The 230686-nt window shown below is 61.5% G+C and carries 160 protein-coding genes and 3 pseudogenes (2 of these 163 running past the window's edge); 73 read left to right on the plus strand and 90 right to left on the minus strand.

Going from position 1 to position 230686, the window contains the following annotated elements; all coding sequences use genetic code 11:
* A protein-coding gene (locus tag AO356_RS27435) for a TonB-dependent siderophore receptor (protein WP_109791122.1) crosses the window boundary here: on the minus strand, positions 1-1621 show its 5' portion. 626 nt of this gene lie to the left of the window's left edge; the window shows 1621 of its 2247 coding nt (coding positions 1-1621); it begins with the start codon at positions 1619-1621; its stop codon lies beyond the left edge, outside the window.
* A 284-nt stretch (positions 1622-1905) separates the two neighbouring features.
* Positions 1906-2763, minus strand: a complete 858-nt coding sequence (locus AO356_RS27440; protein ID WP_060742480.1) for an AraC family transcriptional regulator — start codon at positions 2761-2763, stop codon at positions 1906-1908.
* A gap of 157 nt (positions 2764-2920) precedes the next feature.
* Between AO356_RS27440 and AO356_RS27445 the strand changes: the two genes are divergently transcribed.
* On the plus strand, positions 2921-3313 hold the full coding sequence (locus tag AO356_RS27445) for a hypothetical protein (RefSeq protein WP_060742481.1): 393 nt from the start codon (positions 2921-2923) through the stop codon (positions 3311-3313).
* A gap of 49 nt (positions 3314-3362) precedes the next feature.
* On the opposite strand, the gene AO356_RS27450 is transcribed toward AO356_RS27445, so the two are convergent.
* The 6 genes from AO356_RS27450 to AO356_RS27475 all read right to left on the minus strand — a co-directional run bounded on the left by AO356_RS27450 (position 3363) and on the right by AO356_RS27475 (position 9605).
* On the minus strand, positions 3363-4643 hold the full coding sequence (locus AO356_RS27450; RefSeq protein ID WP_060742482.1) for an OprD family porin: 1281 nt from the start codon (positions 4641-4643) through the stop codon (positions 3363-3365).
* Between the two features lie 276 nt (positions 4644-4919).
* Entirely contained in the window at positions 4920-5615 is a 696-nt protein-coding gene (locus tag AO356_RS27455) for a DUF4286 family protein (RefSeq protein ID WP_060742483.1), read from the minus strand.
* Positions 5616-5637: 22 nt separating this feature from the next.
* A complete protein-coding gene (locus AO356_RS27460; protein ID WP_060742484.1) occupies positions 5638-6531 on the minus strand; it encodes a fumarylacetoacetate hydrolase family protein in 894 nt (297 codons plus the stop codon).
* Positions 6532-6534: 3 nt separating this feature from the next.
* A complete protein-coding gene (locus AO356_RS27465; RefSeq protein WP_060742485.1) occupies positions 6535-7335 on the minus strand; it encodes a fumarylacetoacetate hydrolase family protein in 801 nt (266 codons plus the stop codon).
* Positions 7332-8138 carry an IclR family transcriptional regulator gene (locus AO356_RS27470; protein WP_060742486.1) on the minus strand — a complete coding sequence of 269 codons (807 nt, stop codon included), beginning with the start codon at positions 8136-8138 and terminating at the stop codon, positions 7332-7334. The genes AO356_RS27465 and AO356_RS27470 overlap by 4 nt, the downstream gene beginning before the upstream one ends.
* A 288-nt stretch (positions 8139-8426) precedes the next feature.
* Positions 8427-9605: a fumarylacetoacetate hydrolase family protein gene (locus AO356_RS27475; protein ID WP_060742487.1), complete on the minus strand. Its 1179-nt coding sequence runs from the start codon at positions 9603-9605 to the stop codon at positions 8427-8429.
* Positions 9606-9725: 120 nt separating this feature from the next.
* Between AO356_RS27475 and AO356_RS27480 the strand changes: the two genes are divergently transcribed.
* The 7 genes from AO356_RS27480 (at position 9726) to AO356_RS27510 (ending at position 18905) form a co-directional block, all read left to right on the plus strand.
* Entirely contained in the window at positions 9726-10712 is a 987-nt protein-coding gene (locus AO356_RS27480; protein ID WP_060742488.1) for a LysR family transcriptional regulator, read from the plus strand.
* A gap of 123 nt (positions 10713-10835) precedes the next feature.
* Complete coding sequence (locus AO356_RS27485) at positions 10836-12383, plus strand: UxaA family hydrolase (protein ID WP_060742489.1); 1548 nt, start codon at positions 10836-10838, stop codon at positions 12381-12383.
* 60 nt (positions 12384-12443) lie between these two features.
* Positions 12444-14024 carry an aldehyde dehydrogenase (NADP(+)) gene (locus AO356_RS27490; protein ID WP_060742490.1) on the plus strand — a complete coding sequence of 527 codons (1581 nt, stop codon included), beginning with the start codon at positions 12444-12446 and terminating at the stop codon, positions 14022-14024.
* Between the two features lie 306 nt (positions 14025-14330).
* The gene (locus AO356_RS27495) at positions 14331-15773 is read left to right on the plus strand and encodes an MFS transporter (RefSeq protein WP_060742491.1); all 1443 of its coding nucleotides are present in this window, start codon (positions 14331-14333) and stop codon (positions 15771-15773) included.
* 151 nt (positions 15774-15924) lie between these two features.
* Positions 15925-16749: a shikimate dehydrogenase family protein gene (locus AO356_RS27500; protein ID WP_060742492.1), complete on the plus strand. Its 825-nt coding sequence runs from the start codon at positions 15925-15927 to the stop codon at positions 16747-16749.
* A gap of 296 nt (positions 16750-17045) precedes the next feature.
* Positions 17046-18053: a Gfo/Idh/MocA family protein gene (locus tag AO356_RS27505; protein WP_060742493.1), complete on the plus strand. Its 1008-nt coding sequence runs from the start codon at positions 17046-17048 to the stop codon at positions 18051-18053.
* 45 nt (positions 18054-18098) lie between these two features.
* A complete protein-coding gene (locus tag AO356_RS27510; protein ID WP_060742494.1) occupies positions 18099-18905 on the plus strand; it encodes an IclR family transcriptional regulator in 807 nt (268 codons plus the stop codon).
* Positions 18906-19078: 173 nt separating this feature from the next.
* Here the strand turns inward: AO356_RS27510 and AO356_RS27515 are convergent, their stop codons facing one another.
* Positions 19079-19888: a sugar phosphate isomerase/epimerase family protein gene (locus AO356_RS27515; protein ID WP_060742495.1), complete on the minus strand. Its 810-nt coding sequence runs from the start codon at positions 19886-19888 to the stop codon at positions 19079-19081.
* 266 nt (positions 19889-20154) lie between these two features.
* Here AO356_RS27515 and AO356_RS27520 point away from each other — a divergent pair, with 266 nt between their 5' ends.
* Positions 20155-20946, plus strand: a complete 792-nt coding sequence (locus AO356_RS27520; RefSeq protein WP_060742496.1) for an SDR family NAD(P)-dependent oxidoreductase — start codon at positions 20155-20157, stop codon at positions 20944-20946.
* Between the two features lie 222 nt (positions 20947-21168).
* Here AO356_RS27520 and AO356_RS27525 read toward each other — a convergent pair whose 3' ends face one another.
* From AO356_RS27525 to AO356_RS27535, 3 genes are all read right to left on the minus strand, one after another.
* Positions 21169-22617: an APC family permease gene (locus tag AO356_RS27525; protein WP_060742497.1), complete on the minus strand. Its 1449-nt coding sequence runs from the start codon at positions 22615-22617 to the stop codon at positions 21169-21171.
* A 193-nt stretch (positions 22618-22810) separates the two neighbouring features.
* Positions 22811-23551 (minus strand): IclR family transcriptional regulator, encoded by a 741-nt coding sequence (locus tag AO356_RS27530; protein WP_060742498.1) that lies wholly within the window; start codon positions 23549-23551, stop codon positions 22811-22813.
* A gap of 58 nt (positions 23552-23609) precedes the next feature.
* Entirely contained in the window at positions 23610-24578 is a 969-nt protein-coding gene (locus tag AO356_RS27535; protein WP_060743229.1) for a helix-turn-helix domain-containing protein, read from the minus strand.
* Positions 24579-24793: 215 nt separating this feature from the next.
* Here AO356_RS27535 and AO356_RS27540 point away from each other — a divergent pair, with 215 nt between their 5' ends.
* The 3 genes from AO356_RS27540 (at position 24794) to AO356_RS27550 (ending at position 28330) form a co-directional block, all read left to right on the plus strand.
* Positions 24794-26167, plus strand: coding sequence for an aspartate aminotransferase family protein (locus AO356_RS27540; protein WP_060742499.1), 1374 nt, complete (start codon positions 24794-24796; stop codon positions 26165-26167).
* A gap of 38 nt (positions 26168-26205) precedes the next feature.
* A complete protein-coding gene (locus AO356_RS27545; protein ID WP_060742500.1) occupies positions 26206-27660 on the plus strand; it encodes an aldehyde dehydrogenase family protein in 1455 nt (484 codons plus the stop codon).
* 106 nt (positions 27661-27766) lie between these two features.
* Positions 27767-28330, plus strand: a complete 564-nt coding sequence (locus AO356_RS27550) for a cytochrome b (RefSeq protein ID WP_060742501.1) — start codon at positions 27767-27769, stop codon at positions 28328-28330.
* A gap of 200 nt (positions 28331-28530) precedes the next feature.
* Here AO356_RS27550 and AO356_RS27555 read toward each other — a convergent pair whose 3' ends face one another.
* The 7 genes from AO356_RS27555 to AO356_RS27585 all read right to left on the minus strand — a co-directional run bounded on the left by AO356_RS27555 (position 28531) and on the right by AO356_RS27585 (position 42506).
* Entirely contained in the window at positions 28531-32265 is a 3735-nt protein-coding gene (locus tag AO356_RS27555; protein WP_060742502.1) for a M10 family metallopeptidase C-terminal domain-containing protein, read from the minus strand.
* A 122-nt stretch (positions 32266-32387) separates the two neighbouring features.
* Positions 32388-33695 carry a TolC family protein gene (locus AO356_RS27560; protein WP_060742503.1) on the minus strand — a complete coding sequence of 436 codons (1308 nt, stop codon included), beginning with the start codon at positions 33693-33695 and terminating at the stop codon, positions 32388-32390.
* A 1-nt stretch (position 33696) separates the two neighbouring features.
* A complete protein-coding gene (locus AO356_RS27565) occupies positions 33697-35007 on the minus strand; it encodes an HlyD family type I secretion periplasmic adaptor subunit (protein WP_237140778.1) in 1311 nt (436 codons plus the stop codon).
* A gap of 19 nt (positions 35008-35026) precedes the next feature.
* Positions 35027-36742, minus strand: a complete 1716-nt coding sequence (locus tag AO356_RS27570) for a type I secretion system permease/ATPase (protein WP_060742505.1) — start codon at positions 36740-36742, stop codon at positions 35027-35029.
* A gap of 231 nt (positions 36743-36973) precedes the next feature.
* Entirely contained in the window at positions 36974-38266 is a 1293-nt protein-coding gene (gene fabF / locus AO356_RS27575) for a beta-ketoacyl-ACP synthase II (protein ID WP_060742506.1), read from the minus strand.
* A gap of 53 nt (positions 38267-38319) precedes the next feature.
* Positions 38320-41400, minus strand: coding sequence for an efflux RND transporter permease subunit (locus AO356_RS27580; protein ID WP_060742507.1), 3081 nt, complete (start codon positions 41398-41400; stop codon positions 38320-38322).
* Positions 41397-42506, minus strand: coding sequence for an efflux RND transporter periplasmic adaptor subunit (locus AO356_RS27585; RefSeq protein ID WP_060742508.1), 1110 nt, complete (start codon positions 42504-42506; stop codon positions 41397-41399). The genes AO356_RS27580 and AO356_RS27585 overlap by 4 nt, the downstream gene beginning before the upstream one ends.
* A gap of 219 nt (positions 42507-42725) precedes the next feature.
* Between AO356_RS27585 and AO356_RS27590 the strand changes: the two genes are divergently transcribed.
* The gene (locus AO356_RS27590; protein ID WP_060742509.1) at positions 42726-44189 is read left to right on the plus strand and encodes an efflux transporter outer membrane subunit; all 1464 of its coding nucleotides are present in this window, start codon (positions 42726-42728) and stop codon (positions 44187-44189) included.
* 135 nt (positions 44190-44324) lie between these two features.
* Positions 44325-45110: an SDR family NAD(P)-dependent oxidoreductase gene (locus tag AO356_RS27595; protein WP_060742510.1), complete on the plus strand. Its 786-nt coding sequence runs from the start codon at positions 44325-44327 to the stop codon at positions 45108-45110.
* A 56-nt stretch (positions 45111-45166) separates the two neighbouring features.
* On the opposite strand, the gene AO356_RS27600 is transcribed toward AO356_RS27595, so the two are convergent.
* From AO356_RS27600 to AO356_RS27615, 4 genes are all read right to left on the minus strand, one after another.
* Positions 45167-46438 carry an OmpP1/FadL family transporter gene (locus tag AO356_RS27600; RefSeq protein ID WP_060742511.1) on the minus strand — a complete coding sequence of 424 codons (1272 nt, stop codon included), beginning with the start codon at positions 46436-46438 and terminating at the stop codon, positions 45167-45169.
* 52 nt (positions 46439-46490) lie between these two features.
* Positions 46491-47270, minus strand: a complete 780-nt coding sequence (locus AO356_RS27605) for a thioesterase family protein (RefSeq protein WP_060742512.1) — start codon at positions 47268-47270, stop codon at positions 46491-46493.
* A gap of 201 nt (positions 47271-47471) precedes the next feature.
* Entirely contained in the window at positions 47472-48092 is a 621-nt protein-coding gene (locus AO356_RS27610; RefSeq protein WP_060742513.1) for a TetR/AcrR family transcriptional regulator, read from the minus strand.
* A 128-nt stretch (positions 48093-48220) separates the two neighbouring features.
* Positions 48221-48646: a VOC family protein gene (locus tag AO356_RS27615; RefSeq protein ID WP_060742514.1), complete on the minus strand. Its 426-nt coding sequence runs from the start codon at positions 48644-48646 to the stop codon at positions 48221-48223.
* 371 nt (positions 48647-49017) lie between these two features.
* Here AO356_RS27615 and AO356_RS27620 point away from each other — a divergent pair, with 371 nt between their 5' ends.
* From AO356_RS27620 to AO356_RS27650, 7 genes are all read left to right on the plus strand, one after another.
* Positions 49018-49782 (plus strand): substrate-binding periplasmic protein, encoded by a 765-nt coding sequence (locus AO356_RS27620; protein ID WP_060742515.1) that lies wholly within the window; start codon positions 49018-49020, stop codon positions 49780-49782.
* Positions 49783-49927: 145 nt separating this feature from the next.
* Positions 49928-51181, plus strand: a complete 1254-nt coding sequence (gene mexE, locus AO356_RS27625) for a multidrug efflux RND transporter periplasmic adaptor subunit MexE (protein WP_060742516.1) — start codon at positions 49928-49930, stop codon at positions 51179-51181.
* Positions 51182-51196: 15 nt separating this feature from the next.
* Positions 51197-54376 carry an efflux RND transporter permease subunit gene (locus AO356_RS27630; RefSeq protein WP_060742517.1) on the plus strand — a complete coding sequence of 1060 codons (3180 nt, stop codon included), beginning with the start codon at positions 51197-51199 and terminating at the stop codon, positions 54374-54376.
* Complete coding sequence (locus tag AO356_RS27635) at positions 54373-55794, plus strand: efflux transporter outer membrane subunit (RefSeq protein WP_060742518.1); 1422 nt, start codon at positions 54373-54375, stop codon at positions 55792-55794. Before AO356_RS27630 ends, AO356_RS27635 begins: the two co-directional genes overlap by 4 nt.
* Before the next feature lie 567 nt (positions 55795-56361).
* A complete protein-coding gene (locus AO356_RS27640; protein WP_060742519.1) occupies positions 56362-57420 on the plus strand; it encodes a tetratricopeptide repeat protein in 1059 nt (352 codons plus the stop codon).
* Positions 57421-57617: 197 nt separating this feature from the next.
* Positions 57618-59120: an ATPase domain-containing protein gene (locus AO356_RS27645; RefSeq protein WP_060742520.1), complete on the plus strand. Its 1503-nt coding sequence runs from the start codon at positions 57618-57620 to the stop codon at positions 59118-59120.
* Positions 59117-60787 carry a response regulator gene (locus AO356_RS27650; RefSeq protein WP_060742521.1) on the plus strand — a complete coding sequence of 557 codons (1671 nt, stop codon included), beginning with the start codon at positions 59117-59119 and terminating at the stop codon, positions 60785-60787. The genes AO356_RS27645 and AO356_RS27650 overlap by 4 nt, the downstream gene beginning before the upstream one ends.
* A gap of 223 nt (positions 60788-61010) precedes the next feature.
* Here AO356_RS27650 and AO356_RS27655 read toward each other — a convergent pair whose 3' ends face one another.
* Genes AO356_RS27655 through AO356_RS27675 form a run of 5 tightly spaced genes read right to left on the minus strand, consistent with a single transcriptional unit; the run spans position 61011 to position 67548 of the window.
* Positions 61011-61388 carry a response regulator gene (locus AO356_RS27655; RefSeq protein ID WP_060742522.1) on the minus strand — a complete coding sequence of 126 codons (378 nt, stop codon included), beginning with the start codon at positions 61386-61388 and terminating at the stop codon, positions 61011-61013.
* Positions 61381-62661: a hybrid sensor histidine kinase/response regulator gene (locus AO356_RS27660; RefSeq protein WP_060742523.1), complete on the minus strand. Its 1281-nt coding sequence runs from the start codon at positions 62659-62661 to the stop codon at positions 61381-61383. The genes AO356_RS27655 and AO356_RS27660 overlap by 8 nt, the downstream gene beginning before the upstream one ends.
* A gap of 5 nt (positions 62662-62666) precedes the next feature.
* Complete coding sequence (locus AO356_RS27665; protein WP_060742524.1) at positions 62667-63254, minus strand: chemotaxis protein CheB; 588 nt, start codon at positions 63252-63254, stop codon at positions 62667-62669.
* Positions 63251-64066, minus strand: coding sequence for a CheR family methyltransferase (locus tag AO356_RS27670; RefSeq protein WP_060742525.1), 816 nt, complete (start codon positions 64064-64066; stop codon positions 63251-63253). The genes AO356_RS27665 and AO356_RS27670 overlap by 4 nt, the downstream gene beginning before the upstream one ends.
* Positions 64066-67548, minus strand: a complete 3483-nt coding sequence (locus AO356_RS27675) for a response regulator (protein WP_060742526.1) — start codon at positions 67546-67548, stop codon at positions 64066-64068. The genes AO356_RS27670 and AO356_RS27675 overlap by 1 nt, the downstream gene beginning before the upstream one ends.
* 252 nt (positions 67549-67800) lie before the next feature.
* On the opposite strand from AO356_RS27675, the gene AO356_RS27680 reads away from it, so the two are divergent.
* From AO356_RS27680 to AO356_RS27725, 10 genes are all read left to right on the plus strand, one after another.
* A complete protein-coding gene (locus AO356_RS27680) occupies positions 67801-68181 on the plus strand; it encodes a response regulator (RefSeq protein ID WP_081015440.1) in 381 nt (126 codons plus the stop codon).
* A 77-nt stretch (positions 68182-68258) separates the two neighbouring features.
* Positions 68259-69542, plus strand: coding sequence for a glycosyltransferase (locus tag AO356_RS27685; protein WP_060742528.1), 1284 nt, complete (start codon positions 68259-68261; stop codon positions 69540-69542).
* 70 nt (positions 69543-69612) lie between these two features.
* Complete coding sequence (locus AO356_RS27690) at positions 69613-70518, plus strand: AraC family transcriptional regulator (protein WP_060742529.1); 906 nt, start codon at positions 69613-69615, stop codon at positions 70516-70518.
* A 345-nt stretch (positions 70519-70863) separates the two neighbouring features.
* Positions 70864-72174, plus strand: a complete 1311-nt coding sequence (locus AO356_RS27695; protein ID WP_060742530.1) for an ABC transporter substrate-binding protein — start codon at positions 70864-70866, stop codon at positions 72172-72174.
* Between the two features lie 157 nt (positions 72175-72331).
* Positions 72332-73267: a carbohydrate ABC transporter permease gene (locus tag AO356_RS27700; RefSeq protein WP_053184628.1), complete on the plus strand. Its 936-nt coding sequence runs from the start codon at positions 72332-72334 to the stop codon at positions 73265-73267.
* Between the two features lie 10 nt (positions 73268-73277).
* Positions 73278-74108: a carbohydrate ABC transporter permease gene (locus AO356_RS27705; RefSeq protein WP_060742531.1), complete on the plus strand. Its 831-nt coding sequence runs from the start codon at positions 73278-73280 to the stop codon at positions 74106-74108.
* A gap of 39 nt (positions 74109-74147) precedes the next feature.
* Positions 74148-75251 (plus strand): ABC transporter ATP-binding protein, encoded by a 1104-nt coding sequence (locus AO356_RS27710; RefSeq protein ID WP_060742532.1) that lies wholly within the window; start codon positions 74148-74150, stop codon positions 75249-75251.
* Between the two features lie 15 nt (positions 75252-75266).
* Entirely contained in the window at positions 75267-76748 is a 1482-nt protein-coding gene (locus tag AO356_RS27715) for a mannitol dehydrogenase family protein (protein WP_060742533.1), read from the plus strand.
* Positions 76749-76849: 101 nt separating this feature from the next.
* The gene (gene xylB, locus AO356_RS27720; RefSeq protein WP_060742534.1) at positions 76850-78337 is read left to right on the plus strand and encodes a xylulokinase; all 1488 of its coding nucleotides are present in this window, start codon (positions 76850-76852) and stop codon (positions 78335-78337) included.
* A gap of 12 nt (positions 78338-78349) precedes the next feature.
* The gene (locus AO356_RS27725) at positions 78350-79288 is read left to right on the plus strand and encodes a carbohydrate kinase family protein (RefSeq protein WP_060742535.1); all 939 of its coding nucleotides are present in this window, start codon (positions 78350-78352) and stop codon (positions 79286-79288) included.
* Between the two features lie 84 nt (positions 79289-79372).
* On the opposite strand, the gene AO356_RS27730 is transcribed toward AO356_RS27725, so the two are convergent.
* From AO356_RS27730 to AO356_RS27745, 4 genes and pseudogenes are all read right to left on the minus strand, one after another.
* Positions 79373-79654: a DUF1652 domain-containing protein gene (locus tag AO356_RS27730; RefSeq protein ID WP_060742536.1), complete on the minus strand. Its 282-nt coding sequence runs from the start codon at positions 79652-79654 to the stop codon at positions 79373-79375.
* 389 nt (positions 79655-80043) lie between these two features.
* Positions 80044-81048: pseudogene (gene ilvA, locus AO356_RS27735) on the minus strand (threonine ammonia-lyase, biosynthetic); the annotation flags it as partial.
* Positions 81049-81389: 341 nt separating this feature from the next.
* Positions 81390-82538, minus strand: coding sequence for a PQQ-dependent sugar dehydrogenase (locus AO356_RS27740; RefSeq protein ID WP_060742537.1), 1149 nt, complete (start codon positions 82536-82538; stop codon positions 81390-81392).
* A 47-nt stretch (positions 82539-82585) separates the two neighbouring features.
* Entirely contained in the window at positions 82586-82927 is a 342-nt protein-coding gene (locus tag AO356_RS27745) for a hypothetical protein (protein WP_060742538.1), read from the minus strand.
* Between the two features lie 199 nt (positions 82928-83126).
* Here AO356_RS27745 and AO356_RS27750 point away from each other — a divergent pair, with 199 nt between their 5' ends.
* Positions 83127-84017: a Ku protein gene (locus AO356_RS27750; RefSeq protein WP_060742539.1), complete on the plus strand. Its 891-nt coding sequence runs from the start codon at positions 83127-83129 to the stop codon at positions 84015-84017.
* 33 nt (positions 84018-84050) lie between these two features.
* Positions 84051-86039 (plus strand): DNA ligase D, encoded by a 1989-nt coding sequence (gene ligD / locus AO356_RS27755; protein ID WP_060742540.1) that lies wholly within the window; start codon positions 84051-84053, stop codon positions 86037-86039.
* Positions 86040-86054: 15 nt separating this feature from the next.
* Here the strand turns inward: ligD and lpxO are convergent, their stop codons facing one another.
* Complete coding sequence (gene lpxO / locus AO356_RS27760; protein WP_060742541.1) at positions 86055-86954, minus strand: lipid A hydroxylase LpxO; 900 nt, start codon at positions 86952-86954, stop codon at positions 86055-86057.
* Positions 86955-87358: 404 nt separating this feature from the next.
* Between lpxO and AO356_RS27765 the strand changes: the two genes are divergently transcribed.
* Positions 87359-88948 (plus strand): ABC-F family ATPase, encoded by a 1590-nt coding sequence (locus AO356_RS27765; protein WP_003181279.1) that lies wholly within the window; start codon positions 87359-87361, stop codon positions 88946-88948.
* Between the two features lie 378 nt (positions 88949-89326).
* A complete protein-coding gene (locus AO356_RS27770; protein ID WP_060742542.1) occupies positions 89327-90520 on the plus strand; it encodes an MFS transporter in 1194 nt (397 codons plus the stop codon).
* Here the strand turns inward: AO356_RS27770 and AO356_RS27775 are convergent.
* Positions 90514-91551 carry an alpha/beta hydrolase family protein gene (locus AO356_RS27775; RefSeq protein WP_060742543.1) on the minus strand — a complete coding sequence of 346 codons (1038 nt, stop codon included), beginning with the start codon at positions 91549-91551 and terminating at the stop codon, positions 90514-90516. The genes AO356_RS27770 and AO356_RS27775 overlap by 7 nt on opposite strands.
* A 184-nt stretch (positions 91552-91735) precedes the next feature.
* Positions 91736-92344: an FMN-dependent NADH-azoreductase gene (locus tag AO356_RS27780; RefSeq protein WP_060742544.1), complete on the minus strand. Its 609-nt coding sequence runs from the start codon at positions 92342-92344 to the stop codon at positions 91736-91738.
* Between the two features lie 129 nt (positions 92345-92473).
* Here AO356_RS27780 and AO356_RS27785 point away from each other — a divergent pair, with 129 nt between their 5' ends.
* Together AO356_RS27785 and AO356_RS27790 are read left to right on the plus strand one after the other, a co-directional pair.
* Positions 92474-93382 carry a LysR substrate-binding domain-containing protein gene (locus AO356_RS27785; protein ID WP_060742545.1) on the plus strand — a complete coding sequence of 303 codons (909 nt, stop codon included), beginning with the start codon at positions 92474-92476 and terminating at the stop codon, positions 93380-93382.
* On the plus strand, positions 93379-93729 hold the full coding sequence (locus AO356_RS27790; protein WP_060742546.1) for an MmcQ/YjbR family DNA-binding protein: 351 nt from the start codon (positions 93379-93381) through the stop codon (positions 93727-93729). The genes AO356_RS27785 and AO356_RS27790 overlap by 4 nt, the downstream gene beginning before the upstream one ends.
* Positions 93730-93799: 70 nt before the next feature.
* Here AO356_RS27790 and AO356_RS27795 read toward each other — a convergent pair whose 3' ends face one another.
* Positions 93800-94228 (minus strand): DUF1294 domain-containing protein, encoded by a 429-nt coding sequence (locus AO356_RS27795; RefSeq protein ID WP_060742547.1) that lies wholly within the window; start codon positions 94226-94228, stop codon positions 93800-93802.
* On the minus strand, positions 94225-95055 hold the full coding sequence (locus AO356_RS27800) for an undecaprenyl-diphosphate phosphatase (protein WP_060742548.1): 831 nt from the start codon (positions 95053-95055) through the stop codon (positions 94225-94227). The genes AO356_RS27795 and AO356_RS27800 overlap by 4 nt, the downstream gene beginning before the upstream one ends.
* A gap of 273 nt (positions 95056-95328) precedes the next feature.
* On the opposite strand from AO356_RS27800, the gene AO356_RS27805 reads away from it, so the two are divergent.
* The 9 genes from AO356_RS27805 to AO356_RS27845 all read left to right on the plus strand — a co-directional run bounded on the left by AO356_RS27805 (position 95329) and on the right by AO356_RS27845 (position 103754).
* Positions 95329-96963 (plus strand): methyl-accepting chemotaxis protein, encoded by a 1635-nt coding sequence (locus AO356_RS27805; RefSeq protein ID WP_060742549.1) that lies wholly within the window; start codon positions 95329-95331, stop codon positions 96961-96963.
* Between the two features lie 311 nt (positions 96964-97274).
* The gene (gene pnuC, locus AO356_RS27810; protein ID WP_060742550.1) at positions 97275-97838 is read left to right on the plus strand and encodes a nicotinamide riboside transporter PnuC; all 564 of its coding nucleotides are present in this window, start codon (positions 97275-97277) and stop codon (positions 97836-97838) included.
* A complete protein-coding gene (locus AO356_RS27815; RefSeq protein WP_060743230.1) occupies positions 97835-98359 on the plus strand; it encodes an AAA family ATPase in 525 nt (174 codons plus the stop codon). Before pnuC ends, AO356_RS27815 begins: the two co-directional genes overlap by 4 nt.
* A gap of 321 nt (positions 98360-98680) precedes the next feature.
* Positions 98681-99127 (plus strand): hypothetical protein, encoded by a 447-nt coding sequence (locus tag AO356_RS27820; RefSeq protein ID WP_060742551.1) that lies wholly within the window; start codon positions 98681-98683, stop codon positions 99125-99127.
* 1 nt (position 99128) lies between these two features.
* Positions 99129-99722: a hypothetical protein gene (locus AO356_RS27825; protein ID WP_060742552.1), complete on the plus strand. Its 594-nt coding sequence runs from the start codon at positions 99129-99131 to the stop codon at positions 99720-99722.
* 59 nt (positions 99723-99781) lie between these two features.
* Positions 99782-100765 (plus strand): hypothetical protein, encoded by a 984-nt coding sequence (locus AO356_RS27830; protein ID WP_060742553.1) that lies wholly within the window; start codon positions 99782-99784, stop codon positions 100763-100765.
* 173 nt (positions 100766-100938) lie between these two features.
* Positions 100939-101619, plus strand: a complete 681-nt coding sequence (locus AO356_RS27835; RefSeq protein WP_060742554.1) for a C39 family peptidase — start codon at positions 100939-100941, stop codon at positions 101617-101619.
* Between the two features lie 58 nt (positions 101620-101677).
* Entirely contained in the window at positions 101678-102424 is a 747-nt protein-coding gene (locus AO356_RS27840) for a hypothetical protein (RefSeq protein WP_060742555.1), read from the plus strand.
* A 46-nt stretch (positions 102425-102470) separates the two neighbouring features.
* Positions 102471-103754, plus strand: a complete 1284-nt coding sequence (locus AO356_RS27845; RefSeq protein WP_060742556.1) for a transporter — start codon at positions 102471-102473, stop codon at positions 103752-103754.
* A gap of 150 nt (positions 103755-103904) precedes the next feature.
* On the opposite strand, the gene AO356_RS27850 is transcribed toward AO356_RS27845, so the two are convergent.
* Positions 103905-105230 (minus strand): sigma-54 dependent transcriptional regulator, encoded by a 1326-nt coding sequence (locus tag AO356_RS27850; protein ID WP_060742557.1) that lies wholly within the window; start codon positions 105228-105230, stop codon positions 103905-103907.
* Between the two features lie 341 nt (positions 105231-105571).
* Between AO356_RS27850 and AO356_RS27855 the strand changes: the two genes are divergently transcribed.
* The 3 genes from AO356_RS27855 to nhaB all read left to right on the plus strand — a co-directional run bounded on the left by AO356_RS27855 (position 105572) and on the right by nhaB (position 108910).
* Positions 105572-105838, plus strand: a complete 267-nt coding sequence (locus AO356_RS27855; protein ID WP_013693488.1) for a hypothetical protein — start codon at positions 105572-105574, stop codon at positions 105836-105838.
* A gap of 184 nt (positions 105839-106022) precedes the next feature.
* On the plus strand, positions 106023-107312 hold the full coding sequence (locus AO356_RS27860; protein WP_060742558.1) for a hypothetical protein: 1290 nt from the start codon (positions 106023-106025) through the stop codon (positions 107310-107312).
* Positions 107313-107407: 95 nt separating this feature from the next.
* Entirely contained in the window at positions 107408-108910 is a 1503-nt protein-coding gene (gene nhaB, locus AO356_RS27865; protein ID WP_060742559.1) for a sodium/proton antiporter NhaB, read from the plus strand.
* A gap of 105 nt (positions 108911-109015) precedes the next feature.
* Here the strand turns inward: nhaB and AO356_RS27870 are convergent, their stop codons facing one another.
* The 3 genes from AO356_RS27870 to gnd are packed head-to-tail and all read right to left on the minus strand — an operon-like array spanning position 109016 to position 112331.
* The gene (locus AO356_RS27870) at positions 109016-109837 is read right to left on the minus strand and encodes a Cof-type HAD-IIB family hydrolase (RefSeq protein ID WP_060742560.1); all 822 of its coding nucleotides are present in this window, start codon (positions 109835-109837) and stop codon (positions 109016-109018) included.
* On the minus strand, positions 109834-111354 hold the full coding sequence (zwf, locus tag AO356_RS27875) for a glucose-6-phosphate dehydrogenase (RefSeq protein ID WP_060742561.1): 1521 nt from the start codon (positions 111352-111354) through the stop codon (positions 109834-109836). The genes AO356_RS27870 and zwf overlap by 4 nt, the downstream gene beginning before the upstream one ends.
* Positions 111351-112331 (minus strand): phosphogluconate dehydrogenase (NAD(+)-dependent, decarboxylating), encoded by a 981-nt coding sequence (gene gnd, locus AO356_RS27880; RefSeq protein WP_060742562.1) that lies wholly within the window; start codon positions 112329-112331, stop codon positions 111351-111353. Before gnd ends, zwf begins: the two co-directional genes overlap by 4 nt.
* Before the next feature lie 274 nt (positions 112332-112605).
* Between gnd and AO356_RS32895 the strand changes: the two genes are divergently transcribed.
* Both AO356_RS32895 and AO356_RS27885 read left to right on the plus strand, forming a co-directional pair.
* Positions 112606-112779, plus strand: coding sequence for a DUF6026 family protein (locus AO356_RS32895; protein WP_013693491.1), 174 nt, complete (start codon positions 112606-112608; stop codon positions 112777-112779).
* Between the two features lie 370 nt (positions 112780-113149).
* Complete coding sequence (locus tag AO356_RS27885; RefSeq protein ID WP_060742563.1) at positions 113150-114889, plus strand: phosphoethanolamine transferase CptA; 1740 nt, start codon at positions 113150-113152, stop codon at positions 114887-114889.
* A gap of 24 nt (positions 114890-114913) precedes the next feature.
* On the opposite strand, the gene AO356_RS27890 is transcribed toward AO356_RS27885, so the two are convergent.
* The 4 genes from AO356_RS27890 to AO356_RS27905 form a co-directional block, all read right to left on the minus strand.
* Entirely contained in the window at positions 114914-115408 is a 495-nt protein-coding gene (locus AO356_RS27890) for a GNAT family N-acetyltransferase (RefSeq protein WP_060742564.1), read from the minus strand.
* A gap of 57 nt (positions 115409-115465) precedes the next feature.
* Positions 115466-116587, minus strand: a complete 1122-nt coding sequence (zapE, locus tag AO356_RS27895) for a cell division protein ZapE (RefSeq protein WP_060742565.1) — start codon at positions 116585-116587, stop codon at positions 115466-115468.
* A 228-nt stretch (positions 116588-116815) separates the two neighbouring features.
* Positions 116816-117157, minus strand: a complete 342-nt coding sequence (locus tag AO356_RS27900; RefSeq protein ID WP_003202401.1) for a nuclear transport factor 2 family protein — start codon at positions 117155-117157, stop codon at positions 116816-116818.
* A 51-nt stretch (positions 117158-117208) separates the two neighbouring features.
* Positions 117209-117925, minus strand: coding sequence for a helix-turn-helix transcriptional regulator (locus tag AO356_RS27905; RefSeq protein ID WP_060742566.1), 717 nt, complete (start codon positions 117923-117925; stop codon positions 117209-117211).
* A gap of 293 nt (positions 117926-118218) precedes the next feature.
* Here AO356_RS27905 and AO356_RS27910 point away from each other — a divergent pair, with 293 nt between their 5' ends.
* The gene (locus tag AO356_RS27910) at positions 118219-118689 is read left to right on the plus strand and encodes an LEA type 2 family protein (RefSeq protein WP_060742567.1); all 471 of its coding nucleotides are present in this window, start codon (positions 118219-118221) and stop codon (positions 118687-118689) included.
* A gap of 1 nt (position 118690) precedes the next feature.
* Here the strand turns inward: AO356_RS27910 and AO356_RS27915 are convergent, their stop codons facing one another.
* Complete coding sequence (locus AO356_RS27915; protein WP_060743231.1) at positions 118691-119614, minus strand: carbon-nitrogen hydrolase family protein; 924 nt, start codon at positions 119612-119614, stop codon at positions 118691-118693.
* A gap of 85 nt (positions 119615-119699) precedes the next feature.
* On the opposite strand from AO356_RS27915, the gene AO356_RS27920 reads away from it, so the two are divergent.
* Entirely contained in the window at positions 119700-120608 is a 909-nt protein-coding gene (locus tag AO356_RS27920; RefSeq protein ID WP_060742568.1) for a LysR family transcriptional regulator, read from the plus strand.
* 3 nt (positions 120609-120611) lie between these two features.
* On the opposite strand, the gene AO356_RS27925 is transcribed toward AO356_RS27920, so the two are convergent.
* A complete protein-coding gene (locus AO356_RS27925) occupies positions 120612-120866 on the minus strand; it encodes a hypothetical protein (RefSeq protein ID WP_003181187.1) in 255 nt (84 codons plus the stop codon).
* A gap of 163 nt (positions 120867-121029) precedes the next feature.
* Here AO356_RS27925 and AO356_RS27930 point away from each other — a divergent pair, with 163 nt between their 5' ends.
* On the plus strand, positions 121030-121347 hold the full coding sequence (locus AO356_RS27930) for a DUF883 family protein (RefSeq protein ID WP_060742569.1): 318 nt from the start codon (positions 121030-121032) through the stop codon (positions 121345-121347).
* A 132-nt stretch (positions 121348-121479) separates the two neighbouring features.
* On the opposite strand, the gene AO356_RS27935 is transcribed toward AO356_RS27930, so the two are convergent.
* The 3 genes from AO356_RS27935 to AO356_RS27945 all read right to left on the minus strand — a co-directional run bounded on the left by AO356_RS27935 (position 121480) and on the right by AO356_RS27945 (position 125883).
* Positions 121480-123357, minus strand: a complete 1878-nt coding sequence (locus AO356_RS27935) for a feruloyl-CoA synthase (protein ID WP_060743232.1) — start codon at positions 123355-123357, stop codon at positions 121480-121482.
* A gap of 141 nt (positions 123358-123498) precedes the next feature.
* Positions 123499-124947, minus strand: a complete 1449-nt coding sequence (locus AO356_RS27940; RefSeq protein ID WP_060742570.1) for an aldehyde dehydrogenase — start codon at positions 124945-124947, stop codon at positions 123499-123501.
* Positions 124948-125052: 105 nt separating this feature from the next.
* The gene (locus tag AO356_RS27945) at positions 125053-125883 is read right to left on the minus strand and encodes a p-hydroxycinnamoyl CoA hydratase/lyase (protein ID WP_003202420.1); all 831 of its coding nucleotides are present in this window, start codon (positions 125881-125883) and stop codon (positions 125053-125055) included.
* Between the two features lie 213 nt (positions 125884-126096).
* Between AO356_RS27945 and AO356_RS27950 the strand changes: the two genes are divergently transcribed.
* The gene (locus tag AO356_RS27950; RefSeq protein ID WP_060742571.1) at positions 126097-126582 is read left to right on the plus strand and encodes a MarR family winged helix-turn-helix transcriptional regulator; all 486 of its coding nucleotides are present in this window, start codon (positions 126097-126099) and stop codon (positions 126580-126582) included.
* A 109-nt stretch (positions 126583-126691) separates the two neighbouring features.
* Here the strand turns inward: AO356_RS27950 and AO356_RS27955 are convergent, their stop codons facing one another.
* A complete protein-coding gene (locus AO356_RS27955; protein WP_060742572.1) occupies positions 126692-127999 on the minus strand; it encodes an OprD family porin in 1308 nt (435 codons plus the stop codon).
* 312 nt (positions 128000-128311) lie between these two features.
* On the opposite strand from AO356_RS27955, the gene mhpT reads away from it, so the two are divergent.
* Positions 128312-129535, plus strand: coding sequence for a 3-(3-hydroxy-phenyl)propionate transporter MhpT (mhpT, locus tag AO356_RS27960; protein ID WP_060742573.1), 1224 nt, complete (start codon positions 128312-128314; stop codon positions 129533-129535).
* Positions 129536-129600: 65 nt separating this feature from the next.
* Here mhpT and AO356_RS27965 read toward each other — a convergent pair whose 3' ends face one another.
* From AO356_RS27965 to AO356_RS27990, 6 genes are all read right to left on the minus strand, one after another.
* A complete protein-coding gene (locus tag AO356_RS27965) occupies positions 129601-132021 on the minus strand; it encodes an efflux RND transporter permease subunit (protein WP_060742574.1) in 2421 nt (806 codons plus the stop codon).
* A gap of 52 nt (positions 132022-132073) precedes the next feature.
* Positions 132074-133177 carry a WD40/YVTN/BNR-like repeat-containing protein gene (locus tag AO356_RS27970; RefSeq protein ID WP_060742575.1) on the minus strand — a complete coding sequence of 368 codons (1104 nt, stop codon included), beginning with the start codon at positions 133175-133177 and terminating at the stop codon, positions 132074-132076.
* Positions 133178-133246: 69 nt separating this feature from the next.
* On the minus strand, positions 133247-134608 hold the full coding sequence (locus AO356_RS27975) for a DUF1329 domain-containing protein (RefSeq protein ID WP_060742576.1): 1362 nt from the start codon (positions 134606-134608) through the stop codon (positions 133247-133249).
* 15 nt (positions 134609-134623) lie between these two features.
* On the minus strand, positions 134624-136273 hold the full coding sequence (locus tag AO356_RS27980; protein ID WP_060742577.1) for a DUF1302 domain-containing protein: 1650 nt from the start codon (positions 136271-136273) through the stop codon (positions 134624-134626).
* A 90-nt stretch (positions 136274-136363) separates the two neighbouring features.
* Positions 136364-137131 (minus strand): coniferyl-alcohol dehydrogenase, encoded by a 768-nt coding sequence (locus AO356_RS27985; RefSeq protein ID WP_060742578.1) that lies wholly within the window; start codon positions 137129-137131, stop codon positions 136364-136366.
* A gap of 71 nt (positions 137132-137202) precedes the next feature.
* Positions 137203-138675 carry a benzaldehyde dehydrogenase gene (locus AO356_RS27990; protein ID WP_060742579.1) on the minus strand — a complete coding sequence of 491 codons (1473 nt, stop codon included), beginning with the start codon at positions 138673-138675 and terminating at the stop codon, positions 137203-137205.
* Positions 138676-138960: 285 nt separating this feature from the next.
* Between AO356_RS27990 and AO356_RS27995 the strand changes: the two genes are divergently transcribed.
* The gene (locus tag AO356_RS27995; protein WP_060742580.1) at positions 138961-140736 is read left to right on the plus strand and encodes a sigma-54-dependent Fis family transcriptional regulator; all 1776 of its coding nucleotides are present in this window, start codon (positions 138961-138963) and stop codon (positions 140734-140736) included.
* Between the two features lie 671 nt (positions 140737-141407).
* Here AO356_RS27995 and AO356_RS32750 read toward each other — a convergent pair.
* Together AO356_RS32750 and AO356_RS28005 are read right to left on the minus strand one after the other, a co-directional pair.
* Positions 141408-141734, minus strand: coding sequence for a hypothetical protein (locus AO356_RS32750; protein ID WP_060742581.1), 327 nt, complete (start codon positions 141732-141734; stop codon positions 141408-141410).
* 5 nt (positions 141735-141739) lie between these two features.
* On the minus strand, positions 141740-142660 hold the full coding sequence (locus tag AO356_RS28005; RefSeq protein WP_060742582.1) for a helix-turn-helix domain-containing protein: 921 nt from the start codon (positions 142658-142660) through the stop codon (positions 141740-141742).
* A 254-nt stretch (positions 142661-142914) separates the two neighbouring features.
* Between AO356_RS28005 and AO356_RS28010 the strand changes: the two genes are divergently transcribed.
* Together AO356_RS28010 and AO356_RS28015 are read left to right on the plus strand one after the other, a co-directional pair.
* Positions 142915-143688: an L-iditol 2-dehydrogenase gene (locus AO356_RS28010; protein WP_060742583.1), complete on the plus strand. Its 774-nt coding sequence runs from the start codon at positions 142915-142917 to the stop codon at positions 143686-143688.
* A 194-nt stretch (positions 143689-143882) separates the two neighbouring features.
* Positions 143883-144734 carry a CAP domain-containing protein gene (locus AO356_RS28015; protein ID WP_060742584.1) on the plus strand — a complete coding sequence of 284 codons (852 nt, stop codon included), beginning with the start codon at positions 143883-143885 and terminating at the stop codon, positions 144732-144734.
* 74 nt (positions 144735-144808) lie between these two features.
* On the opposite strand, the gene AO356_RS28020 is transcribed toward AO356_RS28015, so the two are convergent.
* Positions 144809-145702: an NAD(P)/FAD-dependent oxidoreductase gene (locus tag AO356_RS28020; protein ID WP_060742585.1), complete on the minus strand. Its 894-nt coding sequence runs from the start codon at positions 145700-145702 to the stop codon at positions 144809-144811.
* 147 nt (positions 145703-145849) lie between these two features.
* Here AO356_RS28020 and AO356_RS28025 point away from each other — a divergent pair, with 147 nt between their 5' ends.
* Entirely contained in the window at positions 145850-146317 is a 468-nt protein-coding gene (locus AO356_RS28025) for an Rrf2 family transcriptional regulator (RefSeq protein ID WP_060742586.1), read from the plus strand.
* 113 nt (positions 146318-146430) lie between these two features.
* Here the strand turns inward: AO356_RS28025 and mqo are convergent, their stop codons facing one another.
* The 11 genes from mqo to pedF form a co-directional block, all read right to left on the minus strand.
* Complete coding sequence (mqo, locus tag AO356_RS28030) at positions 146431-148074, minus strand: malate dehydrogenase (quinone) (RefSeq protein WP_060742587.1); 1644 nt, start codon at positions 148072-148074, stop codon at positions 146431-146433.
* 383 nt (positions 148075-148457) lie between these two features.
* Positions 148458-149663 (minus strand): DUF1624 domain-containing protein, encoded by a 1206-nt coding sequence (locus tag AO356_RS28035; protein WP_060742588.1) that lies wholly within the window; start codon positions 149661-149663, stop codon positions 148458-148460.
* A 283-nt stretch (positions 149664-149946) separates the two neighbouring features.
* Positions 149947-151317 carry a hybrid sensor histidine kinase/response regulator gene (locus tag AO356_RS28040; RefSeq protein WP_060742589.1) on the minus strand — a complete coding sequence of 457 codons (1371 nt, stop codon included), beginning with the start codon at positions 151315-151317 and terminating at the stop codon, positions 149947-149949.
* Positions 151301-152458: an alcohol dehydrogenase-like regulatory protein ErcA gene (ercA, locus tag AO356_RS28045; protein WP_103311405.1), complete on the minus strand. Its 1158-nt coding sequence runs from the start codon at positions 152456-152458 to the stop codon at positions 151301-151303. Before ercA ends, AO356_RS28040 begins: the two co-directional genes overlap by 17 nt.
* Before the next feature lie 132 nt (positions 152459-152590).
* A complete protein-coding gene (pqqA, locus tag AO356_RS31265; RefSeq protein WP_003243383.1) occupies positions 152591-152662 on the minus strand; it encodes a pyrroloquinoline quinone precursor peptide PqqA in 72 nt (23 codons plus the stop codon).
* A 278-nt stretch (positions 152663-152940) separates the two neighbouring features.
* The gene (locus AO356_RS28050; RefSeq protein ID WP_060742591.1) at positions 152941-154461 is read right to left on the minus strand and encodes an aldehyde dehydrogenase family protein; all 1521 of its coding nucleotides are present in this window, start codon (positions 154459-154461) and stop codon (positions 152941-152943) included.
* Between the two features lie 268 nt (positions 154462-154729).
* Complete coding sequence (locus tag AO356_RS28055; RefSeq protein ID WP_060742592.1) at positions 154730-156505, minus strand: PQQ-dependent methanol/ethanol family dehydrogenase; 1776 nt, start codon at positions 156503-156505, stop codon at positions 154730-154732.
* Between the two features lie 309 nt (positions 156506-156814).
* Complete coding sequence (locus AO356_RS28060) at positions 156815-157753, minus strand: quinoprotein relay system zinc metallohydrolase 1 (protein ID WP_060742593.1); 939 nt, start codon at positions 157751-157753, stop codon at positions 156815-156817.
* 16 nt (positions 157754-157769) lie between these two features.
* The gene (locus AO356_RS28065; protein WP_060742594.1) at positions 157770-158525 is read right to left on the minus strand and encodes a quinoprotein dehydrogenase-associated SoxYZ-like carrier; all 756 of its coding nucleotides are present in this window, start codon (positions 158523-158525) and stop codon (positions 157770-157772) included.
* A 10-nt stretch (positions 158526-158535) separates the two neighbouring features.
* The gene (locus tag AO356_RS28070) at positions 158536-159411 is read right to left on the minus strand and encodes a substrate-binding periplasmic protein (RefSeq protein WP_060742595.1); all 876 of its coding nucleotides are present in this window, start codon (positions 159409-159411) and stop codon (positions 158536-158538) included.
* 5 nt (positions 159412-159416) lie between these two features.
* Positions 159417-159878, minus strand: coding sequence for a cytochrome c-550 PedF (pedF, locus tag AO356_RS28075; RefSeq protein WP_060742596.1), 462 nt, complete (start codon positions 159876-159878; stop codon positions 159417-159419).
* Between the two features lie 253 nt (positions 159879-160131).
* On the opposite strand from pedF, the gene exaA reads away from it, so the two are divergent.
* Complete coding sequence (gene exaA, locus AO356_RS28080) at positions 160132-161997, plus strand: quinoprotein ethanol dehydrogenase (protein ID WP_060742597.1); 1866 nt, start codon at positions 160132-160134, stop codon at positions 161995-161997.
* A gap of 147 nt (positions 161998-162144) precedes the next feature.
* Entirely contained in the window at positions 162145-162789 is a 645-nt protein-coding gene (locus AO356_RS28085) for a pentapeptide repeat-containing protein (protein ID WP_060742598.1), read from the plus strand.
* A 193-nt stretch (positions 162790-162982) separates the two neighbouring features.
* Here the strand turns inward: AO356_RS28085 and AO356_RS28090 are convergent, their stop codons facing one another.
* Positions 162983-163621 carry a response regulator transcription factor gene (locus AO356_RS28090; protein WP_060742599.1) on the minus strand — a complete coding sequence of 213 codons (639 nt, stop codon included), beginning with the start codon at positions 163619-163621 and terminating at the stop codon, positions 162983-162985.
* On the minus strand, positions 163621-164874 hold the full coding sequence (locus AO356_RS28095; protein WP_060742600.1) for a histidine kinase: 1254 nt from the start codon (positions 164872-164874) through the stop codon (positions 163621-163623). The genes AO356_RS28090 and AO356_RS28095 overlap by 1 nt, the downstream gene beginning before the upstream one ends.
* A 377-nt stretch (positions 164875-165251) precedes the next feature.
* Here AO356_RS28095 and AO356_RS28105 point away from each other — a divergent pair, with 377 nt between their 5' ends.
* From AO356_RS28105 to AO356_RS28130, 6 genes are all read left to right on the plus strand, one after another.
* Positions 165252-166418 (plus strand): ABC transporter substrate-binding protein, encoded by a 1167-nt coding sequence (locus tag AO356_RS28105; protein ID WP_060742602.1) that lies wholly within the window; start codon positions 165252-165254, stop codon positions 166416-166418.
* Between the two features lie 27 nt (positions 166419-166445).
* Positions 166446-167435 carry a YVTN family beta-propeller repeat protein gene (locus AO356_RS28110; protein ID WP_060742603.1) on the plus strand — a complete coding sequence of 330 codons (990 nt, stop codon included), beginning with the start codon at positions 166446-166448 and terminating at the stop codon, positions 167433-167435.
* Positions 167432-168163, plus strand: a complete 732-nt coding sequence (locus AO356_RS28115) for an ABC transporter ATP-binding protein (RefSeq protein ID WP_060742604.1) — start codon at positions 167432-167434, stop codon at positions 168161-168163. Before AO356_RS28110 ends, AO356_RS28115 begins: the two co-directional genes overlap by 4 nt.
* Positions 168160-168951, plus strand: a complete 792-nt coding sequence (locus AO356_RS28120; RefSeq protein ID WP_060742605.1) for an ABC transporter permease — start codon at positions 168160-168162, stop codon at positions 168949-168951. Before AO356_RS28115 ends, AO356_RS28120 begins: the two co-directional genes overlap by 4 nt.
* A 259-nt stretch (positions 168952-169210) precedes the next feature.
* Complete coding sequence (locus tag AO356_RS28125) at positions 169211-169744, plus strand: PQQ-dependent catabolism-associated CXXCW motif protein (RefSeq protein WP_060742606.1); 534 nt, start codon at positions 169211-169213, stop codon at positions 169742-169744.
* A gap of 60 nt (positions 169745-169804) precedes the next feature.
* A complete protein-coding gene (locus AO356_RS28130; RefSeq protein WP_060742607.1) occupies positions 169805-170470 on the plus strand; it encodes a response regulator transcription factor in 666 nt (221 codons plus the stop codon).
* Positions 170471-170635: 165 nt separating this feature from the next.
* Here AO356_RS28130 and nahK read toward each other — a convergent pair whose 3' ends face one another.
* The 9 genes from nahK to AO356_RS28175 all read right to left on the minus strand — a co-directional run bounded on the left by nahK (position 170636) and on the right by AO356_RS28175 (position 183999).
* Positions 170636-173275, minus strand: a complete 2640-nt coding sequence (nahK, locus tag AO356_RS28135) for a hybrid sensor histidine kinase/response regulator NahK/ErcS' (protein ID WP_081015441.1) — start codon at positions 173273-173275, stop codon at positions 170636-170638.
* Positions 173205-174368, minus strand: coding sequence for a nitric oxide-sensing protein NosP (gene nosP / locus AO356_RS28140; protein WP_060742609.1), 1164 nt, complete (start codon positions 174366-174368; stop codon positions 173205-173207). Before nosP ends, nahK begins: the two co-directional genes overlap by 71 nt.
* A gap of 179 nt (positions 174369-174547) precedes the next feature.
* Positions 174548-175075 carry a nitrous oxide reductase accessory protein NosL gene (locus AO356_RS28145; RefSeq protein WP_060742610.1) on the minus strand — a complete coding sequence of 176 codons (528 nt, stop codon included), beginning with the start codon at positions 175073-175075 and terminating at the stop codon, positions 174548-174550.
* Between the two features lie 31 nt (positions 175076-175106).
* Positions 175107-175937, minus strand: coding sequence for an ABC transporter permease (locus AO356_RS28150; RefSeq protein WP_060742611.1), 831 nt, complete (start codon positions 175935-175937; stop codon positions 175107-175109).
* Positions 175934-176851, minus strand: a complete 918-nt coding sequence (locus AO356_RS28155) for an ABC transporter ATP-binding protein (RefSeq protein ID WP_060742612.1) — start codon at positions 176849-176851, stop codon at positions 175934-175936. Before AO356_RS28155 ends, AO356_RS28150 begins: the two co-directional genes overlap by 4 nt.
* Complete coding sequence (locus AO356_RS28160) at positions 176848-178158, minus strand: nitrous oxide reductase family maturation protein NosD (protein ID WP_060742613.1); 1311 nt, start codon at positions 178156-178158, stop codon at positions 176848-176850. Before AO356_RS28160 ends, AO356_RS28155 begins: the two co-directional genes overlap by 4 nt.
* Positions 178159-178184: 26 nt before the next feature.
* Positions 178185-180104, minus strand: coding sequence for a TAT-dependent nitrous-oxide reductase (gene nosZ / locus AO356_RS28165; protein ID WP_060742614.1), 1920 nt, complete (start codon positions 180102-180104; stop codon positions 178185-178187).
* Between the two features lie 53 nt (positions 180105-180157).
* Positions 180158-182308 (minus strand): transcriptional regulator NosR, encoded by a 2151-nt coding sequence (gene nosR / locus AO356_RS28170; RefSeq protein WP_060742615.1) that lies wholly within the window; start codon positions 182306-182308, stop codon positions 180158-180160.
* 212 nt (positions 182309-182520) lie between these two features.
* A complete protein-coding gene (locus AO356_RS28175; protein WP_060742616.1) occupies positions 182521-183999 on the minus strand; it encodes a hypothetical protein in 1479 nt (492 codons plus the stop codon).
* Between the two features lie 194 nt (positions 184000-184193).
* On the opposite strand from AO356_RS28175, the gene AO356_RS28180 reads away from it, so the two are divergent.
* Both AO356_RS28180 and AO356_RS28185 read left to right on the plus strand, forming a co-directional pair.
* Positions 184194-186851, plus strand: a complete 2658-nt coding sequence (locus tag AO356_RS28180; RefSeq protein WP_060742617.1) for an excinuclease ABC subunit UvrA — start codon at positions 184194-184196, stop codon at positions 186849-186851.
* Positions 186852-187239: 388 nt separating this feature from the next.
* Complete coding sequence (locus AO356_RS28185) at positions 187240-187968, plus strand: helix-turn-helix transcriptional regulator (RefSeq protein WP_060742618.1); 729 nt, start codon at positions 187240-187242, stop codon at positions 187966-187968.
* A 76-nt stretch (positions 187969-188044) separates the two neighbouring features.
* Here the strand turns inward: AO356_RS28185 and AO356_RS28190 are convergent, their stop codons facing one another.
* On the minus strand, positions 188045-188644 hold the full coding sequence (locus AO356_RS28190; protein WP_060742619.1) for a LysE family translocator: 600 nt from the start codon (positions 188642-188644) through the stop codon (positions 188045-188047).
* A 625-nt stretch (positions 188645-189269) separates the two neighbouring features.
* Between AO356_RS28190 and AO356_RS28195 the strand changes: the two genes are divergently transcribed.
* Positions 189270-190043 (plus strand): acyl-homoserine-lactone synthase, encoded by a 774-nt coding sequence (locus AO356_RS28195; RefSeq protein ID WP_060742620.1) that lies wholly within the window; start codon positions 189270-189272, stop codon positions 190041-190043.
* A 29-nt stretch (positions 190044-190072) separates the two neighbouring features.
* Positions 190073-190939, plus strand: coding sequence for a helix-turn-helix transcriptional regulator (locus AO356_RS28200; protein ID WP_060742621.1), 867 nt, complete (start codon positions 190073-190075; stop codon positions 190937-190939).
* A gap of 69 nt (positions 190940-191008) precedes the next feature.
* On the opposite strand, the gene AO356_RS28205 is transcribed toward AO356_RS28200, so the two are convergent.
* From AO356_RS28205 to AO356_RS28215, 3 genes are read right to left on the minus strand one after another with little or no spacing between them, the layout of a single operon-like run.
* Positions 191009-194083, minus strand: a complete 3075-nt coding sequence (locus AO356_RS28205) for an efflux RND transporter permease subunit (protein ID WP_060742622.1) — start codon at positions 194081-194083, stop codon at positions 191009-191011.
* Positions 194080-195183: an efflux RND transporter periplasmic adaptor subunit gene (locus tag AO356_RS28210; protein WP_060742623.1), complete on the minus strand. Its 1104-nt coding sequence runs from the start codon at positions 195181-195183 to the stop codon at positions 194080-194082. Before AO356_RS28210 ends, AO356_RS28205 begins: the two co-directional genes overlap by 4 nt.
* A complete protein-coding gene (locus AO356_RS28215) occupies positions 195180-196610 on the minus strand; it encodes an efflux transporter outer membrane subunit (protein ID WP_060742624.1) in 1431 nt (476 codons plus the stop codon). The genes AO356_RS28210 and AO356_RS28215 overlap by 4 nt, the downstream gene beginning before the upstream one ends.
* A gap of 292 nt (positions 196611-196902) precedes the next feature.
* Between AO356_RS28215 and AO356_RS28220 the strand changes: the two genes are divergently transcribed.
* Positions 196903-198243 (plus strand): diaminobutyrate--2-oxoglutarate transaminase family protein, encoded by a 1341-nt coding sequence (locus AO356_RS28220; RefSeq protein WP_060742625.1) that lies wholly within the window; start codon positions 196903-196905, stop codon positions 198241-198243.
* An 85-nt stretch (positions 198244-198328) separates the two neighbouring features.
* Here the strand turns inward: AO356_RS28220 and AO356_RS33505 are convergent.
* The 4 genes and pseudogenes from AO356_RS33505 to AO356_RS28235 form a co-directional block, all read right to left on the minus strand.
* Positions 198329-199537: pseudogene (locus AO356_RS33505) on the minus strand (ABC transporter permease); the annotation flags it as partial.
* A gap of 65 nt (positions 199538-199602) precedes the next feature.
* Positions 199603-200290, minus strand: a pseudogene (locus AO356_RS33510) (ABC transporter ATP-binding protein); the annotation flags it as partial.
* A 2-nt stretch (positions 200291-200292) separates the two neighbouring features.
* Entirely contained in the window at positions 200293-201444 is a 1152-nt protein-coding gene (gene macA, locus AO356_RS28230; protein WP_060742627.1) for a macrolide transporter subunit MacA, read from the minus strand.
* A gap of 78 nt (positions 201445-201522) precedes the next feature.
* A protein-coding gene (locus tag AO356_RS28235; protein WP_420480624.1) for a non-ribosomal peptide synthase/polyketide synthase crosses the window boundary here: on the minus strand, positions 201523-230686 show its 3' portion. It continues 1718 nt past the right edge of the window; 29164 of the gene's 30882 nt are visible here — the last part of the coding sequence; its start codon lies beyond the right edge, outside the window — the gene reads right to left on this strand; the stop codon is at positions 201523-201525.

The following is a 230686-nucleotide window of genomic DNA, read 5'->3' on the forward strand; positions in this document are numbered from 1 at the left end:
ACGATGTTTGCGGATTAAATATGCCGGTATAACTGATATAGACGGAGTACGTACTATCAATGTCGTATATCAGACCTGCATAGGGCGTGAACTCATTACTCTTTTTATAATTGAACGGCGTCCCACCTGCAGTCTCGTCGATCTCGTAGCGACTGAACCGTCCTCCGACAATCAATTTCAATGGGTCGGCCAATGAGAATCTCGCTGTACTATAGAAGCCGCGCTGTTTAACCTCGGTATCGGTCGGCATAGACGCCATTGCATCAAAGTCTGGCTTGGGGAAATGATTATTCCAATTGTAGATATTGCCGGGTGTGAACCCTACAAAAAAGGGACTGATATCGTCTTTGTTCGAGGTATACCGAGAACTCATAGCGCCCACTACCAGGTCATGTTGGCGCCCCATTAAATCGAAGGGACCGCTCGCCATCACATCAAAGGTGTTTTGCCGGCTTTTCCCTTTGCCGGCCAACGCAACCGGATAAGCACCATTAGGAAAAACGCCTAAGCCGGTATCCTGGTCGGGTGTACCAAACCCGCCCAATAACTGGGAGTCATACTTAGTGCGGTACTGGTTCACCACACCGCGGACTTTCCAACCGTTATCGAACCGGTGTTCAAGTTCGGCAAAAGCAGTCTGTCGGGTGCTGTCCCAGCGATTCCAGTCCGCGGCCAGGGATTTGGAGCGCGACCATTCTGCCTCTGAGCCGTTGCTGAACCATAGAGGAACACCGCCCCATGTCGGTCGCTCAGGGGAACTGTTCTGATAGTCATACCCAATATCCAAAGTGGTGTCTTCGGTGAGATCTGCCTCAATGACCCCATAGAACGCTTGCTTTTGTGTTTGGTAACCATCGATGTAGGAGTGACCATCGTTATTGACCCCGACCATGCGTGCACGGATACGACCGTCGGTTGTCAACGGTACGGAAACATCTCCCATCTCTCGGAAACTGTCCCAGGAACCCGCACTGATAGAGGTGGAAGCCGAGAACTCTGGCGTTGGTCTTTTGCGCACCAGGTTGACCGCAGCCGACGGATTGCCCGTGCCGGTAAGCAGCCCGTTAGCCCCGCGCACAATTTCGACACGGTCGTAAAATGCCGTTTCCAGGTCGCTGATGCCGCTGCCGTTTATGACGTCGCCAATGACGGCGGGTATGCCGTCATACTGGATGTTGTCGATCAGAAAGCCTCGGGAATAGAAACTCGTGCGTTGGCTATCCGATTGGTAAGGCGAGATGCCAGTCGTGCTCTCCAGTACCCCCTGAACTGAATCCAGCTTTTGATCGTCCATGCGTTGACGCGTTACCACGGAAATTGATTGCGGCGTCTCCCGCAACGTCAGTGGCAAGCGAGTCGCGGCCGTGGTCTGGCCGGTGGTGTAAAGCCCCGTCCCTTCCGTCGTGGTGGTATCGGGTGTCCTCGTCCCGCTTATCGTCACAGATGGGAGAATCATCACGCCTTGAGACTGAGTGTTCTCATCGGCTTCGACAGGGTCCTGCGCCATTACACAACTCGAACTACCTAAAAACACCAACAGCGCTGCAGTCACCGGATTTGTCAGCAAACGCTCAGGCACGCAAGGGCGCCGCTCACCGCAGTAAGTCAACGAACTCCACATCAGCCATTCCTTATCAAGAAAAAAACAGACAGCGGCCGACCGTCGAGAGACGGGTTTGAGAAAGGGCCGACAACTCAACCGGCACCAGGCCGGAGAACAGAAGTGACAAATCAATCTCAAGTGAAACTGATTTGCATTCGTTGTCGCGCAATCTAGCAACAAGCCGCCGTTGCCAGATATCGAAGGATGGCCAGATTATTTTCCAGTTCAGCCAATGTCAGGGATTGGCCGTTTTCCATCCGCCACGAGGATTGGTCAGGTTCGAATAGATCGCCTACGAGCCCTTACACGTCGTCAGGAAACAGGATCGACGGCACGGGCAATGACTCACCTGCGATAACAGCGCTGGCTGAGCGGGCGGAAAGATATTGCACAGGCGGTTTGCCTACGGTTTTGCGGAACATCGTGATGAAGCCGCTAGGTCCCTCATAACCGAGTTCCAACGCAACCGATTGGACGCTCTCGCCCTTGGTCATGCGTTGCAGCGACACAATTACATGCAATTGCCGACGCCAACGTCCAAAACTCATCCCTATTTCCTGCAGCAAAAGCCGACTCATGCTGCGCTCACTCATGCCAATGCGAGTAGCCCACTCGCGCACCGAAACCTTAAGCGCGGGGTCGGCCAAGAGCATTTCAGCGAGCCTGCGCAGACGCGTGTCGCGAGGCATCGGCAAATGCAGGTCCTCCACGGGGGCTGCCGACAATTCGTCCAATAACGTTGCGATCAGGCGGTCTTCACGCGGGACATTGATAGCGTCTCCCGAGAACCCTGCCGCCTTCAGCAGCAACTCACGCAACAGCGGTGATACGCCGATCGTGCAGCAGCCTCGCGGAAGATCCGGAGCGGCATCAGGTTCAACAAACAGGCAATAACATTCTGTCTCTCCTGAACCACGTGTCGCATGTGACAAACCACCGGGTATCCATACGGCACATTGTGGTGGAACGATCCAGACGCCCTCTTCTATTTCACAATTGAGGATGCCGCGCACGGAATAAAGCAGTTGCGCCTTACGATGTTGATGGCTGGCTTGCTCCCAATCCTTGCTCACCATCGAAGCGCTGAGGGCTACGACGGGCCGCGAAATGCTATCGACGTCCCATACGGCAATCCTGTCTTTTTTAGCAGTGTTCGCCATAACAGGTGTGCGCCCCACGCTAAGCCCTCAAAAAATGAAAATGGCTGTTTTGAACAATATTGTGGCCAGCCTGTGCAATTAAGCCGGATCGCTTGCAGAGTATCCTGAAACCGCAGGACATCACAGAGGTTTGGCAACGTGTCGAAGGACTATAGAAATGCGTATAGACGCCACACAATTTCCGTTCGTTTGGCTGCAAAAAACCACACCGGGCCATAGCCAGGATGAGTCACTTGCCGAGCTCGAAGCCTTGCTTGCTCGCAATGAGCCCTTCGTATTGATCAGCAATGAAGGTCTGGACAAGGAGCAACCGGAACACTCACCAGGGGAACTGAAACAAATAGCCCTATGGATGAAGCGCCACAAAAGCGAACTCAAGCGTTATGTCAAAGCCTCGATTCATATCGAATCAAGTCTCGCCAAACGGCTGGCAGGCAAAGCGTTCGCAATCGTGTATGAAAAATTCTGGGGTTATCCCATGCTCATCGCAACCACTGAAGATGAAGCCTTGGCGCTGGCGCGGAACTTATTGCAAGCAAAGGAAAAATAGCGGCGTCCCTGAACGCCGCTATTCATCAAGGGGGAGAACCCGTGATGTTTTATAGCAGCGAGATGGGGTAATTGATGAAAATCCGGTTTTCATCAAACTCATTAGTGCTGAAGTCCCGACGAATCGACGCATTGCGCCATTTCACGTTGAGGTTTTTCAGCGCGCCGCTCTGCACGGTGTAGGCCAGTTCGGTTTCGCGGCCCCACTCCTTGCCATCGTCGACCGTGGCGGTGTGCACGTTGTCGCCGCTGATGTAGCGGTTCATCAGGGTCAGGCCCGGCACGCCGACGGCGGCGAAGTTGAAGTCGTGGCGCAGTTGCCAGGATTTTTCCTTGGCGTTGTCATAGCTGGAGTTGTAGCTGTCGTTGGCCAGGGTGCCGCCGCTGGTGCCGTTGACGCGCATCCAGGCATCATCGCCGCCGACTTTCTGCAGGCCGACATAGAAGGTGTTGCCGCCGTATTTGGCCGAGAGCATGGCGAACGCGGTTTTGTTGTCCAGGTCGCCGGCCAGGGCGCTGCCGTCTTCCTTGCCGATGAAGTAGCCGAGGTTGGCGCCCAGGGTCCAGTCGCCGATGGGTTGGCTGTGGGTCAGGTTGAAATATTGCTGCTGGTAGATGTCGGACAGTTCCGCGTACCACACGCCAACCTGGGTGCGTTTTTCGTTGAAGGCGTATTCGCCACCGCCGAAGTTGAAACGATCGGAGGTGAACGCACCGCGGCCGTTCATGGACATGTCTTCCATGCTCGCGTCGTTGCGCGGGCTGTTGCCACGGAACTGGCCGCCGTAGAGGCTCAGGCCGTTGATTTCGGTGGAGGTCACCTGGCCGCCACGGAAGGTTTGCGGCAGGGAGCGGCCGTCGTCGGAGCGCAGGATCGGCAGCACCGGCATCCACTCGCCGACCTTCAATTCGGTCTTCGACACCTTGGCCTTCAGGGCTACGCCCAGGCGCCCAAAGTCATCGGCCGGGCGACCGTCGTCATGCACGGGCAGCAATTGCGTACCCGCTGTGCCGCGACCGCCGTCGAGTTTCACCGAGTACAGGCCCAGCACGTCCACGCCGAAACCGACCACGCCCTGGGTGAAGCCGGACTTGGCGTCGAGGATGAAGTTCTGGGTCCATTCCTCGGCCTTGCCCTGGGCATTGTTCGGGTTGGTGAAGTTGCGATTGATGTAAGCGTTGCGCAAATTGAGGGTGGCCTTAGTGCCATCGACAAAACCGCTATTTTGATCGGCTTGAACAACAGCTGACGAACCCGCGCAAAACGCAAGAGTCAGGCTGATAAGCGATTGATGTGCGGGCACGCTGCGGACAGTAACCGGGTAGCGCATGATGTTTCCTCACAATGAATTATTATTGTTTTTTGTTGCGATTTTTAGCTCGTGACAACGCATGCACAGACAGCCCGAAGAGCTAACTTCCGAGCGACCGAAGGGACTCCTTATCCAGCCCGTTATTGAGCAACTTGATAATTGTTTAATATCGCCTTAAGCAAAATCCGAGCGTGCGCAGACGCGAGCTAAACTCAATGCCTGTATGGGCACGCTCGTGAGAAATTGCGTGAGAACAACGACTGGAAAGTTAAAACGTACTCGAACGCTCGGCGATCAACCCGCACTCCCCGGCGTTTTGCACCGTGTGTATTCCAATTGATAGAGCGTGGTTTCCGGTCCTATCGATTGCCCCTCCAGCAGCCGTTGCAGCTCGGCCACAAAAGACTCGCCGGCGACGCGAACGTAATCAGGTGCACAACCTTCGATCATGACGATCCAGGCCGGTATCTGGGTGCCTTCGGCGCGGGCCTTTTTCTCTGCGGTTTCAACCTTGCTCACGGCCTCATCCGCCACACACAAATGCACGCCCGTAATACCCTGTTTATCCGCCAGGGGAGGCAGCACGCGTTGACGCAATGCGTCTGACACCGATTTATGCAGCCCTTCGACAACATCGAAACGGACCGTTAACAGATACGCGCCCTGCCCCACACCGCTGGAGTAAGTGACTGCGCAAATGGATCGCGCGACATTGCGATAGGACTTCACCGACTGCTGGGTCCATGCCGTCGGACTGTTGAGGCGCGATAAATAATCCTGCCCTCCCAACACCTGCACAGAATCAGCCTCATAAAGGTTGAAATAAGTCGGCCCGGCATCCAAAGCGACGTACCGGCGTCCCCGCAAAAAGCCCGGAATTCCAGCCCGCTCGGGCATGTGTTCACGGTTATGCCACTCATAGAACTCGTCCCGCGCTTCGGGCAAAAGATCATGCCAGATCGCGACTACACCTGTTCCTGCAAAGCTCATAGTGTTTTTCCTTTAGCGATAGTCAGTCAACATTGGGATGGCGCCCGGCGACCCATGCAGCCCCCATTTCAGCAACGTAAGGAACCACGGTCTGGAATTGTTCACCCAGCCCTTGGCCACCGACACGCATGGTGTCACCCGCCTTGAGGAATACCGGTGGTTTCTGCCCGAGCCCCACACCTGGTGGCGTACCGGTAATGATGACGTCACCCGGCAGTAGCGGCATGAAGCGACTGAGGTACGCGACAATATGGGCAACGCTGAAGATCATCGTACGGGTATTGCCGGTCTGGAAACGTTTGCCATTCACGTCGAGCCAGAGGTCAAGTGCCTGCGGATCGGCAATTTCGTCACGGGTGACCAGCCAAGGTCCCAGAGGTGCGAAAGAAAAACCGCTTTTGCCCTTGGTCCACTGGCCTTCGTACTCAAGCTGATAAGCCCGCTCGGACACATCATTGGCCAGGCAATAACCGGCAACGTGGTCCAATGCCCGCGCCTCATCGATCTGCCAGGCAGGCGTACCGATGACAATGGCCAGTTCGACTTCCCAATCCAGCTTCTGAGCGCCCGTCGGCAAGATGACCGGGTCATTGGGGCCGCTGATGGACGCGGTGTGTTTGTTGAAGACCACCGGCTGGCTCGGGATAGGTGTATTCGTTTCAGCCGCGTGATCGGAGTAGTTCAGACCGATGCAAATCAGGTTCGGTACGCTGCCTACACACGGACCAAGACGTGTGCCTGGCGCCACCACTGGCAGCTTTTCAACGTCAACCGCGCGCAACTTTTCAAGCACTGACGGGCTCAGGGCCGATGCATCGATGTCATCGACAATGCCCGAGAGGTCTCGAACGATCCCTTGCGAATCCAGGATTCCCGGTTGTTCCTGCCCCGGTAAACCAAAACGAACTAAGCGCATTTGTTACTCCTCCAGCGTTGAGAAATGGACAGACAATGAGCCTGCTTCGCCGAACTGCACATGCAGTGGCTGGTTAACGGGCACATCGAGAACACCTGCATAGGACCCGGTGATAATCACCTGCCCTGCTTGCAGCCCTATCCCTTGTGTAGACAGAAAATTGGCCAGCCAGACGATCGGCAACAACGGATCCCCGTCCGGATGTCGACCCTTGATTTTCAGGGGCTCCGACGTTGCATCGCTCAAGGTGATAGCCAGTTCAGAGGGCATGCTGGCAGGGTTCGACAGCGTGATTGGCGCCCCAAGTACCAGGCCGTGATTGAATAGACCATCCGCGAGCAATTGCTCGAACGGCAGTGTCTGTGGATGGGTATAACGGCAATCGATCACTTCCAATGCCAAGCGCACGTCGCTGATCGCAGCAGCGATCTGTTCAGCGGTATAAGGCTCGACACGTGCCGGCAAATCATGGGCCAGGACGCACGCCAGTTCGGGCTCGATGCGCGCCTTATCGGCGTCAGCGGCCAGTCGGTAACGTTCGCCTTCTACAATGCTGTCGCTGTAGATCGGGGCTACGATCCACTTGCCAGCCGGCGGTAACGCACACTTCCAGCCTCCCACGGTCTTTCCAGCCAATGGCCCCACGCGTTGCTGGATGGCAAAACCTTCTGCGAGGCTGCCTGGCAGGTTCTGGTCAGGCAAGGATGCCAGCCGCCCCCCCTCCAGCCGTGCACGGACCAGAGCGGCAGCGGCGACTTCCAGCTCCGATCCTGCCTTGGCCCCTGCAGGTGCGAGTTGGCTCATACGCTCTCCGAATGCACGTTGTTCTGGCGCGGCCAAACCGTACCCAGCTTGTTGGCGGCCTCTTCCAGCAGGGCATGCAATTCGTCATAACGCTCGGGCTGCATGCGCAACACCGGACCGGCGATACTCATCGTGCCGACCACAGTGCCGGATGGAACCAGCTTGACCGGTACGGCAATCGCCCAGACACCCGCCTCGGCCTCTTCAATGACCAAGCCATACCCGCGCTTCCGGGTCAGTGCCAACTCGGCCAACAAGCCTTCGATGCTGTTGATCGCCTTCGGCCCGTGTCCCATCCCTGTGTCAGCTTTCCCCAGCCCGCTACGCAACGCATGCTCAATGGCCTGCTCATCGGACATTGTTGCCAGCCAGGCTTTGCCATTGGCGGTTGCATAGAGATTGATCGGTTTATCCATGGCCGGCGAATACATAAGCCCTGGCGCGGCGCCTTGGGCCGAAGACAACCAGGACAAGGTGCCCTCGTTGACCACCGTCAGCCGCACCAACTCATGACATTGAACAGCCACTTGCTCGATGATCGGCTGGACCAATTCAGGCAAGCCGATGCCATGTAAATAACGCTGCCCCAACAGTGCCAGCTTCAGTGTCAAGCGGTACTGCGACGTGGCTTCATCCTGCTCCGCCCACCCTTGCTCGACTAACTGAGCAAGCACTCGATGGGCGGGGCCCTTCTCCAAGCCCAGCTCGGCTGCGATATCGGACATCCGCATCCAGCGAGCCTCGCGGGCCAGCAGTTCAATCGCCTCCAGGCAACGGTCAACAGCACCTTTAACGACTCTCATATTTTTCTCGACTTATCTTTGACAATGAGGTGGATTCGAGCAACATTGTTCGTACTGGAACCGTGTTCCAATAATATGCAGGCGTCCCCGGATAAGTCAAACCCGCTTGCACCGGGTTGGCCTGATCGAGACAGAGCGGGCCACGCAGCCGGGTCTCCGGGACGTGGGACGCCTGACAGAGATAAAAACCGAACGCTTCGGCGTCCGGCTCTTTATCCATAGACAAGCGCCTGTGCATGTTCAATCTTTGCGGAAGAACGCCCAATGCCTCTCACCACCCTGCCTTACCTACAGAAGTCCGCGGGCAGCAAGATTGTGCATCATTGCCCGCAAGCCGAAAGTCCAGGGCGCAGCCTCATGGCTGTAGGTGACGGTGTTGCGCAGCGTGCCCAGCAACGGACTCCCGATGCTGACCTCGTCACCCTGCTTATGAGTAAAGCCGCTTCCCGGCTCCTCGCGATCCTGGGTAGGCGCAAACAATGTCCCGAGAAAAAGCATGAAGCCATCCGGGTACTGGTGATCACCGCCAACCGTCTGGGCCACGAGATCCAGCGGGTCACGGCTGATCAGGGCCATGGAACTGCTGCCTTCCAGCGTAAAGCCATCATCGCCCCGGACTTGCAGATCCACGACGCAGTTGCGCACGTCATCGAGCGTAAACGTTTCATCGAACAGACGAATGAACGGGCCGATCGCACAGGACGCATTGTTGTCCTTGGCCTTGCTCAACAGCAGGGCGCTGCGGCCTTCGAAATCACGCAAATTGACGTCATTGCCCAAGGTGACGCCATGCACTTGGCCTCGACTGTTCACCGCCAGCACAATTTCCGGTTCCGGATTGTTCCATTCAGACTTGCGATGAATGCCGATTTCGCTGCCACTGCCCACTGCGGCCAGAACCGGTGCCTTTGTGAAAATCTCCGCATCCGGACCGATACCGACCTCCAGGTATTGCGACCACATACCCTGCTTGATCAGCACAGCTTTAAGACGCATCGCTTCTGGCGAACCCGGTTTGATTGCCCGCAAATTATCGCCGATGGCTTCTTGCACCAGACGGCGAACACTTTCGGCTTTGGCAGCATCGCCTCGGGCCTGCTCCTCGATGACCCGCTCGATCATGCTGGACGCGAACGTCACCCCGGCCGCCTTGATGACTTGCAGATCTGCTGGAGGCAGCAGCGATGCCTTGCCGGGATCGGCATGGCTGCCGGTGTTCCCAAGCAATTGTTCGACGGTCCCGATGTACCTGCCTGGCGCCTGACGAACAACCAACAACGGCGAGGTGTGTTCCAGCAGTTCGCTGATTGTCGAAAAGGTTTCAGAAAGATCGAACACACCTTCATCGCGCAGCACCACCGGCGAGGGGCCGGCAATCGCCCCCGGGATCCAGGCACGGCCGATCAGCGTTCCGGCCAGGCCATCCACTGGCAGGGTGTTTTCGCGCGTCAGTTTCAAATTCGCCATGGAGCTTCCAGATCAGTTGGTCATCAGAGCCGTAAAACTAATGGACTGCCCCCGTAAATCCCAATGAAAGAATCTCACTCATCAATGCTGTTTCGTTATCGACAGACAAGGCCTTAACCGATGGAAAATGACCAAATTACTTTTGCCAGTGTCTCCCGATGGCTGAAGATCAAACATTTGGTACTGGTCAATAGCTTGGCCAAGACCCGCAACATGCACACAACCGCCGAACACATGAATGTTACGCAGCCGGCCATCAGTAAATTGCTGCGCGATCTGGAAGTTCTCCTCGGTTTTCCGCTGTTTGAGCGTCAAACGCGTAGTCTGGTTCTTACCGAACTAGGGGAATTCGTAGCCCGTTTTGCGCGTATCACCTTGGAAGACACGGAGTCGTTCGTCGACCAAGTCAACAAACTGCGAAAAGGCGGGCATGGTCATTTAAAAGTCGGCACCATTTTCGCCGCGACATCCGTGGTGCTGCCTGAAGCCATTGCCAGCATCAAACGCGAGCGCCCCCTCCTCTCTATCGAGGTGATCGAACAAACCAGCAACCATCTGCTGGAAATGCTCGAACAAAAGAAACTCGATCTGATCATCGCGCGCTTCACGGATGAAGATTGTCAGCCGTTCGAATTTACGTCGCTGGGACCCGAACCCTTTTGTCTTGTCGTGAACAGCACACACCCTCTGTGCGATCTTGAGGAGGTCCCCACTGAAGCACTCAGTGAATGGCCATGGGTCATGTATCCCTTCAATACGCCGATCCGACAACGCATGGAGCGCGCTTTCAGGACGTTCAAGATCGCCCCGCCGGCCAACACGGTGGAGACCATTTCGATGCAAACCTTCCTGCAGTTGCTTCAGTCCGGGCCAATGCTCGCCATGCTCCCCGAGTCCATGGTCCAGTCACAGCTGCAAAACGGCCAGCTTCAAATCCTCAACACGCCCTTCAAAGTTGAATCCCAGGATTACGGAGTTATCACTCGCAAGGATGAGCCCCTGTCAGAGCCGACACGGACGTTTATTGCGACCTTGCTGGCGTTCGCCAAACAGCGGCAAACGGCTACAGAGAAGAGAGACCGCAGCCAGTTCAGAAAAAGTCGATGAGGCAAAGTTATCGAGCAATCGAAAGCTCTCATTAGGCAGCCATTTCCATGAATCCTATAGTGCCGGCACAAAAGTGCGGCGCTATTAGCGACCGCCCACCACCCAGCAGCCCGTGAGGATGCGATGGAACTGATCATGAAAACCGGCGCAGCAGCTGTGCTGCGTTTGAATCCGCTGGACGATGTGCTGATCGCACGCCGGCCGCTACTCGCTGGCGAAGTCCTTGAACAGGAAGGCGTGACCATCCGGCAAGCGATCGTGCCGGGCCATAAAGTGGCTTCCCGACGTATCGAAGCCGGTCAACCAGTAAGACGCTATGGGCAAATCATTGGTTTTGCTGTTGTCGACATAGAAGCAGGCGAGCATGTCCATGTGCACAATCTGGCCATGGGGGAATTCGCTCGAGATTATGCTTTCAGCGTCGATGCGAAGCCCAACACCACGCCCAGTGAAGCCCCGTCGTTCATGGGTATCGTACGCCCGGATGGACGCGTCGCGACGCGCAACTACATCGGTATTCTTACGTCCGTGAATTGCTCTGCCACAGTCGCCCGGGCCATCGCCGATCATTTTCGTCGGGACATCAATCCCGCCGCACTGCAAGCGTATCCAAACGTCGACGGTGTTGTCGCCCTGACACATTCCGCCGGCTGCGCCGTTGATCCAGCGGGCGACGGTTTGAGCATGTTGCGCCGGACATTGGCCGGCTATGCGACCCATGCCAACTTTGCGGCCGTGCTGGTGATCGGGTTGGGCTGCGAGACGAACCAAATCGACTCATTACTCACAACCCAAGGACTCACCCGCAGCAATACCCTGCGCACGTTCAACATCCAGGACAGTGGCGGTACATCCAAGGCCATCGCCAGTGGCATTGACCACGTGAAGCAATTGCTTGGCGAGGCCAACCAAATTCAGCGTGAACCGGTCAGCGCTCGCCATCTGACCGTCGGGCTTCAGTGCGGCGGCTCGGATGGCTACTCCGGCATTACTGCCAACCCTGCGCTGGGCAACGCGGTGGATCGCCTGGTCGCCTGTGGCGGCACCGCGATTCTCTCCGAAACCCCGGAAATATACGGTGCCGAACACTTGCTGACACGGCGGGCTGTCAGCCGTGAAGTCGGCGAAAAACTCATCGCTCGCATTCATTGGTGGGAACAGTACTGCGAGCGTATGGGGGCCGAACTAAACAATAACCCCTCTGCCGGCAACAAGGCCGGTGGCTTGACCACCATCCTGGAAAAATCACTGGGCGCCGTGGCAAAGGCTGGCTCGAGCAATCTGATGGATGTCTACGAATACGCCCAGGCCGTCACGGCCAACGGGCTGGTTTTTATGGACACCCCTGGCTATGACCCGGTCTCTGCAACCGGTCAGGTCGCCGGTGGCGCGAACCTGATTGCGTTTACCACCGGGCGCGGATCGGCCTATGGCTGTGCCCCTGCCCCGTCAATCAAGCTGGCGACCAATAGCGCCTTATGGGCGCGTCAACGTGAAGACATGGACATCAACTGTGGCGAAATAGCCGAAGACACGTTGACCATCGAGGCGTGCGGTGCAGCGATCTTTGAAACCATGCTGCGCATTGCCTCGGGCGAACGCAGCATGAGCGAACAACACGGATACGGACAAAACGAGTTCGTGCCTTGGCAGATCGGCGCCGTCACCTGACTTTCAGTCCTGGGGACGCCTTGCCCCTCTATCACATGCACTTTCAACCTGGAGACAACCATGTCCCTCATCACCGGCCAGAACTTTATCGGCGGTCAGCGCAGCGCCGTCGGCAGCATCATCGTCAAGAGCGTGGATGCCAGCACGGGGGAAACCTTACCCTATGCGTTCCACCAGGCGACTGCGCAAGAAGTCGAGGACGCGGCTCATGCAGCCCGCAATGCTTTTTCCAGCTACCGCACCCTGAGCGCGAACAAACGGGCTGAATTTCTCGATGCCATTGCGCAAGAGCTAGACGCTTTGGACGATGAGTTCATTGCGCTGGTTTGCCGGGAAACAGCACTGCCTGTCGCTCGCATCCAGGGCGAACGCGCACGTACCAGCGGTCAAATGCGCTTGTTTGCAAACGTGCTGCGGCGTGGTGACTTCTATGGGGCTCGCATCGACCAGGCGTTGCCCCTTCGCACACCGTTGCCGCGCCCTGACCTGCGCCAGTACCGCACCGCAATCGGTCCGGTCGCTGTGTTTGGTGCCAGTAATTTCCCGTTGGCTTTCTCCACGGCGGGCGGCGACACCGCCTCCGCGCTTGCGGCGGGTTGTCCAGTGGTATTCAAAGCCCACAGCGGCCACATGGCGACTGCTGAACAGGTCGCCAACGCGATTATCCGGGCGGCCGAGCGCAGCGGCATGCCCGCGGGTGTCTTCAACATGATTTATGGCAGTGGCGTAGGCGAAGCCTTGGTAAAACACCCGCTCATCAAGGGCGTTGGCTTTACCGGCTCGCTCAAAGGTGGTCGAGCGTTGTGCGATATGGCCGCCGCTCGCCCCGAGCCCATTCCAGTCTTCGCCGAAATGTCGAGCATCAACCCGGTCGTGATCCTGCCTGAGGCACTCTCGCGTCGAGCCGACAGTATCGCTCACGACCTTGCCGCCTCGGTGGTTCAAGGTTGCGGGCAGTTTTGCACCAATCCCGGGCTGGTAGTGGGTATTCGCTCGGGTGCTTTCACTGCTTTTCAGGACCGAGTGGCAGCGTTGATGAACGACCAACCGGCACAGACAATGCTCAATTCGGGCACCCTGCGCAGCTACGCGGCTGGCTTGCAGAACCTGCATGCGCACCCCGGCATCGTGCACCTGGCTGGCAGCGACCAGCAGGGGCACCAGGCCCAGCCACAGTTGTTCAAGGCCGACGTTGCGTTGCTGTTTAACGGCGACAAGGTTCTTCAAGAAGAAATCTTCGGCCCCACGTCCATCTTCATCGAGGTCGCTGACCAGGCCCAACTCAATGCTGCCATCAATGCCCTTCACGGACAATTGACCGCCACCTTGATTGGCGAGCCAGAAGACCTTACGCAATTCGCAGAGCTGACTGCTTTGTTGGAGACGAAGGTTGGTCGCATCCTCATCAATGGCTACCCAACGGGTGTCGAGGTCTGCGATTCAATGGTCCACGGCGGCCCTTACCCTGCCACCTCCGATAGCCGTGGCACCTCGGTCGGCACCTTGGCCATCGACCGCTTCCTGAGGCCAGTCTGCTTCCAGAACTACCCCGACGCATTGCTTCCCGATGCGCTCAAGAATGCGAATCCGTTGAACATTTCGAGGCTCGTCGACGGCTGTCTCTCGAGAGATCGCTTGTAGTTGGCAAATGTGAAAGGCGGCGTACGACGACGGTAAAACCTGTCGTTGGCGTCATCGCTCTCCCTAGGAAGCCATAGTGCCGAGAGCTTGACGCTTCGCAGCCTGTTCATCCTCTTAACAACCATTCGCTCTATTGCATGAGCGGGTTCCAGCGTGCTCGCTCGGCGGGCCGACGCTCCCCGCAGATAACCAGCGCCATGCCTTGATCGGCCAAAGGAACGCCCTTGACAAGGTGGCGAATCTGGTAACAGAATTACTGATGGAACGACGTTACAATAACAACAATCGAGAATCCGGAGACATGTCATGAGCCAAAGCATTCAAGGCGATCCACACTCCAAGCGTCAGTCTAAAAAGGCCGCAGCGAGCGGCTGGATAGGCTCGGCGCTGGAGTATTACGACTTTTTTATCTATGCCACCGCGGCAGCGCTACTTTTCCCACAGCTGTTCTTTCCGTCAGACAACCCAACGGTTGGGATCATCATTTCGCTGGCCAGCTTCGGCGTTGGTTATATTGCCCGACCGATAGGCGCTGTGGTCTTAGGGCACATGGGCGACCGACACGGGCGCAAGACGGTGCTCGTCTACTGCATGTTCCTGATGGGCGCGTCGACGATGTGCATCGGTCTGCTTCCTACCTATGCACAGATTGGTATCTGGGCTCCTGCCCTATTGATACTGTTGCGCCTGATTCAAGGTTTTGCGGTCGCGGGTGAAGTGTCTTGCGCCAGTTCCATGACCCTGGAACATGCGCCTGATGGGCGTCGCGGTTACTTCGCAAGTTTTACCCTTCAAGGCGTCCAAGCCGGGCAACTGCTAGCCGCCGCGGTTTTCCTGCCTCTTGCCCAGTTCATGCCAGCCGATCAGTTTGCTTCGTGGGGCTGGCGGATTCCATTCCTGCTCAGCGCAGTGGTGCTCGTCATGGGGTGGATCATCCGGCGTCAGGTTCATGAGGCTCCGATCTTCACTGAGGCGCAGACACAGACCGAGCCCCGTAAACTACCTGTGATCGAAGTGCTCACGCAGAGTTGGGGCGATCTGCTACGTGTCATCTGCATGGCGCTCTCCGCGGTACTTGCAATCGTCGCCTCTGTATTCGGTGCGACCTACGCAGTGCAGCCCGCCTACGGCATTGGATTTCCTTCTGGCTTATTCATGTGGATACCAGTGCTAGGCAATATATGCGCAGTTATCCTCATTCCCTTCGTTGGTAAGCTCTCCGATAGAATTGGCCGCAAGCCTCCGGTGATTGTTGGCGTTCTATGCGGCGGCATATTGTCATTTGGCTACCTCTATGCGATCAGCATTCACAATATGTGGCTTTCGCTGGTTCTATCGCTGCTCATGTGGGGTGTGGCTTACCAGGGCTTTAATGGTGTGTTCCCGAGTTTGTTTCCGGAACTGTTCCGTACACGGGTACGTGTTACCGGCATGGCCATTGGACAGAACATAGGCGTGGCATGCACAGCGTTTCTGCCGGCCCTTTTCGTATCTGTTGCGCCTCCCGGTAGCGATAATATCCCTCTAAAAATCGGGGCATTGACTTTTGGCATCTGTTTAATCTCCGCTATCGCCGCTATTACTACCCGGGAAACCTTCCGGATTCGTCTGAAAGACCTCGGTGACCCCAATGCTGTCCCGATGTCAGAGGAGGAGTACGAACAGGTGCGGGAAAAATCCAATCCCAAGTCAAACGCCAATGCCTCCGATCAAGCATTCAAAAAATCAGCGCCGGTGATGCGCTCCTGACGACCGCCCCCTTCACCACCGCCGCGCTGCTCAGTTTTTCTGCACAGCGCTTCGAGCAGCACGGCAGTGGATATGCACGCTCTGTCAGGGGGGATTCTGATATCTGCATACCGGCAACTGGCGTGCAATAGCCAATGACAAGTAGGTTGACATGCATCCACGCATCACAGGCACCACGCGTATATATGGATTGATCGGTGATCCACTCAGGAGCGCCAAGTCTCCAATGCTGTTGAATAAGTTGTTTGCCGAAGCACAGGCTGACGCCGTCTGCATTCCATTGGAGATAGGTACGGGGGACCTGGTTGAGTTTGTCAAAGGCGTGCGAGCCGTGCGCAACCTCTCTGGACTTCTGGTGACCATGCCGCACAAGCAGAGCATGCTGGACATCGTGGATGAGCTCCACCCTACTGCGCGCCAGATCGGCGCAATCAACGTCGTTCGTTGTGACAATGACGGGCGCTGGGTGGGCGCCGTATTCGACGGACTGGGCTGCGTAGCGGGCATGCAGCGCCACGGAATTTCCCTGGTGGGGAAATCTGTTCTGCTTATAGGCGCTGGCGGCTCGGGACGGGCAATCGCGTTTGCCGTTGCCGCTGCTGGCGCACGATCATTGGTCATTTCAGACCTGGATCCGCAGCGCGCCTCGGACCTTGTACACCGAGTTGCCAAAGAGGGTCCGTGCGCTGTGTATACAGGCCCAGCTGACCCAGCAGGTCATGACATCGTGATCAATGCCACCCCACTCGGCATGAACCCTGATGATCCAATGCCTATAGACGCAACGCGGCTGGACCCAGCGACGGTGGTGGTCGATATCATCACCAGGTCCGAGCCGACTGCCTTGCTGCTTGAGGCGCAATCGCGCGGCTGCCAAACCCTTGATGGCCAGCCGATGCACGTAGGCCAAGCCCTGCTGGCATTGAGTTTTCTAGGTTTCGAAGATATCGAGCGTCGCTACTCGACTGAATTGTAAGGGTCCGGTACAACCTACCCTGCCTCCCCTCTTCATAACCCGAACCAAAACGGTTAACGATGTGCACTGCCCCGGCATGTGCACATTTTCGTGCGCCTGTTGAAATTGCACCTCACCTCAGACGCCACACGTCGCCATCCAGTAAAACGAAACCAACTTCCGTTCGTAATCACGTCGTGCTAGCCTACTACGCACCCTCGGAAACGTGGCTCGTGCGCTGTTATATTCGGGCTTGATCCGCACCCCGAGGGCACCGGCAAGTTCGTCAAACATATTTGTTTATAAGGAATGAATGTTTGAAAGTCGTTCTTCTGGAAGTAAGCCACTGGCACACCCCGCTCTACCTTGATGCCCTTGAGCGTCTGCCCGATGTGGCCGTCACGGCGGTATCCGACGCCACAGGGTCGCGTGGTCCCGCCCTCGCCCAGCGCTTTGGAGCGCGACGCTACGATCACTGGAAAACCCTGCTCGATAACGAAGAGGCTGATTTTGCCTTCGCCTTTGGCCCGCACGACGAGTTGTATGCCATGGGCAAGGCATTGGTCGCGCGCAACATTCCGTTTGCGATGGAGAAGCCCTGCGGGCTTACCCAGCATGAAGTGCTGGACCTGCACCAACGCGCCGAAGCCGCCGGCCTGTTCGCGGCGGTGCCGTTGGTTTGGAGGCACAGTGAATTACTGAACCGCGTCAAGCATGCGGCGTTGCAGAGTGGTGCCAAATGGAGAACCCAGTCGTTTCGATTCAACGCCGGCCCGCCCGGACGCTACTTGACGAACAGTTGCGCCTGGATGCTTGACCCGAAACGTTCGGGTGGCGGATGTACGATCAACCTTGCCCCTCATTTCGTCGATCTGGCGCAGCAAATGTCCGGAGAGCGCATATGCAGCGTGTCCGCCGTCATGCATCGCGATCCGCAACTGGCCGCCGTAGAGATCGCCTCAATGATGACTCTGGTGACCGAGAGCGGCTGCATCTGCACCATCGAAACTGGCTACAATTACCCGGCTAACACGCCCGAGCAACGGGAGTACTCGTTTTCATTGTCAACCGATCAGTTCTACGTGCGCTCGACCCCGGATGGCTTGCGGCTGATCGACGCGGTTGGAGCGGCAAGTGACCTGACCATGAGCCTGAACTCTGACGTGTATTACGACAATTTCGTAACCGATGTCCTCGCCCCTGGCCGTGAGACAGCGTATACCGGTGCCGGACTTGCAACCATGCACCACGTCATGCGCATCATCGAGGCGGCCTATGAGTCAGACCGCCTCGGCGGCATTCCCATCACACTCCAGTACCCCTGACACGACGTTGGCTGGCCATTGCTGGCAAAAAAGAGGATTTAAAAATTGTCACACATTGGCCGCTACTTCAACACCTTGGAACTGCTGCTGTCCCACCCGGACGGTCTCGCCCTGTCTGAAATCGGCGAGCGAACCCAAGTTGCCATGGCCACGGCCCACCGCATATTGAGCGCGCTGCGAGAAAGAGGCTACGTTTACCAGGACGAACAGGATCATTACCGCCTGACGCTGAAAATCCCCAGCATGGGCGTGAACTTCATCTCTGAAACGGGCTTCGCCAGGATCATGCAACCCTTGCTCAACGAGCTGGCCAGCGAAACCGGCGAGCACGTCCGGTTGGCGGCAGTTGCAGAGGATCACCTGACCTGGGTGCTGCAAGCCACGCAAAACACCAGAGGGCTGCAGTACCGCCGAGCCCTGGATGAAAAAATCATTCCCCACACAACCGCGGCGGGCAAAGTATGGCTTTCCACTATGCGAGATGAGCGCGCCATGCGAATTCTCGCCGCCTGGGACATCGAGAACAGCCGAGACTACGCCGGGCCCAATGCGCGCGTTTCGATTCGCGACATCTTTGATGACATCGCTCAGATCCGCAAAGACGGACACGCAGTCGTTCGAGAAGAAGGTGAAGTGGGCGTGTGTGTCGTGGCGGTTGCTGTATTCGATACCTCGCGGCCAGACAACTCGGGCCCGGTGGCCACCCTGAGCGTCGCCGGTCCCATCGCACGCATGCGGGAGGAAACCCTGAGTGCTCATATCGAACATTTGAAGCGCTCGGCAATCAGGGTAGGCGAATGCTGGTCGCTCTGGTCTTCGGTCAGTGGTGATGATTCGCTACCTCTGCGGTAGTACCGCATACACCGTCGCGATCATGACCGGCTCCATCAGGCCGAAGCCTGCGTCCCCCCCATGATCGCGCGCGTATTGCTGGTGTAAACGCTGTCACCTGGACCCGTTGCGGGCCTCAAGGGCTACTTGAACTATCCGGTCGCAGGCGGTAGCGACAAGCGACCGGTGGGCGATTACGGAATTTTCCAGCCCTTGGCACGCAGATCCTGCACACCCTTGTTCAGCTCATACAAAGCATTTTCTTCGCGGATGATTTCCAGTACGCAGTTTTCAATACCGCAGGTCGCGTGAACAGCCTCTCCCAACCCGATAAAGTCCACTACACCGGTGCCGACTGGATCATGCCCCCACACGTCCGTCCCCGTATCGGACACATGCACAAAGTCGATGCTGGCGTGATAAGCCAACAGACTCGCCACCGGATCTTCACCGATGTAAGCCGCATTGGCGATGTCGTAAACGACCCTGACCACATCGTCGTTGAGGGTACTTACAACCTTCGCCAGTTCCGGCATGGTGGGGGTAAAGCAATACGGAGTGTTTTCCAGCAGTAAGCGTACGCCAGCCTGTTTCGCCAGCGGAATCAGGGCAGCCAGGCTTTCGTACATCCAATCGTAGGTTTTTTCGAGCGGCGGGGAAATCATTGGGCGCCTGGTGCCGGGGGATATCACCACCTCCTGAGTACCCCAAGCGGCAGCCAAGTCAATGACCGACTTGATGTGCTCGATGCTCTTCTGGCGCATATTCGCGGCGGGACTGGCCAGATTGAGGTCATAGCCGCCGGCGTTGAGGGACCTGATCTTCGCACCGTATTCATGAAGACGCGCGCTTGCGGCAGAACGGTCTGCGGTCGAGAGCTCTACCGGCCAGCAATGTGGCGAGCTGACGGGGACTTCGAACACGCGATGCCCGTGCTCGGCCAACTGCGCAATCGCATCAATTGCCGTGGATGACCACAGATAGGAAAACGTGCTGATGATCATATCGAAACATCCTTTCAGTTGAGTATTCGCTGGAGTGAAGCGGGCCATTCGTATTATGGATTTTGTACCTGACCACTATCGCTAGCTGAAAAACGCGACGATGGATGAATCTGGATAGCGACAGCCACTTAGTGGCAAGGGTATTTGACTGCAAAAAACGATAACGGAATCAAATTCCATTGTCAATTTGATTGCAAAGCGAAATCTATTTTCGTACTTTACAAGCCTCTTTTACCTCAATGTCTAACTATAAGAAGGAGTGCCCAATGAGAGCTTTGGTCAGTGGCGGTAGTAGCGGTATCGGTGCGTCTGCATGCCTGAGGATCGCGGAAGCGGCCCTTGCTCGAGGCTCGCAGCCGAAAATTGCGGTATGCGGGCACACACCCACTCCTGCTCAGGAAGAAGTCGTTCGATCCATCGAGGCCATGGGCGGCATCGCCATCGCACTGTTAGGAGATCTCGGCGACCCAGAGGTCCCAAGCCAACTTGTGGCAGCTGCAGTAGCGGAATTCGGCGGGCTCGACGCGCTGGTTGCGAATGCCGGCATCGCCAGCCCTGGCGCAATCTGTGATTTGTCCATTGCGGACTGGGACGACATGTTCTCCGTCAATCTTCGCGGCGCATGGCTGCTTGCCAAGGCCAGCTACCCGCATTTGCGCGAGAGTCGAGGCTCGGCGTGCTTTACCTCATCGATGTCTGGCCAGACTCCCCATGCTGGCTCAGGCGCGTACAGCCCCACCAAGGCAGCCTTGACAATGCTGGCCCAGACGCTCGCGCTGGAGTGGGCTCCTGACGGGATCCGTGTCAACGTGGTGTCCCCAGGAATGACCCGTACGCCGATGTCGGAAAAAATGTATACCGACCCCCAGATCAAGAAAGCACGGGAAGCAATCATTCCGCTGGCGAGAATCGGTGACCCCTTGGATATCGCGAACGTGATCGAATTTCTCATCAGCCCCTTATCGGCATATGTCACGGGCCAGGATATATGTGTGGATGGTGGCTTCTCCAAATCGATACTGAGCCATATCCCTGGGCGACCGAGCTCCAAGTCATAAGCACAATTGCTTTAAAGTGAGTTCAGCACTCAGGTCGGATGGTGTGTCGACCAAACGACGCGAGCTGAGTGCAAGCGAGGCCGTACGGGCTTAAGGGTTACGTGCGGCTTCGACCGACAGCACCACTCATCTAAGGCGAGCCCCTTCCCCACACCACAATTGATCAACGCGTCTCTGCAACTATCGACGATCGGCCAAGCGCCATCGATACTGCGCAGGTTCCTATAGCTTATGACTCCCCAACCCCAAATACCGCTGCGGTGCCACCTTGCGCAGTCGCGCCGCCAGAAACACACCCGCCAGCAAGGCGGCGGGAATGATCGCGCAGAGGCCGTATGACAAGGCCTTGCTGGCGCCGGTCAGCACATCGAAATGCACCACCGCGATGACCAGGACCGCCAGTAACGCCACGCAAGAAAAGCCAGGGAAAATCCGCCCACGCCAGATCCCCAGCTTGAGTTCGGGGTGGCGCTGGGCAAAGACCCAGACCGCTGCGGAAGTCAGCGCCATCAGCAAGATCACGCACAGCGTCGCCAGGTTGGACAGCCAGGCGAACAGTTGCAGGATCGGATCGGCATCCATGGCGGCGAAAATCAGTACCACCACGGCGGAGATCAAGCTCTGCAATGCCGAGCCCATGTGCGGGCTCTGGTGGACGCGATGGGTGGTGCCCAACCGGCTGGGCAGCAAACCATCACGCCCGATGGCGTAGAAGTAGCGGGCCGCCGCGTTGTGGAACGCCAGCAGCCCGGCATAGATGCTGACCATGAACAGCACGCGGATAACCTGGGTCAGGTGTGGGCCGACAAAATGGTCGGACATGCCGTAGATAAACGTCGTCGGGTCCTGCAAGGCCTGAAGCGTGGAAACGATTTTGTCCGCCCCCACGCCAATCACCATCGACCAGACCGACAGCGCGTAGAACCCGCCGATCAGCAAAACCGAACAGTAGGTGGCAATCGGGATCGTGCGTTGCGGGTTCCTGGCCTCTTCGCCATAGATGGTGGTGGCCTCGAAGCCGATGAACGCCGCGAAGCAGAACAGCAAGCCGATGGACGGCGTGCCGCTGAACACGTGGCTGCGATCGAACGCATCGAGATTGATCCCACTGTCGCCACCGGTCCTGAGAATGGCGAAATCCAGGAGCAGGATCGCCAGGTATTCGGCGATCACAATGACCGACAGCACCCGGGCGGACAGATCGATCTTGCGGTAGCCGAGAATCGCAACGCTGGCCATCGCCATCAACGAGTACGACCACCAGGGCAATACCAGGCCGAAGACGCTTTCCATCGTGCCGCTGACCACGCCGCCGAACATCCCATACAGCCCGACTTGCAGAATGTTGTAGGCAAACATCGCCAGCACCCCCGCCGCGCCACCGGCCAGGCCACCCAGGCCGCGAGAAGTGAAGGCATAGAAACCGCCGGCGTTGGTCACATGCCGGGACATGGTGGTGTAGCCCACCGAGAATGCCAGTAACACCAGCAAGGCCAGGATCAGCAAGGCCGGTGTGCCAGCGCCGTTGCCCAGCATGATGCCAATGGGAAAGCCACCGGCGATGACGCTCAAGGGGCTCGCCGCTGAAACCACGAAGAAGATGATGAAGCCGACACCCAGGGCCCCACGCTTGAGCTCCGTGGAGCTGTTGACCGGGAGAGGTACACTCATGTTTTCTTGACCTTATTGTATGAGGCAGTCGCTGTAGGATCGGTGCAGTCAATCGCTCGCCGTCACCGGATAGCGTTATTGATCATGTCGCACGCTGGACTCGATCCTATGCCTCTCCCCGAACGCCCCATTAGCCCAAATCGGTAATCGGCACATTCCCCTCGAAAAAGCCCGCCGTCCAGCTGCTCTTGCCTTATTGCAAGGCGATACGCGCCGTCAGTTCCGACGCCGCGCCGGTGACCAGGTCGCACAAGTAGCCCTGCTGGAACGCATGGAACCGCTCGCTACGCCCCACCAGGGTCATGCTCCCGAGTACTCGGCGCTTTTCGTCGAAGATCGGTGCCGCGACGCCACTGCGTCCCGGGTACAGCTCGCTTTCGCTGATGCAGTAGCCTTGCTTGCGGATGGCGAGCAGCTCCTTGGTGAACGGTTTCCACTCCAGCCCCTGATGCAGCACTTCGGCGGGCTTCGCATGGACGTCATAGATGCGGCGGATCTGGCGCGGCAGCAGATAGGCCAATACGACCCGAGCGGTCGCGCTGTGAAAAAGATCGATCGGCCGCCCCCGGTCGCCACCCACGGGGCCGGCGTCGGAACCCCGATGGATCAGCACGTTGACCACTGAGTCGCCATGCCATTCGCTGACCAGTGCGTCCAGGCCCGTGTCGGCCACCAGTTTGTCCACCAGGCCCCGGCTGCAGGCCAGCAATGGATCATAGTGGGCCATCTGATGCTCCAGCGTGACGATCCGTGGGCCAAGTGCGTAGCCGCGGGGTAATCGCTTCAAGAAACCCGCGTCGCCGAGTTCGCGCAGATAACGATAGGCGGTGGCGGGTGTGTAGCCGAGCTCCCGACAAATCACGTCCACATCGATGACCGGCTGTTCAGGGCGAAACAAGTCGAAGACTCTGAGCAGGCGACGAAGGCTGTTCATCTTTTCGACATCCTTGTGCAGGCCAACCCGCCCGCTGCCGGGTGCAACGGGCAAAGGCTCAAGCAAGGGCGCAAGCGCCGATGGCAGCGCGCGCGGTTTGGGACGGCAATTCTGCGAACAGCGCCTGGTACTCCGCCGCAAAATGGCTGAGGTGATAGAAGCCCCACTGGGCCGCGGCATCGCCAATCGAAAGATGCGTCGCGGGGGTGGACATCAGGGTTCGGCGCACACCGTTCAGCCTCACGGAGCGCAGGTAATTGACCGGTGTCGTCTCGGTCACCGAGCGGAAGCTGTTCTGCACGGTACGCCGACTGACTTGGAGGCGCTGGCACAACTCGTCCACGCTGGGCACGTTGTTCAATTGCGCGGTCGCCAGGCGGTGGCATTTTTCGACAATGTAGCTGCGCGTGGAACTTGGCGTACGCTGCTGCTTGTCGCAGGCGGGATCGGTCATCAATTGCAGCAGCTCGCCGAGCATGGTCTGTTCCAGCGCCAGTTCCCGGTCTTGCGCATGGTCGAGTTCTTCACTCAAGAGCGCCTGGGAGAACGCCGCCAGCATTCGACGGCGAGCCTCGGCATAGCGTTGAGTGGACACCTTGATCACCGGTTGACGCAGCAACTGTCCGATTTCCTTGGCCGACGCGGTTTGTGCCAACGCATCTTCGAACAACTCCCGCTCGAAGGTAATCGCCAGCAGTTCCATGCCCAGCGGCATATGGAACATGAACTCCTCGCCACCATGAAGAAAGAACAGGCTGCTGTCGTCCACTTCCCGCCCCTGCATCCGGATCGAGCCCGGGACGGTGATCGGCACGGCGAAACACATCTTGCCCCGTGGGGCCACGCCGTGCTGCACGACACGCTGGTTGATCTGCTCGCGAAACACGTGGCAGCGCGCCGTCGTCAACTGGATCAGTGAACTATCAGCCGTACCAGCGGTTAACTGGTTGTAATCCTGGCTCCACTCCTGGACGGTGGCTGCGTGGACATGAATGTCGTGGAAATGGCTGATGTTCTGGTTTTTCATGATGACGAACGCCTCGGCCAATATTCTTGTTTTTAGATCGCCCTCCCGAGCGATATTCTCACATAAAGAGAATTCTGCAAATTTTCTTTGGGCAGTGTCTGTGCTCCGGTACTGACGCGCGAGGCGGTCCATCCAATGTGCCGATTCGGGCTACCGGCCTGGAACAGGCCACGGGGATGATCGGCACACTGAAACCGACATCCTGAGAGACCGTCATGAGCGAAGCCAAACTCGAAGCCCTCCATTTCGCGGATGCCCCGCGGATTAACTCCACCATTCCCGGCCCCCGGACCACCGAGGCGCTGGCGTTGTCGGCGCGTACCGAATCCATGGCACGCGGCGGCGGACGCATGCCCGTGGCCATGGACCGGGCGTTCGGCGCGACCTTCAAGGACGCCGATGACAACACCTACATCGACTTGTCCGCGGGTGTGGGCGTCAGCAGCGTGGGTCGCTGCCACCCGAAAGTGGTACAGGCCATTCGCGAACAGTCCGAAGTGCTGATGCACGCCCTGGAGGTCAATAGCACCCGGCGCACCGAACTGGCCGCCAAGCTCTCCGAGATCGCGCCCGACGGCCTGCGCGGCGACTGCATTACATTCTTCACGCAAAGCGGCAGCGATGCGTTGGAAGCGGCCATCAAGTTCGCCAAGCGCGTCACCGGACGACACCAGATCATCGCCTTCCACGGTGGCTACCACGGCGTGTGGAACGCTTCCGGCGCACTGACGACAGGCACGGCCTACCGCAAGGGCTATGGTGCCCAGATGGGTGGCGTCATTCACGCCCCCTACCCTTATGCCTACCGTTTCCCCTTCGATACCACGCACAAAAGCGCCGAGCAGATCGCCGGTGAGTACGTGGATTACCTGCTGAACACCCCCTACACCGCCGCCGATGACGTGGCGGCCGTGATCGTGGAACCGGTACAGGGCGAAGGCGGCTACGTGCCGCCCTCGCCAGAGTTCCTGCAACTGTTGCGCAAGGCCTGCGACCGCAGCGGTACGCTGCTGATCGTCGACGAGGTGCAGTCCGGCGCCGGGCGTACCGGCAAGATGTGGGCGGTCGAGCACTCCGGCGTGAAGCCCGACATGCTCACCTTTGGCAAGGGCATCGGCAGCGACCTGCCAATGGCCGGCCTGATCATGCGCTCGGACCTGGCGGCGGCGATTCCTGACGGATCGATGCCCAACACCTTCGCCGCCAACTCGTTGTCCGCTGCAGTAGCGCTGACCAACATCAGCATCCTCCAGGATCCGGAGCTCGATCTGCTCAACCGTGCCCACACCCTGGGGCTGGAAGCACAGGAGCGTATTCGCGGCTTCGGCAGCCCGCTGGTCGGTGAGGTCCGTGGTCGCGGCCTGATGATCGGGATCGAGCTGGTCTCGGACCCGACCACCAAGGCGCCACTGGCACCGGAAAAGATTGGCCAACTCATGGGTTACCTGCTGAGCCACGGCGTGCTGATGATTCCCTGCGGTCGCTACAGCAACGTGATGCGTGTCATGCCCTCGCTGACGATCTCACGAGCGCTGTTCTTCAAGGCACTGGACATTTTCGGCGACGCCCTGGACGCCCTCGATGCGTGACCTGTCCCGATTCCTGCACATCACTCATGGACTTCAAAATGACTGAGCACTTGAAACACTTCATCGCAGGCGCGTCTTTCGAAGCCTCTGACGGCCGCCGCATTAACCTCGTCAACCCCGTGACGGAACAGGTCTACGGCAGCTGCGCCCGCGGCACCGTCGAGGACGTGGACCGTGCCGTGGGCGCCGCACGCCACCAGCTCGAACGTGGCGCCTGGAGCCAGCTTGACGGCGCCCAGCGCGCTCGACTGCTGTCGAAACTGGCCGACCTGGTGGAACGCGACACCGACGTGCTGGCCGATATGGACGCCGACGCCATCGGCCGCTCGCCGATCGAACCGCGCCGGCTGGACGTACCCAACGCAGTCGCCAACCTGCGCGCCTCCTCCGGCTGGGCCAACCAGCTCGAGGGGCGGACCATTCCCTCCGGCGGCTACTTTGGCACCAAGTCCCTCTCGTACACAGTACGGGAACCGGTGGGCGTGGTCGGTGCCATCGTTCCCTGGAACTCACCGCTGATGATCACGGTCTGGAAGCTCGCCGCCCTGTTGGCCGCAGGCTGTACCGTGGTCATCAAACCGTCGGAAGAGACGCCACAGTCGGCGCTGCACCTGGCAACGCTGGCCCAGGAAGCGGGCTTCCCCGATGGCGTGATCAACGTCGTCACCGGCTACGGCAACGAGGTGGGTCGCGCCCTGTGCGAACACCCCCATGTCGACAAGATCAGCTTCACCGGCAGCCCCGAAGCCGGACGTGAGATCCAACGCACTGCCGGCGTGCTGTTCAAGCGCGTGGCCCTGGAGTTGGGCGGCAAGAGCCCGCAGATTGTCTTCGACGATGCCTCCTTCGACGACGCGCTGTTCGGCTGCTCCCTCGGCCTGTTCGCCAACCAGGGCCAGGTCTGCGCGGCCGGCTCGCGCATCCTGGTCCAGCGCGGCCTCGCCGATCGCTTCGCCGCAGCGTTGGCCGATGCCGCGCGCGCCGTCAAGGTAGGCGACCCTCGCCAACCCGGCGTGCAGATGGGGCCGGTGGCCAAGAAAGCCCAATTGGATCGCGTCAACCGCTACATCCAGTTGGGCATCGACCAAGGTGCGTCCCTGCTGGCCGGTGGGGTATCGAACCCTGAACAAGGTTGGTTCGTCCGGCCGACCATCTTCGCCAACGCCCGCAATGACATGGCGATCGCCCAGGACGAGATCTTCGGGCCCGTCGGCACGGTGATCACGTTCGACAGCGAAGAAGAGGCCGTCGCACTCGCCAACGATTCCAACTACGGCCTTGCAGCCACAGTCTGGACCAGCGACCTGGCACGAGCGCATCGCGTCGCTGCGGCGGTGAAGGCCGGGGCCGTGGGCATCAACTGCTGGAGCCCGCTGGACGCCAACCTGCCATGGGGCGGCGTCAAGGCCAGCGGCATTGGCCGGGAAGGAGGATTCAGCGGCGCGCTGGCCTACACCGAGGAGAAGGTCATTACCGTGCTGCTGCCCGGCTGAAAACAATCCCTGCACTGACCGGACCACCCTCCCAGCCCCCGGGCCTCAAAGGGTGGCCGTTCCAACGTGCTTTTTCGATGCCTTGATGATCGATGGAGAGACCGTGATGAATCCGGTAAATCAAACAACAATTGATCGGTATCCAACGTCCCTGCGAATTTTGCACTGGGTGCGCGCCGTGCTCGTCGCTGGCCTCCTCTGGGCGGGCTGGCACATGACTGGGCTCGATGACGAAGTGGCAAGCAAATATGAGCTCTATTACCCGTGGCACAAATCCTTTGGGGTGCTGGTATTCCTGGTAGTCCTGGTCCAGATCGCCCTGCGGGTGAGAGCGGCCAGGCTGCCACAACCGCCAGAGACGCTGGCACGGTATGAGCGGGTTTCGTCAAGACTTGCCCACCGAACCTTGTACGCGCTGCTGGTGATCGTGCCGTTGATGGGCTATTCGATGTCGAGCACCTACACGATGAGCGACGGCGTCTTCTTTTTTGGGGTGAACCTTCCGGAGCTCCTGGGCAAGAATGACGACTGGTTCGTCGTCTTCCAATGGCTGCACAAAGTGCTCGCCTACACCCTGCTCGGCCTGATCCTGGTGCATGTCGCCGGTGCCCTGAAGCATCGGTTTTATGACCGCGACCCTCGAAACGACGTCCTGCGCCGCATGCTGTGACTGGATGGTGGGGTATTGCGGCGCTCGATATCGGTGCGACGAAAACCCACAAGGGCAAACCCCTGTCGCAAGACGCGGTGCTGTGGGTACAGGCCAGGGACATGAAGTGACCAGGCGCCAGCGCAAGCAGCAGGCGCGTGGTGACAACGCGGCACTTGATACAGAAAGGGCCCTGGATTTTCCTCGCAGGGCCCGAGCTATCAAACGATCAGATCGTTGGCGTTGAGGGTATTGACACCCGTCAGCTGGATTTCAAAATCCGCGCCCAGATCACCATTGACGTTGCCGTACAGCACCTGGTCGACGAAGCGCAATTGTCCCGCTGCCGTGAAATCATTCGAATCGATGAAGCTGAACGAGTCGACAAACGTGGTCAGGAGATTGGCATCGAGTTTCGACAGGTCCAACTTGTCGCCCTGCAGGCTATTGAAGTCGGAAATGGAGTCACTGCCAAATCCTTTGCCCAGATCACCCAGCGTGTTGAAAACAAAGCGGTCGGCTCCGTCTCCACCGTGGAGGCTGTCCCCACCCAGGCCGCCGATCAGTGTGTCATTGCCGGCCCCACCGTCCAGGGCGTTATTTCCGGCGTTGCCGATCAGCACATTGTCCAGTTCGTTACCGATCCCCATGAAGGCGGTACCCGTCAGCGTGAGGTTCTCCAGATTGGCACCCAGGAACCAGCTCACAGACGAGACTACCGTATCGGTTTCGCTGGTCAGTGTGGAGGTTTCCCTGATGACATCCTGAGCGTTGTCGATTACATAGGTGTCGTTGCCAGTGCCGCCAATAAGCGTATCGATGCCACTGCCGCCGTCCAGCGTGTCGTTGCCTGAACCACCGCTCAGCGCGTTGTTGCCGGCATTGCCGGTCATCACGTTGTTCGAGGCGTTGCCACTGCCGTTGAGGTTGGCGCTGCCGATCAGCGTGAGGTTCTCCAGATTGGCGCCCAGGCTCCAGTTGACCGCTGAACGCACGGTGTCGATTTCACCCGCCAAGGTACTGGTTTCGCTGATGACATCCTTGAGGTCATCGATCGTGTAGATGTCATTGCCCGTACCGCCACTCAAGGTATCGGCACCCGCGCCACCATCGAGGTTATCGTTGCCCGCCCCACCCTGGAGGTTGTTCGCCGAAGCATTGCCTATCAGGCTGTTGCTCAGCTCGTTGCCAATCACGGTGAACGCCCCGGCGCCGCTCAGAATGACGCTTTCGACGTTGCGCAGATTGCTGAGGTTCAGGTCGACGACGCTGCTCGACGCGCTTGCGGCGTAAGTGAGGGTCAGGCTGTCGCGACCCTGATCGACACCCTCTTGGACCAGGGCCAGCTCAGCGACCTGATCCAACGTATAGGCATCATTCCCCGCGCCACCGATCAGCGTGTCCAGCCCGGCGCCACCGTTCAGCACGTTGTTGCCGGCGTTACCGGTCAGCACGTTGTTCAGGGCGTTGCCGGTACCACTGAGCTGGGCAGTGCCGGTCAGGATGAGGTTTTCCAGGTTGGCGCCCAGCGTCCAGTTCACCGAAGCGCGCACGGTATCGATTTCGCTGGCCAGGGTCGAGGCTTCGGTGACGACATCCTTGAGGTTGTCGACCACATAGGTGTCATTGCCGGCACCGCCAATAAGCGTATCGATGCCACTGCCGCCGTCCAGCGTGTCGTTGCCTGAACCACCACTCAGCGCGTTGTTGCCGGCATTGCCGGTCATCACGTTGTTCGAGGCGTTACCACTGCCGTTGAGGTTGGCGCTGCCAATCAGCGTCAGATTCTCCAGATTGGCGCCCAGGCTCCAGTTGACCGATGAACGTACAGTGTCGATTTCACTGCTCAGGAGGGTCGTTTCGTTAACGACGTCCTTGAGGTTGTCGACTACATAAGTGTCGTTGCCGGCACCGCCAATAAGCGTATCGATGCCACTGCCGCCGTCCAGCGTGTCGTTGCCTGAACCACCGCTCAGCGCGTTGTTGCCGGCATTGCCGGTCATCACGTTGCTCGAGGCGTTGCCACTGCCGTTGAGGTTGGCGCTGCCGATCAGCGTGAGGTTCTCCAGATTGGCGCCCAGGCTCCAGTTGACCGCTGAACGCACGGTGTCGATTTCACCCGCCAAGGTACTGGTTTCGCTGATGACATCCTTGAGGTCATCGATCGTGTAGATGTCATTGCCCGTACCGCCACTCAAGGTATCGGCACCCGCGCCACCATCGAGGTTATCGTTGCCCGCCCCACCCTGGAGGTTGTTCGCCGAAGCATTGCCTATCAGGCTGTTGCTCAGCTCGTTGCCAATCACGGTGAACGCCCCGGCGCCGCTCAGAATGACGCTTTCGACGTTGCGCAGATTGCTGAGGTTCAGGTCGACGACGCTGCTCGACGCGCTTGCGGCGTAAGTGAGGGTCAGGCTGTCGCGCCCCTGATCGACACCCTCTTGGACCAGGGCCAGCTCAGCGACCTGATCCAGCGTATAGGCGTCATTCCCCGCGCCACCGATCAGCGTGTCCAGCCCGGCGCCACCGTTCAGCACGTTGTTGCCGGCGTTACCGGTCAGCACGTTGTTCAGGGCGTTGCCGGTACCACTGAGCTGGGCAGTGCCGGTCAGGATGAGGTTTTCCAGGTTGGCGCCCAGCGTCCAGTTCACCGAAGCGCGCACGGTATCGATTTCGCTGGCCAGGGTCGTGGTTTCGGTGACGACATCCTTGAGGTTGTCGACCACGTAGGTGTCATTGCCGGCACCGCCGATCAGGGTATCGATACCGCTGCCGCCGTCCAGGGTATTGGCACCGGCGTTGCCAGTGATGCGGTTGTTCAACGCGTTGCCCGTGCCATTGAGATTGGCGCTCGCGCTCAGCGTCAGGACCTCGATGTTGGCGCCCAGGGTGTAATCGACCGCAGAGATGACTGTGTCGGTTTCACTGGCCAGGGTGCTGCTTTCCTGGACAACGTCACCGATATTGTCGACGACGTAAGTGTCATTGCCTGCCCCGCCGATCATCGTATCTTTGCCGGCACGACCGTTCAGGACGTTGGCCAGCGCATTACCGATCAGTGTGTCGTCATTGGCCGAGCCGAATGCGTTTTCGATCTTGGCGCCATAGGCGATCGCCAGCCCTTCGTTGAAAGCGGCCTGGGTAGTGAGGTCCGTAAACGCTTGGCCGATTTTGCTGAACTGGCCTTCATTCAGGTTGATGCGGACTGCTTCCAGCTGATTGAAGGCATCAATTGAATCAGTGCCGCCAGCGTCCCAGATAGTCTCGAAAACCGACTGTCCAACAGCCCAGCTATACGAGTTGTTCCCCGTTTGCCACTGAGTGTTCGCACCGTAGAGACTCTGGATGGCAGCGATATCCAGCAACATGGGCGTGGTTGGCTGATAGGAATACGCGGCGTCGTAGCTCATGACCGTATAACGGACATCATCGAACTGGGGGGCAAGCACCGTCGGGTTCGACAGCAACTGGGAAAACGGATGCTTGAGACCCAGCGCGTGACCGATCTCATGGACAAAGACCAGGTAGTCGTAAGTGCCTTTGACAGGACTCGGGTTGTTCGTCACCGGTCCGATCCAGACATCACCGGCGCTGGGGGTTTCATCGGGAAAATAAGCCCAGGCAGCGGTGTCGCCGTCCATATTCTGGTAGCCGCCGAAACGCAGGTCACCCACATTGGTACCGGATTCGCCGACCTGTGTGAACTTGATATTGGCAACCGAACTCCACATGCCGAGCGCACTGACGATACTGTTCTGCTGGGCTGACGTCAGGACGTAGCCGGCCTCATATTCATTGTCACTGCTGTAGTCGGCGGCGAATAATGAACTGTTCGTCATGAAGCTGTACGTCAGGGACGGGGTCCCCCAATAGGTACCGACCAGCAAGCTATCGACTTGTGCGTTGCCGGTCCGAATGGCGGACGAAGTAGAAGAGTAACCAAGTGGACTGGGCATGCGAAGCTTCCTGTAAGCAATCTGCGGCCTTCCAGAATGCGGCCGCTACAAAGGGGTTATTTTGCATTAGAAACACAAAAAGTGATATCACATAGCCACTTTTCAAGCTTTAAATCCACCAACTATGGCGTAACCAGCCATTCATTCGCCCGGCGAATATCCCCATCTCCCAATCGACCGCTCCAGCGATGCAATACCAGTAAACTGGTCACGAACTTGTATTGGGACTGATAGAAATCACGTCGTGCACGAAACTCTTCCTTGATGCTATCCAGCACATCGACGGCATTCTTGACGCCGTAGCCAAAGGCTTTTTCCGTGGCCATGCGTGACTTCTCGGCAGACTCCAGCGCACGCCGTGTTGCCTTGATCCGGCTGAGTTCGGCGCTCATGCCGAGATAAGCCGTGCGGGTTTCCTTGATGACCTGGCGACGCAAGGCTTCCAGCTCTTGCTGGGCGACTTCCTTGTCACTTTCGGAGCTCGATACCCGTGCACGAGTGGAACCGCCGCTGTAGAGCGGCATCTGCAAATCCAGGGAGGCCACGAGGTTGTCCGAGCGAGGCGTCACGGCGCCTTCATAGCCGATATCACTGCGCTGCGCCGTCAAGTTCAGGCCCAGCCGGGGAAGATGCCCTGCCTTGTTTTCAGCGATGGCCGCCTCGGCGGCGAGGACGCTGTGCTCCCGGGCGTGCAACGCCGGGTTGCTGTCGAGTGCCGTCTGCACCCAGTAGTCCTGCGCTTGCGCCGGCAGGCTGAAGGCGGGATTGTCGCCGATGCGCTTGAACCGCTCACTGACATCGCGCCCCACCAGTTCGGAAATCGCTTCACGGCTGACCAGGACCTTGTTGCTGGCTTCGATCTCGTCAGCCTTGAGCGCATCCACCCGTGCCTCGAGATCCAGCGCGTCGGTCACCATCGCCATCTGGCGCGCGTACAAAGCCTTGACCCGCTTGAGGTTACGCTCCGTCGCCTGCAGTTCGCTGCGCACCAGCGACAGCTCGTCTTCCGCGGCAAGCACGGCGAAATAGCGCTCGGACAGATCGATGCTGGCCTGCACCTGGGTATCGGTCGACTCGTAGCCACTCTGCCGGGTCAACTCGATGTACTTCTGGTAACTGCGCCAGACCTGTGGATCGTAGATCACCTGATTGAGCACCACGGCCATGCGCTTGCCGTTGTACTGGATACGGTTCAGGTCGTCGTCGCGACGGCTGCGGTTGACGCTGCCACTGGCGTTGAGCTGCGGCAACAATTGACCGAAGGCCGCCCGCTCCTTGCCCTCGCCGCTTCGGGTCAGGGCTTGTGCCCGCAGGACGCGCGGATCAGCCCCTTGCGCTTCCTGGTGCAATTGCCACAGGTCGACATAAGTGTCGTCAGCGAGGACGCCCAATGGCATGAGTGCCAGGCACAGGGTGATCAGGCGCTTCATCTCAGTCCTCGATCAACGAACGGGCGAACACATTGCTCGCAGGCTGCATCAAGTATTGCAACAGCGTCCGCGCGCCCGTATTGACCAGCACTTCGACCGGCATTCCCGGCACCAGGGTAAGGTTGCCCAGCGTCTGGCGCCCTTTGTCCGTCAGGGCTACGCGTGCCAAGTAATAAGCCGTGCCTGTGTCCTTGTTGATCAGACGGTCAGCGGAAATCTGCACCAGCCGTCCCTCGATGACAGGCGTGGTGCTGCTCTTGAATGCGCTGAAGCGAATGTCCGCCAACTTGCCCAACGCGATGCGGTCGATGTCCATCGGCGACACTTGCGCCTCGACGATCAGTTCCTCGTTGGCCGGAACGATGTCCAGCAGCGCAGTGCCCGGGCTGACCACGGCACCGAGGGTGTGGACGGTCATGCCCATGACCATTCCGGACTCGGGCGCGAGGATATCGGTACGCTGATCGCGGTCCTGCAAAGTGGCCAGTCGCTCGCGCAACTCATACACCTTGGTCCGCGCATCGCCCAGCAGGCCGGCGACTTCGCTGGCGAAGGCCTTTTTCAATTGCAGGATCTTCAGCTTCGCCTCGTCGACATGGACCCGCGCTTGCGCGATCTCGGACTGGCTTTCGGCTATTTCGGTTTGCAGGCGAGCGAGGCTGCGCTCCTGTTCGCGCAGGCGCTGCTTGTCCACGTAGCCTTCGGCAAGCAGTGCCCGCAGATCGACTATTTCGTCTTGATAAGAGGCCGCCAGCATCTGCTTGCTGGCGATGATGGCCTTGAATCCGCGAATCTGTTCCTCGATTTGTCCGATGGTCTTCTCTTGCAAACCGATTTCACCCAGCAACGAGGTCCGTCGAGTCTGGAAAATTCGTGCCTCACTGTCCCGGGCCTCTTGCACTCGCGGGTCAGCGGGGTCCAGGGCCGGCACCGCCACTGGCTCGGGCAGCGCGTCACGTTCCGCCTCCAACCGGGCTTGCAACTGCAGCGCGGCGATCAACTGGCTGCGCGTCGTTTCCATTTCCGAACGCGCCTGGGTGTTGTCGAGCACCAGCAACACATCGCCGGTTTTCACCAGGTCCCCGTCGTGCACGCGCAGTTCGCGCACGATGCCACCTTCCAGGTGCTGCACCGTCTTGCGATAACTTTTGACCGTGACCACGCCCGGCGCGAGTGCCGAGCTGTCGAGGGGGGCCAATGCCGCCCAGCCACCGAACAGGCCAAAGGTGACCAGCAGCATGAGGTAGCCGACGCGGCGTATCGGCCTGTCATCGATGGGCAACGCGGTGGATGAGTGCTGACTGTTTTGCATGAAATGGCTCATCCGTTTCCTACGGTTGAATCGCGGCAGCCTGCCGGGTCGTGGGTGTTACATCTCGCAGGCGGGCCAGGACCTGATCCCGCGGCCCGAACAGACTCAGTTCGCCATGATTGAGCACCAGCAGCTTGTCCACCTGCGCCAGCACGCCGGATCGATGGGTAATGACAAACACCGTGGCCCTGCTCTGCCTGAGCTTTTGCAGCGCCTCGGCGAGCATCTTTTCTCCGGCATCGTCCAGGTTGGAGTTCGGTTCATCGAGCACCACCAGGCGCGGCTCACCGTACAAGGCGCGGGCCAGGCCGATACGTTGTCGCTGGCCGCCGGACAACCCACCGCCATTGGCTCCGATCAAGGTGTCGTAGCCATCGGGCAGTTGCAGAATCAACTCATGCACACCCGCCATGCTCGCGGCGGCGACCACGGCAGGAGCGTTCACCGGGCCGAAGCGGGAGATGTTCTGGCTGATCGTGCCTTCGAAGAGTTCGATGTCCTGGGGCAGATAACCGATGTACTGACCCAACTCCTCCCGACGCCATTGGCTGATGTCGGCCCCGTCCAGGCGCACAGTGCCGACCAGGCTTGGCCAGACGCCCAACAACGCCCTGGCCAGGGTCGACTTCCCGGCACCGCTGGGGCCAATGATGCCCACCACTTCGCCCGCGGCCACCTGGAAATCCACGCCGCGGATAATCGGTTTGCGAGCGTCCGGCGATCCCGCCGAAAGACCCTCGACGCGAATCGCTCCTTCGGGTGCCGGCAACGGCATGCGTTCAGGCTCGGCGGCAATCTTGAGCAACAACTCGTGCAGCCGGGCATATTGCGCGCGGGCACCCAGGAAGCCTTTCCATACGCCGATCAACTGATCGATGGGCGCCAACGCACGCCCCAGCAAAATCGAGCCGGCAATCATCAGCCCCGACGAAATCTCGTGATTGATCGTCAAATAGGCACCCAGGCCCAACACCAGCGACTGAACAATCTGCCGGAACGTCCTGGACACCGAGGTGATGGTCGCGGCACGGTCGCTGGCCAGGCTTTGCAGGGCGAGAATCTTATGGGTTCGCCCGCTCCAGTGCTCGCGCAAGCTGGCAAGCATGCCCATGGATTCCACCACTTCGGCATTGCGCAAACTTTTGTTGGTGAACGCAGTGGCCGCCATCTGTTCACGATTGGCAGCCTGCAGCGGCGAGTGGGTGAGCTTTTCGTTGGCAAAGGCCAGCGCGCCCAGTAACACGGCACTCACGATCCCCATCCAGCCGTACCAGGAATGAAACATGAACATGACAGCCAGGTAGATCGGGATCCACGGCGCGTCGAAAAATGCAAACAGGCCGTTGCCCGTCAGGAACTGGCGCAAACCGTTCAGGTCGCTCAAAGGCTGGGCCGTGGCATTCATGCCACTGGTATTGAGCGCCTGCTTGAAACTGGCGTCGAACAGACGCCGGCTCAGCAGCGTGTCCAGTCGAGTACTGATCCGCACCATAATCCGCGAACGGACCCACTCCAAGCCACCCATCGTGATCATCAACAGCAACATGATCAACGTCAGCATCAACAGCGTCGACAGACTGGCGCTGCCTACCGCGCGGTCATACACCTGCAGCATGTAGAACGAAGGAACCAGCATCAGCAAGTTGACGAAAAAACTGAAAAAACCAACGGAAAGAAAACTACCTTTGCAGACGGCAAGGGCGCCTTCCAGTTCGGTCCTGACGTGGGCTGACATGGTTCATCACCTGAGGTCCGATTCTGGTCAAACCTGAAAAATCACAAGGGCACAGGCGCACGAACGCCTGGAATATCTTTCGGCGAGACACCACTGGAGCGCCCGCACAATCGGATCTACCGCGCTGTATCGGCGCGCCTGTGCGGTTCTTAAGGAAAAATTGAAATTGATGTGACAGGTGATACGCCACGCGGGATGGCCCTGCGTGGCGGGCGACACAAGATCAAATACTCAAGCCTCAGCCTCCCAGCGACGAAACAACACGCTGGCATTGACTCCACCGAACCCGAACCCATTGGAAAGCGCATGGGTAATCGGCATCTTCCTGGCCTTCAAACCAACCAGATCAAGCCCAGCGGCGGCCTCGTCAGGATGAACCAGGTTCAGGGTCGGCGGCACGATCTGGTCACGCAGCGCCAATACCGTGAAAACGGCTTCAATGCCCCCGGCCGCGCCCAGCAGGTGGCCGGTAGCCGATTTAGTCGAGGTAATCGCCACCCCGGAGTCCGTGCCGAACACCGAACGAATCGCCGCCAGTTCCCCGCTGTCGCCGACCTGGGTAGACGTCGCGTGGGCATTGATATGCTGCACGTCGGCTGGGCTGACAGCGGCCTGGCGCAGCGCCTGTTCCATTGCGCGGCGGGCGCCGTTGCCGTCTTCCGGGCCGGCCGTCAGATGGTAGGCATCGGCGCTGGTGCCATAACCGACCAGCTCCGCCAGGGGTTTGGCCCCACGCGCCAAGGCGTGCTCCAGCGACTCGATCACCAACAACCCCGCGCCTTCGGCCATGACAAAGCCGTCGCGATCACGGTCGAAGGGGCGCGAAGCTTCCTGCGGGCGGTCGGCAAAACCGGTGGAGAGCGCCCTGGCCGCCGCGAAACAACCCAAGGTCACGCGATCGATCGCCGCCTCGGTACCGCCGCAAACGGCAATGTCCGCCTCCCCGCTCCGGATCAGCCGGGCTGCATCGCCGATGGCCTGGACGCCGGCCGCACAGGCGGTTACCGGTGCACCGAGCGGGCCTTTGAGGCCATGCCGGATGGACACGTGGCCGGCCGCCATGTTGGCGAGAAACGCCGGTGCAGAGAACGGTGACAGCCGACGCGGCCCTCGCGAGTCGGTTGTGCGTACGGCATCGGCAATGGCGCCAAACCCACCCACGCCCGATGAAATGATCGTCGCGGTCCGCTCCTGGTCGACGGTTTCGGTCGGATGCCAGCCCGCCTGCTCCAGGGCCTCATGGGCGGCCACCAGCGCAAACTCGATGAAGCGATCCATTTTCTTGCGATCCTTGGGCGCGATAAAGCGTTCCGGGTCATAACCGGCAACGGCATCCTCTTCCAGAGACGGCACCTGACCGCCGACCCCGACACCGGTACCCTCGGTGAACGCCTCGGGCAGGCTACGGATGCCGGAACGCCCAGCCAGCAGCCGCTGCCAGACTTGCTCCACGCCACAACCCAGCGGACCGACGACGCCGACGCCCGTGACTACGATGCGTGTTTGACCTGCTGCAGTACTCATGGAAACCTCTTCAGTTCTTTATACGCTCACTGGAGCGGTACGCGATTAATCGCTTATGCCAGGGTTGCTGTTTCAGTTAGAACGGTATTGACCGGACGGATTTTGAACCAGATGGCATACATCGCCGGCAGGAACACCAGCGTTATGATAGTGCCGACGAAAGTACCGCCAATCAGGGTGTAGGCCAGCGTTCCCCAGAAAACGGAATGGGTCAGCGGGATAAACGCCAGGATCGCCGCCAGCGCCGTCAGCAGCACCGGACGAGCCCGCTGCACCGTGGCTTCGATGACCGCGTGGAACGGGTCCAGCCCCTCCTTTGCGTTGTGATGGATCTGTCCGATCAGGATCAGCGTATTGCGCATCAGGATGCCCGACAGCGCGATCAGCCCCACCAGGGCGTTGATGCCAAATGGCTGATGGAAAATCAGCAGCGTCGGCACCACGCCGATCAACCCCAGCGGCGCAGTGAAGAACACCATGATCATGGCCGAGATCGAGCGCACCTGGACGATGATGATCAGCAACGTCAGGGCGATCATGATTGGCAGCAGCGGCACGATGGCCTGGCCGGCTTTGCCGGACTCCTCGATGGCCCCTGCCTGCTCGATCCGGTAGCCGCCGGGCAGCGTATCGATGATCGGTTGCAGTTGCTTGATAATCACACTCGACACATCCGGCGGTTGCAGGCCTTCGGCAATGTCGCCGCGCACGGTAATGGTCGGGGTCCGGTCACGGCGACGCAGGATCGGATCCTCCATGCGCACGTCCACTTCGCCAACCTGGGACAACGGAATACGCTGCCCCGCCGCACCCACCAGGGTAAAACCCTCGATCCGCGCCGGGTCGAGGCGGATATCCCCGGCAGCGCGTCCCACCACCTGCACCGAACGAATATCCTCGCGAACCGCCGTGATCGGCACCCCGGCCAGCAGGAATTGCAGTTGCTCGGCGACAGCACTGGACGTCAGCCCAACCGCCTGCAAGCGATCCTGATCCAGATTGAAATGCAGCGTCGGCGTCAGTGGGCCCCAATCGGTATTGACGGTCCTCATCATCGGGTTGGCTTGCATGACATCTTGGACGCGGCTTGCGATCTCCCGCAGTTTCGACGGGTCAGGTCCCATCACCCGGTAGGCCACGGGAAAGGGTGAGTACGGACCAAAGACAATTTGCGTCGCCCTGACCCGGGCCTCCGGGGCCAGCCCTTCAGCGACCGCTTCGCGCAGGCGGAACTTGAGGGTTTCCCGTGCTTCCTGGTTGTCTGTCAGCACCACGATCTTGGCGAACGATGGGTCAGGCAGTTCCGGCGCGATTGCCAGGAAAAAGCGCGGTGCGCCCTGCCCTATATAAGCCGTGACGATTTTGGCTTGCTCCTGTTTCTGCAGCCACGCCTCAACCTTGGCGGTGGCGGCGCTGGTCTGCTCGATGGAGGTGCCATAAGGCATTTGTACTTCGATCATGACCTCGGGACGGTCCGACGTCGGGAAGAACTGCTTCTTGACCTGGCCCATGCCCAGGATGGCGACCGCAAACAGTGTGATGACGGTGCCGGCCACCAGCCATTTGCGGGCGATCACCCGCGTCAGGATTCGCCGGAAGCGGTTGTAGCGTGGGGTGTCGTAGATGGCCGCCTGGCCGCCTTCGACCTTCTTGATGTCCGGCAACATCTTCACCCCCAGGTAGGGAGTGAACGCTACTGCGACCACCCAGGAGGCGATCAGGGCAATGCCGACGATCCAGAACATGTTGCTGGTGTATTCGCCAGCGGTGGACTGGGCGAAGCCGTTGGGCATGAAGCCGATCGCCGTCACCAGCGTACCGGAGAGCATCGGTGCGGCCGTGTGGCTCCAGGCGTACGCGGAGGCCTTGATCCGGTCGTAGCCCTCCTCCATCTTCACCACCATCATTTCGATCGCGATGATGGCGTCATCCACCAGCAGCCCGAGGGCCAGAATCAGCGAGCCCAGAGTGATCCGGTCGAAGTTCTTGCCGGTGGCCGCCATCACCACAAACACGATGGCCAGGGTCAAGGGTACTGCCGCCGCGACCACGATACCGACGTGCCAGCCCATACTGATGAAGCAGACCACCATCACCACCAGCAAGGCAACGAAGAACTTGACCATGAATTCGTCGACCGCCGAGTTGATGTTCACCGCCTGATCGGTCACCTTGGTCAGCGTCATGCCCAGCGGCATGTCTTCATTGATCTTGCTCGTCTCGGCATCGAGCGCCTTGCCCAGATCGAGGCCGTTCCAACCCTCGCGCATGATCACGCCCAGCAACAACGCCTCTTCGCCGTTGTTGCGCACCAGGAAGGTGGCCGGGTCTTCATAGCCACGCTCAACCGTCGCCACGTCCGAGAGTTTCAACGTGCGCCCCTGGATGGCCAGCGGCGTGTCGCGGATTTTCTCCAAGGTATCGAAAGCACCCTCCACTCGCAGGAAAACCTGCGGCCCCTTGGTTTCGATGGAGCCGGCGGGCGTCAGTACGTTCTGGCTGTTCAGTGCGGCGAAGATGTCCTGGGGAGAGACCCCCAAGGTCGCCAGCCGGTCATGGGAGAAGGAAATGAAAATGCGCTCGGCCTGTTCGCCGATGATGTTGACCTTCTTCACCCCCGCCACATGCAACAGGCGCTGGCGCAGAACCTCGGCATCACGCACCAGCAGGCGCTGCGGCTCGCCCTTGGCCTTGAGGGCGAAAAGCGCGAACGTCACATCCGAGTACTCGTCGTTGACCAGGGGGCCGATCACACCCGCCGGCAACTTGGTGGCTTCGTCGTCGAGCTTCTTGCGCGCCTGGTAGAACTCTTCCTGCACCTGTGAAGGCGGCGTGCGGTCGAGCAGCGAGACCATGGTGAAAGCCAGGCCAGGTCGGGTGTAGGTTTCCGAGCGGTCGTACCATTTCAATTCCTGCAGGCGTTTTTCCAGCGGTTCGGCAACCTGGTCCTGCATCTCCTGCGCCGTCGCGCCCGGCCATGCAGTAATGACGGTCAGTTGCTTGACCGTGAACGGCGGATCCTCCGCACGGCCCAGCTTGAAGAACGCCAGGGTCCCGGCGACAGCGATCAGGAAAATCAGAAATACCGTGATGGCGCGCTCGCGCACGGCGAGCGCCGAAAGATTGAAGCTCATTGGCGGGTCCCCGCGACCTTCGCATCGCCCTGTGCAAGCAGCCGGACGGGCTCGCCTTCACGCAGCAGATGCGCACCCAGGCCGACAATGCGCTCACCGACCTCGAGATGGCCTGCAACGCGCGCCGCATCGTCGCTCAAGCCCAGGACCTGGACCGGACGCCAAGTCACTTTTGCCGGCTCGCCGTCGATGACCCACACGCCAGTGCCATTGCCGGGGTCGTACAGCGCCGCAATCGGCACCTGCAGCACCTGCCCCTGGGCCGCGCCCTCGGCGATACGCAGTGTGACGGTCGAGCCCAGCGGTGCATTAGCCAGGGCGCCCTCCAGGACATAACGTGCTTCAAAGGTACGGGTCACCCGGTCAGCCGAATCGGAAAGCAACCTGAGCCTGGCGGCGACCGCCCCGCTGGTATTGCCATACAACGTCGCCTGGGCGTTGGACCCGACGGCTGGCCGCAGGGTCTCGGGCAGTTGCACGACGGCTTCGCGCTGCCCGGCTCGCGCCAGTCGGACCACCGGTTGACCCGGACTGACGACCTGCCCCGGCTCGGCGAGCGTTTCCATCACCACGCCATCGGCGTCGGCGAGAAGCACCGCATAGCCGGACGCATTGCGGGCCACATCGGCTTGCGCCTCGGCGGCGCTGAGCTGCGCCTTCGCGGTATCGGCGGCGGCTTTGATCTGGTCATAACCCGACGCCGAAATCGCCCCGGCGGCCACCAGCTCGCGATATCGAGCTTCATCGTCAGCGGTCTGCTTGGCCCGGGCGCGTGCGGCCGTGACAGCTTCCTGCTGGGCTCGCGCCTGCAAGCCCAGATCGATGGGGTCCAGACGCATCAGCGGCTGGCCCTTCTTGACGGTCTGACCGGCATCCACCAACCGCTCCAGGACCTTGCCTGACACACGAAAGCCCAGGTCGCTCTGGACGCGGGCCGCCACGACGCCGGTGAAGGAACGCGCGCCGGCGGAGGAACCCTGTACTTGCGCAACCCTCACCAGAGGAGCAAGCGTGCGCGGATCGGTGGCAGTGGATGAGTCACCACACGCCGTGAGGACGAGAGGCAACAAGCAAGCGGCAAGGGTGACAGGTCGGAGCCGGAGCATAGGTTCCCTTTACTGAACAGAGGACTGGGGGACTCATTCTTGCGCTCGTGACCAATACTGTCAATGGTCACATATCATCAGGCAATTTCTGAATAGCCATTTTTTATAGATAACCCGCAAATACTACACCTTAAGTCCGAAGACCCACTTCCATCACCAATTGACAGGGTGTGACCATCATATAATATGGTCACAAATGTCGACCCCAAGGAAACGTCAATGCCACCCCTGCGCCCTCTTGCTTTTTTAGTAAGCGCCAGCTTGATGACCGGCTGCGCGGTCGGTCCCGACTATCAGCGTCCCGATGCCACGCTTTCGGATCGTTTCCTGGGCCAGTCTTCTGTCGAACAAAGGACCGGCACAGCGCGGACCCGTCTCACAACCTGGTGGGAGGGGTTTGGCGACCCGGTGCTGACCGATTTCATCACCAGGGCGCTGGAGCAGAACCTCGACCTTGCCCAGGCGTCAGCGCGCGTTGTCCAGGCACGGGCGGGTCTGGGCGCCGCGAACGCCGCCTTGCTGCCGTCGGGAAATATCAGCGGCCAGGCCGCACGGGCCTATCAATCCGTCGAGACGCCGCTGGGCCAGGTACTCGATTCAAACCCCGGCTATGATCGATATGGAAATACCTACTCGATGGACCTGGGCGCGAGCTGGGAACTGGATGTCTTTGGTGGCCTGCGACGTGGACGCGAAGCTGCATTGGCCGAGTACCAGGCCTCCGAGGCCGGGGCCGCGGCCACGAGGCTGGCCGTCGCCGCGCAGACCGCTGACATCTACATCACCCTGCGCGGCTTGCAAGCGCGGCTGGGCATTGCGAACCACCAGGTCAAGACCCAGCAGGACCTGCTGGAAAAAGTCCAACTGCTCTACAGCAAAGGCCTCGCCGCCAGCTATCAGGTCCGCCAGACCGAAGGCGCGCTTGCCCAGGTCCAGGCAACGGTACCGGTCCTGCAAACCGGGCTGGATGCCGCCATGAATGCACTGGATGTCATGCTCGGCACGCCGCCAGGCACCCACCGCCCGCAACTGACCGAGACGGGTAGCATCCCCCTGCCCCCACAAATCAGCGAGATGGGTACACCGGCTGATCTGCTGCGCCGCCGGCCGGACCTCATTGTCGCCGAGCGCCGTCTCGCCGCCTCCAATGCCCGCATCGGTGAAGCCGTCGCCGAGTACTATCCAAAATTCTCCCTCAGCGCGTTGCTCGGCAGCGCCACTACGGTCTCTGCCGGGCACCTTTTCTCCGGCGGCGCCAGCCAGGCGTCGGGGGCGCTGGGACTGCGCTGGAGGCTGTTCGATTTTGGCCGGATCAACGCCCAGATCGACCAGGCCAAGGGACAGGAAGCCGAGGCGCTCGCCGCTTACCGCCAGTCCGCGCTGCGCGCCACCGAGGATGTCGAGAACGCGCTCTCCGCCTTGGTCAACCGAGAAGCCCAGGCCACCACGCTCACCGCAGGCGAAGCCTCATTGAACGAGGCACGTCGATCATCCTTTATCGCCTATCAGAAAGGCACGGCCAGCCTGATCGATGTCCTCAACGCCGACGAAACGCTGCTCCAGGCATCCGATGCCCGGGCACAAGCACGGACGGAATCGGCACGGGCGGCGGTCGCGGCATTCAGGGCGCTCGGTGGCGGCTGGCAAGCGCCGCAGCCACAACAGCCTATCGCGAGCCGATGACTCGACATGAACACCAGGCCGTCATCGCGAGCAAGCTCGCTCCCACAGGGTTAGCGCTCACTCCCTGTGGGAGCGAGCTTGCTCGCGATCAGGCAAACACAGCTTTTTCAATCTTTACCACCGGAGTCCAGCCATATGAAAAGCAACGAGAATTCCTGGGTGCTCATCACGGGCGCTTCAAGCGGCTTTGGCGAGGAGTTCGCCCGGCAATACGCAGCGCAGGGAAAATCCCTCGTTCTGGTAGCCCGCAGGCTGGACAAACTGGAAGCACTGTCAAAAGAACTGCGTGAGCGTTTCGGCACCGAGGTGATCAACGAACAAGTCGACCTGTCTTCGATTCCTGCAGTCATCGAACTGCACAAGCGGCTGGTTCAACGAGGTATTGCGGTCGATGTGCTCATCAACAACGCCGGCCATGGATTGCAGGGCCCGTTCCTGGACCACGCCATTGACCAATCCCTGGCCATGATCAATCTGGATATCGCCAGCCTGACCACCATGACTCGCCTCTTTGCCCAGGACATGCGCATCCGCCGCCGCGGCCACATTTTGCAGGTCGCCAGCTTGCTTTCCTATCAAGGCGTGAAAAATTTCGCGGTCTATTCAGCGGCCAAGGCCTACGTGCTGCGCTTCTCCGAAGCACTGCACCAGGAACTCAAGGGCGACGGTGTCGTCGTGACCGCGCTGTGCCCAGGCATGTCGGATACCGGATTTGCGCAGAGCGCCAACCAGACCCTCACGCCAGCGCTGAAAATGGTGATGATGCAACCTGAGCCAGTGGTTCGCGCAGGCATCCGCGCCCTGCAAGCCGGGCGCATGAGTGTGGTACCCGGCTTCGGCAACAAGGCGCTCACGGTGCTGACCTGGGCCACGCCCCGCCGATTTCACCAGCGTCTCATGGCGAATGTCATGGGGGCATGAATCGATGCGGCGAAGGACCGGGAGCTGCAAGGGCTCCCGGCACACGCCCTATTGCGTTAGAAGCGATAGCTGACTGAAGTACCAAAACCGCTGGCACTGTTCCGGTATTTGGAACTGTATGCGCCACGGGTCGACGAGGTTTCGTTGATGCGCACGCTCTCTTCCTGCAAGTAAGAGTAAGCCACGTCGATCGTCACCTCTTCCACTGGCGTCCAGCCGGCACCGAAGCTGAGTACCGTGCGGTCGCCGGTTGGTATCCGAGGCCCACGGTTGGTGTTGTTGGCGGGCGACTGGTCGACCGACAAGCCCGCGCGCAGGACCCATTGATCGTTGAGCTTATACGCGGCACCGATGGCATGGGCCCAGGTGTCATGCCAGTTCTGTTCTTCGCTGACGGTGCTCAACGCGCCGCTCAGCAGCGCAGGCAGGCCGGAGTTCTCGATGGTCAACTCCTTGAAGCGGCTCCAGCGCGTCCAGGTACTTCCCAGGTACATCGTCCAGTCGTCATTGAGCTGATGAGTGAGCGAGATGTCCACGGACTCCGGAGTATCCACGTCCAACGACGCGTCATAGCTGCGGCCACTTACCCCCAACACGCTGAAAATGCCGCCGGTGAGCTTGGACTTGGCGTCCAGGTGGTAACTGACCTTGGAGTGGTAAGTCAGCCCCAGGCGAGTCTGGTCCGTTGCCTGCACCAGGATGCCGGCGTTGAAGCCGAGCGCCGTATCGTCGCCATTGCTCTTGAGCTTGCCATCGTTACTGCCGGGGCTGAGGGGATTGGGCACCATCCCGGAGATCTCACCGCTGATACGGTTGATGGTCGGACCAAACCCGATCGACACCTTGTCGTTGAAGGCATAGCTGACGGTAGGCTGGAAGGTCAGCGTCGTCACTTCGCTTTTGTTGCCGTAATAACGCCCGGCAAAGTCGCTGCCGTAATCGGTGATCAAACCAAATGGCACATAAAAACCAACGCCGACAGCCCAATGCTCATCCACCGGCTTGACGTAGTAACCCATCGGCACCGTGGTGGTCGGCACCATGTCACCGTCCTCTCGGCCACCGAAAGTGCTGCGAGTCTGGCTGATATCGCTCTGGGTAAACAGCGTCGCAGCGCCCAGGCTGACCTGCTCTTTTTTCAAGCGAGACATGCCCGCCGGGTTGCCGAAGACAGTACTGGCATCTTCAGCGGAAGAGGACCGCCCGGCAAAACCCGAGCCCATCCCACTGATGCTTTGTTCGTTCAGCGCAAAGCCGCTGGCAAATACTTGGGACGTTGCAAGCGCAACGGCGAGACTCATGGGGGTCTTGAGCAAGATTCTTTTCATTATTAGGACTCTAGGAACAATTGCTGGGGGGATGGAACGGTTTGTTTTTCTATTAGGTAAAAATCGCCACGGTCTGGCGCGCCCAAAGCACTCGCCGACCGCTTTCGTCCCAGATTTCCATATCTTGCAAGGAGTAGCCCTCCGAAGCCTGCTGGCTGAAGGCGCTGATGAGAAACCACTCGCCGGCCACGGCGGGCTGCGGCAGATCGATTGTCCAGGAAGCCGAGCTGATGGCTGCCGGCTCTGTGAAGCAAGTCATCGCGGCCGGCGGCAGACTGTCAGCGAGGGCGATCAACGCCACCGCTGGGTCCACTCCCTGGGCATCCAGGTGACGAACCCACATCAGTAACTCGGGATTTGTAGCCCCGGACACCGGCAGTGACCCACCTGCGGGACGCATTTCGAAGTTGAAGGCGCAGGCAGGCGCAATGGTGCTGTCCAGCGCCAGCGTGGTGTACCGCGACGCCTCCTCCACCAACGGACATCCCCACGCCTCATGGGTAATCCTGCTGGCTCGTGGTTGAGCGAACAGCAAGGTCGTGCGCAACGCCAGCTCATCGCCCGACTTGCAGTCGACAGACACAGAAGTCACGGATCGCCCTTCGCGCAACACGCTTGTATCGAATGTCTGGGCTTGCGTGACCGGACCTATGAATGACACCTGCGCAGACTTGAACGGAGGAAAGCCCTGTGGACGTTCGCGCAGAACCGCCTCCAACGACAGCGCCGCCGAAAGCCCTCCGAAGATCGTGCGACCCTGCTGCCAATTGGCCGGAGCAACGAACGGTACGCTCGGATCGAACTGCGCCAGCACCTGAGCAAAACTGGTCATTTAGACGTCCTCCGACGGCCTGAACGTGAACCCGCAGAAGCCTCGCAAGAGGAATCACTTGGAGGTCGACGCCATACTTATTCATGTGACCATTTGTGTCAATAGTCACTCAACAGACAAAAAAAGACCACTCGGTCAGGTACAACCCGAATGCAAGGAAGACGTTTTCGAAGCGGGACGGCTGCTCGGCGCAGCCGTGGCTCAGGGCATCAGGCTACGCAGGATGAGGTTGGCGGTGAGCGTCGGCGCCACCTCGACATGATCGAGGCTGTACTGCAGCAATAGAGGATTGACGAAAGGCCGAAGGGTCAGGTGTATCGCTTCAACGGTTTCATCCAAGGGTGTCTTGCGTTCGAATTCACCGCTTTCGCGCCCTTCCCGTACGACCTGCACCACGAACTGCTTGATCCGTGCGTCATACACCTGGGAGCTGGGCCAGCGCTCCGACGCGGAGAATGCGGCAATGTCGTAGAGCTTGCGATCATTGAAGAACAGGTCGATTCCCGTGGTAATCAGGGTCTTGACCAGGCGACGAAAGCGCTCGGTCGAAGAGAGTCCTTCCTCGCTGATGGCCTCCTCCACGGCCGCAACGATCTTCGCAAGACAGCTGGAACAGATGGCCTCGCCAATCGCCTGCTTGGAATCGAAGAACTTGTAGATGTAGGCCTTGGAAAAGCCAATGGCCTTGGCCAGGTCAGACACGGTGGTCTTGGCGTAGCCGTATTGACTGAAATGCTCGTTGGCCGCCGCGACAATCTGGTCGCGAATGTCATGATCGGCTGGGCCGCGAGTGCTGGGCGAAGGTGCTGTTGGCTGATTCATGGAAGCAGCTTACGCATCCCTGCGAGGGATGACAACTTGTGACCACCAATGAATATAGTCACAAAACAACCGTCCGTCAGTTACCCGCGCCTTGCTCCCTCGCCACAAGGGCTCCCGATTTATCCGCATCATTTGGCAAAAAGCTGGCTCATATCCTTGAATGCCTTGAATTCAAGGGCATTGCCACACGGATCGAACAGGAACATCGTGGCTTGCTCGCCAACCTGCCCTTTGAAGCGGACGTAGGGTTCAATCACAAACTCCGTACCGAAAGATCTCAGTCGTTCAGCCAGTGCCTCCCACGCCTCCCAAGCCAGAACAACGCCAAAGTGCGGGACCGGCACATCGTGCCCGTCCACCGGATTGCTCTGGGCGCTTTCCTGGGAAGCGGTCTTGGGTTGCTCATGAATCACCAGTTGGTGCCCGTAGAAATTGAAATCGACCCACTGGCTGCTGGAACGGCCTTCTTCCAGGCCAAACACTTCACCGTAGAAAGTACGGGCGGCGGCAAGATCGTAGACCGGAATCGCCAGGTGGAACGGAGAAAGGCTCATCGAGAATCCTCTTAACGTGTGAGGTTGGGCCATCGTAGCGCCGCGCTTGCAGCAAGAAAACCCTACAGTCCGTGTCCAACCGATGCCGGGAACGGACGGGACTTTCGCGGCAGGATCTTGCACCGGAGGTCCGCCGTGCAGGTACACATCCAAATTAACCGCTTGCGCCGAGTAAATGATCTATACCTTCAGAAGCACAGTCGGGCCAAGGCAGCGGCACTGACGTGATGGGATGGAACGGTTCTGGCGAATCCTGTTGAATCGCTGCATCATGCGCCGCCCCCTATAAAGAAGCTGGCCTGTAGACGTTGTTCCCGGCCGCCCTTACGCCGGGATTGGCGCACCACTTTCAATGCCTGAAGTATCCGTCCATGAGCCCGACCACACGCGTTTTGAACGCCTCAACCAAAGCGCTTTACCGGCTTTGTCTGTTACTGCCACTGCTGGCTACCCATGAGGCGAGCGCTGAACCTCCGGTCATTGAACTGCACATTCCTGACGCACCACCGCTGACCTTCGTCAACGACCCCAGGGGCCACGGCATCGTGGGCGATGTCGCCGTGGCGGCCATGACCAGGGCCGGGTACACCGTAAAGGTCCATGTGCTTCCCTGGGCCCGGGCACAAAAGCATGTCAGCGAAGAACATGACCACTTGATCACCCCCCTGTCGCGCATCCCCACTCGTGAGGATCGCTTCACCTGGATCGCCTCGATCATGCCCATGGAGCGCGCCTTTTTCAGCCTCGAGCGGCGGGTGAGCAGCTTCGCCCAAGCGAAAGAAACCTACCGCAAGATCGGCGTCGGCCTGGGCAGCGCACAGGAAGATATCCTGCGCACCGAAGGCTTCAGCGATGAACAAATCTATCCGTTGGCCATCGGCGACAATCCCGCCCAGATGCTGTTGATGGGGCGCATCGATGCCTGGTTCAACGGGGTGCCGGAGAGTCGTTACATCTGGCCGAAGGTGTCCAAGCGCAAACTGCTCATGAGTTCGGTTGGCAGCAACGCCGACCTTTACCTGGCCTGCTCCAGGCAATGCTCACCGGAAATGGTCGAGCATTTGCGCGACGCGGTTGAAGCGCTTCGCGCGGATGGGACCGTCAAGCGTGTCCATGACCTTTATTTGCCGCAGTAGGCTGTCGCGAGGGAAGCCGGACTAGAGCCCTCATCGATGGCTTATATCATTCTGAATGATAGTTACCTTTGCTTCATTCGATTCGTTCCTGTGCCTTGCGCCACGCATCATCCGCCCATTCTCAATACATTGGCGGATGCTATCCATGGAACATTCACTTTCAAAACTGCGTTTTCCCCTCGCGCTGCTGGCGGTGCTGGTGATGAGCGCCTGTGGCAAGACTCCCGACACGGCAGCGTCCATGCCGCCGGCCAAAGTCAGTGTGGCCAAGGTGTTGGAGCAGCCCGTCAACGAATGGGATGAGTTCACCGGCCGCCTCGAGGCGCCAGAAACCGTCGAGATCCGCCCGCGGGTTTCCGGGCAGATCGACGAAGTGGCCTTCACCGAAGGCGCGCTGGTCAAGAAAGGCGACCTGTTGTTCCAGATCGACCCACGCCCCTTCCAGGCTGAAGTCCGTCGTCTCGAAGCCCAACTGGCTCAAGCCCGCGCCACCGCGACCCGCAGCGAGAACGAAGCCCAGCGTGGCGAGCGCCTGCGCTTGAGCAACGCCATTTCCGCCGAGTTGGCGGATTCGCGCACCAGCGCCGCCCAGGAAGCCCGTGCCGCCGCCGCCGCCATCCAGGCGCAGTTGGACCTGGCGAAACTGAACCTGAGCTTTACCCGGGTCACCTCGCCCATCAGCGGTCGCGTCAGCCGGGCGGACATCACCGCCGGCAACCTGGTGACCGCCGACGTCACGCCGCTGACCAGCGTCGTGTCCACCGACAAGGTCTACGCCTACTTCGACGCCGACGAGCGTGTTTTCCTCAAGTACACCCAACTCGCCCGCCAGGGCCAGCGCGGCCAGGCCACGCCGGTCTACATGGGCCTGTCCAACGAGGACGGCAACCCGCACCTGGGCCAGATGAACTTCGTCGACAACCAGGTCAACCCGCAGACCGGCACCATTCGTGGTCGCGCCGTGTTCGACAACAAGGACGGCGCCTACACCCCAGGCCTGTACGCCCGCCTGAAGCTGGTAGGCAGCGGCACTTACGCCGCCGTGCTGATCAACGACGAAGCCGTGGGCACCGACCTGGGCAAGAAATTCGTGCTGGTGATGGACGCCGACAACAAGCCGGCCTACCGCGCCGTCGAGTTGGGGCCGAAGATCGAAGGCCTGCGCATCGTGCGCAGCGGCCTGAGCAAAGACGACACCATCATCGTCAAGGGGCTGCAACGGGCTCGTCCGGGTGCACCGGTCACGCCTGAAACCGTGCCGATGGCCAGCGACGAAACCATTGCAGCCCTGGCACAACAACGTAAAGCGCTCGAAGCCAGCAACCTGCCCCAAGTCGCGCCATCCAAGGCAGCGTCAGGCTCGGCAGGCAAACTGGCCGCTGCGACCCCACGCGGTTAAGGGACTGAATCCAAGATGAAATTTTCCCAGTTCTTCATTTCGCGGCCGATCTTCGCAGCGGTGCTTTCGCTGCTGATCCTGATCGCCGGCGCCATCTCGCTGTTCCAGCTACCGATCAGCGAATACCCGGAAGTCGTGCCGCCGACCGTGGTCGTACGCGCCAACTTCCCCGGCGCCAACCCCAAGGTCATCGGCGAAACCGTGGCCGCGCCCCTGGAACAAGCCATCACCGGCGTCGAGAACATGCTGTACATGTCCTCGCAGTCCACCGCTGACGGCAAGATCACCTTGACCATCACCTTCGCCCTGGGCACCGACCTGGACAACGCCCAGGTGCAGGTGCAGAACCGCGTCACCCGGACCGAGCCCAAACTGCCGGAAGAAGTGACCCGGATCGGTATCACGGTGGACAAGGCATCGCCCGACCTGACCATGGTCGTGCACTTGACCTCGCCGGACAAACGCTACGACATGCTCTACCTGTCCAACTACGCCCTGCTCAACATCAAGGATGAGCTGGCGCGCCTGGGCGGCGTAGGTGATGTGCAACTGTTCGGCATGGGTGACTACTCCCTGCGGGTCTGGCTGGATCCGAACAAGACCGCCTCGCGCAACCTGACCGCCACCGACGTGGTCACCGCGATCCGTGAACAGAACCGCCAGGTGGCGGCCGGTGCCCTGGGGGCGCCGCCATCGCCCAATGCCCAATCCTTCCAGTTGTCGATCAATACCCAGGGTCGCCTGGTGAATGAGGAAGAGTTCGAGAACATCATCATTCGTTCCGGCGCCAACGGCGAGATCACGCGCCTGAAGGACATCGCCCGGGTCGAGTTGGGTTCCAGCCAATACGCCCTGCGCTCGTTGCTGGACAACCAGCCGGCCGTGGCGATCCCGATCTTCCAGCGTCCGGGCTCCAACGCCATCCAGATCTCCAACGACGTTCGCGAGAAGATGGAAGAGCTGAAGAAAGGCTTCCCGGCCGGGATGGACTACAGCATCGTCTATGACCCGACGATCTTCGTCCGGGGTTCCATCGAAGCGGTGGTCCACACCCTGTTCGAAGCCCTGATTCTCGTGGTGCTGGTGGTGATCCTGTTCCTGCAGACCTGGCGCGCCTCGATCATTCCCCTGGTGGCGGTGCCGGTTTCGCTGATCGGTACGTTCGCGGTGATGCACCTGTTCGGCTTCTCGTTGAACGCCCTGTCGCTGTTCGGCCTGGTCCTGGCGATCGGTATCGTGGTGGACGACGCCATCGTGGTGGTGGAGAACGTCGAGCGAAACATCGAGCTGGGACTCACCCCCGTGGAGGCGACCAAGCGCGCCATGGGCGAAGTGACCGGCCCGATCATCGCCACCGCCCTGGTGCTGTGCGCGGTCTTCGTTCCGGCGGCGTTCATCAGTGGCCTGACCGGTCAGTTCTATAAACAGTTCGCCCTGACCATTGCCATCTCCACGGTCATCTCGGCGATCAACTCCCTGACCCTGTCGCCGGCCTTGGCCGCGGTACTGCTCAAGGGCCATGACGCGCCCAAGGACCGTTTCTCCAAATTCCTGGACAAGGTGTTCGGTGGCTGGCTGTTCCGTCCGTTCAACCGCTTCTTCGAGCGTGCCAGCCATGGCTACGTGGGCACCGTCGCTCGGGTGATCCGCAGCAGCGGCATCGCCCTGGTGCTCTACGCCGGCCTGATGGTGCTGACGTTCTTCGGCTTCTCCACCACCCCGACCGGCTTCGTGCCCGGCCAGGACAAGCAATACCTGGTGGCCTTCGCCCAACTGCCGGACGCCTCGAGCCTGGACCGCACCGAAGACGTGATCAAGCGCATGTCCGACCTGGCCCTCAAGCAGCCAGGCGTTGAAAGCGCCGTGGCCTTCCCCGGCCTGTCGATCAACGGTTTCACCAACAGCCCGAACGCCGGCATCGTGTTCGTGACCCTCAAGCCCTTCGACGAGCGCAAGGACCCGAGCATGTCGGCCGGCGCCATCGCCGGTGCCTTGAACGGCAAGTACTCGGAGATCCAGGAAGCCTACATGGCGATCTTCCCACCGCCGCCAGTACAGGGCCTGGGTACCATCGGTGGTTTCCGCCTGCAAATCGAAGACCGGGGCAACCTGGGCTACGACGAGCTGTACAAAGAAACCATGAACATCATCACCAAGAGCCGCAGCGTGCCGGAACTGGCCGGGTTGTTCACCAGCTACACCGTGAACGTGCCCCAGGTCGATGCCGCCATCGACCGTGAAAAAGCCAAGACCCATGGCGTGGCCGTCAGCGACATCTTCGACACCCTGCAGATCTACCTGGGTTCGTTGTATGCCAACGACTTCAACCGCTTCGGTCGCACCTACCAGGTCAACGTCCAGGCCGAGCAGCAGTTCCGTCTCGAATCGGACCAGATCGGCCAGCTCAAGGTGCGCAACAACCGTGGCGAGATGATCCCGCTGGCGACCTTCATCAAGGTCAGCGACACCTCGGGGCCAGACCGTGTGATGCACTACAACGGCTTCATCACCGCTGAAATCAACGGTGCCGCTGCCCCGGGCTACAGTTCCGGCCAGGCTGAAAAGGCCATCGAGAAACTGCTCAAGGACGAACTGCCCAACGGCATGACGTACGAGTGGACCGACCTGACGTACCAGCAGATCCTCTCGGGCAACACCGCACTGTTCGTGTTCCCGCTCTGCGTACTGCTGGCGTTCCTGGTGCTCGCGGCACAGTACGAAAGCTGGAGCCTGCCATTGGCGGTGATCCTGATCGTACCGATGACCCTGCTGTCGGCGATTACCGGGGTGATTCTCTCCGGTGGCGACAACAACATCTTTACCCAGATCGGCTTGATCGTACTGGTGGGACTTGCCTGCAAGAACGCGATTCTGATCGTCGAGTTCGCCAAGGATAAACAGCTCGAAGGCATGAACCCGCTGGCGGCGGTCCTCGAAGCATGCCGCCTGCGTCTGCGGCCGATCCTGATGACCTCCTTCGCCTTCATCATGGGCGTGGTGCCCCTGGTGTTCTCCAGCGGCGCAGGTGCGGAAATGCGTCATGCCATGGGTGTGGCGGTGTTCTCCGGGATGCTCGGCGTGACCTTCTTCGGTCTGCTGCTCACCCCCGTGTTCTATGTACTGATCCGCAACTTCGTCGAGCGCAGCGAGGCCCGCAAGGCGGCCCGGGCTTTGAAACTGGAGGCGCAACAATGAGTTTGAAAGCGTTCGTTCCGAGCTTGCTGGCCCTGGCGCTGAGCGCCTGCGCCGTGGGTCCGGACTACAAGGCACCACACACGGAGGCGGCGAACATCACCACCGCCACCGACGGTGCCGCCGGCCAGAAAAATTTCGACCGTGCCCGCTTCGAAGGCGTCTGGTGGCAGCAGTTCGACGACCCGACCCTCAACGCGTTGGTGACCCGCTCCCTGGATGGCAACCGCGAGTTGCGCGTGGCCTTCGCCCGCTTGCGTGCCGCCCGGGCGATTCGCGATGACGCCAGCAATGACGTGATGCCAACCATCACCAGCCGGGCCAGCAGCGACCTGGGCAAAGGCCAGATTCCCGGGCAGACCACCGACCGGGTCAACACCGAGCGTTACGACCTGGGCCTGGACATGGCCTGGGAGCTGGACCTGTTCGGACGCATCCGGCGCAACCTGGAAGCCACCGATGCCGATCAGCAGGCGGTCGAAGCCGACCTCTATCAGTTGCAGGTGACGATGATCGCCGAACTGGTGGACGCCTACGGTCAATTGCGCGGCGCGCAACTGCGGGAAAAGATCGCCTTGGCGAACCTGAAGAACCAGCAGGATTCGCGCAAGATCACCGAAAGCCTGCGTGATGCCGGCGTCGGCGATCAGCTCGATGTGGTGCGTGCCGATGCCCGCCTGGCGTCTGTAGAAGCCAGCGTGCCGCAACTGCAGGCCGAACAGGTACGCCAACGCAATCGCATCGCCACGTTGCTGGGCGAGCGCCCGGACAAACTCAGCGTGGACCTGAGCCCGAAACAATTGCCGGCCATCGCCAAGGCCCTGCCCATCGGCGATCCGGGTGAACTGCTGCAACGACGCCCGGACATTCTCAGTGCCGAGCGCCAACTGGCCGCCGCCACGGCACGCATCGGCGTGGCCAAGGCCGATCTGTTCCCGCGGGTCAGCCTGAGCGGTTTCCTCGGCTTCACGGCTGGACGCGGTTCGCAGATCGGTTCCTCGGCCGCCAATGCCTGGGCGCTGGGCCCGAGCATTACCTGGGCCGCTTTCGACCTGGGCAGCGTGCGGGCGCGCTTGCGCGGTGCCGACGCCGAGGCGGACGGCGCCCTGGCGACTTACGAACAGCAAGTGCTGCTGGCCCTGGAAGAATCGGAAAACGCCTTCAGTGACTACGGCAAGCGCCAGCAACGGCTGATTTCGCTGATCCGCCAAAGTGAATCGAGCCGCGCCGCCGCCGACCTGGCCGAGATTCGCTACCGCGAAGGCACCGTGGACTTCCTCGTGCTGCTCGATGCCCAACGTGAACGCCTGGCCGCCGAAGACACCCAGGCCCAGGCCGAAGTGGACTTGTACCGCGGCATCGTCGCGATCTACAAGGCCCTGGGTGGCGGGTGGCAACCGGAAACCGTTGCCAGCAACTGACCCGCCCTGCTCAACCGAGCTCCTTTGGTTGGCCGCAACCAACCAATTCTTTGCCCCGCGTTCATTTGGACGCGGGGCTTTTTTTGCCTATCGCCCACACCCACCTGAAAGATCCCATTGTGGGAGCGAGCTTGCTCGCGATAGCGGTGGGTCAGTTGGCGGTGATGTCGGCGGCTCAACCGCCATCGCGAGCGAGCTCGCTCCCACAGGGGGCTCGGGTGGGTACAGGGTTTGTGTCTCCCCTCCATTCCAGTGTGGGAGCCGAGCTTGCTCGCGATGGGGGTGGGTCAGTCAATATCGATATCGCTGATCCGACGCCATCGCGAGCGAGCTCGCTCCCGCAGGGGGCTCGGGTGGGTACAGGGTTTGTGTCTCCCCTCCATTCCAGTGTGGGAGCCGAGCTTGCTCGCGATGGGGGTGGGTCAGTCAATATCGATATCGCTGATCCGACGCCATCGCGAGCAAGCTCGCTCCCACAGGTCCGCTACCGCTGTGACAAGGTTTGACTCAAGCCGCCACCTGACCGAAGCTTGCGACATTTCACGCTTCTGGTAATGGATTCCCTGCATGCCCTCGCCTCGCCGCCGCTATCTGCTCCTCAGTCTCTGTGCCCTGTTGTTGATCGGTCTTGTCGCGGTGTGGCTACGCAGCACCACGCCGCAAATCCCCGAAGCGATCAAGCGTGGTTACAGTGAAGCCTTGGAAAGCGCCCGCAACGGGCAGCCGGGGGCGGCGCGCATGCTTTACCAGCAATTGGGGCGTCCAGACCTCTCACCCAAGCGCCGTGTGTGGCTGCACGCCGAACTGCCCAACTACCCCAGCCCGCAAGCCCTGAAACTGGCGGACGCGGACCTGCACAGCGAATCACCGGACGTGCGTCGGGCCGCCATCGGCAGCATCGTCGGGCTGGTGCCGACGGGCCAGCGCAGCCTGTTGCTCGGCCCACTGCTGGATGATGACGACCCCAATGTCCGGTTCGCCGCCGTGAATGCCCTGCTGGGCCTCTCGCCGGATGACCTCGGCTTGTATTTCGGCGCAATGCAGATCGCCATCGATACCTGGGAGCAGGTGCTCGAGGACGGTCCGAAAACCGCGGACGCCCACTACCAGCTCGCCCGGCTGCACCTGCACAACGCCGAATTGAAGAAAGCCCAATTGGCCCTTGAGCAGGCCTTGCGCCTGCAACCGGACAATCTCCCGGCGCTGGTCATGCAGATCGAAGTGCTGGACAAACAAGGCCAGGGCGAAGCCGCACGACAATTGCTCGCCCGACAGTTGCAAACCCAGCCACCGTCGGCTTATCTGCAACATGCGCTGGGCATGTGGCTGCTGCAACACGGCCAGAGCGAGTATGCGGTGCTCGGTCTGGCAAAAGCCGTGGAACTGGAACCCGAGAACCGGCATTACCGCTATGACCTGGCGACCACCTTGCATGCCGAACAGGAAGTGGAAGCCGCGCAGAAGCAGTTGCAGGAAATCGTCCAGCGCTACCCCGCCGACCGCAAGGCCCGGGTGTTGCTGATCAACTATTGGAAGGAAACCGGTCAGTTGCAGAATGTGCAGATCCTGTTGGCGCAATTGGAACAGTTGAACCCCGATGACCCGGCGCTGCAACAGGGCCTGTAGGAGCTGCCGAAGGCTGCGATCACTCAATTGCCTTCAGCCTCGCTTCGCTCGACAACACCTACAAAGTTTGTGCAGTACACCGCGTTTTATCGATGTAAGCGGAACCGCCATCACCGCCAAAGGTCAAGTGTTCAGGCAGTCGATTTCAGGCGTTACCCCGCCTGCTGCCCACTTCCCTAGTCATGAGAGGGCTATTTTTGTCTACATCTAACGAGTTGATCAGTGCAAAAGCCGCCACCGGCATCGAGGGACTGGACGATATCCTCTCCGGTGGTTTGTCCCGCGGCCATGTGTTCCTGCTCGAGGGCGAACCCGGGACTGGTAAGACCACGGTCGCGTTGCATTTTCTGTTAGCCGGCGCCAAGGCTGGCGAGCGCTCGTTGTACATCACGCTATCGGAAACCGAGCGTGAACTGCGTCAGGGCGCGGCCTCCCACGGGTGGACGCTGGATGACAATATTCATATTTTCGAGCTGACCCCGCCCGAAAGCCTGCTCAATGCCGAGCACCAACAGAGCCTGCTGTATTCCTCGGACCTGGAACTGGGCGAAGCGACGAAGCAGATTTTCGAAGTGGTCGAACGGGTCAAGCCGACCCGGGTCGTGCTCGACAGCCTGTCGGAGATCCGCCTGTTGGCGCAAAGCTCCCTGCGCTATCGTCGGCAGATCCTGGCGATCAAGCATTATTTCGTGCGCTACGACGCCACGGTCCTGTTGCTCGACGACCTGACCACCGAGTCCCTGGACAAGACCGTACACAGCGTTGCCCACGGGGTGGTGCGCCTGGAAGAACTGACCCCCAACTACGGCGCCGAACGGCGGCGGATCCGGGTGGTCAAGTATCGAGGGCAGAAATACCGCGGCGGTTACCATGACTTCACCATCATGGGCGACGGCGTGCACGTCTTCCCGCGCCTGGTCGCCGCCGAACACCGTGGGCAGTACCTGCGCCAGCAACTCTCCAGCGGCATCGGCGAAATGGATGCGCTGCTGGGGGGCGGTATCGAGACGGGGTCCAGTACCTTGATCCTGGGCCCGGCGGGTACCGGCAAGTCGCTGATCGCGCTGATTTTTGCCGCAGCCGCCGTGCATCGCGGCGAGAAAGCCGCACTGTTCATCTTCGATGAAGAGCTGGGCTTGCTGTTCGAGCGCATGAAAAACATCGGCATTGATCTGCAGGCCCTGCTAGAGACCGGCAACCTGCTGATCGAACAGGTCGACGCCGCCGAGTTGTCCCCCGGCGAGTTCTCCCACCGCGTGCGCCGTTGCGTCGATGAGGGCAACATCAAGACCGTGGTCATCGACAGTATCAACGGCTATCAGGCGGCCATGCCGGAAGAGAACGCCCTGGTACTGCACATGCATGAATTGCTGCTCTATCTCAACCGCAAGGGCGCGGCGACCTTCATGACCGTTGCACAGCACGGTCTGGTCGGCGACATGCAAGCGCCCGTGGACATTACTTACCTGGCCGATACGGTGATTCTGTTGCGTTATTTCGAAGCACTGGGCAAGGTTCGCCGGGCGATCTCCATCATCAAGAAACGCACCGGCAGCCACGAGTCGACCATCCGCGAATACCGCATCAGCGGCGTGGGAATGACCATCGGCGAGCCACTGGAGGCGTTCCAGGGCGTCTTGCGCGGGGTCCCCACCTACATGGGCGAGAGCAACCCGCTGCTCAAGGATGAACACCGGTGACGCTGGCCGAGCCCCTGTCCGAGCGGGCGCTGATCCTCGCGCCGCTGGGACGGGACAGCCAGATCGCCTTGATGATCCTCAATGAAGCCGGTTTTGCCGGCCTCATCTGCCGCCACCTGGACCATTTGTGCGAAGAGTTGGAAAGCGGTGCCGGCCTGCTGGTGATTTCTTCGGAGGCTTTGGTAGGGCCCGACCTGGAAACGCTGTTCCAGCAAATCGAACAGCAGCCAACCTGGTCCGACCTGCCCATTGTCTTGTTGACCCATCACGGCGGGCCGGAACAGAACCCGGCGGCCCGTATCGGTACGCAATTGGGCAACGTGACCTTCCTCGAGCGCCCTTTTCATCCGGTGACCCTGATCAGCCTGGTGACCACCGCCCTGCGGGGTCGTCGAAGGCAGTACGAAGCCCGCGACCGCCTGATCGACCTCAGCAACAGTGAACTGCGCCTGCAGACCACCCTTGAAACCCTCGAGCAGCAGGTAGAAGAACGTACCGCCCAGTTGCGTCACAACGAAGAGGCCCTGCGCCAGTCGCAAAAAATGGAAGCGGTCGGTCAGTTGACCGGCGGTATCGCCCACGACTTCAACAACATGCTCACCGGGATCATCGGCAGCCTCGAACTGCTGCGCCGGCGCCTGGCCCGCGGCCGTACCGAGGACCTGGACAGCCTGATCGACCTGGGCGTGACCTCGGCCAACCGCGCCGCCGGCCTGACCCATCGCCTGCTGGCGTTTTCCCGACGGCAATCGCTGGACTCCAAGGCCGTCCAGATGAATACGCTGGTGCTGTCCATGGGCGAGCTGCTGCAACGCAGCCTCAACGAAAGCATTCGCCTGGACATGCAATTGGACGAACAGCTCTGGGTCGCCGAGGCCGACCCCAACCAACTGGAAAGCGCCCTGCTCAACCTGGTGCTCAACGCCCGGGATGCCATGCCCAACGGCGGAAACCTGGTGGTGCAGACTTGCAACCGACACCTGGACGCCGACTTCACCGATGCCTACACCAACCTGGAGCCCGGCGACTATGTGGTGCTGAGCGTGCAGGACACCGGTTATGGCATGCCCGAAGCGGTGATCGGCCGCGCTTTCGACCCGTTTTTCACCACCAAGCCGATCGGCCAGGGCACCGGGCTGGGCCTGTCGATGATCTATGGCTTCAGCAAGCAATCGCGTGGTCATGTGACCATCGACAGCGAAGTCGACAAAGGCACCACCGTGAACTTGTACCTGCCGCGCTTTCGCGGTGAAGAAGTCCACGAGCCCCAGGTCACCACCCAACATGCGCCGTATGCGCAGGACGGCGAAACCGTGCTGATCGTCGAGGACGATCCGGCGGTGCGGGTGCTGGTGAGCGCGGTGTTGAGTGAACTGGGTTATGCCTTTGTGGAAGCGGCCGACGCCAATGGCGCGGTCCCGATCCTCGAGTCAGGCCAACGCATCGACCTGCTGATCAGCGACGTAGGCCTGCCCGGCATGAATGGTCGGCAACTGGCGGAAATCGGCCGGCAGGTGCGCCCGGACCTGCGGGTGCTGTTCATCACCGGCTACGCCGAGCATGCGGCGGTACGCGGCGGCTTCCTTGACCCGGGGATGCAGATGATCACCAAGCCGTTCACGTTTGATTTGTTGACGGCCAAGGTGCGGGAGATGATCAAGGTTTGAGGCGATGGGCAGGCATTGTGGCGAGCACGCTGGCTCCCGCAAGCGGGCGCGGTAGGAGCTGTCGAGCGGAGCGAGGCTGCGATCTTTCCCCAGACACTTGAATCTCCAGCGAAAGATCAAAAGATCGCAGGCTTCGCCAGCTCCTACATAGCCCAGCGGGAGCAAGCGCCCTCGCCGCAGGGTTTTGCCTGATCTGCCGGGACATGCCCCCTCACCCGGCCTACTACGACAACATCGACTGCATGATGCGCTGTAGCTCATCCAAGTCGAACGGTTTATCCAGGATCGGGGCCTTGCGGGTAATGGGGCTATCGGTGTCGCGCACTTCCTGCGCGTAGCCACTGATGAAGATGACCTTCAGTTCGGGCCGCAGCTTGACCGCAGGCTCGGCGATCTGCACCCCGGAAATACCGCCCGGCAGGCGGAAGTCGGTAATCATCATGTCCAGATGCGGCTTGCTCGCCAGGATCTCGAACGCCTGGTCACCGTTTTCGGCCTGCAACACCCGATATCCCTCGCCCGACAGGTAGGCCGACAGCACCATCAGGATCGACGGGTCATCCTCGACGATCAATACAACATCTTGCGCATCTTCACTCATGAGAAGCCTTTGTTCGATCAATAGCTGCTGATACGACCTTAGGGTCTCTCAGAGGTTGCGTCTGTTCGGCGGTTTTGTCCAAGACAGTTTTCTGCAAGGGCAGGCAAACACGAAACAACGCCCCTTCATGGAGACGACTGTCGACCGTGATCGTCCCACCATGGGCCGTGACGATCTGCTCGGAAATGAACAGCCCCAGCCCCAGGCCTGAAGCGGCCGCCTTGGACGATACGCGCTCGAACTGCTGGAAGATACGTTTCTGGTTCTCCTCGCTGATGCCGATGCCGTGGTCCCGGACCTCGATGCAGGCATGCTCGGGCGTCTTGTAGACGCGCACTTCGATCGGGCTCTTGCCACCGTAGCGCAGCGCATTGGTCAACAGGTTCGACACCACTTGTTCGATGCGAAACTCATCCCACTGCCCCTCCACCGCAGGCTCGGCCAGGCAGGTCAATGAGCACTCGGCGATGGCAAACTGCGGCTGGAAGTTGCGCAGCAGGTTCTCCACCAGTGCCGTCAAGTCGAAACGGGTCGGACGGATCGACAGCTTGCCGGTACGAATCCGCGACACATCCAGCATGTCCTCGATCAGCCGGATCAGGCTCTTGATCTGGCGCTCGTCACGCTCGACCATTGCCCGCACCTTGTCCAGGCTGAAGGCCGCGGCATTGTCCCGGGCCAGGTGCATCTTGCGCAGTTGGGTCTCGAGAATGAGGCCATTGAGGGGGGTGCGCACCTCGTGGGCGACAATGGACATGAAGTCGTCACGCATACGCACCGCTTGCTCCAGCTCGCCGCGGGTGGCCTCCAGTTGTTGCAACAGGATCTCCTGTTCCCGCTGGCTCTGCTCGAGGGCCACGACTTGCTCCTTCATGGCCTTGCGCTGGCGATACAGCTCGACGAACACATTGACCTTGCTCTTGACGGCCTGGGTGTCCAGCGGTTTGTGCAGGAAGTCCACCGCGCCGGTTTCATAACCGGTGAAGGCATAGTTGCGTTCACGACCGGCGGCACTGACGAAAATGATCGGGATGCTGCGGGTCTTCTCCGTGCCGCGCATCAGCTCGGCCAGCCCGAAACCGTTCATCTCGGGCATCTGCACATCGATGATGGCCAGGGCAAAGTCGTGTTGCAGCAGCAGGGACAGTGCTTCGTCCGCCGACAGGGCCTTGAAGACCTCGCGGTCTGGCCCCCTGATCAACGCTTCCAGGGCCAACAGATTCTCGGGCAGATCGTCGACGATCAGCAGTTTGGCTTGAACATCTCTTGGCATGTGGTTCATTCCAGCCCGGCCAGCAATTGGCCGATGCCTTGCAAAGTAAGGATATGGTCGGGCTCATGCAGGGCCAGCGCCGCTTCGGGCATGGTCGCGACCTGGGCTTCAGCGGGATCCTGGACCACGGTGATGCCACCCAGCGCCCTGACCTTCGCCAGGCCCCGGGCGCCATCGCCATTGGCACCGGTCATTACCACAGCCAGCAACTTCTCGCCGTAGACATCGGCGGCCGACTCGAACAGCACGTCGATGGACGGTCGCGAATGATGTACGGGCTCCTCCAGGCTCAACGACAGGCAACGGTCGGCCTCGACCGACAAGTGATAGCCGGGCGTGGCGACGTACAAGGTACCCGGTGCGATGTCCAGTTTGTCCCGGGCCTCCTCCACCGGCACCGCCAGGCGATGGCCGAGCACGGAGGCCAGTTGGCTGTCGCGCTCATTCGGCAAATGCAATACCACCAGGATGGGCAGGCCGAAACCTTTGCGCAGGTGTCCGAATACCCTGAGCAACGCTTCGACGCCGCCGGCCGATGCACCGACGACAATGGCCTCGATGGGCGGGTTGGATCTGTCCTTGGTCTGATTCATAGCTTGCGATAGATCCGTTCCTGTTTGACCAACGGCTCGAATCGATGACCGTAAGCCGAAAAATCCAGTGTCTCCTTACTGCCCAATACCAGGAAACCACGGTGACAAAGGGACTCATGGAACAGTCCAAACGCACGATCTTGTAGCTTTTTATTGAAATATATCAATACGTTGCGGCATGAAATTAACTGAGTTTCTGAAAAAACACTATCGGTCGCCAGGCTGTGATCGGCAAAGGTCACGTTCTCGCACAGGGTTTTATCGAACATCGCGTAATCGTAGGCGGCTGTGTAGTAATCGGCAAACGATCGCCGTCCTCCAGCGCTCTGGTAGTTCTGCGTATAGGTGCGCACGTTTTCCAGGGAGAAAATGCCCTGCTTGGCTTTTTCCAACGAGCGCGGATTGATGTCGGTGGCGTAGATCAATGTGCGGTCCAGCAGACCTTCTTCTCGCAGCAGGATCGCCATGGAGTAGACCTCCTCTCCCGTGCTGCAACCGGCGATCCAGATCTTGATCGAAGGGTACGTCCTGAGCAGCGGCACGACTTCCTCGCGGATCGCCAGGAAATGCGAGGGGTCGCGAAACATCTCACTGACGGGGATCGTCAGCAGTTGCAGCAACTGCATGAATACACCCGAGTCGTGCAGCACGCGCTCCTGCAAGGCCGAAATGGTCTTGCACTCGAACTGGCTCAACGCATGGTGGACCCGGCGCTTGATGGAGGCCCCGGAATAATCGCGAAAATCGTAGCTGTACTTGAGGTAAATCGCTTCGATCAACAAACGAAGTTCAATGTCAGTGTCACGTTCCACTAAATTCTTTCCATATTCGGCAACCACACGCGAATCAGCGAGAACAGACGATCCAGATCGATCGGCTTGGCCAGGTAGTCATTGGAACCCGCCGCCAGGCAGCGTTCCTGATCGTCCTTCATGGCCTTGGCCGTCACGGCGATGATCGGCAGCTTGCGCCAGCGCGGATCCTTGCGGATCAGCGTGGTGGCTTCGAAACCGTCCATCTCCGGCATCATCACATCCATCAGCACCAGGTCGATGTCGTCGAATTCATTCAGGCGATCGATCGCCTCCAAGCCATTACGGCCGATGACCACGATCGCCCCCTTCGCCTCCAGGGCGCTGGTCAGGGCAAAGATGTTGCGCACATCGTCGTCCACCAACAGCACCTTGCGGCCTTCGAACACCTTGTCGCGGCTGCGGGCGGTCTTGAGCATCCGCTGTCGTTCATGGGACAACCGGGATTCGACTTTGTGCAGAAAGAGTGTCACCTCGTCCAGCAAGCGCTCTGGCGAACGGGCGCCCTTGATGATGATCGAGCGTGAATACTTGCGCAGTTCGGCTTCTTCGTCCCGCGTCAGGTTGCGCCCGGTGTAGACGATCACCGGCGGGAAGGAACAGATGTCTTCGCTGGACATGCGCTTGAGCAGGTCATTGCCGAGCATGTCCGGCAACTTGAGGTCGATGATCATGCAGTCGTAGACATTGGTCCGCAGCAGGTCCAGGGCCTGCTGGGCCAAGCCAACGGCGGTGATCTCGATGTCATCGTCGCCGATCAGGCGGGTAATACTGTCGCGCTGCAGATCATCGTCCTCCACCAGCAGCACCCGCTTGACCTTCTGGGTCAGCTTGGCCTCCAGGCGGGCGAACACGTCCTTGAGTTCTTCACGGGTGGTCGGCTTGACGGCATAGCCGATGGCGCCCATGTGCATGGCGGCTTCGACACGGTCTTCGACGGAAATCACGTGCACCGGGATGTGCCGGGTTTCGGCCTGCTCCTTGAGCCGCTGCAACACCGTCAGTCCGGAATGGTCCGGCAGGCGCATGTCCAGCAGGATCGCGTCGGGAGCCAGTTGCAAAGCCAGGTCGAAGCCTTCGTCGGCGCCGTGGGCCACCAGGCACTGGTAACCGAGCTCGTGGGCCAGGTCGAACAGAATCCGGGCGAACTTGGGCTCATCTTCGATCACCAGGATGCACCGGGTGTCGAACGGCGCCTTGTCGCGGTCGTCGGCGAACCGGGCAATCGGCGTTTCCACCTCGGCGACCAGCGGCGCCGGTGCGGCTTTTGGCGCGACAGGCGCCGGCGCGGTGGCCGTCGGGGTGAAGGTCATCGGCGCTATCGGCGTGTCACCGGGCTCGACATAACGCTCAGGCAATACCAGCGTAAACACACTGCCCTGCCCAGGCTCGCTGGAGACCGAAATCGAGCCGCCCAGCAACATGGCCAGGTCCCGGGAAATCGACAACCCCAGGCCGGTGCCGCCGTAGCGACGGTTGGTGGTGCCATCGGCCTGGCGGAACGCTTCGAAAATGCTTTGCTGTTGATCGGCGGCGATGCCGATCCCGGAGTCCCGCACCATGAACGCGATGCCCGAGCCTGGCTGACCGGCCACGGACAGGCTGACGGAACCTTGCTCGGTGAATTTCACGGCGTTGGACAGCAGGTTCTTGATCACCTGCTCCAGGCGCTGGCGATCGGTATAGAGCATCGCCGGCGCATCGGGCAGCACCTGGACCTCGAAATTCAGGCCCTTGTCCGCCGCCAACGGCTTGAACATATCCTGCAGCCCTTCCACCAGACGCTGCACACTGGTGTTTTCCGGACGCACTTCCAGCTTTCCGGCCTCGACTTTGGAGATGTCGAGGATGTCGTTGATCAGGTTCAGCAGGTCGTTGCCGGCGGAGTAGATCGACTCGGCAAACTTGACCTGTTCCTCGCTGAGGTTGTGCTGCGGGTTCTCCGCCAGCAGCTTGGACAGGATCAGCGAGCTGTTGAGCGGCGTGCGCAACTCGTGGGACATATTGGCCAGGAACTCGGACTTGTACTTGCTCGAGCGCTGCAGCTCTTCGGCGCGCTCCTGCAACTGGATCTGGGCCAGGTTCAATTCGCTGTTCTTCTGGTCCATGGCGTCGCGCTGCTCGGCCAATTGCTCGTTGGTCTGCTCCAGTTCCTGTTGCTGGGCTTCCAGGTGGGCCTGGGACTCCTTGAGGATGCGCGACTGTTCTTCCAACTCTTCGTTGGCGGTCTTGAGCTCTTCCTGCTGGACTTGCAGCTCTTCGTTCAACTGCTGGGTTTCGGCCAGGACTTCCTGCAGGCGCTGGCGATAACGGGCGGCTTCGATGGAGGTGCCGATATTGCCGGCGATCAGTTCCAGCAGCTCGACGTCACGCTCGGTCAATGGCCGCAGGAAACCCAGTTCGATGACACCGTTGATCCGGTCATCGTCACTGGTGGGCACCACCAGCACGCTGTTGGGCAGGCCTTGCCCCAGCCCGGAGCTGACTTTCAGATAATCGTCCGGTACGTCGTCCAGACGAATAAGACGCCCCTGCTGCACGGCCTGGCCAGCAATACCTTCGCCGGCGATGATCACCTGCTGTTGTTCTTCATCCTCCCGGGACAGCCCGTAGGTGGCGACGCGCCTGAGGACACCATTTTCTTCCCGCGCATACAGCGCAGCGACAGCGACGCCCAGGTACTTCGCACAGAACTGCAGGATGTTGCGACCCAACAGGTTCAGCGACAGTTGCCCCAGGACCTGCTCGGCCAGTTGCGTCTGGCCGTTACGCAGCCAGGCCTGCTTCTCCAGGTGCAAAGCGCTGCGTTGCTGGACTTTCAGGCTGGCGCTGTAGCTTTCGGACAGGCTCAACAGATCCCGGCGACCGACGTAGGCCAGCAGCCCGCTGACCGCTGCGACAAACAACAGGTAAAGGGCAATGCTCCAGACGGTCGTGGTGCGCACATCCTGATTGCGGGCCGCACGCAATTGTTGCTCGGTCTCGACGACTTCTTCGAAGGACTGGCGAATTTCGTCGGTCAGGCGCTTGCCGCGCCCGGCCTTCACCGCGCCCCGGTAATCGCCGCTGGTGCGTTGCAGGTCGATCATGCTTTGGGCGTAATTGGCCCACTCCGTCTGGAGTGCCTGGATCTTGTGCAGGCGGTCGGTCTGGACGGGGTTATCGGCTGTCAATTCCAGCAATGTGTCCAACGCCACGGCAATCCGCGGCTTGGCCACTTCATAGGGGTCGAGGAAGTGCTCGTCACCACTCAACAGGTAGCCGCGCATACCGGTTTCCAAGTCCACGCTCAGCTTGAGCGCTTCGTTGGCGTTATTGATCACCCTGTCGGTATGGCCGACCCATTGGATCACCGACAGCAGGTACGTGATAAGGATGACGAAAAATACCGCGCTGAGGGCGCCGATGCCCAACGGCAGGCTGATATTGCGGCTCAGGAGCTTGCGAAAACTTTGCTCGTCGACCGAAGACGAAGGAGTCATGGAAAGGGGCCTTGGTGGACAGTTGAAATCGGTGGAGTTTGCCCGAAAAACCGCGCCTGGATCCACATTTTCTGACAAGTCAAGGAGGCAAATCCCACGACAATCCGTCTTATAGCAGGGAAGCGACTATCCTTGTCAGCTCTTGTACTATAGATCCTTTCTTGTACAACCCAGGGAACTTGTGCCGCCTTGGCACTTACTCATGAATGAGACCTTTTTTTTCCGTGCCCCTCCCGCTCCCATCTTTCGAGAATGTCGACTATGCCCACCACCCCTGCCGCCACCCAGCCCACCATCCTGGTAGTCGAAGACGATGACATTGTGCGGATGTTGATCGTCGACGTGCTGGAGGAACTGGAGTACCAGGTGCTGGAGGCGGACGGCTGTGAGCAGGCGCTGAGTTTTTTGCGTGACCACCAACAGGACATCGCCTTGATGATGACCGACGTCGGCCTGCCGGTAATGGACGGACGCGAATTGGCCAAGCAGGCTCGACTCGAGCGGCCACAACTGCCGGTGCTGTTTGCCAGCGGATATGCCGAAAGCATCGACGTGCCTGAAGGCATGTCGGTGATCGGCAAACCCTTCTCCATCGATCAATTGCGGGACAAGGTCAAAAGCATTCTTGCTTGAGCCGGATCGCATTCTTGGTCACTATCGGCGCCCCGCGCGCCGATGGCGCCTGATTCGCTCCGAGGACCCCCTTGCTCATGACTGCCACCAAAGTCCTGGTTATCGGCTATGTCTGGCCCGAGCCGCGCTCATCGGCGGCCAGTGGGCACGTCATGCAGATCCTTGACACCTTCCTCGGCCAAGGCTGGGACATCACCTTCAGCAGCCCGGCCGGCCCGGGCGAGCAGCGCGCCGACCTGGCCGCGCTGGGTATCCGCGAAGTGCCCATCGAACTCAATAGCAGCAGCTTCGACGCGTTCATCCAGACACTTGCGCCGGACATCGTGCTGTTCGACCAGTTCATGATGGAAGAACAGTTCGGCTGGCGTGTCGAAAAGCACTGCCCCGGCGCCCTGCGGGTGCTGGAGACCTCCGATCTGCAAAGCCTGCGTCACGCCCGGCATCAACGCCTGAAAGAGCGCCTGAAGCGCGATGAGGCGAGCGAGGACTTCAGCGACCTCTTCGCCCCGGCCCTGGGCGAGGAATTCCAACGAATGGCCGACACCGACCTGGCCAAGCGGGAAATCGCCGCCCTGTACCGCTGCGACCTCAACCTGATGGTGTCCGAGGTTGAAATCGAACTGCTGGTGGAGCACTTCAAGCTGCCCCGCAACCTGCTGCACTGGTGCCCGTTGATGCTGGACCTGCCCAGTGAACCGTCGGTACCGTTCGAGGACCGGGCGCATTTCCTGAGCATCGGCAACTTTCGCCACGCGCCGAACTGGGACGCCGTGCTCTGGATGAAAAACGCCATCTGGCCGCTGATCCGCCAGCAATTGCCTGGCGCACAACTGCACCTGTACGGCGCCTATACCCCGCCCAAGGCCGCTGCATTGCACAATCCGGCCCAGGGTTTTCACATCATGAACTGGGCCGAGGACGCCTTGCAGGTCATGTCGGCGGCACGCATCTGCCTGGCGCCGTTGCGTTTCGGCGCCGGGATCAAGGGCAAGCTGATCGACGCCATGCTCTGCGGTACCCCCAACGTCACCACGCCCGTGGGAGCCGAAGCCATGCACGGCGACATGCCCTGGCCCGGGTCGATTGCCCGGAGTGCCGAAGGCATCGCCAGCGCGGCGGTGCAGTTGTATAGCGACCAGGCGCGCTGGGCCCAGGCCCAGCACGCCGGCCTGGCGCTGCTGGCGAGCCGCTACCGGCAACAGGTGCATGGACCGGCGCTGATCGACAGCATCAACGCTTGCCGGGCAGACCTGGCACAACGACGCCGGGACAATTTCACCGGCAGTATGCTGCGTCACCACCAGCACAAAAGCACCCAATACATGTCCCAGTGGATCGAAGAAAAAAACCGCAACGGTTAGACGCCAAGGTGGCACCTGCCTGGCGAAGGGGGCATTATCCAGTGGCGATAACAATAAAAGTGCCAGGCCCATGACCCGAACAGCCAGAGTCACCGACCCCTCCTATGAGCTGATGGACGACCATAACGGGCTGTCCATCATCTACCGCCAGCACGGCTTTCCCTGCCCGCTGGTGCGCTGGCATTTCCACAAGGAATACGAGCTGCACTTGATCGTTGCCAGTTCCGGCAAGGTGTTCATTGGCGACTACATTGGCAACTTCTACCCCCAGTCGCTGTTTCTCACCGGGCCCAACCTGCCCCACAACTGGATCAGCCAGGTGGCCGAGGACGAAGTGGTGCCCAAGCGCGACATGTTGGTGAACTTCACCGACGAGTTGTTCGAAAGCGGCCACCAGGTATTCGCCGAACTCAAGACGGTCGCACCGCTGCTCGAACGCGCCCAATACGGCATCGAGTTCCGTTGCAAGCGCACCATCCGCCAGGCCATGAGCCTGATGCAGCGCATCGCCGATTCCCAGGGCATGAGCCGCCTGGGGCACTTTTTCATCCTGATGGAGCTGCTGGCCGCCACGGATGACTACCAACTGCTGTCCGGCGCGACCGCCCCGCAAACGGCGGACGAACACAGCATCGACCGCACCAACCGCGCGGTGGACTACATCTTTGCCCATTACGCCCGGGAGCTGCCCCTGGAAGAAGTCGCCGAACACCTGGGCATGAAACCCACCTACTTCAGCCGGGTGTTCAAACAGGCCACTGGCCGCTGCTTCATCGAATTCGTCAATCGCCTGCGCATCAGCAAATCCTGCGAATTGCTGGCCGACGGCGACAAACCGGTAACGGACGTGTGTTTTGAATCCGGCTTCAACAACATCTCCAATTTCAACCGGCGTTTCCAGCAGCTCAAGGGCATGACGCCTTCCCACTACCGGCGGCTGGCGGTGCAGCGGTTGACCGAGCAGAACCAGGGCTGAGACTTTTCGCCCCGACAGAGATCCCCTGTGGCGAGGGAGCTTGCTCCCGCTGGGCTGCGAAGCAGCCCCCTGGATCAGCCTTTCGCACCGAGTTGTCAGGGGAATTGTTGAGGGCCGCTGCGCGCCCCAGCGGGAGCAAGCTCCCTCGCCACGGGTCCTTTGTTCGGCCTGAAGTGGCAGGCATTAATCCCTCCAGTGCAAAAAAGTATCAGTACAAGTGCGACGGATGATTTGTCACACCGTCCATTGAAGGCTGTAATCAGCGCACATTCTTCCCTTCATCCGGAAGACACAAAAACAATAACTGTCCTTCCGCAGCTTTCGGGCGCGGAAAAGGAGTGCGCGATGAAACCTTCGGTAAAAGCTCTGCTTGTCTCCACCTGCATGACCCTCAGTAGCGTCAGCTTCGGCGCACAGACCCTCACCATTGCCACCGTCAACAACAGCGACATGATCCGCATGCAAAAGCTCTCGAAAACCTTCGAGGCCGAGCACCCGGACATCAAGCTCAACTGGGTGGTGCTCGAAGAAAACGTCCTGCGCCAGCGCCTGACCACCGACATCGCCACCCAAGGCGGGCAGTTCGACGTGCTGACCATTGGCATGTACGAAGCAGCACTCTGGGGCGCCAAGGGCTGGCTGGAGCCGATGAAGGATTTGCCGGCCTCCTACGACCTGGACGACGTCTTCCCTTCCGTGCGCGATGGTTTGTCGGTCAAAGGCTCGCTGTACGCCCTGCCGTTCTACGCCGAAAGCTCGATCACCTATTACCGCACGGACCTGTTCAAGAACGCCGGGCTGACCATGCCCGAACACCCGACCTGGACCCAGATCGGTGAGTTCGCGGAAAAACTCACCGACAAATCCAAGGAGCAATATGGCCTGTGCCTGCGGGGCAAGGCCGGTTGGGGCGAGAACATGGCGCTCATCACCACCCTGGCCAACGGTTATGGCGCGCGCTGGTTCGATGAGAAGTGGCAGCCGCAATTCAATGGCCCCGAGTGGAAAGACGCACTCAACTTCTATGTCGACAACATGAAGAAATCCGGCCCGCCGGGCGCCTCCAGCAACGGTTTCAACGAAAACCTGGCGCTGTTCAACAGCGGCAAATGCGCAATCTGGGTGGATGCCAGCGTCGCCGGCTCGTTCGTCACCGACAAGACCCAGAGCAAGGTGTCCGATCACGTTGGATTCACCTTCGCCCCCCACGAAAAAACCGACAAAGGCACCTCGTGGATGTACTCCTGGTCACTGGCCATCCCGACCAGTTCCAAAGCCAAGGAAGCCGCCACGGTCTTTACCACTTGGGCGACGTCCAAGGAGTACAGCCAATTGGTCGCCAAGACCGACGGCATTGCCAACGTACCGCCAGGCACCCGCACCTCGACCTACAGCGACGAGTACATGAAGGCCGCGCCGTTTGCCAAGGTGACCCTGGAATCGTTGAAAGTCGCCGATCCGAAAGCGCCAACCCTCAAGCCTGTGCCCTACATCGGCATCCAGTTGGTGACCATTCCCGAATTCCAGGCCATCGGCACCCAGGTGGGCAAGTTCTTTTCGGGGGCGCTGACCGGCCAGCAGACCGTGGACCAGGCGTTGACCGCCGCGCAGTCCACCACCGAACGCGAGATGAAACGCGCTGGGTATCCCAAGTAGTCAGCTCATTGAGGCCCGCTCCCGATACCTGTGGGAGCGAGCTTGCTCGCGATGAGGGCTCCCCGGCCAATATCACGAGTGACTGACACGACGCCATCGCGAGCAAGCTCGCTCCCACAGTGGATCTTCATAGGCCCGCAAAAATCGGTTCAATGCCATGAATAGCTCAACTACAACCGCCAAAGCCCCCATCGAGATTGCCCCGCCGCCGGCGCGCAAGATCCGCCTGGCCAACCCCGGCTGGTTCCTGGTCAGCCCTTCGGTGGCCTTGTTGCTGCTGTGGATGATCGTGCCGCTGGGCATGACCGTCTACTTCTCGATGATCCGCTACAACCTGCTCTACCCCGGCGAAAACGAATTCGTCGGGCTGGAGAACTTCACCTATTTCCTGACCGACTCGGGTTTCATGCCCGGCGCCACCAATACTTTGTTGCTGGTGGGCAGCGTGCTGTTGATCAGTATCGTCCTCGGGGTATTGATCAGCGCGCTGCTGGAGGCCAGTGAGTTTTTCGGTCGCGGCATCGTCCGCGTGCTGCTGATCTCGCCGTTCTTCATCATGCCCACCGTCGGTGCGCTGATCTGGAAGAACCTGATCTTCCACCCGGTCTCGGGCATCCTCGCCTCGGTGTGGAAACTGTTCGGCGCCCAGCCGGTGGACTGGCTGGCCCATTACCCGTTGCTGTCGATCATCATCATCGTGAGCTGGCAATGGCTGCCCTTTGCGATTCTGATCCTGATGACCGCCATGCAGTCACTGGACCAGGAACAGAAAGAAGCCGCCCGCCTGGACGGTGCCGGCCCGATCGCGATCTTCTGGCACCTGACCCTGCCGCACCTGGCCCGCCCGATTGCCGTGGTGCTGATGATCGAAACCATCTTCCTGCTGTCGGTGTTCGCCGAGATCTTCACCACCACCAACGGTGGCCCCGGCTATGCCTCCACCAACCTTGCCTACCTGATCTACAACCAGGCGCTGGTGCAGTTCGACGTCGGCATGGCTTCGGCCGGTGGCTTGATTGCCGTAGTCATTGCCAACATCGCCGCCATCATCCTCGTCCGGATGATCGGTAAAAACCTCACCGACAAGCATTGAGGCCGTCGCCATGACTCTTCAACAATCCCGTCGCCTGCAAAGCCTGCTGCTGGGCACGCTGGCCTGGGCCATCGCGATCCTGATCTTCTTTCCGATCTTCTGGATGGTGCTGACCAGCTTCAAGACCGAAATCGATGCGTTCGCCACGCCGCCGCAGTTCATCTTCACGCCGACCCTGGAAAACTACCTGCACATCAACGAGCGCAGCAATTACTTCAGCTTCGCCTGGAACTCCGTGGTGATTTCCTTCAGCGCCACCGCCCTTTGCCTGCTGATCGCGGTACCGGCAGCCTATTCCATGGCGTTCTATGAAACCCAGCGCACCAAAGGCACGTTGTTGTGGATGCTCTCCACCAAAATGCTGCCACCGGTGGGCGTGCTGATGCCGATCTACCTGCTGGCCAAGCAATTTGGCCTGCTGGACACGCGTATTGCGCTGATCATCATCTACACGCTGATCAACCTGCCCATCGTGGTCTGGATGATTTACACCTACTTCAAGGACATTCCTCGCGACATCCTCGAGGCCGCGCGCCTGGATGGCGCCACGCTCTGGCAGGAAATGGTCCGTGTACTGCTGCCGATTGCCAAGGGCGGCCTGGCGTCCACCGTGCTGCTGTCGCTGATCCTTTGCTGGAACGAGGCGTTCTGGTCGCTGAACCTCACCTCCTCCAAGGCCGCGCCCCTGACGGCGCTGATCGCTTCCTACTCCAGCCCGGAAGGTTTGTTCTGGGCCAAATTGTCGGCCGTCTCGACCCTGGCCTGCGCGCCGATCCTGATCTTTGGCTGGATCAGCCAGAAACAGCTGGTGCGCGGTTTGTCCTTCGGCGCGGTGAAGTAACGCGCCCTACACCATTATCAGAAGTGGAGGCCCATCATCATGGCCAACCTGAAAATCAAGAATTTGCAAAAGGGTTTCGAAGGCTTCTCCATCATCAAGGGCATCGACCTTGAGGTGAACGACCGCGAGTTCGTGGTCTTCGTCGGCCCGTCGGGCTGTGGCAAATCCACACTGCTGCGGCTGATCGCCGGTCTGGAAGAGGTCAGCGACGGCACCATCGAACTGGATGGCCGGGACATTACCGAAGTCAGCCCGGCCAAGCGCGACCTGGCCATGGTGTTCCAGACCTACGCCTTGTATCCGCACATGAGCGTACGCAAGAACATGTCCTTCGCCCTCGACCTGGCCGGTGTACCCAAGGCCGAAGTCGAGAAGAAGGTCAACGAAGCGGCGCGCATCCTTGAGCTGGGCCCGATGCTCGAGCGCAAGCCCAAGCAACTGTCCGGCGGCCAGCGCCAGCGCGTGGCGATCGGTCGGGCCATCGTGCGCAACCCGAAAATCTTCCTGTTCGACGAACCGCTGTCCAACCTCGACGCCGCCCTGCGAGTGCAGATGCGCCTGGAACTGGCACGCCTGCACAAGGAACTGCAGGCGACCATGATCTACGTGACTCACGACCAGGTCGAAGCCATGACCCTGGCCGACAAGGTGGTGGTGCTCAATGGCGGGCGCATCGAACAGGTCGGCTCGCCGCTGGAGCTGTATCACCAGCCGGCCAACCTGTTTGTCGCCGGGTTCCTCGGCACACCGAAAATGGGCTTCCTCAAAGGCAAGGTCACCGCCCTGGACAGCCAGGGCTGCGAGGTGCTGCTGGACGCCGGCACGCGCATCAACCTGCCGCGCAGCGGTGCCAACCTGAGCGTCGGCGGCGCGGTGACCCTGGGGATTCGTCCGGAACACCTGAACCTGGCGCAACCGGGCGACTGCACATTGCAAGTCACCGCCGACGTCAGCGAGCGGCTGGGCAGCGACACCTTCTGCCATGTCGTCACGACGTCCGGCGAAGCCTTGACCATGCGGGTTCGCGGCGACCTGGCGAGCCGTTTCGGCGAGCAACTGAACCTGCACCTGGACGCCGAACACTGCCATTTATTCGATGCCGAGGGCGTAGCGGTAAGCCGCGCGCTGCGCGCCGCCGCCTGATTACCGAGACTTGCGATGAAACTCAACCGACAAAACCTGCACAACCTCAACCCTGACGTAGCCCTGCCCGCCTATCCGTTGGGCGACATCCGCCAGGGCATCGCCCATATCGGCGTAGGCGGTTTCCATAGGGCTCACCAGGCCTACTACACCGATGCGCTGATGAACACCGGTGTCGACCTGGACTGGGCCATCTGCGGCGTGGGCCTGCGGGCCGAGGATCGCCGTGCCCGGGATGACTTGGCCAGCCAGGATTACCTGTTCACCCTGTACGAACTGGGCGACACCGATGACACCGAAGTCCGGGTGATTGGCGCGATCAATGACATGTTGCTGGCCGAAGACGGCGCCCAGGCGCTGATCGACAAGCTGGCCGATCCGCAGATCCGCATCGTTTCGCTGACCATTACCGAAGGTGGCTATTGCATCGACGACAGCAATGGCGAATTCATGGCCCACCTGCCGCAGATCCAGCACGACCTGAACCATCCCGAGGCACCGAAAACCGTCTTCGGCTTCCTCTGCGCCGCCCTGGCCAAGCGTCGCGCCGCTGGTATCCCGGCGTTCACGTTGATGTCTTGCGATAACCTGCCCCACAACGGCGCCGTGACCCGCAAGGCATTGCTGGCCTTCGCCGCATTGCGCGACGCGGAGCTGGGGCAGTGGATCGACCGCAACGTCAGCTTCCCCAACGCCATGGTCGATCGCATCACGCCCATGACCAGCGTGACCCATCGCCTGCAACTGCATGACGAACATGGCATCGACGACGCTTGGCCGGTGGTCTGCGAACCGTTCGTGCAATGGGTGCTGGAAGACAAGTTCGTCAGCGGTCGCCCGGCCTGGGAAAAGGTCGGCGTACAGTTCACCGATGACGTTTCTCCTTATGAGGAGATGAAAATCAAGTTGCTCAACGGCAGCCACCTGGCGTTGACCTACCTGGGCTTTCTCAAGGGTTATCGCTTCGTCCACGAAACCATGAACGACCCGTTGTTCGTGCGTTACATACGCGCCTACATGGACCTGGACGTGACACCGCAACTGGCACCGGTACCAGGCATCGACCTGACCGACTACAAGAACACCCTGGTGGAACGCTTTTCCAACCAGGCGATTGCCGACCAGTTGGAGCGGGTCTGTTCGGACGGCTCGTCGAAGTTTCCAAAATTCACCGTCCCGACCATCAACCGCTTGATTGCCGACGGCGGCGAAACCCGCCGTGCGGCACTGGTCGTGGCCGCCTGGGCCGTGTACCTGAAGGGCGTGGACGAGAATGGCGTGACGTATTCGATCCCGGACCCGCGGGCAGCGTTCTGCCAGGCATTGGTGGCTGACGATGCGCTGGTGACCCAGCGGATGTTGGAAGTCGAAGAAATCTTTGGCACGGCGATCCCCCGCTCGCCGGAGTTCGTGGCAGCATTCGAATGGTGCTGCAACAGCTTGCGCGAGCACGGGGTAACACGAACACTTGAGCGGGTATTGGCTGACGCAGACTAACGGTCTGCTTTTGTGGCGAGGGAGCTTGCTCCCTCGCCACGGGTGTTTGCTGATCGAGCGGTTATTCCCTGCGGATATTGATCTGACGACCAAGGATTTCTATGGCAAACCAACAACTGTTCCTGGGCATCGACTGCGGCACCCAAGGCACCAAGGCGTTGATCCTGGATACGATCAGCGGCCAGGTACTCGGCCAGGGCGCGGCCGCCCACAGCATGATCAGCGGGGCCAACGGGCGTCGTGAACAAGACACCCAACAATGGCTCGATGCATTCACCCAGGCGACGCATCAGGCCTTGGCCGCCGCCGGGGTCGATGGCCAGGCGATCCTCGGTATCGGCGTGTCCGGCCAGCAACACGGCTTGGTGCTGCTTGACGACCAGGGCCAGGTCCTGCGCCCGGCCAAGCTGTGGTGCGACACCGAGACGACGCCGGAAAACGATCGGCTCCTGGCGTACCTGGGCGGAGAAGACGGCAGCCTCGAACGCCTCGGCGTAGTGATCGCGCCGGGCTACACGGTCTCCAAACTGCTCTGGACGCGGGAACAGCATCCCCAGGTATTCGAACGCATCGCCAGCGTCCTGCTGCCCCACGACTTCCTCAACTACTGGCTCACCGGCCGCCATTGCAGCGAATATGGCGATGCCTCGGGGACCGGCTATTTCAACGTGCGCACCCGCCAATGGGACGTGCAGTTGCTGCAACACATCGACCCCAGCGCACGCTTGCAAGCGGCGCTGCCGGAGTTGATCGAGGCCCACCAGCCCGTCGGACGCATCCTGCCGGCCATTGCCGCGCACCTGGGCATCAACCCCGACGCGGTGGTGGCCAGCGGTGGCGGCGACAACATGATGGGCGCCATCGGCACCGGCAACATCCAGCCCGGCGTGATCACCATGAGTCTCGGTTCCTCCGGCACGGTCTATGCCTATGCCGCCGAACCTGCGGTCAGTCCGCAACCGTCAGTGGCGACGTTCTGCTCATCCAACGGTGGCTGGCTGCCATTGATTTGCACCATGAACCTGACCAACGCCACCGGGGCGATTCGCGAGCTGCTGGACCTGGACATCGACGCCTTCAACGCCCTGGTCGTCCAGGCCCCGATTGGCGCCGAGGGGGTCTGCATGCTGCCGTTCCTCAACGGCGAGCGGGTGCCTGCCCTGCCCCATGCCACCGCTAGCCTGCTGGGCCTGACCACCACCAACCTGACCCGGGCCAACCTGTGCCGCGCCGTGGTCGAAGGCACGACCTTCGGTTTGCGCTATGGCCTGGACCTGTTGCGGGCCAACGGGCTCAAGGCCCAGAGCATTCGCCTGATCGGTGGCGGCTCGAAGAGCCCGGTATGGCGGCAGATCGTCGCCGATATCATGGACACCACAGTCATTTGCACTGAACAAAGCGAAGCGGCTGCGTTGGGTGCGGCGATCCAGGCGGCGTGGTGCCATTCAGGCGCGCAAGACAGCCTCGCCGAACTGTGCGAGCGCTGCGTCAAGCTCGACCCGGCCAGCGAAACCCGGCCAGTCACCGCCCATGTCACGGCGTCCCAGCAGGCCTATGAACGTTATCGACAACACGTCGCAACCCTTTGAGAGCGGGCAACTATGTATCTGGTGTGTGGTGAAGCGCTGTTTGATTTTTTCAGTGAAGCCGAGGCGGATGGCCCGGCCTCGCAGGTGAACTACAAGGCGATTGCCGGTGGCTCGCCATTCAACGTGGCGGTGGGGTTGCGCCGCCTGGGTATTGAATCGGCGCTGTTTAGCGGATTGTCCACCGACTACCTGGGCCGTCGCTTGCAGCAGGTGCTGCTCAACGAAGGTGTCAGCACCCGATACCTGCTGGACTTCGACGCGCCGACCACCCTGGCGATGGTTGCCGTAGGCGCCAATGGTTCGCCCCACTACAGCTTTCGCGGCGAAGGGTGTGCCGACCGGCAACTGAGCCTGGACCATCTACCGGAGCTGGGCCCTGAAGTGCGTGGCTTGCATGTCGGCTCGTTCTCGCTGGTGGTCCAGCCCGTTGCCGACACGCTCCTGGCCCTGGTGCAACGGGAAAGCGGCAGGCGCCTGATCAGTCTCGACCCGAACGTGCGGCTCAACCCGCAGCCGGACATCGAACTGTGGCGTTCGCGGATTGCGACACTGGTGCAATATGCCGACCTGATCAAGGTCAGTGACGAGGATCTGGGCCTGCTCTACCCAGGGATCGAGCCCCAGGCGGTCATCGAAGGCTGGCTGAAGCACCGTTGCCAAGTGGTCTTCCTGACCCGTGGCGGCCAGGGGGCGACCGTCTTCAGTCGCCAGCACGGCACATGGTCGCTGCCAGCATGCCCGGTGAAGATCGCCGACACCGTGGGTGCAGGCGACACCTTCCAGGCCGCCCTGATTGCCTGGCTGACTGAACAACAATTGGATTCGATCGAGGGCCTGCAGACACTGACCCGCGAGCAGGTCAGCGCCATGCTTGAGTTCGCCATTCGCGCCGCAGCACTGACGTGCGGCAAAACCGGGCCGGACCTGCCCTATCGGCAGCAACTGGCCTGACTTGCGCGCTACAACTGAAAAGCTGGACGCCGGGTTCGGACATCACCGGACCCGAGCGTCAGAGGGAAAATGACAAGGCCGTAATCAGCGCCCGGTCATTCGATGGTGTTGCTGATGAAAGTGATTGCCTGCGGCAGGATTGTGGTCAAGCTCCGTACGCAACTCGGCAATCAGGTCGTTGATGGCTCGGCACCCGGTGAGTTTCCTGGCATCGATGTTCGTTTTGAGCAAGGCCACATGGTCGGTCCTGTGGTCATCGAAGATCTTGATCGTCATCGTCAGCTCAGGTGACAACGTGCATTGCGAGCGCTTGGGCAGCAAGCTGCTTTCAATGATGTTTCGCATTTCGAGGGCAGATAAAAACATGGCGACTCTCTCCTGTTGAGGCGGCCAATTTATGTTCACGACGGCGGTACCTTCGTCCGTTTTCTTCCCTGCGGACTGGGACTATGAATACCGTGCCGTTCTCTTTCTTGGCATTTTCAGTTAACAAGTTCGTCAAGCGAACTCCTGAACCATCCCGCAAAAAATATGCCTGTATTGACGACCTTCCAGATTGATATGAATCAAGCGTTTAGCTTCGTCCCGCGCCAGAGGGCTCGTGCAAAGTGCAAGGAAAGGTTGTTTTTTCCATGCAAACTGCAATCACTTTTATCCTGTTCGCAACCTAGATTAGCCCCTATTTCGAAGGAGAAAGTGGGCATCCGTCGCCTGGTATGAAAAAAGTGTGACGTAGCGTAAAAAACTCAAAGAGCTCCCACCGCCGCCCGCTCCGCCACGTGGCGCAAACTGTCGAAGTTGATGTTGGCACCCGAATCGATCGCTACCAAGGTCTCGCCTCGCGCGCCCGTGTGCGCCACGTATTGCTTGATGCCCGCCACCGCCAAGGCCCCTGACGGTTCTGTAATTGATCGGGTGTCGTCATAGATGTCCTTGATCGCGGCGCACAGTTGGTCGTTGCTCACGGTCATCACCTCATCGACACAGAAACGGCAGATATCCAGGCCATGGGCGCCGATCTGCGCCACGGCCACGCCGTCGGCGAAGGTTCCCACCTCGGGCAAGGTCACCCGTTCCCCGGCGGCCAGCGCAGCCTGGAGACAGGCAGAATGCTGCGACTCGACGCCAATGATGCGAACTTCCGGGCGCAGGTATTTGACGTAGGCCGCGATCCCGGCGATCAGCCCCCCGCCTCCGACCGGAACGAAAATCGCGTCCAGCCGACCAGGATGCTGGCGCAGGATTTCCATGGCGACGGTGCCTTGCCCGGCAATCACGTCCGGGTCGTCGAAAGGCGAGACGAATTCCCGCCCGGTCTGCTCGGCCAACTCCAGCGCATGGGCCAGGGCAAACGGAAAGCTGTCGCCGTGCAGCAGCGCCTCGGCACCGCGGTTGCGCACGCCCAGCACTTTCAGTTGCGGGGTGGTCACGGGCATGACGATGCGGGCCGAAATACCCAGCTCCCGTGCCGCCAGCGCGACGCCCTGGGCGTGATTGCCGGCTGACGCGGTGATGACGCCCCGGGCCCTCTGCTCCGGGGTCAGGTGTACGAGCTTGTTGTAGGCACCGCGGATCTTGAAGGAAAAAGTCGGTTGCAGGTCTTCGCGCTTGAGCAGGATCCGGTTGCCCAGGGCCTCGGACAGTGCAGGCGCCGCTTGCAGTGGCGTGCGCACGGCCAGTTCGTAGACCGGCGCGGCGAGGATTTTCTTTACATAGTGCTCAAGCAGGGTTTGCTCGGTGTGGGCAGCGGTCATGGTCATGACGATCTCCTGGTTCGCTCGGAGCCCAGGAGACAGAAAGAAAAAACCCGCCTCGAGGGCGGGTTCGGTGCAGCCGTCAGCTAGCCCGCCAAATAAGGAATGGCGGTAATAATGCTTGGCTGGCTGCGCAATACGGTTGAGTTCATGCCTGGAAATTAGCGGTGCGTTGGCGGCAAGTCAATGGGCAATATCAAGTGCCCGCCGACATTCGCCGCAATGACCTCAAGTGAACAGCATCACCTGTGGGAGCGAGCTAGCTCGCGATAGCGGAGTATCAGTCAGCATCAATGTCAACTGATCCATAGCAATCGCGAGCAAGCTCGCTCCCACAGTTTCTTCAGTTATTTGAGGCCGACTTTGTACAACGCTCCGTCGTCCTCATCCGTCAACACATAGAGATACCCATCCGGCCCCTGGCGAACATCACGGATTCGCGCCTTGAGCTCGCCCAACAGGCGCTCTTCATGGACGACCTTGTCGCCTTGCAATTGCAGGCGGATCAGTTCCCCCGGCACCAAGGCGCCGATGAACACATTATGTTGCCAGGCCTTGAAGCGGCCCTGGTCGTAGAACGCCATGCCGCTGAGTCCCGGTGAGACCTGCCAGACGTGGTGAGGGTCAAGGGCGCCTTCGACGGTCTTGCCCTGGGCCTCGGGAATCGGGGCGCCGGAGTAGTTGATGCCGTGGGTCGCCAGTGGCCAGCCGTAGTTCTTGCCGCGCTCGATGATGTTCAATTCATCGCCGCCCCGGGGCCCGTGTTCGTTCTCCCAGAGGGTGCCACTCCAAGGATTGAGGGCAGCGCCCTGGGGGTTGCGCATGCCGTAGGACCAGATCTCGGGACGCACGCCTTTCTGGCCGACGAAAGGGTTATCGTCGGGCACCTTGCCGTCGGGGTAGATGCGCACGACCTTGCCTTGCAGTTTGTCCAGGTCCTGGGCGGTGGGCCGGTCGTTGTTTTCCCCCAGGGTAATGAACAGATAGCCGTCGCGGTCGAAGACCAGTCGCGAGCCGAAGTGGTTGCCCGTGGACAGTTTGGGTTGCTGGCGGAAGACCACGTCGAAGTTCTTCAGGCTCTTGAGGTCTTCAGCCAGTTGCCCGCGCCCCACGGCGGTGCCGGCCTTGCCGTCTGCACCCACCTCGGCATAGGACAGGTAGACGGTGCGATCCTGCTTGAAGTCCGGCGACAGCACCACGTCCAGCAGGCCGCCCTGGCCCTTGGCCCACACTTCGGGCACGCCGCTCAAGGGCGCGGACAACTGGCCGTCGGGGCTGACCACGCGCAGGTTGCCCCCTCGCTCCGTCACCAGCATGCCCTGTTGGCCCGGCAGGAACGCAACGGACCAAGGGTGCTCCAGCCCCTTGACCACGGTGGTCACTTCCAGCGTGCCCTCCTCGCTCTTGAATGACTGGGTTGGCGCGGCACTGGCCGGGGTGGCGAGGGTCAGGACAGCGCTGGCGCAGAATGCGGCCAGGAGTGTTTTACGCAACATGCACATTTCCTTCTGCGGTGTTGAAAGAGAACAGCGGGCGCCAGTGCCTAGCGATTGCCATTCTGGCTGTTGCGCGGTGGCGCAGGAGACTCGATGGTCGGTCGCGGCGAACCCGACGGCTGGCCGGAACGGGGGTAGCCATTGCCGATGCCGCCATTTTCCAGGGTCGGTGGCCGTGGTACTGGCACTGTCGGGTTGTTATGAATCGTCGGCACGTTGGGTCGGGTGCCCTGCATGCTGTTGGGATTGGCCCGGCGCGTCGGGCTGTTATAGGGATTGTTGTTGCCCGGCAGGTTCTGGGCCAGGACCGTTGGGCCTGCGCTGGGCGTGGCGGCCTGGGCAGCGGCAGTCAGTAATAGCGTCATGATGACGAGCATCAGCCTGTTCATTGGGACACCTCTTGGGTTCAGGCATATCGAAAGCACGCTACGCCGCAGGTTCGCCCTTGTTAAGCGAAATATCCCGGTGAAGATGTAACGAAGCGTCTCCGAACGCAGGTGGGAGCAGGCTCGCCCCCACCACAGTGGAAACTTTTCCCGAGGCGCGAAGGTCACCAGAGAGACATCCACCGGCAAGGAAAACACCACCATGGCTCGGGCAATCTGGAAAGGCGCAATCAGTTTCGGGCTGGTCCACATCCCCGTCGCGCTGGTGTCGGCCACCTCTTCACAGGGTGTGGATTTTGACTGGCTGGACAAACGCAGCATGGATCCGGTGGGCTACAAGCGGGTCAACAAGGCGACGGGCAAGGAAGTGACCAAGGAAAACATTGTCAAGGGCGTGCAGTACCAGAAAGGCCAGTACGTGCTGCTCAGCGAAGAGGAAATCCGCTCCGCTCACCCCAAGTCCACCCAGACCATCGATATCTTTTCTTTTGTCGGCAGCGAGAAGATCCCCCTGCAAAACATCGACACGCCCTACTTTCTCGCCCCCGACAAACGTGGCGGCAAAGTCTACGCCCTGTTGCGCGAAACCCTGGTCAAGACCAACAAGGTGGCCCTGGCCTACGTCGTGCTGCATACCCGCCAGCACCTGGCCGCCCTCATGCCCCTTGAATCGGCCCTGGTGCTGGTGATGCTGCGCTGGCCCGCGGAGGTGCGCGAGCTGGATGTCCTGGAACTGGGCGACGAGGTCACGAACCCGACCCTGGCCAAGGGCGAGCTGGAAATGGCCAAGCGCCTTGTGGAGGACATGAGTGCTGACTGGGAGCCGCAAGAATACCGGGACAGTTTTGCAGACAAGATCATGGAACTGGTGGAGAAAAAGGCCAACGAAGGCCGCCTCGAAGCCGTGGAGACCGATCCGGGCGAAGAACAACGCAAGACCGCCGATGTCATCGACCTGACCGAGTTGCTCAAGCGCAGCCTGGGCGGTAAGGGCAAGGCCAGCGACAAATCCGCCGGGAAGCCCCCGGCAAAATCTGCGAAAACCGGCAAATCCGCTCCTGCCAAAAAAGCCACCAAGGCCTCCCGGGGCTAAAACCCTGGCGTGTGCAATACAAGGGAATCTGTCATGGCCAACGCCGAGAGTGAATCTGCTCGTTTGTCCAATGCCGAGTCGGACGCCACGACGCCCCGCGACCCTGGCCGAGGGGGCAAGACAGCTCCGGGCACCCGCTTGCCCGAGCGCCTGTCGCCGCAGTTAGCCACGCCCGTGGAGGAGCCACCCACCGGTGAATGGCGCTACGAAGTCCAGTTCCACGGATATCGCCTGCTGACCCGCATCGAACAAGGTGAAGTGCGGCTGTACAACCGCAATCACCAAGACTGGACCGATCGGCTGAAACTGCATGCCGACGCCCTGGCCGGGTTGGACCTGGGGGACAGTTGGCTGGATGGCGAACTGGTCCTGCTCGATGAAACCGGCCACAGCGATTTCGCCGCCCTGCGCGAGGCCTTCGAAATCAGCCGCACCGTTGACATGGTGTATTTCCTGTTCGACGCGCCCTTTCTCAATGGCGTCGACCTGCGCCAGGCGCCAGTGGAAGAACGCCGTGCCGCACTGAAAAAAGCCCTCGGCAACAACGCCAGCAAGCGCCTGCGCTTTTCCGAGTGGTTTTCCGCCAGCCAGCACGACATGTTCGAAAGCGCCATCGCGCTCTCACTGGACAGCGTGGTCGGCAAGCGCCTGGGCAGCCCTTATATGTCCCGCCGAAGCGCCGACTGGGTAAAGCTCAAGTGCCGGTTGCGCCAGGCCTTCGTCATCGTCGGATTCACCCGCCCCCAAGGCAAGCGCAGCGGTTTCGGCGCGCTGCTGCTGGCCGTCAACGGAGCAACGGGGCTGGTGTATGCCGGCCGGGTCGGCACAGGGTTCAGCCAGGTACAAATCAAGCAATTGCATGAGCAACTGTGTACCCAGCAGCGCGAGAGCTCGCCACTGGCTGAGCCGCTCAACGGTACGCAGGGACGCGGCGTGCAATGGGTCGAGCCGACCCTGACTTGTGAAGTCGAATTCACCGAGTGGACCCGCGATAACCAGGTGCGGCAGGCCATTTTCCTCGGTTTGCCGCTCCATACGCCCGCCAACAAAGTGGTTCGGGAGCAACCCCTGCCGATAAAACCCTCCACGCCCAAACCCCAGCGTCGCAAAAAAGCCAGCACCGCCAAAGTCGACGGGGTGACGATCACCCACCCCGAGCGGGTCATCGACAGTGTCAGCGGCGTGCAAAAGGCCGAGTTGGCGCAGTATTACCTGGATATCGCCCCTTGGATCCTGCCGCACCTCAAGTTGCGCCCGGTCGCGCTGCTGCGGGCACCGGACGGTATCGGCGAAGAACTGTTCTTTCAAAAACACGCCGATCGCCTGGAGATTCCCCACATCAGGCAGCTGGATCCGCAACTGGACCCGGGCCATGCAGCCCTGATGGAGATCGATGATATCCACGCGCTGGTCGGCGCGGCGCAGATGGGCACGGTGGAACTGCACACGTGGGCCGCGACCCACGACCGGATCGAGACGCCTGACCTGTTTGTCCTGGACTTGGACCCGGACCCGTCACTGCCCTGGAGCGCCATGATCGAGGCGACCCGCATGACCTTGGCGGTACTCGACGAGCTGGGCTTGCAGGCGTTCCTCAAGACCAGCGGTGGCAAAGGCATGCATGTGATCGTGCCATTGGCGAGAAACGAAGGCTGGGACACCACCAAGGCGTTCGCCAAAGCCATCTCTCAGTTCCTGACCCGGCAAATGCCCGAGCGCATCACCGCCACCATGGGACCGAAGAACCGCGTCGGGAAAATATTCGTCGACTACCTGCGCAACGCCCGTGGAGCCAGCACCGTAGCCGCCTATTCGGTACGTGCCAGGCCAGGCCTGCCGGTCTCGGTGCCGATTGCCCGGGCCGAGCTGTCGACCCTGCGCAACGCCCAGCAATGGGACATGTATACCGCGCTGGAACGGGCCAGAAGCCTGGGCGCCGATCCTTGGGAGGGCTACAACCACCGCCAGCGGATTACCGCCAGGATGTGGGAGCAACTGGATGCGCAAAAGCCCGAGGCATGAGGACCAATCCAGGGTTCAAATCCAGACGAAGATCGCCAGCAAACCACCGAAAAAAGCCCACTTCTGCAGGTAATACAGCGTGCGATTGCGCTTCTTCAGGGCCTTGCCTTGCAATCGGATCTTGTAGAGCCTGGAGAACGCCCGGTTCAGGCCGCCCGTCCTGTCGCCCGCGTCGTTGGGCGCACCGGCCGCCGCCATCACGGTACGGCTGAACCAGCGGTTGAAGGCGGTGGCCCAGCGAAACCTCATCGGCCGTTCCACGTCGCAGAACAGGATGATGCGATTATGGGCGGTGGTGTTCTCGGCGTAATGGATGAACGTTTCGTCGAAAATCACCGCTTCGCCATCGCGCCAATGATAAGGCTCGCCATCGACATTGATGTAGCAGCCGGCATCGTTGGGCGTTTCCAGGCCCAGGTGATACCGATAGGACCCGGCGTAAGGGTCGCGGTGGCGGACCAGCTTCGACCCCGGCGGCAACTCGGCAAACATCGCTGCCTTGATCGAACCGATGCCTTGCACCAGTTCCGTGGTGCGTGGGCACAGCTTCATGGCCGAGGGATGGCTGTCGCCGTACCACTTCAGGTAGAAACGCTTCCAGCCGGTCTTGAAGAATGAATTGAAGCCCACGTCGTCATACTGATTGGAACGCTTGATCTCCCCGGCGCGCAGCAGGCTCTGGCCTTCGGCCCGGATCTCTTCCCAATGGGCCTGCAACGGGCTCAGGTCGGGGAACTGCGCCGGGCTCAGGAAAGGCTTGTTCGGCAGTTTCGAGCACAGGTAAAGCAGGCAATTGATCGGTGCCAGAAAAGACGAATGATCGCTCAACTGGCGCCCGATCTTATGCCGCACGCGTCCGCGCAGGTGAACGTAACCAATGGAGAGGAGGTAGATCGCGACAATGATGAGTTTCACGAAAGTCCGTCACATGCAGGAGTGAACAGGTTGCGTCTCCAGGCCAGCCAAGCGGCAAAGGAGATGGCATCGGGTGAGATGGCATTTTAGCCACAGGTTGTAAGCAAAAGTTACCCCAAAGTTGTGAAAAACTGTCTTGCCCGGGCAATCCCCTATCGTTTATGCGGCCAGATCAGTACAATCGCCGCCAATTATCACGCGCCCCCTTTGGCCGATACCGCAAACCGCGGCTTCGGCGTACGTCTACCCGGGCCAGGCGCTCCGTATGCTGCTGTCCTCTTATGCCGGATGGACCCTTGCGCTTGCGACCACGACGCCTTTGCGCGGTCGGAACGTGCGCAAACAGGTACTGAACAGGTACTGCCGCACCCTTAGCTACTCTGAATGTTCCGCAGGATAAACCTTTGATCTCTACAGCTAACATCACGATGCAGTTCGGCGCCAAGCCACTGTTCGAAAACGTCTCTGTCAAGTTCGGCGCGGGTAACCGCTACGGCCTGATCGGTGCCAACGGTTGCGGCAAGTCGACCTTCATGAAAATCCTCGGCGGCGACCTCGAGCCGTCCGGCGGCCAGGTCATGCTCGAACCGAACGTGCGCCTGGGTAAACTTCGCCAGGATCAGTTCGCCTACGAAGAATTCACCGTGATCGACACCGTGATCATGGGTCACGAAGAGCTGTGGAAGGTCAAGGCCGAGCGCGACCGCATCTATTCGCTGCCGGAAATGACCGAAGAAGACGGCATGGCCGTGGCCGAGCTGGAAACCGAGTTTGCCGAGATGGACGGCTACACCGCCGAATCCCGCGCCGGTGAACTGCTGTTGGGCCTGGGGATTGGCATCGAGCAGCATTTCGGCCCGATGAGCGAAGTGTCGCCAGGCTGGAAACTGCGTGTGCTGCTGGCCCAGGCGCTGTTCTCCGACCCGGAAGTGCTGCTGCTCGACGAGCCGACCAACCACCTGGATATCAACACCATCCGCTGGCTGGAAAACGTGCTGACCCAGCGTTCGAGCCTGATGATCATCATCTCTCACGACCGTCACTTCCTGAACAGCGTCTGCACCCACATGGCGGACCTGGACTACGGCGAGCTGCGCCTGTTCCCGGGCAACTATGACGAGTACATGACCGTGGCGACCCAGTCCCGCGAGCAACTGCTGTCGGACAACGCCAAGAAGAAAGCGCAGATTTCCGAACTGCAGTCGTTCGTCAGCCGTTTCTCGGCCAACGCCTCGAAAGCCAAGCAGGCCACCTCCCGTGCCAAGCAGATCGACAAGATCCAGCTGGCCGAGGTCAAGCCATCGAGCCGCGTCAGCCCGTTCATCCGTTTCGAGCAGACCAAGAAACTGCACCGCCAGGCGGTCATTGTCGAACGCATGGCCAAGGGCTTCGACGGCAAGCCACTGTTCAAGGACTTCAGCTTCACCGTCGAAGCCGGCGAGCGCGTGGCGATCATTGGCCCGAACGGTATCGGCAAGACCACCTTGCTGCGCACCCTGGTCAATGAATTGGAACCGGATGCCGGTACCGTGAAGTGGACCGACGCCGCGGAACTGGGCTACTACGCCCAGGATCACGCCCATGACTTCGAAGACGACGTCAACCTGTTCGACTGGATGGGCCAATGGACCCAGGGCGGCGAACAACTGGTGCGTGGCACCTTGGGGCGCATGCTGTTCTCCAACGACGAGATCCTCAAGTCGGTCAAGGTCATTTCCGGTGGTGAACAGGGCCGCATGCTGTTCGGCAAGCTGATCCTGCAGAAGCCAAACGTACTGGTGATGGACGAACCGACCAACCACTTGGACATGGAATCCATCGAAGCGCTGAACCTGGCGCTGGAAAACTACCCGGGCACCTTGATCTTCGTCAGCCATGACCGAGAGTTCGTATCGTCCCTGGCTACCCGCATCATCGAACTGAGCGCCGACGGCGTGGTCGACTTCAGCGGCACCTATGACGACTACCTGCGCAGCCAGGGTGTGGTGTTCTAAGCCCCGCTCCGAGTTGTAAGCTTCAAGCGGCAAGTGAAAAGCCCTGTCCACTGTGACAGGGCTTTTTTGTATTTCAGCGGGGTAAAAACCTGTGGGAGCGAGCTTGCTCGCGATGAGGCCCTGACAGTCGCACCGTATTACCTGACCCGCCGCCATCGCGAGCAAGCTCGCTCCCACATTGGGTCTGTGGCGCTCCTCCATTTTTGTTCGGGCCCAACCTCCTTGTGGGAGCGAGCTTGCTCGCGATGGCGGCAGCACATACCCCATCAATCCCGCCTGAACACCCAGTCTCCCCAACACATTTAGTTAGCCTGCTTTCTTTTATTCCCACCTCGCGCCATGATGAGGCTCTCTTACCGCTGCCCGCGAACGAGCCCCATGCCCACGCCCTCCTCTGCCCCCAGTTCCCTGTCGATCACCCTGCAGATCGTCTCCATCGTGTTCTACACCTTCATCGCCTTCCTCTGCATCGGTCTGCCGATTGCCGTGCTGCCCGGGTATGTCCATGAACAATTGGGCTTCAGCGCGGTGGTGGCCGGCCTGACCATCGGTTCACAGTATCTGGCGACCTTGCTCAGCCGCCCCATGGCCGGTCGGTTGTCGGACAGCGTCGGCACCAAGCGGGCGATTGTCTATGGGTTGTCGGGGATTGTGCTCAGCGGCGTGCTGACGCTGATCTCGACCTTGCTGCAAAGCTTTGCGCTACCCAGCCTGTTGATTCTGATCGCCGGTCGCTTGCTGCTCGGCGTGGCACAGGGGCTGATTGGCGTGGGCACCATCAGTTGGTGCATGGGCCAGGTGGGAGTGGAGCACACCGCCCGCTCGATTTCCTGGAACGGTATCGCTTCGTACGGGGCCATCGCTATTGGCGCGCCGTTGGGGGTGGTGATGGTCGGTGAGCTGGGTTTCGCCAGCCTGGGTATTGCGTTGTCGTTGCTGGCAGGCGCAGCGCTGTTGATGATTCGCAACAAGCCGTCGGTGCCGGTCATTCGCGGCGAGCGCTTGCCTTTCTGGGCGGTGTTTGCGCGCATTGCGCCGTACGGAGCGGGCCTGAGCCTGGCATCGATCGGCTACGGCACGCTCACCACGTTCATCACACTGTTTTACATCAGCCGCGGCTGGACCGGCGCGGCGTGGTGCCTGACGGTATTTGGCATCTGCTTCATTCTCGCGCGGTTACTGTTCATTTCAAGCATTGCCCGCTTCGGTGGCTTCAACTCGGCCATTGCCTGCATGAGCATCGAAACCCTCGGGCTGGCATTGCTGTGGCTGGCGCCGTCCACCCCGTTCGCCCTGGTCGGTGCCGGGCTGGCCGGCTTCGGGTTGTCGCTGGTGTATCCCGCGCTCGGGGTGGAGGCTATCAAGCAAGTGCCCAACACCAGCCGTGGCGCGGGCCTGAGCGCCTACGCGGTGTTCTTTGACCTGGCACTGGCGATTGCCGGCCCGTTGATGGGCGCGGTGGCATTGAACCTGGGCTATTCGTCGATTTTCTTCTGTGCCGCCTTGCTGTCGGTCACCGGCCTGGGCCTGACCCTGCTGCTGCGTCGTCGAGCGACAAACGCCCTTTATTGATCGGCCGTCTTCAGCCCTGCCCGGGTCGGCTTGCCCAAGGCCTCGCCGAAGAAGCGGCCGGCCTCGGAAATCATGGTGCGGTGGATGTCCTTGCGATCGACACCGTCGGCATCCGTGCAGAGCGCGGGCATCGCGGCGATCTGCTCGTCGGTGCACGGCGCCAGGAAAACAAAGTGGCCCGCGCCGGCCAAGGTCTTGAAATCCGGTGCGGTGGGCAGCTTACGGGCCAAGGCGGCGGCATTCTTGTCGAAAGCCACCAATTTGTCGCCATCGCCGCTGTACAGCAGCACCGGCACATGGACATCGGCCAACGTATGACGACCGAATTTCAGGCTCAACGGCGCCATCAACAGCAGCGCCCGGACCCTGGGGTCGGCCACGGGTTGCAGGTCATCGCGGTCGGCGATCAGTTCACCCTGGGTGTTACAGGCGTCATGGTCGTCCGGCCGCTCCGCGCAGTAGCGGCGCAGACGATTGAGGTCCGGCGTCGCACCGGACAGGATCAGCGCGGTTTCGCCACCGGCCGAATAGCCGATCACCCCGACCTGCCCGGCGTTGACGAACGGCGACAGCATCGGATCATTGAGCGTTGCGGTGATGGCTTCGGAAATCTGGATCGGCCGCCCGTACAGGTTGCTCAGGGTACCAAGCCGGCTGTGATCCTGGGCGTTGTCGCCGGGATGAATCACCGCCACCACGACAAACCCCTTGCGCGCCAGCGAGGTGGCCAGGTCATGCAGGGCCAACGGCGTGCCAGTGTTGCCATGGGACAACATCAATAGCGGGAAGCGGCCGATGGCGATCTGGGCGTCCGGCGCGGCATCGATCTGGTAGCCACCCAGCAGGCTGGATTGTTCCCGGTCGGTGGACGGATAGAAGGCGATGGCGTGCATCGGCTGCTGATCCAGCGGATCGAGAAAACTCAGCTCATGGAAACCCGCGCTCCAATGCGGATGCGGCCCTGGAGCGGCCTGCACGGAACCGAGACTGGCTAACCAGCAAAGCAGCAGCGCTGCACCAAAACGTGTCATCGAATCTTCCACCTTCACCAGCGCCCGGGAAGGCCCCGTCGCTCGCACACTTGGCCGTGCATAACCTGCGCCAGAATCCCCGGCGCCGAATGCAGCAAAACCCTGCATCCCGGCCATCCAATGACGACGAGAATACAGGGTTTTGCGAAGGTTGCCCGAAGCGCTTGCTGCCTTTACGCAGGTTTTACGCAGCGGCGAACTGTTCGCCGATCTGCGCCTGGGCTTCGTTCATGCCCTTATTGCGCATGTCATCGCCCTTGGCCAGCCCTTCCGCACGGACGAATTCGATGTCGGTGATGCCCAGAAAACCGAACATCACTTTCAGGTAATCCTCATGGCCTGCACCACTCGGCTGCCCGGTGTGCACACCACCGGCGGTGGAAACGATCACCAGCTTCTTGCCACCGCACAGGCCTTCGAAGCCCGCTTCGGTGTAGCGGAACGTCTGGCCGGCCACGGCAATACGGTCGATCCAGGCCTTGAGTTGGGTCGGAATGCTGAAGTTGTACATCGGCGCGGCGATGACCAGCGCATCCGCCGCCTGGAACTCTGCCATTGTCTCGCTGCTAAGGTCGGCTTCGTACTTGAGCGCAGCGTCGCGCAATTCGGCGCTGGTACCGGCAGCGACCAGGGTCTGGGCGGAAAAATGGCTGATGGCATCGGCGGCCAGGTCACGGTAGGTGACGGTGATGCCTGGCTCGGCAGCTTTCCAGGCTTCAACCACTTCACGGCTCAATTGGCGGGAAGCGGAGTTGTCGCCGAGGATGCTCGAATCGATGTGCAGCAGTTTCATATCAATGCTCTCCAAATGAGGACCGCAACCAGGCGATCAATTGGCGACCATCCTATCGATGAAGCCAATGATCGATAAGTCAGCATAAATGCGATAGTTTGTCCCACTGACAGGACAATCGGACTCGCCATGCAAGACCTCAATGACTTGTACTACTTCGCCAAAGTCGTCGAAGCCGGTGGCTTCGCGGCGGCCGGGCGCTTGCTGGGCATTCCCAAATCGCGACTGTCGCGGCGTATCGCCGAGCTGGAAGAACGCCTCGGCGCCCGGTTGCTCCAGCGCACCACCCGCCAGTTGAAATTGACGGCGGTTGGCGAACGTTATCTGCGCCATTGCCAGGCCATGTTGCTGGAGGCCGAGATGGCCGACGAAGCGGTGGCGAGCATGTCCAGCGAGCCCCGCGGCCGATTGCGGGTGTCCAGCCCCGTGGGCCTGGCTCACCAGTTCCTGCCGGTGGTGATCGAAACCTTCCTGGTGAAGTACCCCTTGGTGCAACTGGACATGACCCTGCTCAACCGCCGGGTTGACCTGGTCGGCGAAGGCATCGACGTGGCGTTGCGCGTGCGTGACCTGGGGGACGAAGACCCGCTGTTGATGACCCGGCGTTTGCGCCGGGCACGACTGATGCTGGTGGCCAGCCCGGCCTTCGTCGAAGGACGGCGGATCGAGACCCCGAACGATCTGGAGGCGTTGCCGGTGCTGGGGGCGTTGGAAGCCGATCGCCTGGTGCATCTGCGTCTGGTCAAGAGCGATGGACAGCGTGTGGAACTGAGCCTGGAGGCCCGCCTGGGCATCGATGACTTCATTGTGCGTCGAGCCTGCACCCTCGCCGGCCTGGGCTTCACTTTATTGCCGAGCATGTATTGCGAGCAGGAATTGCGGGACGGCACACTGGTGGAACTGCTTCCAGGATGGTCGTTGCCCGACGGCTGGCTACAGGCGGTCTACCCGCATCGGCGCGGCATGTTGCCAGCGGTCCGCGCCTGGATCGATCATTTGGTGGAAGCCTTCGAGGGCTGTGGAGATAGAACGCTATGAGTTTGAGCGAAGAGGATGTCGCGCAGTTTTGCCTGGGTTTGCCCGGTGCCAGGGAAGACTACAAATGGGGCGGCGTGCGGGTGTTTTCCATCGCCGGGAACAAGATGTTCGCCCTTCAGGGCCTGCGGGGCGACTCGTTGGCGTTCAAGGTCGACAAGGATCTGTTCCTGGGCCACTGCGACCGGCCAGGCATTCACCCCGCGCCTTACCTGGCACGGGCCCAGTGGGTCATCATGCAGGTGCCCTACCCGCTGGGGGCCGAAGAACTGCGTGGCCTGCTGCAACGCTCGCACCAATTGGTGGTCGGCAAGTTACCGAAGCGTACCCAGGTCGGGTTGTTGCTGTAGTGGCGGCGCGACTGACCCGCCGCCATCGCGAGCAAGCTCGCTCCCACAGGTTTGAAGTCGAGCTGGTTGTCTAGGACAACGCCAACAGATAACCACCCAGGAACAACTGGTCGATCCAGAACACCTGATGCAACAGTACGATGAACCAGAACACCACCTGGAACGAGACTTTGCGGGTCTTGTGGCGAAACAGCTGCTGGGCCAGCAAGGCTCCAGGCCAACCGCCGGCCAGCTCCAGTGCATGCAGCACGTTCTCCGGGGTGCGCCAGGCCTCGGCGCGCGCCTTGCGCTTGTCGCTCCAGTACAGCAGGAACGCCACCACACTGACGACACCGTAGGCTGCCATCGGCACCCACGACACCGCCCGCAGCCCGAACAGCAGCGAGCCGAACAGCGGCAAGGCGCAGAGCAGCGCAAAGACCATCAGCTTGAGCCGCAGGTGCTGCACAGCGCCGCCGGCATTGCCCCCTGCGCGTTTACGGGCGCCTGAATCGTTCATGGCTTGGCGGCGGTCCAATCCACCCAGCCGAACTGCCAGGTGGCCAGGATCAACAGGCCAAAGGCGATGCGATACCAGGCGAACACGGCGTAGCTGTGGCTGGCGATGAACCGCAGCAGGCCCTTGACCGCGATCATGGCGAAAATGAACGCCGTGACAAAACCAATGGCGAACACCGGGAAATCCGCCGGGACGAACAGTTCGCGGTACTTGTAGCCCGAGTAGACGGCTGCGCCGACCATGGTGGGCATCGCCAGGAAGAACGAGAACTCGGTAGCGGTTTTACGCGACAGGCCAAACAGCAAGCCACCAATGATGGTCGCGCCGGAACGGGAGGTGCCCGGGATCATCGCAATGCACTGGGCCAGGCCGACCTTCAACGCATCCTTCCAGGAGATCTCGTCCACCGTTTCAGCATGCACCTGGTGCTGGCGCTTCTCGGCCCAGAGCATCACCACACCACCCACCACCAGCGCGGCGGCTACGGTGATCGGGTTGAACAGATAGTGGTGAATCCAGTCTGCAAACAGCACGCCCAGGACTACGGCAGGCAGGAAGGCGATCAGCAGGTTGGCGGTAAACCGGCGGGCGCCGGGTTGCGTCGGCAGGCCCAGCACCACGTCGAAGATCTTGCGCCGAAACTCCCAGACCACCGCGAGGATCGCGCCAAGCTGGATGATGATGTTGAATGCCATCGCTCGTTCGCCACCGAACTCGAGCAAGTCGGCGACAATGATCTGGTGTCCCGTGCTGGAAATCGGCAGAAATTCCGTCAAACCTTCCACTACGCCAAGAATCAGTGCCGAAAAGGCGGTCCACAAATCCATTCATCCCCCAAAAAAGACGCTGTTCATGCAGGTCTTATCAATATTCAAGTGTCATGCAGGTACACGCAGCGGCTGCACGATAACCGCGACCTTTCAAAAAAAACCAATGAAAAATCAGAACAGGCTCAGGTTTTGCGCTGCGGGGCCGAAATCCTATCAGACAAGCCCTGATAACGCTGCCGCGTTATGACCCAGATCAATCATGGATAGCCGCCGGGCGCTAAAGTGCCGGCCGTCGTTAATGACAAGAATAAGAACCCGGAGTGACAGCGTATGAATAGCTTGCGCAGTGTGTCGATCAGCCGACGCTTGTGGCTCATCCTGATCGTGGCCATCGTGATGTTGTTCACGCTCGGCGCCTTCATGCTCAAGCAGATCCACACGGACCTGTATCAGGCCAAGGTGCAGAAGACCCAGCATGTGGTGCAGACCGCCAGTGGTGTACTGAGCTACTACCATGGCCTGGAAACCGCTGGGACCCTGACCCGCGAGGCGGCGCAGAAGCAAGCCCTCAGCGCGGTACGAGGCCTGCGCTATGACCAGAGCGACTATTTCTGGATCAACGATCTGACGCCGGTCATGGTCATGCACCCGACCAACCCGAAACTCGAAGGCCAGAATCTCTCGGCGATCCGCGACCCGAACGGTTTTGCGCTGTTCAACGAAATGGTCGCCATCGCCAAGGCCAAGGGTGCAGGGATCATCGACTATCTCTGGCCCAAGCCGGGCGCCGAAGCGCCAGTCGGCAAGACCTCCTACGTCAAACTGTTCGAACCGTGGGGCTGGATCATCGGTTCCGGTGTGTACGTGGACGACGTCCAGACAGAATTCCGGTCCCAGTTGATCAAGGCTTCGTTGATTGGGTTGGCGATCACCCTGGTCATGGGCCTGCTGCTGACCCTGATCGTACGCAGCATCGTCCGCCCGCTTCAAGAGACCGTCAACGCCATGGCCAATATCGCCAGCGGCGAGAGCGACCTGACCCGCACCCTCGACACCCACGGCCAGGACGAAGTCACCCAACTGGCCCGGCACTTCAACGCCTTTACCGCCAAATTGCGCCAGGTGGTGAGCCAGTTGCAGGAGTCGGCCAGTGCACTGGGGCAATCTTCCAGCGAATTGGGCAACGACGCGGCTCAAGCCCAGGAACGCAGCCAACAGCAGTCGCAACAAATGGAACTGGTGGCCACCGCGATCAACGAAGTGACCTATGGCGTGCAGGATGTGGCCAAGAATGCCGAGCACGCGGCCAGTGAGATGCGCGACGCCGAATCCCAGGCCCAGCAAGGCCAGGTCAACATCGATGGCAGCTTGCAGCAGATCGATCGGCTGTCCCAGACCATCGATCAAGCCGTGGAAGTGATTCGCACCCTGGCCAGTGAAAGCACCCAGATCGGCAGTGTGCTGGAGGTGATTCGCTCCATCGCCGAACAAACCAACCTGTTGGCCCTCAACGCCGCGATCGAGGCCGCCCGCGCCGGCGAGCAAGGTCGAGGCTTTGCGGTGGTCGCCGATGAAGTGCGGCTGCTGGCCCAGCGTACACAGAAATCCACCGCCGAGATCCAGGCGATGATCGAGCGCCTGCAAACCCATTCCGAAGCCGCCGTGAAAGTCATCGGCGACAGCAGCCGTGCCTCGCAACTGACCATCGAACAGGCCGGCCTCGCCGGTGCCAGCCTCAACGCCATCGGCCAGGCCCTGCGCAACCTCAACAGCCTGAACGCCTCCATCGCCAGCGCCACCCTGCAACAGGCCCATGTGGTGGAAGACATCAACCAAAACGTCACCCAGGCCGCCGGACTGTCCCACAGCACCGCCATGGCCGCCGAACAATCCAGCCAGGCAAGCAGCCGCCTCAAGGCACTGAGTGAACAGTTGAACGGGTTGCTCAAGCAATTCCGGGTCTAACGATCGGTGGATGATCCCTATGTGGGAGCGAGCTTGCTCGCGATAGCGGTCGCACATTCAGCATTGATGCAAGCTGACCCACCGCTATCGCGAGCAAGCTCGCTCCCACATTGGTTTGGTGTTGGTTCCAAGCTTGGTATTCACAGCTCCCACATTGGTTTGGCATGGGTCTCTGGTTGGGTGTCAACCACAAATCCCTTGTGGGAGCGAGCTTGCTCGCGATAGCGGCAGCCCATTCGACATTGGTATTGGAGCTCTCCACGCCATAGCGTTTACAATCGCCGCCCTCTCCTCTTTCCCAAGGAATCGCCATGTCCGGGCTTGAACTGTTTGCCGCAGCCCTCGGCGTGATCGCCGTCTGGTTGACCGTCAAGCAGAACCCCTGGTGCTGGCCCATCGGCCTGGTCATGGTGCTGCTGTACAGCTGGATTTTTTTCGAGGTGAAGTTGTACTCGGACATGCTGCTGCAGGTTGTCTACGCGGTGCTGCAACTCTATGGCTGGTGGCAATGGACCCGTGCCGGACGCAATCATGATGGGCGCCAGGTCAGCCGCCTCGGTGGGCCATCGGTGTTGCTCGGCCTGGCCATCGGCGCGGCAGGCAGCTTGCTGTTGGGGGCCGCCATGGCCCACTGGACGGACGCCGCCCAGCCCTGGCTCGACGCCGCGCTCACGGGGTTCAGCCTCGTGGCCCAGTGGTGGATGGCGCAAAAACGCGTGCAATGCTGGCCGCTGTGGATCGCCCTGGACGTGATTTTCGTTGGCTTGTTCATCTACAAGGGCTTGCACCTGACCGCCGCACTCTATGCCCTGTTCACCCTGCTGGCCGTGCAAGGCTGGCGCGAATGGCGCGCCGACCCGGCCCTGCGCGCATGAAGGTGGTGGTCCTGACCGGCCCGGAATCCAGCGGCAAAAGCTGGCTGGCGGCGCAATTGCAGGAACACTTCGGTGGCGTGCGGGTGGATGAGTACGTGCGCCATTTCATGGAGCAGACCCAACGCGATACCTGCCTGGCCGACATCACCGACATCGCCTCCGGCCAACTGGCCTGGGAAGACCAGGCGCGTGCCCATCGGCCGGCGCTGCTGATCCTCGACACTCACCTGTTGAGTAACATCCTCTGGAGCCAGACCCTGTTCGGCGATTGCCCGGAGTGGCTCGAACCGGCGCTGCTGGCCCGTCATTACGACCTGCACCTGTTGTTGAGCCCTGAGCAGGTCGAATGGACGGGCGACGGTTTGCGCTGCCAGCCCGAGTTGACGGAACGGCTGACGTTTTTCCAGGCGATCGAGACTTGGCTGAGGCGACATCGGCAACCTTTCCAGATCATTCAGGGCAACTGGGTGCAACGCCGCCAGCAGGTGTTTGCAGCCGTTACCCGACTGCTTGAAGCCTGAGCGCCGCTTGATTTGTTTCACTTCTGAAACAGCGCACGCGTACCAAACCCTGATTCAACCCCGTTTCATGTCCTTGTCATCAAGACTGTCAAGCTGCTGAAACACTCGCCTGAAAGCCTGGATCCAGAGCCCTGGAACGGCTGATGGCCATTTGGCCGCCAGGCGCCTGTCTCAACGCTGAAACAGTATCCCTTCCCGGGGCTCCCTGCCTTAATCCAACCCATTGAATTGGCGGGTATTTCAAAACACGGCACAACACCTGCTCTTCCCCACTTCGCAACGCTGGACCAGGGCCAGCCCACCGAAGAAGGAATCGATGCCGTGGGGACTTTCGAAAGAAGTTTGACCTGTCTGCTCGTGATCGGCTGCGCCGCCAGCGCAACGCTCAGCCTGCCAGTACAGGCCGAGGGCAACGGCGTCATCGTACTCAGCCGTGACGTACAACCCATCGCAATCGGTCGCAACGGCGGCAAAGACCCCTACCCGACCACCGTCAATGCCAACCCCTCCGAACGAATCAACCAAGCGACCGCCAGCACCGAACTGAGCGATGGCGAGTTCGCCAGCGTGGCCAGCGGCTCGTCGATCCGCAACATTGTCACCCCCAATACCGGCGTGCAGGGTTTGAACGTGGTCACCAACCCCAACGGCATGCCGGGCATGAATGCCGGTCACGGTGGCGGTAGTGGTGGCGCGATCTCAGGCACCATCAACCGCTCGTTGAGTTCCGGCCTGGCCCCGCTGGGTCGGCTGGCGGGAGGTCAGTGACATGAAGCCCGTGCTGTTCCTACTCGCCCTGCTCATGCTTTCCCTGCTCAGCTCTTTCACCGTATTTGCCGATTCGGGTGTCGCGGTGGTCAGCAACGCCAACCTGCAGGACTCCGGCAGCCATTACACCGGCAACTTCAACGTCAACCAGGCGGCCGGCGACCAGATCCAACAAACCAACACCCGGGCCATCGCCATTGGCGACCACGCCCAGGCAAGCACCCACGTGCGGCAACGTGTCGACACCCAGGCCAACCCTTCCATGAACGCCACCGCCCGCATCGGTGGCCATTCCTTCAGCAACGGCAACGGCGTGCTGGGCGTCAACCAGTCCGCCGGGGCCAACAACCAGATGGCCAATGTCATGCGGGTGGGCATCAGTGCTCATCCGCAGAGCATGGACGACAGCGCCCTGTCCCAACAGAACGTGGCGTTGTTACCGAACTCAGGAGCAACTGGCGCCCCAACCGGCAGTCGCCAGGTCGTTACCAGCGACCAGGCCTTCACCGGCAGCCGAGGGGTAATCCAGGTGAACCAGAGCGCCGGGGTGGGGAACCGAATGGCTAACACCCTGAGCATCCGGGTCGCTGATTGACCCGGGGGCTACATAAGAAAGTACCGACACTTAACCAACGACACGCAAGGAGAAACACCATGAAACCTACAATGGCACTCAAACCATTGGTTTTCGCTCTCGCCGCGGTCATGGCAATGGCTGCACAGGCCGATGGTAACGGGCGTGGCAACGGCCACGGTAACGGCCACGGCAATCAAGGCCCAAGAGGTCCGTCGCTCGAGCAACTGCTCTCGATCAGCGCCGGGGCTGGCGCGACCGTGCTGGATGAGCAAAACAGCGACGGCAACGTCGTGACCAACCAAGCCACCCGCAACACCGCTGAAGCCACTGACTCGCTCAATGGCAGCAACGGCAACATGGGCGCCAACATTGCCGGTGGCGACGGCAACCAGCAGGACAACGCCGCCGCCCTGGCCACCGCCGACGAAAGCTTCATCTTCGGCTCGGCTGTCGCCGCCTCCAGCGCCACGCAGGTCAATAACAACAACTACGTCAAGAACAACTCCACGCAAAACAACGCCTCGCTCACCAATGCGGGCAACAACGGCTCCGGCAACATCGGTATCAACGTGACCGCCGGGAACTTCAACCAGCAGAAAAACAACCTGGCCATTGCCGTATCCGGGGGCCGTGTCGCCCAGGCCTCGGCCTCGGCTGACCAGTCCTCCACCGGCCTTGTGGTCGACAACAAAGGCGTGCGGACCTACAAGACCGACACCCTCACCAGCACCTACAGCGCCTCAGGCACATTCAAGGCCAAAGGTACCGGTACCGCCGAAGACAACGATCATGGCGGCTGGGGCAACAAAGGTGGCTACGGCGGCGGTCATGATGACGACAAGTTCAAGTTCTCCGCCGTGGGGACTTTCGAACTGGCCGGCAGCAACACCCAGCAGGTGCTGACCCGCGACGGTTGGAAAAACCCTGTGATCAACAACGCCACCATGACCAACTCCATGAACGGCTTCTCCGGTAACGGCGGCGCCAACGTGTCGGCAGGCGTGGGCAACCAGCAAAGCAACTCGCTGTCCATCGCGGCCGGCTGCAAGGCTTGCATGTAAAAAAGTACCACTGTGGGGGTAGTAGCTCTGTGGGAGCACAGCTTGCTCGCGATCGAGGTCGTCACGTACGGCCCCTCTGCTGGCTTTAAAACCGCTATCGCAAGCAAGCTTTGCTCCCACAGGCTCGCTCCCACAGGGGGCTTTTTCCTGGACGTCCACTAGGCGTATTGATCATGCGTGTCACTGCCGTTTCCCTGCTGCTCTGCCTGACGTGTATGGCTGAAGCGGCGCAGATGCCGGTCGCCGCCCTGCCTGGCGGCATGCTGGTCTACAAACCGGTGCAAAGCGTACGCGAGCGTAAATTCAGCGACATCGTCGAGCAGAAAACCGACTTCAGTTGCGGCGCCGCCGCGCTGGCCACGGTGCTGCGCCAGGCCTATTGGCTTGACGTCGATGAAGAGCACGTCATCAAAGGCATGCTGGTCAATGCCGACCAGAACCTGGTTCGCACCCAAGGGTTTTCCATGCTGGACATGAAGCGCTACGTGGAGACCATCGGCATGCGTGCCCGAGGCTACCGCATACCGCCAGAGAAACTCGAAGCGGTGACGATTCCGGTGGTAGTCCTGATGGAAATACGCGGCTACAAGCACTTCGTGGTGTTGCAGCGGGCCGACAAGCAATGGGTCTACATCGGCGACCCGGTGCTGGGGCACAAGCGCTACACCCACGATGAGTTCGTCAAAGGCTGGAACGGCATCGTCTTTGCGATCGTCGGCCCAGGCTACGACAAGACCAATGCACTACGCAGCCCTCCTCAACCCCTGACAGCCCGTAACAAGCTGGACGGTTTCAACCCGGTCAGGGATGCGGAACTGATGGACTTCGGCTTCATACAGAGCGACTTTTTCTAATCGCCGACCACTGCCAACAATAAGTACAAAAAGGAGCAGGACGCTCCGGGAGCAGCACATGAAAACGTCACACTGGCTGTCGCTGGCCTGCCTGCTCGCGACTGCCTCGGGCTATGCCCATGCCGGCTTCAAACCCATCGAAGTCAAGGACCAGGAGCTTGCCGAGCTGCGCGGTCGTTATGTCATGCCCGGCCGCGTCATCAGCTTCGGCATCGTCATGAGCAGTACCTGGCGCAACGCCAGCGGCGACTTGATCGGCGCTACCAGCACCATGCAGATCCAGGCCGCCACCGTCAAACCCGAGTTCTATGTCTCCACCATCAAGCAGACCGGCAATGGCAGCGTCCCGGAACAGGGCAGCGGCAACATTACCGGTGGCGCCGGCCTTGGCACGAGCCAGGGCGTGACCCAGAGCGTGCGTGCCGCCGGAGACGGCAACACGGCCTACAACAACGTCAACATCAATGTGAAAGAGAGCAACCAGGCGCCGGCGCTCGTGCCTTCCCAGGGCCAACTGCTGACCAAGGGCCAGACCATCAGCGGCAGCAACGCCGCCGGCAGCGTCGCGGTCACCGCCACCGGCAACGGCGTGCAAATGGCGATCCAGGCCAGCCACAACCAGGGCGGCACCCTGCAACAGGTGGCCCAGGGCGGCTTGCTGCAGAACACTCGCCTGCTGGGCAATAGCAACCTGGTCAACAACATGACGCAGCTCAACGTGGTGCTGAACAACAACGGCCCCAGTGCCGGGGCATTGGACTGCAACCTGACCCAACTGCGCGGCCTCCGTAACCTCGGTTATTGAACTACGCTGTTTTCCGACCATTGGGCAAATAGGGACGGCATATTTCATGTATCGATCCGTATCGTTGCGCGCTGTGATCTGTTTAAGCACGTTGTTCCCGGCGGCCGTGTTGCAGGCGGCCCCGGACGCCGACATCGAGGCCCTGAAACAGGAACTTCTTGAGCTCAAGCAGCGATACGAGGTCCAGCAGAAAGCCCTGGCGGTGCTCGAACAGCGGGTCCGCCAGGTAGAGGACCAACCCTCCGCGCCGCAGCCCAAGCGCCTGGCCAAATCCCCGGCCGACATGAAAGGCAACCAGACCGTGGCCGGCGGTGGCGCGACAACGGCCGGCGGCAGCGGCTACGGGCAATCCCTGGCCGATGACTCCCAGCCGGCCCAGAGTGTCTCCAATCTCTATGACGAGGCCAGCGGCTTCTTCGGCGGCGGCAAGTTCAGTTTCGAGACCGGCGTGACCTATTCGCGCTACGACACGCGGCAACTGATCCTCAACGGCTTCCTGGCCCTGGATTCGATTTTCCTGGGCAACATCAACCTCGACCGGATCAAGGCCGACACCTGGACGCTGGACCTCACCGGTCGCTATAACTTCGATAATCGCTGGCAGTTCGACCTCAATGTGCCGGTGGTCTACCGCGAATCCACGTATCAGTCAGGCGGCGCGAACAACGGCGCGGCCGGGGTCACCAGCGAAGAAACCGTGACCCGCGACCCGACCATCGGCGACGTCAACTTCGGCATCGCCTACAAGTTCATGGATGAGTCGATCAACTCTCCAGACGCGGTGGTCACCCTGCGAGTCAAGGCGCCCACCGGCAAGGACCCGTTTGGCATCAAGCTGCGCCAATCCCAGGCCAACACCAACCTGTTCGTACCTGACGACCTGCCCACCGGCAATGGCGTGTGGTCGATCACGCCTGGGCTCTCGCTGGTCAAGACCTTCGACCCGGCGGTCCTGTTCGGTACCCTGTCCTACACCCATAACTTCGAAGAATCGTTCGACGACATCAGTTCCACAGTCAACCAGAAGGTACCGGGCAAAGTGCGGATCGGCGACAGCTTCCAGCTCGGTGCGGGCATTGCCTTTGCCTTGAACGAGAAGATGAGCATGTCATTCTCGGTCTCCGACCTGATCCAAAAGAAAAGCAAGCTCAAACAGGACGGTGGCGACTGGGAGTCGGTGACCTCCAGCGACGCCAACGCCGGTTACTTCAACATCGGCATGACCGTCGCCGCGTCCGACAACCTGACCATCGTGCCCAACCTGTCCATCGGGCTGACCGACGATGCGCCGGACTTCACCTTTAGCCTGAAATTCCCGTATTACTTCTGATGCGCTCAGGGATATGTGATGAGCGCACTGCACAACCCTTGTGGGAGCGAGCTTGCTCGCGATAAGGCCTTTTCAGTCAGCATTGATACTGAATGAAAGGCCGCTATCGCGAGCAAGCTCGCTCCCACAATGGGTTGTGTGTAGGCTGCTCTAGCGAATCTGATGCTTGTGCAGCAGACGGTAGAACGTCGGCCGGGATACGCCCAGCACCCGGGCGGCCACGCTCAGGTTGTCGCTGTGCCGGTTGAGCACATCGCTCAAGGCCTGGCGCTCGGCGCGAGTCTTGTAATCCTCCAGCGTGCCCATCGGTGCCGCGACGCCCTGGTGGCTGGCCAGGCCGAGGTCCCGGGCTTCGATTTGCCGCCCTTCAGCCAGCACCAGCCCACGACGGACGCGGTTGGCCAGCTCCCGCACATTCCCGGGCCAGTCGTGCATGCCCATCGCCACCAATGCATCCTCGCTGAAACTGCGGGGGCGGCGGCCGGTTTCCTGGCTGTAGAAATGGGAAAAGTGGCTGGCGAGCATCGCCAGGTCGCCATGGCGTTCGCGCAAGGGCGCCATCGCCACTTGCAGCACGTTCAGGCGGTAGTAGAGATCCTCGCGAAAACGCTTTTGCTCGATGGCCGCCTCAAGGTCCACATGGGTGGCCGCCAAGACCCGCACATCGACCGCAATCGGCTGGCTGCCACCGACCCGTTCAATGTGTTTTTCCTGCAGGAAACGCAACAGGTTGGCCTGCAATTCCAACGGCAGGTCGCCAATTTCATCGAGAAACAGCGTGCCCCCGTGGGCCGCCTCGATCCGTCCGATCTTGCGTTGGTGAGCGCCGGTAAACGCGCCCTTTTCATGCCCGAACAGCTCCGATTGGATCAGGTGTTCCGGAATGGCGCCGCAGTTGATGGCGATGAACGGCTTGTTGCGCCGATGAGACTGACAATGCAGGGTGCGCGCCACCAGTTCCTTGCCGGTGCCGCTCTCGCCGCGAATCAACACCGGCGACTCGGCAGGCGCCAACTTGCTCAATAACTTGCGCAGTTCGCGGATCGGCTTGCTGTCGCCCAGCAGTTCATGTTCGGGCCGTTCGATGTGAATCGAGCCCTGCCCCCGCAAGCGCGCCATGCCAAACGCCCGGCCCAGTGTTACTTGGACCCTGGACACGTCGAACGGCAAGGTATGGAAGTCAAAAAACCATTCGCAGACAAAATCACCGACGTTTTGCAGGCGCAATACTTCCTGGCTGAGCACGGCGATCCATTCGGTGCCGCTCCGGCTGATCAACTCCTTGACCGCTTCCGGACGCTCCAGGTGAAAAGGCTGCAAGCGCAACAGGCCGACGTCACAGGTTCGATCGCCGGCGTGTTCGAGGGCGCAGCTGTCCACGTCCCAACCAATGGTGCGCAGAGCTGGCAACAGGCGATGGCAATCGTCGCAGGGATCAACCACGAGCAGACGACGTGACGTACTGGCTTCGACCATGACTGATCCTTGGCGCCAAAATAAAGAAATATGATTAGAAACAGTCGTTTGGCTGACCTGCATGTAACAGTAGCAAGAAGTTGACGCACCCTTGTATCAATTGATTATCGAGATCGCCTCAAACTGGTTATAAGCGAGCGTTTCGTTAGTTGTTATGGGCGCTTTTCTTTCAGGAGGCTTTCAAACAAAAGAGCAAAAGCCTGGTCTGAAAGAAAATCGAAATTTATTTAAATAATGTGTGACCCGCCTACCGGTTCGGGACATCAGTACAAGTAACCAGCCGCACGGTACGCCCAACCGACGGCACATCATTTGTTTGGGCACACTTGAGAGAAAATGCCATGAACGCCCCGCTCCGTATCAACGAAGCTCTTTTGATTGCCGACCGCGCATTCCGTCCTTTCCAATGCGTGGCCTGGGCTCCACAAGACGGTAACGGCGAACTTAGCCTGACCGTCATCGACCGTACCAATACCCATATTGGCCGCACTCAGATTCCAAGCAGCGCCTATACCGACCCGGTCCAACTGGCCGATCTGTTGAAACAGGCCCGTGCCGAATTGAGCCAGGAAGGCTATACCTTGCAATCCTGGTCGATGCCCGAATAAACCGCCGGTAGAGCCTGTTATCGATTGCAGGCTTGGCATTGGGTTGTAAAGCCATTGTTATGGCACGCATCGCCCCTGTAACTGCTGTACCTGACAGTTGTGCATTGTCACATTCAGGGATTGAATGTTGCCCTCATGCAGTCATCGCCCCTTCGGGCCGGTCGACACGCAAGGAGAGGCAGGCATGCTCGATCAGTTCGCGTTTGAACTCCCCCCGGCCATGACCCACGCCGGGCAACTTGACCCAGGCTTTGCCGCCAACGGCAAAGCCTGGGTTCATTTCGAAGGCAGCACCTCGAGCCTGATCACCGGCTTGACCCTCGACCGTGCCGGCCGAATCCTCGTCGCGGCCAGGATCGAGACCGCCCATGGCAGCCGGTTCGGGCTGGCGCGACTCAACCATGACGGCTCCACCGATCCCGGTTTCGGCAGCCACGGCTGCGTGATCGGCGCATTCGAACAGGGCTTCGAAGCGACGGCGGGCAAAGTGATCGAGCTGCCCGACGGGCACATCCTGCTGTCCGGCCTGCACTATGAAAACAACGAACACACCCATCCCGCCCTGGCGCTGTTCGATCAGCAGGGCCATGCCGTCCAGAGCTTCGGCAATGCTGGCCGACACCTCATCCGGCTCTGCGGCCACCTCTCCCAAGGCCTGCGCGATCCCTGGCTGCCGCCCGGCGTGCCAGGCCTCGAGGCCTGCGACATGCAAGTGCAGGCCGATGGCCGGATTCTCTTGCTCGCCAACCATCACTATCAATTGTCCGACCATGTCGGTGTATTGATCCGACTCCTGCCGGACGGGGCCCTGGATACCTCGTTCAACGGTCGCGGTTTCGTGATGGTCCGACGGGCATTGAAAAATACCTGGCTCGGCTGCCTGATGCTCCAGGCTGACGGCCATATCGTCGTCGGCGGCGCCATTGACTTGCCCCAGCATGGCTTGATCGCCCGTTATGACAGCAGCGGCAAGCTCGATGACAGCTTCGGCGAAGAGGGCTTCCTGTCCATCCTGGCGCAGGGTCATAGCGTGATGGTCAGCCAGATCGTTCAGGATGCGAGCGGCAATCTACAAGCCTTTGGCAGCAGCCGCGATCCGATGCATAGCCTGTCCCTGAAAGTGCGCCTGGACGGCACGCCGGACCGTCATTGCAACCAAGGCCAGTGCCAGCTCATGGCAATCGGGCGCAACGCCAGCCAGTGGACGGCGGCCCAGCTTCAACCGGACGGCAAGCTCGTGACCGCTGGCGCGACCATTGGCGGCATCGAAGCCGACTTCGTGCTCGCCCGGCATTTGCCGGATGCCAGCCTCGATCCGGATTTCGGTGAAGGCAAAGGCTGGGTTCGCACTCGACTCGGTTACAGCCTGGACACCGCCACCGCCCTGGCGCTGCAGGCTGATGGCAGAATCCTGGTGGGCGGCTACTCGCTCCAGGGGCATTATCGGGCGGTGGTTGCGCGGTATTGGGCCTGAGTCAGATCGTCGTGGGCGAACGGTATTCATGCCTAGGCTTGATATTCCCCATTTGTTACGGCAAGTTGCGCGCTTCTAATTAAAAGGAGCAGCCGATGTCCGGTTCGATGGCTCAAGCTTTCGCGCACAACTTTCTTGGGCATTCCCCGCGCTGGTACAAGGCGTGCATCATCACGTTCCTGATTCTCAATGCCTTGGTGCTGTGGACCCTCGGCCCGGTGGTCGCCGGCTGGATGCTGGTCGTGGAGTTCATCTTCACCCTCGCCATGGCCCTCAAATGCTACCCCCTGATGCCCGGTGGGCTGCTACTGGTCGAAGCCCTGCTGTTGGGCATGACCACCCCCAAGGCGCTGTACGATGAATTGCTGCACAACTTCCCGGTCATCCTGCTGCTGATGTTCATGGTGGCCGGAATCTACTTCATGAAGGACCTGCTGCTGTTCCTGTTCTCACGCCTGCTCCTGGGTGTGCGCTCCAAGGCACTGTTGGCCTTGATGTTCTGCTTTCTCTCGGCATTTCTGTCGGCATTCCTCGATGCCTTGACCGTCACGGCGGTGATCATCAGCGCCGCGGTGGGCTTTTATTCGGTGTACCACCGCGTGGCATCGGGCAACGATCCGCGCCAGGACAGCAGCGTCGATGAAGACCACGACCTGCCGTCGCTGCACCATGGCGACCTGGAACAGTTCCGGGCATTCCTGCGCAGCCTGCTGATGCATGGTGCCGTCGGCACGGCGCTGGGCGGTGTCTGCACCCTGGTGGGCGAACCGCAGAACCTGCTGATCGGCCATGAGATGGGCTGGCATTTCGCTGATTTCTTCGTGAAAGTCGCTCCAGTGTCGCTGCCAGTGCTGGTTGCCGGGCTGCTGACCTGCGTGGCGCTGGAGAAACTGCGCTGGTTCGGGTACGGCACGCTCCTGCCCCAAAACGTGCGCGCGGTACTGGCCGACTACGCCGAGCAGGACAATCGCGAACGCACCGCACGCCAGCGCGCAGCCCTGATCGTCCAGGGTCTTGCCGCGCTTATCCTGATCGTCTGCCTGGCCTTGCACATTGCCGAAGTCGGCCTGATCGGCTTGATGGTCATTGTCTTGATTACCGCCTTCACCGGCATCACCGACGAGCATCGGCTGGGCAATGCGTTCAAGGACGCCATGCCGTTCACGTCGCTGCTGGTGGTGTTCTTTGCAGTGGTGGCGGTCATTCACGACCAGCAGTTGTTCACGCCGCTGATCCAGTGGGTCCTGGCCCTGCCCGCCGACCAGCAGCCCGGCATGCTGTTCATTGCCAACGGCCTGCTCTCGGCCATCAGCGACAACGTGTTCGTGGCGACCATCTACATCACCGAGGTCAAGCAGGCCTTCGTCTCCGGCCACATCAGCCGCGAACAGTTCGAGACCCTGGCGGTGGCCATCAACACCGGCACCAACCTGCCGAGTGTCGCGACACCGAACGGCCAGGCTGCCTTCCTGTTCCTGCTGACCTCGGCGATTGCACCGCTGATTCGCCTGTCTTATGGCCGGATGGTCTGGATGGCCCTGCCCTACACCGTGGTGATGGGCGGTTTGGGCTGGTATGCGGTGACGTACTGGCTATAACCCTTGTGGGAGCGAGCTTGCTCGCGATGAGGTTTCAGCCAGCATTCATGCTGAATGACAGACCGCTATCGCGAGCAAGCTCGCTCCCACAAGAGGTCAGGCGGTCTATCGCGGCAGGATGTACCGCTCGATCGCCAGGGCTGCGCCGTCTTCGGTCACGGCGGCGGTCACTACATCCGCCTGGCGCCTGATCGCCTCCTCCGCCTGGCCCATGGCAATCGACAACCCCGCCCGGTGAAACATCGCCGGGTCGTTGCCACCGTCACCCATGGCCGCGGTCTGCTCCAGCGGCACGTCGAGGAAGGCGGCCAGGGTCGACAGCGCTTCCCCTTTGTTCGCCTTCATCGCCGTCACATCCAGGTAGATCGGTTGCGAACGTGACACCTGGGCCTGGCCCTTGAGCAGCGGATGCAGCCGAGCCTCCAGCTCCACCAGCAGGTCGGTGTTGGCGCTGGTGGCGACGATCTTGTCGATCCGCTCCAGGTAAGGCTCGAAACTCTCGACTTCGACCGGCGGGTAGCCCAGGCCACGCGTCTCCACCGGCACCATCGGCCCGTGGGCGTCGCGCACCAGCCAGTCGCCATCGGCGAATACCCAGACTTCGATGCCCGGCTGATCGGCGTACAGCGCCAGGGTGGCCAGTGCAGCCTCCGGCGGCAGGTAGTGGACAGCGAGGAAACTGCCGTCGGGATGAACCAGCGTGCCGCCATTGAACGCCGCCGTGGGCAGGTCGACGCCCAGGGCCTCGATCTGCTGCAGCATGGCCCGCGGCGGCCGACCGGTGGCGAGGCTGAACAGCACACCGGCTTCACGCAATGCGCGAACCGCGGCGATGGTGCGCTGGTTGAGACTGTGATCAGGCAGCAGCAGTGTGCCGTCCATGTCGCTGAGTAAAAACCGGATGGGGTGCTTCACCAGATCACTCATCCGAGGCCGTGCCAGACGCGATTGTCGCGGGTCAGCAAGTCGTCGGCGGCCGCCGGGCCATCTTCACCGGCCTTGTAGGGCTGGACCGTTGCGTCCTGCCGCCAGGCGTCGAGGAACGGCTGCACGGCGCGCCAGCCGTTTTCGATGTTGTCGGCGCGCTGGAACAGCGTCTGGTCACCGGTCAGGCAATCGTAGATCAGGGTTTCGTAACCCGTGGACGGCTGCATTTCGAAGAAGTCCTTATAGGCAAAGCCCAATTCGATATTGGCCATGTCGAGCGCCGGCCCCGGCCGCTTGGCCAGCAGGTCGAACCACATGCCTTCATTGGGCTGAATCTGGATTCTCAGGTACGTGGGTTGCAATTCGTCGACTTCAGTGTCGCGAAACTGCGCGTAAGGCGCCGGTTTGAAGCAGATGACGATCTCCGTGTCTCGCACGCTCATGCGCTTGCCGGTGCGCAGGTAGAACGGTACGCCCACCCAACGCCAGTTATCGATCATGACCTTGAGGGCCACGTACGTCTCGGTGTTGCTGTCGGCGGCGACGTTGGCTTCCTGGCGATAACCGGTCACTGCCTTGCCAGCGACTTCACCGGCGGTGTACTGGCCGCGGATCGAGTTGGCGCGGGCCTGTTCCACCGACCAGGGCCGGATCGCCCCGACGACCTTGGCCTTTTCCCCACGCACGGCGTCGGCCCCAAACGCCGCTGGCGGCTCCATGGCCACCATCGCCAGCAGTTGGAACAGGTGGTTGGGCACCATGTCCCGCAGGGCGCCGGTGTGTTCATAAAAACTGCCACGGGTTTCCACACCGACGGTTTCGGCGGCGGTGATTTGTACGTGGTCGATGTAGTGGTTGTTCCAGAACGCCTCGAACAGGCTGTTGGAAAAACGACTGACCAGAATGTTCTGCACCGTCTCCTTACCCAGGTAATGGTCGATGCGATAGATCTGTTTCTCGCTCATGACCTTGAGCAGGCAGGCGTTCAGCGCTTCGGCGGTTTGCAGGTCGGAACCGAACGGTTTTTCGATCACCACCCGCCGGAAAGCCCCCTCCTGCTCCTGAAGCAGCCCGGCCGCACCGAGGCGGCTGACCACTTCACTGAAAAAGCGCGGCGCGGTCGCCAGGTAGAAGACCGCGTTGCCGGTGCCGCTGGCAGCGATTTTCGCCGCCAGCGCCTGGTAGGTGTCGTCATCGAGGAAGTCACCCTGGACATAGCTGATGCCCTGGGCCAGCTTGGCCCACAGCGCCGGGTCGAGCACGCGGTCGGCATCACCGCCCTTGCTCGCCGCTTCGTTACGGATGAAATCTTCGAGTTTCTTGGCAAAATCCACATCGCTGATGGCGTTGTGGTCAACCCCGACGATACGCAGCCCATCGTCCAGCAGACCGTCGCGACTGAGGTGGTAAAGCGCCGGCATGAGCAGGCGCTTGACCAGATCGCCATGGGCGCCGAACAGGAACAACGTGGTCGGCGGCGCGGGTTCTGCCTTGGATTTGCTGGCGATCGAGGTCATTTCTTCGGCGTCTCCACGTGGCCGCCAAAGCCGAAGCGCATGGCCGAGAGCATTTTGTCGCCGTAGGTACTTTGCTGGCGCGAGCGGAAGCGGGCGAACAGCGAGCTGGACAGGACCGGAACCGGCACGGCTTGCTCAATGGCGGCCTCGATGGTCCAGCGCCCTTCCCCACTGTCGGCGACTTCACCGGAAAAGCCGTCCAGTTTCGGATCGCTGGCCAACGCGTCGGCGGTCAAGTCCAGCAACCAGGACGACACCACGCTGCCGCGACGCCAGACTTCGGCGATATCGGCCACGTTCAGGTCGAAACGCTGCTCCGCTGGCAGGCTTTCGCTGGATTTGGTCTTGAGGATGTCGAAGCCCTCGGCGAAGGCCTGCATCATGCCGTATTCAATGCCGTTGTGGATCATCTTCACGAAATGCCCCGAACCCGCCGGGCCCGCGTGGATATAGCCACGCTCGGCACGGTCATCGTCGGATTTGCGGTCACGGGTGCGCGGGATGTCGCCCATGCCCGGCGCCAGGCTGTCGAACAGCGGGTCCAGGCGCTTCACCACCTCGGCCTCGCCGCCAATCATCATGCAGTAACCGCGCTCCAGGCCCCAGACACCACCGGAGGTGCCGACATCGATGTAGCTCAGGCCTTTTTCCGACAGGGCCTGGGCGCGACGGATGTCGTCCTTGTAATACGTGTTACCGCCATCAATGATCACGTCGCCCGGCTCGAGCAGTTCGCTGAGGACGTTGATGGTGTCTTCGGTGGGTGCTCCGGCCGGCAGCATGACCCAGACCGCCCGTGGCTTTTCCAGACCGGCGACCAGCGCCTGCAGGTCCGCGACGCCCGTGGCGCCTTCCTGGCGCAGGTTTTCGACAAAAGCGGCATTGCGGTCATAGACGACGGTGGCGTGCCCATTGAGCATCAGGCGCCGCGCAATATTGCCGCCCATGCGGCCCAGTCCAATGATCCCGAGTTGCATGTGCTGATGCTCCCTACTACAAATAAAGGTGTGTCAAAGATTTAACACTATCGACTAATGGAGGTTAGTCCAGAGCATTGCTGCATAGTTTCCGGGTAATTCGAGCGACCACAAGGGATAACGTTCAAGATCCGGCCGAAGACACAACGACCATGAAAAATAAAAAAGTTCCAATCACAAGCAAAAGAAATCAGAATCGGCGCCGATAGTAGAGGTGTCGACCAAATCATGGCGACATCTCTATAGTTGATGTACGCCATTTGCGAGGTGAGCAATGGGCCCTGTCGTTACCGCACGTCCTCCCCAAACCCTTTATGTGACCATTCGTCGCGATGAATTGCGCCTACTCAAGGAAGAACGCGATCTGCTGCTCGATGAAGTGACGCAGTTGCGCATGCAGCTGCAGCACGCACAGCTGTCCCACCAGAGCCAGTCCCTGGCTCGGTAACCGCTCCAGAGGCACAGTCGAAGAAGTGACGCTGGTCAAACAGGGTCACTTCCATGCAAGTCCTGCCGTGCCCACTTGAGGCGAGAATTTTATCTGTGGGAGCAAGGCTTGCCCGCGATGAACGATAACGCGGTTCAGCTGTTCGACCGCGGCGCGGCTATCGCGGGCAAGCCTTGCTCCCACGGGTCCCGCCCCTAGAGCCCCCCCTTGCCACAGGTGCATTCGCACCTCACGTGCATTTTGTATCCGAAAAACTCACAAAGTTTTCACAACCGGCTCGTAATACTCCCCGCCTTTAGGGTTGCTCGACGCAGGCCTGCAGTCACCAATCCGGTGCCGGCAGCTTCGTCGATAAAGGCTGGAGCGCTTGATGAGCTTGTTCAAACGCAGCAAAACGACTGCGAAAGGTTTCGACTGGGCCGGACTCGGCTGGCTGTTTCTGTTCTTCTGGTATTTCTCGGGCATCACCCAACTGCTCATCCTGCTGAGCGACACCTCCGGTTTCACCGGCTTTCGCCAAGCGTTCGTGATGAGTGCGGTGTGGCTGGCGCCCATGTTGCTCTTCCCCGCCCGTACACGCGTGCTCGCGGCATTGATCGGCGTGGTGCTGTGGGCTTGCTCCATGGCCAGCCTGGGCTACTTCTTCATTTACCAGCAGGAATTTTCCCAGAGCGTCATTTTCATCATGTTCGAATCGAACGTGTCTGAAGCCGGCGAGTACCTGACCCAGTATTTTGCCTGGTGGATGGTGGCGGCGTTCCTGGCCCACACCGCGGTTGGCTATTGGCTCTGGACCCGTCTGCGTCCGGTGTACCTGCCTCGGGGCCAGGCCATGGTCGCCGCAGCCGTCATCGTGCTCGCCGTGGCCGGTTATCCGCTGGTCAAGCAAACCCTGCGCACCGGCAGTTTCGCCGGTGGCCTGGAGAAGTTCGAAGATCGCATCGAGCCAGCCGTGCCATGGCAGATGCTGGTGGCCTATCGTCGCTACGGTGAACAGCTGGAAAACATGCAAGGCATGCTCCACAGCGCCAGCAAGATTGCACCCCTGAGCAATCTCAAGGATGCCACCGCAGAACAGCCAGCCACCCTGGTGCTGGTGATCGGCGAATCCACCAACCGCCAGCGCATGAGCCTGTACGGTTACCCGCGGGAAACCACGCCGGAGCTGGACAAGCTCAAGGACCAGCTTTCGGTGTTCGACAATGTCATCACCCCGCGCCCCTACACCATCGAAGCGCTGCAGCAGGTGCTGACGTTCGCCGACGAGGAGAGTCCAGACCTGTACCTGAGCACACCATCGTTGGTCAGCATGATGAAGCAGGCCGGCTACAAGACCTTCTGGATCACCAACCAGCAGACCATGACCAAGCGCAACACCATGCTCACGACCTTTTCCCAACAGGCCGACGAACAGGTGTACCTGAACAACAACCGCAACCAGAATGCCGCACAGTACGATGGCGACGTGATCGAGCCATTCAACAAGGCCTTGGCCGACAGCGCCCCGCGCAAGCTGATCGTGGTGCACCTGCTCGGCACCCACATGAGCTATCAGTACCGGTATCCGCCGACGTTCAACAAATTCACTGACCGCCAGGGCGTACCGGCGGGCCTGCGTGATGACCAGGTCCCGACCTACAACAGCTACGATAACGCGGTGCTGTACAACGACTTCGTGGTGTCCAGCCTGATCAAGGATTACGCCAAGACTGATCCCAACGGCTTCCTGCTGTACCTCTCGGACCACGGCGAAGACGTGTTCGACTCGCCGGGTCACGGTACGTTGGGCCGTAACGAAGGCAAACCGACCGCACCGATGTACACCATTCCTTTCATGGCCTGGGCTTCGCCCAAGTGGCGCGAAAACCATGACTGGAACTTTGCCGGCGACCTGTCACGCCCCTACAGCAGTTCACACCTGATCCACACCTGGGCGGACCTGGCCGGCTTGAGTTTTGACGAATTGGATCGTAGCAAGAGCCTGGTCAGCGATGACTTCAAGGCCCGTCCACTGCTGATCGGCAACCCGTATCAAACCCCACGCAAGGCCCTGATCGACTTCAGCCTGATGCAGCCCAAGGCGCCCTTGGCCGAAGTCGTGCAAAAATAATCGAAACCGATTGGATGCCCGCTTTTACAGGGGCTTGATCCAGAACTGCATAGGTCCGTGGGCGGGGTCGAACATGCCGGGGGCAAAGCCGAACTTGGCGTAGCTGCCCTGTGCCACGGCATTTTCCTGGAGCACTTCCAGGGTAATCTTGCAGCAACCGCGCTGGCGGGAAATATCCTCGACCTTCTGCAGCATCTTCTGGCTCAACCCGAGGCCGCGAAACTCCGGCATGACCACCACGTCGTGGATGTTCACCAACGGTCGGCAGGCAAAGGTTGAAAAACCTTCGAAACAATTGACCAGCCCCGCTGGCTCGCCGTTGACGAAAGCCAGCACGCTGAAGGCATGAGGACGCTTGGCCAGTTCCTCGGGCAAGTGCAGCAGGACCTCGGCCGGCAACGGATGTCCCCCGCCCATCGGGTCCTGCGCATAGCCGTTGAGCACATGACAGATCGCTTCGGCGTGGACCGGGTTGGTGTAGCTGGCTTGCAGAACAAGAATGTCCTTGGCTTCTTCCATGACCTTCCATCTCACTTCGGTAGTACCGGCGGCTCGATGCCGTCGGCGGGATACAGGTCAGGCTGGCTGACCAAAACGTTGCATTTGCATTTCCTGGAGGCGACTGAGCGTACGGCGAAACGGGAATTGCAGATAGCCCTCGGTGTACAACTCATCCATCGGCACCGCAGCCGAAAGGCACAACGGTACCTTGCGGTCGTAGCATTCATCGACCAGGGCGATGAACCGTCGCACGCCGTCGTCGTGGACCGACAACTGCGGCAACTCACGGTCACCGGCCACGACCCGCTCAACGCCGTCCTCGGTGCCACGGGCAATGCGCCCCTCGCGCTGTTCGGCGCTCAGGCAGGGCACATCACTGAGCAGAATGACGCTGAAGCGGTCGCACAGCGCCATGAAATCCAACGCCGAGAACGGTTGCTCGCACAGGTCGGCGTAACGACTCCAGAGCACCGTATCGCTGGCCTGGACCGGTTCAAGCAGGCGATGGCCCACGTCAATCGGCGCGCGGCTCGACGCCTGCCCTGTGGTCAACAGGCTGAAGACATCGCCCAGCGGATCGGGCTGCCCGGGATCGCGCAGCCAATAACGCTGCTGCAATTGGCCTGGGTGCTGGCGATGGTCTTGCCAGCCGTTCACCGGCACGATCTGCATGTGCTGCTTGATCGCGGTGATGGTCGGCAGGAAACGCTCACGGTTGTGGCCGTTGGCATAGAGTTCTTCCGGCGGCAGGTTGGAGGTGCTCACCATCACCATGCCCAGCTCGAACATCACCTGGAACAAGCGCCCGAGGATGATCGCGTCACCAATGTCGTTGACGAACAGCTCGTCGAAACACAGCACCCGTACTTCTGCGCTCAACTCCCGGGCCAGGGCTTGCAAAGGATCCGGCGTGCCGGTGAGCTGGAACGAGCGCTGGTGCACCCACGCCATGAAATGATGGAAGTGCTGGCGGCGGGCCGGCACCTTGAGGCTTTCATAAAAGCGGTCCATCAGCCAGGTCTTGCCACGTCCCACCGGGCCCCAGAGATAGACGCCCTTGATCGACTTGCGCCCTTCGTGCAACGCCTGGTGGCATTGCTCCAGCGCCATGATGGCCAATTCCTGGGCCTCGTCCTGGACGAAGCCGTGGTGTTCGATGGCATGCTGCCAGGCAGTCAAGGGGGAGTCGAAAGTCATACGGCCCGGGTCCGGAAAACGAAGGTGGGGAGTATGCCATGACGGGCGATTGCAGGAACCCTGCACAGAGCCGTGACGAAGGGGTTTATCTGTGGGAGCAAGGTCTTGTGGAAGCATGCCCTGTGGGAGCAAGGCTTGCCCGCGATGAACGATAACGCGGTTTGGCTGTTGGACCGCGGCGCGACTATCGCGGGCAAGCCTTGCTCCCACAGACCTGGGTACGGAACTTTAAATCGAGATATCCAACCGACTGATCTTGCCCTGCTCATCGAGCCGAAAGGTATAACGCAACTCCAGCGGGCTGCCGGGGAATGTTCCGGAGATCAGGTTCTGCACCAGCACCTTGCCAGTGCGCTGCTGCACATTGAGGACTTCCACCCGCGGCTGGAATCGCTGGGCGGTGTCTTCCATCCATTGGGCGATGGCCTGGGTGCCAACGCGGTGCTGGCCTTCATCGAACACGTTGGCATCCTCGGCGAAGAAACGCGTCACCGCCGAACTGTCACGGGCATTGGCAGCCGCGATGTAGCCGGCGATGGCCGGGGCCAGGGAAGAGACGGGATTGGACATGGTATGGCTCCTTGTTTTATCGATCTGGCACCATGCTAGAACAGCGTTGTGTCAGTTTTTGTCAGGAGTGAACCGCCCGGTTTCGTCCAGCTTCATCAACGCAAACCAGTCCCGCAACAAATCGCTGCGCCGGCCCGGATACCGCTCGCCCTGCTCGGTGGCCGAGGCAATCCGGTCGGTGCGAAAGGTCCGGTAGGCGCCGCGCAACTCGCACCAGGCCACCACCACCCGCGCCTCGTTGAAAAAGCCCAGGGCCAGCGGCCAGATCAGGCGTTGGCTCGGGGTCTTGTTCACGTCGGCGTAGTCGATGTGCAGCTTGGCCTGGGCACGAATGGCCTGGCGGTAGACATTCAGCTCCACGGTGTTCTGCGGATAACCATAACCCGGCGGGCCAGGCAGTACCGTCGGGTTGCGTAACGCATCCCGCACATCCGGGGCCAGCACGGCGGCGACCTTCGCCAGGGCGTCGGCGGCCGCCTTGCCCAGCACCTCGTCGGCGCGCTGATCCACGTAGCGCAAACCCAGCACAATGGCTTCGATTTCATCGGCGGTGAACATCAGCGGCGGCAGGAACAGGCCGCTACGCAATACATAACCAATGCCCGCCTCGCCCTGGATCGGCGCGCCGAGGGCCGTGAGTTCGGCAATGTCGCGGTACAAGGTACGCTCGGATACATTCAGTTCACCCGCCAACGTCGCAGCGGTGACCGGGCAACGCTTGCCCCGCAAGACTTGCAGCAAAGTGAGCAGCCGAGTGGTACGCGACACGATGGACTGTCCGCAAAGAAAAGATGGCGCAGATTAGCAGAGGCTGGTGTCAGAAACTGTCAGGAGCCCCCTTACTATCCAATCGCTGTGGCATGGGCTTTTGTGGCGAGGGAGCTTGCTCCCGCTGGGCTGCGTAGCGGCCCCAAGCTTCTGCGGTTGCTGTGCAACCGAGCGGGAGCAAGCTCCCTCGCCACAAAATCGCCCTATCCAAGGGTTCGTGGGTTGCCGTTGGGCACCTGTGGGGTATCGTGCTCACTCGCTTCCGGTTTTTTTCATTCTTTGAGAGTCAATCCATGCGCAGAATCCTCGGCCTTTCCGTATTCCTGATCCTGCTCAGCCTCAGCGCCTGCGCCCTCTTCCCGAACCGTGACCCGCTGAACATCAACGTGGTCGGCATCGAACCGCTGCCCAACCAGGGCCTGGAAGTACGCTTCGCCGTGAAGCTGCGCGTGCAGAACCCCAACGAAACCGCCATCGACTACAACGGCGTGGCGCTGGACCTGGAGGTCAACGGCCGTACGCTGGCGACAGGGGTCAGTGACCAGACCGGCTCGATCCCGCGCTTTTCCGAAGCGATCGTGAGCGTCCCGGTGAGCATTTCGGCGTTTTCCGTGCTGCGCCAGACCCTGGGCCTGAGCCAGACCCAAAGCCTGGACAACCTGCCCTATGTGCTCAAGGGCAAACTCGCCGGCGGCGTGTTCGGCACCATGCGCTTCGTCGACCGCGGGACCCTCGAACTGCCGGGCTCCGCGGCGACGTGGTGAATCACGCCGTAAAGCGCACGCCAGGCTTGGCGCGCTCGTCCACCACCAGCTCGAACACATCCGGCCTGGCGTAGTGCCCGACCACGTCATAGTCGTAGCGCGCCCGCACCAGGTCATCGGTGTCGATTTCGGCGGTCAGTAGCCCGGCAGTGTCTTTCAGTGGTCCGGCGAGCACATCGCCCATGGGCCCGACAATCACGCTGCCACCGGCAATCAGCGGCCGCTCGACCGGCCAGTGCGCGACGTCGATACCCAACGCCTGCGGCGAAGCCTGGACCTGACAGGCACTGACCACAAAACAACGCCCTTCGTGGGCGATATGCCGCATGGTCACCTGCCACATCTCCCGCTCATCCACCGTGGGCGCACACCAGACCTCCACCCCCTTGGCGTACATCGCGGTGCGCAACAGCGGCATCATGTTTTCCCAGCACACCGCCGCGCCGACCCGGCCAACCTGGCTGTCGATCACCGGCAAGGTCGAACCATCGCCTTTGCCCCAGATCAGCCGTTCGGTACCGGTGGGCATCAACTTGCGGTGCCGTGCCACCAGGCCCGCGTCGGGCTCGAAATACAGTGCAGTGCAGTAGAGAGTGCTGCCGACACGCTCGATGACGCCCAGCACCAGGCTCGCCCCCGTACGCGCCGACAGCCCGGCCAGCGCTTCGGTTTCCACACCGGGCACATCAAGGGCATTGGCAAAATAGCGGGCGAACGCTTCACGCCCCTCCGGCAGCCGGTAACCCAGTTGCGTCCCGAACCCCTCGCCCTTGGGATAACCACCGAGCAACGCTTCAGGCATCACCACCAGGCGCGCGCCGGCCTGGCGAATGGCGTCTTCGTAGGAAAGGATCTGCGCCAGGGTCTCGCCCTTGCCGTCAGGCAACGAGCCGATCTGCAGGGCAGCCACAATGGATTTGGGCATGGTTTTCAACTCCGTGATCATCAGGTGTTGCTGATTCTCGAGGAGCGGCCGATCATGAATAAAGCCCTGAATGCTGCTAAATGATATGAGCCCCATGAATATCGCCGACATCGACCTCAATCTGCTCAAGACTTTCGAAGCCCTGCATGACGAATCCAGCGCCAGCCGCGCCGCCCTGCGCCTGGGCGTGACCCAGTCGGCCATCAGCGCCGCATTGCGCAGGCTCCGCGGGTTGTATGACGATCAACTATTCGTGCGCACGGGTCGGGGGCTGGCGCCGACGCTGCGGGCCAACCAGCTGAAACCGGTGATCAGCGAAGCCCTGGACAAATGTCGCCAGAGCCTGGCGATGGTCGACCCGGATGCCAGCCATTATGACGGCCGCTCGGTCATCGTCGGCCTGTCGGATGATTTCGAGATTGCCCATGGGCGGCGCCTGATCGACGAAGTGGCCCGACGTGCGCCGGGCCTGCGCTTGATTTTCCGTCAGACCCACAGCCAGATCGTCGGCCGGGCCTTGATGGAGCGCGATCTCGACCTGGCGATCACGGCGGGTGGTTTCGCGCAGCGGCTGCTCAGCCGCCAGGTATTGGGTGAAGGCGATTACGCCTGCCTGTTGGACGCGGCGAGCCTGACACACGGCCAACAATCCCTCAGCCTGGAGGCGTTCGTGGCCCGCGAGCATCTGCTGGTGTCTTCGGGGGGCTTCATCGGCATCACCGACGAAGGATTGGCCGGGCTTGGCCTGAGTCGGCGAGTCTGTGCCTCGACCACCCACTTTGCCGCGCTGCCATTCCTGCTCAAGGGCAGCCAGGCCGTAGCGACGATTCCCGCCCACGCTGCCCGGGCCATTGCCGACCTCAGCGGCCTGGCCTTGCTGCCCTGCCCCCTGGCCTTGCCCCGCTACCCCATCGAACTGGGCTGGCGGACCCACACGCAAATGGATCCGGCAATGCTCAAGGTGCGCGAGGCCATTAGCGCGACGTTTGCCTGAGGTTTACTTGTTGGCGGCCATCAGTCGATTGACTTCACTGCGCACCATGTTGGCGTATTCCGGCGGCGACATGCCGTCCAGTTCGGCACGCACCCACTCGGCCCACTTGCCCTTGCGCTTGGAGCGCTCGCCAAACAGGCGGGCGGCATCGCCCTTGGCCTTGCCCAGGTTGTTTTGCCACAGTTCAAAGAGTCGGGATTTTTCGTCTTCCAGCGCGGCGCGCTCGGCCAGGGGCTTGTCAGCCAGATTGAAGCTCATGGGAATTACCTGTTGCGTAAATAGGCGCCATCTTACACCTTGCGGGGAAACGTCTTAACCACGATTTGCGATGGACTGCCCTGCCAAGGCCTAGGCGTTGCAACTTTTTAACCGGCGCAGCACTCCATTGTTCAATGCCATCATCCACACAAGGAGTACTTCCATGGCCCGTAAAGGCACCGTGCAAGCGAACGGAGAGCAAATCAAGGATCAAGCCTTCAGCGAATTGACGGCGCTGATTGAAGAATCGGAAAAGCTGCTCAAAAGCAGTGCCTCGCTGGTGGGAGAAGAGGCCGAAGACCTGCGAGGCCAGATATCCCAGAAACTGCAACAGGCGCTCGACTCGGTCACCAGCGCCCGGGAGCGTACCCGTCCAATGGTCGATGCCACTGAGGTCTATATTGGCGGCCACCCCTGGCAGACCGTGGCGATTTCCGCGGGGTTCGGGCTGGTGGTGGGTTTGCTGCTGGGACGGCGTTAAACAATAGCAACCAGCCCCCGGACCTGATGTGGGAGCGAGCTTGCTCGCGATGACGGTGTGTCAGACAACATCTCTGCTGCTGAACCACCGCCATCGCGAGCAAGCTCGCTCCCACAGGGACTTGTTATTGCCTTAAGCGGCGGGTCCCGCCCGCAGGATCGACGCATCCTCCCCGCGGTACAACGCCTCCACCTTCCCCGCCCGCCACTGCAACACCGCCCGTTGGTTGATCGATCCCTTGTCGGTGATTTCACCACGGTCGATGGACGCCGGTTCATCGAGCAAGGCTATCCACTCCACGCGACTGGCGTTGCCGCTGGCTGCGCGGTTCAGGCGTTGCAGCCAGTCGGCGAACCATTGGCGTACCGGCGGGCTGGCGAGGACCTGGGCGTCGCTGGCGTTCGCGCCCAGGCCTGACAGGCGCCGGCACTCAGCAAGTCGTGGAAACACCAACGCACCCAGGCACTCGCGATCCGGGGCGGTGATCACCAGGTCCTGGACGTAGGGTGTGCCTTCCAACACCGCCCGGTTACGCAACGGCCCGACGCTGACGAAGACACCGGAAGACAATTTGAAGTCCTCGGCAATCCGCCCGTCGAACATCAGCCCCAGTTGCGGATTGCTGGCATCGGCCAGTTTGATCGCATCCCCCGAGCAATAGAAACCGTCCTCGTCGAACACTTCGGCGGTCTGCTGCGGCGAACGCCAGTAGCCAGGCATGATGTGCGGCCCGCGAAAACGCCCTTCGAACTTGCCATCCACCGGCACCAGCCGGACCTCGCAGCCGGGCGCCGGAAGACCGATGTAGCCGGCCATGGACAAGGGCCCGGTGGTGAAGGTGCAGGACGGCGACGCTTCGGTCATGCCCAGGCCCGCCATCATGCGGATACGTTCTCCGCAATGCTGCTCGGCAACCTTATCGAGCCGATCCCAGGTACTTTGGGACAAGCCCGCCGCGGCAAAGAAGAACAGGCTGATGCGCTTGAAGAAACGCTCGCGCAACTCACCGTCCTGCTCCAAGGCGCTGACCAATTCTTCCCAGCCCTTGGGTACGGTCAGGTAGGCGGTGGGGGAAATTTCCTTGAGATTGCGCAGGGTCTCGGCGAAGCCCTGGGCGGTGGGTTTGCCATCGTCCAGGTAGAACGTGCCGCCGTTGTACAGCACGATGCCGACGTTGTGGCTGCCGCCGAACGTATGGTTCCACGGCAGCCAGTCCACCAGCACCGGCGGTGCCTCGCCGAACACCGGAAAGGTTTGCAGCAGCATTTGCTGATTGGCGCACAACATACGCTGGGTGGTGATCACGGCCTTGGGCAGCTTGGTGGAGCCCGAGGTGAACAGGAACTTGGCGATGCTGTCCGGGCCGGTGGCGGCGAACGCCTGCTCGGCCTCCGAGCCGCCGGGTTGGGCCAACAGGCTGGCGAAGCTTGTCCTGGAGCGGCCCGCCATCTCGCCGCGCACCGTGACCAGGGGAACGTTCGCCGGCAATACGGCATTGATCGCTCGTTCGAACGGGGCGGCTTCGCTGACAAACACCAACCCCGGCTGCAACAGGTCGCACACATGGCGCAGCTTGGCGAAATCCTGGGACAGCAATGAATAAGCCGGCGACACCGGGCAATAGGGAATGCCGGCGTACATCGCGCCGAGGGCCATTTGCAGGTGTTCGATGTCGTTGCCGGAGAGCAGCGCCAAGGGTTTTTCCGCTGACAAACCATAGCTGAGCAGGCTTTGGGCGATGGCCCGGACACTGTCGAGCATCTGCGCATAGCTGACACGACGCCAGTCACCGCCCGCTTCACGGGCCGCGATGAACGTCTGCTGCGGGCGCACCTCGGCCCAGTGCACCAGGCGCTCGAGTAAACGCGCCGGCAACGGGGCCAGGGATTCCAGGGAGCGCATGTGCAAAATGCCGCGCTCTTCCCGGACTTCGACGGCAGGATGACCAATCGACACCTGGCGATAACGCCCGGCCTCGGGTCGGGAGGACGATCTGGACTCGGAACTCACGTACATTTCCTCCACCAAGGCACGCTCGGGTCGCGAGGCGAGCGGAGCGTGGCAGCGCGGGGCTGCGGCCTTGTCATTGTTATTCTGGCCTGCATCCGGGCGGCGGCTTTCGAGGCTCGACCGCCCGTGACGCGATGGGTTTCAGATCGGGTAATGCCGGGGACCGTTCTGCAAGGTCACCCAACGCAACTGGGTGAAATGCTCGATGGACGCCTTGCCGCCGAAGCTGCCATAACCACTGGACTTGACCCCGCCGAAGGGCATCTGCGCTTCGTCGTGCACGGTCGGCCCGTTGATGTGGCAAATGCCCGACTCGACCCGCTGGGCCAAGGCCAACGCGCGGGTGGTGTCGCGGCTGAAGATGGCAGCCGACAGGCCGAACTCGGAATCGTTGGCCAGGCGCAACAGCGCTTCATCGCCCTCACCGCGTAACAGCACCGCCACTGGCCCGAAGGATTCCTCACGGTACAGGCGCATCTGCGCAGTGACACCGTCGAGCAAGGTCGGCTGCAGAATGCTGCCTTCCAACTGGCCCCCGGTGACCAGCGTTGCGCCTTTGGCCAAGGCATCGTCGATCAGTCCCTTGATGCGCTGGCCGGCACTGGCATCGACCAACGAGCCCAGCACCGAATCGCCAGCCGCCGGATCACCGGCACGCAAGGTGGCGATCTTGGCGGTCAGCTTGGCGATGAACGCATCCGCCACGCGGGCGTCGACGATCAATCGCTCGGTGGACATGCAGATCTGGCCCTGGTTGAAGTAGGCTCCGAAGGCGGCCGCTTGCACGGCGGCGTCCAGGTCGGCGTCATCCAGCACCAGCAACGGCGCCTTGCCGCCCAGTTCCAGCAACGCTGGTTTGAGATGGCGCGCCGAGAGTTCGCCGACGATGCGTCCGACGTGGGTCGAACCGGTGAAATTGACCCGGCGCACCGCCGGGTTGGCGATCAACCGTTCGACAATGGCCGGCGCATCCGCCGGTGCGTTACAGATGACATTGACCACACCGTCACCCAGCCCGGCGTCCTGCAACACCTGGCCGATCAACCGGTGCACCGCCGGGCTGATCTCGGAAGCCTTGAGCACCACGGTGTTACCGCAGGCCAGGGGCATGGCGATGGCGCGGGTGGCGAGAATCACCGGGGCGTTCCAGGGCGCGATGCCCAACACCACGCCACAGGGCTGACGCAGGGCCATGGCGAAACTGCCTGGCACGTCGGATGGAATGATTTCGCCGTTGATCTGGGTGGTCATGGACGCCGCTTCGCGCAGCATGTTCGCCGCCAGGTGCACATTGAAACCGTACCAGTTGGCCATGGCGCCAGTCTCGCCGGCCGCGGCGATAAACTCGCCACTGCGGGCCTGCAACTGCTCGGCAGCCCGCAGCAGACGCGTGCGGCGTTCGTTGGGTGCCAGCGCGGCCCAGGCAGGAAACGCCGCTTGGGCGGCGGCCACGGCGGCATCGGCATCTTCCAGGGTGGCGGCGGCCACGCGAGACACCACCTCACCGGTCACCGGGTTGCAGCGCTCGAAGGTCCGGCCGTCGCGGGCCGGGCACGACTGGCCGCCAATCAACAGGGGCACGTCCAGCATGGTGATTCCTCTTTATTGTCTTTATCGGGAACACGTTCACAGTAGCGCCGAGGGCCTTGGACGAACAGCCCGCGGGCGCACGATGGCGCCCGCCGCGCGGTTGTCTCAGCGCTTGTAGGTCTGCAGGCCCGGCTTGATGCTCTTGTCGTCCAGGAATTGCTTCATCCCCTGCTCGCGGCCACCCTCGGTATCGAGCAGGCGCGACTGGTCGAGCTTGGCGTACAGGTAGTCTTCGTTCTGCTCCCAGGTCAGTTCGCGGCAACGCTTGAAGCCATGCTTGGCCGCCCGCAGCACCACCGGGTTCTTTTCCAACAGGTTGCGGGCCAGTTCCACGGTGACTTCACGCAACTGCGCCAAGGGCACGCTCTCATTGACCAGGCCCATTTCGGCGGCTTTCTGCCCACCGAAGGTCTTGCCGGTCATGATGTAGTACAGCGATTGGCGATGGCCCACGGTGTCGGCCATGGCCTTGCTGACGAGGTTGCCCGGCGGGATGCCCCAGTTGATTTCCGAGAGACCGAAGGTCGCTTCGTCGGCGCAGATCGCCAGGTCGCACGCCACCAGCGGACTGAAACCACCACCGAAACACCAGCCATTGACCATGGCGATGGTTGGCTTGGCGTACATGCGCAGTAATTTCCACTGCCATTGCGAGGCTTCGCGACGGATTTTTTCCTGGAGGATTTCCGGCCCGGCATCCACTTCGCGGAAGTATTCCTTGAGGTCCATGCCAGCGGTCCAGGCATCACCGGCCCCGGTCAGCACCAGCACCCCTGCGGCCGGATCCTGCTCCAGGGTCTCGAGCACGTCGATCATCTCGCGGTTGAGGGTCGGGCTCATGGCGTTGCGTTTTTCCGGGCGATTGAGGGTGACCCAGGCGATGCCCTCCTCGATATCGACCTTGACGGTTTTCCAGCGACCTTCGTAATTGCTCATGATGCGTGCTCTCTTGTTCTTGGCTGAAGATGATCAAAAACTAAACCGGAAATTTAGTTATGTCAATTAACTATTAATCGGTTTATCTGTATTTTTCAGAGGCGAGATCGAAGGTAAAAAAATTCGAATATGCACAAGCCCGTAGCCAGGGCGCCGCAACCCCGGCAAACTGGATAGCCTTGTTAACCACTTACCTTGAGGACACTCACTTCGATGGCCAAGTCTTCCAAGCTTGCCGAACCCGCCGAGCCCCTGGTCGCCGGTACCGACGCACAGGTGCCGCTGGACTCCGCGTTGGACGACCTGATCGGTTACGCCCTGCGCCGCGCCCAGCTGAAGCTGTTCCAGAACCTGATTGGCCGGCTCGCCGTCCACGATCTGCGGCCCGCCCAGTTCTCGGCCCTGGCAATCATCGACCAGAATCCCGGCCTGATGCAGGCCGACCTGGCCAAGGCCCTGGCGATCGAACCGCCGCAAGTGGTGCCGCTGCTCAATAAGCTGGAAAGCCGGGCCCTGGCGGTGCGCGTGCGCTGCAAGCCGGACAAGCGCTCCTATGGGATCTTCCTGAGCAAGACCGGCGAAACCCTGCTCAAGGAGCTCAAGCAAATCGCCGCCCAGAGCGACCTTGACTCCACCGCTGCCCTCTCAGGGGCTGAGCGCGAGGAGTTGCTGCGGTTGTTGAAGAAGGTCTACCAGTAGCAAGCCTGGCGCGGGTCCCTGCGGCGAGAGGGTTTAGCGAATCGTCGCACCTCCCCGCTATGTGGGAGCAAAGCTTGCTCCCACAAGCGCTAGCCAACCGACTTGAAACTCACCAGATCGGCACGCTGTACGTCACCAGGAACCGGGTCTGGTTCTCGTCGCGAAACGCCGCCGTACCCGGAAAGTTGTTGCGATAGATCGATTTGCGCGCCAGCAACCCGACGTTCTTCAATGGGCCGCCCTGGATCACGTACCCCAACTCCATCTGGAACTCACGCTCCTTGCGATCCTCGGCATTGAGGGCCGCCAGCTCGATGTGATCGCCACGCACATAACGCAGTCGAGTCCTCAGGCCCGGCACGCCCACGGCGGCGAAATCGTAGTCATGGATCGCCTGCCAGGTGCGCTCCTTGGCATTGAGGAAGTCCGAGCTCATGGTCATTTCACTCAAGCCCATCAACTCGGTGCCGGACACATAAGGCGTGGCCGTATCGCCACTGGCGTGCATGTAGCCCAGGCTCACGCGATGCCCGCCCAGGCGATAGCCGACCAGCGCCGAGACATTGCGGTTGTCCACCTTTCCGGCCTTGGCCGCACCGTCGTCGTCACTGAAAAAACTGCGCAGGTCGGTGGTCAGGACGCCATCGCCCAGGGGCAGGTTATGCAACAACGCCAGGGTGTTCTGCTGGTACAGATCCGCCACTTCGGCGTGGTAAGCCCGCAGGCTGAGGTCTTTGTTGACCTGGTAGTCCCCCCCCACATACGCCATATGAGAAGAGGTCGCCGCGCCGTTGAACCGGCGGTTGGGCGAGGCGATGCTCATCGGCTGGTAATCGGTGGAATCGCGGCGAGCGATGCGATCGATATACCCGGTGTTCAACGTCAAACCGTCGAGATCCTTGGAACTGAGCGTCGTTCCGCGAAAGGTCTGCGGCAGCAGCCGCGACGGGCTGGCAAAGGCAAACGGCAGGAAGATCGATACATCGCCGGTCTTCACCGTGGTTTGAGCGAAACGCAATTTTCCGGTCACGCCCAGGCGCGAATACTCATCCGCCGCGCGCTTGTCGCTGCTGGACACCGGCAACAGTTCAGTGCCGCTGCGATCCGGCGACGAGTCAAGCTTGATGCCCAGCAACCCCCTGACATCCAGGCCGAATCCGACCGTACCCGGGGTAAACCCCGACTCCATGTTCATGAACACACCCTGAGCCCATTCCCGGGCTGCAGTCTTGGCGCCGTCGTCCTTGTAGTCGCGGTCCATGTAGTAGTTGCGCAGGGTCAGCGTACCGTGGCTGTCGTCGATGAAACCTTCCGCCCACGATACGGGAGAACCGAGGCTCAGCCCGAGACCGACCAGCAGAGGGACGAGAGATGAAACAGGGCGCGCCGTCAGCGTGCCCCGAGCAAGGTTTGGCATGTTCGGTGTCCATTTATTGTTGTTGTTTTGATCGGCCCGAGCTTGGCGACGGGGGCCGTGCGGACAAAGAATGGAAACCGTACGGGCGCTTCGTCAATCGCTAGCGTCCGATAATCGAACATTAATGTAATTAACTAATTTACCAATTCACCCGTGAATTCTTGCCAAGCCTCTGATTTGCATACTGAACTGGCCACTTATGGACGCCCTTCTGGCACCCTTCATTTTTTAGTTAGCTTTGTTAATCTTAAACACACCCGCCGGTTTTCCTCCGAGCGGTGTCCCCTCACAAAAACAATAAGAGGATTTGCCATGGACCGTCCGGCGCGTCGTGCGACGCTGACCATTGCCTTGTGTTTCATTGTTGCGTTGATCGAGGGTTTCGACCTGCAGTCAGCCGGTACCGCCGCCGCAGGACTACGGCAGACGTTTGCCCTTGACCCGAAAATGATGGGCTGGGTGTTCAGCGCCGGAATCATCGGGTTGCTGCCGGGGGCCTTCTTCGGTGGTTGGATCGCTGATCGCATCGGCCGCAAGAAAATCCTCATCGCCGCTGTCTTGCTGTTCGGCGTGTTTTCCCTCAGCACCGCTTATGTCGAACACTTCTCCAGCCTGTTGCTGGTGCGCTTCATGACCGGCCTGGGCCTGGGCGCCGCCCTGCCCAACCTCATTGCCCTGTGTGCCGAAGCCGTGGGTGAGCAGCGCCGGGGCACGGCCATCAGCGTGATGTATGCGGGGGTGCCGTTGGGCGGCGCATTGGCCGCCGTGGTCGCCATGCTGTTTGGCGAACACTGGCAGATGACGTTTTTCATCGGTGGGTTGGCGCCGTTGCTGGTGGTGCCGCTGATGCTCCTGTGGCTTCCCGAATCCAGCGCCTTTCGCCAGGTGCAGGATGGCGGCTCATCGCGTGGCTCCACCGCCCAGGCGCTGTTCGGTGAAGGTCGCGGCCGTACCACCTTGGCTCTGTGGTTGAGCTATTTCTTCACCCTGACGGTCATGTACATGTTGCTCAACTGGCTGCCATCGTTGTTGCTGGAACAGGGCTTCAGCAAACCCCAGGCGGGCCTGGTGCAGATGCTGTTCAACATCGGTGGCGCCCTTGGTTCGTTGCTGGGCGGCCTGTTGCTGGACCGCTGCAATGGCATCAAGGTGGTGCTGTTCGTCTATGCCGGCCTGCTGAGCGCCCTGGCCGGGGTCGGTTTGTCGGTCGGCATCGTGCCCATGGGCATCGCCGGGTTTGCTGCCGGGTTGTTCGTCATGGCCGCGCAACTGGTTCTCTATGCCTTGGCACCGCCCTCCTACCCTACGGCCGTGCGTGCGACGGGGGTTGGTGCTGCGGTGGCCATCGGGCGCCTGGGCTCGGTGGCCGGACCTTTGGCCGCCGGGCAGATCCTGGCGGCCGGGGGTGGGACCACTGCTGTATTGCTGGCGACTTCTCCTGGATTGGTGGTTGCGACGTTGGCTGTTCTCAGTGTGATTCGTTATTCGGCGGGGCCGCGGTTGAGGGCTACGAATCCGGTTGTGGAGCATTCCTGAGTCACTGCGCATATCCGTTATCAGGTAACGGATATGCGCCCCCATCCTAGAGCGCCCTCAGCCCCTCAGCCCCTCACCCACCCCGCCTGCCGACTCGACTCAGGCTTTTTTACGAAGACCCTCTGCGGCAGCAGCCACCAGGCCAGGGCGGGCAACAGGATCAAGGCCCCAAGCATGTTCACCAGGAACATGAAGGCCAGCAGAATCCCCATGTCAGCCTGGAACTTGATCGGTGAAAAGGCCCAGGTCGACACCGCCACAGCCAATGTCATGCCCGTCAGCAACACCACTTTGCCGGTGAACAGCAGCGCCTGGTAATACGCCTGGGCCAAGGTGTCGCCGGCACGCATCCGCGCCAGGATCACGCTCAACACATAGAGCGCATAATCGACCCCGATGCCCACGCCCAGTGCAATGACCGGCAGTGTCGCGACCTTGACTCCCATGCCCAGCCCCACCATCAGCGCCTCGCACAGGACCGAAGTGAGCATCAGCGGCAGCATCGCGCACAGGGTCGCGCGCCAGCTGCGGAAGGTCAGCAAACACAGGAGGCTGACCGCACCGTAGACCCAGAACAGCATCTCGCGCATGGACTTCTTCACCACGATATTGGTCGCTGCTTCAATCCCCGCGCTGCCGGCCGCCAGCATGAACTTGACCTCCGGCAGCTGATGCCCGGCGATGAATTGCTCGCTGGCCTCCACCACCCGGTTCAAGGTGTCAGCCTTGTGATCGGCCAGGTAGACGTACAGCGACAGCATCGAGCAGCCCTGATTGAACAGCTCTCGCGGAGCACGGGTCTGCACGGCCCCCAGTGCGCCGTCATTGGGGATCAGTTCATACCATTTGAAGTTGCCTTCGTTATAACCGGCCGTGGCGATCTTGCTCAGCGCCGCCATCGAGGTAGTCGATTCCACGCCGGGCAATTGCTCCAGTTGCCACGCCAGCGCATCGACCGCAGACAGACTGGCGTAACGGGTGCATTGATCCTCCGGGGTCTTGATCATGACCACGAAGATATCCGAGCTGGCCGCGTAGTTCTGGGTCATGAACAACGCATCGCGGTTGTAGCGCGAGTCGGCACGCAACTCCGGGGCGCCGGGGTCCAGATCGCCGATTTTCAGGTGCAGGCTCACGGCAAAACCAAACGCGGCCAACAACAGACCCGCCAACATGGCGCCAATGGCCCAGCGCCGTTGGGTGAACAGGTCGAGCGCGCGCCACAGGGGATGTTTGGTCTGCGCCTGTTGCTCGGTGGTTTCCGCACTCAGGCTGCGTTGCGCCGCCGCCGGGCTGACGCCGATATAGCTGAGCAGGATCGGCAGCAGGATCAGGTTGGTGAAGATCAGCACCGCCACCCCGAGGCTGGCGGTGATCGCCAGGTCCTGGATCACTCGAATGTCGATCAGCAGCAACACCGCGAATCCCACCGCGTCACAGAGCAAGGCGGTGATGCCGGCGGCGAACAGTCGGCGGAAGGTGTAGCGCGCGGCGACCACCCGGTGGGTGCCACGGCCAATGTCCTGCATGATGCCGTTCATCTTCTGCGCGCCGTGGCTCATGCCAATGGCGAACACCAGGAACGGCACCAGTGCCGAGTAGGGATCCAGCTCATAACCGAGCAGCGCCAGCAGCCCCAGTTGCCAGAGCACCGCAGCCAGTGAGCAGGTCACCACCACCAGGGTGCTGCGCGCGCAGCGGGTGTAGCCAAACAGCACCAGTACCGTCACCAGTACCGCCACCACGAAGAAGAGCAGGACTTGGGTCATCCCCTCGATCAGGTCGCCGACGATCTTGGTGAAGCCGGTGATGTGAATCCGCAGGTCATCGGTCTGGTACTTGTCCCGCAATGCCTCCAGTTGCCGGGAAAACTCGCCATAGTCCAGCGCCTTGCCCGTCTGCGGATTGATTTCCAGCAACGGCACGAAGATCACACTGGACTTGAAGTTGCCAGCGACCAATTGACCGACTTCCCCGGAGCGGGCCACATTGGTCCGCACCTGCTCGATGCTGGTGGTCGAGCCATCGTAGTCGTCGGGGATCACCGTGCCGCCGTCGAGCCCTTCTTCGGTCACGGCGGTCCAGCGCGTGGTCGGGGTCCATAACGATTTCATGTAGGGGCGGTCGACCCCCGGCAGCAGGTAGAGTTCGTCGTTGAGCTTGGCCAGGGTATCGAGGTAATCCTTGCTGAAAATGCTCCCCTGCTTGACCTCCACGGCGATGCGCAGCGAGTTGCCCAGGCCGCTCAACTCACTGCGGTTCTCGAGGAAGTTGGCGACGTAGGGATGCCCGGTGGGAATGGTTTTCTCATAACTGGCATTGATGCCGATGCGCGTGGCTTGCCAACCAAGCACCAAGGTCACCAGCAGGCATAGCAGGATCACCAGCGGTCGATGGTTGAAGATCGCCCGCTCGGCGAAGTTGCCCGACGCCCGGTCGAAGTCTTCCTGGCGGCCGATCACGGTTTGGGTTCTGTCGTCTTTCAAGTTTGACTCCTGTTGCACGAGCCGTGGCCCGATAGCGCTACACCGTGAAGTTTCAAGGTTTACCGGACGCCCGCGGATCCTGGTCAGCGGCCACGCCGGTCAAACCGACGCTGGCCAGGCTGCCGTCGACCGCCTGTTGCACGGCAGCGACCGTCCCGCCACTGCGGCTCTGACGCTTGTCAAAGCTGCGGCCCTGGTCATGACTGAAGAGAAGCTCACCACTCTGGCTGGCCAACAACAGGCCGCCGTCGCGCAGTTCAAGGGCGCTCGCCAGTGTTGATTCGATGCCCGTGTCGAGGCGTCGCCAACTGCCACCCCGGTCATCGGACCACCAGGCGTTTCCGCGCAAGCCATAGACAATCAAGGCCCCATCGCGCGTGCCGAGCAGGCCGAAAAAGCTGCCTTCATAAGGTGACTTCAAGGCCTGGAATGACTGCCCGGCATCGGTCGAACGCAACAGCAGGCCGCGCTCCCCCACCAGCAGCAAATCCTTGCCCAAGGCGCGGATGCCATACAGGTTCAAGCCCTGGGGATTGTCCACATGCCGCATCCACGGTTGCCAGCTTCGCCCGCCGTCATCGGTGCGGTAGATCTGGTTGTAGGCGCCCACGACGTAGCCATGCAGGCGGTCACTGAAGTACAGGTCGAGAAACGGTTTATCCGGTCCGTCATCGAGCATGTGCCGTGCCTGCGCCAACTGGCTGGCACCGTCGGGTTGGTTGGCATCGCGCTCGGCGACTTGCACCGCCAGGGCGATGGCGCGCTCACCATCGAGTTGTTTCTGCCAGGTTTCCCCGCCGTCCTGGGTGTGCAGCACCACCCCCAGATGACCGACCGCCCAGCCCTGCTCGGCATCGACGAATTGCACCGCCGTCAGGCTGACGCTGACCGGTACCCTGGCCTGGCGCCAATTCACGCCTGCATCATCCGAGAGCAGCACGATCCCGCGCTCGCCCACTGCAACCAGGCGCTCGCCAGCCCGGGCCAGCCCAAGCAATACCGCGCGCGGGGCCTTGGTCGTCGGCAGTGCCGGTTGCTGCAGCACCGCCAATGTCGTGGCCTGTGCGACCCAGGGCACACTCGCCAACAGGCACCCCACCAGGGCGCAAACACCCCATAGCGGAACTCGGCGCGCAAAGATTTTTTCAACGTTCATATCGTTATTCCGCCTGGAAAATCGTAAGCGACCGCGACGAACCGCCTCCTCGCCACGGCCGCCACAGGTTCAACGCATGTTTTCGTTGGCCATGGCATCCGGCGTGAAGTAGGACGCCGAAGGCTTCGCGACCTTCTGGTACTGAACCGCCAGGTCGTTGCTCGATGAGTTGAGGAAGTAGGCGCCAGTGTCGAGGTTGTAGCTGCCCCACATGACCTGTGCGGTGAGGGCCGGCAGGTCGGGTGCCAGCAGCGTCAACGAATACATCTGCCGGCCGAGCTTGCCCTGGGCGTCGTAACCGTCGGCCATCAGGATCTGCCAGGAGTCTTCGTCGACGTAGTAGGTCCGACGCGGCACGACATGGCGCTTGCCGGACTTGAGCGTGGCCTCGACCACCCAGACCCGATGCTTCTCCCAACGCACCAGATCCGGGTTGAGGAAGTTCGCCTTGACCAGGTCGTCGCTCTTGGCCAGCGCGGCGCGGTTATTGTTGTAGCCGACGATCAGTTCTTTCTTGCCCACCAGCTTGAGGTCATAGCGATCGGTCGGTCCGAACAGCATGAACGCCTCGTCGAACAGGCCGACGCCGGAGGTCACGAAGTCCGGCGTGTCATAGGCAATGTTCGGCGCCCGGCGAACCCGGCGCTGGCCGACCAGATATTGCCAAGCCGCCCGATTGCCCGGGTCCAGGTCCCAATGAGTCATCAGGCCTTCGCCGGCCTTGGACGATGGCAACTCAGTGAACAGCTTGCCCAGCAGGTACTTTCCCGAATAGTTTTCCAGGCTGCCGCCTTCGACGTAGTAAGGAAACTGATAGGTGTATTGCGCTCGGGTCGCCTGGACTTTCTTGCCGCCGGCGGTCATCAGCCAGGTATCGAAAGGCGAGCTGATGGTGTCGCCGCCCTGCCAGGACAACCGGTAGTTCCACAGCACTTGCGCACCGTTTTCCGGGATCGGGAACGGGATGCCGCCGTAGGCGTTGGAGACCTTCTCACTGTCCACGTCCAGCGTGGCGCGGGTGGCATTCTTGCTGGTGTTGTCATACACCCATTGCGGCGCGGCGGCCGAGCGATGGGTCGGGTATACGTCCAGGCGATAGTCCGGATATTTCTTGAGCAGCAGCTTGGTGCCTTCGGCCAATTCGCTGGCGTACTGCTCCATGTTCGCGGCCTTGATCGAATACAGCGGTTTCTCGCTGGCGAATGGATCGGGGCGCTTGTCTCCCGGTTTGTAGCCGGGCGTGACCTGGGTGTAACCACCCTGCCAGGCCGGGATGCTGCCATCGGCATTGCCGGCACGCTCGCCGCCCAGGGGGGTCAAATCGGTTTTCAAGCGTGCGGCCTGTTCGGGCGACACCGCCGCTTGCGCCAGCCCCATGCCGGCGAGGGCCAGGGTCAGGACGCACGTGTTCAGGAATGCTGTGTTCTGCATGGCGAATCCACCTTATTAGAATGAGGTTTTCACGTAGAGCGAGACGAAGTCGCGGTCGGCCAACGACTGTCCGTAACTGAAATTGCCGTCTTCGCGCAGGCCGGCTTTCGGTGCGCCGAAGAAGTTCACGTAGTTGAGGCCGACGTCCCAGCGTTGCAGATAGGTGGCTTTGAGCCCGACACTCCAGTCACCGGAATGGGTGTTGCCGAAGCCGGATTTGTTGACCGCCGATGAACGCCCATCGAGCACCACCCCCATGCCGATCGGCACGGTCAGGTCGATTCCGTCGACGATCTGGAAGTACGCCGGCTCGATCAATACCCGCAGCGCCGTGGCATCGCGGGTGGTGTTGGAATCCAGCGCGGCAGCGTTCTTGGTCACGCTCAAGGTGCGGTTCCAGGCCAGTTCGGCCAGGGCCGAGCCGCCGTCCCAGAACGAGGTGGGCGATAACAGGTAAATCGCCGACAGGTTGGCGTGGGCGGTCTTGCCCCTGGCGAACAACTCATTGTCGCCACCATCGGCCTCCATGCCGGGGGTCACCACTTGCAGGTTGCTCACCAGCGGTGCGTTCCAGCGCACGGACGTTTCACCGGCGAAGTTGAACGGGCCGTAGGCGGTGGAGAAACTGACGCCGGCGGTCTTGATGTCTTCGGCGTAGACCTGCCGATAGGAACCCAGGATCGGCAACCCGGTGGCCGCTGCCGCCGGACCGTCCAGGTACGCATACAACCCGATCGGCGCCTTGTCGTGGTACTGGGCCGCGTAGAAACCCAGCTCCAGTTCGGTGCCGCTGGGCTTGAAGCGGATCTGCATGCCGCCCTGCCCCGAATTGCGCGGTTTCAGATCGCCGCCATTGACCGTGTCGTTGCCGAACACTTCGCGCAACGGACCACTGCCGTAACCGATGGCATCGGCATCGCTCAGGTAGCTGCCGGCGCCGGGGAGATTGGAACGTTCCCACTCGAACTGATAGTAAGCACCCACCGACAACTGCGGGTTGATCTGCAATTGCCCGGAGATTTGATTGACCGGCCGCAGGATCTCCTTGAACTGAGTCCCCGGCACGCTGAGCAACTTGACGACATCGGTCGGGCCCTGGGCATTGGCAATGCCGTTGCCGCCGTAGAACAGGCTTTCCCCGTAGATCAGGCTGTGTCGACCCAGGCGCGCCACGCCCTGGGAGTCTTCACCGAGGTCACCGCGCAGGAACACGAAGGCATCGAGAATTTCCGCGTCGCGACCGTGGAGCTTGCGGGTTTCGCTGAGAAAATGCGGTTGCTCGCTGCTGTCGGTGTCCTGGTTGTAGATATCGTCGTACCAGGCCGCGCCGCTCACGCGCAGCCCATAGTTTTGCCGGCTCAGGTCCATCTCGGAGAACAGGTCCAGGCGGTTGGAGACCAGGCCGCTGCTGAAGTTCTTATCGCCCTGACTCTGGATCGAGGGGTACAGGCCGTTGGCGGTTGGTGCGTTGACCAAGCGGCTGTCCTGCCCTTGCAGGCGCCAGGCCTGGCTGTACTTGATGGTGTTGTCCCAGCGCAGTTTCCAATCGGAGTCACCCAGGTCCATTTGCATGGCCTCGACCCGATCGACCATCACGCCGGTACTGCACAACGCCAGGAACAAGGCGCAGTGCTTGAAACGAAAGCTATCTTTGAGGTTATCCATGGACGCTTCTCATTATTGTTATTTTTGGGCATGGCTTTGCCAGCCAACACGCTCAGGTCGCGGCTCGCGCCGCTTTGCGCGGGTGCGCATTCAGATGTAGGTGGAGGCCAATCCACCATCGACCGGCAGGTTGACGCCGTTGATCCAGCGCGACTCGTCGGCACACAGGAAAGCGATCACCGCCGCCACCTCATCGGCATAAGCGGGACGTTTCATGCGATGGGCATCGGCCTGGGTCCGGGCCTCGCCGAGCATGCTCACGAAGTCATCGAGGATCGGCGTGAAAACCGGGCCTGGCGCGACACTGTTCATGCGCACCGAATGCTCAAGGAACCAGGGTTGGGCCTGCAGGTAGTTCCAGACGATCAAGGCTTCCTTGAAGTACTGGTAGCAGGTCTGGTCCGGCACCGGGTGATCGGCCAGCCAGGCTTGCGCGGCGGCAAAGTCTTCGATGCGCGCCAGCGCCTTGTGCTGTTCCAGGCGTAACGGCCACTCGGCACCGAGGATCGAGGCGATGTTGACGATGCTGCCACCAGCGCTGATGCGCGGCAGCAGCGCACGGCTCAGGTGGCGCAGCCCAAGGTAGTTGACCCGCGCCAGCAGTCGCGGGTTGGCAGTGCCCGGCACGCCGGCGATGTTGCACAGGCTGTCAAGCCGTGCGGGCAGCTGTGGCAGCAACCGTTCGATGTTCTCGGCGCTGCTCAAGTCGCCCTGCACAAAACCGTCCAGGGTCATGTGCGGCGCCTTGAGGTCCACGCCAATCACCTGGGCGCCGTGTGCGCGCAGCAGGCTCGCCGTGGCAGCACCGATACCCGACGAGACACCGGTCACCAGCACAATCTTGTTGTCGAGTTTCATGTTGAGTCCTCTTATTATTTTTGTGTACTCGCAGGGCCCTCAGCTCATCGGGCCCGGTGAAGACCGGCCTGTCAGAATGGGTAGATCGGCGCCGTGTCCTTGACCGTCACCCATTGCCATTGGGTGTATTCGTCCCAGTCCGCCGGGCCGCCGACACTGCCGCCATTGCCCGAGGCGCCGCGCCCGCCGAACGGGTTGACGCATTCATCGGCGACGGTCTGGTCATTGATGTGCAACATGCCGCACTGCAACCGCTCACCGATGGCCATGGCCCGGCCCACGGATGGTGAAATGATCGCCGCCGCCAAACCGTATTCGGTGCGATTGGCCAATTCGATGGCTTCGTCATCGGTGGCGAAGCTGACTACCGTTGCCACCGGCCCGAAGACCTCCTCGTCGAAGGCGCGCATGCCCGGCTTCACACCGCTGAGCACCGTGGCCTGGTAGAACAGCCGATCGTGATCGCCGCCGGCCTCCAGTCGGGCCCCGGCGAGCACGGTGTCGCTGACGATGTCGTGCACCCGTTGCAACTGCCGCTGATTGATCAGGGGCCCCATGGCGGCTTCTTCCCGAGCGGCGTTGCCGAGGGTCATGGCCTGGGCCTTTTCCACCAGTTTGCGGGTCAGCTCGGCGGCAATGGATTCATGGGCGAGAATCAAGCCAGTGGCCATGCAAATCTGCCCTTGGTGCAGCCAGGCGCCCCAGGCCGCGTTCCGGGCCGCGAGGTCGAGGTCGGCGTCTTCGAGAATGATCAGTGGGTTCTTGCCGCCCAACTCCAGGGCGACCTTCTTCAGGTTGCGCCCGGCCACTTCAGCGACCTTGCGACCGGCGCCGGTGGAACCGGTGAAGGCGATCATGCGCACATTAGGGTCGCGGCACAGCGCTTCTCCGGCATCCGCCGCGCCGGGCAGCACTTGCAGCAAGCCCTTGGGCAGGCCTGCCACTTCGAACAACCGGGCGATGAGGAAACCGCCACTCACCGGGGTCTGTGGATCCGGCTTGAGCACCACCGCGTTGCCTGCCGCCAGGGCCGGCGCGACGGAGCGCATGGACAGCACCAGGGGAAAGTTGAAGGGCGAAATCACCCCGACTACGCCATGGGGCTGGCGCCGCGCATAGGACAGGCGCCCTGCCTCGCTGGGCAGGACCACCCCATGGGCCTGGGACAGCAGGCCGGCGGCCTGATGCAACAGCACGATGGCTTCGCGCATTTCGTGCTGGCCCTTGAACAGCGCGGCACCGGTCTCCCGGGCCACGTACAGCGCCAGCTCGTCGAAGGACTGCTCGGCCACGTCGGCGGCCTTGCGGAAGATCGCCGCCCGCTGCCGCGGGCCCAGCGCCGCCCACGCCGGCTGCGCCAGGGCCGCGTCGCGACTGGCCTTGGCAATGTCGGCGGAGTCGGCCATGGCACAGCGCATCAGCCGCTCACCGGTGGCCGGCTCGATGATCGATTGCAGCGGGCCCGAGGCAGGCACCCAGTCACCGTTGAAGACGCATTCCGATTCGATCACCTGGGACAGCAGGTGGCTTTTGGGTGCAGACATTTAACACTCCCGGCTCTTTGTTGTTGTCATCGTTTGCCGCACCTGGAAGGTATCGACGCAAACGCCGTGCAAGTGCTTGAGCAAGCGCTGTGCCGGTTTTGCCCGCAGGCCTTGATAAACCTGGCGCAAGGCTCTGGCTCAAGGTTCTTCGCCAGGCATGACGCACCGGGCGCCTGCGTCTATCTGGCCGTTGGCCATCTGTCGCTTGTTCATTTGATAAAGTTATGCTTAATAACTATCTCGCCAGGTGATCATTTCGATCACCCCGCCATCAGGGGCATAACAATGAATAATCCCCACTGCCAGTTGCCGGATCATCGAATCGCCACCGAGCATTTCCATCCACGGGGCGATAGCAACGAGTTGAGCGACAGCAGTTCGCCCACGCCGGCAGAACTCACCGCCTGCCTGTTTTTCTCCCCCGACGATGGCCGTATCTGGCTCAACGACCAGCGCATGTTGCTGCTGCACAGTTCCTCCTTCGGTGCGTTGCGCCGGGAAATCATCGAACGCCAGGGGCTGGAGCAGGCCCGAGGCATGCTCACCCGCACCGGTTATTCCTCCGGCGCCCGCGACGCCCGACTGATTCGTGAACGCTGGCCCCACGCCGATGCCGCGGCGGTGTTTCGCGCCGGCACGCATCTGCACACCCTCGAAGGCATGACCAAGGTCGAGCCGCTGCATTTCAAGTTCGACGCCGACTCGGGATTCTATGAGGGGGAATTTCTCTGGCATCACTCCTGCGAGGCCGACGAGCATGTCGCCGCCTATGGCACCGGGCAGGATCCGGTGTGCTGGACCGAACTGGGCTACGCCATCGGTTTCGTCAGCGGGCTGTTCGGGCAACTGGTGGTGTTTCGCGAAGTGGAATGCCGGGGCATGGGCCACGAACGCTGCCGAGTCGTCGGCAAGACCGCTGAACAATGGGGCGACATCGAGCAGGACCTGAATTACCTCAATGCCTCGCCGCCGACCGTCGTCGCCCGCGCCGACACTCAGTCCGACAACGTGGCCGGAACCGTCCCGGTGCCGGACAGCGAACAGCCACTGATCGGTGCCAGCGCCGCTTTCAACGCCGCGACCCAGGCCTTGCAACGGGTGGCCTTGACCCCGGCCACCGTGCTGGTCAGCGGCGAATCCGGTGTGGGCAAGGAGATGTTCGCCCGCCAGTTGCACCAACTGAGCCGTCGCCGTGATGGACCGTTCATTGCTCTCAACTGCGCGGCCATCCCCGACAATCTGATCGAGGCTGAACTGTTCGGCGTCGAGCGCGGAGCCTACACCGGCGCCACTCATTCACGTCCCGGTCGTTTCGAGCGTGCCCACGGTGGCACGTTGTTCCTGGATGAGATCACTTGCCTGAGCCTGGCCGGGCAAAGCAAGTTGCTGCGTGCCTTGCAGGAGCGGGAAATCGAACGGGTCGGCGGCGGCCATGGCATCAAGGTCGATGTGCGCGTCGTGGCGGCCACCAACATCGACCTGCGCAAGGCCGTGGCGGACGGCGCGTTCCGTGAAGACCTGTTCTACCGGCTCAACGTCTACCCCATCGCCCTGCCGCCCTTGCGCGAGCGCCGCGATGACATACCGTTGCTGATCAACGCCTTTCTCACGCGCTTTTGCCAGGAGTACGGCCGCACACCGATGGGCCTGACCATGCGTGCCTTGAAGGTACTGTTGCGCTATGACTTTCCGGGCAACGTGCGGGAATTGCAGAACCTCATCGAGCGGGGCCTGATCGCCAGCGAAGAAGGCCAGGCCATTGACCTGGTCCATCTGTTTCGCAATGAGCAATTGCCGGTGGACGCCTACTCGGTGGACCACCTCGGCGGCCTCTCGCCGATGGGCCTGGCCGCCAACGATGCCGTGGAAAAACCGGCGCTGCTCCAGTCCCTCAGCCAACTGGACGCGGACTTCTCCATTGACGGCCTGGAATCACGCCTGATCAACGAAGCCCTGCAACTGAGCAGCGGCAACCTCGCGGCGGCCGCCCGCTCGCTGGGGCTGAGCCGGGCGCAGTTCGCGTATCGCTTGAAGAAGCATCAAAAAGGTGTCCCGGGCTGAACACCGAACCGGGGAGATGCTGCCAAGGCAGGTCTTGGGGCCGCTTCGCGACCCAGCGGGAGCAAGCTCCCTCGCCACGGGAGTGTAACAACATTACCTGTGGGAGCGAGCTTGCTCGCGATGGCGGCGGGTCAGTTGGCATTGATATTGGCTGTGCTGACGTCATCGCGAGCAAGCTCGCTCCCACAATGGATCGGTGGCGTTCCTTGCACCGCGTCCACCGTCATTGCCCTGTGGGAGCCGAGCTTGCTCGCGATGGCGGCGGGTCAGGTGGCATTGATATTGGCTGTGCTGACGTCATCGCGAGCAAGCTCGCTCCCACAATGGATCGGTGGTGTTCCTTGCACCGCGTCCACCGTCATTGCCCTGTGGGAGCCGAGCTTGCTCGCGATGGCGGTGGGTCGGTTGGCATTGATATTGGCTGTGTTGACGTCATCGCGAGCAAGCTCGCTCCCACAATGGATCGGTGGTGTTCCTTGCACCGCGTCCACCGTCATTCCCCTGTGGGAGCCGAGCTTGCTCGCGATGGCGGTGGGTCAGTTGGCATTGATATTGGCTGTGCTGACGTCATCGCGAGCAAGCTCGCTCCCACAATGGATCGGTGGTGTTCCTTGCACCGCGTCCACCGTCATTCCCCTGTGGGAGCCGAGCTTGCTCGCGATGGCGGTGGGTCAGTTGGCATTGATATTGGCTGTGTTGACGTCATCGCGAGCAAGCTCGCTCCCACAATGGATCGGTGGTGTTCCTTGCACCGCGTCCACCGTCATTCCCCTGTGGGAGCCGAGCTTGCTCGCGATGGCGGCGGGTCGGTTGGCATTGATATTGGCTGTGCTGACGTCATCGCGAGCAAGCTCGCTCCCACAATGGATCGGTGGCGTTCCTTGCACCGCGTCCACCGTCATTCCCCTGTGGGAGCCGAGCTTGCTCGCGATGGCGGTGGGTCGGTTGGCATTGATATTGGCTGTGTTGACGTCATCGCGAGCAAGCTCGGCTCCCACAGAGGTTACCGGGTGGCGGCTCCGTCAAGCAGGGCAAAAGCGCCCCGTCGATACTCGCTGGGGGTCTGGTTCATCTCGATGCGGAAATGCCGGTTGAAGTTGGACAGGTTGTTATAGCCCACTTCAAAACAGATGTCGGTCACCGGCATCTCACTCTGCAACAACAAACGGCAGGCGCGCTGGACCCGCAGCTTGCGCATCAAATCGATGAAACCGTGCCCGGTGATGCGCTTGAAGAACCGCGAGAAGCCCGGCTCGCTCATGGCCAATTGGCGGGCGATCACCGACAGGCGCAGGTCGCCGGTGAGTTCGGCTTGCAGGTACTCGAAGGCTTTGTGGATGCGCTCGGAACTGCGCGCATCCAAGGTCGGCGCATAGCAAGGGCTCGCCAGGCTCAGGGCCTCGTCGCCGGGAGCTTGGTTGAGGGTGTGGAGCAGCTCCAGGAACAGCGTCAATCTCGCCAGCCCCTGGGCCGGGCCGATGGCTTCCAGCAGGTGCGCGGCCTGCTGTGCCGTATTGCCACCGAAGGCCAGGCCACGGCGAGCGCGTTCGAACAGCCCTTGCAGATCCCCCAGCTCAGGCAAGGTGCGACGCAAGGCCAGCAGCGTGGCGCCGTCGAATTGCAACACCACGTCGCGCCCGGCCAAGTGCTCCTCCGGCGCCAGGTCGCCCATCCAATCGTGGGGCAAGTCCGGACCGATCATCGCCACATGGCCTGGGCCAAACGGGCCAATGTAATCGCCCACCAACAGTTTGCCGCTGCCCTGGCGGATCAGGTGGATTTCAAATTCAGGATGATGGTTCCAGCGCGCCAGCGGGTACGGGTAGTCATGCTCGTACCAGCGAAAACTGTGTTCGGGCTCGGGCAGGATGACTTCCAGTTCGGCCGGTCGCTGCTCGAACAGGGGCGTTCTGTGATCAGGCATGTCGCGCCTCTTTTATCGTTATAGCGGGCACCTTACGCCGAGTGCGCAACGCTTCGCCAGCCTCGGCCCGCCCACCCACCGATACTTTTTTAACCCAGTCTGGAGACACCGGCACAAGTTAAAAAAGTACCACCTCACCATCCTGCGCGGGTTTGTCGGTTTTCAACGGCACTGCTGTAATCGGCCTGCCATCGCCATTTGGTGAGTGCGACGCTGATTACCCTCTGATGCCATTGCAGCAAGGACCAAGCCCCATGAAACGACTGGAAGGAAAAAGTGCCCTGGTGACCGGCGCCGCCCGGGGTATCGGCAGGGCGTTTGCCCAGGCCTACATCGAAGAAGGCGCCACGGTAGCGATTGCCGATATCGACCTGGAGCGGGCCAATGCCACCGCCGCCGAACTGGGCGACAGCGCCTACGCGGTCAAAATGGACGTGACCGATCAAGCTTCCATCGACCAGGCCATCGCGGCCGTGGTGGCCCAGGCAGGCAAGCTGGATATCCTGATCAACAACGCCGCGCTGTTCGACCTGGCGCCCATCGTGGACATCACCCGCCAGAGCTACGAGCGGCTGTTTTCCATCAACGTCGCCGGCACGCTGTTCACGCTGCAGGCGGCGGCGCGGCAAATGATCCGCCAGGGCCACGGCGGGCGGATCATCAACATGGCCAGCCAGGCCGGCCGGCGTGGCGAGGCCCTGGTGGCGGTCTATTGCGCCACCAAGGCGGCGGTGATCAGCCTGACCCAGTCCGCCGGGCTGGATCTGATCAAGCATCGGATCAACGTCAACGCCATCGCCCCCGGCGTGGTGGATGGCGAGCATTGGGATGGCGTGGACGCGCTGTTCGCCCGCCACGAAAACCTGCCGCAGGGGGAAAAAAAGCGCCAGGTCGGGCAACAGGTGCCCTATGGCCGGATGGGCACTGCGCAGGACCTCACCGGAATGGCGATTTTCCTGGCCTCGGCGGAGAGCGAATACGTGGTGGCACAGACGTATAACGTCGATGGCGGTAACTGGATGAGCTAATAATCCGAGTTTTTATGGCCTTGAAACGACGGAAATGGACTTATTCGCTTGAAAATTGATCCCACTACTTGAGGATTGTCCCGAACGGTACCCAACGGTGCCGTTCCAAGGGATTTCAAGAGAGCGTGAATACCGTTGCCCCAGCGGGGCAAAAATTGCGCATCATAGGCGCCGTCCGCTCAAGGGAGATTTACATGCGTGCCATTTCATCCGTCATGGGCCTTGTCGTGCTGTCGCTGGGCCTGGTGTTCGCCACCAGCGCCACGGCCACCGAAGAGACGCAACTGGTCGAGTCCATCAACCTTTACCGCAGCCAATCCCAAAGCTGTGCCGGCCAGGCTTCGCTGGAGTTGCCGCCGCTGGCCATGGACTCCCGGCTGATCCTGTCGGCCAATGGCATCGGCGACCTGCAACAGGCGCTGGCGCGGGCGGCCTATCCCATGGTCAACGTGCAAGCCATCAGCCTGTCCGGGCCGCGCGATGCGCAATCGGCCATGAAAGCGGTGCAGGAAAGCTTCTGCCAGGTGGTGCTCGACCCGCAGTTCGTCGACATCGGCGTCAGCCGCCTGGATCGCGAATGGCGCATCGTGCTGGCGCGCCCGTTGTTGTCGGCGCGCCTGGGTGATTGGCAAGCCGAAGGCCAGAAACTGCTGAAACTGATCAACAGCGCCCGCGCCCAACCGCGTCGCTGCGGCACCGAAGCCTTCGCCGCCACCACGCCGCTAGCCTGGAACGCCACCTTGGCCCTGGCCGCCGTCACCCACACCCGGGCCATGGCCAACAACAATTTCTTCGACCACAAGGACCGCGACAACCGCACGCCAGGCGACCGCGCCGAACTGGCCGGCTATCTGGGCCAATTGATCGGCGAGAACATCGCCGCCGGACAGGACACGGCCCTCAAGGTCGTGGACGGCTGGCTGGCCAGCCCGGGGCACTGCGCCAACCTGATGAACCCGCAGTTCCGCGAATTGGGCGCCGGGTATGCGACCGATCCGAAAAGCGATGCCGGGATCTATTGGACGGCAATGTTTGGCACCCAGTAGCACCGGCGCCATCGCGAGCAAGCTCGTTCCCACAGGGCTCAGTGCCTCAATAGGGGAACGAGCCTGCTCGCGATTCAATGCCCCCCGAAGATCAATGATCGATGCACGCCTGAACCCGCCCTCACCCCGTCCCCCACCGACAGCGCCACCGAGCCGAAGGGCATGGCCGCGTCGCCACAGACGAACACCCCTGGCACGCTGGTTTCCCGGGTCATGTCGCTCTGGATGAAGGCCCCCATCGGCCCGTCCTCGAATTCACATCCCAGGGACTCGGCCAACGGACTGGCGACGCGGGTGCGAGGCAGGACAAACAGGCCTTCGATGCTCACCACTCGACCATTGGCCAACACGACGTCGGCCCGGTCGCCTTCGATGCGCTCGACGTGCTCGGGCACCATCGTGACTCCGCGTCGCTCCAGGCTGGCACGCTGCTCAGGGTCGGGCTCGAACACGCCGCGTGTGAAGAACGTGGTCGGTCCCCAGTCCGGAAGCATCAGCGCATGGTGCAAGGACATTTCCGAGGTCGCCAGCACGCCGATCGGCCCTTGCTCCAGCTCATAGCCATGGCAATACGGACAATGAAACACGCTCTTGCCCCAGCGCTGCGCCAACCCTTCCACGTCGGGCAGCTCATCGATCACACCGGTGGCCAACAGCAGCCGGCGGGCATCGAAGCACTGCCCGTCGCTCGTTGCCAGGGTAAAGCCGTCCGCCACCTTGCTGGCATTGATCACGGTGCCCGATACCCATTCAACGGTCGGATAGGCCATCAGTTGGCGGCGCGCATCCTCGGCGATGTCCCCGGGAGCCCGGCCATCCTGACCGAGAAAGCCATGGGAGCTGGCCGCGAAGCGATTGCGACGCTGGCCGGCATCGATCACCAATACCTTGCGGCGGGCACGGGCCAGTTGCAGGGCTGCGGACATACCGGCGTAGCTGCCACCTGCGATGATGACGTCATAGCGCATGATCATTCTCCAAGAAAGGTTTCGACGGGTGCGGCAATGTCACGACACATCGTAAGTTCCTTGAAAAGCACCTGTCAACGATCTCGTAACTTTTGCCATTACAGGCGATACTCACACCCGCCTCCGCCATGGAATACCGCAACGATCATGAGAACCGACACCCGCCTGTCCCGCATGCTGCATGTGTTGATCCACATGGACCGCCACCAGCAATCCGCCACCTCCGATACCATTGCGCAGATGCTCGGCACCAACCCGGTGGTGGTGCGTCGGACCATGGCCTTGCTCAAGGAAAAGGGCTATGTCACGTCGGAAAAAGGCCATCGCGGCGGCTGGACCTTGAGCAAGCCGCTGTCGGAGATGACCTTGCTGGATATCCATCAGGCCTTGGGCAGCACGTCGATCTTCGCCATCGGCCTGTCCACCGATCATCCGCAATGCCTGGTGGAACAAGCGGTGAATGCGGCGTTGACGGATGCGTTCGATGAGGCCCAGGCATTGCTGCTCAAGCGTTTGGGGGCGATTACCCTGGCGCAGTTGGCAGAGGATTTTGATCTGCGGTTTCGACAGGTTTGCGCAGAGGACGGGGCTGACCTTTCGCGGATGGGGCATTGATATTGGTGGGTGTAGCGCCATCGCGAGCAAGCTCGCTCCCACAGGGTTAACCGAGCCAAAAAAAACGCCGCTCAATGAGCGGCGTTTTTGTACCTCACCAGACAGCGTCCGGCTTACAGCGCCATGTCAGCCGCTGGGTTGGCTTCACGGGCTTCCGCCGGCTTGGCCGGTGCCGCAGGGGCGCCTGGCTTGCCGATGGCCGGTGGCGGGTCCAGTTGCAGGACCTCGCTGGTGTAGGCCCATTCCTGGGCTACGCGCTCAGGGCTATCGTTGAGCTTGGTGCCGTAGCTCGGCACGATCTGGTGCAGTTTTTCCTGCCAGGCCGGGCTGGCGACCTTGTCCTTGAAGACCTTCTCAAGCACGGTCAGCATGATCGGTGCAGCGGTCGAGGCGCCAGGCGAAGCACCCAGCAGGCCGGCGATGCTGCCGTCCTGGGAGGCAACCACTTCGGTGCCGAGTTTCAGCACGCCGCCCTTCTCTTCGTCACGCTTGATGATCTGCACGCGCTGGCCGGCCTGCCACAGGCGCCAATCTTCTTGCTTGGCCTCCGGGAAGTACTCTTTCAGGGCGTTGAAGCGATCTTCATCCGACAGCATCAGCTGGCCGGCCAGGTATTCGACCAGTGGGTACTGTTCGATACCGACCTTGGTCATCGGCCACATGTTGTGGGTGGTGGTGCTGGTCAGCAGGTCGAAGTACGAGCCGTTCTTCAGGAACTTGGTGGAGAACGTTGCGAACGGGCCGAACAGGATCACGCGCTTGCCATCGAGCACACGGGTGTCCAGGTGTGGAACCGACATCGGCGGTGCGCCCACCGAAGCCTTGCCGTACGCCTTCGCCAGGTGCAGCTGGGCAACGGTCGGGTTTTCGGTGACCAGGAACGAACCACCCACCGGGAAACCTGCGTATTCACGCGCTTCCGGGATGTCGGACTTCTGCAGCAGGTGCAACGCACCGCCACCGGCGCCGATGAACACGAACTTGGCGTCGGTCTCGGTTTCGGTACCGTCTTTCAGGTTCTTGTACGAAACGCGCCAGGTGCCGTCTTCGTTGCGGGTGATCTCTTCCACTTCGCTGGACAGCTTGAGGGAGAAGTTCGGCTTGGTTTGCAGGTAAGCCGCGAATTGACGAGTGATTTCGCCGAAGTTCACGTCAGTACCCAGGGGACTCCAAGTGGCCGCGACTTTCTGGCTCGGGTCACGCCCTTGCATCATCAGCGGAACCCACTTGCTGATCTGCTCGCGATCTTCGGAATACTGCATGCCGGCGAACAACGGGCTGGCCTGGAGGGCTTCGTAACGCTTCTTCAGGAACGCGATGTTCTCGTCGCCCCACAAAAAGCTCATGTGCGGCGTGGAGTTGATGAACGAGCGCGGGTTCTTCAGCACACCGTTCTTGACCTGCCAGGACCAGAACTGGCGGGAGATCTGGAAGGCTTCGTTGATTTCGATGGCCTTGGAGATATCGACCTTGCCGTTCTTGTCTTCCGGCGTGTAGTTCAGTTCAGCCAGCGCAGAGTGACCGGTACCGGCATTGTTCCAGCCGTTGGAGCTCTCTTCGGCAACACCGTCCAGGCGCTCGACCATTTCCATGGTCCAGCCCGGCTCCAGCTCATTGAGCCAGACGCCGAGTGTCGAGCTCATGATGCCCCCACCGATGAGCAAGACATCCACTTTTTTTGGCTCGGCAGCGTGCGTGGTCGCAAGACCCATCGCCATCGCCAGGCCCAGTAGCGCCGTGTGTGTTTTCTTCAACATGTGTGTATCCCTAGGATGGAACGCCATTCCGCCCTCCGGTCCTGATCAATGATAGACCACATCCACGGCCAGCAAAGCCAGGGGGATGGGATCGAGACGGACTGGAGGATGGACCTACAGGGCCGAGCAGATTCGTCGGCCTCTCGTTTATGTCTCTCCGGCGCTGACTTCTTGTAGGTCTTGGCTTCAGCTGGGTGAGGGACGCTGCGAAACGGTGATTATCGAGCGGGCATAGCCGCGCCCGATTGTCGCAGCGGGGGGAGTTTACATAAGGAAATAAACAGACCGAAGCGCATTTTTACATTCTTGGCAAAAACGTCGACCAAATGACGGCATTTTACTGGCCCTGATCGGCGCCTTCCGTGGGGTCAGGGCCCTTCCGGTCAGAAGTACTTGAGGATCGCGATATCACGACGACGCTGTTTGAACCCGGCAAACCAACGTGTCGGGAAAAACAGCGCCACACCCAGCAGCACACTCCATAACCACACCATAGGCAAATCATCGAACCCGAAATAGGTACCCTGGTTGGTCCCCCAGACGGCAACTGCAATCAGGTACAGCGCCTTGAGCACGTATAGGTGCAGCAGATAAAAGAACATCGGTGCGCCGCCGTAGACCGCCAACAGCGCAATGGCTCCCCGCTCCTGGGCTTTTTCAAAGAGTGCCAGCAACATCAGCCCTATTCCCAGGGTCGGCATCAGGAACATCAACGACGGCGGGTACTTCGTCGCGCTCATGAAGCTCATGAAGGTGCGCAGCGCGTCGCCGGTCTGGACCCAGGGCTTGTCGCCGTACACATTCAGGTACCGGATGAACACGAAGGCCAGCAGCAAGCCCAAGCCCATCGTGAACAGCCGGCGCAAACGTACGGCGGGCTCGACGTCCTTGCCGAACCACGGCCCGATGGCCCATCCCAGCAGGATCACGCCGATCCACGGCAGCACCGGATACGTGGTGCGAGCGCGGGTGAACTCGGTGATATCGATGAACGCCCGCTGGTGAAGAATCGACCACGGCACGAAAAACGGAGAATCGGGCCCCAGCACCACACCGTCCAGCAGGTTGTGCCCGGCGACGATGGCCACCCCAAGGACGATCAACCAACGGCGCTTGAAGTGCAGCAACGCGGCCAGGACGATCATGCAGATGCCGATGCACCAGATCACTTGCAACCACAAGGTCTTGGGCGGGAATTCGGCGTTCCAGGCGAAACACACGAAGGTGAGCTCCAGAAACACCAGGAACAGGCCGCGCTTGAGCAGGAACAACGAGGTCTGGCCGGCGCTGTGTTTCTGGCTGTAGAGCCAGGCCGACAAACCGGTGAGGAAGATAAAGACCGGGGCACAGAGCGTACTGAGCAGACGGGTGAAATACAGATCCGGGGTCACGCTCAGCGCATCGATGGGATCGGTGACCTGACGGTGCAACAGAAACGTCTCGCGAACGTGATCCACCAGCATCAGCAGCATGACGAAACCCCGCAGGGCATCGATGGCGAGCATGCGCACATGGTTTTTGGCGGTACTGGCTGCAAGTGCAGGCGCGATGACGCCGGACGGGCTCGTCATGCTTGGGGATTGGCTCATGGCATTACTCGGATGGAAGGTTGTTGGTCCCTGTAAGGCAGGAATGAGAATTCCTGTCAAACGAAATCGGATAACATAACATAAGATCGCTTTCGCGAGCAGGCTCGCCCCCACGAGCGCTGGCAGCGGATGCGATTTTCATGACCTCCCCCCTCATGTGGGAGCGAGCTTGCTCGCGATGGCGGTGGGTCAGTTTGCGATGATGTTGGCTGTACCGGCGTCATCGCGAGCAAGCTCGCTCCCACAAGGTTGATGCGATTTCGGGGAGTACCCGAGTTTTGCGCTACCCGAGCATCTGACTCAACACCGCCCGCAACTTGCCAGGCTTGACCGGTTTGTTGAGCAGCGGTGCATCCAGCTTGCGCAAGGCCCGGCGGCACTGGTCGCTGCGGTCGGCGGTGATGATCACCGCCGGAATCGCCTGGTGGAAATGCTCACGCAGGTGCTTGACCACCTCACAGCCCACGACCCCATGATCCAGGTGGAAATCCGCCAGGATCAGCTCCGGCGCACGCCCCTGCAGCACGTCAAGGGCGCCCGCCTCGTCGGTGGCGGTCAACACCTCGCAGCCCCATTGCCCCAACAGCGCGGCCATGCTTTGCAGGATGCTCAGCTCATTGTCGATCACCAACAAGCGCCGCCCCGGCAGTGGGTTACCGGCGACCGCCTGTACCGGGGCCAGCGACACGGGCAGTGGTTTTTCACTGGACAGCGGCACCTCGATACTGAACACCGAGCCCCGTCCCGGCCGCGAACGCACCTGCACCCGATAGCCGAGGATATGGGCGATGCGTTCGACAATCGCCAACCCCAGGCCCACGCCTTTGCGATCCGCCGCCCGGCCGACGTCCAGTTGGTTGAATTCGAGGAAAATCGACTCCAGGCAATCGGCGGCGATCCCCCGCCCCGTGTCCCAGACTTCCAGGCTCAGGCGCCCTCCCCGGCGCCGGGCCGCCAGGAGAATGCCGCCTTGGTCGGTGTAGCGGCAGGCATTGCTCAGCAGGTTGCGCAAGATACGGCTGATCAATCGCAGGTCGGTCAACACCGCTTCGTCGCCAAACCGCACTCGCAGCTCCAACCCGGCGGCACCGGCCACTGATTGAAACTCCGACACCAGTGGCCCCAGCAACTCATCCAGCCGATACGGCGCCAGGTCAGGCTTGACGGCGGCCTGATCCAGCCGGGAAATGTCCAGCAGGTCGGTGAGCAGGTCTTCGGCGCCTTCGAGCGCCTGGTGGGTGCGTTCGACCAACACGTGCTCGGCGGCAGGCAGTTCGCGTTCACGCAGCGTGGCGATCAACAGGCGGGCCGCGTTCAGTGGCTGCAACAGATCATGGCTGGCGGCGGCCAGGTATTTGTCCTTGCTGCGGTTGGCGGCCTGGGCGACGTCCCGGGCATCGCGCAATTGCTGTTCTACCCGTTCGCGCTGGGCAATCTGCTGCTGCAGGTTGTGGTTGGCTTCCAACAGCGCATCGGTGCGCTCGGCCACCCGCTGCTCCAGTTGGTCGTTGAGCTGTTGCAGGTGTCGCCGGGCCTGTTCCAGCTCGTCGAGGCGCGCCGTCAGTTCCGGATAGTGACTCTTGCGCGTCGAGTGATTGCCCAGCCCCAGCAGCCCGGCCAGGGCTTTTTGCTGCTCGTCAGAGGGCTTCGCCATAGACGACCTCGACATCCCGCTGGCTCGACTCCCGAGGATTGGTGAGGATGCATGGGTCATGCATCGCATGTTGCGACAGGAACGGGATGTCCGAGGTGCTCACGCCGTGCAGGCCCAGGGTTTCGTGGAAACCGATGGTGTGCTTGAGGGCAATCAGGTGCTCCACCAGCCGGGTGCGGATCTCCCGGTGATTGAGCCCCCGGCAATCGATGCCCAGGGTCTCGGCAATCACCTTGAAACGCTCCGGTGCCGAGTTGTAGTTGAACGCCACCACGTGCTCCACCAGTACCGCGTTGCACAGGCCATGGGGCAAATCGAGGAACCCGCCCAGGCTGTGGGACATCGCATGCACGGCCCCGAGGATCGCGTTGGAGAACGCCAGCCCGGCCTGCATGCTGCCCAGCATGATTTTTTCCCGCAGGGCGATGTCCGCCGGGTTGGCGATCATCTGCACCAGGTTGCCATTGATCAGGCGCATGGCTTCCAGGGCATGGGGGTCGGTCAACGGGCCGTGACCGGTGGACACGAACGCCTCGATGGCATGCACCAGCGCATCGATGCCGGTACAGGCGGACAGGAACGGGTCCATGCTCAGGGTGGTTTCCGGGTCGATCAGCGACACGTCCGGCACCGCCGCCTTGCTGACGATGGAGAACTTCATGCGTTCTTGCTGGTTGGAGATGATCACGAACTGCGACACGTCAGCCGACGTCCCCGCCGTGGTGGGTATCAGGATCAGCGGCGGGCTGGGCACGTTCAGGGTATCGACGCCTTCGAACTCGAGGATACTGCGGCCGTGGGCAACGACAATGCCGATGCCTTTGCCGCAATCCATCGGGCTACCACCGCCCACCGCGACGATGACATCGCAATGGTTTTCCCGGTACAGGTCAGCCCCGAGCATCACTTCCTCGACCCGTGGATTGGGCGAGACCGCGCTGTAGATGCAGTAATCGATACCTTGGGCCTGGAGACTGGCTTCGACGTCCGCCACCCAACCGGCGGCGATGACCCCGGGATCGGTGACGATCAGCACTTTGCGTGCCCCGAAGGTCTTGGCGTAGTTGCCGACATTGTGCCGACAACCGGCACCGAACATGATTTCAGGAGAAACGAACTTGCGCAGCGGGCTGAGGCTCATCTTTTCAGTTACGTGGCTCATTGGTAAGCCTGTTGTTATTGTCAGGGGATACCTTGAGCCTAAAGCATCCCGCTGTGAATGCAATCAGACCAATGGGTAGCCCGGCCTGAATGTTCCAGGCCGGGCCAGCACTCATCGGTTGGCGAAGTACATCGTCACTTCAAAGCCGATACGCAGGTCGGTGTACGCGGGTTTAGTCCACATGGGTCTTTCCTCTTCTTGTACCGGGCCATTCCGGCAAGGTCATTAATGCACGCCACGCCCGGGGCTCGAATGCTACTTTCGAAGCGGTGGGTGGGGTGCGTTGGTAGCAATTTCAGGAGAGCCACAAAACCCATTGTGGGAGCAAGGCTTACTGTGGGAGCAAAGCTTGCTCGCGATTAGTCGCCTCGGCTTGACCGCTTGACCGAGTCGTCTGTATCGCGGGCAAGCCTTGCTCCCACAGCAAGCTCGCTCCCACAGGGTGTAGCTGTGTTATCGGGTTAGAAGAACCCCAACGGATTGATGTCGTAGCTCACCAGCAGGTTCTTGGTCTGCTGGTAATGGTCGAGCATCATCTTGTGGGTTTCACGCCCCACGCCGGACTTCTTGTAGCCACCGAACGCGGCATGGGCCGGGTACAGGTGGTAGCAGTTGGTCCACACGCGACCGGCCTTGATCGCCCGGCCCATGCGGTAGGCGCGGTTGATGTCGCGGGTCCACAGGCCGGCGCCGAGGCCGAACTCGGTGTCGTTGGCGATCGCCAGGGCTTCGGCTTCGTCCTTGAAGGTGGTCACACCCACCACCGGGCCGAAGATCTCTTCCTGGAACACACGCATTTTGTTGTGGCCCTTGAGCAGGGTCGGCTGGATGTAATAGCCGCTCGACAAGTCACCTTCCAGGTGCTCGGCCGCACCACCGGTCAGCAACTCGGCCCCCTCTTCCCGGGCGATTTCCAGGTAGGAGAGGATCTTGTCGTATTGCTGCTGGGAAGCCTGGGCACCGACCATGGTCTCGGTATCCAGTGGGTTGCCACGCTTGATCTTGGCGATTTTTTTCATCACCTCGGCCATGAACGGCGCATAGATCGACTCTTGCACAAGCGCCCGGGACGGGCAGGTGCAGACCTCGCCCTGGTTGAAGAACGCCAGTACCAGGCCTTCGGCGGCCTTTTCGATGAAAGCCGGCTCGGCCTGCATGATGTCTTCGAAGAAGATGTTCGGCGACTTGCCGCCCAACTCCACGGTGGACGGGATGATGTTCTCGGCCGCGCACTTCATGATGTGCGAGCCCACCGGGGTGGAACCGGTGAAGGCGATCTTGGCGATGCGCTTGCTGGTGGCCAGGGCTTCGCCGGCTTCGCGGCCAAAACCATGGACAATATTCAGCACGCCAGGTGGCAGCAGGTCGGCGATCAGTTCGATGAACACAGTGATCGACAGCGGCGTCTGCTCCGCCGGTTTGAGCACGATGCAGTTACCGGCGGCCAGGGCCGGGGCGAGTTTCCAGGCGGCCATCAGCAGCGGGAAGTTCCACGGGATGATCTGCCCGACCACGCCTAGCGGTTCGTGGAAGTGATAGGCCGTGGTCAGTTCATTGATCTCGGCGGCCCCACCCTCTTGAGCGCGGATGCAGCCGGCGAAATAACGGAAATGGTCCGCCGACAGCGGCACGTCGGCATTGAGGGTTTCGCGTACAGCCTTGCCGTTGTCCCAGGTTTCTGCAACGGCGAGGACTTCCAGGTGCTGCTCGATGCGGTCGGCGATTTTCAACAGCACCAGGGAGCGGTCCTGCACCGAGGTCTTGCCCCAGGCGTCGGCGGCGGCATGGGCGGCATCCAGGGCCTTGTCGATGTCGGCGGCGCTGGAGCGAGGGAATTCGGCAATGACTTCGCCGTTGACCGGGGACGTGTTGGTGAAGTACTCGCCGTTGACCGGCGCGACGAATTCGCCGCCGATGAAATTGCCATAGCGCGGCTTGAAGGAAACGACGGCGCCTGGGGTTCCGGGTTGTGCGTAGATCATGATGGGGCCTCTGCCTGGTCGATGCCTGTCACGGGACAAGCGATAGGCCGATGGTAGAGAGCCCCGCCGGCCGGACGAATGCGTCGTTGGCAGGGGGGACTCTCGTTATTTGGTCGTAGGTTTTGCTGCGATCCGAGGATGAGCCGGAGCTTTTTTGTGGGAGCGAGCTTGCTCGCGATGAGGTCGGCCCCCCCGGCAAGGACGGTGGCTGATCGACCGCTATCGCGAGCAAGCTCGCTCCCACAGGTTCTACATTGCCAAGGTTGGCTCAGCGCTTGGCGACAAGCGCTTTCGGCAACTTGAAGGTCCAGAGCATGCCGCCCTGGTTGAAGTCTTTCACCCGCTTGGCCACTTCACCGCCCCACAGCGGCACCGCCCCGCCCCAACCGGACACCACGGAGACGTATTGCTCGCCGTCCATTTCCCAGGTGATGGGCGAGCCAAGCACGCCGGAGCCGGTCTGGAATTCCCAGACCTTTTCCCCGGTCTTGGCGTTGAAGGCCTGCAGGAAACCTTCAGGCGTGCCAGTGAAGACCAGGTTACCCTTGGTGGTCAGCACCCCGCCCCACAGTGGCGCGAAGTTCTTGTGGCGCCAGACTTCCTTGCCCGTCTTCGGATCGATGGCCCGCAGCACGCCGATGTAATCCTCGTTCAGCGGCTTGATGGTGAAGCCGGCCCCGAGGAACGCCGCGCCTTTCTTGTAGGCGATGCCTTCGTTCCAGATGTCCATGCCCCATTCGTTGGACGGCACGTAGAACAGGCCAGTGTCCTGGTTGTAGGCCATGGGCATCCAGTTTTTCGCGCCGAGGAACGCCGGTGCCACGAACACCGAGCTGCCCTTGGCTTCGCTGCCCGGAGCACCCGGACGGCTGGCCTCGTTGTAGATCGGCCGGCCGTCCTTGTCCAGGCCGGTGGCCCAGGTGATCTTGTCGACAAACGGGAAGCCGCGGATGAATTTGCCGTTGGTGCGGTCGAGCACGTAGAAGAAGCCGTTACGGTCGGCGGTGGCCGCGGCCTTGATGTCCTTGCCGCCTTCCTTGTAGTTGAACGAGATCAGTTCGTTGACGCCGTCATAGTCCCAGCCGTCGTGCGGCGTGCTCTGGAAGTGCCATTTGATGGTGCCGTCGTCCGGGTTCAGGGCCAGACGCGAGGAGGAATAGAGGTTGTCGCCAGGACGCAGGTGGGAGTTCCAGGGCGCCGGGTTGCCGGTGCCGAACAGCAGCAGGTTGGTTTCCGGGTCGTAGTAGCCACCCAGCCAAGGCGCCGCACCGCCGGTCTTCCAGAGATCGCCCGGCCAGGTCTTGCCCGCCTCGCCACCGGAAATGCCATTCTCGACCGCCTTGCCGTCCTTGTAGACGTAGCCCATGTGGCCTTCCACGGTCGGCCGGGTCCACAGCAGTTCGCCATTCTTCGGATCATAGGCGCTGATCTGGCCCACCACGCCGAACTCGCCACCGGCCACGCCAGTGATCAGCTTGCCGTTGACGATCAGCGGAGCGGCACTAATGGAATAGCCTTCCTTGTGGTCGGCGACCTTCTTGCTCCACACCACCTTGCCGGTGTCCTTGTTCAATGCCACCAACTTGGCGTCGAGGGTGCCAAAGAACACCAGATCCCCATACAAGGCCACGCCGCGGTTGATCACGTCGCAGCAAGGGCGGATGTCATCGGGCAAGCGGGCGTCGTACTGCCACAGCTTCTTGCCGGTGCGCGCATCCACGGCAAACACCCGCGAATAGGAACCGGTGAGGTACATCACCCCGTCCTTGATCATCGGCTGAGCCTGCTGGCCGCGCTGCTTCTCACCGCCGAAGGAGAACGCCCAGACCGGACGCAGATCCTTGACGTTGCTGTCGTTGAGCGTGTCGAGCGGGCTATAGCGCTGGCCCTGGACGCCCAGGCCATTGGTCACAATCTGCTCGGGGTTCTTCGGATCCTGGAGAATTTCCTGATCGGTCACGGCTGCAAGGGCCGAACCGGACAGCAGCATGGCACTGAGCAGCAGGCTCACGGCGAAGGGTTGGCGACGTGCGGGATGACTCATGACGGCTACCTCTGCGGTTATTGTTATACCCGGGAAATTTTCCCGGTCTGCCACAGATTCTTGGCCTCGGGGCCGCTGCCAACAATTGCCCGCTGTGTTGAGTTTTCTAGTTCCTTGGTACATGTGGGGCCGTTGCCTGTGCTGTGTCCACAATGCCTGCGACGGGCCCATTTGTGGCGAGGGGATTTATCCCCGTTGGGGCGCGAAGCGGCCCTTTATCTTCTGCTGACGATCAGGGTGACTGGACTGGCTCATGGGGCTGCTACGCAGCCCAGCGGGGATAAATCCCCTCGCCACAGGGGTGTGTCTTCAGCCTGGGTCATGGGCATCCACCCGCGTCATCACCGCCCGCTCATAACGTGGGTAGAGATGACTGACACTACGAATCAACTCATACCGACTCAGGCTGATCCCGGCGAAGCGCTCGGGGATGGGGCTGCGGATCATCTCGGCCATGTCGTCGCCCCGGGCCGCGCCGTCGCGCATCAGTTGGTCGAGCCAGCCCAGGTAATCGCGCATCTGCAAGAAAGGCCGGGCGTCGATCGTGACTGGGCCATGGCCGGGCACGATCTGTTTCCAGGGCAAGGCCTGCAGGGTATCCAGGTCTCTGAGCCAGACCTCCAACCCTGGGCTGTTGGGGGTAGTCAGGGCCCGTTCGTAGAACACCAGGTCGCCGGCGAACAATACGCCGGTGGTTTCGTCGAGGATTGCCAGGTCGGCCCCGGTATGCCCGGCCAGTTGCAGCAATCGCAACCCGTGATTGCCCACCTTGAGCACACCGGGCGTCAACACTTGGCTGGGCAGCACCACCTCAGTGCCGCGCATCCAGTCGCCCACCAGGCGGTACATGTTTTCCGCCATGGCATCGCCCTGCTGTCGCAGCAAGTCCGTGGTCCCGGCCAAGGCACCGATGGGCACGTCGCTGAAAGCCTGGTTGCCCAATACGTGGTCGGGGTGATGATGGGTCAGCAAGACCTGAACCACCGGTTTGTCAGTGGTCGCCGCGATAGCCCGGCGCAGCGCCTCGCCGTAGCGCTTCGACGGCCCGGTGTCGATCACCACCACGCCGGCATCAGTGACAATGAAGCCGGTATTGACGATGTTGCCACCGTTGGCCTTGGCAAAGTTCTCGGTGCTGCCTTCCAGCAGCCAGGTGCCTTCGGCGATCTGCCGGGGCTTGAGTGAATAATCGGTGGCGGACCATGCCGGCAGGCAGAGGCCAAGACAGATCAGTAACAGCCAGCGCATGGCGCGTTCCTTCTGGTCAGGGAATGGCCGCCTCGAACGCGTTGCCGCTGTTGTCGCGCAGCACCAGGCGGGTCTGTCCCGGGCCTTGGATATCGAAGCCCAGGTTGGGGTTTTCGCTGACCGCCGGGAACAGCTCCAGGCGCGCCAGCAGCTTGCCATCGGCGTCCAATAGTTGCGCCTGGTTGATGAAGAATTCCGGGATGCCGCTCACCAGGCCGTTGTCCATGGGGTGGGCAATTTGCAGGCGCAAGCGACTCGAATCCCCTCGCGGATACCGCCCACCCAGCACCTCGCCCAGATGCTCCTCCCACCCCGGCTGGGTGCGCACCACGCTGGGCGCGGTACAACCACCACCCGCCGCGTCGATCAGGGTCGAACCGACGTGCCAGAGCCCATCGCGGGTCTGCACGGCGGCCCGCAACGGCGTGGCTTGTTCGATGCGAATACGGATCGACAACCAGGGCAGCACCCGCTCCCCCGGTTGGAAGTCGACGATTTTCGGCAACGGGTTCAGCTCGGCCCAGGCCAGCACCCGTACGACGTCGCCGGCAAAGGCCCGAGCATCGATTTCCAGCGGCACCTGGCGCGCGTCTTCGGCAAAGGGTGGCGCCAGCAGCCGTACCCGCTCGTCGAACACGAACGGCGCCTCCCCCAACAATTGCTTGTGATAAAAGGCCCACATCACCGACGGCACCGGATCCTTTCCTGGCTCGACCGCCATCGCCAGCCACGGCAGGCACCACAACAGCAGGCCATACGCTCGCCAGTTCATCCCTGCGCTCCTATTGGTACATCTCGGGCACTTCGTAACGCAGGCCGTAATGGGCGTAGACAGCCTTGACGCTGCCATCGCGGATCAAACCTTCCAGCGCCTCTTCCACCGCATAGGCCAACTGACGGTTGCTTTCATGCACCGCCATGCCGATTTCCCAGCGTTGCTTGCCCATGTTCGGATAGGCATTCTCCGCCAGTGCCAGTTGCGAATCGGCCGCTTCATGCACTTGCCAGTCGATTTCCCCGCGCATGGCCATGACGGCGTCGACCTCCCCGGCCTGCATGGCCCCGAAGGCTTTGGCGACGCTGGGGTAATGACGGATCTTGGCGCTGAGCATGCCGTTGAACACCGAGGTCAGGTAGAACGACGGCACGCTGTCGACTTCCACCCCGATAGGGTGCTGCTGGAACACCGCGACGCTGCCCACCGAATCCAGCCGGCGACGGTCATACGCCACCTGCCAGCACTCCTGCTGATAAGGCCCGAACATCACCACCTGGGCGTTCTCCAGCTCACCGATGTCGTTGCGCTTTTGCACGTAGTCGTGATCGTACGGCACACGCATCATCAAGTCGGCCAACTGCCGGTCATACAGCGGGCTGCTGCGCCAGATGTAATCACGCAGATCGTCATCGAGCTTCTCGCCGGGCGGCGCCCAGATCAGCTGCAGGCGCACACCCAGTGCCTTGGCCAAGGCCTGGGCCAGTTCGACGTCGACGCCCCTGGGCTGGCCCTGGTCTTCGAAGCTGTAGGGGGCGAAATCCTTGTAGACCGCCACCTTCAATTCCCCGGCGGCGATCATCTGATCGTAGCTGCGCACCTGGGCTTGAACCGCCTGGGCACCCAGCAACACGCAGCAGATTACCCAGGCGAACCAGCGCATGGCGATCACTCCTCGACGTGCACGCTGTCGAGATAGGTGCGCACGGCCCACAAGGCTTCCTGGCTCAGGTAATCGGCCATCTTCGGCATGTAGACCCGACCGTCGCGCACCGCGCCATGGCGCACGCGCTCGACGAACCATTCGTCTCCGGCTTCGGCGGCGTCCAACATGCGCAGGTCCGGGGCGATCCCGCCGGACTTGGCTTCCAGGCCATGGCACGCGGCGCAGTTCTGGTTGTAGGCCGAGGCGCCGATTTCCACGGCTTTGTCACGCTCGGGAGAACTGCGGTATGGGTTCTGCGAAGCCCAGCCATCGCCGTCAAGCGGCAGGTTGGTGTCCTTGACCGGGGTCAAGCCCTTGGTTTCCACTGCCTGGGGCACTACGTTGCCGTGGGCCCACGCGGAGCCTGCGCCGATCAGCCCCATCAGCAATGCGCTAGCGATGATGGCGTTGCGTTTTGTTGTCATTGTTATGCCCTCTGGATTGCACGCAAGACCTCTCTGAAGAAGCCGTGCCGTCATCTTAGGAACGCTGGGGCGCCAGCCGAATGCTGCTTTGGTGGTCGCGGTCTAGTCCCTTGGTAGCAGGCCATCCGACGCAAGTCGCAAAGACAGGCGGTTCGGGAAGTCTTCCCGGCAAGGGCGGGATTTTTTCCGTATCGGCCAGGCACCGGCGCGACCCAACCTAGTCAGGCCAAAACCTTCACTGGGAACTGCCACCATGAGAATAAAAACGCTACCCGCCCTCTCCGCCCTGACTGTTGCCTTGCTGCTGGCCGGCAGTCTGTCGCTGAGCCCCTTGGCCAACGCCGCAGCGCCAGGAGTCAGTTGGGAAGACATTGCCAACGATCACCTGACCACCCAGGACGTGCTGCAGTACGGCATGGGCACCAACGCCCAACGCTGGAGCCCGCTGGTCCAGGTCAACGACAAGAACGTGTTCAAGCTCACCCCGGCCTGGTCCTACTCGTTCGGTGACGAGAAGCAGCGCGGCCAGGAATCCCAGGCCATCGTCAGGGACGGCGTGGTCTACGTCACCGGTTCCTACTCGCGGGTATTCGCCCTCGACGCCAGGACCGGCAAGCGCCTGTGGACCTACAACCACCGGCTGCCGGACAACATTCGCCCATGCTGCGATGTGGTCAACCGCGGCGCGGCGATCTATGGCGACAAGATCTACTTCGGCACCCTGGATGCGCGGGTGGTGGCCCTGGACAAGAACACCGGCAAGGTGGTGTGGAACAAGAAGTTCGGCGACCACGCCGGCGGCTACACCATGACCGGCGCACCGGTGTTGATCAAGGACAAGACCAGCGGCAAGGTGCTGCTGATCCACGGCAGCTCCGGCGACGAGTTCGGCGTGGTCGGGCAGTTGTTCGCCCGCGACCCGGAAACCGGCGAAGAAGTCTGGATGCGCCCGTTCGTCGAAGGCCACATGGGCCGCCTCAACGGCAAGGACAGCACCCCGACCGGCGACGTCAAGGCGCCCTCCTGGCCCGACGACAAGACCACTGAAACCGGCAAGGTCGAAGCCTGGAGTCATGGCGGCGGCGCACCTTGGCAGAGCGCCAGCTTCGACGCCGAGACCAACACCATCATCGTCGGCGCGGGCAACCCCGGCCCGTGGAACACCTGGGCGCGCACGGCCAAGGACGGCAACCCCCACGACTACGACAGCCTCTACACCTCGGGCCAGGTCGGTGTCGACCCCAGCACGGGCGAGGTGAAGTGGTTCTACCAACACACGCCCAACGACGCCTGGGACTTCTCCGGCAACAACGAGCTGGTGCTGTTCGACTACAAGGACAAGGACGGCAAGGTGGTCAAGGCCACCGCCCACGCCGACCGCAACGGCTTCTTCTACGTGGTGGACCGCAACAACGGCAAGCTGCAGAACGCCTTCCCCTTCGTCGACAACATCACCTGGGCCAGCCACATCGACCTGAAGACCGGCCGCCCGGTGGAAAATCCCGGCCAGCGTCCGGCCAAGCCACTGCCCGGCGAAACCAAGGGCAAGCCAGTGGAAGTCTCGCCTCCGTTCCTCGGCGGCAAGAACTGGAACCCCATGGCCTACAGCCAGGACACCGGCCTGTTCTACGTCCCCGGCAACCAGTGGAAAGAGGAATACTGGACCGAAGAAGTGAACTACAAGAAAGGCTCGGCCTACCTCGGCATGGGCTTTCGTATCAAGCGCATGTATGACGATCACGTCGGCAGCCTGCGGGCGATGAACCCCACCACCGGCAAGGTGGTGTGGGAGCACAAGGAAGCGCTGCCGCTGTGGGCCGGCGTGCTGGCGACCAAGGGCAACCTGGTGTTCACCGGCACTGGCGACGGATTCTTCAAGGCCTTTGATGCGAAAACCGGTAAGGAGCTGTGGAAGTTCCAGACCGGCAGCGGCATTGTCTCCCCGCCCATCACCTGGGAACAGGACGGCGAGCAGTACATCGGCGTGACCGTCGGCTACGGCGGCGCCGTACCGTTGTGGGGCGGCGACATGGCCGAACTGACCAAGCCCGTGGCCCAGGGTGGGTCGTTCTGGGTGTTCAAGATTCCGAGTTGGGATAAGGCGACAGCGCAGAAGTAGCCCGATCCCACCTGGGTCCTGACACACACCACAACCCCCTGTGGGAGCGAGCTCGCTCGCGATGGCGGTGGTTCAGCCGGCATTCATGTTGACTGACATTGCGCTATCGCGAGCCAGCTCGCTCCCACAATTACCCGAGTTCATGCCATGAGATGCTTGTCATTGCTGCTTCTGTTCGTTGGCGCCTTTGCCAACGCCGACGACCTCGACACCCCACTCACCCTCAACGGCTGCGTCATCGCCGAAGCCAGCCAATGCCCCGGCGCCAACCTGCGTGGCGCAAAACTGGCGAACCAGGACCTGCGCAAGATGAACCTCAGCGGTGCCGACCTGCGTGACGCCGACCTGCGGCACGCGCGACTGGATCTGGCCAACCTCGAGAAAGCCCAGTTGCAGGGCGCCAACCTGACCCGCGCCAGCCTGCAACAAAGCAACCTGCGCCTGGCGGACTTCAGCGGCGCCACGCTCAAGGCGATCCAGGGCTGGGGGCTGTTCGCCCAGGGCGCGCAATTCCAACGTGCCGACCTGACCGCCGCCTACCTTCAGTTCGCCCGCTTGTCCGGCGCGCGACTGCAGGGTGCCAACCTGCAGGCCGCTGACCTGGAGATGGCCTGGCTGAGCAAGGCCGACCTCAAGGGCGCCGACCTGCGCGATGCCAACCTGCAGGAAGCCAAGCTCGGCGAAAGCAACCTGGAACAGGCCAACCTGAGCGGTTCTCGCCAGCACTATGGAAATTTCCAGGATGCGAATATGGAAGGCTGCACCGGCTGCCCGACTTCCTGGGATGAGTAAGGATTGCCACAAACCCCTGTGGCGAGGGAGCTTGCTCCCGCTGGGCTCTGTAGGCGCTGGCGAAGCCTGCGATCTTTTGATCTTTCGCTTGGGACTCAAGTGGCTAGGGAAAGATCGCAGCCTCGCTCCGCTCGACAGCTCCTACCGCACGCCCCAGCGGGAGCAAGCTCCCTCGCCACAATGAACCTGGGATTCACCCCGCCACCCGCACCACCCCCATATCAATCCCCAAGTGCACCAACTCGGCATGGGAGCTGACCTGCAACTTGCTCTTGAGCAACGTCAGGTGGTTGGACACAGTCTTGGCACTGATGCACAACTGTTCGGCGATGGTGCGGGCGGGAGTGCCCTTGGCGAGCATGACGAAGATCTCCAACTCCCGCTGGGTCATGCATTGCAGGCGTGGGTCGACATCCTGCCGGGAGCTGGCGCAGGCCAGTTGCGTGGCCAGGGACTGTTCGATGTAGGCATGGCCGGCCAGCACTCGGCGTACCGCTTCCACCAACACCTGGGGCGCCGAATTCTTGGTCAGATAGCCCGCGGCGCCGGCGTCCAATGCCTGGCGCACCAGTGGCAATTCGTCGTGCATGCTGAAGAACAACACCCGCAATTGCGGCAGGCGCTGGCGCAGCCGGCGGGTGGTTTCCAGACCACTGATACCGGGCAGGCCAAAGTCCATGATCACCAGGTGCGGCACCTGCTCCTGTACTTGGCTCAGCGCCTCTTCACCAGTGGCCGCTTCGCGGACCTGCAGGTCCGGCATCAGCGCCCGTAGCAGGCTGGCGTAGCCCTGCCGAACCACCGCATGGTCATCCACCAACAAAATGTTCATCACGCCTCCAGGGCAATATTCAAGGCCAGCGCCCAACCGGCGCCAGGCTGGCTGATGATGCGCAACTCCCCGCCCAGGCTGCGGGCCCGTTCGGACATCGAGTGCAAGCCCACACCGGCGCGCGGTGGTTGCGTCGCACCGCGGCCGTTGTCGCGCACCAGCAAGCGCAGGCGCCCGGCGCGATGTTGCAGGCGAATCCTCACCTGCGTGGCACCGGCATGCCGGGCAACGTTGGTGAGTGCTTCCTGCAACAGGCGATACAGGTGGGTCTTGTCCGATCCGGACATGGGCGGCAAGGCTTCGTCGATCCGCAGCTGACAGGCGATGCCCTGGCTGGCCTGCCATTGCCCGGCCAACAGTCCGATGGCCTCGCACAATGGCAGGTGCTGCAACACCACCGGGTACAAGTCATGCACCAGCGCCCGGAAACCCTGTTGCAAATGCTCGCAATGGTCTTCGAGCTGGCTGACGGTCTGCTCCAGCGCCGACGGCTGATCCATCACCAGGCGCAACAGGCAGGCGCGGGCACGAATGCCGGCCACGTATTGGCCCAGGTCGTCGTGCAGGGTCTGGGCCAGCCGGGTGCGCTCCTGCTCCTGCACGGCCAGCAAGGCCTGGGTGAGCCGGGCGTTATCGGCCTGGGCCGCGGCCAGGGCGGCGGTCATGCGATTGAAATGCCCCGCCAGTTGCTGCGCTTCCGGCACACCTTCAGTGCCCAGGCGCACCTGCAGGTTCCCGGCAGACACCTGACGCAGAGCCTGCAGCAGTTCATCGAGCAAACGCATGCCCCGGCGTACCGCCCAGCGGATCACCAACAGGCTGAGCGACAGCGCCAAGGCGCAGACGTACAACAGTTGCACCAACGAATCGAGAATCTCGTCGATCTCGTCCCGCGGATCGACGGCAATCCAGGCCCGCCGACCGTCAGGCAACTCCACCACCTGGGCCGCGGGGCCGTCGTCCAGTAGCTGGCGGCCGAGCCAGGCTTTCATCCCGCCTTCATCCGCGGGGAAACGTTCCCCAGGGGCCAGCCAACGGACCCGCACATGACGCAGGCTGCCGGTCAACCGCGGCTGGAGACTGGCCGGGTCGCGCTCGGCGGTTTCCCGCAGGTAATGCACCACCGACTCGGCCGATTGCAATTCTCGCTTCACATCGGCCATGGCCTGGTGCAGCAGCAGGACGGCACAGGCCAGGGTGACCAGGGCGAAGAAGGCTGACACCCAGAGGTTGATGCGCCAGAGGGCAGACATGGCTAGTGTTCCACCCCTGGATTGATACCCCCACCCTGCGGGAGCGAGCTTGCTCGCGATGACTGCGGCACAGCCAGTACTGAGGCCGACTGAACCACCGCTATCGCGAGCAAGCTCGCTCCCACAGGAGGGGTTGGAGAGTGCCAGGCTTTGGGACGATCCACCCCGATCAAGCTCAGGATCAGCAGCAACGTCAGCAGCAGGGTCTTGAGAATCCGCATGGTCTGTCCCTTCCTGGGCAATGACGATGCCTTGCATCCTAAAACCCCGGCTTCCAAGGCGAGTTACTACCTTGGTACTGCCCCGGTGGTACTTTCTGCATATTTCCCCAGGGCCATAGCCTTCCTATGCTGGCGCTACCCGCAATGGAGGACGTCATGCGCCGGCTCGTCAGTTACGCCCTGGTTTTTCTGCTGGCAGCGGCGACCGCTCACGCGGGCGATGCCACACCGCTGCAAGTGCGCATCGGCTACCTGGGCTATCGCCCCGACCCCGGCCCGCTGTTATCCAATGTCATTGCCGAGCCTGCCGATGCCGGGCAGCGCGGCGCTGAATTGGCGATCATCGACAGCAACAGCACCGGGCGCTTCCTCAAGCACGACTATCGCCTGGACAGTGCCAGCGTCGACAACCCCGAAGCCCTGCTCCAGGCTGCCCGCGCCCAACACGACCAAGGACTGCGGCTGTTCGTGGTCAATGCACCGGCCGCCAGCCTGCGCGATCTCAGCGCCGCCCTGCCCGACAGCCTGCTGTTCAACGCCGGCAGCCCCGACGACAGCCTGCGCACCACCGACTGCCTGGGCAACGTGCTGCACAGCCTGCCCGACCGCGCCATGCTCGCCGATGCCCTGGTGCAGTTCAGCGTGGTGCGCAAATGGCAGCGGGCCCTGTTGATCGTCGGCCAGACGTCCGAGGACCAGGCCTATGCCGCCGCATTGCGCCGGGCCATGAAACGCTTCGGCATGAAGATCGTCGCCGAGAAGGCCTGGCAGTTCGACAATGACCAACGCCGCAGCGCCCAGGCCGACATGCCGCTGTTCACCCAGACCGCCGAATACGACGTGGTGCTGGTGGCCGACGAGCGCGGCGACTTCGGCGAATACCTGCCCTACCAGACCTGGTACCCACGGCCGGTGGCCGGCACCCAAGGGCTGACACCCACCGGCTGGCACAAAACCGTGGAAACCTACGGCGCGGCGCAGTTGCAAAAACGCTTCGAAGCCCTGGCCGGACGCTGGATGAACGACCGCGACTTCGCCGCCTGGATCGCCGTGCGCAGCATCGCCAGCGCGGTGAGCAAACTGCGTCAGACCGACCCGTTCGCCATCCGCCAACTGGCCCTCAGCGACCAATTGCCCCTGGACGGCTTCAAGGGCCGCAAGCTCAGCTACCGGCCGTGGAATGGCCAACTACGCCAACCGATTCCCCTGGTCCAGCCCCGGGCGCTGGTCAGCACCTCGCCCCAGGACGGTTTTCTGCACCCCTCCAATGAGATGGACAGCCTGGGCTATGACCGGCCCGAAGTGAGCTGCCGTTACCCCTGATCGATAACAACAATAAGGAAAATCGCCATGCGCCGCCCGCTGTTCAAACCGGCCCTGCTCTGCCAAGTCCTTGCCCTGGGTGCTGTTCTGCTGGCTGCCGGTCCTGCCGCTGCCAGCATCGCCTGGGTCTCCAACGAAAAAGACAACAGCCTGAGCCTGATCGACATGCAGAGCCTGGAAGTCATCGAGACCTTACCCGTGGGCCAGCGCCCCCGGGGGCTGCTGCTGTCCCATGACAATCGCTTGCTCTACATCTGCGCCAGCGACTCGGACCGGGTCCAGGTGATGGACGTCGCCACCCGCAAGATCATCAAGGAGCTACCCTCCGGCAAGGACCCGGAGCAGTTCGCCCTGCACCCCAACGACCGCTGGCTGTATGTCTCCAACGAAGACGATGCCCTGGTCACGGTGATCGACACCCAGACCTCCGAAGTGCTGGCCCAGATCGGCGTGGGGGTAGAGCCCGAAGGCATGGCCGTCAGCCCCGACGGCAAGTGGGCGGTCAACACCAGTGAAACCACGAACATGCTGCACTGGATCGACACCAGCACCCAGACCCTGGCCGACAACACCCTGGTGGACCAACGGCCACGTTTCGTCGAGTTCAATCGCGACGGAACGCAGCTCTGGGCCTCGGCGGAGATCGGCGGCACGTTGACCGTGCTCGACGTCGCCACGCGCCAGGTGCTCAAGACCCTGACGTTCCAGATCAAGGGCGTGCATCCGGACAAGGTGCAGCCGGTGGGCATCAAGCTCAGCGCCGACGGCAAGCTGGCGTTCGTCGCCCTGGGCCCCGCCAACCATGTGGCGGTGATCGACGCCAAGACCTTCGAAGTGCTGGATTACCTGCTCGTGGGCCGGCGCGTCTGGCAACTGGCGTTCACCCCGGACCAGAAGCAACTGCTGGCGACTAACGGCGTCAGCGGCGATGTCTCGGTGATCGATGTAGCGAGCCGCAAAGTCCTGAAGTCGGTGAAAGTCGGGCGCTACCCTTGGGGCGTGGTGGTCACGCCATGAACGCCCTGGAAGTCAGCGACCTGAGCTTTGCCTATGGCCCACGCGAAGCCCTCAAACAGATGAATCTCAGCCTGTCCGCCGGCCGTTTCGCCGCGCTGCTGGGGCCCAACGGCGCCGGCAAGTCGACGCTGATCGCCCTGCTCACGCGCCTGTACGACCTGCAACGGGGTGATATCCGCGTCGGCGGCCACTCCTTGCACAAGTCGCCACGACCGGCCTTGCGCCAGTTGGGCGTGGTGTTCCAACAAAGCACCCTGGACCTGGACCTGAGCATCGAACAGAACCTGCGCTATCACCTGGCGCTGCATGGTTTTTCGCGGCGCCAAGGCAGCGCCCGCATCGAAGCCGAACTGACCCGCCAGCACCTGACCGAGCGCCGCCACGAGCGGGTGCGCGACCTCAATGGCGGCCATCGACGCCGGGTGGAAATCGCCCGCGCCCTGCTCCATGAGCCGCGCCTGTTATTGCTGGACGAACCCAGCGTCGGTCTCGACCCGGCCAGCCGCCTTGCCCTCGGCCTGCACGTTCGGCAACTGTGCAGCGAACAGGGCATCAGCGTGCTCTGGACCACTCATCTGCTGGACGAAGTGCAACCCAGCGACGACCTGTTGATCGTGCACCAGGGCCGCCTGGTCGCCAGCGGCCAGGCCGACGCGGTGAGCCTGGAACACGGTGGCACCCTCGGCTCGGCCTTCAGCCATTTGACCGCCTCGGGAGTCCGGCCATGAACGCCTACTGGCACTGTTTCAGCGGCATCGTGGTCCGCGAATGGCTGCGCTTCGTGCTGCAACGCACCCGGCTGCTCAGCGCCCTGGTCCGGCCACTGCTGTGGCTGCTGGTGTTCGCCGCCGGCTTTCGCGCGGCACTGGGCATCGCCATCATCGCGCCCTATGACACCTACATTCCCTACGAGGTGTACATCGTGCCGGGGTTGGCCTGCATGATCCTGTTGTTCAACGGCATGCAGGGCTCGCTGTCGATGGTCTACGACCGGGAAATGGGCAGCATGCGCGTCCTGCTCACCAGCCCCCTGCCCCGGGCTTTCCTGCTGGCGAGCAAGTTGCTGGCGACCTCGCTGATCTCGCTGTTACAGGTCTATGCGTTTCTCGCCATCGCCTGGCTGTACGGCATCCAGCCACCGACCATGGGCCTGCTGCTGGCCTTGCCAGCCTTGCTACTGGTGGCCCTGATGCTCAGCGCCCTGGGCTTGTTGCTGTCCAACGCCATCCGGCAACTGGAGAACTTTGCCGGGGTGATGAATTTTGTGATCTTCCCGATGTTCTTCCTGTCCTCGGCGCTGTACCCACTGTGGAAAATGCAGGAAGCCAGCCCCTGGCTGTACTGGCTCTGCGCAGTGAGCCCGTTCACCCATGGCGTGGAATTGGTGCGCTTTGCGCTGTATGAGCAGTTCAACCTCCTGGCGATGGCGGTGTGCGTGGGGTTGACCCTGGTGTTCGCGCTGCTGGCGGTGTGGACGTTCAATCCGCAGCATGCGGCGTTGCGCAAGGCCAATTGATCCTGCCGATAACGATCCTCTTGGAAGAAAGCTTTTGTGGGAGCTGAGCTTGCTCGCGATGACGGTGGATCAGCTTGCAACGATGCTGATTGTGCCGCAGCCATCGCGAGCAAGCTCGGCTCCCACAGGGTTAACTGTCGTCCTCATCCTTGCAGGCATCCAAAATTACTACTTTAGTACCGGTTTTCCTGTCTATGGTCGCATTCACAAGACCTCGACCCTGGCATGTAATGGGCGCATAACAAAAAGGATAAATCCTATGCCCCGTTTGCTGGCGATCCTCTTGCTGGGCCTGGCGCTGAATGTCGCCCAGGCCGAGACCGCGCTGTTTTCCGCGCAGGGCTACCGCATCGCCCAATACCGCAGCCCGACGCCCGTCACCGTCGACGGCGCCCAGACTCTCGACACCCAGGCCCTGCAACGCCTGCTCGGCCAAGCCTCGCCCCCGCTGCTGATTGACGTCTATCGTCGTCCGTGGGTCCAAGGGCGCTTCATCGACAACGAGCCCCACGCCAACCTTCCCGGCAGCTTGTGGCTGGCCAATACCGGTGATGGCGATCTCGACCCGACCTGGCAGGACTACTTCAGCCATCACCTGCGCACGGCCACCGGCGGGCGGCGGGATCTACCGCTGGTCTTTTATTGCCGCGCCGATTGCTGGTTGAGCTGGAACGCGGTAAAACGCGCCGCTGCCATGGGCTATAAGCAAGTGTACTGGTATCGCGATGGCCTCGATGCCTGGGAGGCGGCCAACCTGCCCCTGCAAGCGGCTCGCCCCGAACCCTTTCCCTGATTTTGCAAAGAAATGCGTGCAACTGCCCTGCCCCACACGACAATAACGAGGTGAATGGCCATGTATAAAATCCTGATAGCCGACGATCACCCACTGTTTCGCGAAGCCATCCACAACGTCATCAGCGACGGTTTTCCTGGCAGCGAGGTCATGGAGACCGCCGACCTGGACAGTGCCCTGGCATTGACCGCCGAGCACGACGACCTGGACCTGATCCTGCTGGACCTGAACATGCCCGGCATGCATGGGCTCAATGGCCTGATCAACCTGCGCAACGAGGCACCGACCATTCCCGTGGTGATCGTCTCCGCCGAGCAGGACAAGCAAGTGGTGTTGCAGGCCATCACCTATGGCGCGGTGGGTTTCATCACCAAATCCTCGCCACGCTCGCAGATGACCGACGCCATCGAGCAGATCCTCAACGGCAACGTGTACCTACCGCCGGACATCATCCGCACGCAAAAGAGCCCGGTGGGCCGACGCTTGAACGAAAACCCGGCCTTCCCGCCGGAACTGCTCCAGGCCTTGACCCGCAAGCAACTGCTGGTGCTCGAACGCATGACCAAGGGCGAGTCGAACAAGCAGATCGCCTACACCCTGGATATCGCCGAAACCACGGTCAAGGCCCACGTCTCGGCGATCCTGCGCAAGCTCAATGTGCACAACCGGGTGCAGGCGATCCTCAGTGCCGGGGATATTGATTTCGGGGCTTATTTGCGGCGTTGATCATCAGGGCATGACAATCCTGTGGCGAGGGAGCTTGCTCCCGCTGGGCTGCACAGCAGCCCCGATCAGGCTGACTCAATGAGCCTGACACACTGAGGTGCCGGGCTTTTGGGGCTGCTTCGCAGCCCAGCGGGAGCAAGCTCCCTCGCCACAACAGTGTTTGGCTCAAGATCGGGGGGGATTCAGCAGATGACTCATCGCAATCTTGAGCTTCATCGGCCGCACCGGCTTGTGCATCAGGGTGTGCCCGCGCTCGCGGATCTGCTGCTTGAGTTCGTTGCTGTAGTTGGCGGTGATCATCATGGCCGGGATCGGTGAAGCCCGGCGGGCGTTGATCCGGGCCACGGCATCGACGCCGTTCTGATCGTGGTCCAGGTGATAGTCGGCGATCAGCAGGTCCGCCTCGGCGTGGTAGTTGTCCACCTGGCGGGCCAGGTCCTGTTCCGACAGCGCGGTCACCACCCGACACCCCCAGCCTTCCAGCAAGGTGCGCATGCCGGCGCAAATCGCCGCGTCGTTATCCAGCACCCAGACCCGTGCCCCGCGCAGTCGTTCGAGCATTGGCTCGCTCATGTCCAGGCACGGCAACGGCTTGGGCGCGGTGGCGCTCAGCGGCACGTCGATGGCGAACATCGAGCCCTTGCCCGGCCAGGAGCGCACCTGGATCCGGTGTCCGAGGATCCCGGCAATTTTCTCGACAATCGCCAGGCCCAGGCCCAACCCACGGTCCTGGTTCGGGCGCTGCACGTCGCCGCGCTTGAACTCCTGGAATATTTCCTCCAGGCGGTTCTCGGCGATGCCGATGCCGCTGTCCCAGACCTGGATCGACACGCGCTGGCGATGTCGGCGACAGCCCAGCACCACTCGCCCGCTGGGGGTGTAGCGAATGGCATTGCTCAGCAGGTTACGCAGGATCCGCGCGAGCAGTTGCATGTCGCTGCGCACCAGCACCGAACAGCCGACAAAGTGCAGTTCCAACCCTTCGCTGCGGGCGATCTGGGCGTATTCGGCGGCCAGGTTGTCCAGCAACTCACTGAGGCCGAACGGCGCGACATCGGCCTTGATCACCCCGGCGTCCAGCTTGGAGATGTCCACCAGGGTGCCCAACAGGTTCTCCACGTCCTCCAGCGAATTGCTGACGTTGCGCACCAGTTGCGTGTTGGCGACCGGCTCGCGGCGCTCAAGCAAGGCACTGGTGAACAACCGGGCAGCGTTGAGCGGTTGCAGCAGGTCATGGCTGACCGCCGCGAGGAATTTGGTCTTGGACAGGTTGGCCTGCTCGGCCTCGCGCTTGGCCTCCCGCAGGCGCAATTCCACCCGGCTGCGCTCGTCGATTTCGCGCAGCAACTGGTCATTGAGCGTGGTCAGTTCGGCGGTGCGTTCCTGGACCCGCTGTTCCAGGTTCTGGTAAGCCTGGTGCAAGGCTTCGGCGGTGCGACGGCGTTCAGTGATGTCGCGGATCAGCACGAAAATCCCGACCACTTCGCCGTTGGCCAAACGGTTCGGCACGTAGGAGCGCAGCATGTAGCGCTCCTGGTTGTTGATGTTGGTCTCGGCGAATTCGAACGTCACGCTCTCACCCGCCAACGCCCGGGCCACGTAGGCTTCCAGGCGTTGGTAATGTTGCTCGCTATGGGCTTCGCGCAGGCTCTGGCCGAGCATCACGCCACGGGGCCAGCAATACCATTGCTCGTAGACCTTATTGGTGAACTCGTAGACCAGGTCGGCGTTGAGGTAAGCGATCAGCGCCGGCACATGGTCGGTGATCAGGCGGATCCAGCGCTCGCTTTCGCTCAACGCCTCGGCGTGCTGGTAGCGCTCGGTGATGTCGGTGAAGGTGTTGACGTAGCCACCAGTGGGCAACGGATGCGTGCGAATCTCCAGCACCCGGCCATCGGACAGGCGCTGCTCGCATTCGTGGATCAGCCGGCCGTTGCTGTCGCGACTGGCCGGGGTCAGCAGTTGCAACTCACTGTCGGCAATCACTTCGTTGAACGGCCGGTGGGCCGCCACCGGCGCCAGGCCGCTGAGTTCGAGGAAGCGCCGGTTCCACAGCTCCAGCACGCCTTGGGCATTGACCATCGCCACGCCCTGGGACAGGTTGTCCACCGCCCGCTGCAACAGATGGGATTTCTGCGCGATGGCCTGCTCGCGGCGCACGGTTTCGCTGAGCTTGACGTCGGTGATGTCGGTAAACAGGATCACCCGCCCGCCTTCCTGGGTCGGTCGCTCGCTGACTTGCAGCCAACGCCCGTTCTGCAAACGATACAACACGTGCTCGTCGGCCTGGCCCCGGGGTTCTTCGCTGAACAGGCCGTTGGCGGTCATCAGGCGCTTGACCTCGGACAGACGCATGCCGGCGATGATCCGTACCCGGCTGTTGGCCCAGAAGGCCTTGAAGCGGCTGTTGAACAGGACGATGCGTTGCTGCTCGTCGAACAGCACAAACGCGTCGGAGATGCTTTCGATGGCATCGATCAGGTGTCGATGGGCGGTTTCCGCCCGCAGCCGCGCCTCGCCCAGCAAGTGATTGCCGGCCTTGAGTTCGGCCATGGCCTGGTTCAGGGCATCGGTGCGCTCACGTACCTGCTCGGCCAGCACCACCGAGTGTTGGAATGCCGCATAGGGGTCGTTGCCCCGGGTGACGCCGGACTCCACCCGCTCGATCAGCGCCTCGTTGATGCGCCGCAATTTGCGGTTTTCGTGCTGCAGGCTGGCGAGCTGAGCCTGTAGGTCAGCGATGGCCGGGGACGCGATGTCGGGCAATGGCAACTCCGGTGAACGTCTGGTTGATGTGCATGCCATTGAACTGTTCTCCATAGGTGTTGAACCCCATCACCCGTTGTTCCCGCAGGAACTGGCCGATCTGCTCCAGGCCGCCACGATCTTCCAACTCCAGGCGCCGGAGGAAGCAATCGCAGCCGATGGTCAGCAACAAGTCGCCAAGGCGCGCCTGCAAACCGTCGAACAGCGTTTGCAGGTTGTGCAGCAAGGGACCGGGGGTCATCGCGGTGAGGACAATGCCGTTCTCCACCGCACAGTAGAAACTCAGGCTCAAGTCCGGGTGCACCTGCTGGATCGCCCGCACGTAGTACTGGTCATTGATGCGCACGGCCAAGGGATGGGCGGCGAACACCCGGTAGTCGAGCGCGCTCACCGGTACCCCGATGTGCCGGGCATACTCCTCGGCGGCGGGTTCGGCGTTGAGCTCATAGACCCGTCGCGAGGCGCTGTCCGCACCGGTCACTACCAGTTTCTCCTGGCGGGGCAGGATGTGATGGGTGGTGAAGACTTCGAATTCCAGCCAGGTGTTGATCAGCACCACCACGGCCGCGCCACTGTGGAATTGGCCTTCGAAGTAGACGTGGGTGTGGGTCAGGTAATTGTCATCGCCGGCCGAACCGCCGAAATGCGGGATGTCCCCCAGGGCGGCGCTCAAGGCCGCCAGCACCATTTCCTCGCGGCTGGACAAGCCATCGAGCAGGGTCAAGGCGAAACTATGGCCCTTGATCGGCGCCAAGGCGTTGCTGCGACAACCGCTGGCCAGGCGCTCGACCATTTGCTGGGCGTCGATCAGGCTGAAGTGCTCCATTTCCCCGATCAGCTCGGCGGCAATGGAAAAGTGTCGGTGATCGAAACCCACCGCCGTCACACAGTTGCGGCCGTAGCCCTGGGGGGTGATTTCCCCGGCACTGGTGCAACCCACCAGGCGAATCCCGCCGAAACTCTGGGACAGCGCCTGGCCCAGGGCCGGCAAGTCGTATTCGGCGGAACAGAAAAACAGCACGAACCCCAGGTGCGGGTGCAACAACTGCCGCGCCAGCGCCTGGGCCACCTGCTGGACATCGCTTGCCTGGGACATGGCGCTCACCACACCTTCGCTCTGGGCCTGCTGCATCGTCGCCTCCGGCGGGTGCGTGATAGGAGCCCTGAGTGTACGAAGCCGCACCGAGTCGACGAATGCTACTTGGGTAGTGGGTGGACGCTTCCATGGGATGAGGTTGATGCGCAATGTGGCGAGGGAGCTTGCTCCCTCGCCACAAAGGTGGTTCGGCATACAAGCAACATTGCCCGATATCAGTGACTCATCGACGACATCGCGCTCGCCTGCCCCAGCAGTTTCTGGTCGATGTCTTCCAGGCGCAGCACCCGACCGCCGCTATCGCTGGCGAGTTTGTGTGCCGCCTGGGGATCGGAGAACGAGGCCAGTACCACGCCCATGGCGCCTTTGAGCCCACTGCCGATGACGAAGTAGGCGGTGCGGGCGTCAATCAGGTGAGCGTCATCCGGCGTATCCCAATGGCTGCGGCCCATGTCATGGACATACAGCTTGACGTCGGCCCGATGGTTTTCCGGTTGCAGCCACCAGCCCAGCATCTCCGCCGGCGAGCAGAACTTCTTCACGCCCCCTGCCCCGACTGCCGCGCCCTTGGGCCCGGGAAAGTCAGTGATGACCATGCCGCACACATGGCACTCGTCACTGGGATGGAACGCCAGCGCCGCCTCGCTGACCGCAGGTGGCTCGGCCTTGTCGCAAGCTGCCAGCGCCAGGCATACCAGTAACCCGGCCAAGAGACGGCCCGCCTTGAAGGACACCCTGTTCATCGTTGCATGCTCCCTTGTTCAAGTTTAGAAATCATGGGCACCGGCGATTGAACAACCGGTAGGCCAGCCACAGCGGGACCGCCATCCACAGGCCCAGGCACAACCAGAGCCAAGGCCCCGACACCGGCAGGTCGCTGCCCAGGGTCAGCACCGCGGCACCGCTGGACGCCGCATCGAACCCGGACAGGTTGATCAGCCGATAGACGTCGGTAGGGTTGAACAGCAGCAGCCATGGCAGCAGCTCCGGGCTGAATCGCCCCTCGCTCAGCACCAGCAGCGCCAGCAACGCCAGGTCGAACACCAGCACGAAGAAAAACCACACCCCCAGCGCCAATCCGGCGGCGGTCGATTTCTCTGCCGACAGGCTGCTCAGCACATAAGCCAGCCCGAGGAAAACCCAGCCCAGCAATGTGCTGGACAACATGAACCGACCGAAGGCCCAGAGCAGCAGGCTCAACTGGACGTCGTCCACCAACAGGGCGATGGCCAGCATGGCGCAGCCAAAACCGATGAAGGTGGCCAGGGCCAGGATCAGGCCATGGCCGACAAACTTGCCCAGCAGCAATTGACCGCGCCCCAACGGGTAGGTCAGCAACAGCAGCAAGGTGCCGTTCTCGTCCTCACCGACAATCGCGTCGTAGGCCAGCAGCAAGGCAATCAGCGGCATCAGGAACGTCGCCAGGCTGGACAGGCTCGCCACCGTGGCGGGCACCGAGGTAAACCCCAGTTGACCGGACGCCGCCGCGCCGAGCCAGGCGATACCGATCGCCAGCACCGCGAATAGCAGGCTGATCGCCAACAACCAGCGATTGCGCAGGCCATCGCTGAATTCCTTGCGGGCCATGTTCCAGACCGGGTTCATAGGCTGGCCTCCTCGGCTGCGGCACGGAGCATGTAATGCCGGTACAAATCCTCCAGCGACGGCGGCTTGATCTCGACATCCGACGGGTCATCCTGGGCCAGTAACTGACGTAGCAGTTTAAGTTTGCTGCCGTCCGGCGCGGACACTTGCACCCCTTCGGCGCCCCACCCTTGGGTGGCGTGCCCTTCACTGCGCCAATGCTGGCGAAGCCAGTCGGCCCGCGACAGGCCCGAGGCACGGATCAGCGTCGGCAACCCGGCGTCCTCCCGCAGCCGGGCCAGGCTGCCCAAGGCCAACAGACGCCCCTGGGTGAGAATCGCGGCGCGGTTGATGTGAGCTTCCACGCCAGGCAAGACGTGGGAGCAGAGGATGATGCTGGTGCCCTGCCAACGCAGGCGGTCGAGCAGTTGATAGAGGTCCTGGGTGGCGATGGGGTCCAGGCCCACGGTCGGTTCGTCCAGCAATAACAGGCGCGGTTGGCCGAGCAGCGCCTGGGCCAGACCGAGACGCTGGCGCATGCCCTTGGAATACGTTTTCACGCGCCGTGTCGCGGCACCCGCCAGCCCGACCTCTTCCAGCAAACGCGCCACTTGCTCCGGGGCAGCACCTTTGAGCCGGGCAAAATGGCGCAAGGTTTCCAACCCGCTCAATTGCGGGTAAAACATGACGTTCTCGGGCAGGTAACCGAGCATCTGCCGCACGCTCGGGTCGCTGGGCGCGCGACCGAAGACACGAACCTCGCCCTCGCTGGCCCGCAGCAAACCTAGGATCAACTTCATGGTGGTGGTCTTGCCCGCGCCGTTGTGCCCGAACAGCCCGAGCACCTCGCCCTGGGCCAGGTTCAAGTCCAGCCCGCGCAGCACGGCGACATCACCATAGCGCTGGCTGACCCCTTCGATCTCGACGACGTTCAAGACGCGTCCTCCTCGGCACTGTTGCGTGGCGGGGGCTGGACAGGGGTTTCCATCAGCGGATGACTGTCCATCACCCCGGGGGATTTCATCACCGGGAAAGCCCGCTGTACCCAGCGCAGCAGTTCGATTCCCGGACTGTTCATCAACAGCCGCACCTGGGGATACAGCCACAGCAGGCGATCCACGTTGTCGTTGGGTTCATAGGCCACATCGCCCAGGCCGTCGCCGTTGCGATCCCAACCCAGGTAGTCGCTCCAGTAATTGCCGCGCCCGTCCGCCGACCACTCCTGCAACCGCGTGGCCACGTATTTGACCTGGCGCTGGTTGTGGACGAAGGCATTGCCGGCGATGCGGTTGTCCTCGGAGCCGGCCGTCAGATGGATGCCCACGGCGCTGCGCTCGAAATGATTGCCTTCGATGCGGTTGAACAACGAGTTGTAAATGAACAGGGCCTTGCCCTCGGCGCCGGTGATCATGGTGTCGCCGGTGGACCCGTCGCGCACGTCGCTGACGAAGTTGTCACGCAGGGTGGAATAGGTGATGTAGTTCATCAGGATCCCGTAGTTCTGGTCCTGTTCGGAGCGATTGCCGATGACCGTCAGCTGGCGGCTTTGCATCAAGGCATAACCGGTGCGGGTACGCCGGGTGACGTTGTCCAGCAGGCGGTTATCGTTGGCGAACATGTAATGCACGCCGTAGCGCAAATCTTCCAGGACATTGCCCTGGAGCAGGTTGCCGCTGGAGGTATCGATGTAAATGCCATCGCGGGTTTCGCGCACCTGATTGCCGATGACCCGGGCACCGTGCACGGCATAGAGATGGATGCCGTTGCCCCGGTCCTGGGAGCGCAGGCTGGGGTCGCCCTGGATGCGGTTGTCGATCAGGCTGACGTCCCGCGTGCCATCGACCCAGATACCGAAGCCTTGGCCCTGCATCCGGCTCCCGCGCACCACGGCGCCTTTTGCCCCAGGCTGGATGAACACGGCGGCATTCATGGCCGTGAGGTCGTGGCCCCAGTCCAGGAAGGTACAGCCCTGGACCTGGACGTTCGGGGCGCGAATGATCAACCCATTGCCCTCGCCCCGCCCCTGGAATATCGCATCCGGCGCACAGGTAAGGGTCATGGGTTGGTCGATGCTGAACGAGCCCCGGTACTGGCCCGCAGGCAGGCGCCATTGCTGGTCGCCTCCGGCCTGCAGAGGTAAATCGGTGATCGGCTGCGGCGCGCCGAACGCGCCGCCCGGTAACAGGCAAAGCAGCAGCGCAATGACCGGTTGGCGGGCGTGTTGCGGCTTTTTCCCGGTCATTGCACCTGCCTCCTTGTTGAGCCGAATCAGGCCTTTTCAACCAACATGCGCCCGACCATTTCCATGTGCAGGGCGTGGCAGAACCAACTGCAGTAGTACCAGTGCAAGCCAGCCTTATCGGCGGTGAAGGTGATGGATGAGGTCTGTTGCGGGCTGATCTCCATGCTCACACCGTGGTTGGTCATGACAAAGCCATGGCTGACGTCCTCGATCTGGTCGATGTTGGTGATCGTCACCGTCACCTCGTTACCCTGCTTGACGGTGAATTCCGTCAGGCCATAGGCCGGCGCCATCGAGGTCATGTACACCCGGACCTTGTTGCCGTCGCGGATGACCTTGTTGTCGGTTTCCAGGTTGATGCCGTCTTTCTTCGCCAACTCCACGGTGCCGGCAAAGAACGGATCGTTGCGGTTCCAGATTTTCTGGGTCTTGATCTGGTCGCGCCGCGCAAGAATGCAGTCATGGGGTTCGGCGAAGGCCGGGCCGTCGTGCACCAGCTTCATTTCTTCACCGGAAATGTCGATCAACTGATCGTTCTCCGGGTGCAATGGCCCGGTGGGCAGGAAGCGATCCTTGGAGAACTTGCACAACACCACCAGCCACTTGCCGTCCGCCTCGCTGGTTTCGGTGAGGGACGCGTGGTTGTGGCCGGGCTGGTACTGAACGTCGAGTTTCTGCTTGATGTAATTGACCTTCTCGCCCTTGTAGGCGCGAATGGCCTCGTCCATGCTCCACTTCACCACCTGGCTGTCGATGAACAAGGTGGTGTAGGCGTTGCCGCGCCCGTCGAAGGTGGTGTGCAACGGCCCCAGTCCCAGTTCCGGTTCGGCGACGATCACTTCGCGCGGGTCCTTGAAACGGTCGGCGAACAAATCGTCCAGGCGGTCGATGGCGATCATCGAGACCGTGGGCGACAGCTTGCCATTGGCGATGAAGTATTTGCCGTCCGACGAGGTATTGAGCCCGTGGGGGTTCTTCGGCACGGGAATGTAGCGGGTAAACTCGGAGTCCTTGCCATCGGTCTTGCGGCCATCGACCACCGGCACCTTGGAGCCGTCCAGGTGGATGAACTTGCCAGCCTTGATCGCCGCCTCGATCCGTGGGATGTTGAACACCACCACCCAGTCGCGCTCGTTGCGCATCATGCCGCCCAGGTCATAGGCCTTCTCCGAGTTGTAGCAGGTACTGGCGGCGTACTTGCCGGTGTAGTCGGCGTCGGAGTTATCCAGGTTGCCGTCGACGATCACCTGGAACGCCATTTCCATCTTCTCGGCATCGATGGCGTTGAACATCGTGAAGCTGTTTTTGTCTTGCAGGTCGAAGGTATGGCCGTCATTGGGGTGCGGGATCACGAACTCCGCGTTGGCGAACACGTACTTGGTGTAGGGCACCTTCTGCAGACGCAAGCCGTGGATGGCTTGCACGTTGGGCACGGTGAGGATCTTGTCGCACTTCATGATGTCCAGGCGAATGCGCGCGACCCGGGAGTTGGCCTTGTCGTTGATGAACAGGTATTTGCCGTCGTATTTGCCGTCGGTCATGGAGATGTGCGGGTGGTGGCAGTCGCCATTCTGGTACTTGGCGCTGTCACCGAGGATGCGCTTGCTCTCGTTGGTCAGGCCCCAACCGGTGGCCGAATCGACGTTGAACACCGGGATGCGCATCAGCTCGCGCATCGATGGCACGCCCAGCACCCGCACCTCGCCCTGATGGCCGCCACTCCAGAAACCGTAATACTCATCGAGTTCACCGGGGCCGACGTGGATCTTGGACTTGGCTTCCTTGGCCGCCGCAGCCCAGGACTCACGGGTGAACGTTCCGGCCCCCAGCGCCGTCGCGCCGGCCAGCACCGCCCCCGTTACCGCTCCGGTGCCGAGAAAACTGCGCCGGCTGACACCCCGGGGTTCTTCTACCGCGTCAGGGGTTTGGTCTTTTTTGTCGCTCATGCTGTGTGCTCCATGAAGAATGAAACGGTCAAGGGACAGGCCATTGGGGTGCCTCAAGGCGCCGGGTTCACCTGCACCACGGGAATCAGTTGCGCATCGGTCACGGTCGCCCTGCCGCGTTTCTTGCGCTTGTTGATCAGCGGCGGGCATTTGTTTTCGTTGTGCCAGGTCATCTGGCAGTCGAGGCAGTAATGGCATTCGTTGGCATTGATCCGGCCATCGGGATGAATCGCCTGGATCTCGCATTCCTTGGCGCACAGTTGGCAGGGGTTGCCACACTCCTTGCGGCGCTTGAGCCAGTCGAACAGCCGCAACCGGGTCGGCATCGCCAGGGCCGCGCCCAGCGGGCAGACGTAGCGGCAATAGACTTTGCGGGTAAACAGGTTGATCAGCAGCAGGCCCACTGCGTAGGCCACGAACCACCACTGGCGGTCGAACTTGAGGGTGATGGCGGTCTTGAACGGCTCCACTTCGGCCAGTCGCTCGGCGGTGGCCATCGACTCCAGCGAGACGCCAAACAGCACCAGCAAAATGATGTATTTGATCGCCCACAGTCGCTCATGAACGGCGAACGGCAGCTCGTATTGGGGCACCTTGAGCTTGCGCGCCAGTTCGTTGATCAACTCCTGCAACGCGCCGAACGGACACAGCCAGCCGCAGAACACCCCGCGTCCCCACAACAGGATGCTGCCGGCGGTGAACACCCAGAGAATGAAGATCAGTGGATCGGTGAGGAACAGCTCCCAGCGAAAGCCTTCGAACAGTGCGTGGACGAAGGTCAGTACATTGACCACCGACAACTGCGCCAGCCCATAGCCCCCCAGGAACACCACGGTGAACAGCAGGTAACCGCGGCGAACCCAGTGCAGCAGCTTGGGCCGCCGGGCCAGTGAGTCCTGGAAAAACAGGATGGCCGTCAGCACCAGCAAGGCTGTGCCAAGCACGCTGATTTCGACACCTTTCTGGTACCAGAGCGTCAGCCACATCGGCCGGCTGGCCTCCTCGGCGGCTGCCAGTTGCTCGGCGGTGGGCAATGGCCGTTCCAGGTACGGTTCGGGCAATTGATAGGCCAACTCGAAGCTGCTGAAGGTACCGCTGACCGGGCCGGTCTGGCGGCGCACCAGCAGCTCCAGGTTCCAGGGCGAGCCGGGGTCGAAACGGTGGGAGGCGCGGATGATGAAAATCGCCATTTCATCGAAGTCCGGCATGTCGTCGAGGGCCACATCATCGAGGCGCTGGAAATCCAGGTCGCGAAAGCTGATGGTGTCGCCCGATTGGCGCAACTGCACCCGGTCGAAAATACCGCCACGCACGTATCCCGAGCCCTTGAAGGAATAACGCCCGCTGCCCATCACTGCGATGGCCTGTTCGCCCGGCTTGAGCTCGGCCATCAGCGTGCGGTATTGCGCCTCGCCCAGCAGGTTGCGGCCAATGGTGGGAGGGTTGAGGTGGGTGGTGTAGAGGTCGATGAAGGTGTCGTTGGCTTGGTCGCCGCTGGCGGTTTCGACCTGCTCGGCTTCAGTGCCCTTGAAGGACGCATCGACCTGGCCGCGGGTGAGGTGCAGGCGACGAATAGCGCCGTTGCCGGTCAGGGTCTTCCAGTCGGCGGGCTCGTAGATATCCGCGCGCACGCGCGCCGGCGCCACGGCCAACCCTGCATCACTCTTGACCAGGCCCAGGGACACCGCAACATCGTGGGCGGCGCGCATGATCACTTCGTTGACCACCATCGCCGTCACGGTCGCGCCGGCGATCGCATCGACAGTCACCGCATTCGGGTCGCTGGAATGGCCCACCACCACCCGCTGGTTGACCTTGATGCCGCTGTAGCGCGCACTGAACGCGTGGAGTTTTTCTTCGGCGATGCCGATCAGCAGAATCGGTTCGTGGTGTTCCAGCACATAGGCGTCGAGGATCACGCCAGCGGGATCGAGAATGACCTGGACATTGATCGGCTTGCCGGAATAAGCGGGAATGTCCACCACATCCAGGCTCTGGAACACATAGCCCACGACCTTGCCGGCGGCGGACAGTTTGCGAACCTTGAAGGAGCCTTCGGGCTCGGAGATCGAGTCGGTCTGGTTCAGGACGTGGTGGATACGCTGTTGCGGGATGTCACCGTAGTCCTTGGCCTGGGCGATTCCGGCGAGTATCAGCAGGAGAACGAACAGCCCGGGAAGCCAGGAGCGGGATGGGTGCAACATCGCAGAGGAACGGGTCATGAGCGCCAGGGCTTGAAGACAGGATCTTGGCGGTCATTGTGGGGGCTGTCCCTGGCTTGGCCCCTTGATTGAAATCAACTTGGAAGACTTAACCCTGAATCCGTGAGCAGACAGATGAAGACATCTTGTGTGGCGAGGGAGCAAGCTCCCTCGCCACACAAGCAGTTCAGCAATGTGTCTGGGACTATCTTTGCTCAGCGCAACCCATAGGAATAGATGCGACCGTCATGATTGTCGTACCAGTTGCCCTTGGCCCAGATCACCCGATCCTGCTCTGCTTGAAAACCGAGGATGCCCAGGTAACCGCCGATGGCGAGGCGCTGCCAGGAGCGGCCCCAATCCTTGGAATAAAACACCCCATCGGCGGAGATGTTCGCGTCCGACCACCAGTAGAGCCAGCGCGGTGGATGGTGATTGCTGGTGGTGTTGATCAGCAGGGTGTTTTGCCCCATCCAGAAATTGCTGCCACGCACCTGGCTATCCGACGCCAATGGCGCGAACACACTGGGCAGGTCGCTCAAGGGTGTCCAGGTCAGCGCGGCGGTATCCAGTTCGGCGACCACATCTTGCCCGCGCTCCCCCTGGTCAATCAGTCCAATCACACGCCCGGCATCGTTCTGTAGCAGCTTGCTCACGAACAAGTTGTCATGGCGCTGCTTGTCCACCACCTGCCACTGCCCTGCCTTGGCCTGCAACCGGGCCCGTGTCGTGACATTGACCGCGATATTGTGGCTGACGCCATCGGGATGGCCACCCCAGAAGCGTTGGGACACCCAGATAAAGGCCGTCTGTGCATCGAGCTGCAGGACATGGGTCTGGATTTCCCCCTGTTCGCCTGCGTTCGTGCCCCAATCAGTGATGTCAGGACGTTTGCCACGGGCGTATTCGGCGGACACCAGCAGCGACTCAGGCGCCATTATCGGCGAGCTGTTCGCACCGCGATCGGCCGAGTAAAAGACGCCGGTGGAAACGGCTGTCGGTTTTTCCTCATCGCTGTCTTCATCCGCCACGTCCGGTGTGCCCACGGCCCAGACTTCATTCGAGCCGTGGAAATAGGGAACCAGGTTCCAGGCCAACGAATCGGCCTCGGGAAACCAACCTTTGGTCAACCAAGTCCAGCGTTGGCCTTGATCATCACTGCGAAGGATCACGGTTTGATCGGGCTCATGGGTATTCGCCGTTTCAGGCCGACGCAGGCCCGTGAGCAGGAATACACTGCTCCCGTCGGGGCTGGTCACAAGACAAGCGGCGCCGCTGACATGGGCCACGAGCTGAAATTGCCCTTGAGCATCCAGACGGGAAATGAAGGAAGTTTCCTTTTCGGCACGAGAGAACAATCGGGCAAAGGTCCCGGGCTCCTCCGTTTCTTCAGCCTCAGCGGGCTTGCCAGAGACCACCGCATCCAGGTCCACGACATCAGCGGACGGTTCAAGCGCCTGGGCCTCTTCCTCCAGGCGCCCCACCAGCCAAGTCCCCTGCGGTGTCACCGTCACGCCCGTGCAATACTGGGTCATCGCGCGCAAGCGGGTATCCTTCACGGCGCCCACTTGCTGCTGATCGGGGCTGTCGCCACCCCACTCCAGCTTGGCACTGGTGATCATCCACATGTACCACAGCGCCGCGCCGGCCAGCAGAGCGACAAACAATCTAGAGAGCAGTTTTGAACGAGGCATGGGGAGGTCCGTATCCGGGGGAAAACTGCGAAGCTTTTCTCATCTCTTTTGTCCGGAGTAAATTTTTATCGCACGAGAATGGACGAAGCCGGTCGCATAATTGTCAACGCTGTGACCCAGCTTCCATTCTCTGCGTGACGCCGCTTCACCTGAAAGCCCCAACGCGTTAAGCAGACGCCCACAAGGAACGCTCCATGCCCGCAAGCTCCGGCCCCGCCACCGTCTCTTCATTGCCGCACGCCACCGGTTTCGTCCGGGTGCGTGGCGCCCGTGAACACAACCTCAAGAATGTCGACGTGGACATCCCTCGCGATGCCCTGGTGGTATTCACTGGCGTGTCGGGTTCCGGCAAGTCGTCGCTGGCCTTCTCCACGCTCTATGCCGAAGCCCAGCGTCGTTACTTCGAATCCGTCGCGCCTTATGCGCGGCGCCTGATCGACCAGGTGGGCGTACCGGACGTGGACAGCATCGAGGGCCTGCCGCCGGCAGTCGCCTTGCAGCAACAACGCGGTACCCCCAGCGCACGTTCATCCGTGGGCAGCGTCACCACCTTGTCGAGCCTGATTCGCATGCTTTACTCCCGCGCCGGCAGCTACCCGGCCGACCAACCCATGCTCTACGCCGAGGACTTCTCGCCCAACACGCCCCAGGGCGCCTGCCAGGAATGCCACGGCCTGGGCCGGGTCTATGAAGTGACCGAAGCCTCCATGGTGCCAGACCCATCTCTGACCATCCGCGAACGCGCCGTGGCTGCCTGGCCCATGGCTTGGCAAGGCCAGAACCTGCGGGACATCCTGGTGACCCTGGGGTATGACGTCGACATCCCGTGGCGCGACCTGCCGAAAAAGCAAAGGGACTGGATTCTCTTCACCGAAGAAACTCCCACCGTTCCCGTCTACGCCGGACTGACGCCGGCCCAGACCCGCGCCGCCCTCAAGCGCAAGCTCGAACCCAGTTACCAAGGCACGTTCAGCGGCGCCCGGCGCTACCTGCTGCACACCTTCATGCATTCCCAAAGTGCCCAGATGCGCAAACGCGTGGCGCAATACATGCGCGCCAGCCCGTGCCCGGTGTGCGAGGGCAAACGCCTCAAGCGCCAGGCGCTGACCGTGACCTTTGCCGGCCTGGACATCGCCGAGCTGTCGCACCTGCCGCTGCTCGAACTGGCCGAGGTGCTCAAGCAGGTCCTGGCGCCCGACTACCTTGCACAGGCCGAAGAAACGGGAGAAGTCCTCAGTCATCGGCAAACCCGCGAGGCCCGTGAGCAGCGCGCCGCCAGGGGCGACAATCCCCATGCGGGCGGGCCCGACGCCCGCCACACACCCAACCTCTCCCTGGAGAAACGGCTGGCTGCCCAACGCATCGCCGCCGAGTTGCTGGAGCGGATCGTCACGCTGATCGACCTGGGCCTTGGCTACCTCGCCCTGGAACGCAGCACGCCGACGCTTTCGTCCGGCGAATTGCAACGCCTGCGCCTGGCGACCCAGCTCAATTCCCAGTTGTTCGGCGTGATCTATGTGCTGGACGAACCCTCCGCCGGCCTTCACCCGGCCGACAGCGAAGCATTGTTTGGCGCCCTGCAACGCCTCAAGGCAGCGGGCAACTCTGTGTTTGTGGTCGAACATGACCTCGATACCATGCGCCGCGCCGACTGGCTCATCGACGTGGGCCCGGACGCAGGTGAACAAGGCGGCAAAGTCCTCTACAGCGGTCCGCCGGCAGGCCTTGGCCAGGTGCCGGAATCACGCACCCGTGCCTATCTTTTTGGCGAAGGAAACACTGCGATACGCAGTCCACGAGCACCCAAAGATTGGCTGCGCCTGGAAGGCATCACCCGCAACAACCTCGACAACCTGAACGCGGCCTTCCCGTTGGGCTGCTTCACCGCCGTCACCGGCATCTCTGGCTCAGGCAAATCCAGCCTCGTCAGCCAAGCCCTGCTGGATCTGGTCGGCGCGCACCTGGGCCAGGCCAGCCCCAACGCCGAACCCGACGAGCAAAGCCTGGAAGACGAACCCGTGCAAACCAGTGTCGGGCGCGTTGTTGCCGGGCTCGATGCGGTCAAGCGGTTGGTCCAAGTGGACCAGAAACCCATTGGCCGTACCCCGCGCTCCAACCTCGCCACTTACACCGGTTTGTTCGACCACGTGCGCAAACTGTTTGCCGCCACAGAACAGGCGCAGGCACTGGGATTCGATGCCGGGCGGTTTTCCTTCAACGTCGCCAAGGGGCGTTGCGAAACCTGCGAAGGTGAAGGCTTCGTCAGCGTGGAGTTGTTGTTCATGCCCAGCGTGTACGCCCCCTGCCCCACCTGCCACGGCGCCCGCTACAACCCACAGACCCTGGAAGTTCGCTGGCAGGGCCTGGACATTTCCCAGGTGTTGCAGCTGACCGTGAACCAGGCACTCGAGGTGTTTGCCGAACAAGCGGCGGCCAGGCGTTCGTTGCAAGTGCTGCAAGATATTGGACTGGGCTACCTGCGCCTGGGGCAACCGGCCACGGAGCTGTCCGGCGGCGAAGCCCAGCGGATCAAGCTGGCGACAGAACTGCAGCGCAAGGCCCGGGGCGCAACCTTGTATGTGTTGGATGAGCCGACCAATGGGCTGCATCCCCAGGACGTGGATCGCTTGCTGGTGCAGTTGAATCGCCTGGTGGAGGAAGGTCATACGGTGGTTGTGGTGGAACATGACATGCGAGTGGTAGCGCAGAGTGACTGGGTCATCGATATCGGCCCGGGGGCTGGCACCCAGGGCGGAAACGTGGTGGTTTGCGGGGCTCCGGAAACGGTGACGAAATGCCAGGAGAGTCGAACGGCAGCCTTCCTGAAAAGGGCTTTGCACGGTGAAAAATAAAGGTTTTTTAATGTTTCTCGCTGTTGCGAAAAAGCTGTCTATACTGTCCTCCAGTTAATCGTTTCAGTAGTCGTAATTAACTACAACCTCAGGGGCAAAGGGCTGAGGTTACACCGGCAAGGACGCAAAATGACATCATCTCAATTGAGAGAGCAGGCATTACACGGCGGCATGAGGGGTAATTATCGCGCCCTGAAGCGAACCCCGATGAACAGGAAAACCCCGCCCGATACTCCAGCCCCTTTCACAGCCCCGATAGCGGTCACAAAGCAGCGTGCGGATGTTGATGGCAACGTTATAAAACTTCCCTCCTCCGCTTGGCGAATATCAAGGTGAAGCCTTTGCTACCTACAGGTATTCACATTAATATTTTTCGAGCGCGACTACTATGCTCAAGCCCATTTCAAGCCAACTGCTCAATTTAATTCAAGAGGTGGAGAATAATATTCCAGGAAAAAGCCACGAAGAGTACACCGAGATACTAGGCTGGATATTCTCGAAACTCGGGCTTGAAAAATTTGCTTATGTTCACTTGGAGCCCATGCCCTTCGACAATTCAAAAGTCTCCATCCACAGCAACTATCCCGCCGAATGGGTGGACACCTACCGCAAGAACTCACTGTACAAATCAGACCCTGTGATGGCCAACACAGCCATTACCGCCATGCCTTTTTTCTGGGATGAAATCCCACAAGAAATCGACAATAATCCGGAAATATTCGATCAATCCGCATCCTATGGCATCAAGCAAGGGTTCACTGTTCCGATTCATGAGCCCGGCAGATCGTTTGGCTCCGTTCACCTATCTTCGGAAGAAAACGATCCCGATTTCCCAACTATTGTCAGGGAGAATATATTCATTATTCAAACGCTCAGCTTCATCGCCAACCAGCACCGCCCGGTTGAGACCGTTGTCGAGAGTACACTCAAGCTATCACCCAGGGAAATTGAATTCCTGCGTTGGCTTGCGCTTGGCAAAAACTATAAGGAGATCGGTTTGATCATGAATATCACCGAGCGAACAGTGAAATTTCATGCCAAGCAAATGACTGAAAAAATGGACTGCACCAATGTCAAGCAAGCCATGTTCAAAGCGGCGCAGTTGAACCTCATCTAAATAACGCTTTGTGTTATTAAATCTTACTTACTGCACCGCCCTGGCACCGCCCGCATTCGACGCCATCAGAGCACAATCAGACGAAATTCACCTGGGATGCGATATTGAAAAGCATGCCACAGGCGAACAACCCAATCACCAGGGAAATGGCTCGATTTAAAAATCGTCCAGATACAATCGCGTGAAATTTTCGACCACAAAAAGCGCCCGCTGCGATCCACACAAGCCCTACCGGAAAAATAATGGCTGTAAATAGCAGAATGAATGACAGCCAATTCTCCAGCGACAGGAATGTGCCCGCCGGCGCAACGAAGGAAACAAAAAACAACCCCTTGGGATTTGTCAGTGTTGCCACAAACAAATCCGGAACGGTAATACCCGCCCTTGCACCAGGCGCATGCTCTTTGACCGAGAACCAAAGCTTCAAGGAAATATAAAATAGAAAACACACAGCAAAGATCTTGGTAGCGATCACCACCCACGAGTGATCGGTCATCAGCAAGTCAATGAACACTCCCCACATCGTCATCTGAATAACGTATGCCAACCATTCAGCTGCAACGAAGCGCATCGAACGCGTGTTGAACCCTCTACTGACACCCGCCTGCAACAACAATGAATTCGTCGGTCCCGGAACCAACAATACGGTCAACAACGAAAACGCAATATAATTCATAGCATCCATCCATATTCAGAAGCCTGTACGGCTCATTTTCAGGGTCAGATCAATCCATCATCTTTCCGCATGACTTCAAGCACAGTGCCATGAAGTCAGCCATTTCAGTCATACGAGGTCAGACAACCAACTTAAATAGAGCAAACACACTAGACCACCATCAATGTGCCACATACTAAAATCCACTCGTCAATCGATATTCCTTGGACGCACAGTCGGGGATCAACCCGCGAAAGAAAGTCACCCTACCCATTGCCAGATGACCGTTTATTTACAGACGCCAGGCTCTATCTGTGCGCGTCAATTTTTTGAACAACCCCATATCAATTGGTTACGAGTGGTATTTTCATGATCGTCAAAAAAACAATAGATCGAGCCTATTTTAACTCATGCAATTCCCCTCGACCAACACCCGTTTGCCACCAGGCCTCACCTATACTTTTTTGGATTCTCGACGATACAAATCCACAACTAACAAGCAAATCAAAAATTATAATCCGCTCACAAAGCCGCACCTACTAAATAGGCTGCACACTCTATAAATCAAAGACTGTACTTTAGGACAGTTGAAATACCGTAGTGCAAAGTCAACAGTAGCTACACCTGCAGCCAAGAAGTCGCATCCATGAACTACTCCCCATGCACCTATGGATTTTCCGGCGTATCCACCAGCATCGTAAGCTACTCAAAAATCCCTCTTAAAACCCTCGAACAAATACTGTCCATTCGCAAACTCGCCTTCATCGATAGAAAGAAGTGGGACATTGAAAGTTATCAAGGCAGCGATTATGAGTGGGATGAATACGACGACCCCGACGCGGTCTATATCTATGCCCATGAAAACGACCGCGTTACCGGCTGTGTTCGACTACGTCCTTCCAGCAAACCCACATTGATGAGCGGCCCCCTGAGCTTTATCCTTCCAACCGAAAAAACCAGACCGCACTTGGGTCACTGTTGGGAAGCCACAAGATTTGCACTTTCAACCAATAATTTCTCCACGGGAAAACTCACCCGAGCTAATGTAGACATTCGCACAGCGGCACTTTTCCTGTCAATGATTAAGTTCGCTCAACAACAAAAAATTCACGCCTATGAAATCGTCGTAGATACCTTGATGGAAAAAATCCTGAAACGGTCTGGCTGGCCAATTGAAAGACTCAATACGGCATTAGGCTCGAAGGGAGAACACATCATCTACGGCACTTTGCCATGCACCTTTAAAACTTACGACGAGGTCCTCAACAAGAATGCCATCAACAGAACAACGGTACTTACCACCCCCCTCATGACACACCGTTCGTCAGATACACTCCATAAATCCTTGGGTACTACCCAGATACTCCCCAATCGAAACATTCCGGCAAAGATACCCATGCACACTGAACTGCAACTTTAATCAAATAATTGGATGTTTTTGGAGAAAGGATGAACCTACAACGATTATTCCCGCACGTTGGCAAAGTCATTGCCAGTACTGGCAGTCGCAATTTCCCGCGGATGTTGCACGACCTGATACTCACGGAAATACCCGTGGATGCAACACATATTACCGAACAACGGATCGGCACAAGTAATATGTCTGAACCCAGCACCTCCAGCATAGGTTGCGTCGGCCTCGACAACGCTTGCGTCGGTGCACTCATGGACACCCACACCGCCAAGCCATTTTTCCTGGCCGACGACATACTCTTTGAAGATGCAGCACCGCAGAAAATACCCAATTTTTCCCGGTGCCTGCTTAAATCCGAGCGATCAGAAAAAGCTCCCGGTTACAGCACGACGACGCAATTACACCTGTCGACCCGAAAGAATGGTCGTCGTTATGTACTGTCCATCTATCGATCGCCTCTTTCGAAGGGATTTACCGCACAAGAACATGCCTTATTGAAAGACTTTTCCTGTCTTTTGTTGCCCATGGTCGAGGAGCACGTGGCAGCCCTTGTTCCACCGGAATCCACTCAGCAGGACCCTCTCCTGGCTTTGGACGCTTCGGAAAACGGCGGCATGGAAGCGCTGCGCCAAAGGTTCGCCGATCGATTGGTACAGTCAGGATTGAGTCTGTCCTCTCGCGAAACGGAAGTGTGCGTAGGTTTGCTGGCCGGACGCACTGCCCCCGAACTTGCCGAGCAACTGAACCTGAAGGTCAATACAGTCGAAAGCTATTTGAAGCGCGCCGCCATAAAGATGGGGATTGGTGGGCGTCGTTCGCTGATCCGCTGGATGCATTCGATGGATGCCACACCGGCTCACATGGAATGGAATGGCAATAGCCCGATCCAACAAGCCGTTTAAACCCACCCCCAACGATTGCTCGCTCACTGACCGAATCGAGTACTTGTTGGGGGAATATTGTTTTCCCCCTCAAACTTCCTCTAGCGCCCCCTCTTCCATTGGCGATCGAGTGCGACGCTTCAGCCATTCAAGCGCATCGTCCACGTAAGTGAAAATCACCGGCACCACCAGCAGGCTCAACAACGTCGACGTCAGCAAACCACCCATGACCACCACCGCCATCGGTTGCCTGAAACTCGGGTCTTCGCCCATTCCCATCGCCGTCGGCAACATCCCGGCCCCCATCGCAATGGTGGTCATCAGGATCGGACGGGCACGCTTGTGGCAAGCATCCACCAACGCATCGTATCGACCCAGGCCATAATCGCGGCGAGCCATGATGGCGTACTCCACCAACAGAATGGAGTTTTTGGTCACGATGCCCATCAACATCAACAAGCCGATGACCGACGACAGGGAAAAACTGAAATTGCACACCAGCAAGGCCAACAACGCGCCACCCAGCGAGAGCGGCAGGGCCGAAAGAATCGTGGCTGGTTGCAAGAAGTCGTGAAACAGCAACACCAGAACTGAATAAATACAAAACACGCCGATGGCCATGGCCAGGCCGAAGCTGGCGAACAACTCCGTCATCAACTGCAATTCGCCCTGCTCCACCAGTTTCACTTCGGCTGGCAAGTTGCGCATCACCGGCAGTTGGCGGGCCTCGGCCATGACCTCACCCAGGTTGCGACCGTTGAGCTCGATAGACAGGGTGACATTGCGCAGACGGTCCAGTCGGCTGATTTGCGCCGGCCCACTGCCCATGCTGATGTCCCCCAACGAGGCCAGTGCGACCTGGCCGTCTCGACCGGTTACCCGCAATTGGCTGATCGCCTGCAAGTCGTCGCGCAACAGCGAATCCATGCGCACTCGCACGTCCACCTGGCGCTGGGACAAATTGATCTTTCCCAGTTGCGAGGAGTATTCGCCGTAAGTCGCCATGCGCAAGGTATCGGCGATGTCCTGGCTGGTGATGCCCAATTCCGCTGCCCGGGCAAAATCCGGCCGCATCTGGATTTCCGGTCGTTGCAAGGCGCTGCTGGACGAGACATTGCCGATCCCGCGCAACTCACGCAACTGGGGCTCAAGGGCGCTTGCCGTGCGCTCCAGCAGATCGCCGTCATCACTGGCAAGCACGATATTGAGCTTCTCTCCGCTGCCATCGCCGCCAACATTGATGCGTACTCCCGCAAGCGTGCGCAACACCTGGCGCATCTGCGCTTCGACCTCCACCTGCTTGCGATCGCGTACATTCCGAGGCGCCAGCTCCACCGTCAGGATCGCATCGCCGGCGCCAGTGATATCGCCAGGCCCGGCGCCCGAACTGCTGGCGGTCCCCACCGAGCTGAACACATGCGTGACGTCGGGGAGTTCGCGCAGTCGCTCGCTGGCCTGCAAGGCCATCGCGGTGGTGTGTTCCAGTGTCGTTCCTGGCGGCATCTCCAATGTTATCTTGCTGCGGCCGGTGTCCTGCGCTGGCAGGAAGCTGGTGGGCAGCAACGGGACCAGCGCCAGAGCCCCGACGAAGCACAGGCCGGCCAGGCCCATCGTCGTCTTGCGCCAAGTCAGGCTGGCATGGATCCAGCCCAGGTAGCGAGTCATCAACGGGCTGTCATGGTCGGCTTCATGCCTTGCCTTGAGGAAATAAGCCGCCATCATCGGCGTCAGCAGCCGTGCCACCAGCAGTGAAAACAGCAGCGCCGCCGACGCCGTCACGCCGAACTGGCGGAACAGCTTTCCGGCGATCCCCCCCATGAACGCCGTGGGCAGGAACACTGCGACCAGGGTGGCCGTGGTGGCGAGCACCGCCAGACCGATTTCATCCGCGGCCTCGGTGGCGGCCTGAAGCGGGGTTTTGCCCATGCGCAAGTGTCGCGCGATGTTCTCGATCTCGACGATGGCATCGTCCACCAGCACACCGATGACCAGCGCCAGGGCCAGCAGGGAGACGGCGTTGAGGGTGAACCCGGCCAGGTACATCACGCCAAAGGTGGGGATGATCGACAGCGGCAGTGCCGTGGCGACGATGAGCGTGGCGCGCCAGTCCCGCAGGAACCACCAGACCACCAGCACCGCCAACAGCATGCCTTCGTACAGCAAATTCATCGAATCGTGATAGTTGGCGAGCACGGCCTTGACCGTGTCACTGGCTTCAACGATCTGCACGTTGGGATGCTGTTTTTCAAACGCGATCATGGCCTTGCGTACGTCATTGGCGACTCCGACATCGGAGAACCCCAGGGAACGGGTGACCTGGAAACCGATCACGGGCCTGCCATCGCGAAACGCCCGGGTGCTGCGTTCGGCGTGGGTGTCGCGAATGTCGGCCAACTGCCCCAGGGCGAGCAGGCGACCGTCGCCGCTGGGAATGTCGATGGCACCGAGGGCCGCCGGATCGTCAATGGCACCCAGGGTCCGCATGGCTTGCTGGCCACTGCCCAGATTGCCCTGGCCACCGGAGTTGTCCTTTTGCATCGCCCGTAACTGGTTGGCGATGTCCGTGACACGAATACCCAGGCCCGCCATCAGGGCCGGATCGAGATTGACCTGGACTTCCCGGTCGACACCGCCCATGCGCGCGATCATCGCCACCCCAGGCACCGCCAGCAGCTGTTTGCTCAACTCATTGTCGACGAACCACGACAACGCTTCTTCATCCAGGTTATCGGAGTCGATGACATAGGTGAGCAATGCCGAGGCGCTGGTGGTCAGCCGCGAAACCGAGGGTGTGTCCAGGCTCGCCGGCAACTGCGCCATGGCACTGTCGACCGCGTTACGCACTTCGTTGAGCGCCTCGTTGCCATCCTTGTCGATGTCAAAGCTGATGCTGATGTTGACGGCACCATCGGTGATGGTCGTCGTCACGTGCTTGAGGAGGCGCAGGGACGTCAGCTTGTCCTCGATCTTGCGCGCCACTTCCGTTTCCAGTTGCTCCGGGGCCGCGCCCTCCAGCGTGGCGCTGATCACCACCACTGGCAGGTCCATGTCCGGGAAATCCTGGATGGCGAGCTTCTCGAAACCCGACAGGCCAAAGAGCGTCAGCAGAATGAACAGCATGACGGCCGGCACCGGATGGCGGATCGACAGGGCTGAAATGTTCATGGCTGGGCGACCTGGGATTGAACGAGGGTCACACTCGCACCATCGTTGAGGAACGCACCGCCAGCACGCACGATTCGGGCAGGCTCATCGAGGCCGCTGAGAATCTCCACGGCCTGATGCAAGCGTCGGCCGACCACCACCGGTCGCTGGACTACGCGCATGTCATCATTGAGCGTGAACACATAGGAACGCCCGTCCCGCAGGATGACGGCAGTGTCTGGCACCGTAACGGCCTCGCGGGGCGCCAGCTCGATCTGGCCGCTGGCATACATACCGGCCTGGGCGGCGCTGTCGGTGGGCAGGGAGACGTAGATCAATCCCCGGCTGGTCTTGGTATTCAACGTGGGCGATACCAGCCGCACGCGCCCTTCCAGGCTCTGGCCGTCGGGCAACGTCATACGGGCGACCTGGCCTGGCTGAACCTGGGCCAGTTGGCGGGCATCCAGCTCGGCCTGCCATTCGATGCGGCCGTCGCGCACCATGCGAAACAGCTCGTCGCCGGCGGAGAGCACCTTGCCAAGCAGCGCCGTGCGCGCCGAAATGATGCCATCGTCCACGGCGAGGATGCGGGTTTGTCCGAGCCTGATCCGCGTGCTCTGCAATTCGGCACGAGCACCGGCAAGGTCAGCCTCGGCCAGCGCGACCTTGATCCGGTAGTCTTCACGCTGTTGCTCCGACAGGGCCCCGCCCTGCCCGACGACCCGGGCCCGACGATCATTGGAACGGGCCTGCTCCAGGTTCGCGCCGGCCTGGGCGACGAGCGCCTTCTGTTTGTGCTCTTCGGCAACCACCGTTTCGCTGGCCAGCGTGGCCAGCAATTGGCCTTTCTTCACCCGGCTGCCCACATCGGCCTCGATACTGGCGATGCGCAGGTTGCTGGTCTCGGCATTGATGACCGCTTCCTGCCAGGGGGCGAGCGCGCCGTTGGCAAACAGTAACTGTGGCCAGACCTGGCGTTGCGCCTGGACGACTTCCACGCTCAAGCTGCTGACCCGGGGGGCGGCCTCGACTGGCTCAGCGCCCCGGCGAAAATAGATCAGCGCCACCACGATCGCGCACACTGCGATCGCCAACGCGAACTTGCCTGGTCGCGACCTCACGCGCCGTCCCCGCCCGATGCCCGACTCCGCGCCAGGGGCTGATCGGCTTGCCAGCCGCCCCCCAGTGCCTTGTACAGGGCGATCCAGTAGCGCACTTGATTCTGCTGCAAGGTGATCAATTCAATCTCGGCTGTCAGCGCCTGGCGGCGTGCGGTTTCCCGGTCCAGCAGGCTGACATTGCCGGCCTGCCAACCGCGATCGATGGCCTCGAAAGACTCCCGGAAACCTGCGGTGGAGCGCTCCACATCCGACTCTCGGCGACGTGCCGCATCGAGACGCACCAGGGCCTGCTCCACTTCCATCACACCGGTGCGCAGCGTTTGGCGATAGACCGCCAGGGCCGCGTCATACGAGGCCTTGGCACCCTGCGCCGCGGCGCGCCGCTTGCCACCGTCGAACAGCGGAACCGACAGCACCGGGCCCAGCGACCAGGAACGGTTGCGCTGGCCCACCATGGTTCCCACGGAAATCGTCCCGGAAAGACTCAGGCTCGGCAGGCGATCAGCCTGGGCCACGCCGATCTCGGCATTCGCCGCTGCCAGCTCGCGCTCGTCGGAGGCAATGTCCGGGCGCTGGCGCAGCAAGTCGGCCGGAACCTGTTGCACATTGAGTTCTGCCGGCTTGGGCAGTTGCGCCGGCGTGTGGCCCAGCACGTCCAGCAGTCGCCCTTCATCACTGCCTGTCAGTGCCACCAGGCTCTTGAGCAGCACCTGGCATTCACTCTGCTGCTGGACCAGGGCAGCAGCGCTGCTGGCGGCACTGGCATCGGCCAGCGCGGCGTCGGCGGAGGACGTGAAGCCCGCCCCGAACGACTGGCGCGTCATGCGCGCGGTGTCTTGCTGTGACTGGGCCTGGTCACGGTAAGCCAATACCAACTTCTGGCAGCCTCGGTACTGCACGTAGTAATCACCCACCTGGGCCGCCAGGGAAACCCTCGCGTCATGCCAGTCATCCACCCGTGCTTCGACGCGGGAGTTGGCGGCTTCATTGTTGCGGCGCAACTTGCCGAACAGATCGAGCTCCCAGGCGGCATCCATCGTTGCAGAGGAACCTGAGCCCCCCAGGCGCTGCGAACCGGTCTGCTGCCCGCCCCGGCCACCGGACAGCCTGCCGTCGAACTTGGGCAAGGCATCGGCGGCGTCACTGTCGGCGGTCGCACGGGCCAGCGAGATATTCGCCCAAGCCTGGTCCATGGACGGGCTATCGGCTTCGGCCAGGCGCAACAGCTCGGTCAATGCCGGGTCATCGAATTGCCGCCACCAGTCGGCCAACGCGGCCACGGACGCGCCATGGGGCACCGGTGCCTGCCATTTGGCGGCGATCGGGACGTCTGGCACCCGATAGTCAGGACCCAATACGCAGCCACTCAAGGCCACCGCACACAGTGTCACCAGCAATATGCTCTCTGGAGGCTTGAAGACATGCATAGGGTTCTCTAGGGGTGTCAAAGGTGAAAACAGCAAGCACCCGGCACCGGCACAACTCAGGGAGATGGCGGATTATTAACGATGGCTTGATGAGGCTCGTATGGCAGTTATTTAACCTTGCGCCCGCTCCAATGTCTGGCGTGGAAATTGGGGACAGGTGTCGGCAGGAAAACTCGCGATAAAGACGGGGGCCTGTTGAAATGAGCCCGACCTGCCCAGTAATGGCTGCACTTGCTGTCGAGCATGAATGGCCCCGCTCGGTTCACGTTCCATAGCCAATGGATGATCGAATATGGAAGCACTCACTTACCTCGAAAACGTCGAGTCGAACGCACGTACCTATGCACAGACTTTCCAGCGCCTGTTCGTCAGCGGCAAGGGCATGCGTATCAAGGATGCCAGCGGCCAGGAGTTCCTCGATTGCCTGTCGAACGCCGGGACACTGGCCCTGGGGCACAACCCGCCCGAGGTCCGGGATGCGGTGATGCGCTTCCTCGACAGCGATCACCTGCAGCAGGCACTGGACCTGGCCACACCGGCCAAGCATGCGTTCGTGCAGGAGCTGTTCTCGATGCTGCCTGCGCAAATGCGCGACACCAGCAAGATTCTCTTCTGCGGGCCCAGCGGTTCGGATGCCGTCGAGGCCGCCATCAAATTGGCCCGCCACTACACCAAGCGCTCGCCATTGATGGCGTTCCACGGCGGCTACCACGGGATGACGGCCGGCGCACTGTCGGCGATGGGCAAGCTGTCCCCCAAGACCGGCGATGGCCTGATCGCCCAAGGCACGCACTTTCTGCCCTTCCCCTATCGGTTTCGATGCCCGTTCGGCACCAATGGCGAGCATACCGATCAACTGTCCATCGACTACATCCGTACCGTCCTCTCGGACCCGGAGGGCGGCATCGCCAAACCGGCGGCGGTCATCGTCGAGGTGGTGCAAGGCGAAGGCGGCTGCATCCCGGCCTCGGCCAACTGGCTGCGGGCGCTACGGGAAATCACCCTCGAGCAGGACATCTTGCTGATCGTCGATGAAGTCCAGACCGGCCTGGGTCGTACCGGCAGCACATTCGCCATCGAGCACGCCGGCATCGTCCCCGATATCCTGGTGCTGTCCAAAGCCATCGGCGGTGGCTACCCACTGGCAGTGATCGTCTACGCCGAACATCTGGATACCTGGGGCCCCGGCATGCATGCGGGGACCTTCCGCGGCAATCAGGTGGCGATGGTTGCCGGCGCTGCCACCATGCAGCAAATCCGCAAGGACCATCTCGTCGCCCATGCCGCCCGGATGGGCGAACGACTGGAAAGTGGCCTGCGGGACATCGCGCAGCGTTTTCCATTCATCGGCGATATCCGCGGTCGCGGACTGATGATCGGCGTGGAAATCACCAAGCCGGCCGACAACCAGCGCGCCGGCCAGGCTGACGGCGCCCGGGCACACGCCATCAAGCTCAACTGTTTCGACAACGGTTTGATGATGGAAACCGGTGGGCGTCATGGCGCAGTGCTCAGGTTCCTGCCGCCCCTGACCATCACCGAGACCGAGGTCGGCATGGTGCTGGACCGCTTCGAACAGGCGGTGAGGAAGGTCGGCGAGACTCGTCCGCATGCGGCACGCGTAGCGGTATAAGGCGCCAGGCACACCTTATGTGGCGAGGGAGCTTGCTCCCTCGCCACAGGGTTCCCTACCTGGCTTCAAGCCTGGGTAGCCCGGGTCAGTCCCGTGCCAGTGCATTGATCGGATCGAGTCGCGCGGCATTGCGCGCGGGCACGAAGCCGAACACGATGCCGATCAGGGTCGAACAGACGACAGCGGTGACGATCGATCCCACCGAGAACACCATCTGCCACTCCTTGACGAAGATCGAAAAGACGTAACCGATACCAAACGACAAGGCGATGCCAATCGTGCCCCCCATCAGGCACACCATCACCGCCTCCACCAGGAACTGCTGGCGGATGTCGGACTGGCGTGCACCGACAGCCATGCGGATACCAATCTCCCGGGTACGCTCGGTCACCGAGACCAGCATGATATTCATTACACCGATGCCACCGACCACCAGCGAGATGATCGCAATCAGCGAGAGCAGCAGCGCCAGCGATTGACTGGTCTTCTGCACCGTTTGCATCACACTGTCGAGGTTGTAGGTGAAAAAGTCCTTGATACCATGACGTTGGGTCAGGAGCTTGACTACGTTGTCCTCCACTAATTTGCTCGGTTGCCCGTCCTTTATCCGCACCGTGATGCTGTCCAGGAAACGCTGGCCCAGCAACCGACCAGCCGCGGTTTCATAGGGCATCCAGATGTTCAGGTTTTTGCTGGTATTGAAGACGCTTTTGCGGTCTTCGGTCACGCCGATGACCGTGCAAGGCAGGTTGTCGACGAGAATCACCTTACCCAGCGGGTCTGTGTGCGAGCCAAACAATCTGTGACTTGTGTTGTGGTCGATGACTACCACTTGCGATTGCCGCCGGGCATCGTCCTTGCTGAATGCCACACCCGAGCCGATCTTGATTCCGCGAACCTGGAAATAACTCGCGCTCACACCGTTGACGGTCGCATTGACATCGATGTTTTCATAACGCAATAGCAGGTTGCGACCCAGGTTGGGCGTCGCACTGTCGATGTAATACTGGTCGCCCAGGGCGGTCACATCGGACAACACCAACGTTTCGATAGCCGTCGAGCGACTGTCCCCCCAGTCGGACCCAGGCATGATTTCGATCGTGTTGCTGCCGATCGCCTGGATGTCCTTGAGGACATATTGCTTGACCCCTTCGCCAATCGCCACGATCGATACCACCGAGGTGATACCGATAATGATGCCCAACATGGTCAGCAGGGTTCGCATTCGATGCGAGACCAGCGCCACCCAGGCCATGTTGAACGCTTCGCTGAACAGGCCGAAGCTGGCGAGCAGGCCGTTCGTGGGCTTGACCTTGGCCGGGCGCGTGTCTTGTGCCGACGGATCTTGCAGCGGCCTCTGCGGATTGGGACGATCACTGACGATTTCACCGTCGCGGATCTCGATGATACGCTGGGCGTGAGCCGCCACTTTCTCATCGTGGGTCACGATGATGACCGTATGCCCCGCCGCATTGAGCTCCAGCAGGATCTTCATGACTTCCTTGCCACTGGTGGTGTCCAGCGCACCGGTGGGTTCGTCCGCCAGAATGATCTCGCCGCCATTCATCAGTGCCCGAGCGATACTCACCCGCTGCTGCTGGCCACCCGAGAGTTGACTCGGCCGATTGCTCAGGTGCCCCACCAATCCCAGGCGCTTCAACAGGTCCCCGGCACGGTTGTGGCGCTGTGACTCGGCGGCACCGGCGTAAATAGCCGGCATCTCGACGTTGTGCAAGGCGCTCAGGTGCGGCAGCAAATGGTAGCGCTGGAAAATGAAACCGAAGTGGTCGCGACGTAACCTGGCCAGTTCACGGTCGTCCATCGAACCGGTTTCGCGCCCGTCCACCTTATAGCTTCCGGCGTCCGGATGATCGAGGCAGCCGAGTACATTCATCAACGTCGACTTGCCGGAACCGGAAGCACCGGTGATCGCGACCACCTCGCCCGCATTGATCGTCAAGTTGATGTTCTTGAGCGCTATGAACGCCTTTTCGCCCGCAAGGAAACTGCGGGTGATGCCCTCGAGTTCCAACAGTGGTCGCGTCATGGTCAGGCTCCTGCCACGGCGGGGGTCGGCTCGCCGATGACAACCTTGTCACCTTCAGCCAGGCCATCCTTGATCTCGGCCCTGACGTTATTGTTGATGCCCGTCTGCACGTTGCGTGGCTGAGCCTTGCCTTCGGCATCGAGCACACGGACCACGAAGCTGCCATCCTGGTTTTTCGCCCCCAGCGCGGCGACGGGAACCGTCAACACATCCTTGGCTTTGTCCAAGACGATACGAACCTGGGCAGTCATGGAGATACGCAGGCGATGATCGGGGTTCGGCACATCGAAGAGGCTGTTATAGAACACCGCAGTGTTCTGTTTGGGCGCCCCGGCTGCCTGGGTTTCGAGGAAGTTCTGCGGCGCAGGCTCGGTGCCTCGCAGTGTGGCGTAGTAGCGCCTTTCCGACTCCCCCAGGATGGTGAAATACACCTCTTGGCCGGGAACGATGTGAATCACATCGGCCTCCGATACCTGCGCCTTGACCGTCATGGTGTCCAGGTCGGCGAGCTTGAGCAGGACCGGCGCCAGTTGCTCGGCGATCACAGTCTGGCCTTCCTGCGTCACGATCCCCACGACATAGCCGTCTATCGGCGCGACGATGTGGGTGTAGGCCAGGTTGACCCGTGCGGTTTCCACCTGGATACGGGCGTCCTTTATCTGCGCATCGAGAGAGAGCAGGTTCGCCGCTTCCACCTTGTAGTTCGACTCGGCAGTCTCGTACTCCTGCTTGGAGATCGCGTCGTCCGGCTGCAGTTTTTTGTAGCGGTCATAGGTGGCCTTGGCGTCCTTGAGTTGCGCCGCCGTGGCCTGCCGCTTGGCCATCAGGTTCTCTTCGTTGACCTGGGTCTGGCGCAATGAGTTCTGTGCCAGCATGGGGTCGATTTCCGCCAGCCACTGGCCCTTCTTGACCTTGTCGCCCAACTTGACCTTGAGCGATTTAAGCTGGCCCGATACCTGGGCACCGACGTCGACTTGCTTGACCCCCTGGAGCGTCCCGCTCGCCAACACCGAGTTCTCGATGTCAGCCCGCTCGACCGTGGCGGTCAGGTACTCCGGCGGTTTGCCCGGCGATTGCGCGCTGTAGAAAATCAGACCGGCCACCACGACCAGTACGAGCACGATAGCGATTTTGCGAAACTTCGACTTTTCCATAAATAACCATGAGTGCGTTGATTTCAGACCCGGCCAACGTGGCGCCGGGCTCCATGGATGCGCGTCAAGGAGAGACAGTCATACGTAGTCACTGGCGGCCTCCTCGTCGAGCATGGGAAGGCCGTCCTGCCACCAGGCTGCCAGGTTGTGTACGTGAGGGGCCTTGAGGATCGTGAAGTGGTTGCCCGGACCGTACCAGATACTGAGGTCGGGGATATGCTTGCGCCATCCTTCGATCATTTGTTCCTGTTCGCGTTTGTTACCGGCCGTGTCCAGGGTTGGATCATCGGCCAGCACCAACCGCACCGGCCCGGTGTAGCGATGTTGCGGTTGATACACCGTACGCAGGGCCGTACCGAAGGCCCGCGCCGGACCGCGCATCGAATCCACCGCCGAACGCTGCGGCAGCATGCCAGCCCGTACCATGCCCGCATGCAGCAAACGCATCTGCGCGGTATCGTCCTGGGTACCGAAGACCGTGGCATCGATCCCCAACGACTTGCCAGAAGCCAACTGCATCGCCTCGATCAGCCGATTCAGCACCCCCGTCGCGGTATAGGGCTTGCCCACCACCCCGTTGCCGCCCGGCGACTCACTGTCGATCAGCGTCAACGAGGCCACCTTGCGACCCCGGGCATGCAGGCGGGCCGCCATTTCGAACACGATCCAGCCGCCGAAGGAATGGCCGAGCAGATGCACCGGCCCCTCCGGTTGGACCTTGTCGATCGCGTCGAGGTACACCTGGGCGGCCGTCTCCACGAGGCTGAAAGGCTCCGTGCTGCCATCCAGCCCGCGGTGCTGCAGCCCATGGATAGGCCAGTCAGGACCGAAGGCATCGGTCAACCCGATAAAACCGGTCACGCTGTCGCCAGCTCCCGGCACGCAGAAGATCGGCGCTCGATCGGTACGCCCGCCCTGGATCGTCAGCAGCGGCTGGTAACCGCTCTTCGGTGAGGGGGCCGGACGCGATGCGGCGGTGTGGAGTGCAGCAGTGATGGCCTGGCCCAATGCCTTGACATGGGGCGCTTGCATCATGCTCTGGTGGTTACCCGGAACCTTGATGCAATGCAACTTAGACGTGGGCAGGACAGCGTCCCAGCCCAGGTAGCCGGAGTGCTCGGGCGCGTCGTCCTTGCGTTCTTCGGCCACCAGCAGATGCACCGGTACGGAAATCGGATACACCGCGTAATGGGCCAACGCGTGACCATGGGCCACTTCGCGATCGAGGTACTGCCAGAGTTGCTCCGCGCTATAGACGGCCAGTTCGGCAGGCAGCAACGCCTCGTCGCGGCAATGCTGCACCAGGCCTGTGAAATCGAATCGATCCAATTGTCCTTGCAGATCGGCCAGATTCTCCAGCATCACTGCAAGTACTTCTTCGCCAGGCAACGCAGCCCTCCAGAAAACATCGCAGCGGTCCAGCAGATGCAGCTTGTGGGCTTCGTCCAATGCCCAGCGCGACCGGCCCTGATCCACCAGCCGGGGCAGATAGCTGTCGATGAGACCGACGAACTCGACCTCCTCGTCCAGGCCGATCAGCTGGATCGCGGTCTCGTAGGCCAGCACACCACCGAACGACCAGCCGGCCAGGCGATAAGGCCCTTTGGGTTGTACCGAACGAATGATCCCCACCAGGCGCGAGGCCATGCACTCCATCGTTTGCAACTGCGGCTCACCCCATTCGACGGCAGGCAAGCCATACACCGGGATATCCGGATCGATGTGCTTGCCCAGCATCGGGAAGTACAGGTCCAGGCCACTGAACTCGTGCACCAGGAACAGCGGATTCTGCTGGCCAGTGGTGCGCACCGGTACGATGGCCTCCTTGACCCGGGCATCCTCGGTGCGGGCCAGCAGCATCGATGCCATCGACGCGACGCTTTCGTGCTGGAACAGCTCGGCCAGCGAGACGGTCAGGTTGGCCTGTGCCAACAATCCGACCAGCCGGATCGCCAGCAGTGAATGACCGCCCAGCTCAAAGAAGTTGTCGTGACGACCGATCTGCTCCAGCTTCAGGACGTCGGCCCACAAGCCAGCCAGCGTGACTTCCAGGTCGCCTTGCGGCGCCTCGTAGTCCTGGCTCCCATAAGCGTGCATTTCCGGTACCGGCAACGCCCCGGTGTTGACCTTGCCGTTCAGTGTCAGCGGCAACGCCGTCAATCTCACGTAGGCCGCCGGGATCATGTATTCCGGCAGCACGGAGCGCAGTTGGGCGCGCAGGACGTCCGCATCGAGGTCCCCACCGTTCTCGTGCTCGGTGTAATACGCGATCAGGCACTTGTCGCCCGGACTGTCTTCCCGCGCTACCACCAGGGCCTCGCGCACCCCATGGCACTCGTGCAAGCGGGCCTCGATCTCACCGAGTTCAATACGGAAGCCACGTATTTTGACCTGACCGTCATTGCGATCCAGGTATTCGATGGTGCCGTCGGGCAGCCAGCGGCCAAGATCGCCACTGCGGTACAGGCGCGCGCTCCCCGAATCGCTGAACGGATCGGCAATGAAGCGTTCCTCGGTCAGGTCCGGCCGGTTCAGGTAACCAAGGGCCACCCCGACACCCCCGATATGGATCTCTCCCGCGACACCCACAGGTACTGGTTGGCGCGCGGCATCGAGGATATACACCCGGGTGTTGGCAATAGGACGGCCGATCGGAACACTCGTTGCGCCATGTGGCACGGCAGAGACCACATGGGTCGTCGCAAAGGTGGTGGTCTCGGTGGGACCGTAGCAATGCACCAGCCGCAGCGAAGGAGCATGGGCCAACAGCCGCCGGAAGGAAGCCGGATCACCGCGTTCGCCACCGCACAGCAGGATCCGCAAGCCTGCCAGAGCATCCGGGATCAAGACCAGGTACTGATTGAACATGGCGGTGGTGACGAACAGCACCGACACCTCGGCCTCTGTCAGCGCCTGGGCGAATTGCGTCGGGCTGAGCAACGTTTCGTGATCAATGATCACAACGCGCCCGCCGTTGAGCAATGCCCCCCACACTTCCATCGTACTGGCGTCGAACGCCGGGTTCGAGGCGAACGCCACGCGATCCTGTACACCGAAATCCGCGTAGCCGTTATTGATCGCCAATCGGCCTATGGCCAAGTGCGGCACGATCACCCCCTTCGGGTGGCCCGTGGAGCCCGAGGTGTACATGATGTACGCCGGTGTATCGCTGGTTTGACCGGGGAATACCGCCGGCCGTGCAGCCTGGATCAATTGCAGTGTGTCCAGGTCCAATCGCGGCATGTCTTCCGGCAAGGCCCTGTCACGGGTCGTCAACACCAGCACCGCGGCACTGTCTTGCAACATGAAACGCTGCCGCTCCTCGGGCGCATGGTGGTCCAGCGGTACATAGACGGCGGCGCACTTGAGGATCGCCAGTTCGCTGATGATGAGCTCGAACGAACGGTTCAGCATGATCGCGACTCGAGACCCTGGCTGGACGCCCCGTTCAAGCAAGCAATGCGCCAGGTGATTGGCTCGCTCGTGCAGCTCACGGTAGGTGAGTTGCTGCGCCCCATGCTGGAGTGCAATCGCGTCAGGCCGGGCCCTGACCTGGGCCTCGAACAAGCCGTGGACCGTCTCTTCGCGGGGATAGACCGTGTCGGTCGCATTGAAGTCGACCAGCAGTTGCCGGCGTTCCGCCGCTGGCAATATCGCCAGCTCACGCACGGGTGCCTCGGGCGTGCGCTCAAGCGCATCGACCAGGCTTTCCAGCGCCGTGTGCATGTAGCCGCAGATGCGTTCTGCCCCGATGCGCGACTCCGCCAGGGCGGTCAGCACAAAGGCCTCGCCGAGGTCGTCGATGTTCAGTGACAGTGGATAGTTGCTCCACTCCTCGCCGCCGAGCCCCTCGATCCCGTTCCAGGCCGACTGGGCCTCCTCGGTGACCTGCGTTGCAGTGTGCCGGTAGTTCAGCAGTGCACTGAACAACGGCGTCGACGTAGCGACACCGCTGCAACGCTGTGCCAGTGCCAGCGACGCATGTTCGTGTCCCAGCAGCGCGGTGAGACGCGCATGCGTTGCCTTGACGCCTGCCCGAGCCCCGTCGACGCCGACGTCAACCCGCAGCGGCAAGGTATTGATAAACAACCCTAGCGCCCGATCGGCCCCCTCACCGCCCTGCATCCGGCCCATCAGTACGGTACCGAACACCACGTTTTCGCGCCCGGACACGGCGCCCACCACCCGCGCCCAGGCCAGGTGATGCAGGCTCGCCGCGCTGACGCCAAGCAGTCGCGATTGTGTCCGCAGGCGACGATTCAAACTGTCGTCCACGCCCAACCGGGCCTGTTCGATGACATGGCTGTCGCCCTGCACGTCCTGCAGACCGAATGGCAGGGTCGGCTCCTGGATATCCTGGAGCATGTCCCTGAAGAACGCCTCGTGGGCGCTTTGCGTCACGCCAAGCCGCGCCTGGGCCACGTAGTTGCGATACGGCACGGCATCGCCCAACTGAGCCTGCTGCCCGAGCAAGTACGCTTGCATATCGTGCTGGATCACCTCCAGCGCGGTGTGGTCGAGTGCAATGTGATGAAACAGCAGCAGCGCGACCCAGCGCTGGTGCTCGTCGTCATAGGCACAGGCAAGCCGCATCATGGGCGCCTGGCGCACATCGAGCCGAGAGTGCCGAGGGTCGAAACGCTCACGAAGCTGCGTCGCCACGTCCTCGCCCGGCTCGACCGTACAGGTCTGCACCGCCAGCGGCGCTTCCCGCAGCACCACCTGCACCGGCTCGCGCAAGCCCTCCCAAAGCACAGCCGTGCGCAGGATATCGTGGCGGTCGATCACGCCTTGCAGCGCACTCACGAACGCATCCAACCGGGCACGGTCCTCCAGGTTGAACATGGCCTGCTGCACATAGAGATCGCCCTGCGACGAAACCAGGTGGTGATACAGGATCCCTTCCTGCAATGGCGCCAGGGCGTAGATGTCCTGGACATTGCTCACGCCACCGGGCACCCAGGCAACAATGGCGTCGACTTCCTGCTGTGTCAGGTCGGCAAGCGGCAACATCTGCGGGGTGATCCGCTCACAACCCGGCACGATGCCGTTGTCCGGCACCACGATTTCCGTCGTACCGCCCACGGCTGCCGCCAACGCGGCCAGGGTCGGCTGGCCGAACAGCACGCGCACATCGGCGCTCAAGCCGGCCTGGCGCATGCGCTCGATCAACGTGACCGCCAACAACGAGTGCCCACCCAATTCGAAGAAGTGGTCATGACGCCCCACCTTTTCGACCTTGAGCAGCTCGGCCCACAGTTGTGCCAGTGTCGTTTCCACAGCGCCCTGCGGCGCTTCGTACTCACGGGTAATCACCGACGCCAGGTCCGGCGCCGGCAATGCCTTGCGATCCAGCTTGCCATTCGGCGTCAGCGGCAATGCCTGAAGCCGCACATAAGCCGCCGGTACCATGTATTCCGGCAGTTGGGCTTGCAACTGTGTTCGCAGGTTTTCGATCTCGACACTGTGCTCGTCACCGTGCACGGTGAAATAAGCCACCAGGCGCTTGGCCCCCGGCACGTCTTCGAGAGCCAGCACCACGGCTTCCTTGATCGCCTCATGCTGGGCAAGCTTGGCCTCGATCTCGCCGAGTTCGATACGGAACCCACGGATCTTCACCTGATCGTCGTTACGCCCCAGGTACTCGATGTTGCCATCCGGCAGGTAGCGACCCAGGTCGCCGGTGCGGTACATCCGCGCATTCGCCGCACGGCTGAACAGATCCCGCAGGAAACGCTCGACGGTCAGTTCCGGACGGTTCAGGTAACCCCGCGCCACCTGCACACCGCCGATGTAAATCTCCCCGGCCACGCCCATGGGCACCGGTTGTTGATGACCATCGAGCAGGTAGATCCGGGTGTTGGCAATCGGCTTGCCGATCGGCGTGCTGTCCGGGGTGTCCGTCCCCGCGCAATCCCACGCGGTCACGTCCACCGCCGCTTCGGTCGGACCGTACAAGTTGTACAGGCCAGTGTGCGGCAATTGCGCCTTGAAGCGCCGCACCAGATGCCCCGGCAACGCCTCGCCGCTGCACATCACCCGCACCAGGCCTGCGCATTGACTTGCCTCGCCATGGGCCAGGAACACATCGAGCATCGACGGCACGAAATGCAGCGTGGTGATGCCCTGGGCCTGGATCACTTCGCGCAGGTACGCCGGGTCGCGATGCCCACCCGGACGCGCCATCACCAGCCGCGCACCACTGAACAGCGGCCAGAAGAACTCCCACACCGACACGTCGAAGCTGAACGGGGTCTTTTGCAGCACCGCGTCTGTGGCGGTCAGTCCGTACTCGTCCTGCATCCACAGCAGGCGGTTGACCACCCCACCATGCTCGTTCATCACGCCCTTGGGCAGGCCGGTGGAGCCCGAGGTGTAGATGACATAGGCCAGGTGATGGGCATGCAGGCCTTCGACCTGCGGATTGTCGGTGGGCTGCGTCGAGAACCCTTGCGCCTCATCCAGCAGCAGGGTTCGCGCCTGCGTCGCCGGCAGGCTCGCCTGCAACGCACGTTGGGTCAGCACCACCATGGGCGCGCTGTTCTCCAGCATGTAGGCCAGGCGTTCGTGGGGATAATCCGGGTCCAGCGGCACATACGCCGCGCCGGCCTTGAGAATCCCCAGCAGGCCCGCGACCATGTCCAGGCTGCGATCGGCACAGATCGCCACGCGGTCATCCGGGCGAATGCCCAGTTCCAGCAGGCGATGGGCAATCTGGTTGGCCCGCTCATTGAGTTGCGCGTAACTCAGTTGCGCCTCGCCGGAGACCACGGCGACCGCGTCGGGACTGGCCACAACCCGCGCCTCGAACAGGCCGTGCAGGGTCAGGCCCTGCGGGTAGTCGACCGCAGTGGCATTGAGCGTTTCCAACAGGTTCTGACGCTCGTTGTCACCCAGCAGCGGAATCTGCGCCACGAGGGTCTGTTCATCAGCAACCATGGCCCTCAGGACACTCTCCAGGTAGCCGAGGTAACGCTCCATCGTGGCGGAGTCGAACAACGCCGTGGCGTATTCCAGTGCCCCGAACAGGCGCCCGTCGATCAGGGCCATGTCCAGCAACACGTCGAATTTCGCGGTGCGGCTGGTCACACCCAGCCCTTGCAGCGACATATCGCCCAGTTCCAATCCCGTGGCTTCGTTGTTCTGCCATGACAGCATGGCCTGGAACACCGGGCTATGGGACAGGCTGCGCAATGGCCGGACCACCTCCACCACCTGTTCGAAAGGCAGGTCCTGGTGCGCCTGGGCATCCAGGGTCCGAACCTTCACTTGTTGCAACAAGGCTTGCACCGTCAGTTCATCCGCCACATCGACGCGCAGCGCCAGCGTGTTGACGAACAGGCCGATCAAGCCCTCGACTTCCGCCTGCATGCGGTTCGCCACCGGCGTGCCGATGACAACGTCGTGCTGGCCGGAGAGGCGACTGAGCACCGTGGCCCAGGCGGCCATGACCGTCATGAACAAAGTGGCACCATGGCGCTGGCTCAACGCCTTGAGGCCTTGGGTCAGGGTTTCGTCGAGGACAATCCCCACCGCAGCGCCGGCGTGATCCTGCTGCGCAGGCCGTGGCCGATCGGTGGGCAACGTCAACAGGGCCGGTGCGTCGGCCAGGGTTTGCCGCCAGAAGCGTTCCTGTTGGTCCAAGACCTCCCCGGTGAGCCAGCGCCGCTGCCAGAGGGCATAGTCCGCGTACTGAATCGGCAACGCCGGCAATGGATCGTCCTGCCCCTGACGGAACGCCTCATACAGCACGCCCAACTCATGGGTCAGCAGATCGGCGGACCAACCATCCGAGACGATATGGTGCAGGGTCACCACCAGCACGTGATCATCGTCCGCCATCCGCACCAGTCGGCCACGTACCAACGGGCCGTGGGCCAGGTCGAAAGCCTGGCGAGCCTCTTCCTCGGCCAGGGCCATCAGTTCGGTTTCGGCGTCCGCTCGCCCTGCCAGGGCCTGCAACCGCAACGCGAAGCCGACATCGACCGGGGCAATGCGCTGTTCCACTTCCTGCCCCTGCGCCTGCACAAAAGTGGTACGCAAGGCCTCGTGGCGGGCCACGATACGGTCCAGTGCACGCGTGAGCGCCGAAGTATCCAGCGCGCCTCGCAGGCGCAGGCCCGTGGGGATGTGGTACGCCGCACTGGTCCCATCCAATTGCGCCAGGAACCAGAGGCGCTGCTGGGCGAAAGACAACGGCAACGCCTGTTCGCGGGACACCGGCACGATACCGGGCCGGGTGCTGTGCGCCGCCTGGGAGAGCACCTGGGCCAGCGCACTCAATTGCGGTTGGGCAAAGACATCCCTCAGGTTCAGCTCCACGCCCAATTGTTCGCGCACCTGGGCGATCAAGCGCATCACCAGCAAGGAATGCCCACCCAGTTCGAAGAAGTGATCGTGGCGGCCCACCGACTCGACCTTGAGCAGGGATTGCCAGATCTGCGCCAGAACGATTTCCGTGTGGCCCTGGGGCGCTTCATGGGTGCGGCTGGCGTACGCCTCGGCATCGGGTGCCGGCAACGCCTGGCGGTCGAGCTTGCGGTTCGGCGTCAGCGGCAGCGCGGCCAGGCTGACGAACGCACCTGGCAGCATGTACTCGGCCAGTTGCACCGCCAACTGCGCGCGCAGGCTCGCCGCGTTCAGGTTCACTCCAGCCTGCGGCACCACATAGGCCACCAGGCGTTTGTCGCCCGGCGTGTCTTCACGCACGATCACCGCCGCTTCCTTGACCCCGGCACAGTCACCCAGCCGGGCCTCGATCTCACCCAGTTCGATACGGAAGCCACGGACCTTGACCTGGAAGTCGTTGCGCCCCAGGTATTCGAGGCGTCCGTCCGGACGATAACGGGCCAGGTCGCCGGTCTTGTACAGGCGCGCATCGGGCTGGTCGCTGAACGGGTCGGCCAGGAAGCGTTCGGCGTTGATGGCGTCAAGGTTCAGGTAACCGCGGGCCACACCGTCGCCCCCGATGAAGATTTCCCCCGCGACCCCGAACGGCACCGGCTGGCGGTGCGCATCGAGCAGGTAGATACGGGTGTTGGCCATCGGCCTGCCGATGCTGGCATTGCCGAGGATGCCATCGACCGCGTCATGCTCCATGTAGGCGGCGGTGCAGGACACCGTGGCCTCGGTCGGGCCATAGGTGTTGACCAATCGGGTATGCGCCGGACGAACCGCGTCCCACATCTGCAGTTTCTGCGTCGACAAGGCGTCACCGGTGACGTTGATCAACCGCACGTCGCGCAAATAGTCCCGAGCCTGGGCCGGCGAGTTGTGCCATTCGGCCGCGAGGGTATGCCAATGGGCCGCTGTCAGGTGCAGGAAGGTCGGGCGAATATCGCCGTTTTGTTGCAACTCGGCACTGCCAAACAGCTGTCGGGTCGGCGCCAGGGTGGCACCGGCCAGCAGCGCCGGGAAGATCTCTTCCACCGACAGGTCGAAGTTCAAGGTGTTCTGCTGCAACACCGTGTCGTCCGGTGTCAGGCCAAACAAGCGGACCGCATCGACGCAGTAGTTGACCAGGCCCCGGTGTTCGATCATCACCCCTTTGGGGTTGCCGGTGGAGCCCGAGGTGTAGATGACGTAGGCCAGGTGACGCACGCCCAGGGAGGCAACGAGCGGATTGTCGTCGCGACCGGCGGCAATGCCGCAACGCACGCGCTCGGCGCGGTCGAGCAGCACCACCGGCACCGTAAACGCGGGCAGACGATCTAGCAACTCACCTTGGCTCAGCAGCGCCACCGGGGCACTGTCGGCGAGCATGTAGGCCAAGCGTTCGGCTGGAAACGCCGGGTCAAGCGGTACGTAACCGGCACCGGCCTTGAGAATGGCCAACAGGCCGATGAGCATGTCGGCACCGCGTTCAACGCAGATCGCCACCCGATCATCCGGGCGGATGCCCAGGCCGATCAGGTGATGAGCCATCTGGTTAGCCTGGCGGTTCAGTTCGGCGTAACTCAGTCGCTCATCACCGAACGCGACAGCGATGGCGTCCGGTCGAGCCTCGACCTGGGCTTCGAACAACTGGTGGATCGTCTGTTCACGTGGGTACGCGGCCTGGGTCGCGTTGAGGCCTGCCAGCAAATGCTCACGTTCGGCGTTGTCCAGCAGCGCGATCCGTTCGATCCGGGTCTGGTCACTGGCGACCATGGCCCGCAGCAGGCGTTGGAAGTAGCCGAGGTAACGCTGCACCGTGCCCTCGTCGAACAACGCCGTGGCGTATTCAAGGGCACCAAACATCTGCCCTTGGATCTCGCTCAGTTCCAGGGACACGTCGAATTTGGCAACGTTGCTTGCCGCACCCAGGCCTTCGAGTTTCAAGTCCCCCAGCACCAGTTCGGTGTTGTCATGGGTCTGCCACGACAGCATGGCCTGGAACAGCGGACTGTGGGCCAGGCTGCGCACCGGTTTGAGCACCTCCACCACTTGTTCGAACGGCAGGTCCTGATGCGCCTGGGCGCCAAGGGCCTGGGCCTTGACCCGGGCCAGCAAGGTTTCTACCGTCGGCGCCCCCGAGAGATCGATGCGCACGGCCAAGGTGTTGACGAAGAAACCAATCAATCCTTCGACTTCCGACCGCGTGCGGTTGGCCACCGGCGAGCCGATCACCACTTCATCCTGGCCCGAAAGCCGGCTCAACAACGCCCCCCAGGCCGCCATCATGGTCATGTACAAGGTGACGCCGTGGCGCTGGCTCAGGGCCTTGAGGCTCGCGGTCAAATCGGCGTCGAAGACCACCGGCAATGTCGCCCCGGCATAGTCCTGTTGCGCAGGACGCGCACGGTCGGTGGGCAGCATCAACAAGGCTGGCGCATCGGCCAGGGCCTGTCGCCAGTAATCGCTTTGGGTTTGCAGCACCTCGCCGCTCAACCAGCGACGTTGCCAGACAGCGTAGTCGCTGTACTGCACCGTCAACGCCGGCAGTGGATCGTCCAGGTCATGACGAAACGCTTCATAAAGCGCCGTCAATTCCTTGATCAACACACCAATGGACCAGCCGTCCGAGACGATGTGGTGCATGGTCAGCAGCAACACATGGTCTTCGCTGCCGAGGCGGACCAGCCGCCCCCGGATCAATGGCCCCTGCTCCAGGCTAAAGGTATCCGTGGCTTCCTGCGCCGCCAGTGCGTGCAGTTGGCCCTCGGCATCGGCCAGGCCGCAGAAGTCATGGTGCAGTAGCGCGAACCCGACATCGACGGGCGCGATACACTGCCGAGCCTCCTGTCCCCGCACCTGCACGAAGGTGGTACGCAGGGCCTCATGGCGGGCGACAATACGGTCCAGAGCCCGCTGCAAGGCGAGGCGGTCCAGCACACCGCGCAAGCGCAGCCCAGCGGGTATGTGGTAGGCCGCGCTCGCCCCTTCCATCTGTGCCAGGAACCATAGGCGCTGTTGGGCGAACGACAAGGGCAAGTCGTCCTTTCGAGAAACCCGGACGATCTCCGGCAACGTGCTGCGCCCGGCAAGGGCCACTGCCTGAGCCAACCCCATGAGCTGGGGCTGGGCGAACAGTTCGGTCAGGCCCAACTCCACACCCAGGCGCAGACGCACCTGGGAAATCAATTGAATCGCCAGCAACGAGTGGCCACCCAGTTCGAAGAACTGGTCATGACGACCGACCTGTTGCAGGTCCAGCAAATCTTGCCAGATCTGCGCCAAGGTGGTTTCGACCTCGCCTTGCGGGGCTTCGTAGCCACGGCTGATGACGGCATCCAGATCCGGCGCCGGCAGCGCCTTGCGGTCGAGCTTGCCGTTCGGCGTCAGTGGCAACGCGTCCAGGCGCACGTAGACGGCGGGCACCATATAGGCCGGCAGTTGCGTTTGCAGGTGCGTGCGCAGGGCTTCGATCTCTACTGTTTCGTCCGGCGAATGCTGGGTGAAATAGGCGACCAGGCGCTTGTCGCCCGGCACATCCTCACGGGCCACGACCACGGCTTCTTTCAGCGCATCGTGTTGCGCGAGCTTGGCTTCAATCTCGCCCAACTCGATGCGGAAACCGCGGATCTTCACCTGGTCGTCGTTACGGCCCAGGTATTCGATGTTGCCATCCGGCAGATACCGGCCCAGGTCGCCCGTGCGATACATGCGCGCGTTCGGAGCCGTGCTGAATGGATTTTTCAGGAAGCGCTCGGCCGTCAGGTCGTCGCGGTTGAGATAACCGCGAGCGACCCCGGCACCACCGATGTAGATTTCGCCCGGCACGCCCAGCGGCACGGGTTGTTTGTGCTCGTCCAGCAGATAGAACTGAGTGTTCGCCACCGGTTTGCCGATATGCGCGGCAAACCCGTCTTCGCGGGCCATCGATACCCAACTTGAGTAGGTCGTGGTTTCCGAAGGGCCGTAGAGGTTGCACAGGCGCTTGACCTGGGTCTGTTCGAACAAGGTTTCAACCAGGCTGCGCTTGAGTGCTTCACCGGCGACGTTGACCGTATCGACGCCCTCGCCCAATCCACCGGATTCCAGCAAGGCCTTGAGCGCCGACGGCACGGTGTTGATCAGGGTGATGTCGTGCTCGCCCTGTTGCAGTTCCAGCACATTAGTGACCACTTCGATGCTGCCGCCCGAGGTCAGCGGCGCAAAGCACTCGTAGACCGCCAGGTCGAAGTTCAGCGACGTCGAGAACAGGGTTTTCGACAGGATTTGAGCGTCAAATGAACGATGGGCCCAGGTCAGGAAGTTCACCGTGTTGCGGTGCTCGATCATCACGCCCTTGGGCAGACCGGTCGAACCGGAGGTGTAGATGACATAGGCCAGGTGCGACGAGCTCAGGCCCGGCACCTGTGGATTGGGCGCTGCCTCGTCCTGCCAGATGCCTTTGTCGAGGTCGATCACCGGTATCGCCGTTTCGCCCAGCAAGTTACGCGTAGTCCCCTGAACCAGGATCGCCGCCGGGGCACTGTCTTCCAACATGTAGGCGATACGGTCCAGTGGGTACGCCGGATCCAGCGGCACATAACCGCCGCCGGCCTTGAGGATCGCCAACAGCCCCACGACCATCTCGATGCCACGCTCGACGCAGATCGCCACCCGCGAATCGGGCTCCACGCCCTGTTTGCGCAGGTAATGGGCCAAGCGGTTGGAGAGTCCATTGAGCTCACGATAATTGAGCTGATGCCGGCCATGGCGCACCGCCACGGCGTCCGGCGTGCGCAGTACCTGAGCCTCGAACAGGCCATGAATGGTCTGCTCTTGCGGATAGTCAGCGTGGGTGGCGTTGAAGTCCACCAGCAACTGTTCGCGCTCGGCTGCCGGCACAATCGGCAGTTCACGCAACGCCCGTTCAGGCGTCTGCTCCAATGCTGCCACCAGGCTTTCCAGCGCTGTATGCATGTAACCGCAGACACGTTGGGCACCCACTTCGACCACTGCTTGAGCGGTGAACCGGAAGCCTTCGCCCAGGTCGTCCACGTTCAGGCACAAAGGATAGTTGGTGCGTTCTTCCATGTGCAGGGTTTGCATCCCCTGCCAGGCCGAGATGGCCTGGTCGGACACCGCTTCAGCCGCGCTGTGTCGATAATTGAGCAAGGTGCTGAACAATGGCAGCGAGGTCGGTACGCCACTGCAACGCTGCGCCAGGGACAACGAGGCGTGCTCGTGCCCCAGCAAGGCCGACAACCGGCCATGGGTCGCCTTGACTCCGGCGCGGGCGCCTTGAGCGCCGACACTGACGCGCAATGGCAACGTATTGATGAACATGCCCAGGGCCCGATCGGCCCCGTCGCCGCCCTGCATCCGCCCCATCAGCACGGTGCCGAACACCACCTCTTCACGGCCCGAAACCCGCCCGACCACATGCCCCCAGGCCAAGTGAACCAGGCTTGCCGCGCTCACACCGAGCTGACGGGCCTGGGCCCGCAGGCGCTGCGCCAGCGCAGCGTCCACGTCCTGATGTGCTTCTTCGATACCGCTGCCATCACCCTGCACATCCTGCAAGCCGAACGGCAACGTTGGCTCATCGATATCGCCGAGCATCTCACGGAAAAACGCTTCGTGCTGCTCACGACTGACCCCCAGTCGCGCCTGGGCCACATGATTGCGATACGGCACCGCGGGCGAAAGCAAGTGCGCCTGGCCCAAGAGACTGGCCTGCATCTCGTGCACCACGACCTCAAGCGCCGTGTGGTCCAACGCCATGTGATGGAACAACAGCATGCCGACCCAGCGCTGATTCGCCACATCCTGGGCAAAGGCAAAGCGCATCAGCGGTGCCTGGGCGATGTCGAGACGGTAATGACGCGGATCGAAACGCCCGTGCAGTTGCTGCACCACCTCGCCCCCCGCCGGATCCACCTCGATCTCTTCAAGGCCCAGGGTCGCATGGCGCCATACCACTTGCACCGGTGCTTCCAGACCTTGCCAGACCATGCTGGTGCGCAAGATGTCATTACGCGACACCACGCTCTGCAAGGCCTGGGCAAAGGCTTGCAACCGTTCGCGGTTGTCAAAGCCGAACAGCACCTGCAACACGTAGGGATCGCCCTGCTCCGCAGCAAGGTGGTGGTAGAGAATCCCCTCCTGCAATGGCGCCAGGGCGTAGATATCCTGCACGTTCGTCACGCCACCCTGCACCGTGGCCACGATTCGGTCGATGGCGTCCTGGTCCAGATCAGCCAGGGGCAACATGTCCGGGGTGATCCGCGTGCAACCGTCCGCAATCGCATTGCCCGGTACCACGACCTCCCTGACACCGCCCACCGCGGCGGCCAACGCGGCCAGCGTCGGCTGGCCGAACAGCACCCGCACATCGGCGGCCAGGTCGACCTGGCGCATACGTTCGATCAGTTTCACGGCCAGCAACGAATGGCCGCCCAGCTCGAAGAAATTGTCGTGACGACCGACCCGTCCAAGCTTGAGCAAGTCCTGCCAGATCCGCGCGATGGTCGTCTCGACCTCGCCTTGCGGGGCTTCGTATTCACGGCTGATCACTGCCGATTGATCCGGCGCTGGCAAGGCCTTGCGATCGAGCTTGCCGTTAGTGGTCAACGGGAACGCGTCAAGGATCACGAAGGCGCTGGGGACCATGTGCTCCGCCAGCGACCGCAACAACTGTGTACGCAAGTCGACCGCCGACGGTTGCGCACCCTCTGTGGCAATCACATAAGCCACCAGGCGCTTGTCGCCCGGCTCGTCCTCGCGAGCGATGACCACTGCCTCGCTGACCCCCTCGCAGGCGGCCAAGGTCGCTTCGATCTCGCCCAGCTCGATCCGGAAACCGCGGATCTTCACCTGGTCGTCATTGCGGCCCAGGTACTCGATGCTGCCGTCCGCCAGCCAGCGACCCAGGTCGCCAGTCCGGTACATCCGCGCATTCGGCTCGGGGCTGAACGGGTTGTCGAGGAAGCGCTCGGCGGTCAGTTCGTCGCGGTTCAAATAACCGCGGCTGACACCCGCGCCCCCCACGTACATCTCACCCACCACACCCACCGGCGCCGGCTCGCGCTGAGCATCGAGCACGTACAGTTGCAGGTCGGGAATGCGCTTGCCGATGGGGCTGACACCCGTCGACTGTGCATCAGCCGCTTCAAGCGCTCGATACGTCACGTGCACCGTCGTTTCGGTGATGCCATACATGTTCACCAGTTGTGTCCCGGCATTGCCTACACGGGCATACCACGGCTTGAGCATGCCGGTTTCCAGCGCTTCGCCGCCAAAGATCACCTGGCGCAGGCTGTGGCGCAGATCGCTTTCGCCCTGGGCCACGATCAGTTGCCGGAAAGCGCTTGGGGTCTGGTTCAGCACCGTGACACCGGTCTCGCATAACAACGCATAGCAATCTTGCGGAGAACGGCTGACCAATTGCGGCACCACCAGCAAGCGGCCGCCATGGGTCAACGCACCCCAGATTTCCCAGACCGAGAAATCGAAGGCAAAGGAATGGAACAGTGCCCACACGTCCTGCTGGCCAAAGTCGAACCAAGGCTGGGTCGCCGAGAACAGCCGCGCGACGTTGCGGTGCTCGACCATCACGCCCTTGGGCAATCCGGTCGAACCCGAGGTGTAGATCACATAGGCCAAGTGGCTGGAGTCCAGGCCCGGCACTTGCGGGTTGGCGACGGATTCGTCCTGCCAGCTACCGTCATCGAGTTGCAGCACCGGCATCGAGACGCCCGCCAACAGACGATGCGTGGCGGCGTGGGCCAACAGCGCAACCGGCATGCTGTCACGCAGCATGTAGGCAATGCGTTCCGTCGGGTAGGCCGGGTCCACCGGCACATAACCGGCGCCGGCCTTCAGGATCCCCAACAAGCCGACGATCATGTCCAAACCACGCTCGACACAGATCGCGACCCGATCATCCGGGCGAATACCCTGCGCCAGCAGGCGATGAGCGACCTGGTTGGCCCGGGCGTTGAGCTCGCTGTAGGTCAGCGTCCGCTCTTCGAACATCACCGCCATGGCCTCAGGCTGTGCTGCAGCCCAGACTTCAAACTGAGCATGGATCAGCGCGTCCTGGGCAAATGCGACGCCCGTGCCGTTCCAGCTCTCGAGCAATTGCCGACGCTCGGCCGGCGGCAGGATCTTCAACCCGCTCAAGGGGGCCAGCGGCGATTGCTCCAGCGCCTGAACCAGGTTCTCCACAACGCATTGCACATAATTGCAAACACGCTCGGCGCCAATGGGTGCCTGAGCCATGACGGTCAGGTTGAAACCTTCACCCAAGTCATCCACCGACAACGTCAACGGATAGTTGGTGCGCTCCTCACCTTCCAGTGTCTGGATACCCTCCCAGGCCGCAATGACTTCGCTGGATGGCGCCTGCGCACCGAGATGGCGATAGTTGAGCAGCGCGCTGAACAACGGCGTCGGTGCCGCCACGCCACTGCAGCGTTGCGCCAGGACCAACGAGGCGTGCTCGTGCCCCAGCAGCGCCGTCAAGCGTGCATGGGTCGACTTGACGGCGGCACGCACACCTTGCGCGCCCAGGCTCACCCGCAACGGCAAGGTGTTGATGAACATCCCCAACGCACGGTCGGCGCCCTCACCGCCTTGCATGCGCCCCAGCAGTACGGTGCCGAAGACCACGTCTTCCTTGCCCGACACTTTGCCCAGCACCAGCGCCCAGGCCAGGTGATACAAGCTTGCCGCGCTCACGCCAAGCTGACGCGCCTGCACCCGCAGACGCTGGCCAAGCTCGGCATCGACTCTCTGGCGGACCTCCTCGATATCGTGCCCGTCACCCTGTACATCCTGCAAACCGAAGGGCAGCGTCGGTTCAGCCACATCACCCAGCATCTCGTGGAAAAATGCTTCATGTTCCTCGCGGCTGACGCCGAGCCGCGCCTGTGCCACGAAGTTGCGATACGGCACCGACGCCGCCAGTGCCTGTTCGCCGCCGGACATGTGCGCGCCAATTTCCGCCGCGAGCATGGCCAGCGAGGTCGCATCATCGACCATATGGTGGAACAACAGCATGCCCACCCAGCGGTCGTTCGCCACGTCTTGTGCGTAACCAATGCGCATCATCGGCGCCTGACGAATATCCAGGCGATAGTGGCGCGGATCCAGACGTTCGCGCAGTTGCCGGGCGATATCCCCCGCCGCCGGGTCCAACATGATCTCATCGAACCCCAGCCGCGCCTCGCGCCAGACCACTTGAACCGGTTCGTCAATGCCTTCCCAGACCACGCCGGTGCGCAGGATGTCGTGCCTGGATACCGTGCTTTGCAGTGCCTTGGCGAAAAGATCCAAGCGGGCACGGCTGTCAAAAGCGAACAGTATGTATTGCAGGTAAGGATCACCTTTGGCCGCCGCGACGTGGTGATACAGAATGCCCTCCTGCAGCGGCGTCAAGGCATAGATGTCCTGCACATTACCCACGCCACCGGGCACCGTCGCCACGACGCGGTCGATCTCGTCCTGGCTCAACGTGGCCAGCGGCAACAGGTCCGGTGTGATCCGCGAACAGTCGTCCGGGATGAGGTTGGCCGGCACCTGGACTTCCTGGCAACCGCCCACCGCAGCCGCCAACGCCGCCAACGTCGGCTGGCCGAACAGCACGCGTACATCGGCCGCCAGGTCGATCTGGCGCATGCGCTCGACCAACTTCACCGCCAGCAACGAGTGGCCGCCCATTTCAAAGAAGTGGTCGTGGCGGCCGACCCGCTCGACATGCAGCAGGTCTTGCCAGATCCTGGCAATGGCGATCTCGACCTCGCCTTGAGGGGCCTCGTATTCACGGGTCACCACCGACGACTGGTCCGGCACCGGCAATGCCTTGCGGTCCAGCTTGCCGTTGGTGGTCAACGGGAACACCGTCAACATCACGAATGCGCTGGGCACCATGTATTCGGCCAGCGAACCCAGCAGCTCATCGCGTAGCTCGGCAGCCGATGGCGGCTCGCCTTCCTCGGCAATCACATAGGCCACCAGGCGCTGATCGCCCGGCGTATCCTGGCGCGCCACCACCACGGCCTCCCGTACACCATTGCACGCGGCCAGCTTGGCTTCGATCTCGCCCAATTCGATACGGAAACCGCGGATCTTCACTTGGTCGTCATTGCGGCCCAGGTACTCGATGCTGCCGTCCGCCAGCCAGCGACCCAGGTCGCCAGTCCGGTACATCCGCGCATTCGGCTCGGGGCTGAACGGGTTGTCGAGGAAACGCTCGGCGGTCAGCTCGTCACGGTTCAAATAACCACGACTGACCCCGCCGCCGCCCACGTACATCTCACCTGTCACCCCCACCGGCACCGGCTCGCGCTGGGTGTCGAGCACGTACAGTTGCAGGTCGGGAATGCGCTTGCCAATCGGGCTGACGCCGGCCAACTGCGCGTCGGCTGCGTCAAGGGGACGATACGTCACGTGCACCGTCGTTTCGGTGATGCCGTACATGTTGACCAACTGCGTCCGGGCATTGGCCTGGCGGGCGTACCACGGTTTGAGAATCCCGGTTTCCAGGGCCTCGCCACCGAAGATCACTTGCCGCAGGCTGTGACTCAGGTCGCTTTCACCTTGGGCCGCAATCAACTGGCGGAAGGCACTCGGTGTCTGGTTGAGAATGGTCACACCCGCTTCGCACAACAAGGCATAGCAGTATTGCGGCGAACGGCTGACCAGTTGCGGCACCACCAGCAAGCGGCCACCGTGGGTCAAGGCGCCCCAGATTTCCCAGACCGAGAAATCGAAGGCAAAGGAATGGAACAGCGCCCACACATCCTGCGGGCCAAATTCAAACCAGGGCTGGGTCGCCGAAAACAGCCGGGCGACGTTGCGGTGCTCGACCATCACGCCCTTGGGCAGGCCGGTGGAGCCGGAGGTGTAGATCACGTAGGCCAGGTGGCTGGCATTCAGGTCCGCCACATCGGGATTGTGCCGCGGCTGCTGGTTCATTTCGCCGGCATCGGTCGGGTCAAGCACCAGAGTGGGCACCGGCAATACCGGCAGGCTGTCGCGCCATTGCGACTGGGTCACCACCGCCACGGGGCTGCTGTCATGCAGCATGTAGGCGATGCGCTCGGGTGGATAAGTCGGGTCCAGCGGCACATACCCCGCGCCGGCTTTGAGGATGCCCAGCAGGCCAATGATCATGTCCAGGCCGCGCTCGACACAGATGGCGACCCGATCATCCGGACGAACACCCAGGGCCACGAGGCTGTGGGCCAGTTGGTTGGCGCGGGCATTGAGCTCGCCGTAGGTCAGTGCCTGCTCTTCATGCACAACGGCCACGGTGTCGGGTTGAGATGCGGCCCAGCCCTCGAATTGCCGATGGATCAGGGCATCGTCGGCATAGGTGACGTCGGTCGTGTTCCAGGTTTCGAGCAATTGCCGGCGCTCGGCCGATGGCAGGATCGCCAAGGCGTGGAGCGGGGTTTGCGGTGCCTGCTCCAGGGCCATGACCAGGTTTTCCAGAGCCACCTGCATATAACCGCAAATACGCTGCGCACCAATGGCCGTATCGACCATCACCGTGAGGAAGAACCCGTCACCCAGGTCATCCACGTTGAGGGTCAAGGGATAATTGGTCCGCTCATCACCGCCCAGTGCGTTGATCCCGCTCCAGGCCGACAGAGCGTCCTGGGTCACCTGGACCGCGCTGTGGCGGTAGTTGAGCAAGGCGCTGAACAGCGGCGTCGGCGCCACCACACCACTGCAACGTTGCGCCAGTGCCAGCGAGGCATGTTCGTGGCCGAGCAAGGCGGTCAAGCGCCCGTGAGTGGCCTTGACGCCGCTGCGCACGTCCTGGGTGCCCACATCCACCCGCAACGGCAAGGTGTTGATGAACATCCCCAGGGCACGGTCGGCCCCGTCGCCGCCCTGCATCCGGCCCAACAGGACTGTACCGAACACCACCTCCTGCTTGCCCGATACCTTGCCCAGCACCTGTGCCCAGGCCAGGTGCACCAGGCTGGCAGCACTCACCCCCAGGTGGCGTGCCTGCACCCGCAGGCGCCTGGACAGCGCAAGATCGACAGGCTGGCGATCCTCATCGATGCCATGCCCCTCACCCTGCACGTCCTGCAAGCCAAAAGGCAACGTCGGCTCGTCGATATCGCCGAGCATCTCGCGGAAAAACGTTTCGTGCTCCTGTTCGCTCGTCCCCAGGCGGGCCTGGGCCACATAGTTGCGATACGGCATCGCGGCGCCCAACTGCTCGCCCTGCCCCAGCAAATGCATTTGCATTTCATGTTGCATCACGTCCAGGGCGGTGTGGTCCAGCGCCATGTGATGGAACAACAGGATCGCGACCCAGCGGTCCTGGGCCTCGTCCCGCGCATAAGCCAGCTGCAACAACGGTGCCCGGCCCAGGTCCAGGCGATAGTGCCGCGCATCGAAGCGGTTGGCCAGTTGCGTGGCAACGTCGCCAGCCGTGGCGTCCGGCACAATGCACTGTGATTCAAGCAGCACCTGGCGCCAAACCACTTGCACCGGCTCATCCAGCCCTTCCCAGAGCACACTGGTGCGCAAGATGTCGTGACGATCAATCACCATCTGCAGCGCCCCGATGAAGGCATCGAGGCGTTCACGGTTGTCGAAGGCGAATTGCGATTGCAACACATAGGGGTCGCCCTGCTCGGCGGCCAGGTGATGGTAAAGAATCCCTTCCTGCAACGGTGCCAGTGGGTAGATGTCCTGCACGTTGCGCGCACCACCGGGAACGGTGGCGACGAGACGGTCGATGGCGTCCTGGGACAGGTTGATCAAGGGCAACAAGTCCGGGGTGATGTGTTCGCAGTGCAAAGGAATCAGGTTCGGCGGAACGCTGACTTCCCTGCCGCTGCCAATCGCCGCGGCCAGTGCGGCCAGGGTCGGTTGGCTGAACAGCACGCGCACGTCGGCGCTCAAGCCGGCCTGGCGCATGCGTTCGATCAGCGTGACCGCCAGCAACGAGTGCCCGCCGAGTTCGAAGAAGTGATCGTGGCGCCCCACCTGCTCGACCTTCAGCACGTCCGCCCAGATTTGCGCCAGGGTCTGTTCCACCTTGCCCAGCGGCGCTTCATATTCACGAGAGGCATAGGCCTCGGCATCCGGCGCCGGGAGTTCACGACGATCCAGTTTGCCGTTGGCGGTCAGCGGGAAGGCTGGCAGTACCACGAACGCGCTGGGCAGCATGTAGTCGGCCAGCACACTCGACAATTGCTCGCGCAAGGCATGTACCGACAAGGTCACGCCCGGCTCAGGGATCACATAACCCACCAGGCGCTTGGGACCGGCATCGTCTTGTCGCGCCAGCACGACCGCGTCTTTCACGCCTGGGCATTCGCCCAAGCGGGCTTCGATCTCGCCCAGTTCGATACGGAAACCACGGATCTTCACCTGGTCGTCGTTACGCCCCAGGTAATCCACCGCGCCGTCCGCGCGCCAGCGCGCCAGGTCGCCAGTGCGGTAGAGCAAGGCACCGGGATCGGCATTGAACGGGTCGGCGACGAACTTCTCGGCGCTCAGCTCGGGACGATTCAAGTACCCTTTCGCCACGCCATCGCCACCGATGTACAGCTCGCCGGCCACGCCAATGGGCACTGGCTGACGATTGGCATCCAGCACATAGACACGGGTGTTGCCGATCGGACGACCGATCGGGATACCGCCCTCGCCCACGCTCTTGATCTCATGGGTGGTGGTAAACGTGGTGGCTTCGGTCGGGCCATAACCGTTGAGCAGGTGTTGCGGCGCGCCTTCCTTCAGGACTCGGCCGATCACCGCCGGGTCGAGCACATCGCCACCGACGATCAGGTAGCGCAATTGGGCGAACACCGACATCAGCCCCGCGGCGTATTGATGGAACAGGCCGGCGGTCATCCACAGCACGCTGACCGATTGCTCTTGCAGCAGCGCCGCAAAACGTTCCTGTGTCAGCAGCACGTCCTGGTCGACCACCACCACACAACCGCCGTTGAGCAACGGTGCCCAGACGTCGAGGGTGCTGGCGTCGAAGGCCGGGTTGGAGGCAAAGGCCACCCGGTCCTGGGCGTTGAACTCGGCGTAGCCGTTGTTGATCACCAGTCGGTTGATCGCCCGGTGTGGCACCAGCACGCCTTTCGGGGTGCCGGTGGAGCCGGAGGTGTACATGATGTAGGCCACCGATTCGGTGCTTTGGATCAGCCGCAGGTCATGGTCCGCCTCGGTCTCCAGGACCACGCTATCCAGATCCACACGGGCAATCCCCTCAGGCACCGCCATCGCGCTCAGGGTCAGGAGCGTCCGGGCACCGCTGTCACGCACCATGAAATCCTGACGTTCGAGCGGTGCGCTGACGTCCAGCGGCACGTAGACCGCGGCGCACTTGAGGATCGCCAATTGGCTGACCAGCAGCCCGACTGAGCGTTCCAGCAGAATCGCCACGCGATCACCCGGTTGCACCCCCAGGCCAATCAAATGACGGGTCAAGCAATTGGCCCTGCGATTCAACTCGGCGTACGTCAGGCTGTGGCCGTTGTGCACGACCGCGGTTGCCTCCGGAAGCTCCTTGGCCCGTGCCTCGAACAGGCCATGGACGGTCCTGTCCTGGGGATAGCTACGGGTGGTGGCGTTGAAGTCCACCAGCAATTGCCGACGCTCGGCCGGCGGCAGGATCGACAGGCTGTGCAACGGCGTCTGCGGAGCCTGTTCCAGCGCTTCGACCAGATGCTCCAGGGCAATGTTCATGTAGGCACATATCCGCTGCGCACCGACCTGCGGCACTGCCAGCGCCGACAAGTGGAAAGCTTCGCCCAGGTCATCCACCGACAAGGTCAGCGGGTAGTTGGTACGCTCTTCGTTGCTCAGCAGTTGAATACCGTCCCAGGCCACCAAGGCTTCGTTTGAGGCAACGCCTGCGGCACTGTGTCGATAATTGAGCAAGGCATTGAACAGCGGCATCGGCGCGACCACGCCGCTGCAACGCTGGGCCAACGCCAGCGAGGCGTGCTCGTGCCCCAGCAGGCCGGTCAGGCGAGCGTGGGTGGCTTTTACGCCGTCACGCACACCTTGGGCGCCGACGCCCACCCGCAATGGCAAGGTATTGATGAACATGCCCAGTGCATGCTCAGCGCCGTCGCCGCCCTGCATCCGCCCCATCAGCACGGTGCCAAACACAACGTCCTGCTTGCCGGACACCTGCCCCAGCACTTGCGCCCACGCCAGGTGATGCAGGCTCGCGGCGCTCACGCCCAACTGACGGGCCTGGGCCCGCAGACGGCGGCTCAGGTCGGCAGGCAGGCTCAGTCCGGCCTCTTCGATATCGCTGCCATCGCCACGTACGTCCAGCAAGCCAAACGGCAATGTCGGCTCGTCGACATCACTCAACATGTCGCGGAAAAACCCTTCGTGCTCCTCACGGCTCACGCCCAAGCGGGCCTGGGCCACGTAATTGCGGAACGGCACGGCTTGGCCCAACTGGTCGGCCTGGCCCAGCAGGTGCGCCTGCATCTCGTGTTGCACCACTTCCAGCGCCGTGTGGTCGAGGACCATGTGATGGAACAACAACATCGCCACCCAGCGTTGATTGGCCGGGTCGTGGGCGAATGCAATGCGCATCAGCGGCGCCTGCTGCATGTCCAGGCGGTAATGCAGCGTGTCGAAGCGCTCGCGCAACTGCCCGGCGATATCGCCCGCCTCCGCACTCAGCACAAGCTCTTCCACCGCCAGTTGCGCTTTGCGCCAGACCACCTGCACCGGCTCGTCCAGGCCTTCCCAGACCACCGAGGTGCGCAGGATGTCGTGGCGATCGATGACGCCCTGCAGGGCCTGGGCAAACGCCTCCAGCCGCTCGCGATCCGCGACGGTGAACGTGGCCTGCAACACATAGGGATCCCCCGTGTGCGCAGCGATGTGGTGATAAAGAATACCTTCCTGCAACGGCGCCAACGGGTAGATGTCCTGCACGTTGCGCGCACCACCGGGCACCGTCTCCACAAGACGATCGATGTCCTGCTGATCCAACGCCACCAAGGGCAGCATCGACGGCGTGATCCGGGTGCACCCCAGCAGGATGCCGTTGTCCGGCACCACAACCTCGCCACCACTGCCGACTGCGGCGGCCAGCGCCGCGAGCGTTGGCTGGCTGAACAGCACCCGCACGTCCGCCGACAAACCGAGCTGGCGCATCCGGCCAATCAGGCTGACGGCCAACAGCGAGTGTCCACCCAGCTCGAAGAAATGGTCATGCCGCCCCACACGTTCGACCTTGAGCAAGTCCTGCCAGATCTGGGCCAGGCTGATCTCGACCTCGCCTTGCGGGGCTTCGTAGCCACGGGTGATGACGGCATCCAGATCCGGTGCCGGCAGGGCCTTGCGGTCGAGCTTGCCGTTCGGCGTCAGTGGCAAGGCCTCCAGGCGCACATAAGCCACCGGCACCATATAAGCCGGCAGTTGCGCCTGCAGGTGCGTGCGCAGGGCTTCAATGTCTACTGGCGAATGCTGGGTGAAATAGGCGACCAGGCGTTTGTCGCCCGGCACGTCTTCCCGGGCCAAGACCACGGTTTCCTTGATGTTTGGAGCCTGGGCGAGCTTGGCTTCGATCTCGCCCAGTTCGATGCGGAAACCACGGATCTTCACCTGGTCGTCATTGCGGCCCAGGTACTCGATGTTCCCGTCCGGCAGGTAGCGGCCCAGGTCACCGGTTTTGTACATACGGGCGTTTGGAGCCGTGCTGAATGGATCTTTCAGGAAACGCTCGGCCGTCAGGTCATCACGGTTGAGATAACCGCGAGCGACCCCGGCACCACCGATGTAGATTTCACCCGGCACGCCCAGCGGCACGGGTTGTTTGTGCTCGTCCAGCAGATAGAACTGAGTGTTCGCCACCGGTTTGCCGATATGTGCGGCAAACCCGTCTTCGCGGGCCATCGACACCCAGCTTGAGTAGGTCGTGGTTTCCGAAGGGCCGTAGAGGTTGCACAGGCGCTTGACCTGGGTCTGTTCGAACAAGGTTTCAACCAGGCTGCGCTTGAGCGCTTCACCGGCCACGTTCACCGTGTCGACGCCCTCGCCTAGCCCACCGGACTCCAGCAAGGCCTTGAGCGCCGACGGCACGGTGTTGATCAGGGTGATGTCGTGCTCGCCCTGTTGCAGTTCCAGCACATTAGTGACCACTTCGATGCTGCCGCCCGAGGTCAGCGGCGCGAAGCACTCGTAGACCGCCAGGTCGAAGTTCAGCGACGTCGAGAACAGGGTTTTCGCCAAGGTCTGCGAATCGAACGAGCGATGGGCCCAGGTCAGGAAGTTCACCGTATTGCGGTGTTCGATCATCACGCCCTTGGGCAGACCGGTCGAACCGGAGGTGTAGATGACATAAGCCAGGTGCGAGGACGTCAGCTCAGTGACCTCGGGATTCTGGACGGATTCGTCCTGCCAATCGCCGCTGTCGAGATTGATCACTGCCATCGAGGCATCGCTCAACAAGCCGACTGTAGCGTCCTGGGCCAACACCGCCGCCGGGGCGCTGTCTTCCAGCATGTAGGCAATGCGATCCAGCGGGTACGCCGGATCCAACGGCACATAACCGCCCCCTGCCTTCAGGATCGCCAGCAGCCCCACGACCATGTCGATACCGCGTTCGACGCAGATCGCCACCCGCGAATCGGGCTTCACCCCCTGCTTGCGCAGGTAGTGGGCCAGGCGGTTGGCCCGCTCGTTCAGTTCCCCATAGCTCAGGCGTTGCTCGCCACGGATGACCGCGACGGCCTCCGGCGTACGCTGGACCTGTTCTTCGAACAGGCCATGAATCGTCTGCTGCTGCGGATAATCCGCCTCGGTGGCGTTGAACGTCACCAGCAATTGCTCGATTTCCGCTGCGGGCAAGATCGACAGACGATGCAGTGCCGCCTGTGGCGTCTGTTCCAGCGCCAGCACGAGCGTTTGCAACGCTGCGTGCATATAAGCGCAAATCCGTTGGGCGCCAATCTCCTGCCCGACCAGCACCGTCAGGTTGAAACCGGTACCCAGGTCATCGACGTTCAATGTCAGCGGGTAGTTGGTCCGTTCTTCACCACCCAGCGCCTGCATACCGCTCCAGGCCGACGATACTTCGTTCGACGTCGTCGTGGCGGCATGGCGGTAGTTGAGCAAGGCACTGAACAACGGCAACGGTGCCGCCACGCCACTGCAACGTTGGGCCAGCGCCAGCGAGGCATGTTCGTGCCCCAGCAAGGCAGTCAGTTGCCCATGGACAGCCTTGACGCCAGCCTTGACGCCTTGCTCGCCCAGGGTCACGCGAAGCGGCAGGGTATTGATGAACATCCCCAGCGCCCGATCGGCGCCCTCGCCGCCCTGCATCCGGCCCATCAGCACCGTACCGAACACCACCTCCTGCTTGCCGGAGACCTTGGCCAGCACTTGCGCCCACGCCAAGTGCACCAGGCTGGCGGCACTCACCCCCAGTTGACGCGCCTGGGCCCGCAGGCGCTGGTCCAAGGCGTCATCCAACGCCTGGTGGGCCTCTTCGATATCGTGTCCGCCAGCCTGCACATCCTGCAAATTGAATGGCAGCGTCGGCTCATCGATGTCGCCGAGCATGTCGCGGAAAAACGCTTCATGCTCTTCGCGATTCACACCCAGCCGTGCCTGTGCCACGTAATTGCGATAGGGCACCGCTTCGGCCAGTTGCCCAGCTTCACCCAACAGGTACGCTTGCATCTCGTGTTGCACCACTTCCAGCGCCGTATGGTCCAGGGCGAGGTGATGGAACAACAATGTCGCGACCAGCCGATGATTGGCCTCGTCCCGTCCATAAGCCAAGCGCATCAGTGGTGCCTGAGCGATGTCCAGGCGGTAATGCCGCGAGTCGAAACGTTGGCGCAGTTGCTCTGCGACATCGCCAGCGACCGGGTCAAGATCGAGCGTTTCGAGGTGCAGCCTGGCCTCACGACGGACCACTTGCATGGGCTCGTCCAGACCTTCCCATACAATACTGGTGCGCAAGATGTCGTGGCGATCGATCACCACCTGCAGCGCCCCGATGAAGGCATCCAGGTGCTCACGGTTGTCGAAGGCGAACTGTGACTGGAGCACGTACGGGTCGCCCTGCTCCGCGGCCAGGTGGTGGTAAAGAATGCCTTCCTGCAGCGGCGCCAACGGGTAGATATCCTGCACGTTGCGCACACCGCCCGGCACTGTCGCCACGAGACGGTCGATGGTCGTCTGGGACAGGTTGGCCAGCGGCAGCAGCTCGGGGGTGATGCGTTCGCAGTCCAGCGCAATCAGGTTCGCCGGAACGCTGATCTCCTTCCCGCTGCCGACAGCGGCCGCCAGCGCGGCCAGGGTGGGTTGGCCGAACAGTACGCGCACGTCGGCGCTCAAGCCGGCCTGGCGCATGCGCTCGATCAGCGTGACCGCCAGTAGGGAATGCCCCCCCAGTTCGAAGAAATGGTCGTGCCGGCCCACGCGTTCGACCTTGAGCAAGTCCTGCCAGATCTGCGCCAGGGTGGTTTCGGTTTCACCTTGCGGGGCTTCGTAGCCACGGGTGATGACGGCATCCAGATCCGGCGCCGGCAGCGCCTTGCGGTCGAGCTTGCCGTTCGGTGTCAGTGGCAGTGCCTCCAGGCGCACGTAGGCGACCGGCACCATGTAGGCCGGCAACTGCGCTTGCAGGTGCGTGCGCAGGGTTTCGATATCTACTGGCGAATGCTGGGTGAAATAGGCCACCAGGCGCTTGTCGCCCGGCACGTCTTCACGGGCCACGACCACGGCTTCTTTCAGCGCATCGTGTTGCGAGAGCTTGGCTTCGATCTCGCCCAACTCGATGCGGAAACCGCGGATCTTCACCTGGTCATCGTTACGGCCCAGGTACTCGATGTTCCCATCCGGCAGATACCGGCCCAGGTCGCCCGTGCGGTACATGCGGGCGTTTGGAGCCGTGCTGAATGGATCTTTCAGGAAGCGCTCGGCCGTCAGGTCATCACGGTTCAGATAACCGCGAGCGACCCCAGCACCACCGATGTAGATTTCGCCCGGCACGCCCAGCGGCACAGGTTGTTTGTGCTCGTCCAGCAGATAGAACTGGGTGTTCGCCACCGGTTTGCCGATATGTGCGGCAAACCCGTCTTCGCGAGCCATCGACACCCAACTTGAATAGGTCGTGGTTTCCGAAGGGCCGTAGAGGTTGCACAGGCGCTTGACCTGGGTCTGTTCGAACAAGGTTTCAACCAGGCTGCGCTTGAGCGCTTCACCGGCGACGTTGACCGTATCGACGCCCTCGCCCAGCCCACCCGATTCCAGCAAGGCCTTGAGCGCCGACGGCACGGTGTTGATCAACGTGATGTCGTGCTCGCCCTGCTGCAGTTCCAGCACATTAGTGACCACTTCGATGCTGCCGCCCGAGGTCAGCGGCGCGAAGCACTCGTAGACGGCCAGGTCGAAGTTCAGCGACGTCGAGAACAGGGTTTTTGACAGGGTTTGAGCGTCAAATGAGCGATGGGCCCAGGTCAGGAAGTTCACCGTGTTGCGGTGTTCGATCATCACGCCTTTAGGCAGACCGGTCGAACCCGAGGTGTAGATGACATAGGCCAGGTGCGAGGACGTCAGCTCAGTGACCTCGGGATTCTGGACGGACTCGTCCTGCCAATCGCCGCTTTCGAGATTGATCACCGGCATCGAGGCTGCGGCCAGCAATTCAAGGGTCGCCGTCTGGGTCAACACCGCCGCCGGCGCACTGTCTTCCAGCATGTAGGCGATGCGGTCCAGCGGATACGCCGGATCCAACGGCACATAACCGCCGCCAGCCTTGAGAATCGCCAGCAACCCAACAACCATGTCGATACTGCGTTCGACGCAAATCGCCACCCGCGAATCGGGCTCTACGCCCTGTTTGCGCAGGTAATGGGCCTGG

This window comes from Pseudomonas fluorescens, assembly GCF_001307275.1.
In the GTDB taxonomy this organism is placed as follows: Bacteria; Pseudomonadota; Gammaproteobacteria; order Pseudomonadales; family Pseudomonadaceae; genus Aquipseudomonas; species Aquipseudomonas fluorescens_AA.

What these genes read in the sequence shown, in the direction of transcription:
- AO356_RS27440 (WP_060742480.1), bottom strand. Translation starts at nt 2,763, where the DNA reads ATGGCGAACACTGCTAAAAAAGACAGGATTGCCGTATGGGACGTCGAT.
- AO356_RS27445 (WP_060742481.1), top strand. Translation starts at nt 2,921, where the DNA reads ATGCGTATAGACGCCACACAATTTCCGTTCGTTTGGCTGCAAAAAACC.
- AO356_RS27450 (WP_060742482.1), bottom strand. Translation starts at nt 4,643, where the DNA reads ATGCGCTACCCGGTTACTGTCCGCAGCGTGCCCGCACATCAATCGCTT.
- AO356_RS27455 (WP_060742483.1), bottom strand. Translation starts at nt 5,615, where the DNA reads ATGAGCTTTGCAGGAACAGGTGTAGTCGCGATCTGGCATGATCTTTTG.
- AO356_RS27460 (WP_060742484.1), bottom strand. Translation starts at nt 6,531, where the DNA reads ATGCGCTTAGTTCGTTTTGGTTTACCGGGGCAGGAACAACCGGGAATC.
- AO356_RS27465 (WP_060742485.1), bottom strand. Translation starts at nt 7,335, where the DNA reads ATGAGCCAACTCGCACCTGCAGGGGCCAAGGCAGGATCGGAGCTGGAA.
- AO356_RS27470 (WP_060742486.1), bottom strand. Translation starts at nt 8,138, where the DNA reads ATGAGAGTCGTTAAAGGTGCTGTTGACCGTTGCCTGGAGGCGATTGAA.
- AO356_RS27475 (WP_060742487.1), bottom strand. Translation starts at nt 9,605, where the DNA reads ATGGCGAATTTGAAACTGACGCGCGAAAACACCCTGCCAGTGGATGGC.
- AO356_RS27480 (WP_060742488.1), top strand. Translation starts at nt 9,726, where the DNA reads ATGGAAAATGACCAAATTACTTTTGCCAGTGTCTCCCGATGGCTGAAG.
- AO356_RS27485 (WP_060742489.1), top strand. Translation starts at nt 10,836, where the DNA reads ATGGAACTGATCATGAAAACCGGCGCAGCAGCTGTGCTGCGTTTGAAT.
- AO356_RS27490 (WP_060742490.1), top strand. Translation starts at nt 12,444, where the DNA reads ATGTCCCTCATCACCGGCCAGAACTTTATCGGCGGTCAGCGCAGCGCC.
- AO356_RS27495 (WP_060742491.1), top strand. Translation starts at nt 14,331, where the DNA reads ATGAGCCAAAGCATTCAAGGCGATCCACACTCCAAGCGTCAGTCTAAA.
- AO356_RS27500 (WP_060742492.1), top strand. Translation starts at nt 15,925, where the DNA reads ATGCATCCACGCATCACAGGCACCACGCGTATATATGGATTGATCGGT.
- AO356_RS27515 (WP_060742495.1), bottom strand. Translation starts at nt 19,888, where the DNA reads ATGATCATCAGCACGTTTTCCTATCTGTGGTCATCCACGGCAATTGAT.
- AO356_RS27520 (WP_060742496.1), top strand. Translation starts at nt 20,155, where the DNA reads ATGAGAGCTTTGGTCAGTGGCGGTAGTAGCGGTATCGGTGCGTCTGCA.
- AO356_RS27525 (WP_060742497.1), bottom strand. Translation starts at nt 22,617, where the DNA reads ATGAGTGTACCTCTCCCGGTCAACAGCTCCACGGAGCTCAAGCGTGGG.
- AO356_RS27530 (WP_060742498.1), bottom strand. Translation starts at nt 23,551, where the DNA reads ATGAACAGCCTTCGTCGCCTGCTCAGAGTCTTCGACTTGTTTCGCCCT.
- AO356_RS27535 (WP_060743229.1), bottom strand. Translation starts at nt 24,578, where the DNA reads ATGAAAAACCAGAACATCAGCCATTTCCACGACATTCATGTCCACGCA.
- AO356_RS27540 (WP_060742499.1), top strand. Translation starts at nt 24,794, where the DNA reads ATGAGCGAAGCCAAACTCGAAGCCCTCCATTTCGCGGATGCCCCGCGG.
- AO356_RS27545 (WP_060742500.1), top strand. Translation starts at nt 26,206, where the DNA reads ATGACTGAGCACTTGAAACACTTCATCGCAGGCGCGTCTTTCGAAGCC.
- AO356_RS27550 (WP_060742501.1), top strand. Translation starts at nt 27,767, where the DNA reads ATGAATCCGGTAAATCAAACAACAATTGATCGGTATCCAACGTCCCTG.
- AO356_RS27555 (WP_060742502.1), bottom strand. Translation starts at nt 32,265, where the DNA reads ATGCCCAGTCCACTTGGTTACTCTTCTACTTCGTCCGCCATTCGGACC.
- AO356_RS27560 (WP_060742503.1), bottom strand. Translation starts at nt 33,695, where the DNA reads ATGAAGCGCCTGATCACCCTGTGCCTGGCACTCATGCCATTGGGCGTC.
- AO356_RS27565 (WP_237140778.1), bottom strand. Translation starts at nt 35,007, where the DNA reads ATGCAAAACAGTCAGCACTCATCCACCGCGTTGCCCATCGATGACAGG.
- AO356_RS27570 (WP_060742505.1), bottom strand. Translation starts at nt 36,742, where the DNA reads ATGTCAGCCCACGTCAGGACCGAACTGGAAGGCGCCCTTGCCGTCTGC.
- fabF (WP_060742506.1), bottom strand. Translation starts at nt 38,266, where the DNA reads ATGAGTACTGCAGCAGGTCAAACACGCATCGTAGTCACGGGCGTCGGC.
- AO356_RS27580 (WP_060742507.1), bottom strand. Translation starts at nt 41,400, where the DNA reads ATGAGCTTCAATCTTTCGGCGCTCGCCGTGCGCGAGCGCGCCATCACG.
- AO356_RS27585 (WP_060742508.1), bottom strand. Translation starts at nt 42,506, where the DNA reads ATGCTCCGGCTCCGACCTGTCACCCTTGCCGCTTGCTTGTTGCCTCTC.
- AO356_RS27590 (WP_060742509.1), top strand. Translation starts at nt 42,726, where the DNA reads ATGCCACCCCTGCGCCCTCTTGCTTTTTTAGTAAGCGCCAGCTTGATG.
- AO356_RS27595 (WP_060742510.1), top strand. Translation starts at nt 44,325, where the DNA reads ATGAAAAGCAACGAGAATTCCTGGGTGCTCATCACGGGCGCTTCAAGC.
- AO356_RS27600 (WP_060742511.1), bottom strand. Translation starts at nt 46,438, where the DNA reads ATGAAAAGAATCTTGCTCAAGACCCCCATGAGTCTCGCCGTTGCGCTT.
- AO356_RS27605 (WP_060742512.1), bottom strand. Translation starts at nt 47,270, where the DNA reads ATGACCAGTTTTGCTCAGGTGCTGGCGCAGTTCGATCCGAGCGTACCG.
- AO356_RS27610 (WP_060742513.1), bottom strand. Translation starts at nt 48,092, where the DNA reads ATGAATCAGCCAACAGCACCTTCGCCCAGCACTCGCGGCCCAGCCGAT.
- AO356_RS27615 (WP_060742514.1), bottom strand. Translation starts at nt 48,646, where the DNA reads ATGAGCCTTTCTCCGTTCCACCTGGCGATTCCGGTCTACGATCTTGCC.
- AO356_RS27620 (WP_060742515.1), top strand. Translation starts at nt 49,018, where the DNA reads ATGAGCCCGACCACACGCGTTTTGAACGCCTCAACCAAAGCGCTTTAC.
- mexE (WP_060742516.1), top strand. Translation starts at nt 49,928, where the DNA reads ATGGAACATTCACTTTCAAAACTGCGTTTTCCCCTCGCGCTGCTGGCG.
- AO356_RS27630 (WP_060742517.1), top strand. Translation starts at nt 51,197, where the DNA reads ATGAAATTTTCCCAGTTCTTCATTTCGCGGCCGATCTTCGCAGCGGTG.
- AO356_RS27635 (WP_060742518.1), top strand. Translation starts at nt 54,373, where the DNA reads ATGAGTTTGAAAGCGTTCGTTCCGAGCTTGCTGGCCCTGGCGCTGAGC.
- AO356_RS27640 (WP_060742519.1), top strand. Translation starts at nt 56,362, where the DNA reads ATGCCCTCGCCTCGCCGCCGCTATCTGCTCCTCAGTCTCTGTGCCCTG.
- AO356_RS27655 (WP_060742522.1), bottom strand. Translation starts at nt 61,388, where the DNA reads ATGAGTGAAGATGCGCAAGATGTTGTATTGATCGTCGAGGATGACCCG.
- AO356_RS27660 (WP_060742523.1), bottom strand. Translation starts at nt 62,661, where the DNA reads ATGCCAAGAGATGTTCAAGCCAAACTGCTGATCGTCGACGATCTGCCC.
- AO356_RS27665 (WP_060742524.1), bottom strand. Translation starts at nt 63,254, where the DNA reads ATGAATCAGACCAAGGACAGATCCAACCCGCCCATCGAGGCCATTGTC.
- AO356_RS27675 (WP_060742526.1), bottom strand. Translation starts at nt 67,548, where the DNA reads ATGACTCCTTCGTCTTCGGTCGACGAGCAAAGTTTTCGCAAGCTCCTG.
- AO356_RS27680 (WP_081015440.1), top strand. Translation starts at nt 67,801, where the DNA reads ATGTCGACTATGCCCACCACCCCTGCCGCCACCCAGCCCACCATCCTG.
- AO356_RS27685 (WP_060742528.1), top strand. Translation starts at nt 68,259, where the DNA reads ATGACTGCCACCAAAGTCCTGGTTATCGGCTATGTCTGGCCCGAGCCG.
- AO356_RS27690 (WP_060742529.1), top strand. Translation starts at nt 69,613, where the DNA reads ATGACCCGAACAGCCAGAGTCACCGACCCCTCCTATGAGCTGATGGAC.
- AO356_RS27695 (WP_060742530.1), top strand. Translation starts at nt 70,864, where the DNA reads ATGAAACCTTCGGTAAAAGCTCTGCTTGTCTCCACCTGCATGACCCTC.
- AO356_RS27700 (WP_053184628.1), top strand. Translation starts at nt 72,332, where the DNA reads ATGAATAGCTCAACTACAACCGCCAAAGCCCCCATCGAGATTGCCCCG.
- AO356_RS27705 (WP_060742531.1), top strand. Translation starts at nt 73,278, where the DNA reads ATGACTCTTCAACAATCCCGTCGCCTGCAAAGCCTGCTGCTGGGCACG.
- AO356_RS27710 (WP_060742532.1), top strand. Translation starts at nt 74,148, where the DNA reads ATGGCCAACCTGAAAATCAAGAATTTGCAAAAGGGTTTCGAAGGCTTC.
- AO356_RS27715 (WP_060742533.1), top strand. Translation starts at nt 75,267, where the DNA reads ATGAAACTCAACCGACAAAACCTGCACAACCTCAACCCTGACGTAGCC.
- xylB (WP_060742534.1), top strand. Translation starts at nt 76,850, where the DNA reads ATGGCAAACCAACAACTGTTCCTGGGCATCGACTGCGGCACCCAAGGC.
- AO356_RS27725 (WP_060742535.1), top strand. Translation starts at nt 78,350, where the DNA reads ATGTATCTGGTGTGTGGTGAAGCGCTGTTTGATTTTTTCAGTGAAGCC.
- AO356_RS27730 (WP_060742536.1), bottom strand. Translation starts at nt 79,654, where the DNA reads ATGTTTTTATCTGCCCTCGAAATGCGAAACATCATTGAAAGCAGCTTG.
- AO356_RS27740 (WP_060742537.1), bottom strand. Translation starts at nt 82,538, where the DNA reads ATGTTGCGTAAAACACTCCTGGCCGCATTCTGCGCCAGCGCTGTCCTG.
- AO356_RS27745 (WP_060742538.1), bottom strand. Translation starts at nt 82,927, where the DNA reads ATGAACAGGCTGATGCTCGTCATCATGACGCTATTACTGACTGCCGCT.
- AO356_RS27750 (WP_060742539.1), top strand. Translation starts at nt 83,127, where the DNA reads ATGGCTCGGGCAATCTGGAAAGGCGCAATCAGTTTCGGGCTGGTCCAC.
- ligD (WP_060742540.1), top strand. Translation starts at nt 84,051, where the DNA reads ATGGCCAACGCCGAGAGTGAATCTGCTCGTTTGTCCAATGCCGAGTCG.
- AO356_RS27770 (WP_060742542.1), top strand. Translation starts at nt 89,327, where the DNA reads ATGCCCACGCCCTCCTCTGCCCCCAGTTCCCTGTCGATCACCCTGCAG.
- AO356_RS27775 (WP_060742543.1), bottom strand. Translation starts at nt 91,551, where the DNA reads ATGACACGTTTTGGTGCAGCGCTGCTGCTTTGCTGGTTAGCCAGTCTC.
- AO356_RS27780 (WP_060742544.1), bottom strand. Translation starts at nt 92,344, where the DNA reads ATGAAACTGCTGCACATCGATTCGAGCATCCTCGGCGACAACTCCGCT.
- AO356_RS27785 (WP_060742545.1), top strand. Translation starts at nt 92,474, where the DNA reads ATGCAAGACCTCAATGACTTGTACTACTTCGCCAAAGTCGTCGAAGCC.
- AO356_RS27790 (WP_060742546.1), top strand. Translation starts at nt 93,379, where the DNA reads ATGAGTTTGAGCGAAGAGGATGTCGCGCAGTTTTGCCTGGGTTTGCCC.
- AO356_RS27795 (WP_060742547.1), bottom strand. Translation starts at nt 94,228, where the DNA reads ATGAACGATTCAGGCGCCCGTAAACGCGCAGGGGGCAATGCCGGCGGC.
- AO356_RS27800 (WP_060742548.1), bottom strand. Translation starts at nt 95,055, where the DNA reads ATGGATTTGTGGACCGCCTTTTCGGCACTGATTCTTGGCGTAGTGGAA.
- AO356_RS27805 (WP_060742549.1), top strand. Translation starts at nt 95,329, where the DNA reads ATGAATAGCTTGCGCAGTGTGTCGATCAGCCGACGCTTGTGGCTCATC.
- pnuC (WP_060742550.1), top strand. Translation starts at nt 97,275, where the DNA reads ATGTCCGGGCTTGAACTGTTTGCCGCAGCCCTCGGCGTGATCGCCGTC.
- AO356_RS27815 (WP_060743230.1), top strand. Translation starts at nt 97,835, where the DNA reads ATGAAGGTGGTGGTCCTGACCGGCCCGGAATCCAGCGGCAAAAGCTGG.
- AO356_RS27825 (WP_060742552.1), top strand. Translation starts at nt 99,129, where the DNA reads ATGAAGCCCGTGCTGTTCCTACTCGCCCTGCTCATGCTTTCCCTGCTC.
- AO356_RS27830 (WP_060742553.1), top strand. Translation starts at nt 99,782, where the DNA reads ATGAAACCTACAATGGCACTCAAACCATTGGTTTTCGCTCTCGCCGCG.
- AO356_RS27835 (WP_060742554.1), top strand. Translation starts at nt 100,939, where the DNA reads ATGCGTGTCACTGCCGTTTCCCTGCTGCTCTGCCTGACGTGTATGGCT.
- AO356_RS27840 (WP_060742555.1), top strand. Translation starts at nt 101,678, where the DNA reads ATGAAAACGTCACACTGGCTGTCGCTGGCCTGCCTGCTCGCGACTGCC.
- AO356_RS27845 (WP_060742556.1), top strand. Translation starts at nt 102,471, where the DNA reads ATGTATCGATCCGTATCGTTGCGCGCTGTGATCTGTTTAAGCACGTTG.
- AO356_RS27850 (WP_060742557.1), bottom strand. Translation starts at nt 105,230, where the DNA reads ATGGTCGAAGCCAGTACGTCACGTCGTCTGCTCGTGGTTGATCCCTGC.
- AO356_RS27855 (WP_013693488.1), top strand. Translation starts at nt 105,572, where the DNA reads ATGAACGCCCCGCTCCGTATCAACGAAGCTCTTTTGATTGCCGACCGC.
- AO356_RS27860 (WP_060742558.1), top strand. Translation starts at nt 106,023, where the DNA reads ATGCTCGATCAGTTCGCGTTTGAACTCCCCCCGGCCATGACCCACGCC.
- nhaB (WP_060742559.1), top strand. Translation starts at nt 107,408, where the DNA reads ATGTCCGGTTCGATGGCTCAAGCTTTCGCGCACAACTTTCTTGGGCAT.
- AO356_RS27870 (WP_060742560.1), bottom strand. Translation starts at nt 109,837, where the DNA reads ATGAGTGATCTGGTGAAGCACCCCATCCGGTTTTTACTCAGCGACATG.
- zwf (WP_060742561.1), bottom strand. Translation starts at nt 111,354, where the DNA reads ATGACCTCGATCGCCAGCAAATCCAAGGCAGAACCCGCGCCGCCGACC.
- gnd (WP_060742562.1), bottom strand. Translation starts at nt 112,331, where the DNA reads ATGCAACTCGGGATCATTGGACTGGGCCGCATGGGCGGCAATATTGCG.
- AO356_RS32895 (WP_013693491.1), top strand. Translation starts at nt 112,606, where the DNA reads ATGGGCCCTGTCGTTACCGCACGTCCTCCCCAAACCCTTTATGTGACC.
- AO356_RS27885 (WP_060742563.1), top strand. Translation starts at nt 113,150, where the DNA reads ATGAGCTTGTTCAAACGCAGCAAAACGACTGCGAAAGGTTTCGACTGG.
- AO356_RS27890 (WP_060742564.1), bottom strand. Translation starts at nt 115,408, where the DNA reads ATGGAAGAAGCCAAGGACATTCTTGTTCTGCAAGCCAGCTACACCAAC.
- zapE (WP_060742565.1), bottom strand. Translation starts at nt 116,587, where the DNA reads ATGACTTTCGACTCCCCCTTGACTGCCTGGCAGCATGCCATCGAACAC.
- AO356_RS27900 (WP_003202401.1), bottom strand. Translation starts at nt 117,157, where the DNA reads ATGTCCAATCCCGTCTCTTCCCTGGCCCCGGCCATCGCCGGCTACATC.
- AO356_RS27910 (WP_060742567.1), top strand. Translation starts at nt 118,219, where the DNA reads ATGCGCAGAATCCTCGGCCTTTCCGTATTCCTGATCCTGCTCAGCCTC.
- AO356_RS27915 (WP_060743231.1), bottom strand. Translation starts at nt 119,614, where the DNA reads ATGCCCAAATCCATTGTGGCTGCCCTGCAGATCGGCTCGTTGCCTGAC.
- AO356_RS27920 (WP_060742568.1), top strand. Translation starts at nt 119,700, where the DNA reads ATGAGCCCCATGAATATCGCCGACATCGACCTCAATCTGCTCAAGACT.
- AO356_RS27925 (WP_003181187.1), bottom strand. Translation starts at nt 120,866, where the DNA reads ATGAGCTTCAATCTGGCTGACAAGCCCCTGGCCGAGCGCGCCGCGCTG.
- AO356_RS27930 (WP_060742569.1), top strand. Translation starts at nt 121,030, where the DNA reads ATGGCCCGTAAAGGCACCGTGCAAGCGAACGGAGAGCAAATCAAGGAT.
- AO356_RS27940 (WP_060742570.1), bottom strand. Translation starts at nt 124,947, where the DNA reads ATGCTGGACGTGCCCCTGTTGATTGGCGGCCAGTCGTGCCCGGCCCGC.
- AO356_RS27945 (WP_003202420.1), bottom strand. Translation starts at nt 125,883, where the DNA reads ATGAGCAATTACGAAGGTCGCTGGAAAACCGTCAAGGTCGATATCGAG.
- AO356_RS27950 (WP_060742571.1), top strand. Translation starts at nt 126,097, where the DNA reads ATGGCCAAGTCTTCCAAGCTTGCCGAACCCGCCGAGCCCCTGGTCGCC.
- AO356_RS27955 (WP_060742572.1), bottom strand. Translation starts at nt 127,999, where the DNA reads ATGCCAAACCTTGCTCGGGGCACGCTGACGGCGCGCCCTGTTTCATCT.
- mhpT (WP_060742573.1), top strand. Translation starts at nt 128,312, where the DNA reads ATGGACCGTCCGGCGCGTCGTGCGACGCTGACCATTGCCTTGTGTTTC.
- AO356_RS27970 (WP_060742575.1), bottom strand. Translation starts at nt 133,177, where the DNA reads ATGAACGTTGAAAAAATCTTTGCGCGCCGAGTTCCGCTATGGGGTGTT.
- AO356_RS27975 (WP_060742576.1), bottom strand. Translation starts at nt 134,608, where the DNA reads ATGCAGAACACAGCATTCCTGAACACGTGCGTCCTGACCCTGGCCCTC.
- AO356_RS27980 (WP_060742577.1), bottom strand. Translation starts at nt 136,273, where the DNA reads ATGGATAACCTCAAAGATAGCTTTCGTTTCAAGCACTGCGCCTTGTTC.
- AO356_RS27985 (WP_060742578.1), bottom strand. Translation starts at nt 137,131, where the DNA reads ATGAAACTCGACAACAAGATTGTGCTGGTGACCGGTGTCTCGTCGGGT.
- AO356_RS27990 (WP_060742579.1), bottom strand. Translation starts at nt 138,675, where the DNA reads ATGTCTGCACCCAAAAGCCACCTGCTGTCCCAGGTGATCGAATCGGAA.
- AO356_RS27995 (WP_060742580.1), top strand. Translation starts at nt 138,961, where the DNA reads ATGAATAATCCCCACTGCCAGTTGCCGGATCATCGAATCGCCACCGAG.
- AO356_RS28005 (WP_060742582.1), bottom strand. Translation starts at nt 142,660, where the DNA reads ATGCCTGATCACAGAACGCCCCTGTTCGAGCAGCGACCGGCCGAACTG.
- AO356_RS28010 (WP_060742583.1), top strand. Translation starts at nt 142,915, where the DNA reads ATGAAACGACTGGAAGGAAAAAGTGCCCTGGTGACCGGCGCCGCCCGG.
- AO356_RS28015 (WP_060742584.1), top strand. Translation starts at nt 143,883, where the DNA reads ATGCGTGCCATTTCATCCGTCATGGGCCTTGTCGTGCTGTCGCTGGGC.
- AO356_RS28020 (WP_060742585.1), bottom strand. Translation starts at nt 145,702, where the DNA reads ATGCGCTATGACGTCATCATCGCAGGTGGCAGCTACGCCGGTATGTCC.
- AO356_RS28025 (WP_060742586.1), top strand. Translation starts at nt 145,850, where the DNA reads ATGAGAACCGACACCCGCCTGTCCCGCATGCTGCATGTGTTGATCCAC.
- mqo (WP_060742587.1), bottom strand. Translation starts at nt 148,074, where the DNA reads ATGTTGAAGAAAACACACACGGCGCTACTGGGCCTGGCGATGGCGATG.
- AO356_RS28035 (WP_060742588.1), bottom strand. Translation starts at nt 149,663, where the DNA reads ATGAGCCAATCCCCAAGCATGACGAGCCCGTCCGGCGTCATCGCGCCT.
- AO356_RS28040 (WP_060742589.1), bottom strand. Translation starts at nt 151,317, where the DNA reads ATGGCGAAGCCCTCTGACGAGCAGCAAAAAGCCCTGGCCGGGCTGCTG.
- ercA (WP_103311405.1), bottom strand. Translation starts at nt 152,458, where the DNA reads ATGAGCCTCAGCCCGCTGCGCAAGTTCGTTTCTCCTGAAATCATGTTC.
- AO356_RS28050 (WP_060742591.1), bottom strand. Translation starts at nt 154,461, where the DNA reads ATGATCTACGCACAACCCGGAACCCCAGGCGCCGTCGTTTCCTTCAAG.
- AO356_RS28055 (WP_060742592.1), bottom strand. Translation starts at nt 156,505, where the DNA reads ATGAGTCATCCCGCACGTCGCCAACCCTTCGCCGTGAGCCTGCTGCTC.
- AO356_RS28060 (WP_060742593.1), bottom strand. Translation starts at nt 157,753, where the DNA reads ATGCGCTGGCTGTTACTGATCTGTCTTGGCCTCTGCCTGCCGGCATGG.
- AO356_RS28065 (WP_060742594.1), bottom strand. Translation starts at nt 158,525, where the DNA reads ATGAACTGGCGAGCGTATGGCCTGCTGTTGTGGTGCCTGCCGTGGCTG.
- AO356_RS28070 (WP_060742595.1), bottom strand. Translation starts at nt 159,411, where the DNA reads ATGCGCTGGTTCGCCTGGGTAATCTGCTGCGTGTTGCTGGGTGCCCAG.
- pedF (WP_060742596.1), bottom strand. Translation starts at nt 159,878, where the DNA reads ATGACAACAAAACGCAACGCCATCATCGCTAGCGCATTGCTGATGGGG.
- exaA (WP_060742597.1), top strand. Translation starts at nt 160,132, where the DNA reads ATGAGAATAAAAACGCTACCCGCCCTCTCCGCCCTGACTGTTGCCTTG.
- AO356_RS28085 (WP_060742598.1), top strand. Translation starts at nt 162,145, where the DNA reads ATGAGATGCTTGTCATTGCTGCTTCTGTTCGTTGGCGCCTTTGCCAAC.
- AO356_RS28090 (WP_060742599.1), bottom strand. Translation starts at nt 163,621, where the DNA reads ATGAACATTTTGTTGGTGGATGACCATGCGGTGGTTCGGCAGGGCTAC.
- AO356_RS28095 (WP_060742600.1), bottom strand. Translation starts at nt 164,874, where the DNA reads ATGTCTGCCCTCTGGCGCATCAACCTCTGGGTGTCAGCCTTCTTCGCC.
- AO356_RS28105 (WP_060742602.1), top strand. Translation starts at nt 165,252, where the DNA reads ATGCGCCGGCTCGTCAGTTACGCCCTGGTTTTTCTGCTGGCAGCGGCG.
- AO356_RS28110 (WP_060742603.1), top strand. Translation starts at nt 166,446, where the DNA reads ATGCGCCGCCCGCTGTTCAAACCGGCCCTGCTCTGCCAAGTCCTTGCC.
- AO356_RS28115 (WP_060742604.1), top strand. Translation starts at nt 167,432, where the DNA reads ATGAACGCCCTGGAAGTCAGCGACCTGAGCTTTGCCTATGGCCCACGC.
- AO356_RS28120 (WP_060742605.1), top strand. Translation starts at nt 168,160, where the DNA reads ATGAACGCCTACTGGCACTGTTTCAGCGGCATCGTGGTCCGCGAATGG.
- AO356_RS28125 (WP_060742606.1), top strand. Translation starts at nt 169,211, where the DNA reads ATGCCCCGTTTGCTGGCGATCCTCTTGCTGGGCCTGGCGCTGAATGTC.
- AO356_RS28130 (WP_060742607.1), top strand. Translation starts at nt 169,805, where the DNA reads ATGTATAAAATCCTGATAGCCGACGATCACCCACTGTTTCGCGAAGCC.
- nahK (WP_081015441.1), bottom strand. Translation starts at nt 173,275, where the DNA reads ATGGCATGCACATCAACCAGACGTTCACCGGAGTTGCCATTGCCCGAC.
- nosP (WP_060742609.1), bottom strand. Translation starts at nt 174,368, where the DNA reads ATGCAGCAGGCCCAGAGCGAAGGTGTGGTGAGCGCCATGTCCCAGGCA.
- AO356_RS28145 (WP_060742610.1), bottom strand. Translation starts at nt 175,075, where the DNA reads ATGAACAGGGTGTCCTTCAAGGCGGGCCGTCTCTTGGCCGGGTTACTG.
- AO356_RS28150 (WP_060742611.1), bottom strand. Translation starts at nt 175,937, where the DNA reads ATGAACCCGGTCTGGAACATGGCCCGCAAGGAATTCAGCGATGGCCTG.
- AO356_RS28160 (WP_060742613.1), bottom strand. Translation starts at nt 178,158, where the DNA reads ATGACCGGGAAAAAGCCGCAACACGCCCGCCAACCGGTCATTGCGCTG.
- nosZ (WP_060742614.1), bottom strand. Translation starts at nt 180,104, where the DNA reads ATGAGCGACAAAAAAGACCAAACCCCTGACGCGGTAGAAGAACCCCGG.
- nosR (WP_060742615.1), bottom strand. Translation starts at nt 182,308, where the DNA reads ATGTTGCACCCATCCCGCTCCTGGCTTCCCGGGCTGTTCGTTCTCCTG.
- AO356_RS28175 (WP_060742616.1), bottom strand. Translation starts at nt 183,999, where the DNA reads ATGCCTCGTTCAAAACTGCTCTCTAGATTGTTTGTCGCTCTGCTGGCC.
- AO356_RS28180 (WP_060742617.1), top strand. Translation starts at nt 184,194, where the DNA reads ATGCCCGCAAGCTCCGGCCCCGCCACCGTCTCTTCATTGCCGCACGCC.
- AO356_RS28185 (WP_060742618.1), top strand. Translation starts at nt 187,240, where the DNA reads ATGCTCAAGCCCATTTCAAGCCAACTGCTCAATTTAATTCAAGAGGTG.
- AO356_RS28190 (WP_060742619.1), bottom strand. Translation starts at nt 188,644, where the DNA reads ATGAATTATATTGCGTTTTCGTTGTTGACCGTATTGTTGGTTCCGGGA.
- AO356_RS28195 (WP_060742620.1), top strand. Translation starts at nt 189,270, where the DNA reads ATGAACTACTCCCCATGCACCTATGGATTTTCCGGCGTATCCACCAGC.
- AO356_RS28200 (WP_060742621.1), top strand. Translation starts at nt 190,073, where the DNA reads ATGAACCTACAACGATTATTCCCGCACGTTGGCAAAGTCATTGCCAGT.
- AO356_RS28205 (WP_060742622.1), bottom strand. Translation starts at nt 194,083, where the DNA reads ATGAACATTTCAGCCCTGTCGATCCGCCATCCGGTGCCGGCCGTCATG.
- AO356_RS28215 (WP_060742624.1), bottom strand. Translation starts at nt 196,610, where the DNA reads ATGCATGTCTTCAAGCCTCCAGAGAGCATATTGCTGGTGACACTGTGT.
- AO356_RS28220 (WP_060742625.1), top strand. Translation starts at nt 196,903, where the DNA reads ATGGAAGCACTCACTTACCTCGAAAACGTCGAGTCGAACGCACGTACC.
- macA (WP_060742627.1), bottom strand. Translation starts at nt 201,444, where the DNA reads ATGGAAAAGTCGAAGTTTCGCAAAATCGCTATCGTGCTCGTACTGGTC.